Genomic DNA, 175,447 nt, shown 5'->3' with positions numbered 1-175,447 from the left:
GCCGTTCCCTCCCCCCGCCCTCAACACCCCCGGCGGGGCGCCGGGGGGGGGCCCCCCCCCCCCCCGGGGGGCGGGGGGGGGGGGGCGCCGCGCCCCCCCCCCCCCCCGCCACGTCCTTGGTGGTCAGCGCATCTTGCCGCCGCGCGGCATCCGCATGCCCTTCGGCATCGGGCCCTTCGGCAGCGGCATGTTGCTCATCAGGTCGCCCATCGCCCGCAGCCGGTCGTTGGTCGAGGTGACCTGCGGTCCTGTGAGCACGCGCGGCAGCTTCAGCATCGTGGTGCGCACCTTCTTCAGCGGGACCTGGCCTTCGCCGTTGCCCACCAGGATGTCGTGTACCGGTACGTCCACGACGATGCGGTTCATCTTCTTCTTCTCGGCCGCGATCAGCGTCTTGAGCCGGTTGGGGTTGCCCTCGGCGACCAGGACGATGCCGGCCTTGCCGACCGCCCGGTGCACCACGTCCTGGTTGCGGTTCATCGCCACCGCGGGGGTCGTCGTCCAGCCGCGCCCCACGTTCTGCAGGACCGCCGCGGCGGCGCCCGGCTGGCCTTCCATCTGCCCGAAGGCCGCCCGCTCGGCGCGGCGGCCGAAGAGGATCGCCATCGCCAGGAAGGCCAGCAGGAAGCCCAGGACGCCCAGATAGATGGGGTGGTCGATCAAGAAACCGATCGCGAGGAAGACACCGAAGGTGACGATTCCCACAGCCGCGACGACAAGACCGACCCTGGGGTCGGCCTTACGGGTCATCTTGTACGTCAGGGCGATCTGCTTCAGTCGCCCAGGATTCGCAGCAGCGTCAGCGCTGTCTGAATGTGCCTTCCTCGCCATACCTGAAGTTTACGTGGCCTAGGAAGTGCGGTCAGCCACGGCCTCCAGAACGTGCTGGGCCTCGACGCGGTCCTTGGCCCGGCGCCGGTCCTCCAGTACCGCGGTCCATGCGTTGCGGCGGGCGGTGCGCTGGCCGCTGCCGAGCAGCAGCGACTCCATGGCGCGCAGTGCGTCGGTGACGGTCGGGATGGCGGTGGCGATCACGGGACGTACCGGCGCGGCCTGCATGCTGGAGGTCGGCATCGTGAAGGTTCCCCCTCGGGGCTGGCGTCGATGAGTGGGAGCTGTGCGTGCATACAGCGTCACTGTTCGGTGTTACCAGGGCGTGACCGGGTGGTCAAACGCCGATGAAGCACCGATGGGCGCCCTGCGAAGCCGCCGCGAACGCGAACGCGGCCCGCACCGTGTCCCCGACCTGCGGGGAGGGTGCGGGCCGCGCCCAACTGGTCTTTATCGGCCGGAACTTGCTTGTGCCTGAATTCACAGAGCCTGGGCCGCGCCGGTGGCGGCCGTGGTCCCACGGGCCTCCATCGCCTGCTGGAACAGGCGGCCGGCCCGGTACGACGAACGGACGAGCGGTCCCGACATCACACCGGAGAAGCCGATCTCCTCGGCCTCCTCCTGCAGCTCCACGAACTCGTGCGGCTTCACCCAGCGCTCCACCGGGTGGTGGCGCACGGAGGGGCGCAGGTACTGCGTGATCGTGATCAGCTCGCAGCCCGCGTCGTGGAGGTGCCGCAGCGCCTCGCTGACCTCCTCGCGCGTCTCGCCCATGCCGAGGATCAGGTTCGACTTGGTGACCAGGCCGTCCTCCCGGGCGCGGGTGATGACCTCGAGCGAGCGCTCGTAGCGGAAGCCGGGGCGGATGCGCTTGAAGATGCGCGGCACCGTCTCGACGTTGTGCGCGAGCACCTCGGGGCGGGAGGAGAAGACCTCGGCCAGCTGCTCGGGCACGGCGTTGAAGTCGGGGATCAGCAGTTCGACCTTGGTGTGGCCGCCCTCGCGGTCGGCGGTCATCGCATGGATCTGGCGCACGGTCTCCGCGTACAGCCAGGCTCCGCCGTCCTCCAGGTCGTCGCGGGCGACGCCGGTGATCGTGGCGTAGTTCAGGTCCATCGTGACGACCGACTCGCCCACGCGGCGCGGTTCGTCGCGGTCCAGTGCCTGCGGCTTGCCGGTGTCGATCTGGCAGAAGTCGCAGCGGCGGGTGCACTGGTCGCCACCGATGAGGAACGTGGCCTCGCGGTCCTCCCAGCACTCGAAGATGTTGGGACAGCCCGCCTCCTGGCAGACCGTGTGCAGCCCCTCGCTCTTGACCAGTTTCTGCAGCTGGTTGTACTCGGGACCCATCTTCGCCCGGGTCTTGATCCACTCGGGCTTGCGCTCGATGGGGGTCTGGCTGTTCCGGACCTCCAGGCGCAGCATCTTGCGTCCGTCGGGTGCGACTGCGGACACGACCGGCTCCCTACAGCTTCGATTCTTCGGCGAACACCAGAGTACGCCCGTTAAAAGTGCGGCCTTACGTTCGGCCAACCTGTGGCCAGAGGGACGCATTCCCCAGGGCCGCCGGCAGGCGTCAGGCCGGCGCCGTCTCGACCGCACGGGGCCGGAGCTCCGCGTGCTCCAGGACGTCGCGCAGATGCTTCTCCAGGACGGGGAGCACCTCCTCGATCGTGATGTCGCGGCCCAGCTCGTTCGCCAGTGAGGCGACGCCCGCGTCGCGGATGCCGCACGGCACGATCCGGTCGAACCAGGTGTTGTCCGGGTTCACGTTCAGGGCGAAACCGTGCATGGACACGCCCTTGGCGATCCGGATGCCGATCGCGGCGAGCTTGCGGTCCTCGCGCCGCTGGCCGGCGTTGGAGGGGGCGTACTCAGGCCCGTTCAGACGCGGGTCGAACTCCTCGTCCTGAAGCCGGGGGTCGAAGTCCAGCGACAGGCCGCCGAGTGCCGGACGCTCCTCGACCCGATCGCCGAGCACCCACACACCGCTGCGGCCCTCCACCCGGCTCGTCTCGACGCCGAACTCCGCGCAGGTGCGGATGAGGGCGTCCTCCAGGCGGCGTACGTGCGCGACCACGTCCACCGGGCGCGGCAGCTTCAGGATCGGATAGCCCACCAGCTGGCCCGGGCCGTGCCAGGTGATCTTTCCGCCGCGGTCCACGTCGACGACGGGCGTGCCGTCGAGAGGGCGCTCACTGGCCGCCGTGCGCCGTCCGGCCGTGTAGACCGGCGGGTGCTCCAGGAACAGACAGGTGTCCGGGATCTCGTCCGCGAAGCGGGCGGCGTGGACCTCGCGCTGCTTCTGCCAGGCCTCCTGGTACTCGACGGCGTTCTCGCCGAACCCCAGTCGGACGAACCGCAGCTCACTCACGGCAGAGCCTCCCTCGAACCTTCGCCCAGCTGTAATCCAGGCCCATGCCACTATACGGCGGCCCGGAAACCGGTGGCCGGGCAGGTGGCTCCGCCGGGTGGCCGGGCGGTAGCTCCCGTCAGCGCAGATGTCAGTGCCGCCGTCAATCCTCACACGATCGGATGAATGTGGGGCGAAGGGAGCGGAAGGGGCCGGTCCGGCCGCTAAATTCGCGCCGTTCCTCCCCCAGGGCTTCGCATGGGAGGTACCCCCATGGGCTGCTCCCGGCCCGGAAGGCAGGAGACCCGACAGCAGATGACGGAACGTGCCCCACAGCGCACCCCCAACCGGCAGCTCGCCGCGCTCATCGCGGAGGCGGGCTTCTCCCATGCCGGGCTCGCCCGCAGAGTCGACCAGCTCGGTCTCGAGCACGGCCTCGACCTCCGCTACGACAAGACCTCCGTGACCCGCTGGCTGCGCGGCCAGCAGCCGCGCGGCACGACCCCGGCACTGATCGCGGAGGTGTTCACCCGGCGGCTCGGGCGCCGGCTGTCCGCCCAGGACCTCGGCCTCGACGCCTGCGCGCCGGTCTACGCCGGCCTGGAGTTCGCCGCCACGCCGGAGGAGGCCGTCGACATCGTCAGCGGGCTGTGGCGCAAGGACTCCGGCAGTCACGGGGAACTCCGCAAGATCGCCTTCACCCCTGCCGGCCTGGTCGTGCCGAGCCGGGACTGGCTGATCGGACGCGCCGACGAGCGGGTCGGCCGCGGGGACGTGGCGCACGGCGCAACGGGGCGGGGCCCCCTCCAGGGGACACGCGTCACCGTGCCCCGCCAGCGGGGCACCGACCGCGGACCCGGCCAGAGGGTCTCCGGCGGAGACATCTCCGCCCTGCGCTCCGTCAGCGAACTGTTCCGCGCCCTCGACCACGCCTACGGCGGCGGCCACGCCCGACAGGCCCTCGTGCGCTACCTGGAGCACGAGGCCGAACCCATGCTGCGCGGCACCTACGGGGAGGCGGTGGGCCGCCGGCTCTTCGCCGCGGCCGCCGATCTGACCCGGCTCGCCGGCTGGACCTCGTACGACATAGCGGCCCACGGCCTCGCCCAGCGGTACTTCGTCCAGGCGCTGCGGCTCGCACAGGCGGCGGGGGACCGGGCGTACGGCTCCTATGTGCTCGTCACCATGAGCCGGCAGGCCGTCTACCTGGGCCACGGCCGGGAAGCGGTCCAGCTCGCCCGGGTCGCCCAACAGGGCGTGGGCTCCTCGGCGCCACCGCTGGTCCAGGCGCTGCTACACGCCGCCGAGGCGCGCGGCCACGGGGTGCTCGGCGAGGCACGGGCGTGCAACACGGCCCTCGCCCGCGCGGAGCGTGCCCTGGACTCGGCCCGTCCGGGCGACGACGTGCCGCACTGGGCGCGCTCCTTCGACGAGGCCCAGCTCGCCGACGAGATCGGGCACTGCCACCGGGACCTCCAGCAGTACCGCTCGGCGGTCCAGCACGCGGAACGCTCACTGCAGTTACGGGCCCCGGCCTTCGCCCGGAGCCGGCTGTTCTGCCGGGTCGTCCTCGCCACGGCGCGCCTCGGCCTCGGTGAGCTGGAGCAGGCGTGCGCGCTGGGCGCGGAGGCGGCGCTGCAGGCGTCGGAGATGAGGTCGGCGCGGGCGTCGGAGTACGTGCGGGAGTTCGAGCGCCGCCTGGAGCCGTACCGGGACGCGAGCCCGGTCCGCACCTATCGCGACCGGGTGGCGGCGCTGGGGTGAGGGGCGACTCCGCCGGGACGGGGCGGCCGCTGCGCGGGGCCGTTTTCCCCTTCCCTTCCCTTTGGCCTGGTGGCCGGGGGCGTGCCCCCTCCCGTGCCGCGCCCCGGACCCCGTGGCTTGCGGTCTGCCGGGCGTGGGTGCGGGGACCTGCCGGCTGTCCCCATCCCCGGCTTGCCTCTAAAGCCTCGGGCCGTAGGACCCCATCCCGAACCCGGGATCCTGCCCGGCCCGCGCCTCAAGCGCGGGCTGGGGCTGCTGTGCAGCCCTCCGGCGCTTGAGGACACACCGCCCGAAGGGCGGTACGGGGTCCTGGGCGCAGCCCTCCTTCGGGAAACGGCGGGGTCCGGGGAGGTACGACGTATCTCTCCGGACTTCCATCCGCTGCGGGGCTGCCGTGTGGGGGGCTCGCCCCCCGCGTGACTCAGGCCGCGGCCAGCGCCGCCGTCCCGTGGGCCGGCCGGATGCCGAGGTCCGACAGGAGTGCGTGCGCGGCCCGGCGGCCCGAGTGCAGCGCGCCCTGCACCGTCGCCGTGTCCCGGTGGTCGCCGCAGACGTACAGGCCCGACAGCAGGCGCACGGGTCGGCGCAGATCGTGCGGAGGCGTCATCGCCGGGACCGCCTCCGCATCATGATGCACCGTCAGAAGTTCCCAGTCGTCCGTCGGAGTGCCGTACAGCGTCGTCAGGTGCCGCCGTACCTGCCGGTCCACGTCGTCCGGCGGGTTGCCCGCCACCGTCGAGGAGATGAGCGCGCGGCCCTCGGGCGCGCGGGACGGGTCGACCTCGCTCAGCACGGCCGTGTGCGACACGGGTCCGCCGCGGTCCGCGTCCAGGACGAGTGACGGATCGGTCAGGGGCGGCTCCGGCACGGTGTGGTGCACCACCGTCACCGGGCGGAAGGACGGCACCCGCAGCCCGGGCAGAAGCTCCGCCGCCGTCCGCGCCCCCGTGGCGACCACGACCGAGCGGCAGCCGAACTCGCCGTGTTCCTCGGTCGTGACCCGGTTGGTCGCGACGTCGGTGACCCGTGTCCCCGTCCGCACGGTGCCTTCTGGCAGCGTGGCCGCCAGCAGCTCCGGAAGCGCGGACGCCCCGCCCGCCGGAACGCACAGCCGGCCGCGCGCGTAACCGCGCAGCACCAGGTCGGCGCACCGGCTGGACGTGCTCAACTCCGGGTCGCACAGCAGGGCGGACAGTAGGGGGCGCAGAAAACCGTGCACCGTACGGGCGGGCAGCCCGCGGCTGTGGAGGGCGTCTGCCGCGGCCCGTTCCGGCCGGGCCAGCACGCGCCGTACGGGCGTGCCCGCGAGCCGTGCCAGCGACGCTCCCAGCCTCGCCTGGTCGAGGTGCCTCGGCCGAGGGGCGCTCGCAAGGGCGCGCGCCATTGTGAATGCGACCCCTACACCTCTGGCGGCGTGCGGCGAGCTTCCCACCTCGCCCGTCCGCTGAAGGCGTCCTTCGGCGTGGACGAGAACACCGGGCGAGAACGGCCGCAGTTCGGCATGGCGCAGCGCCACGATGCGCCGCAGCTCCGGGAACGCGGTACTGAGCAACTGGCCTGTGCGGTCGAGCCGGAAGCCGTCGACGCATTCGGTGGCCATCCGCCCGCCCACCACGGGGGCGGCCTCCAGGACCCGGACCGTCACCCCCGCAGTGGTCAGCCGATGAGCGGCCGAGAGCCCGGCGATCCCGGCTCCCACGATGACGACGTCCGCGTGATCCGCATGCTGAGCGGTGCTGAGCACGTGCCCCTCCCCGAGGTCGGCGCGGCTGGTGGGAGGCTCATGCCCCCATCAGGCCCAGTGAATACCCGAGTTCGCACCGAGACTAGGAACCGGAACGCCCGCGTGCAGTCGCGCACAGCGCGGTGCACCGTAGCGCGGGGGCGCACACCGGAGGTCGACGTGCCGCGGCCTCACACAGCCGGCCCCTGGGGCGGCCCCAGCCACTCGGCAGCCGGCCCCCGCGCCCGGACGGGCTCGCCGGTCGGCGCCTGCGGCCCCTACGCCGGGTGCTCTGTGCGCCGCCGTGCCGGGGCGGGCTCGCGCTGCGTGGCTGCCTGTCGCGGCCGATGCCGGTTGGGGCAGTGGCGATCCTTCGCGGGCCGGGCCGGTCGGGCGCATGGCCGCATGTGGGGCGGTGGCAGTGCCGTGGTGGTTCTTCGGCGTTGTGGGCGAAGAGTGGCGCGAGTTGCATCGGTCAGGTGGGCGGCGCGCCGGTGGGGCCCGTGCCCGGTCGGCGGCATGCGGTCGCCCACGCCGGGCGCTCTGTGTGCCGCCGCGCCCGGCGGGCTCGCGCTGCGCGGCCATGCGCCGGTCGGTGCCCGTGCCCCGGGTCGGTGGATGCGGTCGCCCACGCCGCTGGGACGGCGGCGAGCCGTCCCGGTCACGCGCGGCCCTGAGCCGCCCGGCACGCGGTGCGGGCCCGGTCTCAGGATCCGGGCGAACAATCCCGGCCCTGCGGCCGTACCCCCGGCCGCTACCGCAGTGCCGCGCGGATCGCGTCGTCGATCCGGGGGAACGCGAACGAGAAGCCCGACTCCAACAGGCGTGACGGAAGCGCCCGTTGGCTGGTCAGTACGTCCGACGCCATCTCTCCCAGCGCCAGCCGCAGCGCCGGCGTCGGGACCGCGAGGAGTGCCGGGCGGTGCAGGACGCGGGCCATCGCCCGCGTCACCTCACGGTTCGTCACCGGCTCCGGCGCCGTCAGGTTCACCGGGCCCGACAGCGACTCCGTGTCGAGGAGATGCCGCAGCGCCGCCACCTCGTCGTGCAGCGCGATGAAGCTCCAGTACTGGCACCCGCTGCCCAGCCGCCCCCCGAGGCCCGCCCGGAACAGCGGGAACATCCGGCCCCACGCGCCGCCGTGCCGTGCCACCACCAGGCCGGTGCGGGCCAGCACCGTACGTATCCCCGCCTCCTGCGCCGGTTCGGCCGCCTCCTCCCACTCCACGCACACCCCCGGCAGGAAGCCGTCCCCCGGCGGCGCGTCCTCGTCCACCGGGCGGTCCCCGGTGTCGCCGTAGAAGCCGACCGCGCTGCCGCTGATCAGGACCCGGGGCGGTGTGTCCAGTGAGGCGACGGCCTCCGCGATCGCCGTCGTGCCGAGCACGCGGCTGTCGCGGATCTCCTTGCGGTACGCCTGCGTCCAACGGCGGTCGCCCACCCCGGCCCCGGCGAGATGCACGACCGCGTCGCAGCCGACGAGGCCCGCCACGTCGACGTACTGCCGCCGCGGGTCCCACTCGACCTCGTCCCCGGCACCGGCGGCGTGCCGCACCAGGCGCACCACCTCGTGCCCGTCCGCGCGCAGCGAGCGCACGAGGGCCGTGCCGATGAGCCCGGAGGCGCCGGTGACGGCGATACGCGATGTCTCCATGGCCCCATCCTGCCGTTCCCGTACCGCGTGGCACAGTTGGCCCATGCCCGAGTCGCACACATGTCCCGCGATACGCCCGGTGATACGTCCCGCACGGGCCGCCGATGACACGGCCCTAGGCGAGCTCGACCGGGAGACGTGGTCCCCTCTGCACGCCGTTCAGCCGCGGCCCGAGCCGCCGTACGGGCCGTTCTTCGACCCGAAGCACCGGCCCGAGGACTACCTCGTCGCCGAGGACGGCGACGGCACACTCCTCGGCTACATCCGCCTGGTGCCGCCGACGCCGCTGGCCTGCAACCGGCACGTACGCCAGATCCAGGGCCTCGCCGTGGCCGGCCGGGCACGCGGCCTCGGTGTCGGCCGGGCCCTGCTGCGCGTGGCCTGCGACGAGGCCGGTCGCCAGGGCGCGATCCGCATCACCCTGCGCGTCCTCGGCCACAACGCGCCGGCGCGCGCTGTACGAGGCGGAGGGCTTCACGGTCGAGGGCGTGCTGCCGGGCGAATTCCTGCTGGAGGGGCGTTATGTGGACGACGTCCTGATGGGGCGTTCCCTCACCGGCTGACGCACCCGCCCCGCGGTCAGCCGCCGAAACGTTCCCACAGTCGCGGAAAGCGCTCTGCCAGCGCCGCGTCGTCGTCGAAGGCGAACGGGACGCCCGCTGGTTCGGCCGCCTGCACCGGGATGCCGAGATCCGGTGCGTCGACGCCGGTCAGCTGCTCGTACGCCTCGTCCGCCGCGTACCCCAGCTCCTCGCCGTCCCCGTCGATGTCCTCGTCGAAGTCCTCCAGCAGCTCCGCCAGCGAGTCGGGGTCGTGCACCGCGCCCTCGAAGACCTCGCGGCCCTGGCCGATGAGCCAGCAGCGAAAGTAGTCGAAGGCGTCGTCGCTCGCGCCGCCGAGCAGCACGGCCGCCGCGCCCCACAGGTCCCAGGTGTAGGCGCGGTTGTAGCGGGCCTCGAAGTGCCGGGCGAAGTCCAGTACGGAGTCGGGGTCGAGCTGCAGCAGCCGCTCGACGAGCAGTTCGGCGTGGTCCTCGGGGTCGCCCTCGGCGGCCTCGCGGGTGCTGTCGATGATCTCCCAGAACTCCGTCTCGTCCATCACGGATCAAGCATCGTGGCTGGCGAAGGGCGGCGCACGCGGAGGCGGGAAAAGCGGCTGTATCGAGATGAACGGTCCACGATGGCGATGGGCGGCAATGCCGGACAGAGGATGTCCGGATTCCGTGCGACGGTCGGTCCATGACGACGAACGAGCCGACGAACGAGCCGTCCGACGCCCCCACGAACGCCCCGACGAGCGAACCACAGGACCGTCCTTTCGGCGAGCCGCCGGCCGGCTCCCCGGACAGGCCGCTGCACGACAGCGTGGCACTCGTCGCGGGCGCCACCCGGGGCGCGGGCCGCGCCATCGCCGTGGAGCTCGGTGCCATGGGCGCGACCGTCTACGTGACGGGACGCACCACCCGGGACCACGTCAGCGAGGTGGGACGCGCGGGGGAGACGATCGAGCAGACCGCCGACCTCGTCACGGCCGCGGGCGGCACGGGCATCGCCGTCCCCACCGACCACCTGGTGGCCGACCAGGTCCGGTCGCTGGTCGACCGCATCGACCGTGACCGCGGTCGCCTCGACATCCTCGTGAACGACATCTGGGGCGGGAACTTCCTGCTCGACTTCGACACAAAGATGTGGGAAGTCGACCTGGAGCGCGGCCTGCGCATGCTCGACCTGGGGGCGCGGACACACATCATCACCAGCAGCATCGCGCTGCCCCTGCTCGTACGGCGGCCCGGTGGCCTGGTCGTCGAGGTCACGGACGGGACGGCCGAGACCAACAAGGACTTCCGCGAGAACTTCTACTACGACCTGGCCAAGAACACGCCGATCAGGATGGCGTACCTCCTGGGCGAGGAGCTCAAGAACGTCGGCGGGACAGCGGTGGCGGTCACTCCCGGGTTCCTCCGGTCCGAGGAGATGCTGGACGTCTTCGGCCTCACCGAGGAGACCTGGCGCGACGGCATCGCCAAGCAGCGGCACTGGGCGCTGTCCGAATCCCCGGCGTATCTCGCCCGTGGCGTGGCCGCCCTCGCCGCCGACCCCGACCGCGCCCGCTGGAACGGCCGCTCGGTGGACAGCGGGCGGCTGGCCAGGGAGTACGGCGTCACGGACGCGGACGGCAGCCGCCCGGACGTGTGGGGGTACATCCTCGCGGAGAAGGCGGGGGAGGAACCGTCCCCGGCCGACTACCGCTGACGCCACCACGGGCCTGACGGCGGCGCGGTCCAGGAACACGCCGCCGCGGGCACCGTCCACGCTCCTGGGCACGGCCCCGTCAGCCGTACAGGTCGCGCATCCGGGCCGCCGTCGCCGCGAAGCGCTCCCGCAGCGCGGCGGGCCCCAGGACCTCCACCTCGGCGCCCAGTGACAGGAGTTGGGAGTACGCCACGTCCGGGGACTCGACCGGGAGAGTGAGCGTCACCCGGCCCCGCTCGTCCGGCGGGGCCGCGGCGGCGAGGGCCTCCTCGGCCGCCGCGCGGTCCGTCACGTGCGGCAGGCTGCGCGCGCCCGCCTCCGTGACCCGTACGACGACCTCCGCGCGGAGGATGGAGCGCGCGAACTGGGCCGCGCGCTCCGCCCAGAAGGCGGGCAGGTCGAAGCCCCCGTCCCGGTCGAAGACCGCACCGTCCGCCTCCACCGCCGAGAACCGGTCGATCCGGTACACCCGGAACGTGCTCTCCGCACGGGCGCACAGGTACCAGACGCCCGCCTTCAGCACGAGCCCGTACGGCTCCAGCTCCCGCTCGACCTCGGTGTCCCGGCGGCGGTAGGAGCCCCGGATCCGGTGGTCGCTCCACACCGCCTCCGCGATCACCGGCAGCAGCGCCGGCGTCCGGGGCTCCTGGTACCACCCGGGCGCGTCCAGATGGAACCGCTGCGCAGCCGAGTGCGGGGCGTCCCGCAGCGACGGGAGCAGCGCCGCGGACACCTTCAGGCGAGCCGCGGAGGCGGCGTCCTGAAGCCCCATGTCCCGCAGCGCGCCCGGCAGCCCGGACAGGAACAGGGCCTCGGCCTCGTCGCGGCCCAGTCCGGTCAGCCGGGTGCGGTACCCGCCGATCAGCCGGTAGCCCCCGCTCCGCCCCCGGTCGGCGTAGACCGGCACGCCGGCCTCGGAGAGGGCGAGCGCGTCCCTTGTCACGGTCCGCTCGGACACCTCCAGCTGCCGCGCCAGCTCGGCCCCCGTCATGGACGGCCTCGCCTGCAGGAGCAGCACCATCTTGATCAGCCGGGCAGCGCGCATGGAGGCCATTGTCGCGCAGCTCAGGCGAGCGGCTCCTGGAGCTCCGTCACCCACTTCTCCCGGTCCGGCGGGCACTCCAGGTAGACCTCCCGGGCGTACCCCGCCGAGCGGTGCCCGCCCGCCTCGATCCACTGCGCCAGGTTCTGCGCGGTGGGCAGGATCGCGTCCATCGGACCGCGGTGCACGATCGTCGCCGCCCGCTCGACGGCGGGGAGATCGACGACCGCGAAGTGCGGGCCGGGCGCCTGGCCGGCCGAGACGGTGCACCCGGCGTGCACCAGGATCGCGCCGTCGCCCTCGGGCGCGTCCTCGTAGTACGCGATACCGGGCCCGGTCGGCGTGACGCCCGCCGCCTGCAGGCGGCTGAAGAGCTCGTCGTACAGCGGGCCGATCACCGGCCCGATGTGCTCCGGCCCGTAACCGGCGGCGACGGTGGTCAGCTCGGCGACCCGTATCGCGGGGGTGGTCTTGATCATGACGTCCTGGGTGGGCATGCGGCCCTCGCTCTCGATCGACCGGAGCCTCGCCTCGACCTGCGCCAGCCGTGCGGCGGCCGCTGCCATCGACTCTTCCAGCTCCGCCTGCCGCAGCTTGAGCATTCCGCGCAGCTCCTCCGTGCTCACGCGGTCCTCCAGGATCTCCCGCACCTGTTGCAGGGTGAAGCCGAGATCCTTGAGGGCGACGAGACGGTTGAGGCGGGCGAGCTGGGCCGCGGAGTAGGAGCGGTAGCCGGTGAAAGGGTCGGTGTGTTCCGGCCGCAGCAGCCCGATGGCGTCGTAGTGGCGCAGCATCCGGGCCGACACACGGCCGTGCCGGGCGAAGTCTCCGATGGTGAACATGACGTCTCCCAGTGCACGGCTTCACACGGTGTCAGGGTCAAGCGTTTTGTGTCAGGGTCGAGCATCATGCAGGAGGCTCCCGGCGACGGCGGTCGCCGGGAGCCTCGGTGCCTCACGGGGCCCGCCTCACAGGCCGTAGCGCTCGCGCGCCTCCTTCACGGCCGAGACCGGGACCTCGCCGCGCCTGGCCAGCTGGGCCAGCGCCGCGACCGTGATCGACTGCGCGTCGACGCCGAAGTGGCGGCGGGCCGCCTCACGCGTGTCCGACAGGCCGAAGCCGTCCGTGCCGAGCGAGGACCAGTCCTGCTCGACCCACTGGCTGATCTGGTCGGGCACCTGACGCATCCAGTCGGAGACCGCGAGCACCGGACCCGCAGCGCCCTCCAGCGCCTGGGTGACGTACGGGGTGCGCTGCTCGCCGCGGAGCAGGGCCTCGTCGGCCTCCAGAGCGTCGCGGCGCAGCTCGCCCCACGAGGTCGCGGACCATACGTCGGCGGCGACGTTCCAGTCGTTCGCCAGCAGCTGCTGGGCCTCGAGCGCCCAGTGGATGGCCGTACCGGAGGCGAGCAGCTGGAGCCGGGGGGCGTCTGCGCCGGCCGAGCCCTCGTTGAAGCGGTACAGGCCCTTGACGATGCCCTCCTCGACGCCCTCAGGCATGGCGGGCTGCGGCTTGGGCTCGTTGTAGACCGTCAGGTAGTAGAAGACGTTCTCGGCATCCGGGCCGTACATCCGGCGCAGACCGTCCTTGACGATCACCGCGATCTCATACGCGAACGCCGGGTCGTAGTTCAGCGACGCCGGGTTCGTGGCGGCGATCAGGTGTGAGTGGCCGTCCGCGTGCTGGAGGCCCTCGCCGGTCAGAGTCGTACGGCCCGCCGTCGCGCCGACGATGAAGCCCTTGCCGAGCTGGTCGGCGAGCTGCCACATCTGGTCGCCGGTCCGCTGCCAGCCGAACATCGAGTAGAAGATGTAGAACGGGATCATCGTCTCGCCGTGCGTCGAATACGACGTCGCGGCGGCGATGAAGTCGGCCATGGCGCCGGCCTCGGTGATCCCCTCGTTGAGGATCTGGCCGTCCTTGGCCTCCTTGTAGTACATCAGCTGGTCGCGGTCGACCGGCTCGTACGTCTGGCCCAGCGGCGAGTAGATGCCGGCCGACGGGAACAGCGACTCCATACCGAAGGTGCGGGCCTCGTCCGGGACGATCGGCACCCAGCGCCGGCCGGTCTCCTTGTCCCGCATCAGGTCCTTGACCAGGCGGACGAACGCCATGGTCGTCGCCATCTCCTGCTTGCCCGACCCCTTGTACAGGGCCTTGAAGGCGCGCTCCTCCGGTTCGGGCAGCGGGGCCACCGGATGCACTCGGCGGGCCGGGGCGGGCCCGCCGAGGTCTGCGCGACGCTCCTGGAGGTAGCGCACCTCCGGGGAGTCGGCGCCCGGGTGGCCGTAGGGCACGACGCCGTCGATGAAGGCGCTGTCGGCGATCGGGAGCCCGAGCACGTCGCGCATGCCCTTGAACTCGTCGGTCGTCAGCTTCTTCATCTGGTGGTTGGCGTTCTTGGACTCGAAGCCCTTGCCGAGCGTGTAGCCCTTCACCGTCTGCGCGAGGATCACGGTCGGCGCGCCCTTGTGCGCGAGCGCCGCGCGGTACGCCGCGTACACCTTGCGGGCCTCGTGGCCGCCGCGGGAGGTGTGGAAACACTCGGAGATCTTGGCGTCGGAGAGCAGCTTGGCCAGCTCGACCAGCGCGGGCTCGGCACCGAAGAAGTGCTCACGGATGTACGCCACGTCGCGGGTCGCGTACGTCTGGAACTGTGCGTCCGGTACCTCGCGCAGCCGGCGGACCAGCGCGCCGGTGGTGTCGAGCTGGAACAGCTCGTCCCAGGCGGAGCCCCACAGCGATTTGACGACGTTCCAGCCGGCGCCCCGGAACTGGGCCTCCAGCTCCTGCACGATCTTGAAGTTGGCGCGGACCGGGCCGTCGAGACGCTGCAGGTTGCAGTTGATCACGAAGGTCAGGTTGTCGAGCCGCTCGCGCGAGGCGAGGGCGAGTGCCGCCGTCGACTCGGGCTCGTCCATCTCGCCGTCGCCGAGGAACGCCCACACGTGCGAGTCGGCCGTGTCCTTGATCCCGCGGTTGTGGAGATAGCAGTTGAAGCGCGCCTGGTAGATCGCGGAGAGCGGGCCGAGGCCCATCGAGACGGTGGGGAATTCCCACAGCCAGGGCAGCCGGCGCGGGTGCGGGTAGGAGGGGAGGCCGTTGCCGCCCGCCTCCTGCCTGAAGTTGTCGAGGTGCGCTTCGGTGAGACGGCCGTCGAGGAAGGCGCGGGCGTAGATGCCGGGGGAGGCGTGCCCCTGGATGTAGAGCTGGTCGCCGGAGCCGTCCCCTTCCTTACCGCGGAAGAAGTGGTTGAAGCCGGTCTCGTAGAGCCAGGCCGCGGAGGCGAAGGTGGCGATGTGGCCGCCGACGCCGTACTTGGACCCGCGGGTCACCATGGCGGCCGCGTTCCAGCGGTTCCAGGCGGTGATACGGGCTTCCATCGCCTCGTCGCCGTCGAAGGCGGGCTCGGCGGAGGTCGGGATGGTGTTGACGTAGTCCGTCTCCAGCAGGCGGGGCAGGGCCACACCGGCCTTCTCGGCGTGCTGGAGCGTGCGGCGCATCAGGTACGCGGCGCGGTGCGGGCCGGCATGCTCCGCGACGGCGTCGAGGGACGCCGCCCACTCGGCGGTTTCCTCGGCGTCACGGTCCGGGAGCTGGTCGAGCTCGCTCGGAAGCTTGCCTACGGGGTCGGTCATGATCGCCGCCTTCCGGACAGGAGGGGGGTGGAGAAAAGGGGGCCGTGTCTGGCAGGACAGGGCGAAGGGTTGGTGAACCCGTCGTCGACTGTATGTCTCTGATCGATGATCGATCAAAGCCTGGGGAGGAATTGGCATCCGGTGCCGCAAAAGTGGGCACGCGGTGCCGGTTCAAATGCACTCTTTCCGGGCGCACCCTGTGTCCGGGGACCGTTGCACACCCAGGTGCCCCTGCCCGAGGGGTGGTGCGAGGGCCGGGGCCTCCGGGATGGGTACCCGGACTGCTTTCCGGCTACCGAACGTTGCGGTATCTCACGACGCCTTACGTCCGGGCACCCCTCCTCCGACCCGACCCCCTCCGGCGCGCGTTCCTCGTTCCGCCCGGTGGTCGTCCCCGGACGGCATCGCTGCCCATCTGGGTAAGTGCGGGCCGCGGCCCACGCACGGCCACCACGTACCGCCCGGCGGGGGGTGGGGACGCGCAGGGGTCGTGTTCGGGACGTGAGGCGTCGTTGGTTACCGCAACGCAGATTCGTGAGAGCAGTCCCGAATTCGAGCCCCGGAGCGGCCCCACGCCAGGCCCACGGACCGGGCCGAGCCCGAGAAGCCAGGCCCGGCCGAGGGGGCGTTACGCTCACGGGGCCGGCCGCGCCCGGGAGCGTAACCGGTACGCCGTCCGCCCAAGGGCACACGCACGTGAAGCCTGGTCAGCCCGAGCACGCCGCGCTCACGGGGTCGGCCGCGCACGAGGGCGCGATCCGGTCCGCGCGCCGTCAGGCGCGCGGCGCGCAGCCGAGAACGTGGGCCTTCACCAGCGCGCCGATCGACGGGTCGCGCCGACGGAACGCCTCCACCAGCTCCTGGTGCTCCTCCGCGTACGACTTCTGTACCGTCCCCAGCCAGCGGATGGACAGCGCCGTGAAGACCTCGATCCCGAGCCCCTCCCAGGTGTGCAGCAGGACGCTGTTGGACGCGGCGCGCACCAGCTCCCGGTGGAACGCCACCGTGTGGCGGACCTGCGCCGCCGAGTCGCTCGTCCGGTCCGCCTCGTACAGCGCCGCCACATGCGGCTCCAGCGCCGAGCAGTCGGCCGCCAGCCGCTCCGCGGCCAGTTCGGCCGCGATCTGCTCCAGGCCGGCGCGGACCGGGTAGCTCTCCTCCAGGTCGGCGGCGGTCAGATTCCGCACCCGTACGCCTTTGTTGGGCGCCGACTCGATCAGCCGCAGCGACTCCAGCTCGCGCAGCGCCTCGCGCACCGGGGTCTGGGAGACCTCCAGCTCGGTCGCGATACGGCGCTCGACGATGCGTTCCCCGGGCTTCCAACGGCCGCTGACGATCCCCTCCACGATGTGCTCGCGGATCTGATCGCGCAGCGAGTGGACGACGGGGACGGTCATGGAGCGCTCCTTAAAGCCGCGTTGACCTGTGACCCCTAGACAATACGGCGGCGCCCCCGCCGGGATGTACTCCCAGCGGGGGCGCCGTCGGTGAGGCTGGTTACACGGCCGGTGCTACAGGCCGAGCTCGACCTCGAACTCGCCCGCCTCGAGGATCGCCTTGACGGCCGTCAGGTAGCGGGCCGCGTCGGCACCGTCCACCAGGCGGTGGTCGTAGGAGAGCGCGACGTACGTCATGTCGCGCACCGCGATCGTCTCGCCGAGGTCCGGGTGGTTCACGACCACCGGACGGCGGACCGTGGCACCGATTCCCAGGATGGCGACCTGGTTCGGCGGCACGATGATCGTGTCGAACAGCGCACCGCGCGAGCCGGTGTTGCTGATGGTGAAGGTCGCACCGGCGAGGTCGTCCGGCGTGATCTTGTTGGCGCGCACGGCGCCGGCGAGCTCGGCGGTCCTCTTGGCGATGCCGGCGATGTTCAGGTCGCCCGCACCCTTGATGACCGGCGTCATCAGACCCTTCTCGGAGTCCACGGCGATGCCGATGTTCTCCGAGTCGAAGTACGTGATGGTGCCCTCGTCCTCGTTGATCCGGGCGTTGACGACCGGGTGGGCCTTCAGCGCCTGGGCCGCCGCCTTGACGAAGAACGGCATCGGGGAGAGCTTGACGCCCTCGCGAGCCGCGAACGCGTCCTTCGCCCGGGCGCGCAGCTTCATCAGCTTGGTGATGTCGACCTCGACGACCGAGGTCAGCTGGGCCTGGCCGTGCAGCGCCTTCATCATGTTGTCGCCGATGACCTTGCGCATGCGGGTCATCTTGACCGTCTGACCGCGCAGCGGGGACGCCTCCAGCTTCGGAGCCTGCGGCGCGGCCGGAGCGGCAGCGGCGGCGGGCGCCGGGACGGCGGCCTTGGCGGCCTCCGCTGCGGCGATGACGTCCTGCTTGCGGATGCGACCGCCGACGCCGGTGCCCTTGACCGCGCCGAGGTCGACGCCGTTCTCGGCGGCGAGCTTGCGGACCAGCGGGGTCACGTAGGCGTCGCTCGTCTCCACGGCGGCGGCCGGGGCGGGCGCGGCCGGGGCAGCGGCGGTCGGGGCGGGGGCCGGAGCTGCCGGGGCAGCGGCGGCCGGAGCCGGGGCGGCAGGCGCCGGAGCCGGGGCCGGAGCGGCCGGGGCAGCAGGCGCGGGCGCCGGAGCCACGGGGGCGGCCGGGGCCGGAGCCGCGGGAGCCGGGGCAGCGGCCGGAGCCGCACCCGGAGCGCCGATGACGGCCAGCTTGGCGCCGACCTCGGCGGTCTCGTCCTCGCCGACCACGATCTCCAGCAGCACACCGGAAGCCGGGGCCGGGATCTCGGTGTCGACCTTGTCGGTGGAGACCTCGAGCAGGGGCTCGTCCTCCGAGACCTCCTCGCCGACCTCCTTCAGCCAGCGGGTGACGGTGCCTTCGGTGACGCTCTCGCCGAGCGCGGGGAGGACGACGTCGGTGCCCTGGGCGGAACCGCCGCCGGACGCGGCCTCGGCCGTCGGGGCCGGGGCGGGTGCCTCGGCCTCGGTGGACGGGGCGGCCTGCGGGGCGGGGGCCTCCTGCGCCGGGGCCGGAGCCTCGGCGGCGGCCGCGGCCGGCGCCTCGGCCGGGGCTCCGGTGCCGTCGTCGATGACGGCCAGCTCGGCGCCGACCTCGACGGTCTCGTCCTCGGCGACCTTGATGGAGGACAGGACACCGGAAGCCGGGGCCGGGATCTCGGTGTCGACCTTGTCGGTGGAGACCTCGAGCAGCGGCTCGTCGGCCTCGACGCGCTCACCCTCGGCCTTCAGCCAGCGGGTGACGGTGCCCTCGGTGACGCTCTCGCCGAGCGCCGGAAGGGTTACGGAAACCGCCATGGTTTCAGTTGCTCCTTAACGATGTGCGGAAGTGGTCGTCGCGCCCGGACTGATCAGTCGTGGGAGTGCAGCGGCTTGCCGGCCAGGGCCAGGTGGGCCTCGCCGAGCGCCTCGTTCTGCGTCGGGTGCGCGTGGATGAGCTGCGCGACCTCGGCCGGCAGAGCCTCCCAGTTGTAGATCAGCTGCGCTTCACCGACCTGCTCGCCCATACGGTCACCGACCATGTGGACGCCGACCACGGCACCGTCCTTGACCTGGACGAGCTTGATCTCGCCCGCGGTCTTCAGGATCTTGCTCTTGCCGTTGCCCGCGAGGTTGTACTTCAGAGCGACGACCTTGTCCGCGCCGTAGATCTCCTTGGCCTTGGCCTCGGTGATACCGACGGAGGCGACCTCGGGGTGGCAGTACGTCACCCGCGGCACGCCGTCGTAGTCGATCGGGACGGTCTTGAGACCGGCCAGCCGCTCCGCCACCAGGATGCCCTCGGCGAACCCGACGTGCGCGAGCTGGAGGGTCGGGACCAGGTCGCCGACCGCGGAGACGGTGGGCACATTGGTCTGCATGTACTCGTCGACCAGGACGTAGCCGCGGTCCATCGCGACGCCCTGCTCCTCGTAGCCGAGGCCGGCCGAGACCGGGCCGCGGCCGATGGCGACCAGCAGGACCTCGGCCTCGAAGGTCTTGCCGTCCGCGAGGGTGACGCGTACACCGGTCTCGGTGTACTCGGCCTTCTCGAAGAAGGTGCCCAGGTTGAACTTGATGCCGCGCTTGCGGAACGCGCGCTCAAGAAGCTTGGAGGAGTTCTCGTCCTCGACCGGGACCAGGTGCTTGAGCCCCTCGATGACGGTGACGTCGGTGCCGAAGGACTTCCACGCCGAGGCGAACTCGACGCCGATGACGCCGCCGCCCAGGATGATCGCGGACTGCGGGACGCGGTCCAGCGTGAGGGCGTGGTCCGAAGAGATGATGCGGTTGCCGTCGATGTCCAGGCCGGGCAGCGACTTGGGCACGGAGCCCGTCGCCAGGAGGACGTGACGGCCCTGGATGCGCTGGCCGTTCACATCGACGGAGGTGGGGGAGGACAGTCGGCCCTCACCCTCGATGTAGGTCACCTTGCGGGAGGCGACGAGACCCTGCAGGCCCTTGTACAGGCCGGAGATCACGTCGTCCTTGTACTTGTGGACACCGGCGATGTCGATGCCCTCGAACGAGGTCTTGACACCGAACTGCTCGGCCTCGCGAGCCTGGTCGGCGATCTCACCGGCGTGCAGCAGAGCCTTGGTGGGAATGCATCCGTTGTGCAGGCAGGTGCCGCCGAGCTTGTTCTTTTCGATCAGTGCGACGTCCAGGCCCAGCTGAGCTCCGCGCAGCGCCGCAGCGTAACCGCCGCTACCGCCGCCGAGGATCACTAGGTCGAAAACGGTGCTGGCGTCGTTCGCCACGTCACGTCCTCCATGCATGTGCGCCGTTCGCCGTCGTCGATGACGGGCGGCGGCTGGTGTTCGGCCGCTTGGTCTTCGGCCCTGTGGTGGGGGCCCTGTCCTGCCGAGAACCCATCTTTGCACTTGTCGACGGACGGCGGGACGCGGGGCCGGAGCTTGAGATGGTGAGCTTGAGCGCTTTTGCGGTTACCGGGGCGTAGAGGGGAACCGGAGGCTCCTCCCCTACGCCTGCGGGCGCGCGGATCCCCGGCGCCTCGACACCGGCGGGGCCGACTGTGTCAGCCCGCCCCCTGTCAGCCCAGGTCGCCGGCGGCCGTGCGCTCAGCCAGCTTCACCAGCGTGCGGACCGACGAACCCGTGCCGCCCTTGGGCGTGTAGCCGTACGGCGCGCCCTCGTGGAACGCCGGGCCCGCGATGTCCAGGTGCGCCCAGGTGATGCCCTCGCCCACGAACTCCTTCAGGAACAGGCCGGCCACCAGGCCGCCGCCCATCCGCTCGCCCATGTTGGCGATGTCGGCGGTCGGCGATTCCATGCCCTTGCGCAGATCGGAGGGGAGCGGCATCGGCCAGGACGCCTCGCCGACCTCCTCGGCGATCTCGTGGATCGAGGTACGGAACGCGTCGTCGTTGGACATGATCCCGAACGTGCGGCTGCCCAGCGCCAGCACCATCGCACCGGTCAGGGTCGCCACGTCGACGATCGCGTCCGGGTTCTCCTCCGACGCCTTCGTCAGCGCGTCGGCGAGCACCAGGCGGCCCTCGGCGTCGGTGTTGAGCACCTCGACCGTCTTGCCGCTGTACATGCGCAGCACGTCACCAGGGCGGGTGGCCGAGCCGGACGGCATGTTCTCGGCGAGCGCCAGCCAGCCGGTGACGTTGACCGCGAGGCCCAGGCGGGCGGCCGCGACGACGGCGGCGAAGACCGCTGCGGCACCGGACATGTCGCACTTCATCGTCTCGTTGTGACCGGCCGGCTTCAGGGAGATGCCGCCCGAGTCGTAGGTGATGCCCTTGCCGACCAGGGCCAGGTGCTTGGCGTCCTTGGAGTGCGAGTAGGAGAGCTTCACCAGGCGCGGCGGGTTCTGCGAGCCCTGGCCGACGCCGAGGATGCCGCCGAAGCCGCCCTTGACGAGCGCCTTCTCGTCCAGCACCTGCACCTTGACGCCGTGTTCCTTGCCTGCGGCGGTGACGATCGCGGCGAAGGCCTCGGGGGTGAGGTCGTTGGGCGGTGTGTTGATCAGGTCGCGGGCGCGGTTGATCTCCTCGGTGAGGGCGATCGCCCGCTCGGCCGCGGCCTTGAACGCCTTGTCGCGCGGCTTCGCGCCGAGCAGCGCCACCTCGGCCAGCGGCTTCTTCGCGCCGTTCTGGTCGGCCTTCCCCTGGTAGGCGGTGAAGGCGTACGCGCCGAGCAGGGCGCCCTCCGCGATGGCCTCCGCGTCCTCGGCGGCCTCTATCGGCAGCGCGAACGCGGCCTTCTTCGAGCCGGTCAGCGCGCGGGCCGCGCTGCCCGCCGCACGGCGCAGCGCCTCGGTGTCGTACGCGTCGTCCTGCTCGGGCGCCGAGCCGAGTCCGACCGCCAGGACGACCGGCGCCTTGATGCCGCCGGGGGCGGGGAGCTTGGTCACCTCCCCCTCGGCACCACTCGCACCCAAGGTCTCCAGGACGCTGGCGAGCTTCCCGTCGAACGCCTGGTCCACGGCCTCCGCGCCCGGTGCGACCACCGGGCCCTTGGCCCCCTTGGCGACACCGATGACGACGGCGTCGGCGCGCAGCGTCGCCGCGCCGGCAGTGCTGAGAGTGAGAGCAGTCACGGTGGTGAAATCTCGCTTCCATTGAGTTCCGGGGCCGCAGCGGGCCGTACACGGGATGGATCGGCATCCCCATGCCGGGGAAGAGCCTACGCGCGGTCACCTGTCTCGATCACGGCGGCGGCGTTTCACCTCTCCGTGGTGTCTCTGTCATGTTTAGGCCAAAGGTCGTGAGAGGTCGGCCACACTCCGCCCGTTCGGGCAAGGGGGCCCCATGCTCCTTTGCATCATCTCCACAGATCCTCCTCGTGCCCGACCGGGCCACCGGGAGGGCGTGCAAGGGGGAAATCACATGGAGTTGCACGGATCACGGATGGGCAGAGCCGCCGTGACGGCCGTCGCCGCCGCGACGCTGGCGACAGCCGTCCCGGCCGCCTCGGCCGCCGAGGCGCCGCCGCCGCGCATCGACCTGACCGTCCTCGTCGTCGACGACGGCGGCGGCGCGGTCGACGCGATCGTCTCCGAACTGCAGGGCACGGGGGTGCCGTACCGGAGGATCGACCTGACCGACCCCGGCCGGCCCGTCGTGGACGCCGCGTTCCTCAGCGACACCGTCGACGGCCGGCCGCGCGCCAGGTACCAGGGCGTGGTCGTCCCGGACGAGGACCCGTTCGGCGCGGACACGGCCGCGGGCGCGGCCGAGAACGCGGCCCTGTTCGCGTACGAGAAGACGTTCGGGATTCGTCAGGTCGACGCCCATACCTGGTCACATCCGGGGGTCGGACTGGAGTACACGGACAACGGCGGATACGCGGGCACGCTCGACGGCGCCCCGACCGCGCTCACCGCGGCCGGCCGTTCGGGCCCCTTCGGCTACCTCGACGGGCCCGTCGCCTTCGAGGACAACTCGCTGAGCGTGACGGAGAGCCACGGCTACGCGGGCAGGCCGAGGGAGGGCTTCACCAGCTACCTCGACACACCCGTCGGCGACGGCGCCGCCCGCGGCAGCCTCATCGGCGAGTACGCCCACGACGGACGCCGCGAGCTGGTGGTGACCTTCGCCTACAACCGGCACCAGCGGCAGTTCCGCGTCCTGGCCCGCGGCATCGTCGAGTGGCTCACCCAGGGCGTCCATCTCGGACAGAGCCGCCACTACTTCTCCGTCCACGTCGACGACGTCTTCGCCTCCGACGCCCGCTGGGACACCGAGCGCAACTGCACCCCGGGCGACTTCGACTGCGTCGGCGAAGGCGAGGAGACCGCCCCGATCCGGATGACCGCGGCCGACGCCGCGAACGCCGCGGCCTGGCAGCGCACCGCCGGCTTCACGCTCGACATGGTCCACAACGCGGGCTCGGGCGAGGAATGGAAGGCCGAGCACGGAGGCAGCGACCCGCTCACCGACCGGCTCCTCGCCGACAAGGCGCAGTACCGCTGGATCAACCACACCTACACGCACCCCTTCCTCGGCTGCGTCCAGGACGTGTCGGTCGTGCCCTGGCAGTGCGCGAAGGACGCCGCGGGCAACACCCGCTGGACCAGCCGCGCCGAGATCTCCGCGCAGATCCGCGACAACCACGACTGGGCCGTGCGCAAGGGCCTCTCCGTCGACCGCACCGAACTCGTCACCGGCGAGCACTCCGGCCTGAAGACCCTCCCGCAGCAGCCGTCGGACAACCCGAACCTCGCGGGCGCCCTCGCCGACAACGGCGTCAGGTGGCTCGCGAGCGACAACTCCCGCGAACCGCAGCAGCGTCCCGTGGGCACCGCCCGCACCGTGCCTCGCCACCCGATGAACGTCTACTACAACGTGGGCACCGCGGCCGAGATGACCGACGAATACAACTGGATCTACACTTCGGCGGCCGACGGCGGCAGCGGCGTCTGCGAGACCGACCCGGCCTCCACCTGCCTCTCCGAGCCGCTCGACACCGCCACCGGCTTTGCCACCCGCATCGTGCCGCAGGAGGCCCGTACCGCGCTCGGCCATGTCGTCGCGGGCGATCCGCGCCCGCACTACGTCCACCAGTCCAACCTCGCCGAGGACCGCATCCTCTACCCGGTGCTCGACAAGGTCCTGGCCGACTACCGAGCCCTGTTCGCGGAGAACACCCCGCTCGTCAACCCCCGCCAGCGGGAGACCGGCACCGAACTCCAGCGGCGCGCCGCGTGGCAGGCGGCCCTCGCGGCGGGCAGGGTCACCGCGTACCGCATTGGCGACACCGTCACCGTGAGGACCCCGTCCGGCGTGGCCGCGCCCGTCACCGCGCCCCCGGGCACCGTCAAGCAACTGCTCCTGACCACCACGGCGTTCGGCTCCGCCTACGCCGGGGCGCGGTCCGCCTGGACCACGCCCGAGCTTTTCCAGTCGGCGATCACGCTGAGGCTCCCAACCTGAGTCCTCGATTTTCTGACTGCTCGCCGACCGCTGTCCTGGGGGGACGAACCATGCTGAGCTGTGGCCGCCATGTCACCATGCTCACCGAGGGCACCTATCCGCACGTCCACGGGGGCGTGTCCACGTGGTGCGACCAGCTCGTACGCGGCATGCCGGAGGTCGACTTCCAGGTCGTCGCCCTCACCGGCAGCGGGCGCGAACCGGTCGCCTGGGATCTGCCGCCGAACGTCTACCGGCACACCTCCTTCCCACTGTGGGGACCCGAGCCGGCCCGCCGCCGGCTCCCACGGCGCGAACGCCGCCGCTTCCTCGACGTCCACGAACGCTTCCTGCTCTCGCTGCTCGACCCGGGTGCCGACCGCGACTTCGGCGCGGCACTCGACGAACTCGCCGGCTACGCGCGCTCCGGCCTGCTGACCGCCGCTCTGCGGACGGAGTCCGCCCTGCGCTCCCTGACGCGGATCTGGACGATGCCGCATCTGGAGATCGCCGCGGCCCGGCCCACCGTGCACGACGCGCTGACCGCCACCGACCTGCTGGAGCACGCGCTGCGCCCGCTGGCGGCGCGAATACCCGACGACGCGATCGCGCACGCCGTCAGCGCCGGGCTCGCCACACTCCCGGCGCTCGCCGCCCAGCACTTCGACAAGGTGCCCTTCCTGCTCACCGAGCACGGCATCTACCTGCGCGAGCGCTACCTCGGCTACCGCGTCCAGGTGCAGCGCGCGCCCGTGAAGGCACTGATGCTGGGCTTCTACCGGGAGCTGAACTCGCTGGGCTACCGGCGGGCCGACCTGATCACCCCCTGCAACCGCTACAACCGGCGCTGGGAGGAGCGGGGCGGCGCGCCCGCGGACCGTATCCGCACCGTCTACAACGGCGTCGACCCGCACGCCTTCCCCGCCGCCGGGCCCGAACCGGACGTCCCCACCCTCGCCTGGGCCGGCCGGATCGACCCCATCAAGGACCTGGAGACGCTGATCAGGGCGTACGCCATGGTGCGGTCCGAACTGCCCGCCGTACGGCTGCGCCTGTTCGGCGGGGTGCCCGACGGCGGCGAGGCCTACCGCACCCGGCTGGAGAAGCTCGCGGCCGAACTGGGCGTCGTGGACGGCATCACGTGGGAGGGCCGGGTCGGCGACGTGGCGCGCGCGTACGCCGCGGGCAGCGTGGTGCTGCTGTCCTCGATCAGCGAGGGATTCCCCTTCTCCCTCATCGAGGCGATGTCGTGTGGGCGGGCGACTGTCTCCACGGACGTCGGCGGCGTACGGGAGGCGGTCGGCGACACCGGCATGGTGGTGCCGCCGCGCGAACCGGCGCTCATGGCCGAGGCCACCATCGGCCTGCTGCGGGACGCAGGGCGGCGGGCGGAGCTCGGCGCGCGGGCCCGGCAGCGGGTCGTCGACCGGTTCACGCTGACGCGGTCCGTGGACGGCTTCCGCCACATATACCGCGAGCTCGCCGGGTTCCCGGAGACGGCGACGGAGCCGCGGTACGCCGAGGCGGTGGCCGGGTGAGCGGTCCCCTGTGGCAGGGACGGGGCCGGCGGATCGACACCCTTCCCGTTTTGCCGCGGCAGCGCGGCGGGACGGCGGCCGACCCGATGGACGCACTCGCCGACCGGCTGCACGACATGATCGCCGCGGCCGTGCACCCTGACGAGATCGCGGCGGTGCTGGAGTCCGACGGCATGACGGACGATCACATACGGCTCACCTACGGCCGCCCGGACTCCTTCACGCTGGCGGAGGAGCTGTACGCCAAGGTCCCCCGCGCCCACCCCGAACCTCCCGGCCCGCCCGCCGATCCGTGGCGGGTGAGCCTCATCGGCTGCCTGCTGCGCGGCCTCGTCTTCGCCCTGCCGGGGCTCGCCTACGTGACGGCCGCGCCGCAGCTCGCGGGAGCGGACCTGGCGCCGCTGCTCGCGGGCGCGCTGACGGGCTGGATGTGGAACCAGGCGCTGTCCCACCGGGCCTACTCCTGGCTCGCGCTCGGCGACCGGGCGGCGGCCGTCCGCTGCCTGCGTGCCGGCGCCCCGGCGGGCGCCGCGCTCGGCACGGCGGCGGCGCTGCTGTTCACAGGGCCGGGCCAGTGGTCGTCGGCCGTTTTCTCGGCGGCCCAGTCGCTCTACCTGTCGGCAGCGACGGCGCTACTGGTCCTGGGCCGCGAACGGGCCCTGCTGTGCTGCCTGCTGCCCCTCCCGGCCGGCACGGTCCTGGTGCTGCTCCACGAGGGAGTGCCGCTGTGGGCGCGCACGGGCCTGTTGCTGGTGCCGCTGACGGCGTCGCTGACGACGGCGGCACTGACGCTGCGCACCGGGGCCTCCTCCCAGGGGCGGGAACCCGCCCCTGGGAGGAGCGGCGCCGGCGGGCGTGCCCGGTCGGGGCCGGTGGCCTTGGTCACGGGCGTGTTGTCCCGCCGCTGGGCGACGGGGCCTGGGGCGGGTGCGTGCCCGTCGGCGCGGCCGGGCAGGCGTCGTCCGGCTGCGGAGGGCGGCACGGGTGCGGCCGGCTCGCACGGGGCGGGGGCGTGGTGCGGAGTGGGCTTGTCCGCGGGTCAGTCGGCCGGGCGTCGTCCGGAGGTGGGCGATGGGCGTGGTGCCGTCGCCCTCCGTGCGTATCCCGCGGACGTGGCAGGCGGGAACGGCGCCGGGCGGGGCGCGGCGACCCGGCGGCGCACGGCCGGGGGCGAGCCGGTGGGCGTCCGGTCCCGGTTCCGGCGCGCTCCGGCCGGCGGAGGACCCGGCCGCTCGGCAACGGGTGCCCCGGGGTTCTCCGGTGCGCCTGCCCTCGGGCCTCGCCCGGGCCGGCAGCCGGGTGCCGCTACCACACGCGGTGCGCATCCAGCGGCGGCGCGGCGAGCAGGCGGCGTGTACGGCACGGTGCGCTCGTTCCTGCGCGGTCCGCGCCGGAGCCGGCCGGGCGCCGCGCCCCGTCCCTCGGCGGTGCTCGAACTGCGGGTCGCAGGCGATGCGACGCCGCGGGAGGGGGCGCCCGTCGGGCGCGGCCTGCCGGCGGCCCACCCGGGCGGCGGCGTCCGCACCGAGGCCGCGGCCGACCCGGGCGGCGGCGGCAGGCCCGGCCCCAGCCGTCGGGAGCGCGGCGCGGCGCCGCGGCTGCTCGCCTCCGTGCCGCACGGGCTGTTCGGGCTCGGCGTCGGCGTGCTCGTCCTGTACACCGCCCTCGGGGACGTGCTCGGCGGGCTGACCGGGGCCGTCGTCGCCGCGCCGTCCGCGGTCGCGCTCACGGTCAGCATGGGCCCCGCCGAGTGGCTGCTGCACCGCTTCCGCAGCGAGAGCCTCGCCGGGCTGCGGGCGAGCACCACGGCCCGCGCCTTCTGGCGCACCGCCGCCGCCGTGCTCGCCAAGTGCCTCGCCGGATACCTCGCCGTCCTGTCCGCCCTCGCGCTCGTCGGCACCCTGCTCTGGTCCGGGGCCCCCGGGCTCGGCGGCGTACGGCTCGCCACCCTGCTCCTCATCGGCACCGTGCTGTGGACCGGGCTGCTGCTCCAGTCGTTCGGGGCCGTGACCCTCGCGGCCGGCGTGTGCTGCACGGCGGCGCTCGTCCAGACCGCGACGCTCGTCACCGGCACGGCGGGGCCCCGGACGGCGGGGCTCGCCGTCGCGGCGGTGGCGGCGGCCGTGCTCGTCGGACTCGTCTGCGCCCTGCTGGGCCGCGCCACGGCACACCGCGTATGAGCGGACTCCTGGTGCCGTACTACGAGCACCCCGCCGAACGGCCCGCCGCCTGGGACGCCGTCGTCGCGGCCGCGCCCCGCCTCTACGGCGTCGTCATCAATCCCGCCAGCGGCCCGGGCGCCGCGCCGGACCCGGCGTTCGCGGCGGTCGCGGCCCGGCTGCGGGACGCGGGTGTGCGGGTCGTCGGTTACGTGGACACCGACTACGGCCGCCGCCCACACGCAGCCGTCCTCGGCGACCTCCTGCGGCACCGCGACTGGTACGCGGCGGACGGCGTCTTCTTCGACCAGGTCTCCTCCGGGCCGGACGCCCTGCCGCACTACGGGCGCCTGTCCGTGACCGCACGGGCCGCGGGCGCCACGACCGTGGTCCTCAACCATGGCGTCCACCCTCATCCGGCCTACGCCGAACTGGCCGAGGTGCTGGTCACGTTCGAGGGTCCGTGGGACGCGTACCGCACGGCGGGCGTCCCGTCCTGGACGGCCGCGCACCCGCCGGAGCGGTTCTGCCACCTGGTCTACGCGGCCCCGCCCGACGTCCACGCGGGTGCGGCGATCCACTGCGTGGTCCCCGGCACGGGCGCCCACCCGTGGGGCACGCTCCCGCACGCCCTGGGCTCCGGCTAGCCGGGCCCGGTGCCACCGGGCCCGCCCAGCACCAGGAACACAAGGGCCGTCGTCCCCGCCGTCTCCGCCAGCGCGCCGAACACGTCGCCGGTCACCCCGCCGAAGCGGCGCACACAGTGCCGCAGCAGCACCTGCGCCGCGCCCAGGGCGCACCCGACCGCGACGGCCGCGTGCAGTGCTGCGTACGGGCCGGCGTGCGCGCCCGCGGCCGCCGCAGCGGCCGTCACCAGTGCAACCGCCCCGACAGCCGGGCGTACGGGGACGGTTCCGGCGACCGCCGCTCCGAGGCCCTCGGGGCGGGCCGCCGGGACGCCCCTGCGGGACGCGAGGGTCAGGGCCAGGCGGGCCGTGACCGCCGACAGGGTCGCCGCGGCCGCCCCGGGCGCCCAGCCCTGCGCGTACAGCTCACTCAGCGCGGCGACCTGCGCCAGCAGGACGAACAGCAGGGTGATGACGCCGAACGGGCCGATGTCCGACTGCTTCATGATGCGCAGCGCGTCCTCCGCGGGCCTGCCGCTGCCGAGGCCGTCCGCCGTGTCGGCCAGTCCGTCCAGATGCAGCCCCCGGGTGAGCACGGCCGGCACCGCGGCCGTGGCGACGGCGGCGAGCACCGGGCCCGCGCCCAGTAGGAGCAGGACGCCGCCGAGCGCCGCGGCGACCAGCCCGACGACCAGGCCGGCGAGCGGGGCGCAGAGCATTCCGGCGCGGGCGGCGTCGCGGTCCCAGCGGGTCACCCGCACGGGGAGCACGGTCAGCGTGCCGAAGGCGAAACGCACGCCATGCAGAGCAGTCATCGCGCGAGGGTAGCCCGACGCCTGAGAAGCTGAATCGCCCATAACGCGCAAACCGGAAGCGGGTGGCATGGGTCACTGGTTCTACAACAACTTCGTCGAGCCGGGAAAGCTCCCGATGCTGCTCGCGCTGGCCTCGTTCGTCATCACGTTCCTCGTCACGCGCACGGTGACCCGGATGATCCGCGCGGGCCGCGGGCCCTTCAGGAACGTGGCTCCGGGCGGCATGCACATCCATCACGTCGTGCCCGGCGTCATCCTCGCCGTGGTCGGCGGGTTCGTGTCCCTCGGCGGCGACCGGCGCAGCGTCACCTCCTGCGTCGGCGCCGTCATGTTCGGGGCAGGCGTGGGGCTCGTGCTCGACGAGTTCGCGCTGATCCTCCACCTCGACGACGTCTACTGGACCGAACAGGGCCGCCAGAGCGTCGAGGTCGTCGTGCTCGCTGCGGCCCTCGCCCTCCTCGTGCTCGCCGGCTCGTCGCCCCTCGGGGTCAACGAACTCACGCCCGACGAACGGCAGAACCGTGTCTCGCTGATCCTCACCCTGGTCGGCAACTTCCTCCTGGTCATCGTCACCCTCTTCAAGGGCAAGCTGCGGATGGCAATGATCGGCCTCCTAGTCCCCTTCGTCGCCGTTGTCGGTGCGGTACGGCTCGCCCGGCCCGGCTCACCGTGGGCTCGCCGCGTCTATCGCCGCCGGCCCCGCGCCCGCGCCAAGTCCATGCTGCGCGCCACCCGCCACGACCGGCGCTGGGGCGGACTGCGCCGACGGTTTCAGGACCTGATCGGCGGCGCGCCCGACCGGCTGCCGACCCGCAGACACTGACGGCGCCGCCGCAGCAGCGCGTCCGCCCCGCACACCACCAGCACCGCGCCGATCGCCGCCAGGTGCTCCTTGCCCGCGAGGTTCGGTTTGACGATCACCTCGACGATCATCGCCAGCAGCACCAGGCCCGCCGTGACCCGCGCCCGGTAGCGGTAGCAGACGAACACGGCGAGCCCCACCACCGCCGCCGACGGGCCCGTGTCCACGATCCGCGCGTCCGAGGCGGGCAGCCCGAACGCCCCGTCGGGACCCATCGCGACACCGATCCGGGCGTACGTCGTCCCGGCCAGTGTCGACGCATACGCGATCAACAGCGTGCGCCGGCGCCCCAACGTGAGCTCCGCGATGCCGAACACCAGAAGGATCTGCGCCAGCGCACCCCACACGGGCAGGTCCAGCGCCGGTACGAACAACGACAGCGGTGTACGCAACAGGGCCAGCCACAGCGGATCCTCGGCCCTGACGAAGCCGAACTCATGAACCAGCCGCAGGCCCCGGGGCCGGTGCTGGAGCACGTAGAAGAAGGCGGTGAGCGCCACGGAGACCAGCGTCAGACAGACCGCCCGCCACCGTTTCCCGGTCAGCTCGGCGCGCACTGCCGCATGCAGCGCGCCCCACTCACGGCGGGCGAACGAGGACAGGGACGTCCGGCTCACCGGCCGCTCTCCAGGTGCCGGCGATGCAGCCACCGGGGCAGTCCGGGGGGCTGGAGGAAACCCTCGGCGCGGGCGGCTGCGACGCAGACGCGCGGCAGGTCGGCGCTCTTCTCGAAGAGCATGAAACGCGGCTCCCCGATCGGTCGGTACTTGGCGTTGGCCCGGTAGAGCGACTCGATCTGCCACCAGCGGGAGAGGAAGCCGAGCAGCGAGGCCCACAGCCTCAGCACCGGCCCCGCACCGACCTTCGAGCCCCGTTCGAAGACCGACCTGAACATCGCGAAGTTGAGTGAGACCTGAGTGATACCGATCTCTTCCGCGCGCTGGAGGAGTTCGATGACCATGAACTCCATGAGGCCGTTCTCGGCCTCGCGGTCGCGACGCATGAGATCGAGGGACAGCCCCTGCGGCCCCCACGGCACAAAGCTCAGCACGGCTTTCGGCTCGCCCCCGCCGTCCCTGCATTCGAGCATCACGCAGCGCCCGTCCGCCGGATCGCCGAGCCGCCCCAGCGCCATGGAGAATCCGCGCTCGGTGGCTCCCTCGCGCCAGTCGTCGGCGCGCCGCACCAGCTCGCCCATCTCCTTCGCCGGGATGTCCTCGTGGCGGCGGATGCGCACCTGGTACCCGGCGCGCCGCACCCGGTTGTACGCCTGGCGCACGGTGCGCATCGCCCGGCCCTCCAGCGTGAACTCGCCCGTGTCGACGACCGCCTCGTCGCCCAGTTCGAGCGCGTCCATGCCGTGCCTGGCGTACACGGTGCCCGCCTCCTCGCCCGCCCCCATCACCGCCGGGAGCCAGCCGTCTTCGCGGGCCTGCGCCAGCCAGGGCTCGATCGCGCCGGGCCACGCCCCGGGGTCGCCGATCGGATCGCCCGAGGCGAGCGAGACGCCGCTGACCACGCGGTACGCCACGGCCGCCTTGCCGGTCGGCGACCACACCACGCTCTTCTCGCGGCGCAACGCGAAGTAGCCGAGTGAAGCGAAATGGGGGTACCCCCGGCCGAAGGCTGGGGGACAGTCCCGCTCGCCGTGCCGCGCCAGCAGGGCGCGCAGCCGCGCCTCGTCGTCCTCGCCGAGCGGATCGACGGCCCGACGCGAACGGAAGGCCGCGTACAGCACGCCGAGCAGCAGCAGCGTGGACATGATGTTGATGACGACGTCCACCCACCCAGGGGTGGTGATCTCGGGGAAGCGGGAGTCGTCGACCGCGATGGAGACCAGCCGCATCGCGCCGTAACGCCAGCGCTCCAGGAAGGCCGAGCCGGCGGGCGAGGTGTTGGTCACGGTGACCAGTCCCGCGGCCAGCAGGGAGGCGACGAGCAGACCGCCGACGGCGACGGCGGCGGCGGCCAGCTCGGGGTTGGACCGGTCGCCCTTGGCGTAGAACTCGCGGCGGCCGTGCAGCAGGGCGGCCATGAAGGCCGCGCTGAGCACGAGGGAGATCCAGTTCTGCGCGTGCCGCCGGATCTCGGGGAAGAGCATCGCGATGGCGAAGAGCAGCAGGAACAGGCCGCAGAGCACGACGTTGAGAAGCCAGGCCGCCCGTTTGCGGCGGCGCATGGTGACGGCGAGGAAGAGGGTGAAGACACCGGAGGCGAAGCCCGCGGTGAGCAGGTAGGGCGTGAAGTAGTTGTCGGTGTTGTGGCGGCGCAGATCCTGACCGAAGGACACCCATACGGCGCTCAGGAGGTTGATGAACGTCACGACCCGCAGGTACCAGACGGCGAATGCCGCGCTGCGCCGCGTGCGGTCGGTGCTGCGTCGCGACTCTTCACCGGGCAAGCGGACCCCCCCCATGAAAAGCGATCATATGGGGCATCGCTGGTCATGGCGGGGTCACGCTGCGGCCCCGCCGTCCGGCCGGCAGCCGCGCGGTCGCGCGTCGGGCCGCCGTCCGGTCGCGCGGTCGCGTCTGTCAGTCCGTCAGGCTCTCGTCCGTCGACGCCTGTTCCACGCCACCGGTCTCCTGTGCCCGCTCGGGCAGCTCCGCCGCGAGGGCAGCGGCCGCCTGGACCAGGGGGAGCGCGAGCAGGGCGCCGGCGCCCTCGCCCACGCTGACGGCATGGTCGAGGAGCGGGGTGAGCGCCATGCGGTCCAGCGCCTTCGCCTGCGCCGGCTCACCGCTGAGCTGGCCCGCGAGCCACCAGTCGGGCGAACGGAACGCCGCGCGCTGGCCCACGAGACCACACGCCGCCGCCACGACTCCGTCGAGTACGACCGGCATCCGGCGCACCGCGCACTGCAGAAGGAATCCGGTCATCGCCGTCAGGTCCGCGCCGCCGACCGTCGCGAGCAGCTCCAGCTGGTCGCCCAGCACCGGCCGTGCGCGGCGCAGCGCGTCACGGATCGCCGCGCACTTGCGCATCCAGGCCAGGTCATCGATCCCGGCCCCGCCGCGACCGGTGACCACGGAGGCGTCCGTGCCGCACAGCGCGGCGACCAGGGTCGCGGCGGCCGTGGTGCCGCCGACGCTGAGGTCGCCGAGGACGACCAGGTCGGTGCCCGAGTCGGCCTCCTCGTCGGCGATCGCCATACCGAGGCGTACGGCCTGTTCGGCCTCCTCGACGGTCAGCGCGTCCTCGATGTCGATACGGCCGCTGCCGCGCCGCACTCGGTGCCTCACGACGTCCTCGGGCAGCAGCTCGGGATCGCAGTCCAGGCCGGCGTCGACGATCCGCACCGGCACGCCGGAGCGACGGGCCAGCACTGCGACAGGGCTCGCGCCCTCCAGCACGGCCCGCACGAGCTTGTGCGCGGTGCCGGACTCCCGTCCCGAAACACCGAGTTCGGCGACACCGTGGTCGCCGGCGAACAGCACGACCCGCGGCTGCTCGATGGCGCTGACCGGGACGGCGCCCTGCGCGGCCGCGAGCCACTCACCCAGCTCGTCGAGCCGCCCCAGCGAACCGGGTGGCACGACCAGCCGCTCCCGCCGTTCCTCGGCGGCGCGCCGGACACCGCTGTCGGGGCGCTCGATCAGATCGGAGAAGTCGTCGAGATTCAGCCTGCTCATTCGCCGAACAGTACCGTCAGGCGGTGACGGGCCGGAGGCCTCCCGCCCCTTTGCCCGCGCCGCCGGACCGCCGAGGGCGCAGGCGGGGCCGATTCGAGCCCCACCGGCCGGCTCGTGCGGAAGCACCCCGAGCCCGCCGGCGATGGAGGCTGCGGGGTCGGGGGCCCCGCGGGACCGCGCGGCGGGTGCGTGCGCCCACCTCGTGCCCCGCGCTCGGGCGGCCGGGGCGTCCCACCGGAACTCGCCGCGCCGCCCGGGACCGGGGCGCGGGCGGAGGCAATTGGAGCTCCGCCGGCGATGGAGGCTGCGGGGGAGCCCCGCGGGAGCCGGTGCGCCCACCTCGTGCTCCGCCGTCAGGGCGTCCCACCGGAACCCGCCGCGCGAACCGGTGCACCGGCGCGGGTGGGTGCGCTCACCTCGTGCCCCCGAGCTCCGCCGTCAGGGCACCCCACCCGAACCCGCCGCGTGGAGCCGGGGCAACCGCCTCTCACCCCCGCAGCGGCAGCGCCTGCCCCGCCACCACCAGCAGCACGTGCTCGCACTCCGCCGCGAACGCGGCGTTCAGGCGGCCCAGTTCGTCGCGGAAGCGGCGGCCGGACGGGGTCGCCGGGACCACGCCCGAGCCGACCTCGTTGGTGACCGCCACCACCGTACGGCCCGTCTCCCGTACCGCGGTCAGCAGTTCGGCCACCCGTGTGCGCAGCGTCCGCTCGCCATGCGCCCCCCACGCGGCGTCGTCCCAGGCGTCCGCCCGGTCCATGGCGTCGGTCAGCCAGAGCGACAGGCAGTCGATCAGCAGCGGCGGCCCGTCCTCGCCGAGCAGCGGCACCAGGTCGCACGTCTCGGTCGTACGCCAGGAGCCGGGCCGCCGCTCGCGGTGGGCGGCCACCCTCGCCGCCCACTCCACGTCCCCGTGGCGGTGCCCGCCGGTCGCGACGTACAGCACGTCGGGGAACGCCTCCAGGCGTCGCTCCGCCTCCAGTGACTTGCCCGAACGGGCCCCGCCCGTCACCAGCGTGCGCCGGGGCACGTCCGGGACCGCGTGGTACTCGCCGACGATCAGCGTCGTCCCGTCCGGCACCGCCCGCGCCCCCGCCGCCGCCAGCCGCCGCGCCAGCTCGGGACCGCCGGGCACGTCGTGGTCGAGATGGACGGCGACCACATCGGTCGTGGACCCGATCGCCCCCGCGGCCCGTAGACGTCCCACCGCGTCCGGCCGCCGCACGACGTCCACGACGACCATCTCGTACGCGGCGAGCCCCTCGGCCAGACCGGCGGGCCCGGCGCCCGGTGGCAGATACAGCAGCCGCTCGCCCTCCGGGGACGTCACCTCGTACCCCGTACCGGGGTGGTCCACCGGAACGGCCCGCACCCGGTGCCCGCTGATCAGCGTCAGCTCCCGGCCGTCGGGCACCCGGCCGGGAGTCGGCAGTCCGGCCGGCAGGTCGACCGCGGGACCGTCGTGCGGATGGGTCAGCAGCACCTGGCGTACGCCGACGAGCGAATGCCCCGCCCGCGCCGCCGCCAGCGCGGCCCCGGGCGTGAGGTCGAGCAGCAGTGCCCCGTCCAGGAGCAGGGCGGTGGCCGCCCGCGCCTCCGCGCCGCGAGCGGTCGCGCAGACGGCGCAGGGGCAGTCGGGACGGGGAAGACCGGCGGGCGCGCCGGTGCCGAGCAGAGTCAGTTCCACGCCCCTGATCCTCCCGCGTCCCCGTAGCTGGTGCGCGCCCGGCTACGCTGCGGGCAGCAAAGTGATCAGCTGCGAGGCCCCAGGGACCCGGAGGCGCACATGGCATGGACGTGGCGGTTCGAGAAGTCCGACGGTACGGAGGTGCAGCCGGCGGTGGAGCCGGAGGAGTTCACCACCCAGGGCGACGCCGAGTCCTGGATCGGTGAGCACTACAAGGAGCTCCAGGAGGGCGGGGCCGACCAGGTGGTGCTCTCGGAGGACGGGACGAAGATCTACGGCCCGATGAGCCTGCACGAGTAGACCTCGGGCCGACGCACCCGGGCCGCGCCCAAAGGGGCGGCCCGGTACGTGCGCCCCGCTCCCCGGCGCAGGCCGCCCGTCAGATCTCGCCCAGCGTGACCTGAGCCGTGCGCTGCGATCCGTCCCGCTGGTACGTCACCGTCACCTTGTCGCCGGGCTGCCGCGACGCCAGTGCCTCCGCCAGCGACGTGATCGTCGTGATCGCGGTGTTACCCAGCTTCGTGACGATGTCGCCCGCCCGCAGTCCGGCCCGGTCCGCGGGACCGTCCTGCGTGACCTCGACCACCGCCACGCCGGACGGGGCGTAGCGGTCGTCGAGGACCGTACGGCCCGTGATGCCGAGCGCCGCCCGGCCCGAGTCCGTGACCCGGCCCGTCGTGATGATCTGGTCGGCGATCCTGCGGACCATCGACACCGGGATCGCGAAGCCGATGCCGGGCGCCGCGCCCTCGCCCAGCGACGGGTCCACCGCGGCGAGCGTCGGAATGCCGATGACCTCACTGTCCAGATTGACCAGCGCGCCCCCGCTGTTGCCCGGGTTGATCGGGGCCGACGTCTGCACCATGTTGCCGAACGTGGCCCCGGTGCCGCCGCCCGGGTCGCTCTGGGTCACGGTCCGGCCGACCGCTGAGACGATGCCCTGGGTGACGCTGCTGGAGAGACCCAGCGGCGAGCCCATGGCCAGCACGATCTGGCCGACCGCGACCGTGGACGAGTCACCGAACTTCGCCGCCCTCAGCCCCTCGGGCACGGACTCCAGCCGGATGACCGCGAGGTCCTGTTCCGGGTAGGAGGAGACCAGCCGTGCCGTCATCGGCGCCTCGCCCGTCGCCACCGTCACCCTGAACGACCTGGCGGGGCCAACCACATGCGCGTTGGTGACGATGTGTCCCTTGTCGTCGTAGACGATCCCGGAGCCGAGGCGCTCGTCCGCCTCGATCTGCACGACCGACGGGAGCACGTTCTCGATGACGGCCTGGTAGTCGTCCTCCAGCTCGTTCGCGGCCTTCGGCGCCAGGGCGCCCGCCGTGACCCGGGTCGACGGCGGCGACGGCTGCGGCGGGGCGGCCGGTGAGCAGCCGCCGACGAGAACGGCCGCGCAGAGCGCGGCCGTGACGGAAAGGAGAGCGGGCAGCGGCGAACGGCGTGACGGACCGCGGTACGGGGATGCGCTCATGCCCGGAGTATCCCTTTTGCCTCCTCCTGGTCGCCCGCCCTGCGCCGCCGATCAGGGGGCCGGTCGAGGCCGGGTCATCAGGCCCGCCGCACTCCGCACAGATGGAGCAGCGCCGCCACCCGCCGGTACGGATCGGTACGCCCCGCCCGTTCCTCCGCGGCGAGCAGCTCGTGCAGCTCCTCGGCCGGGGGCAGCTCGACGTCCTTGCCGACGCCGTCCGTGAAGACACGCACCCCGTACCAGGCGTGCAGCGGCGCATTGATCCCTTCGAGCGTTTCCGTCAGCGCGGCCAGCCGGTCCGCCCGCACGGTGAGACCGAGCCGGTTGGTGTACGTCTCGGTGTCGAACGCGCTCTTGGCCGCGGACCAGTCACCGGCAAGGCCAGGCCGCATCGCCAGCGCGTCCCCGTTGCGCACGAGGAGGGACAGCAGCCCGCCCGGCGCCAGCATCCGCGCGAGGCCCGCGAGCATCGCGTCCGCCTCGGCGACGTACATCAGGACCCCGTGGCACAGCACCACGTCGAAGCTGCCCGGCAGGAAGTGCACACCGGTGTCGCGCCCGTCGCCCTCGATCAGCCGGACGCGCTCGCGGATCCCGGCCGGTTCGCCGGCCAGCGACTCGCGCGCTGCCTTCAGCATGGCCGCGTCCGACTCCAGGCCCGTGACCGTGTGCCCGGCCCGCGCCAGACGCAGTGCCTGCGTGCCCTGCCCCATGCCCACGTCGAGCACCCTGAGGCGCTGTCCGACCGGATAGCGGGCGGAGATCTGCTCCTCCAGCTGGCGGGCGACGAGTTCCTGGCGGACCGTGTTGCGCAGCCCGCCCGCACCCGCGAGCCACTCGGCGGACGCCCCGGCGAAGCCCGAAGGCTCGGCGGAGCGGGCGCTCAGGGCCGCTCCCCGCGCTTGACCTGTGGCTTTGGCAGACGAAGCCGGCGCATCTGCAGCGTACGCATCAGGCCGTACGCCACCGCGCCGCGCTTCGGCTCGTCGGGGAAGCGCTCGCGCAGCTGCTTCTTGAGCCGGATCGACAGACCGACGGAGTCGATGACGATCATCACGATCACGCCGAGCCAGAGCAGCAGGGCGATGTTCTGCAACTGCGGGACCCGGATCATGCTCAGCACGAGGATGACCACCGCGAGCGGCAGGAAGAACTCGGCGATGCAGAAGCGGGAGTCGACGAAGTCGCGCACGAAGCGCCGCACCGGACCCTTGTCACGGGCCGGCAGATAGCGCTCGTCGCCGCTGGCGAGGGCCTCGCGCTGCTTGGCCAGGTCCGCACGGCGGGCCTCGCGCTGGCGCTTCATCGCCTCCTTGCGGTCCTGCGGTGGGGTGGCCGCACGGCGCCGCTGGCCCTGGGCCTCGGCGCGCTTCGGTGTCGGGCGGCCCTTGGGGGCCTCGGGGTCGCGGGGCTGCTTGGAGAGGTCCGCCGTCACCTTTTCGGTGGGGGCCTTCTCGTCCTTGGAACGGCTACGGAACACAAAGCCCAAGGGTACGGGGTGCGAGGCATGGACCCCACCTTCGCGGGGAACGATCCCGCAACGGCGTGCGTCCGTAAAGGACACAAGCACCACAGAGCGGACGTCCACTGCGACGGGTCCCTGACAGCCCTCTACTCCTCCGGCCGGATCAGGAGCCGTTCGCACTCGTCCTTGGGGATGAGCGCATCCACGCTCGAACAGTGCGGTAATGGATGCAGGGCCCGTACTGTGGGTTCTGTTGGAGTGGTGTAGCCGAGTCCGTCAGAAGGGGGCGCGCGAAGCCCATGAGCGGTGTCATGAAGCGTATGGGGATGATCTTCCGCGCGAAGGCGAACAAGGCCCTTGACCGGGCCGAGGATCCGCGCGAAACCCTCGATTACTCGTACCAGAAGCAGCTGGAGCTGTTGCAGAAGGTCCGCCGCGGAGTCGCGGACGTCGCGACGTCCCGCAAGCGCCTCGAGCTCCAGCTGAACCAGTTGCAGGGCCAGTCCGCAAAACTGGAGGACCAGGGCCGCAAGGCGCTTGCGCTGGGCCGCGAGGACCTGGCGCGCGAGGCGCTCTCCCGCCGTGCCGCACTCCAGCAGCAGGTCACCGACCTGGAGACCCAGCACCAGACCCTGCAGGGCGAGGAGGAGAAGCTCACGCTCGCCGCGCAGCGGCTCCAGGCCAAGGTCGACGCCTTCCGTACGAAGAAGGAGACGATCAAGGCCACGTACACCGCCGCCCAGGCGCAGACCCGGATCGCGGAGTCCTTCTCCGGCATCTCGGAGGAGATGAGCGACGTCGGCGTCGCGATCCAGCGCGCCGAGGACAAGACCGCGCAGCTCCAGGCACGGGCCGGCGCGATCGACGAGCTGCTCGCCTCCGGGGCCCTCGACGACCAGTCGGGCCTGGCGAAGGACGACATCCAGGCCGAGCTCGACCGCCTCTCCGGTGGTACGGACGTCGAGCTGGAGCTCCAGCGCATGAAGGCCGAGCTGGCCGGCGGCCCGGCGTCACAGCAGCAGGCGATCGAGGGCGGTGCGGAGCGTCAGGACGCGCCGCCGCAGCAGCAGAGCACTCCGAAGTTCGACAAGCAGTAAGGACTCGTCATGATCGTACGGATCATGGGGGAGGGGCAGCTGGAGGTGGCGGACAGCCACTTCCCTGAGCTGAACAAGCTCGACGACGAGCTGCTCGCGGAGATGGAGAGCGGCGACGGCACCGGTTTCCGCCGGACGCTGCACGCCCTGCTCGAAAAGGTCCGGGAGTTCGGCGAGCCACTGCCCGACGCCTCCCTGGAGCCGTCCGAGCTGATCCTTCCCGCGCCGGACGCGACATTGGAGGACGTCCGGAAGCTGCTGGGCGAGGACGGGCTCATCCCTACGGGTCCGGAGCCCTCCCGCACGGGCCCGGAGCCCTCCCGCACGGAGCAGGAGTCCTCCCGCACCGCCCCGTCCGATTCCCCGACCCCGGTCGAACCCCCGGACTGACGCGGCCCAGCGGCCCGGGCGGTCTTCCCCTGCCAGCCGCTTCCCTCAAGCCGGGGCTCCTCCTCCCCACGCCCTGCCGGCGAGCGGGACCCACCGACCCCCGCGCCTCGAACCTCCCCCTACGGGTCCGGCGGCGTGGGTGTCCCCAGCGGGCCCGGCCGGCGGCGAAGCCAGGGGGAGTTCGAGGACACCGCTCCAGGGCGGGTACGGGGTCCGGGCCGAGCCCCGGTTCGGGAAGGGGCGGGGTGGGGAGGAGCCCCGCGCAGCGCCCCCCGCCGCACCGCCCGCCGCTACCCCTCGGCAACACCCGTAACGTAGCCGGACGTGACCTCACTCGCCGACCGGCTCCTGCGGACAAGGCACTGGCTGCGCGCCCACCCGCTCGCATTCGACGCCGCGCTCGCCGTCGGCGTGCTCGCCTGCATGGTCACCGGGTCCTTCGCCGACCCGCACGGGCCCCACGGCCCCACCTTCGGCACCCGCACACCCGAGCTCCGCAGCGCCGTCCTGATGGTCGTCGCGGCGGCCGCGCTCGTCTTCCGGCGGCGCGAACCGATGGCCGTGCTCGGCGTCACCGGCCTCGTGTCCGTCGTCGAGCTCGTGGCCGGCGACCCGGCGGCGCCCGTCGCCATGAGCGCCGTCATCGCCCTGTACACCGTCGCCTCCACCACCGACCGGCCCACGACGTGGCGCGTCGGGCTGCTGACGATGGCCGTGCTGACAGGCGCCGCGATGTCCTTCGGCTCGACACCCTGGTACACCCAGGAGAACCTGGGCATCTTCGCCTGGACCGGGATGGCGGCCGCCGCCGGTGACGCCGTCCGCAGCCGCCACGCCTTCGTCGACGCCATACGGGAGAGGGCCGAGCGCGCCGAGCGGACCCGCGAGGAGGAGGCCGGGCGCCGCGTCGCCGAGGAGCGGCTGCGCATCGCCCGCGATCTGCACGATGTCGTCGCGCACCACATCGCCCTGGTCAACGTGCAGGCCGGTGTCGCCGCCCATGTCATGGACAAGCGGCCCGACCAGGCCAAGGAAGCCCTGGCCCATGTCCGCGAGGCCAGCCGCTCCGCACTCGACGAACTGCGCGCCACCGTCGGCCTGCTGCGCCAGTCCGGCGACCCCGAGGCACCCACCCAGCCGGCCCCCGGCCTCGCCGTCCTCGACGAGCTCGTCACCACCTTCCACCAGGCCGGACTGCCCGTCGAAGTCGCCCGCGCCGACGACGGCGTCAGCCCGCCCGCGGCGGTCGACCTCGCCGCGTACCGGATCATCCAGGAGTCGCTGACCAATGTGCAGAAGCACGCGGGCCCGGACGCCAAGGCCGAGGTCAGCGTGGTGCGCGTCGGCGCCACGCTGGAGGTGACCGTACTCGACAACGGCGCCGTCGACCCGGGCCCCGGCGAAGGCGGCGGACACGGGCTCATTGGCATGCGGGAACGGGTCACCGCGCTCGGCGGCACCCTCACCGCCGGCCCCCGCTACGGAGGTGGCTTCCGGGTGCAGGCGATACTGCCCCTGCATGCGCGGGCGGCCCGCGCGGGGGAGGACCGATGACCATCAGGGTGCTGCTCGCCGACGACCAGGCGCTGCTGCGCAGCGCGTTCAAGGTCCTGGTGGACTCCGAACCGGACATGGAGGTGGTCGGGGAGGCCGCCGACGGCGCGCAGGCCGTCGCCCTGACCCGCTCCGCCCGCGCCGACGTCGTCCTGATGGACATCCGGATGCCCGGCACGGACGGCCTCGCCGCGACCCGCCTCATCAGCGAAGATCCCGAACTCTCGCATGTACGGGTGGTGATGCTGACGACCTTCGAGGTGGACGAGTACGTCGTCCAGTCGCTGCGCGCCGGGGCCTCCGGCTTCCTCGGGAAGGGCGCCGAGCCCGAGGAGCTCCTGAACGCGATCCGTGTCGCCGCCGCCGGAGAGGCGCTGCTGTCCCCGGCCGCGACCAAGGGGCTGATCGCCACGTTCCTCGCCCAGGGCGGCGGTTCGGACCACGTGGCCGAACCCGGCGCGTGCTCCGAGCGGCTGTCCGCCCTCACGAGCCGCGAGCGCGAGGTGCTGGTGCTGGTGGCCGGCGGGCACTCCAACGACGAGATCGCCGACCGTCTGGAGGTCAGCCCGCTCACCGTGAAGACCCACGTGAACCGGGCGATGGCCAAGCTCGGCGCCCGCGACCGGGCCCAGCTGGTGGTCACCGCCTACGAGTCCGGTCTGGTACGTCCACGGGTGGAGTGAGCCCTGCGGGGCCGTGGTCGCCGGTGCGGACCGCGTCCGGCGCAGGCGCGGTGGTGCCCCCTACGCCCGCGGGACGTAGGGGGAGCCTCCGGTTACGGCAGCGCCAGCATCCGCTCGAGCGCCAGCTTCGCGAAGCTCTCCGTCTCCTTGTCGACCTGGATGCGGTTGACCAGGTTGCCCTCGGCCAGCGACTCCAGCGCCCACACCAGGTGGGGCAGGTCGATCCGGTTCATCGTCGAGCAGAAGCAGACCGTCTTGTCGAGGAAGACGATCTCCTTGCCCTCGTCCGCGAAACGATTCGCCAGACGACGGACCAGGTTCAGCTCCGTGCCGATGGCCCACTTGGACCCGGCCGGGGCCGCCTGAAGCGTGTTGATGATGTACTCCGTCGAGCCCACGTAGTCCGCGGCCGCGACGACCTCGTGCTTGCACTCCGGGTGCACCAGGACGTTGACGCCCGGGATGCGCTCGCGCACGTCGTTGACCGAGTCCAGCGAGAACCGGCCGTGCACCGAGCAGTGGCCGCGCCAAAGGATCATCTTGGCGGCGCGCAGTTCCTCAGCGGTCAGGCCGCCGTTCGGCTTGTGCGGGTTGTAGAGCACGCAGTCGTCGAGGGACATCCCCATGTCGCGGACGGCGGTGTTGCGGCCCAGGTGCTGGTCGGGCAGGAAGAGGACCTTCTCGCCCTGCTCGAAGGCCCAGTCCAGCGCGCGCTTCGCGTTCGACGACGTACAGATCGTGCCGCCGTGCTTGCCGGTGAACGCCTTGATGTCCGCCGAGGAGTTCATGTACGACACCGGCACGACCTGCTCGGCGATGCCCGCCTCCGTCAGCACGTCCCAGCACTCGGCGACCTGCTCGGCCGTGGCCATGTCGGCCATCGAGCAGCCGGCCGCCAGGTCGGGGAGCACGACCTTCTGGTCGTCGGATGTCAGGATGTCCGCGGACTCGGCCATGAAGTGCACACCGCAGAAGACGATGTACTCGGCCTCGGGGCGCGCGGCCGCGTCCTTGGCCAGCTTGAAGGAGTCGCCGGTGACGTCCGCGAACTGGATGACCTCGTCTCGCTGGTAGTGGTGGCCCAGGACGAAGACCTTGCTGCCGAGCTTCTCCTTGGCCGCACGGGCGCGCTCCACCAGGTCCGGGTCGGACGGCGATGGCAGGTCGCCCGGGCACTCGACACCGCGCTCGCTGCGGGGGTCGGCCTCGCGGCCGAGCAGCAGGAGGGCGAGCGGCGTCGGCTGGACGTCGAGCTCGGGGCGGGTTGGGGCGGTGGTCACGACACGCACCCTTTCTTCGTCTGACAGAGGGCTTCTCGTCTATTTGACGCTATCTATCATAACCGCTTCACGTCACTTTGACGATGGCCATAGCGTCGATGTGACGCACCCCCTGTCCACAGGTCGGTGCCTTGCGTCGAGCCGGTGTGCGAGCATGAAAGGGAAAGACTAGGGCTCGCCCGGAATGAATCCGGGATCCGGCCGGTTGCACCCGTCGGCAAGCAGTCTCCGTACTACCCGGGAGAGAAGCAGATGTCCGTATCGGACGAGACCACCACCGTGAGCGACGGCATCCTCCTGTCCGACGCCGCCGCGGCCAAGGTCAAGGCCCTGCTGGACCAGGAAGGCCGTGACGACCTGGCCCTGCGTGTCGCTGTTCAGCCCGGCGGCTGCTCCGGCCTGCGGTACCAGCTGTTCTTCGACGAGCGCTCGCTCGACGGCGACGTCGTCAAGGACTTCGGCGGCGTCAAGGTCGTCACCGACCGCATGAGCGCGCCGTACCTGGGCGGTGCGTCGATCGACTTCGTCGACACCATCGAGAAGCAGGGCTTCACCATCGACAACCCGAACGCCACGGGCTCCTGCGCCTGCGGCGACTCGTTCAGCTAGAGACCTCTCGTCTGGATGCGGCGAAAGGCGGCGGCCCCATCCGGGACCGCCGCCTTCGGCGTCTCAGCGCTCTCAGCGCCTCAGGGGCCTCAGCGCCCTCACCCCTTGCGCGGCAGTTCCTTGCCCGTGCTCGCGTCCACGACCTCGCGGCCGTCCAGGGGCGAGTCCAGCGTCACCGATTCGGTCAGCTCCTTGGCCATGGCGATGCACACCCGATCGGGATCGGGATTCGGCTCGACGATCTCGACCTTCACCTGCTCAGGGGTCTCGGTCGCCCTCGCCTCGTAGTCGCTGCACACCCCGCCCCAGAAGGTCACCGACAGCGTCCTGCCGTCCACGCTGTACGAGGTGGCCGGCGGAGAGGGGACCTTCCCCGGGTCTGTCGGCGTGACGTCCTGGTGCGGCGGCTCGGCCGACGTGAGATACGCCGGCTCCACCGCGGTGTGCGTGACCGTGAACGGCTCGGCCTGCCCCTTCGCCACCACCTGGAACAGCCACGACGGCACCAGCGCCTGCCGCCCGTCCACGTACTGCGCGGCAAGCCCGAAGACGGCCTTCTCGATCGTCAGCTGCTCCGGCGCGGGGCGGTCGCCCGCCGGCTCGCACGGCGCGGCGGGCTTCTGCTCGCCCTCCCGCGACTCGTCCGCGGGCGGCTCACCCACCCGCAGGCCGTCCTTGTGCGGTACGGGCGTCGCACAGCCACCGATGCCGATCGGGCCGCCGCCCTGCCCGGACTCGTTCAGCGCTTCCACCGCCTCGGCCGCGGAGATCACCGGATAGCTGTGGGACTTCACGGGCTTCTTCAGCTGCCCGCTCCCGCCGACCACACCACCGTCCGCGCCGACCTGGATGCCGGTGCTCCAGCCGTACGTGGGCAGGCCGCCCACCACCGGGTCGGCGTTCACGACGCGTACCGCGCCCATCAGCTGCCGGGCGTCGAGCTTCGCGTCGCCCTGGCCGACCGCGGCCAGCACCGGCGCCGCGGCCTTCTTCGCGGCCGCCTCGTCGATCGCGGGCCCCGACTCGTCCGGCGCCACCGAGCCATCGGCGGGGCAGCCCTTGCCCTTCGGGCAGTCGTCGCCGCGGGGCGCCGCGCCGTAGCGGGCGAAGGTCCAGGTGCCCGGAGCGTCCTTGTTCACCTGGAGCAACGGGCCCGAGCCGTCCTTGTCCGCCCCGACCTTCCACGCCGTACCCGCCAGCCGGGGCGCACCCGTCACACCGAGCGCCTTCGCCAGCCGCGCCACCTCGGCCTCCGTCACGGATCCGGCCGCCCGGTACACGGCGGCCCGCTCGGGTCCCTCGGGCATATCGCCCGCGGCGCGGTAGACCGGACCGCCACCCCCGTTCGGATCGGGCTCGCCCGGAGCGATGGAGCCCGTGCTCCCGTCGGCGGTCCCCGGCGCGTCCAGGGAGAGCAGCGGAGCCGGCCCGCCCGCGCGGGCGTCGCTCTTCGCGTCGGACGCCGTGTCCGTGCCGCCGCCCGGTCCGCTGGTCGCCACGTACGCCCCGCCTCCGCCGGCGACCAGCACCGCCGCCGCCACCGAGGCGACGACGAGCGGGGAACGCCGGTGGAGCGGGCTACGTTGCGTCTTGTCCGTGCTGCTCACCGCATCGCTCCTTGTCTCATGCCTCCTGCTGCGGAGGGCACGGATGGGACGGAGCGGGGGAGCGCATGGTTCCCTCGCGTCGCGTGGTGCCGTAGCGGCTCAGTCGCCGTAGTCGGACATCGCGTCCAGCAACCGGGCCGAGGAGGGCGGCACCACGACCCCGTGGATGAGCGAGTGGTGCACCGGCGCGGGCGCCGCCACCGCCGGTACGACCCAGTGCGGTGCCATGCGCGCGCAGTCACCGCGCAGCTGATCGAGACTCATCTCGGACTCCCGCGACTCGCGCGCGGCGATGTGCTTGGTCATAGCGGCACCGTATGCACCTGGACCTGGCGGAAAAAAGCCCTACTATCGGGTAGTTTCCGCACGTGGAGGGGGCGCGGAACCCGGTAGCGTGGACTGTCACTGCCAACCCGCCCCAGGAGCGCCTCACCGTGCGTATCGCAGTCACCGGCTCCATCGCCACCGACCACCTCATGACCTTCCCCGGCCGCTTCGCCGACCAGTTGGTCGCGGACCAGCTGCACACGGTCTCCCTGTCCTTCCTCGTCGACAATCTCGATGTGCGCAGGGGCGGTGTCGGGGCCAACATCTGCTTCGGCATGGGCCAGCTGGGCACCGGGCCGATCCTCGTCGGCGCGGCCGGCTCGGACTTCGACGAGTACCGCGCCTGGCTCGACCGCCACGGTGTGGACACCGCGTCGGTCCGTATCTCCGAGGTCCTGCACACCGCCCGCTTCGTGTGCACCACCGACGCCGACCACAACCAGATCGGCTCCTTCTACACCGGCGCGATGAGCGAGGCCCGCCAGATCGAGCTGAAGTCCGTGGCCGACCGGGTCGACGGCCTGGACCTCGTCCTGATCGGCGCTGACGACCCCGAGGCGATGCTGCGTCACACCGAGGAGTGCCGTTCACGAGCCATCCCGTTCGCCGCGGACTTCTCGCAGCAGATCGCGCGCATGGACGGCGACGAGATCCGGATACTGCTGGACGGCGCCGCGTACCTGTTCTCGAACGAGTACGAGAAGGGCCTCATCGAGTCCAAGACCGGCTGGACCGACGGGGAGATCCTGTCCAGGGTCGGCCACCGCGTCACCACGCTCGGCTCGCGGGGCGTCCGGATCGAGGCGGCGGGAGGGGAGACGATCGAGGTCGGCTGCCCGGAGGAGGACGCCAAGGTCGACCCGACGGGCGTGGGCGACGCGTTCCGCGCGGGCTTCCTGTCGGGCCTGTCGTGGGGCGTGGGCCATGAGCGGGCGGCACAGGTGGGCTGCATGCTGGCCACGCTGGTGATCGAGACGCTGGGCACGCAGGAGTACACCCTGCGGCGGGCGCACTTCATGGAGCGCTTCACCAAGGCGTACGGCCATGAAGCGGCATCCGAGGTCCACGCCCACCTGGCCTGACGCGCTCAGGGGGACCCCGCCGGGCCGGCGGGGTCCCCGGGGGCTGTCCGGCGGATCCGGCCGGGGCCCCGATGTGCCGGAGCCCTACACCAGCCGCCGCACCACGTACGCCACCCCTCGCTCCGCCTCCTGTTCCCCCACGTACTCCTGTCCCCGCATCACGCACCAGGCCGGGATGTCCAGGCGGGCCGCCCCGTCGTCCGAGAGCACCGTCACCGTCGCACCGACCGGTACGTCGCCGATCACCTTCGCCAGTTCGATGACCGGGATCGGGCACCTCCTGCCCAGAGCGTCCACGACGAGCGACGCGTCCCTGTCGGACGGTTCCACCGGCGCCGGGGCGGGCGCGCCGAGGCGCTCCCGCACCTGAGCCACCACCCGCGGCAGCACCTGAAGGAAACCGTCGACGTCCTGCCGTGACGTGCCGAGCGGCAGCGAGACCCGGACGTTGCCCTCCGACAGCACCCCCATCGCCCGCAGCACATGGCTCGGCGTGAGCGTGCTGCTCGTGCACGACGAACCGGACGACACCGAGTACCCCGCCCGGTCCAGCTCGTGCAGCACCGTCTCGCCGTCGACATAGAGACACGAGAACGTCACCAGGTGGGGCAGCCGCCGCACCGGGTCGCCCACCACCTCGACGTCCGGCACCAGCTCCGGCACCCGCGTGCGGATCAGGTCCACCAGGCCCCTCAGGGTCGCGGCCTGCTCCGCCGCCTCCGCTCGTACCGCACGCAGCGACGCCGCAGCCGCCACGATCGCCGGGATGTTCTCGAAGCCCGGCGCCCGCCCCGACTCCCGCTCATCGGCGGGACCTTGCGGGGCGAAACGGACACCCTTGCGCACCGCGAGCAGCCCGACACCGGCCGGGCCGCCCCACTTGTGCGCGCTCGCGGCCAGCAGGGACCAGTCGCCCCGCACCGGCCCCCAGGGCAGCGACTGCGCCGCGTCCACCAGCAGCGGCACGCCCGCCTCCCGGCAGGCGGCGGCCACCGCGTCCACCGGCTGCTCGGTGCCCACCTCGTGGTTGGCGGACTGCAGGCACGCCAGCGCCGTCCCGGGCCCGAGGGCGCCGGCGAAGTCGTCGGCGGTCACCGATCCGAGCCGGTCCACCCCGACCTCCGTCACCGACCCGCCCGACGACTCCCACAAGGACGCCGAGTGCAGCACGGCGGAGTGCTCGACGGCGGAGACGACGAGACGGCGGCCGACACGCCGACGGGCGGCCAGCGCGCCGGAGATCGCGGAGTGCAGCGCGTGGGTCCCCGAAGGAGTGAACACGATCTCGTCGGGACGGCAGCCGACGGCCTCCGCGGCCGCCTCCCGGGCGGCGTCCAGCAGAAGCCTCGCCCGCCGCCCTTCGCGGTAGAGCCGGGACGGGTCGGCCCAGCCCTCGTCGAGCGAGGCCTGCAGGGCCTGACGCGCGACCGGGTGCAGGGGAGCGGAGGATGCTGCATCGAAGTAGGGCACGTCATCACGCTAACGCCGTGCAGGCGAGGGGGTGTCAGATGGGCCCCGGACCGTTGAATTCCGGGGGTTTGAGGTGGTCCCCGGGAAGGTCCGGCACCCCTTCGGGGTGTCGGACGGCGCGTTGGGCACCCTCCCCGCGCGACCCCAAATAGCGTCCAGTAGGGTTTGGTCCGCATAAACATCCAAACCCCTGCCCGCGTCAGGGCCGGCGACCGACCAGCGAGACGGCCGCAGCCGGCCGCGCGGGCCGAGACTCTCGGGAAGGCGCTACGTGAGTCCCAACGGCTCCGACCTCCCCCACCGCCCGACGGGCGGGGGCGGTACCCCCATGTCTCGGCGCCCGATGCGGCGGAAGCTGCCGCAGGTGCTGACTGCGGGCCTGATCCTGGCTACCGCCTCCGGTTGCTCATACAACTGGGAGGACTTCCCCCGGCTTGGCATGCCCACCCCGGTGACGGAGGAGGCCCCGCGGATCCTCTCCCTCTGGCAGGGCTCGTGGGCGGCAGCGCTCGCCACGGGCGTGCTGGTGTGGGGCCTGATCCTGTGGAGCATCTTCTTCCACCGGCGCAGCCGCACCAAGGTGGAGATTCCTCCGCAGACCCGGTACAACATGCCGATCGAGGCCCTGTACACCGTGGTCCCGATCATCATCGTTTCGGTGCTCTTCTACTTCACCGCGCGTGACGAGACGAAGCTCCTCACCCTCTCGGAAAAGCCCGCCCACACCATCAACGTGGTCGGCTACCAGTGGAGCTGGGGCTTCAACTACGTCGAGAACGTCGACGGCGACGCCCGGTCCGGAGCCGAGATCCCCAAGGAGCTCGACGCCGTTCCGGACAAGTACCAGCAGAGCTTCCCCGAGGGTGCCGAGGGCGTCTACGACGCCGGCATCCCCGGCACCCGGAACCCGCAGACCGGCAACCCGGGCCCGACGCTGTGGCTGCCCAAGGGAGAGAAGGTCCGGTTCATCCTGACCTCTCGCGACGTCATCCACTCCTTCTGGGTGGTCCCCTTCCTGTTCAAGCAGGACGTCATCCCCGGCCACACCAACGTCTTCGAGGTGACCCCCAACAGGGAGGGCACCTTCCTGGGCAAGTGCGCCGAGCTGTGTGGCGTCGACCACTCCCGGATGCTCTTCAACGTCAAGGTCGTCTCCCCGGAGCGCTACCAGCAGCACCTGAAGGAGCTTGCCGAGAAGGGGCAGACCGGCTTCATCCCGTCGGGCATTGAGCAGACGGACCCGGCCAGGAATGCGGAGAAGAACCAACTGTGAGCATCCTCAACGAACCCCAGGGTGCCGCCGCGGCAGATGAAGACTCGTACGAGAACGAGCTGCCGGTGCGGCGCAAGCAGCCCGGCAACGTCGTCGTGAAGTGGCTGACGACCACCGACCACAAGACGATCGGCACGCTCTACCTCGTCACCTCGTTCTTCTTCTTCTGCATCGGTGGCCTGATGGCGCTCTTCATGCGCGCCGAACTGGCCCGTCCCGGCACGCAGATCATGTCGAACGAGCAGTTCAACCAGGCGTTCACGATGCACGGCACGATCATGCTGCTGATGTTCGCGACGCCGCTGTTCGCCGGATTCGCGAACTGGATCATGCCGCTGCAGATCGGCGCGCCCGACGTGGCGTTCCCGCGGCTGAACATGTTCGCGTACTGGCTGTACCTCTTCGGCTCGCTGATCGCGGTCGCCGGCTTCCTCACCCCTCAGGGTGCGGCCGACTTCGGCTGGTTCGCCTACTCCCCGCTGTCGGACGCCGTCCGCTCCCCGGGTGTCGGCGCCGACATGTGGATCATGGGTCTGGCCTTCTCCGGCTTCGGCACGATCCTCGGTTCGGTCAACTTCATCACCACGATCATCTGCATGCGCGCCCCTGGCATGACGATGTTCCGGATGCCGATCTTCACCTGGAACGTGCTGCTGACCGGTGTGCTGGTCCTGCTGGCCTTCCCGGTCCTGGCCGCCGCGCTGTTCGCCCTGGAGGCGGACCGCAAGTTCGGGTCGCACATCTTCGACGCCTCCAACGGCGGCGCGTTGCTGTGGCAGCACCTGTTCTGGTTCTTCGGCCATCCAGAGGTGTACATCATCGCCCTGCCGTTCTTCGGCATCGTCTCGGAGATCATTCCGGTCTTCTCCCGCAAGCCGATGTTCGGTTACATCGGTCTGGTGGGCGCGACCATCGCGATCGCCGGTCTGTCCGTGACGGTGTGGGCGCACCACATGTACGTCACAGGCGGCGTGCTGTTGCCGTTCTTCTCCTTCATGACGTTCCTCATCGCGGTACCGACCGGTGTGAAGTTCTTCAACTGGATCGGCACGATGTGGAAGGGCTCACTGTCCTTCGAGACACCGATGCTCTGGACGATCGGCTTCCTGGTCACCTTCACCTTCGGCGGTCTGACCGGCGTCATCCTGGCCTCGCCGCCGATGGACTTCCACGTGTCCGACTCGTACTTCGTCGTCGCGCACTTCCACTACGTCGTCTTCGGCACCGTGGTCTTCGCGATGTTCGCCGGCTTCCACTTCTGGTGGCCGAAGTTCACGGGCAAGATGCTGGACGAGCGGCTCGGCAAGATGACGTTCTGGACGCTGTTCATCGGCTTCCACGGCACGTTCCTGGTGCAGCACTGGCTCGGTGCCGAGGGCATGCCGCGCCGCTACGCGGACTACCTCGCGGCCGACGGCTTCACCGCGCTGAACACGATCTCCACGATCGCCTCGTTCCTGCTCGGTCTCTCGATCCTTCCCTTCATGTACAACGTCTGGAAGACGGCGAAGTACGGCAAGAAGATCGAGGTCGACGACCCCTGGGGCTACGGCCGTTCGCTGGAGTGGGCCACGTCCTGCCCGCCGCCGCGGCACAACTTCCTCACCCTGCCCCGCATCCGCAGTGAATCTCCCGCGTTCGACCTGCACCACCCGGAGATCGCGGCTCTCGACCAGCTCGAGCACGGCGGCATCCCGGCCGGCGTGACGGCCGGTGGCAAGGAGGAGAGCAAGTGAAGATCCAGGGCAAGATGTTCCTGTGGCTGGGCGTCTTCATCCTGGCCATGGCCGTCCTGTACGGCGTGTGGTCGAAGGAGCCGGCCGGTACCACCGCGCTCTTCCTGGCCTTCGGCCTGAGCGTCATGATCGGCTACTACCTGGCCTTCACGGCCAGGCGGGTGGACGCCATGGCCCAGGACAACAAGGAAGCCGATGTGGCCGACGAGGCCGGCGAGGTGGGCTTCTTCTCCCCGCACAGCTGGCAGCCGCTCTCGCTGGGGATCGGCGGTGCGCTCGCCTTCCTCGGTGTCGCGATCGGCTGGTGGCTGCTGTACTTCTCGCTGCCGCTGATCCTCATCGGCATCTTCGGCTGGGTGTTCGAGTACTACCGCGGTGAGAGCCAGAACCAGTAACACCGCGTGACGCACCACCTGTCGGGCCCGGATCCCCTTCACTCCAAGAAGGTGGATCCGGGCCCCTCTTTTGGAGTCATTCAGCGCGCCGCTGCTGACAAGCGTTCATAGCGTGTGCTCATGAACCACACGCCGCACTTCCGAACCGTTTTCAGCTGCACTCTGGTGGTCCTTGCCCTTGGCGTGGTCGCGACCGCGTGCGGCGAACCCGACGGTCACCCCCTCGCCGCCCAGCCCTACGACGCCGCCCGGCAGGTCAGCTTCAACGCCGAGGACGGCCGCGGCAAGGTCGACCCCGACAAGCCGCTCGAGGTCACCACCAAGCGCGAGGCCGGCCGCATCACGGATGTCACCGTCATAGATGACGCGGGGCACTACCTCGCCGGTGAACTCTCCGCGGACGGCCTGCGCTGGCGCTCCACCGCGCCCCTCGCGGCCGGCGCCCGCTACACGATGCGCGTCTCCACGGAGAACGAGGACGGCTCGCCCGGAGTCCGTGTGGTCACGTTCCAGACCGCACCCGCCAAGCGCTTTCTGACCGCCGAGTTCGGCCCGGAGCCAGGCACGTACGGCGTGGGCCAGCCGGTCACGGCCAAGCTCAGCATGGCCGTCAAGGACAAGAAGGCCAGGCGTGTCGTGGAACGCGCGCTGAAGGTCGACTCCAGGCCCGCTGTGGAGGGCTCCTGGTACTGGGTGGACGACAAAACGCTCCACTACCGCCCGATGGAGTACTGGCCCGCGGGGACGGCCGTCAACGCGACCAGCAACCTCGCTGGGGTCAAGGTCGCGAACAAGCTCTACGGCGGCCGGTCCAAGGCCCTGAGGCTCACCATCGGCGACCGTGTGGAGGCCATCACCGACGCCGCCGCGCACTCGATGGTCGTCATGCGCAACGGAGACGTGATCAACACCATTCCGGTCACCACCGGAAAGCCCGGCTTCGACACGCGCAACGGCATCAAGGTCGTGCTCGGCAAGGAGCCGTTCGTCCGGATGCGCAGCACCACCATCGGGATCGCCGAGGGCAGCTCGGAGGCGTACGACCTGCCGGTCTACTGGGCGACCCGCGTCACCTGGAGCGGCGAGTACGTCCACGCGGCGCCCTGGTCCGTCGGATCACAGGGCGCCGCGAACGTCAGCCACGGCTGCACCGGGATGTCCACGGACAACGCCGCGTGGTTCTTCAAGACCGTCCAGCCGGGCGACATCGTCAAGGTCGTCAACAGCTACGGCGACATGATGGACACGTTCGGGAACGGCTTCGGCGACTGGAACCTGTCCTGGGACGAGTGGCGCGAGGGCAGTGCCCTGACCGGTGGCACGCCCCAGGAGACCGGCGCCTCCGCCATCGCCGCCCGCCTGCGGCCCGCCGTTTAGATACGGGGCCCGGTTGGCCTCCGGGGCGCCTGAGACGGCGTCGACGGACGATCGTGCTCGGTCCTCCCCCAGATCTCGTCCGGGGGTACCCCCACGTTCCTCGGGACCTCCGCGCTCCCCCAGCTACCGCTGGGTGGGGGTTCCACCACGCCCGCAGGGCGTAGGGGGAGTGCCCCCACTCCCTTTCGACACCGCCGCGCCCCTTCGGCTCACTCGCCTCGGGCCGGACGCTCCCGCGGCGACCGCCCGCTCAGGCGGCGTGGTGGGAGAGCCTGGTGCGCAGCAAGGAGGCCAGGGCCTCGGCGAACCCCACCGGGTCGACCGGGAGGGTCACCGCCGCCTCCGCACGGCTCCAGGTGGCCAGCCAGGCGTCCTGCGGTCGGCCGATGAGCAGCAGCACGGGCGGGCAGTCGAAGATCTCGTCCTTGATCTGCCGGCACACGCCCATGCCGCCCGCCGGAACGGTCTCGCCGTCCAGCACGCACACGTCGATGCCGCCCTCGTCGAGCGCCTTCAGCACGGCGGGCAGCGTCGCGCACTCCACGAACCGCACCGGCGGCACGTCGGCGGCCGGCCTGCGACCCGTTGCCAACCTGACCTGCTCGCGGGTATTGGCATCGTCGCTGTAGACCAGGACCGTGGCGCTCGACTGCATGGTTCCTCCGCCTCGTACGAACAGAGCTTGTGGCGCGGATGCTACTCCTCCCGACTGGCTGTCAACAGCGCTTCGGACAGGGCTTCGATGGGCCGTTCGGGCTGGACAACGGCCACTGACACACCGAACGGCACCCCCGGGAGTGAGGGCGGGATAAGCGACCGACATAATGTCGGTCGTGGCGACAGCAACGACAGTAGAAACCGGGCACGCGCACCCGTCGGTCAATCGGCCGAACCTCACCAGCGTCGGAACCATCATCTGGCTGAGTTCCGAGCTGATGTTCTTCGCGGCCCTCTTCGCGATGTACTTCACCCTGCGATCGGTGACGGGTGCCGAGTTCTGGGCAGAGAAAGCCGATGCCCTGAACTTCCCGTTCTCGGCGACGAACACCACGATCCTGGTGCTCTCCTCCCTCACGTGCCAGCTCGGCGTCTTCGCCGCCGAGCGCGGCGACGTGAAGAAGCTGCGTGCCTGGTTCGTGCTCACCTTCGTGATGGGTGCGATCTTCATCGGCGGCCAGGTCTTCGAGTACACCGAGCTGGTCAAGCACGAGGGGCTCTCCCTCTCGTCCGACCCGTACGGCTCCGTGTTCTACCTGACCACCGGCTTCCACGGTCTGCACGTGACAGGCGGTCTCATCGCCTTCCTGCTGGTTCTCGGCAGGACGTACGCGGCCAGGAGATTCACCCACGAGCAGGCAACCGCCGCCATCGTCGTGTCCTACTACTGGCACTTCGTCGATGTCGTCTGGATCGGCCTCTTCGCCACGATCTACATGATCAAGTAATCGGCGCGGGCGGCACGCCCCCGAGCGGGCGCCGCCTGAAGCAGACATAGTCCAGAAGCATCGACGCAGAAGATCCTGACACCGGGGTAATCCGTGAAAAAGCTCTCCGCACGACGACGCCATCCGCTGGCGGCGGTCGTCGTCCTACTCCTCGCGCTGGCGGCCACTGGGGGGCTGTACGCCGCGTTCGCACCCGCGGACAAGGCGCAGGCCGATGAAACCGCCCAGTCCCTTGCCATCAAGGAGGGCCAGAAGCTCTACACCGTCGGCTGCGCCAGCTGCCACGGAACCGGCGGTCAGGGCACCTCCGACGGCCCGCCCCTGGTCGGTGTCGGCTCCGCCGCCGTCGACTTCCAGGTCGGCACGGGGCGTATGCCCGCCCAGCAGCCCGGCGCGCAGGTGCCCGAGAAGCCGGTCATCTACTCGCAGGCCCAGATCGACCAGCTCGCGGCGTACGTCGCCTCCCTGGGTGCCGGCCCGATCACGCCGACCGAGAAGGACTACAGCGCCGAGGGCGCGAACATCGCCAAGGGTGGCGAGCTGTTCCGCACCAACTGCGCCCAGTGTCACAACTTCACCGGTGAGGGCGGCGCCCTGACCGACGGCAAGTACGCCCCGAGCCTCGAAGGCGTCAGCGCGAAGCATCTCTACGAGGCCATGCAGACCGGTCCGCAGAACATGCCGTCCTTCCCCGACTCCACGATGCCCCAGCAGCAGAAGCGGGACATCATCGCGTACGTCAACGCCGTGAACGGTGAAGACACCCCGACTCCGGGCGGTTTCGCCCTCGGTGGCCTCGGCCCCGTGAGCGAGGGTCTCTTCGGCTGGATCTTCGGCCTGGGTTCGCTGATCGCTGTTGCCGTCTGGGTTGCGGCCCACACCGCTAAGGCCAAGAAGTCATGAGTAGCCAAGAGAATTCAGAAGAGAACCTGCCCGTAGAGCAGGGCGCCACGCACGGCGCGGCTCACGGTGGCGGCACCGCTGTCGCACATCGTGACGAGGACCCGCTCGCCGATCCCGGACTGCCGGCCCACAAGCCGCGTGTCCAGGACATCGACGAGCGTGCGGCCAAGCGCTCCGAGCGCACCGTCGCCCTCCTGTTCACGCTGTCGATGCTCGCCACGATCGGCTTCATCGCCTCGTTCGTGATCTTCGACGTCGAGAAGATCGTCTACATCTGGCCGCTCGGTCACATCAGCGCGCTCAACTTCTCGCTGGGTGTGACCCTCGGTCTCGCGCTCTTCTGCATCGGCGCCGGCGCCGTCCACTGGGCGCGCACCCTGATGTCCGACGTCGAGGTCGCCGACGACCGGCACGCGATCGAGGCCGCGCCCGAGGTCAAGGCCAAGGTCATGGCCGACTTCGCGGACGGTGCGCGCGAGTCCGCCATCGGCCGTCGCAAGCTGATCCGTAACACCATGTTCGGTGCGCTTGCCATGGTGCCGCTCTCCGGTGTCGTGCTGCTGCGCGAGCTCGGCCCGCTGCCCGAGGACAAGCTCCGCCACACGCTGTGGGCCAAGGGCAAGACGCTCATCAACATGAACACGAACGAGCCGCTGCGTCCCGAGGACGTCGCGGTCGGGTCGCTGACCTTCGCCATGCCCGAGGGCCTGGAGGAGAGCGACCACGAGTTCAACACCGAGATCGCCAAGGCCGCCCTGATGATCGTCCGTATCCAGCCGGAGGACATCAAGGACAAGCGCCAGCTCGAGTGGTCGCACGACGGCATCGTCGCCTACTCGAAGATCTGCACCCACGTCGGCTGCCCGATCAGCCTGTACGAGCAGCAGACGCACCACGTCCTCTGCCCGTGCCACCAGTCCACCTTCGACCTCTCCGACGGCGCCCGCGTCATCTTCGGTCCGGCCGGTCACCCTCTTCCGCAGCTGCGGATCGGTGTGAACGCCGAGGGCAACCTCGAGGCGCTCGGCGACTTCGAAGAGCCTGTCGGTCCTGCCTTCTGGGAGCGCGGATGAGTACACAGACGGATACGCAGAAGAAGGCGCCCGCCGGCGAGCGGGTGGCCGACTGGGCGGACGGCCGGCTGGGGATCTACTCCCTGGCCAAGGCCAACATGCGGAAGATCTTCCCGGACCACTGGTCCTTCATGCTGGGTGAGATCGCCCTCTACAGCTTCATCATCATCATCCTCACGGGTGTGTACCTGACGCTGTTCTTCCACCCGAGCATGAACGAGATCGAGTACCACGGCTCGTACGTGCCGATGCAGGGCATCCGCATGACCGAGGCGTACGCCTCGACGCTGCACATCAGCTTCGACGTCCGTGGTGGTCTGCTCATCCGGCAGATCCACCACTGGGCCGCGCTGATCTTCCTCGCCGCGATGTTCGTGCACATGATGCGCGTGTTCTTCACCGGCGCGTTCCGCAAGCCGCGTGAGATCAACTGGCTGTTCGGCTTCCTGCTGTTCGTCCTCGGCATGTTCACCGGCTTCACCGGTTACTCGCTGCCCGACGACCTGCTCTCCGGCACCGGTGTCCGCTTCACGCAGGGCGCGATCCTGTCCACGCCGATCGTCGGCACGTACCTCTCGATGTTCCTGTTCGGTGGCGAGTTCCCCGGCCACGACATGGTGGCGCGGTTCTACTCGATCCACATCCTGCTGCTGCCGGGCATCATGCTCGGCCTCGTGGTGGCGCACCTGATCCTGGTCTTCTACCACAAGCACACGCAGTTCGCGGGCCCCGGCCGCACGAACAAGAACGTCGTCGGCATGCCGCTGCTGCCGGTGTACATGGCCAAGGCCGGAGGCTTCTTCTTCCTGGTCTTCGGTGTCATCGCGATCATCGCCGGCCTGTTCACGATCAACCCGGTGTGGGCGCTCGGCCCGTACCGCCCGGACCAGGTGTCCACCGGCGCCCAGCCCGACTGGTACATGGGCTTCGCCGAGGGTCTGATCCGTGTGATGCCGGGCTGGGAGATCAACCTGTGGGGTCACACGCTCGTCCTGGGCGTGTTCATCCCGCTGGTGCTCTTCGGTCTGGTCCTCGGGGCGATCGCCGTCTACCCGTTCATCGAGTCCTGGATCACCGGCGACAAGCGCGAGCACCACATCCTGGACCGCCCGCGCAACGCGCCGACCCGTACCGCCCTGGGCGTCGCCTGGGTCACCGGCTACGTGATCATGCTGCTCGGTGGCGGAAACGACATCTTCGCGACGCACTTCAACCTGTCGATCAACGCGATCACCTGGTTCGTACGGATCACGTACTTCGTCGGACCGGTTCTCGCTTTCGTCATCACCAAGCGGATCTGCCTGGGTCTGCAGCGGCGCGACAAGGAGAAGGTGCTGCACGGGCGTGAGTCCGGCATCATCAAGCGCCTGCCGCACGGCGAGTTCGTCGAGATCCACGAGCCGCTGTCGCAGGCCGACCGGTACAAGCTGACCGCGCACGAGCAGTACCAGCCCGCGGAGCTCGGCCCGACGGTCGACGAGCACGGTGTGCGCCGCAAGATCGGCCGGATGCAGAAGCTGCGCGTCAGGCTCAGCAAGGGCTACTTCGGCGGCGACAACCAGGTCGCCAAGCCCACCACCGACGAGTACAAGGAGATCACCAGCGGCCACGGCCACCACTGATCTCCTGACCGGTACGTCGCCACAGCGGGGCCCCGTCCACTCGATGGACGGGGCCCCTCGCTGTGCCCTGGGGCTGGATAGGGTGGGACCCATCCCTAATCGGCTGTGGACCCAGGAGCGGACCATGAACGTTGTGACCCCGGCAGGCGGCGACAGCGTGGCGGCCCTCTCCTGGCCGAGTGTGCTGAACGCCCTCCTGGACAACCGGGACCAGAGCGCGGAGGCCACCGCGTGGGCGATGGACCGCATCCTCAGCGGCGAGGCGACCGACGCGCAGATCGCCGGCTTCGCGGTGGCCCTGCGCGCCAAGGGCGAGACGGTCGAGGAGATCTCCGGTCTCGTCCGGACGATGTACGAGCACGCCAACCTGATCGAGGTGCCTGGCCCGAGCGTCGACATCGTCGGCACCGGCGGCGACGGTGCGAAGACGGTCAACATCTCCACCATGTCCGCGATCGTCGTCGCCGGCACGGGCGCGAAGGTGGTCAAGCACGGCAACCGGGCAGCGTCCTCGCAGAGCGGTGCCTCGGACGTTCTGGAAAAGCTCGGCGTCAACCTGGATCTGTCCCCGCAGCGGGTGGCCGAGGTCGCCGAGGAGGCGGGCATCACCTTCTGCTTCGCGGTGAAGTTCCACCCGGCGCTGCGGCACGTGGCGGCCGCGCGCAAGGAGCTGGGGATCCGGACGACGTTCAACTTCCTCGGCCCGCTGACCAACCCGGCGCGGGTCAAGGCACAGGCCACGGGCGTCGCCGACGCCCGCATGGCGCCGATCCTCGCCGGTGTGCTGGCCGAACGCGGCTCATCCGCGCTGGTCTTCCGCGGCGACGACGGCCTGGACGAGCTGACGACGACCGCGACGTCACGTGTGTGGGTGGTGCGGGACGGCGAGGTGCGCGAGGAGTCGTTCGACCCGCGCGACGTCGGTATCGACCTGGTACCCGTTGAGGCCCTGCGCGGCGCGGACGCCTCGTACAACGCGGACGTGGCGCGCCGCCTGCTCGGCGGCGAGACCGGCCCGGTGCGGGACGCCGTCCTGCTCAACTCGGCGGCCGCGCTGGTCGCGTTGGAGCCGACGGACGGCACGCTGAACGAACAGCTGGTGGCCGGGATGGCGCGGGCGGCGCAGTCGATCGACTCGGGCGCGGCCCGGGCGGCGCTGGAGCGCTGGGTGAGGGCGAGCAATTCCTGACGTCCGGCAAGGGGCGCGGTCCGGATGGTGGACCGCGCCCTTGCGTCATGCGAGACATATGGCAGGATGCTCCGCAAGGTCATGAGTGACAGCGATTACGGCCCCGGCCCGCTGTCCGGCAACCCTCCGTCCGTGGCGGGGTGCCCCGGGTGAAGACCAGGCCGCAGGCAGCGAGGTCTGTGGCAAGCGCGGACCCCTTTGAAGCTCTGGGGTCCTGGTCCTCAAGGAGCTGTCTCGTGAGCAAGCGAATGCGATAGGGCGTTTCCGCCCCTTCTTCACCCTCCGCGCGGGGATGTCCGCGTGTCGAGGTCTTTCCCCGTGGGCCGTCGTGCGGCGTCGTACGCCGTCGTGCCGTCACGGGTCCTGTCGAAGCCGATTCGCCTTTTCCTGCCGGGAGATACCGCCATGTCCGCACGCCCTGCCGCCTCCGCCACCCCCGCCTCCGCCGTCGTGTCCGCCTCCGACTCGGACCCCTGCTGCGACGCGCCGCTGCCGGTCCTCGGCCGTGACGTCACCGTCCCGCTCGTGACCGGCGGCGAGGTCACGTACGCCGCCCTCGACTACGCGGCGAGCGCGCCCGCGCTGCAGCGCGTGTGGGACGACGTCGCCGCGTACGCGCCCTACTACGGCAGCGTGCACCGGGGCGCCGGGTACCTGTCCCAGCTGTCCACCGACCTGTTCGAGAACAGCCGGGCGACCGTGCACGAATTCCTCGACTGCCGGGACGGCGACCAGGTCGTCTTCACCCGCTCCACGACCGACTCGCTGAACCTGCTGGCAGCCGTCCTGCCCGCGGACTGCGAGGTGTTCGTCTTCGAGACCGAGCACCACGCCTCCCTGCTGCCCTGGAGCGACGCCCGGGTCACCTACCTCAACGCGCCGCGCACACCCGAAGAGGCCGTACGGACGCTGGAGCAGGCGCTCGCCCACCGTGACCCTTCCCCTGGCTCTTCGAGCTGGGGAGACCCCATCGGGCCGGCGCTGGTGTGCGTGACCGGTGCGTCCAATGTGACCGGTGAGGTGTGGCCCGTGCGCGAACTGGCGGCCGCGGCCCATGCGCACGGTGCCCGGATCGTGCTGGACGCGGCCCAGCTCGCGCCCCATCACCCGGTATCCGTACGGGAGTTGGACGTCGACTGGGTCGCCTTCTCGGGGCACAAGCTGTACGCGCCCTTCGGTTCCGGCGTGCTCGCCGGCCGGGCGGACTGGCTCCAGGACGCGGAGCCGTACCTGGCGGGCGGCGGCGCGTCGCGCAAGGTGACCCGGCGTGCGGACGGGGGAGTGGACGTCGAGTGGCACACGACGGCCGCCCGCCACGAGGCCGGTTCGCCGAACGTGATCGGCGTCTACTCGATCGCCTCCGCGTGCAAGGCGCTCGGCGAGGCGGGGTTCGACGCGCTGGTCGCCCGTGAGCAGCACCTGATCGCGAAGGTGCGCGAAGGCCTGGCGGAGGTGCCGGAGGTCCGCGTGCTGTCGCTGTTCGGCGACGACTCCCCGCGCGTCGGCGTCATCTCGTTCGTCGTCGAGGGCTGGAACAGCTCGCACTTCGCGGCGGCGCTGTCGGCGGAGTACGGCATCGGCGTCCGGGACGGCCTGTTCTGTGCGCACCCGCTGGTGCGCACGCTGCTCGGCAGCGACCCGCAGGACGTCGGCGAGTGCGGTGCGCCGGAGGCGGAGCCGGGCGAGAAGTCGCTGAACGCGATCCGCGTCAGCTTCGGCGCGGGCACGCCGGACGAGCACGTGGAGCGCTTCGTGGCGGCGGTGCGGGAACTGGTGCGCGAGGGCGCGAAGTGGACGTACCACACGGAGGACGGCCGCTGCGTCCCGGCGGTCTGAGACGGGGCGCCGCCCCGCCGGCGTCGCCCCGGGCCGGGTTCTGCGCTCGGCCGGGGGGCGCCCGTTGTCACGCGGCGCGGAGGGCTACGACTCCAGGCCGATCGCGAACGCGGCCTCCAGATCGTGCTGCGAGTACGTACGGAACGCCACGTGCGTGTCCGTCGCCTCGACACCCTGGATCTTGCTGATGCGCCCGGGGATCACATCCGCCAGGTCGTCGTGCCTGGCCACGCGCACCATGGCGATCAGGTCGTAGGTGCCGGTCACGGAGAAGACCTCGCTGACGCTGTCCAGTGCCGCGATCGACTCGGCGATCTCGGGGATGCGGTCCACGCTGGTCTTGATGAGCACGATCGCGGTGATCACGGCTTGCTTTCTCCCTCGGTGGCCGCTGCAGATGACTTCACTCTAGTCCCACGCCCGAACCGGGCCCACGCGTAGAGGAACCCGGCGGAGAACCCCGCCAGGTGCGCCAGGTACGCCACCCCCGGACCGCTGCCCGCGTTCCGGGCCGCCAGCCACTGCAGGACGAACCAGAAGATCAGCACCACCCAGGCGGGGAACCGCAGCGGCAGGAAGAAGAGGAACGGGAACAGGCTCGTCACCCGCGCCTTCGGGAACAGGTACAGGAACGCGCCGAGCACCGCGGAGATCGCCCCCGAGGCGCCCACCAGCGTCTGCCGGGACTCCGGGTTGGCCAACGCGTACGCCAGGAGTGCCACGTAGCCGGCGCCCAGGTAGAACAGGGCGAACTCCGCGCGCCCCAGGCGTTCCTCGGCCATCGCGCCGAAAACGTAGAGGAACAGCATGTTCCCCAGCAGGTGCAGCCAACTGCCGTGGATGAACAGGGCGGTGAGAGGGGTCAGCAGCGCGCGGGGCGAGCCGGTCAGCAGCTGCGCCGGGATCACGCCCCAGCGTTCGAAGTAGTCGGACTGCGCCGCGAGGAGAGCGTCGCCGAGGCCGTGCGCCGGGTTGAGGCCCGAGACCGGGCTGATGACGAAGATCGCGAAGCAGAGTGCGATCAGCCCGTAGGTGACGGGCGGCCCCGCCGCCACCCCGCGTACCGCGCCCTTCGCCGTGCCCCACCGACTGATCATGGACAGAGCATGGCGTAGCGGGACCGAAGGGTACAGAGTGCCTCGCCGTGACCGCGGGTACCTGCGAGGCCGTAGGGTTGCGGTACATCCGCAGTTCGACGGCGCACCGCGGCAAAGGACCCGCACGACGGAAGAGGACGGCACGATGACGACGGTTCCCTGGCCTACCGCTGAGACCAGGTGGCGCTGCACACTCTGCGGCAACCTCACCCGCTTCGACGTCACCCGCTCGTCCAAGGTCGTCGAGTACGTCCATTTGGACCTCGCCGGGGAGCCGACGGTCGAGGAGCGCGAGGTGGTCAGTGAGACCATCGAATCGGTCCGCTGCCGCTGGTGCAACGCGGTGGATCAGATCGAACTGGTGGACAGGCCGGGCGCCGCTTCCTGAGGGAGAGCGGCCCGCAAGGTGGTAGGGGTGACGGATCGTGGAGCAGCCCGCGAGTGGCGGGGAGCCGGCCGGTGCGGCCGGTGACGCCGCCGAGGCGCTCGATCGCCCGCTGCCCGAAGGCGTACGGCGCCGGGTCGTCGCGCTGGTCTCGGACGCGTTCGGCGGCCTGACCGTCGCCGAACTGCCGCCTCAACTACGGCAGTATGCCCGTTTCACCCCTACTCGGCGGGCCAAGTTCGCCGGCAACGCGATGGCCGCCGCGCTGGAGAGCGACACTCTCTTCCGTCAGCGCATCGGTGAGCGGGTGGGCAAGGCGCAGCCCGAGCTCGCCAAGGCCCTGTCGGTGGGCGCGCCGCCCGCCGCCGCCGATCCGGTCGATGTGGCGGCGGCCGCGTATGTGCTGCGCCCCGCCGGATGGGTGAAACTCGTCGGCGCCGCCGGTGAGGAGGTCCAGCGCGCGGACGCCGAGCGTGCCGACGAGGCCGGCCGGCGCGAGCTGGAGCGGCTGCGTGCGGAGCTGGCCGAGGCCCGCGGCCAGATCAGGACCGAGACCGAGCGGCTGCGCGCCGAGCTGGACGACGCCCGCAAGGAGAGCGAGTCCCTGGGGCGCAAGCTGCGCAGCGCGCAGGCCGATGTGAAGCGCGGTGAGGCCGCCCTGCGCCGTACGGTCGCCGAGATCGACTCCATCAGGGCGCAGGCCGCGGCCCAGGTGTCGGCGGCGGAGAGCGAGAGCCGCCGGCTCAAGGCCCGGCTGGCCGAGGCCGAGGCCGCGGTGGAGGCCGGGCGGCGGGCCGCCCGCGAGGGGCGTTCGATCGAGGACATGCGGCTGCGGCTGCTGCTGGACACCGTGCTGGACGCCGCCCAGGGACTGCGTCGCGAGCTGGCGCTGCCGCCCGCCGGAATCCATCCCGCGGACACGGTGGACGCCGTGGAGCCGGGGCGCATGTCGCCCAAGGACATCGCGGCGCGCGCCCTTTCGGAGACTGACCCCGCGCTGCTGGACCAGCTGCTCGCGCTGCCCCAGGCGCATGTCGTCGTGGACGGCTACAACGTCACCAAGACCGGCTATCCCACGATGCCGCTGGAGAAGCAGCGGCTGCGACTGCTCGGCGGGCTCTCGGTGCTCGCCGCACAGACCGGCGCCGAGGTCACCTGCGTCTTCGACGGCGCCGAACTGGCCGCCCCGGTGCTGCTGGCACCGCCGCGCGGGGTGCGGGTGCTCTTCTCCAAGCCGGGGGTCACCGCGGACGAGCTGATCCGCCAGCTGGTGCGCGCCGAGCCTCCTGGCCGGCCTGTGGTGGTCGTGTCGACCGACCGCGAGGTGGCCGACGGGGTCGCGAAGGCGGGCGCCCGCCCGGTCACGTCCGCCTTGTTGCTGAAGCGGCTTTCGCGGCTGTCGTAACTCGCGCGGCAAATGCCTGAATTGCTCCACCGCGGCTGGGACGGTGTGTCAAGTAGCCATTACTACGCGTGTGATGTGAGTAAAGAATGCGCGCGGCGGGTCAGATTTTTCCTATGAGGATTTGAACTGATCACGAGAAGGTCACTAGGGTCGGGCCTCGAACCTTCGCGCGGTTGATCGTCCATCCGGGACGACAGCGAAGGAACCGCCGAGTTCGTACAGTTCGCCCCTTTTCTCCAGGGTCCCGACGTACGGACGCCGGGGACTAAACCCCCCACAGCCCGGTAGGCGGCTGAGGAAGAAGGAGCTCGCCTTCGTGGCGTCCCACCGTCGTCCCAAGCAGCCGAGCCGCACCCGTGTGACCGTGCTCACCGCGACCGCCGCAGCCGCTGTCGCTCTGACCTCCCAGACCGCCCAGGCCGAGCCCAAGCCGAGCAAGAGCGAGGTCAAGGAGAAGGTCGACAAGCTGTACGAAGAGGCGGAGCACGCCACCGAGCAGTACAACGGGGCCAAGGAGAAGCAGGAGAAGCTCGACGAGCAGATCGACGCGCTCCAGGACAAGGTGGCGCGCGGTCAGGAAGAGCTCAACACCCTGCGCGACAGCATCGGTTCGGTTGCGAGCGCCCAGTACCGCTCCGGCGGCATCGACCCTTCGGTCCAGCTCTTCCTCTCCGGCGACCCGGACACCTACCTGGAGAAGGCGTCCGCGCTGGACCAGCTCGGTGCCAAGCAGACCGACGCGATCCGGGACATCCAGGCCAAGCAGCGCACGCTCGCGCAGCAGCGCCAGGAGGCCCAGAGCAAGCTGAAGGACCTGGCCGAGACCCGCGAGGAACTCGGCAAGAAGAAGAAGGAAGTCCAGGGCAAGCTCGCCGCCGCGCAGAAGCTGCTCAACACCCTCACCGCCGCCGAGCGCGCCGCGCTGGCAGAGGACGAGTCCCGCGCCACCCGCGCCAGCTCGCGCGCCGACCTGGGCAACGCCGTCCCCGCATCGCAGCGTGCCGCCGCCGCGTTCTCGGCCGCCCAGTCCAAGATCGGCTCGCCGTACGTCTACGGCGCCTCCGGCCCGAGCTCCTTCGACTGCTCCGGCCTCACCTCCTGGGCCTACGCGCAGGCCGGTGTCTCCATACCCCGCACCTCGCAGTCCCAGGCCAGCATCGGTACGCGCATCTCCTCGCAGAGCCAGCTCCAGCAGGGCGACCTGGTCTTCTTCTACGGCGACCTGCACCACGTCGGCTTCTACGCCGGCAACGGCCAGGTGCTGCACGCGCCCAAGCCGGGTGCCAGCGTGCGCTACGAGTCGATCAACAACATGCCGTACATGTTCGGTGTGCGCGTCTGACCCTCTGCGACCCTTGATGGATCGTTCGGGCGGGCTCTCTCACCCGCCCGAATGGGGGAAATCCGTCATAACTCGCTGACGCTGCGCCCCGCCGGTGACCTGTGGTCTCTGGCGGGGCGTCACTGTGTGCGCCCCCAGCGGTCGTTGGCCGCCCCGTGTTCGCACGGATACTCTCTGCCGCGCAAGATCCCCAGTTCTTCGAGTTCTGCGAAGTGTGCGGAAGGGAGCGCGGCACGTGGTGTCCCACCGCCGACCCTCACAGACCGGTCTCACATCGAGTGCCCGGGTCACCGTCCTGTCCGCCGCGGCGGCCACTGCGGCCGCGGCGTTGGGGGCGGCGCCCGCGGGCGCCGAACCCCAGGAGCCGGCACAAGCCACCCGAGCCCGGGTCGACCGCCTCTACGAAGAGGCCGAACAGGCCACCGAACGCTTCAACAAGGCGGGCGAGAAAGTCGATCGGCTGAGCGAGCGCGTCGGATACGTCCAGGAGAGCGTCGCCCGCGGCCAGGAGCGCATCAACCGCATGCGCGAGGCGCTCGGCTCCGTGGCCGGGGCCCAGTACCGCTCCGGCGGGGTCGACCCGGCACTGGAGCTGCTGCTGTCCGCCGACCCGGACACCTATCTCGAACGCGCCGCCGTGCTGGACCGCATCAGCGAACGCCAGTCGGCCGCCCTGGACGAGCTGCGCCGCGAACAGCGTGACCTGGGCCAGGAGCGGGCCGAGGCCGCCCTGGACCTCGCCGAGCTGGAGCGCAGCCGCTCAGCCGTGGCCCGGCACAAGCGCAGCGTCGAACGCAAGCTCGCCGAGGCGCGCCGGCTGCTGAACGCCCTGCCCGACGAGGAGCGCGCCGATTTCGACCGGCTCTCGCGCTCCGGTCGCGACGGCGCAGTGCCGGAACTGACGGGCCTCGCACCCGGTTCGGGTCATGCGGCGGCCGCCGCGCTCGCCGCCCGCAGCGCGGTCGGCCGGCCCTATGTGTGGGGTGCCAGCGGCCCGACGGGATTCGACTGTTCGGGCCTGGTGCAGTGGTCGTACGCCCAGGCCGGCGTCGGTCTGCCCCGCACCTCGCAGGCGCAGGCGAACGCAGGCCGCCGCATTCCGCTGTCCGAGGCGCGGCCCGGAGACATCGTCACCTACCGCGGCGACGCCAGCCACGTCGGGATGTACATGGGCAACGGCCAGGTCGTCCACGCCCCCTACCCGGGGGCCGCGGTGCGCTACGACCCGGTGGGCATGATGCCGATCCACGCGGTGACGAGGGTCTAGGGCGTTCTTCGGGCCGGGTGGCGGGGTCGCCCCGGGCCGGCCCGGGGCAGGCCGGGAACATGCCGGGGGGCCGATCGGAGGTTTCCGGCGACCGTGGGGTTCCGCTCTCCGGCGTACCGTTCCGCCGACCTTTCCGTACGATCGGCAGGGTGGCAGGTCAGGGGCGCATACGGTGCGCATCGACACGGCGCACGGCGGGGCTCGGTCTCGCCGTGCTGCTGCTGGCGTCCGGCTGCACGACCGCCCACAAGCCCCTGGACCCCACGGTGGACGCCATCCAGGAGACCCTCGACGAGCGGGGCGACGCCGTCGTGGACGGGGACCGCACCCGCTATCTCAAGGCACTCGCCCCCGGCGCGACCGCCCTGCGCAGTCAGCAGGCCACGGAGTTCGACAACATGGCGGACATCCCCTTCCGTTCATGGGAGTACCGCATCAAAGGGGTACGCCACAAGGGTGCCCGGGCCGTCGCCGACACCGAACTGCGCTACCGCGTCGACGGCTTTGACACCGTCCCCGTGACGGCCGCCCGCACGCTGGAGCTCACCGAGCGCGACGGCCGCTGGTACGTGACCGCGGACGAGCCGGGCACCGGCGCACCCCAGCTGCTGTGGCAGCAGGGCGACGTGGCGGCCGTACGGGGCAGCCGCAGCCTGGTCCTCGGCGTCGGCCACGACGACAAGCGGCTGCGGGAGCTCGCCGCGGCCACCGACCGCGCCATGCCCGCCGTGACGGCCGCCTGGCCCTCGAAGTGGGCCGGCCGCGTGGTCGTCCTCGTCCCCTCGTCCGTCGAGTCCATGGGGCGTCTCCTCGGCGCCCCCGCCGCCGGATACCGGGGCATCGCCGCGGTCACCACGGGCGAGACGGGCCGCAAGGACGGCGCGACCGCCGATCGGGTGATCATCAACCCGGAGGCGTACGGGCTGCTCGGCGACTTCGGGCAGGGCATCGTGCTCACCCACGAGACCACCCATGTGGCGACCCGCGCCGACACCTCGGCCGCCACCCCGATGTGGCTCTCCGAGGGCTTCGCCGACTGGGTCGCCTACCGGGGCGCCGGACGCACCGCCGAGGAGACCGCGCCCGAGCTGCGGGACGCGGTGCGCGCCGGCGAGGTGCCCGGCGCCCTGCCCGCGGACGAGGACTTCGCCTTCGGCGGGGACGCCGATGCCCTGGCGCGGGCCTACGAGGGCGGCTGGCTGGCCTGCGTGCTGATCGCCGACCGCTGGGGCGAGGACGAGCTCAGGGAGTTCTACCGGACCGTCGGCAAGGCGGAGCAGCGCGAGGGAGCGGTGGAACGGGCCCTGGGTGAGGTGCTGGGCGTCACGGAGGGCGCATTCACCGCCCTGTGGCAGGGCTATCTGCGCGAGCGTCTGGGCTGACGGCCTCCCCGCGGACCTGCCCGGCCGACACCGTGGCCCGCCACAGGCGCCGGCAGGCGACGAGCGTCGCGGCCACCAGCAGGCCGTTGCGCAGCACGAGCAGCGCGATGCCCAGGCCGTCGCTCGCCACCACATGCGCGAACCAGACCGGGAACTGAAGCACCGTGACCGCCGTCGCGGCCAGCGTGAGCAGCGCCGGACGCACCATGCGGGTCTCCCGGCGCACCAGGCACACCGCGGCGACGCCCACCAGCCAGATCAGGTACTGGGGGCTGATCACCCGGCTCGTGGTGGTGAACAGCAGCACGGCGGCGAACGCCGCGTCGCACAGCGTGGCCGGGCCGAGCTCCCGTGCCCGGAGCCGCCACACCACCAGCCAGCCGAGGGCCAGGGCGCTCAGCGTCAGCGACCCCCCGCTCACCAGTGCCACCCACGGCCCGACGAACTCGACCGACCCGTAGCTCAGCAGCACCTCGCCCCGCCAGCCGAAGTGCCTCGCGACATGGAAGGCCAGGGCGCCCAGCGACTCGACCTCGATGCCCCGGTCGCGCTGGAACCTCAGGAAGGCCGACGTGCCCGGCAGCGCGGCGGCGAACGCGAGCGCCAGCCCCGCGCCCGTCACCACCGCCGTGCCCCAGGCGCGCCGCGCCGCCCGGCCGCGCCCCACGCCCACCAGCAGCAGCACCGGCCACACCTTCAGCAGCGCCCCCAGACCCGCGAGCGCCCCCAGCGCGCGCGGGCGGCCGGAACCCGCCAGCAGAGCGGCGACGGCGACGGCGGTGACCATGAGGTCGTAGCGGGCGTAGGCGGTGGGCCCGAGGAGAGGTACGCCCACGATCCAGACCCAGGTGCCGCGCCATGCGGCCGCCTTTCTCTCCGCGTACCTCAGCAGCCCGAGGACCAGCAGGTCGCACAGGAGGACAAGGACGAAGAAGGCGCCGGCGTACGCGAGGCCCGGCACAAGACCGGGCGCGAGGACGGCGAGCGCGGCGGCGGGCGGGTACTGCCAGGTGACGTCGTCCAGCGGGAACGTCCCGGTGCGCAGTACCTCGTACCAGCCCTGGTAGATCACCGAGACGTCGCTCGTGACATCGGGCCCCGGGACCGTGACCACCTTGAAGACGCACAGCAGCAGCGCCGTACGGCTCAGCGCCCACACCGCGAGCGGGGCCCCGGCGCCCTGTGCCAGTGCCTTCGCCATGGTGTCCCTTTCGTCACCTTCGTCGTCGACTGGCTGCCCATCATGCCGCGCGGGGCCGTATGGGAGGGGGCAGGACGCGTTCGGTACTGTCGGCGGCGATGCACAAGACCCTGATCGTGACGAACGACTTCCCGCCCCGGCCCGGCGGCATCCAGGCTTTCCTGCACAACATGGCGCTGCGGCTCGACCCGGGGCAGCTCGTCGTCTACGCCTCCACCTGGAAGCGCGGGCGCGAGGGCGCCGAGGCGACCGCCGCCTTCGACGCGGAGCAGCCGTTCACCGTCGTGCGCGACCGTACGACGATGCTCCTGCCCACGCCGCGGGTCACCCGGCGGGCCGTCGAGCTGCTGCGGGAGCACGGCTGCGCGTCGGTGTGGTTCGGCGCGGCGGCCCCGCTCGGCCTGATGGCACCCGCCCTGCGCAAGGCTGGTGCGCGGCGGATCGTGGCCACCACGCACGGCCACGAGGCTGCTTGGGCACAGCTGCCCGCTTCGCGGCAGCTGCTGCGGCGGATCGGCGAGGGCACGGACACGATCACCTATCTGGGCGAGTACACCCGGTCGCGGATCGCGTCGGCGCTCACGCCTCAGGCAGCGGGGCGCATGGTCCAACTGCCGCCCGGCGTCGACGAGAAGACGTTCCACCCCGGCTCCGGCGGCGAGGAGATCCGCGACCGGCTCGGGCTGAGTGACCGGCCCGTGTTGGTCTGCGTCTCCCGTCTGGTCCCGCGCAAGGGCCAGGACACGCTGATCCTCGCCCTGCCCGCGATCCTGGCGAAGTTCCCGGACGCGGTCCTGCTGATCGTGGGCGGCGGCCCGTATGAGAAGGACCTGCGCAGGCTCGCCGCGGAGACGGGGGTGTCGGACTCGGTGCGTTTCACGGGCGCCGTGCCGTGGTCGGAACTCCCGGCGCATTACGGGGCGGGCGACGTGTTCGCCATGCCGTGCCGCACGCGCAGGGGCGGCCTCGATGTCGAGGGCCTCGGGATCGTGTACCTGGAGGCGTCGGCGACCGGACTGCCGGTGGTGGCGGGCGACTCCGGCGGCGCGCCGGACGCGGTGCTCGACGGCGAGACGGGCTGGGTGGTCCGCGGCAACGCGCCGGAGGACACGGCGGATCGGATCGTGGCCCTGCTGGAGGATCCTCGGCTCCGGCAGCGCATGGGCGAGCGGGGCCGTGCCTGGATCGAGGAGAAGTGGCGCTGGGACCTGCTGGCGGAGAGGCTGCGGGAGCTGCTCTGAGGTAACCGGGGGCTCCGCGCCCGGAGCCTCCCCCTACGCCTGGTGGCCGTGGCTGGGGTGCCCCCCGGTGAAGCCAAGGGGAGTGCCCCAGTGGGGCTGGATTTCGCACAGCGAAATCAACCCGTCTTTGGGGCTCTCCGGGCGACCGTGCGAAGCGCGGTACGGGTCCGGGGCCTGCCCCGGGTCGCAATGGGAGTACCGCCCACGGCCGCCGGCCCGTAGGGGAGGGCGGGGGGACAAGCCCGCCGCAGGCGGACACGCATCCCGGGGCCGAGTCCCAACATGAGCGCCGCGCCCCCTGGCGGGGCACCGGGGGCAGTGCCCCCGGCCCCGTGCCGCCCTTCCGGGCGGTGTCCTCGATTCCGGGCTGGGCTGATCCGGCTCCGCCCCGGGGCGGGGCGCATTGGAGTTCAGGGCCCCTGCCTGGCGGTGGGTGCGCCCGCGTCCGGGGTGAGTTCAGTCGTGCCGGTGAGGCGCGGGGCGTGGGGGCGGAGTCCCGGGAGGGGCTGTCGCCCCCGCGAGGGGGCCTGCGGGGGCACCGGGGGCAGTGCCCCGGTCAGGTGGCGTAGATCGCTTCGATCTCGTCCGCGAAGTCCTTCGCCACCACATTCCGCTTCAGCTTCAGCGACGGCGTGATGTGCCCCGCCTCCTCCGTGAACTGCGACGCCAGCACGCGGAACTTCCGTACCGACTCCGCCTTCGACACCGCCGCGTTGCCGTCGTCCACCGCTCGCTGGATCTCGGCCAGCAGCTCCGGGTCCTCGCGCAGCACCGCCGCCGTCGCGCCCGACGGCTTGCCGTGCTCCGCAGCCCAGCGGCCGAGGAACTCGTCGTCGATGGTGACCAGCGCGCCCACGAACGGCCGGCCGTCGCCGACCACCATGCACTCCGCGACCAGCGCGTGCGCACGAATGCGGTCCTCGATCACCGCCGGGGCGACGTTCTTGCCGCCCGCGGTGACGAGGATCTCCTTCTTGCGGCCGGTGATCGCGAGGTAGCCGTCCTCGTCGAGGGTGCCGATGTCGCCGGTGTGGAACCAGCCGTCCGCCAGCGCCTCCGCGGTGGCCGCCTCGTTGTTCCAGTAGCCGGAGAAGATGTGCTCGCCGTGCAGCAGCACCTCGCCGTCGTCCGCGATCCGGACCACCGAACCGGGCAGCGGCTGACCGACCGTGCCGATCTTCTGCCGGTCCCACGGGTTGAACGCGGTCGCCGCGCAGGACTCGGTCAGCCCGTAGCCCTCCAGCACCGTGAAGCCGATGCCGCGGAAGAAGTGGCCGAGCCGCTCGCCCAGCGGCGCGCCGCCGGAGACCGCGTATTCGCCGCGCCCGCCCAGAACGGCGCGGAGCTTGCTGTAGACGAGCCTGTCGAACACCTTGTGCTTGAACCTCAGGCCGATCGGCACGCCCCGCGGGCTGCCGATGGCGCGGCTGTAGGCGATCGCCGTGTTCGCGGCCTTGTCGAAGATCTTGCCCTTGCCGTCCGCCTGGGCCTTGGCCCGCGCCGAGTTGTAGACCTTCTCGAAGACGCGCGGCACACCGAGGATCAGCGTTGGCCGGAAGGAGGCCAGCTCGTCGGTGAGGTTCTTGATGTCCGGCACACAGCCGAGCTTGATGGGCGCCATGACGGCCGCGAGCTCGACCATGCGGCCGAAGACGTGCGCGGCGGGGAGGAACAGCAGCACCGAGCTCTCGCCCGTACGGAACAGCGGTTTCAGACGCTCGACCAGGTTGCCGCATTCCGCGAAGAAGGCGCGGTGGGTGAGGACACAGCCCTTGGGACGTCCGGTGGTGCCGGAGGTGTAGACGATCGTCGCCGGGTCGTCGGCCTTGGCGGTGGCGCTGCGCTCGTCGACGGTGGCGTCGGAGATCTCCGCGCCGGCGGCGGTGAGTTCGTCGACGGCACCCTTCTCGATCTGCCAGACGTTGCCCAGGGACGGCAGCGATTCGCGTACGGACTCCACCGCGGCAGCGTGTCCGTCGTTCTCGACGATCACCGCAGCGGCGCCCGAGTCACCGAGGATCCACTGCACCTGCTCGGCGGAGCTGGTCTCGTAGACCGGCACGGTCACCGCGCCGGCGCTCCAGATGGCGAAGTCGAGCCGGACCCACTCGTAGCGGGTGCGGGACATCAGGGCGACCCGGTCGCCGGGGCGGATGCCGGCGGCGATCAGGCCCTTGGCGGTGGCTCGCACCTCGGCCAGGAACTGGGTGGCGGTGACATCGGCCCATGCGCCGGCGACCTTGCGGCCCATCACCGCCACATCGGGGTGCTGCGCGGCATTGCGGCGGATGAGATCCGTCAGATTGCCGTCCGTGGGGACCTCGTACAGGGCCGGAAGGCTGAACTCGCGCAAGACTGCTGCTCCTCATCGGGCGCCGGCGCCACGGCTCTGTGTGATGCGCCGGTTGCGGTCCAAGATCGGGCAGGTGCTCGTGGGGGCGAGCACGACTGGACTGCCCGGACGTTACCCATCAGTACGCGGTTCCCGATAGGGTTTCCCGGCCAATGTTCCCTGCGTCACACGTCAATGGCTGGACATCGCGCAGACTATTCCACTCCGCCCGCGCCCCGGAAGTTACCGCAGGTCCGCCCCCCTCTACCCGCGTCCGGCAGGCGCGTTCTAGGGTGCTCGTCATGCGACGCATGCGAGTCAATGTGGTCAGCGACGTGCACGGCAACGCCCGGGATCTCGCCACCGCGGGCGACGGCGCGGACGCACTCGTCTGCCTCGGCGACCTGGTCCTCTTCCTCGACTACGCCGACCACTCGCGTGGCATCTTCCCCGATCTCTTCGGCGTCGAGAACGCCCACCTCATCGTCGAACTGCGCACCGCCCGCCGCTTCGACGAGGCCCGCGAACTGGGCCGCAGACTCTGGGCCGAGCTCGGTCTCGACCGCGAGAGCGCCATCGAGACCGCCGTGCGCCGCCAGTACGCCGCACTCTTCGCGGCCTTCCCCACACCGACGTACGCCACCTACGGAAATGTCGACATCCCCGGTCTGTGGCCCGAGTTCGCCCGGCCCGGCACCACCGTCCTCGACGGCGAGCGGGTCGAGATCGGCGGCCGCGTCTTCGGCTTCGTCGGCGGCGGACTGCGCACCCCGATGCGCACCCCGTACGAGATCTCCGACGAGGAGTACGCCGCCAAGGTCGAGGCCCTGGGCGAGGTCGACGTGCTCTGCTCCCACATCCCGCCCGATGTCCCGGAACTGACGTACGACACCGTCGCCCGCCGCTTCGAACGCGGCAGCAGCGCCCTGCTGACCGCGATCAGGCGCACCCGGCCCCGGTACGCCCTCTTCGGCCACGTCCACCAGCCTCTCGCCCGCCGGATGCGCGTCGGCACGACGGAGTGCGTGAACGTCGGGCACTTCGCCTCCACCGGCCGCCCGTGGACGCTGACGTGGTGAGCCGTGCCGGCCGACGCGCCAGGAGAGCGACGTTCGTCGGCCGGGGCCGCCACCGACGGCGCTCCCTCTCGCGATAGCCTGCTCACCACCACACCACCCCGGTCATCACCGCACTGTTGAGGAGCCGCAGCGATGGCGGAACACACCAGCTCGAGCATCACGATCGATGCGGCGCCGGCCGATGTCATGGGCGTGATCTCCGACTTCGCGCGCTACCCCGAGTGGACCGGCGAGGTGAAGGAGGCCGAGGTGCTCGCCACCGACGCCGAGGGCCGCGCCGAACAGGTCCGCCTCGTCCTCGACGCCGGCGCGATCAAGGACGACCACACCCTCGCGTACACCTGGCACGGCGAGAACGAGGTCAGCTGGACACTGGTGAAGTCCCAGATGCTGCGTGCCATCGACGGCTCGTACAGCCTCGCCCCCATGGGCGGCGGCGACCGCACCGAGGTCACCTACCAGCTCACCGTCGACGTCAAGATCCCCATGCTCGGCATGATCAAGCGCAAGGCCGAGAAGGTCATCATCGACCGGGCCCTGGCAGGCCTGAAGAAGCGCGTCGAGAGCGGCGCCGGCGCCTGATGCGCAGGGTCCTCGTCACCGGGCTCGGCGGCGCGGGCCGCACCACCGTCGCGGCGGCCACGGCTCTCGCCGCGGCCGCGTCGGGCCGTCGCACACTCCTGCTGTCGGCAGAGGCGGACGCCGTGCTCGGCACCCCGGTCACCGGCACCCCCGACCGGCCGATACCGACGGCGGAGGGGCTGTGGGCCGGGCGCATCGACGCGGGCGCCGACTTCCGCGCCGAATTCCTCGACCTCCAGCGGCGCGCCTCGGCCGGACTCGACCTGCTGGGCGCGGCGCGGCTGGAGGACGAGGAACTCACCGAACTGCCGGGCAGCGACCAGTTCGCCCTGCTGCGGGCCCTGACCACCGCCTCCCGCGGGGACTGGGACGTCCTCGTCGTCGACATGCCGCCCCTGCGCGAGACCCTCGCGCTCCTCGCCCTGCCCGAGCAACTGCGGCGCTATCTGCGCCGCCTGCTGCCCGCCGAGCGGCAGGCCGCCCGGGCCCTGCGTCCCATGCTCGCCCAGCTCGCCGGTGTGCCCATGCCCGCGCAGTGGCTGTACGAGACGACCGAACGCTGGGACACGGAACTGGCAGGCGTCCAGTCCGTGATCGAGTCCGAGAACACCACCGTCACCCTGGTCGCCGAGCCCGGCCCCGCGGCCGCCGATGCCCTGCGCACCGCCCGCACCGGGCTGAGCCTGTTCGGTCACCGCGTCGACATGGTCGTCGCCAACCGCTGCGTACCGCAGGACTCCGCCGATCCCTGGGCGGCCTCGGTCGCGGCCCAGCAGGAGGCGTGCCGGCGGGAGTGGGTGGACACCTGGGTGCCGGCCGGCTCCGTATGCCTGCCGCATCTGGGCCGCGATCCACGCGGCCCGGACGACCTCACGCGGCTCCAGAAGGAGGCGAACCGCTGCTCCTTCGCGCACGACTTCACCCCCGACCCGGCGGCCCACGACCTCGACGGGCTGATCGTGGCGCTGCACGGGGACCGGGAGGGCCGGCGCCCGGTCCCGGGGCGGATCGAGAACGTGTACGAGGAGTCCGTCCGCCACCACGCGTCGGTCGCCTCGCTCGCGGACACCGACAACCACTGGCACGGCCGGGACGGGAAGATCCGCAAGGAGCCGCCGCCCGATCCCGCCTCGGACGACGGCACGCTGATCTGGCACCTCGACCTGCCCGGTGCCGTCAAGGAGCAGCTCACCCTCGTACGCCGTGGGGATGAACTGCTGATCACCGTCGGACCCTTCCGCAGGATCCTGTCCCTGCCGTCCGCACTGCGCCGCTGCACGGTCGCCGGCGCGGGTCTGAAGGACGGCACCCTGAGCGTGCGGTTCACGCCCGACCCAACCCTGTGGCCGCGGGCACGCTGAACGCCGTACCGCCGTTCGGGTAACGTCGGGTACACGAGCCCTCAGCCCTGCCGCAGGAGTACGCCATGAGCGATGCCACCGAGCGTCCCGACACCGACGCCGACGCGGACGCCTGGGCCACGGCGTGCGAGGAGGACCTCAAGGCCGAGCAGAACCGCCGGCGTGGCCAGTACGGGCCTCCGCCCGGCTCCGCGGCCGAGGAGCTCCGCAAACTCTTCGACGTCGTCGCGGACAAGGTCACCGCCTTCCAGTCGTCGCTGCCCGGCATGGCGGCACAGAATGCCGTGCAGCAGTTCGTGACCCAGGCCAAGGCCGCCGTCGAGCCCGTCATCGAACGGAACCCGCAGGTCTTCGACCATCTCGCGGCCGCGGGGGGCGAACTGCTCGCCGCCTACCGCTCCGCCGTCGAGAACCAGGAGCGCCGCTGGACCCAGCGCTCGGACACCGCCAAGAACACCGACGACCCCCGCGACGACGGGCCCGGTCCGAGCGAGCACATCGACCTGGACTGACCGGCGCCTGCCCGCCCTCGGGTACGGTTGGCATAGCGGGGCTCGACCGAATACTGAGGGACACATGGGACTCACCATCGGCGTCGACATCGGCGGCACGAAGATCGCGGCGGGCGTGGTCGACGAAGAGGGCGCCATTCTCGAGACGCACACCGTGCCCACCCCGTCGACTCCCGAGGGCATCGTCGACGCGATCTGCGCCGCGGTGGCGGGAGCCGGCCAGGGGCACGAGATCGAGGCCGTCGGCATCGGCGCGGCGGGATACGTCGACGACAAGCGCGCCACCGTCCTGTTCGCGCCCAACATCGACTGGCGCCACGAACCGCTGAAGGACAAGGTCGAACAGCGCGTCGGCCTCCCCGTCGTCGTCGAGAACGACGCGAACGCGGCGGCTTGGGGCGAGTACCGCTTCGGCGCGGGCCAGGGCCACGAGGACGTCATCTGCATCACCCTCGGCACCGGCCTCGGCGGCGGCATCATCATCGGCAACAAGCTGCGTCGCGGGCGCTTCGGCGTGGCCGCGGAGTTCGGCCACATCCGGGTCGTCCCGGACGGGCTGCTGTGCGGCTGCGGCAGCCAGGGCTGCTGGGAGCAGTACGCCTCGGGCCGCGCGCTCGTGCGGTACGCGAAGCAGCGCGCCAACGCCACGCCGGAGAACGCGACCATCCTGCTCGGTCTCGGCGACGGCACCGTCAACGGCATCGAGGGCAAGCACATCAGCCAGGCAGCGCGGCAGGGCTGCCCGGTCGCCATCGACTCCTTCCGCGAGCTGGCGCGCTGGGCGGGCGCGGGTCTGGCCGACCTGGCCTCGCTCTTCGACCCGTCCGCGTTCATCGTCGGCGGCGGCGTCTCCGACGAGGGCGACCTGGTGCTCGACCCGATCCGCAAGTCCTTCCGCCGCTGGCTGGTCGGCGGCCGGTGGCGCCCGCACGCGCAGGTTCTCGCGGCCCAGCTGGGTGGCAAGGCCGGACTGGTGGGCGCCGCCGACCTGGCCCGCCAGGGCTGAGCCCCCCGTACGGCCATGTGCCCGTCGCGTCCTCATCGGATTGCGGCGGGCACCGTCGTATCTTGATCCGCATGGCCACCAGCATGCTGCCCGCCCTGCCCAAGTCCCGTACGGAACCAGATGGTTCAGTCGTGATCCGGGTGCTGAGCTACAACATCCGGTCGATGCGCGACGACGAGGACGCCCTCGCCCGGGTGATCCGGGCCTGTGAGCCGGACCTGGTGTTCGTCCAGGAGGCCCCGCGGTTCTTCCGCTGGCGCAAGCACGCGGCGCGGCTCGCCGCCAGGACCGATCTGGTGACGCTCTCCGGCGGCGCGACGGCTGCCGGGCCGCTGCTGCTGTGCTCGCTGCGCGCGACGGTGGAGCACACGGAGGACGTCCTGCTCCCGCTGACGCGGGGGCTGCACCGGCGCGGCTTCGCCACGGCGGTCATCCGGTTCGCGGGCGTGCGGGTCGGAGTGATCAGCTGCCACCTGAGCCTGCAGACGGACGAGCGTTACGCCCAGGCGGGCATGCTGCTGGACCGGCTGGCCGCGATGGGCACGCCGCACGCGATCGCGGCGGGCGACATCAACGAACGTCCCGGCGGCCGGAGCTTTGGACGCCTCGCCGACGCGCTGCAGGACTGCTGGGCGGTGCGCCCGTGGGGTGAGGAGCACACGTCGACGCCGGTGGATCCGCACCAGCGGATCGACGCGATCTTCGCGACGCGGGGGGTCCAGGTGCTCGGCTGCGGTGTCCCGTGGGGCCTGGAGGGCGTGACGGACCGCGACCTGCGCGCGGCCTCGGACCACCTCCCGGTCCTGGCGGCCCTGCGTCTGCCGGCGACGGGATAGGCCCGGGGGCATGTTCGGGGCGCTGCGTCCGGACCCTGCGCCTCGACAGGGACCGGCAGTTGGCCCCCGCGCAGCGGACGCGGTGCCGGGGCCGTGCGGGGCCGGGGGCATGCAGGCGGCGGGGCACAGCGGGGTGTGTTCCGGGGGCCGCTCCGCCCCTCGCGCCTCAGACGCCGGCGGGGCTGGATGTCGCCCGGTGCGGTGGCCGTACGGGCGTTCCTGTGGGGCCGAAGGCCCGCGGGCGTTGTCGTGGGGCTCGCCCCGCACCCCCTCGAACACCGGCGGGCCGGCAGTGGCGCTCGGGCAGTGGACCGGTGCCGGCGCTCCTGTGGGGTCGCGGGGTGCCGGCGCCGGGGTACTGCGGCTCGTGTTCGGGGCTCCGCCCCACGCCTGGAGCGCCGGCGGCCTGGATGTCGCCCGGTGCGGTGGCCGTACGGGCGTTCCTGTGGGGCCGAAGGCCCGCAGGCGTTGTCGTGGGGCTCGCCCCGCACCTCGCCTCCAACGCGGACGGGGCTGGCAGTTGGCCCCGCGCAGCGGCCCAAGTACCGGCGCCCGCGCGGGGGCCGAGGCATGCCGGCTGCGGGACAGGCTCGGCACCCCGCGCCATGGAACGCCACCGGGCCGGAGTCGCCCTGCGGGCACCGCCCGCCCCGCGGGGCCGGGCCGGGCGCGCAGCCCAAGGCGCAGGGGCCCCGTACCCGCGCCCTGCTACACCACCGCGCCCCGACCCGGGTCGTCCTCCTCGTCGTCGTCCGACGACATCCGTGCCACCAGCGTCGCGAACCCGCCCAGGAAGCCGCCGATGCACAGCGTCGTCAGCCACCACGTCATGTCCCATCCCAGCAGCACCGCGACCAGCATCAGCACCGGGCCGCCCACCACCGCCAGCCACGCGAACTTCGCCGTCACGTCCGCGTCCGGCAGGGGCGGCGGCTCTGGTGGGACGAAGTGGCCCTCGTCGGTCTCGTCGAAGTCCTCGTCACTCGCCTCCGCGACCTGGTAGTCGCGGGGGCCGCCCCCGCCGACGCCCGGCGCGAACGTGATCGAGCTGCCCAGCACGGGCGGCTCCTCGGCGGCTTCCTTCGGGGGCTTGGGCCGCTCGTTCACCCCGCCCTCCAGGCGTGCCAGGTCGTCCACGGACTTGAACGGCTTGGCGCCCGGCGGATCCGCCGGCTCGTCGCCGTACCCCGCGACGATGGCCGCCCAAGCGGCCTCCTCGTCGATCGGCTGCGGCTCTCGGTCCGCATCGTGCTGCTCAGCCACCGGTCGTGCTCCCTCCCAGGGACTCCGTCGCGGGGGACCCCGTGGTCCCGGCCTCCGGCGCGAGCCGGCCGATGAACGCGTAACTCTCCTCGAAGATCCGCTCCGCATCGTGGTCCAACGTCGCCACGTGGTAGCTCTGTTCCAGCAGGATCTCCGTGACGTCCGTCGACGAGACGCGGCTGAGGATCCGCGCCGAGTCCGCGGGCGGCACGACGTGGTCCTGGGGGCTGTGCAGCAGCAGCATCGGCTGGGTGACCTGTGGCAGCTCGCCGTCGACGAGCCGGAAGAACTGCCGTACCGAGTGCGCCGCGTGCAGCGGCACCCGGTCGTACCCCACCTCCTCGACCCCCGGCTTCGCGATGTCGCTGGTCAGCCCCTTCGTGGAGGGCACCAGATGGCGCACCACGGGCAGCAGCGACGCCATCGCGCCGTGCACCTTGTTGGCCGGGTTGACCACCACGACGCCCTGCACGGCGTCCCCGTGCTTGGCGGCCAGGCGCAGGGTGAGCGCGCCGCCCATGGAGAGGCCGAAGACGAAGACACGGCTGCACCGCTCCCGCAGGGAACGCAGTTCGCGGTCCACCTCCGCGTACCAGTCCTGCCAGCCGGTCACCTGCATGTCCTGCCAGCGGGTGCCGTGTCCCGGCAGCAGTGGCAGGGACACCGTGAGCCCCCGCTCCGCCAGATACTCGGCCCAGGGGCGCAGCGACTGCGGGCAACCGGTGAATCCGTGACAGAGAAGGACGCCGACCTCGCCGCCTTCGCGGCGGTATGGCTCGGCTCCAGGAAGGACCGGCACCGGGGTCTCCTGTTCGTGAGGTGTACGGGGAATGTTGGACGTCATGGGCGCGTGTGACGGCCCCCAAGGTGTACTTCACGGTACGCGACCGGACGGACACCGACCAGGGCCGTCACCGCGTCCGGCGGGCCCGGCACGACAGGACGCAGGCCACCAGGGGTTAAGGTCTGTTCGAGAACACACAGGAGGATTTCGAGTTGATCTACGGAGCCATGAAGTTCTCCATCGGGGGATCGCTGAAGCTCGCCTTCAGGCCATGGGTGGAGGGCCTGGAGAACATTCCGGCCGAGGGCCCCGCGATCCTCGCGAGCAACCACCTGTCCTTCTCCGACTCCTTCTTCCTCCCCGCCGTGCTCGACCGCAAGGTGACCTTCATCGCCAAGGCGGAATACTTCACCTCGCCCGGAGTCAAGGGCAGGCTGACCGCCGCCTTCTTCAAGGGCGTGGGGCAGCTGCCGGTGGACCGCTCCGGCGCGCGCGGCGCGGGCGAGGCGGCGATCAAGGCCGGTGTCGACGTCATCGAGTCCGGCGGTCTTTTCGGCATCTACCCCGAGGGCACCCGTTCCCCGGACGGCCGGCTCTACCGCGGCAAGCCCGGCGGGCTCGCGCGGGTGGCGCTGGCGACCGGCGCGCCCGTGATCCCGGTCGCGATGATCGACACCGAGAAGATCCAGCCGCCTGGCAAGATCGTCCCCAAGCTGATGCGTCCCGGCATCCGGATCGGCAAGCCGCTGGACTTCAGCCGGTACCACGGCATGGAGGGTGACCGCTTCATCCTGCGCTCGGTGACCGACGAGGTCATGTACGAGATCATGAAGCTGTCCGGCCAGGAGTACGTCGACATCTACGCGACCGCTGCGAAGCGTCAGATCGCCGACGAGGAGAAGGCTCGCAAGGCCGCCCGGGCAGAGGCCGAGAAGGCGGCCAGGGCAGAGGCCGAGAAGGCGAAGAAGGCGCAGCGTCCGGCGGCCTAGCCGAGACGGACACAGCTTCGGGGGTGGGGGAGATGACCGGGCGCGAGCGCGTCGTACGGATGTCGGTCGAGCTGCCGCTGTGGCGCGCGCTCGCCGGCTACCGCGTCCTGACGATGGTCTACGCGGTGCTGCTGTTCGCGTTCGCACCGGACAAGTTCGAACGTCCTGCCGTGGCGGTCGGCTTCCTCGCCGTCATGGTCGTGTGGACCCTCGCCACGCTGCCCAAGGTGTCCAACGCGGCCCGGTGCACCCGCGGTTTCCTGATCGCCGATCTGACCATCGCCCTGACCGGCATCCTGCTCACCCCGCTCGCCGACGCCCAGGCGCAGACACAGGACGGCCCGACGCTGCCGACCATATGGACAGCGGGCTCCGTCCTGGCCTTCGCCATCAAGGGCGGCTGGCGCTGGGCCGGTTTCGCCTCCTCGCTGGTCGCGGTCGCCAACATCATCGAGCGCGGCGAGCCCAGCCGCGACACCTTTCACAACGTGCTGCTCGTCTGGGTCGCCTCGATCGCGATCGGCTATGTCGTCGAGGTCGCCCGGGCCTCCGAGCGCACCCTCGCCCGCGCCCTGGAGATCGAGGCGGCGACCCGCGAGCGCGAGCGCCTGGCCCGCGACATCCACGACAGCGTGCTTCAGGTGCTGGCGATGGTCCAGCGGCGCGGCACCGCGCTCGGCGGTGAGGCTGCGGAGCTCGGCCGGATGGCGGGGGAGCAGGAGGTCGCTCTGCGCAGCCTGGTGGCGGGCGGACTGCTGCCGCCGCCGCGTTCCGCTGCGGCGGACGGGGACACGGCGGCGGACGGCGGCACGGCGCCAGACCGTGACACGGCGGTGGAGAGCACCGTGCCCGCCCGGCCAGGCCGGCGCCGGGTGCCCGACGGCGCCGGCCCGGGCGAGCCGTGCGACGTGCGCACGCTGCTCGCCTCCTTCGTCACCTCGCGCGTGACGCTCTCCGAGCCCGGCGCCCCGGTGCTGCTCCCGGCCCATGCGGCGGCGGAGGTCGCGGCCGCCGTCGGCGCCGCCCTGGACAATGTCCGTCGGCACGCCGGCGAGAACGCCCAGACGTGGATCCTGGTCGAGGACTGGCCGGACGAGGTCGTCGTCACGGTCCGGGACGACGGCCCCGGCATCGCGGAGGGCAGGCTCGCGCAGGCCGAGGGGGAGGGCCGGATGGGAGTGGCCCTGTCCATCCGGGGCCGGCTGCGCGACCTGGGAGGCACGGCCGAGCTGGTCTCGGTGCCGGGGCAGGGCACGGAAGTCGAGTTGAAGGTCCCACGGGGGAAGGCGGAGAAATGACCGGAGCGAAGCCGATCACGGTGATGGTCGTCGACGACCATCCGATGTGGCGGGACGCGGTCGCACGCGATCTGGCGGCGGCGGGTTTCGACGTGGTCGCCACGGCCGGGGACGGTGCGCAGGCGGTGCGCCGGGCGAAGGCCGTCACCCCCGATGTCCTCGTGCTCGACCTCAACCTGCCCGAGCTGCCCGGCGTCCAGGTGTGCAAGGAGCTCGTCGCGGCCCTGCCCGGCCTGCGGGTGCTGGTGCTGTCCGCGAGCGGTGAGCATGCGGACGTCCTGGAGGCCGTGAAGTCAGGGGCCACCGGCTATCTGCTCAAGTCGGCGAGCACGGAGGAACTGACGGACGCCGTGGGGCGCACGGCCGCGGGCGATCCCGTCTTCACCCCGGGCCTCGCCGGTCTGGTCCTCGGAGAGTACCGCCGACTCGCGTCCGAGCCCGCCCCCTCCCCGGGCGGTGACGCGCAGAAGGCTCCGCAGCTGACCGACCGGGAGACCGAGGTGCTGCGGCTGGTCGCCAAGGGGCTGTCGTACAAACAGATCGCCGAGCGTCTCGTCATCTCGCACCGCACCGTGCAGAACCATGTGCAGAACACCCTCGGCAAGCTCCAGCTGCACAACCGCGTGGAGCTCGTGCGGTACGCGATCGAGGCGGGTCTCGACGACGCCTGAGTCACCGTCACCTCCGCCGCGTTACCCGTACGGGTGAATGACGTCCGCTCGATGTCCCGGAGTCGTAGAGGAATTGACCCTTCGCCCCATCCCTGAGTGACCTGGATCACCATTAGCGTGACGGTCCTAGGGTCCACCCCAGGCGAAGGGAAGTTCCATGCGCGTCGGAGTACTGACCGGGGGCGGCGACTGCCCCGGCCTCAACGCGGTCATCCGCGGCCTCGTCCGCAAGGGCGTCCAGGAGTACGCGTACGAGTTCGTCGGCTACCGCGACGGCTGGCGCGGACCGCTCGACGGCGACCACATCCCCCTCGACATCCCCGCCGTCCGGGGCATCCTGCCCCGCGGCGGCACCATCCTCGGCTCTTCGCGCACCAACCCGCTCAAGGAGGAGAGCGGCATCCGCCGTATCAAGGAGAACCTCGCCAAGCACGAGGTGGACGCGCTCGTCGCGATCGGCGGCGAGGACACCCTCGGCGTGGCGGCACGGCTGTACGAGGAGTACGGCATCAGTTGCGTCGGTGTGCCCAAGACCATCGACAACGACCTGTCCGCCACCGACTACACCTTCGGCTTCGACACCGCCGTCGGCATCGCCACCGAGGCCATCGACCGGCTGCACACCACCGCCGAGTCCCATATGCGCGTCCTCGTCGTCGAGGTGATGGGCCGTCACGCAGGGTGGATCGCCCTGCACTCGGGTCTCGCCGGCGGGGCGAACGTCATCCTCATCCCCGAGCAGCGCTTCGACGTCGACCAGGTCTGCGCCTGGGTGACCTCACGCTTCCGGGCCAGCTACGCCCCCATCGTGGTCGTCGCCGAGGGCGCCATGCCCAAGGACGGCGACGCGGTCCTCAAGGACGGCTCGCTCGACTCCTTCGGCCATGTCCGGCTCTCCGGAGTGGGGGAGTGGCTGGCGAAGGAGATCGAGAGCCGTACGGGCAAGGAGGCCCGTACCACGGTCCTCGGCCACGTCCAGCGCGGCGGCACCCCGAGCGCCTTCGACCGCTGGCTCGCCACCAGGTTCGGTCTGCACGCGATCGACGCGGTGCGGGACGGCGACTACGGGAAGATGGTCGCGCTGCGCGGCACCGACATCGTGCGCGTACCCATCGCCGATGCCACGGCGAGGCTCAAGACGGTCGACCCCGCGCTGTATGCGGAGATCGGCGTCTTCTTCGGCTGAGCCGCCGCAACGGGCGCTGCGAGGACGACCGTGTCCCCGCAGCGCCGTCCGCCGCTCAAGGCCGCTGGGCCGGGACCGCCGCGAGCAGTTCGGCCACCAGGGCCGCGCCGTCGAGCGTCAGGACCGACTCCGGGTGGAACTGCACCGAGGCGAACCCCGGACCGCGCAGCGCGTGCACGTCCCCCGTGGCCGTGTCCCGGGCGACCTCCACGGCGCGGTCCGCGAGCAGTGCCGACGCGCCATCCGCGTCGCAGCGTGCGGTGAAGCTGTTGTAGAAGCCGACCGTCTCCGGGCGCCCGAAGAAGTCGATCCGCTCCTGGGCGCCCTGGTACGGCTCGTCCTTGCGGACGATGTCCAGGCCGAGTTCGGCCGCCATCAGCTCGTGCCCCAGACACACCCCCAACAGGAAGGTGCGGCCCGAAGCGCCTCGATGAGGTGTGGTGGTCGGATTACGGTCGGGCCCCTGCCGGTGTTCGCGCAGCAGATCTGCGGCGAGCCCGCGCAGCAGCCGCATCTTCTCGTCGCCCGCGTCGGCGGGGTCGCCGGGGCCTGGCCCCAGCACCACCGGCCCCTGATGGCCGAGCACCCGCTCCCGCAGCTCCGGCTCGTCGTACCGGTGCACCGACACCTCCAGGCCCGACGAGCGCAGCAGATGCGCCAGCATCGAGGTGAACGTGTCCTCGCCGTCGACCACCAGGGCATGGCCGGACAACCGCGCGGACCTCTCCTGCATCCGCAGCCAGAACGGCGCCAGGTCCGCGCGCCGGGCGTCCAGCGCCGCCCGTACGCGAGGGTCGTCGGCGAGCCGGGGCCGCACCGCCGGTCCCCCGGCGCGCCCAGGCCGCACCCCGAGGGCCGCCAGCACGGCCGCCGCCTTGGCGTGCGTCTCGGCCACCTCGCCTTGCGGGTCCGAGTGCCGTACCAGCGTGGCCCCGACCGGGACACGCAGCGCCCCTGTCGCGTCGATGTCGGCGGTGCGGATCAGGATCGGCGAGTCGAGCGTCTGCGCGCCGGCACCGTCCAGGCCGATCAGGGCCAGCGCCCCCGCGTAGTAACCGCGGCCGGCACCGTCCCGCCCGAGGGGCTCATGGCGCTCGATGACCCGGCACGCGTTCTGCACCGGCGAGCCCGTGACCGTCGCCGCGAACATGGTCTCCTTCAGCACCTCGCGCACATCGAGGGACGAACGTCCCCGCAACTCGTATTCGGTATGGGCGAGATGAGTCATCTCCTTGAGCCGCGGACCCACCACCACACCGCCCATGTCGCCGACGGTGCACATCATCTTCAGCTCCTCGTCGACGACCATCGACAGTTCCTCGCGCTCCTTGCGGTCGTCGAGGAAGCCGAGCAGCGCCTTTGCACTCGGGCCCTCGGGCGGATAGCGGAACGTCCCGCTGATCGGATTCATCACGACCGTCCCGCCGCTCATCCGCACATGCACCTCGGGGCTCGCACCCACCAGGGTCCTCGTGCCCGTGTGGACGACGAAGGTCCAGTACGCGCCCCGCTCGCCGGCCAGCAACCGCCGGAACAGGGCCAGTGCGTCGGCGCGGGAGAAGCCGGAGATGTGGCCGGTGAAGGTGCGGCGGATGACGAAGTTCGCTCCCTCGCCCTGCCCGATCTCGTCCTCGATCACCCGGCGCACGATGTCCGCGTACTCCTCGTCGCCGACGTCGAACGCACCGCCCTCGACCCGCACGGCGTGCCGGGGGAGCTGCGCGAGGACGTCGTCCAGCCCCGGCTCATGGCACTCGTCGGCGACCAGCACGGCGAGCGGTGTCCCGTCGTCGCGGACGTCGAAGCCGCGCTCGGCGATCTGGCGGAACGGGATGAGCGCCAGCGCGGGACGCTCGCCCACGGGGAGGTCGGCGAGGCGTTCGGCGTGGTGCACGTCCCCGATCAGCACCTCGACGGTGCCGTGGTCACGGCCGGGCGTGCGCCGGTGCAGCAGTGCGAACGGAGGGCAGTCGTCGCCCAGGAGCCGGCTGATGAGTCTGCCGAGGCTGTCGGTCATGCGGGTGTTCCTTCCGGGGGAGAGGAACGGCCGCTGGTGGCGAGAACACCGAAGGCCGCCCCTCGGGCGGCCTTGATGATCCGGTGCTGCGCGCGATCAGGAGGTGGGCCGCCGATGTGCGGTCCACCACCAGTTCTGGATCTGCTGCGCGAACATGCCGCCGACCCTAACGCATCCGCCCGCGGCGCTGCGGCACGTCCCACGATGAGGACGGCCGCTGCGCCGCGGGCGGAGTGCCTGCGGGCCGTACGGGTCAGACCAGCAGGTTGTAGATCTGCCAGCCGTTGCCGACCGACGTGCGGGCGGCGAACGGGGCGGCCGGGTCGCCGGTGCCCCTGTAGAACCACAGGGCGCCGGAGGGCTCACGGCCCACCATGTCGGCGATGCCGTCCTTGTTCAGATCCCCGGTGGCGTTCATCGTGTTGAACATGTTCCAGCCGCCGCCGACCTTGACGCGTGCCGCGAACGGAGCGGCCGCGTTGCCCGTGCCCTTGTAGAACCACAGGTAACCGGACTTGTCCCGGCCGACCGCGTCGCCCTTGCCGTCCTTGTTCAGGTCGCCGGTGGCGATGAGCAGGTTGTAGGTCTGCCAGCCGTCGCCCACCTTGGTGCGGGGGGCGAAGGGAGCGGACGGCGTGCCGGTGCCCTTGTAGAACCACAGGGCGCCGGAGGGCTCACGGCCCACCATGTCGCTGATGCCGTCCCCGTCGAGGTCCTGGGATCCGACGAGCAGGTTGAACATGTTCCAGCCGGGTCCGACCTTGACGCGGGCCTTGAACGGCTGGTTCTTGTTGCCGCTGCCCTGGTAGTACCAGAGGTAGCCACCGCTGTCCCGGGCGACCATGTCACCGGTGCCGTCGGCGCGGAGCGGTCCGAGGTCGGTGATCACGTTGTAGCCCTGCCAGCCGCCGCCGATCCGGTAGCGGCTGAAGAACGGCGGCGTCGTGCTGCCGGTGCCCTGGTACTGGTACAGGGAGCCGCCGGAGTCACGGCCCAGCAGGTTGAAGCGGGTGGTGCCGGAGTCGGGCGCGGCGGGCGTGGCCTCCGTGACCTCGGTCGACTTCACCCAGGCCAGGCGGTGGTTGTAGCGGATCGGGACGTAGACGTCCGTCGTGCCTTCGACCCGGACCTGCGCGGAGCCGAAGTAGTCGTCACCGAGGACGGCGTCGCCGGCCTTCGCGTAGGCCTGGCCGGTCGCGACCGTGTACTTCGACAGGTAGTTCGGGTTGTCCGTCGGGGCGGACTGTCCGGTGCCCTCGTAGGCCGACGCCTCCGGGAACGACCGCCCGTACAGCTTCGCTCCGGTCACGGGCTTCACGAGCGTGCCACCGGTGACGGGCGCGGTGTACTGGCCGCCCGGGTTCCGGAACCACGCCTTCTTCCCGGCGTACCAGATCGCCGTCCAGTCGTTCCGGGCCTCGGCGACGACGTAGGTGCCGCCGGCCACGACCTTGTTGCCCCAGTTCGGCCCCTCGGACCAGAGGTACGTGGGGAAGTAGGGGTCGGTGATCGTGGCCGAGGACGTGGACGGCTGCGTGTAGAGGTAGAGGAAGTTCGACGGGCGGGGGTCGACGGGCTTGGTCTCGCCGCCGTACGTCAGTGTGGGTTGGTTCGCCGTGGTGAACGGCGGTACCACGCGGACCAGCTGGCCGGCCTTGAGCGGGCCGCCCGCGCCGCCGGCGCCGGTGGGGGCGCCGATCAGCGACATGTAGTGGTTCCAGTCCCAGTAGGGACCGGCGTCCCAGTGCATGCCGGCGACCTTGGCGTCCAGCTGTCCCGGGACCTCGTCGTGGCCGATGATGTGCTCACGGTCGAGCGGGATGCCGTACTTGGCCGCCAGGAACTTCACCAGTGCCGCGGAGGACTCGTACTGGGGCTCGGTGTACCAGCTGCCCGCCCTGATGGCGTAGCCCTCGTGCTCGATGCCGATGTCGTGCATGTTCGCGGTCCAGTTGCCCGCGTGCCAGGCGATGTTCTTGTTCTCGACCATCTGGGTGACCAGACCGTCGGAGGCGCGGATCAGGTAGTGCGCGCTGCCCCGTGCCGTGGAGCTCTGGAAGGTGGCGATGGTGCCTTCGTAGCTGCCCTCGGTGTCGTGCACGACGATCCGGCGGACGTCGAAGCCGTTCGCCGGGCGGCTCGCCAGCGTGTAGTTGCGCTGGCCGGTGCTCGGCACCTCGGCAGGGATGTAGTTGCAGTTCAGGCCCACCGGGCACTCGGGTGTCGGAGTCGCCGTCGTGCTCACGGTCGTCGCCAGCGGCAGCTTCGACGGCTTGACCGGGTTGGCGGACGGGTCGGCGGCCAGGGTGACCTGCTGGCCGTCGGCGGTCAGGCGGCTCTCGCCGGTGCGGATCGACTCGAAGACGCGCTTGGCGAACAGGTCGGCGCCCTTGCGGTCCGGCGACTGGCTGTAGCGCGCCACGGCCGCGTACCACTCGTCGGCCTCGTCGGGCAGGTCGCCCGTGACCTCCTTCTGGTACTCGGCGAGCAGCGCGGCACCCGCTCGGATGCTCGTCCCCGCGTCGGTCTTCACGGACTCCTCGGAGCTGTCGATCAGCTCGGCGGCCTCGTCCAGCGTGTGCAGACGGGGGTCGTCGGTGTCGACCGTCTCCTTCGGCAGGGCCGCCAGCGCCTTCGCGGCGTCGAAGGTCTTCTCGATCTCCGGGTTGCCGCTCGAGTTCAGGTGCGCCAGGCGCTCCTTGTCCTCGTGCTGCTCGACGTCCCCCGGCTGGACGCTGGTCAGCCCCATCACGTTGTACGCGCCGGTGACACTCGGCTCGCCCTGGTGGGCCTCCCAGCGCGTCTGCCGGTACGAGACCGCCATCAGCACGCTCTGGGGGACGTCGAACTCGTCAGCGGCCTTCTCGAACTCCGCCTGGAGCTGCGCCCCCGGTGCCACGGCCGCGGTCTCGCTGTCCCCGCCCAGCAGTTCCGGCGATGCGACAGCGACCGTGCCGGCGACGGCGGACGCCACGACGGCAGCGGCTACCCCGTACAGGATCGATCTCTTCTTACGATTTCTCCGATGTCTCGGATTCACGCCCCACCCCAGTTCAAGGCCCGCCCCTGCAGGCTCGGAAGTGATGGCGACCGCGGCTCCCCGCCGGGTCGCAAGCGCTTGAGGCTAACACCAGTGCATGACAACGATGGCCCGGGGTCGTCTCACCTGCTGAGCGCCGACATGGACAGCGCTCACGACCCCGTAATGTTGACGGCGTGACCGTGAACGCTAAGACCACCGCTGGTGGCAACACCTGGCGAAACCTGCCCGCGGCGCAGCAGCCCGAGTACCCCGATGCCGAGGCTCTGCGCGATGTGATCGCGGACCTCGAGTCGTATCCGCCGCTCGTCTTCGCGGGCGAGTGCGACCAGCTGCGCGCCCGGATGGGAGCCGTCGCCAAGGGCGAGGCGTTCCTGCTCCAGGGCGGCGACTGCGCCGAGGCCTTCGACGCCGTGTCCGCCGACCACATCCGTAACAAGCTCAAGACGCTGCTTCAGATGGGTGCCGTGCTGACGTACGCGGCTTCCGTGCCGGTCGTCAAGGTCGGCCGGATCGCCGGACAGTACTCCAAGCCCCGCTCCAAGCCGACCGAGACCCGCGACGGGATGACGCTCCCCACCTACCGGGGCGACTCCGTCAACGGCTTCGACTTCACCGAAGAGGCCCGCATCCCGGACCCCGAGCGCCTGAAGCGGATGTACAACGCGTCCGCCTCCACGCTCAACCTGGTGCGCGCCTTCACCACCGGCGGTTACGCCGACCTGCGCCAGGTGCACGCCTGGAACCAGGACTTCGTGAAGTCGTCCCCGTCCGGCCAGCGCTACGAGCAGCTCGCCCGCGAGATCGACAACGCGCTGAACTTCATGAAGGCCTGCGGCACCGACCCGGCGGAGTTCCGCACGGTCGAGTTCTACGCCTCCCACGAGGCGCTGCTGCTGGACTACGAGTCGGCGCTCACGCGGGTGGACTCGCGCTCCGGGCAGCTCTACGACACCTCGGGCCACATGGTCTGGATCGGTGAGCGCACCCGGCAGCTTGACGGGGCGCACGTCGAGTTCGCGTCCCGGATCCGCAACCCGATCGGCATCAAGCTCGGCCCGACGACGACCGTCGACGAGGCCCTGCAGTACGTCGACAAGCTCGACCCGGAGCGCGAGCCTGGCCGGCTGACGTTCATCGTCCGCATGGGCGCCGACAAGGTGCGCGACAAGCTCCCCGAGCTGGTCGAGAAGGTGACCGCGTCGGGCGCGACCGTGGCCTGGGTGACCGACCCGATGCACGGCAACACCTTCGAGGCGGCCTCCGGCCACAAGACCCGCCGCTTCGACGACGTGCTGGACGAGGTCAAGGGCTTCTTCGAGGTCCACAAGGCGCTCGGCACCCACCCCGGCGGCATCCATGTCGAGCTCACCGGTGACGACGTCACCGAGTGCGTGGGCGGCGGCGACGAGATCTTCGTCGACGATCTGCACCAGCGCTACGAGACGGCCTGCGACCCCCGGCTGAACCGCAGCCAGTCCCTGGACCTGGCGTTCCTGGTGGCGGAGATGTACCGCGACCAGTAGTGACGGCTCGACGACGGTGGGGCGCGGATCCATGTGATCCGCGCCCCACGGTCGTATTCCGGGCTTTTGCGTCCCGCAGGCGGCGGGTAAGGTTAGGTTAGCCTCACCGAGTAATCGGGGCGGCGCCACTTATCGATCCCGCTCGATTTCCCGGGAGGTGAACCGCGTGTACGTCTGCTCTTGCTTCGGCATCACGGAGAAGCAGGTCAAGGAACACGCGGAGGCCGGTGCCTGCACCCCCCGCCAGATAGCGTCGGTGTCGAAGGCCGGCACGGACTGCGGTTCGTGCGTGCGCCGCATCCAGGGTCTGCTCGGCCGTGGGGAGTGCCCCCGCCGGGAGCTGCTGGAGAACGGCGACAGCACCGCCGTCCTGGCCGCTGATGCGGCCCCCGGCGCCCGTCCCGCGCTCGACGAGGCCGCCTGAACCTCGCGCGAAGCCGAGCTCGACGACACCGGAGCCGCTGGAACCTCGCCCGGTCCGGTGAGCGGCGCGCTCAGCCCTCCGGCTGCTCGATCAGCTGCGCGATGTACAGCGCCTCACCGAGCTTGTCCACCAGCTCCAGCTGCGTGTCGAGGTAGTCGATGTGGTGCTCCTCGTCCGCGAGGATCGACTCGAAGATGTTCGCCGAGGTGATGTCGCCCTTGCCGCGCATTACCTCGATGCCTCGCCTGAGGCGATCGATCGCCTCCACCTCGATCTGCCGGTCCGCCTGGAACATCTCGTGCACCGACTGCCCGATCCGCACATGGAACAGGCGCTGGTAGTTCGGCAGGCCCTCCAGGAAGAGGATGCGGTCGGTGAGTACCTCGGCGTGCTTCATCTCGTCGAAGGACTCGGCCCGGGTGTACTTGGCGAGCTTCGTCCAGCCGAAGTTCTCCTGCATCTTCGCGTGCAGGAAGTACTGGTTGATTGCGGTCAATTCGGCGGTCAGCTGCTCATTGAGAAACTCGATGACCTCGGGGTCGCCCTGCATCGCAGAGGCTCCTTCCGCGCGTATGACTGGCAGGTGGGCGCATCCTTGCATCGCGGCGAAGGAGCGTCCAGTAAGTGCCTCCTTAGTAGGAGTTGCCCGAATCGGCCCAGACCTGGTCATGACCACCCCTCCCTGTCTGTCACCATGGAAGGCATGGGTCAGCCGGAGAGCCGGGAATACCGCGCACCAGAGGAGTCCGAGCTTCCGCCAGGACAGCGACTGCAGCGCGGCTGGCCGGTCACCCACTACGGTCCCGTCCCCAAGTTCAAGCCGGATCGCTGGGAGTTCAGGGTCTTCGGCGCCACTGCGGACGGCGACAAGCACTGCTGGAACCATGAGGAGTTCTCGGCGCTGCCGTTCTCGACCGTCGTCGGTGATCTGCACTGCGTCACGAAGTTCAGCATGCTGGCGGCCGAATGGGGTGGTGTGCCCGCCCGTACGGTCGTGGAGCTCGCGCCGCCGGCGCCCGCTGTCACCCATGTCATGGTCTGGGCCGAGTACGGCTTCAGCGCGAATCTGCGGCTGTCCGACTTCGTGGCCGAGCGCACGATCTTCGCCACCCACAAGGACGGCGAGCTGCTCACCGCCGAGCACGGTTTCCCGCTGCGGCTCGTGGTGCCGCATCTGTACGCCTGGAAGGGCCCCAAGTGGGTCCGGGGTGTCGAGTACATGACGGCCGACCGCCGCGGCTTCTGGGAGGAGCGCGGCTATCACAACGTCGGCGACCCCTGGAAGGAGCAGCGTTACTCCTACCAGGAGGAGCCGGGAGACGGCCCGGAGATCTGAAGCTCGGGGCCGTCTTGGGGGCTGGGGCGGCGGTGTCAGTGGTGGTACTGGTGGACCACCGCGTGGCCCTTGCCGCGGCCGATCATCCACTTGTTCACGGGAGTGGTGATCAGGAAGGCGACCAGGAAGGCGAAGGCGAGCGCGCCCCAGAACAGCCCGTCCGCGAGATGGGCGTCCATCGCGCCGGGCACCATCAGCAGGACGCCGTTGTCGACGATCTCCATGACGGTGATGGACAGCGTGTCGGCGGCGAGTGCCACGCCGATCGCGGCCTTCAGGCCCACTCCGGCGCGCAGGACCGCCCACAGGGTGAGCGAGTAGCCGAAGAGGAAGGCCAGGGCGATGGCCAGTGCCATGGTCGGGGCGTTGCCCCAGCCCAGCGCCGTACCGATGATCATGCCGAGGACCTCGCCGATGGCGCAGCCCGTGAGGCAGTGCAGGGTCGCCTTGGCCGCCATCGACCAGCCGACCTTGCCGCCGCCGTGGGCTTGGTGCCCGTGAGCGTGGCCATGGGCTGCGTGGTCGTGGCCCATGTGGTCGTGCGCCGTGTGGTCGTGCCCCGTGTGCTGTGCGTGCGCCTCGTGCTGCATGGCGATGCCCCCAACGTCAGGTAGCGGTTCCTGCCGACAGCAGCAACCGTATACCCCCTGGGGGTATTCCCTCAATGGGGGACTCAGCGAAGTTTCTTCAGCAGCGCGACATCCGCCGTATGCCCCTCCTTGCCGCCCGGCGTCTCGATGATCAGCGGCACGCCTTCGGTGGCGGGATGCGACATGAGCTCGCGGAATGGCTCCTCGCCGATGTGTCCCGCGCCAATGTTCGCGTGACGGTCCTTGTGTGCGCCCACCACATCCTTCGAATCATTGGCGTGGATCAGCTTCAGCCGCCCCGGCCCGACCGTCGCCACCAGCTCGTCCAGCGTCCGCGCCGCCCCTCCCGGCGCGGCGAGATCGTGGCCCGCCGCGAAGATGTGACAGGTGTCCAGGCAGACGCCGAGCTTGGGATGCGCGTCGAGCGCCTCGAAGTACGGCCCGAAGTCCCACGTCCGGTAGCAGAGCGACGAGCCCTGGCCGGCCGTGGACTCCAGCAGCAGATACGGGTCGTCCTCGTGGGTCAGCTCGTCCAGCAGCGGCAGCATCCGCTCCCGCACCTGCGCCAGGGCCACCTCACGGCTGCGGCCTCCCCCGTGGCCTGCGGCACGGGAGGTGCCCCCAGTCGCCGAACCCGTGTGCACGACGACACCCCGGGCACCGATCTGCCGTGCCCGGCGCAATGAGTGACGCAGCGAGATCACCGACTGCTCGACGGTGGCCTCCGTGTGCGAGCCGAAGTTGATCAGGTACGGAGCGTGCACCCAGGCCGACATCCCGTCCGCGGCGCACTCCGCCCGGAACTTCTCGTCCTGGGCGCGGTTTCCGGCGGGCGTGGCCCAGCCCCGCGGATTGGCGACGAAGACCTGGACGGCCTCGGCCTCCAGCTCCCGCGCGTAGGGCAGCCCGATCGTGGCGAGGCCGCCGGCCACGGGGATGTGGCCGCCGACGGGGTTACGTATCAGCACTAAAGTCCCTTGATCTTGATGGTGATCGTGCTGCCCTCCGGAGCTTCGCCGCCGCCCGCGACGGACTGGCTCTCGACCGTCTCGCCGAGGAACGGAAAGCTCTTCTCCACGTCCACCGCGAAGCCCGCCGCCTTCAGCTTCGCGGTGGCGTCGTCGACGTTGTCGCCCACCACATCAGGCACCTCGACCATCCGCGGGCCCTTGGACACCGTGAGCGTGACGGTGTCACCGGAGGCCAGCTTCGTGCCCTCGGGCGCCGACTGCCGGGCCACCGAGCCGGCCTCTTGGGGAGCGTTGATCCGCCGGGCGGCCACCTTCACCTTCAGACCGGCCTCTTCGAGCTCGGCGGTCGCGGCCGCCACGGCATCACCGGTGACGTCCGGAACCTCGATCGGCGCGCCCTTGCTGACCACCAGCGAGACCGCGCTGTCTGGGCTGCGGCTGCTGCCCGGCTCGGGATCGCTGCTGATCACCGCGCCCTGCGCGACGCTCTCGTCGAACTGCCTCGTCACCACGCCCGGCGCCAGCCCGGCCTTGCGCAGCGCGCGCTCCGCCTCGGCGAGCGGCTTGCCGACGAGCTGGGGGACCTTCACGATCCGCGGGCCGCGCGAGACGATCAGCGTCACCGATCCGTTGCCGCGGATGCGCTCGCCCGTGGCGGGGTCGCTGTTGATCACCGATCCCCGGGGGACGGTCTCGCTGAAGTCGTGGCGGACCTTCCTGACGTCCAGACCGGCCTGGCCGAGCTGTCGGCGCGCGTCCTTCTCCGACTTGCCGATGACGGCCGGGACACGGGTGAACTGGCCCGAGTTGATGTACCAGACGCCCGCGCCGACGCCGATCACCGCGATGACCGCGAGCACCAGGGCGAGCACACCGCGGCGGGCGAGCGGGCCCCGCGCGGCAGCGCGCCGCTGCGGCGGCTGCGGGACGGGCGGCGGCATCGTCAGCCGCGCGGTGTGGTGGACCTCGGCCTCTGGGGCGGGCGGCGTGCGGGGGATCACGTCCGTACGGTCGTCGTCATCCGCGGCGGACCTCACGGGGCCGTCTTCGGCCCGTGCCTGCGGCGGCATCACGTCCAGCTGCTCGTCACCGAGCGCGGCACGGGCCTCGCGGGCCTGCGCCAGGAGGGCCACGGCATCGTGCGGGCGGATGTCGGGATTGCGGGCGGTCGCGCTCGCCACGAGCTCGTCGAGCTCGACGGCGAGTCCGGGCACCAGCGCGGACGGAGCGGGGACGTCGTCGTTCAGATGCCGGTAGAGCACCTGGGCGGGGGTGTCGCCGGAATGCGGCTTCCCGCCGGTGAGCATCTCGTACAGCACGACACCGCACGCGTACACGTCGGCGCGGGTGTCGGCCGTGCCGTACTCGATCTGCTCGGGCGCGAGATACGAGACGGTGCCCAGCACGGTGCCGGAGGTGTTGGTGACCGAGCCGACCGCGCGTACGAGGCCGAAATCGGCGACCTTGACCCGACCGTCGTCCCCTATCAGCACGTTCTCCGGCTTCATGTCCCGGTGCACGAAACCCGCCCGGTGCGCGGCGCCGAGCGCGGCGAGCACGGGCTCCAGGATGTCGAGCGCGGCCCGAGGCTGGAGCGCGCCGCGCTCGCGCAGGACGTCGCGCAGGGTGCATCCGGCGACGTACTCCATCGCCAGGTACACGTACGCGCCCTCGGCGCCCTGGTCGAAGACCCCGACGACATTGGGGTGCGCCAGCCGGGCGACGGACTTGGCCTCGCGGATGAACCGCTCCACGAACGTCGCGTCGGCGGCGAGCCCGGGGTGCATCACCTTCAGGGCGAGCACCCGGTCGAGCCGAGTGTCGACGGCCCGGTAGACCGTGGCCATGCCGCCGACGGCGATACGCGCGTCGACGCGATAGCGGCCGTCGAGCACCTGCCCGACGAGGGGGTCTTTGAGGGTCGTGTCCACGGGCCGATTCTACGAGCCACGGGGAGCCGGCCTTACGGGCCGGGCCCGGGCTGCAGCGGAGCTGTGACAGGTGACGCGGGGGCGCGTCCCTGAGGGCTCCGCCCCGCACCTTTCCGTAAGCGGGGCTCCGCCTGCGCCCTGCGGGCGTGGGGCCCCAAATGGCTGCGGGCGTGGAGCCGCCCGTGGGCGCTCCCCGTGCGCCCTGCGGGGCGGTTCCCAGTGGGCAGGCCACGATCTCCCGCTTCGGCCTGGCGGCCGTGGGACGTGCCCCGGCGGGGCTGGAGGCGAGGAGCGAAATCAGCCGGGGCGGAGCCCGTTTCGGCGGACCCCGCGCCTGGAACGCCGGACGGGGCCGGATTTCCAGCCCGTCCGACGGACGCTCACCGGCCGTGGGGCGGGGGACCCGGCCAAGCCATGGGGGGAGTACACCCCCCCCTCAGGCGGTTCGGGGTCCGGCGCGGAGCCCAGCCCCCACGGCCGCCAGGCCGAAGGGAGGGCGGGGCGGGGAAACGGCCCCGCGCGGCGGCGCCCACCCGCGGCGGCCTCGACTCGCGGCGCCCCCACTCGCCTCCTCAGAACGCCGGGCGTTCCGGGTCCAGCGAGGCCCGTCCCTCCACCGGCGACGATGCCTCCGCGAAGTGGCGGCGCGGAATGCGGCCCGCCCGGTACGCCAGCCGCCCCGCCTCCACCGCGTGCCGCATCGCCTCGGCCATCAGCACCGGCTCCTGCGCCCGCGTCACCGCCGACGCCAGCATCACCGCCGCGCACCCCAGCTCCATCGCCAGCGCCGCGTCCGAGGCAGTGCCCGCGCCCGCGTCCAGGATCACCGGCACGCCGGCCTGTTCGACGATCAGCTGGAAGTTGTGCGGGTTGCGGATACCGAGACCGGATCCGATCGGCGAGCCCAGCGGCATGATCGCCGCGCAGCCCACGTCCTGGAGCTTGCGCGCCAGCACCGGGTCGTCGTTGGTGTACGGCAGGACCGTGAAGCCGTCGTCGACCAGCGTCTCGGCAGCCTCCAGCAGTTCCACCCCGTCGGGCAGCAGCGTGCGCTCGTCGGCGACGACCTCCAGCTTGATCCAGTCCGTGCCCAGCGCCTCCCGCGCGAGCCGTGCCGTCAACACGGCCTCGCCGGCGGTGAAGCAGCCGGCGGTGTTCGGCAGCACCTGGATGCCCAGCCGGGCCAGGACGGACAGGACGGACCCCCGCACTGTCGGATCGAGACGGCGCATGGCGACCGTGGTGAGCTCCGTGCCACTGGCGAGCAGCGACCGCTCCAGTACGTCGAGGCTCGGCGCCCCGCCCGTACCCATGATCAGCCGTGAGGCGAACGTGGTGCCGCCGATGGTGAGACGGTCGTCGGCCATGGTGCTCAGCCTCCCTGCACGGCGGTGAGGATCTCGACGCGGTCACCCTCGCCGAGCCGGGTGCCCGCCCACTGGCTGCGTGGGACGACGGACTCGTTGACGGCGGCTGCCACACCGGAGGGGGCCGTCGTCAACGCCGCCACCACGGCGTCCAGAGTGGTGCTGTCGGCAAGCTCGCGAGCCTCGCCGTTGACGGAGACGTTCATGCGGGCTGCCCCTGTCGTACCCGTACGCGTGCACCCGCGGGGGAGAACCGGCGGGGGCTGAACGCGCGGGCGGCGTCGGGCAGTTCGCCGGTGGTGAGCGCGGCGGCGAGCACCTCACCGGTCACCGGTGTGAGCAGGACCCCGTTGCGGTAGTGGCCGGTGGCCAGCAACAGCCCCGGCAGCTCCGTGAATCCCAGCATCGGCGCGTTGTCGGGGGAGCCGGGGCGCAGTCCGGCGCACGTCTCGGTGAGCGGCAGTTCGGTGATGCCGGGGACCAGCTCGTGCGCGTCGCGCAGCAGTTCGTAGACGCCGCCGGCGGTGACGGTCGTGTCCCAGCCCTGTTCCTCGCTGGTCGCGCCGACCACCAGTTCGCCGTTCTCGCGCGGCACCAGGTACACATGGCTGCCGCGCACCACCGCCCGCACCGTGCGGGACAGGAACGGCGCGTACGGGCCCGGCACCGTCAGTCGCAGTACCTGGCCCTTCACGGGCCGCACCGGAGGCAGGACGTCGTCCGGGACCCCGCCGAGCCGGCCGCTCAGGCTGCCGCCCGCCAGCACCACCTGGTCCGCGGCCAGCTCGGTGCCGTCGGCCAGCACCGCACCGGCGGCGCGGTCGTGCACGACGAGCAGCCGCTCCGCCCAGGTGCGGCGGAATTCGACACCGGCCCGCTCGCAGGCGACGACCAGGGCGGCGGCCAGCCGCCGTGGATCGACCTGGTGGTCCCCGTCGACACGCAGGCCCCCGCGGACGCCCGGCGCGAGCAGGGGCTCCAGCCGGCGGCATTCGCGGCCGGTCAGCCACTCGGATTCCAGGCCCGAACGGCGTTGCAGGGCGTGCAGTTCCCGCAGGTGGGCGCGGTCGTCGGCATCAAGTGCGACGGCGAGGGTGCCGCACGCGCGGTAGCCCACGGACCGCCCGCTCGCCTCCTCGAGTTCGGCGGCGAATGCCGGGTAGCGCCGGGCCGATTCGAGGTTGAGGCCGAGCAGCGTCTGCTCGCCGTAGTGGAGTTCGGTGACGGCGGCCAGCATGCCGGCCGCGACCCGCGCGGCCCCGCCGCCGGGCTCGGGATCGGCGACGGCGACGCGCAGTCCGCGCTGCGCCGTGCGCCAGGCCGTGACCAGGCCGATGATTCCGCCCCCGACGACGAGGACGTCGGGGGCGTCTGGTGTACGAGACATGGGCGTCCAGCCCCTCCCTTCGCCGGCATGACCCGGATCAGGTTCGTACGGTCGGAGGCCGGCCAGCCTCCCTCTCAGCCCGGTGCGTCCGGGCTCCCGCGAGTGCCTTACGGTGGCCACCCTAACCCCACGCCCAGGCGCGCAGTAAGGGAGCCGCCGTCCCCCCGGCGCAGGGGGCGCAGGAGGTGACCGCGGTGGTGAGATCGCTCGACGGGCTGGTGCTGGCGCCGGTCGCCGACCAGGCCCCCGGCCAGGTGGGTACCAGCACCCGGTTTCTGTACCACGAGGAGGACGGGCGGATCTGGGCCGAGTACGAAGGCGGTGACGTGGTCCGCGGCCACCTCGTGGGCACCCGCGAGGGAGATCGGCTGGACTTCCGCTATGTGCAGCTGAAGACGGACGGCGGGACCTCCTGCGGCCACTGCCGGTCCGTCGTCGTCGAACTGCCCGACGGCCGGGTGCGGCTGGAGGAGACCTGGGAGTGGGAGTCGCAAGAGGGCAGTGGGACCAGTGTGGTCGAGCAACTGCTCCCTGACGGTTCGTCAGGAGCTTAGGGTGGCCGGGTGAGCGAGCAGAGACAGCACCAGGAGCGGGACGGGCGGCGGGTCGTCGTGGTCGGTGCCGGGATGGCCGGCGTGCAGACCGCGGTAGCCCTGCGCGAACAGGGCTTCACCGGAGCGGTCACCCTCATCGGCGCCGAACCGCACCAGCCGTACGACCGGCCGCCGCTTTCCAAGGCGATCCTCCTCGGCACGGCCGAGGGCTCGGCCTTCGACATCGACTTCGACGCGCTCGAGGTCGACCTGCGGCTCGGCTGCGAGGTGACCGGCGTACGCCCGGGGGCGCACGAGGTGGACACCGAGGCCGGCCCCGTTTCCTACGACGCGCTCGTCCTCGCCACCGGGGCCGAACCCGTCACCCTGCCCGGAACGACGGGCATCCCGGGCGTCCATCTGCTGCGTACGCTCGACGACGCGGACCGGCTGCGGCCCGTGCTCGCGCGGCAGCACGACATCGTGGTCGTCGGAGCGGGCTGGATCGGCGCGGAATTCGCGACCGCCGCGCGCGAGGCCGGCTGCGCGGTGACCGTCGTCGAGGCCGCCGACCGGCCGCTGGCCGGGTCCATGCCCGCCGAGGTCGCGGCGCCCATGGCCGCCTGGTACGCCGAGGCGGGCGCCGAGCTGCTCACGGGCGCCCGCGTGGCCGCCGTCGAGCCGGGCGCGGTCGTGCTGGCGGGATCGGGGCGCAGGCTCGCGGCCGGCGCCGTCGTCGTCGGCATCGGGGCCCGGCCCGCGACCGCCGCGCTCGCCGGCAGCGGCATCGAGCTCGGCCCGGACGGCGCCGTCGTCGCCGACCGCCATCTGCACACCTCCGCACCCGATGTGTACGCCGTGGGCGACTGCGCCTCCTACCCCTCCGGCCGTTACGGCGAGCGGCTGCTCGTCCACCACTGGGACAACGCCCTCCAGGGGCCGCGCACGGTCGCCGCCAACATCCTGGGCACCGGCCCCGAGCCGCAGGTGTACGACCCCGTGCCCTACTTCTGGTCGGAGCAGTTCGGCCGCTTCGTGCAGTACGCGGGCCACCACCCGGCTGGCGACACGCTGCTGTGGCGGGGCGATCCGGCCACGGACCGGGCCTGGACGGTGCTGTGGCTGCGCGAGGGCGTGCTCGTCGCCCTGCTCGCCGTCGACCGGCCGCGTGACCTGGCCCAGGGCCGCCGGCTCGTGGCGGCCGGCGCACGCCTTGACGCCGACCGTGCCGCCGACCCGTCCGTCCCCCTGAAGGGCGCGACGGCGTAGGCGTCGGCTACCGACTGTCAGTCACAGATGGCAGGCTTGTTCCTGTGACCGAGATTGACGCAAAAATCGATGCTCTCGTCCCCGCCTGGCTCCACCTGCCCGACATCGCGGAAATGCTCGATGTCGAGGTGACGCGCGTGCGGCAGCTGGTCAAGGAGGGCCAGCTGATCGCCGTCCGCCGCGGTGAGAACAGGACGCTGCAGGTGCCTGCCGCCTTCATCGACGGCAACAAGGTGGTCAAGGGCCTCTCCGGGACCCTGACGCTCCTGCGGGACGACGGCTTCACCGACGAAGAAATGCTGGAGTGGCTGTTCACTCCGGACCCGACCCTGCCGGGCACCCCGGCACAGGCGCTGAGCGAGAATCGCGGCACGGAGGTGAAGCGCCGGGCGCAGGCGCTCGCCGTCTGACATCCGTGCCCTGATCCATCGCAGCGCGCGGTGCGGGCGGGAGCCGCACGGCCCCGGCCCGCACCACGCGGTGCCCCTCACCCATCCCTCGGGGGGAAGCACCATGTCCACGGCTCGCGAACAGCTCGGCGACGCCCGGCTCTATCTGTGCACCGACGCCCGGAAGAGCCAGGGTGACCTGGCCGAATTCCTGGACGCGGCGCTCGCCGGCGGGGTCGACATCGTCCAGCTGCGCGACAAGGGCATGGAGGCCGGCGAGGAGCTGGAGCACCTCCAGGTCTTCGCCGACGCCTGCCGGCGCCACGGCAAGCTCCTGGCCGTCAACGACCGGGCGGACGTGGCTCATGCCATCGGCTCGGACGTGCTGCATCTGGGGCAGGGCGACCTGCCCGTCCCGGCCGCGCGGGCCGTCCTCGGCGGCGAGGTGCTCATCGGCCGCTCGACACATGCGGAGGCCGAGGTCGACGCGGCCGCCGCCGAGCCCGGCGTCGACTACTTCTGTACCGGCCCCTGCTGGCCCACCCCGACCAAGCCCGGCCGCTTCGCCCCGGGGCTGGGCCTGGTGCGCTATGCGGCCGCGCTCGCGAGCGACCGCCCCTGGTTCGCGATCGGCGGCATCGACGCGACCAATCTGGAGGAGGTGCTGGACGCGGGAGCCCGCAGGGTCGTCGTCGTACGGGCGATCACGGAGGCCGGCGATCCGGCCGCGGCCGCCGCCGATCTCGCGAAGCGGATCAGGGATCGCAGCGTCTGACCAGACCGGCGGAGGTGCCGGCGCGAGTGCGCCGGCCGACCTCGGGTGTCTCACATGTGTCCAAGGCGTGGACAGGAGACAGGCAAAAGGCAACAAATTCCCCTGATCTGGTTGGGTGACCCGCCCGGCCTGGCTAACCTGCCCGTATGGCCCTCGGCACTGCTTCCACCAGGACGGATCGCGCACGCACCGTGCGCGACATGCTCGCGACAGGCGAGACGACGTATTCCTTCGAGTTCTTGTCGCCCAGGAGTGACAAGGGTGAGCGGAACCTCTGGAACGCGCTGCGCAGGGTCGAGGCCGTCGCGCCCGCCTTCGTCTCCGTCACCTACGGCGCCGGTGGCTCCACCCGTGCCGGCACCGTGAAGGCCACCCAGAAGATCGCCGCCGACTCCACGCTCACGCCGGTCGCCCACCTCACCGCCGTCGGCCACTCGATCGCCGAACTGCGCAATATGATCGGCCAGTTCGCCGACGCCGGCATCCGCAACGTCCTCGCGCTGCGCGGCGACCCGCCGGGCGACCCGATGGGCGAGTGGGTCAGGCACCCGGACGGCGTGGACTACGCCGCGGACCTGGTCAGGCTGATCAAGGAGTCCGGCGACTTCTGCGTCGGCGTCGCCGCCTTCCCCGAGATGCACCCCCGCTCAATCGACTGGGACTCGGACATCCGGCACTTCGCGGACAAGTGCCGGGCGGGCGCCGACTACGCGATCACGCAGATGTTCTTCGAGCCCGAGAACTATTTCCGGCTCCGCGACCGCCTCCGGGCGGAGGGCTGCGAGACCCCGATCATCCCCGAGGTCATGCCCGTGACCAGCGTGAAGCAGCTGGAGAGGCTGCCGCAGCTGAGCAACGCGGTCTTCCCCGACGAACTCCGTAACCGGATCCTCGCGGTCAAGGACGATCCGGCCGCTGTACGCTCCATTGGCATCGAGTTCGCGACGGAGTTCTGCGCGAGGCTGCTTGCCGAGGATGTTCCGGGACTGCACTTCATCACGCTCAACAACTCCACTGCGACGCTCGAAATTCACGAGAATCTCGGACTGCACCAGCAGTCGTGACCGGCCGCACCCGCCAGTACCCTGGCCGTCGGCCGCAGGAGAGGGGCGGGCATGGGCTGGACGGTCCTCTACATCGCGTTCGGCATCGTCGCGCTGTGGCTGCTCGGTGAGGTGCTGCTGCAGTACAAGGCCCGGCTGCGCTGGCGCGTGCTCGCCTTCACCGGGTTCCTCGGTGTCGTCATGGGCGTGCTGCTGCCCTCCGTCGTGGTGATCGCGCTCGGCACCGCGGCGTTCGCCGTCGGACAGACCTACGTCACCCTCTCCTTCCGGCGCGGCTTCTCCACGGGCTGGGCGCTGGGCGGCAGCCCGGGGGTCAGCAGGCGCCGCAGGTCAGCCGCGCCCGCCGCCGAACGGGAGCCGACGCTGGAGGTCACGGACCTCTCCTACGAGTCCTACGAGCCGCCCGCGGACACGGAACAGCACGGCCCGCAATCCCCCGCGGTCTACGAGCCCCAGCCGCTGCCGGACGACACAGGCCAGTACGGCATCTACACCGACGACGCGTACGCGGCACCGCAGCACGCGTCGCGGCAGGCGCCGGACCAGGAGCAGAGCCAGGCCTACGCGCAGTACGGCGCCGACCACACCGGCTACGGCGCGTACGACGCCTACGGCGACTACGGGCAGCCGCAGCAGCCGGGCCCCGAGAGCCAGTACGCCTACGACGCAGGCCAGCAGCAGTACGCGGCATACGCGGACCCGTACGCCGGCGGCCAGCAGTACGCGGCTTCGTACGGGAGCTACGACGCCTACGGCGGCCAGCAGCAGTACGCCGACCCGTACGCGCAGCAGTACGGCGACACCCCGCCGGGCGGTGTGTGGGCCCCCCAGGTCCCCCAGCAGCGCGACGGCGACCAGTACCCGCCGATGCCCCAGGAAGAGCCGACGCCGTACGGCTACGACACGGGAGCGGGCCACACCGAGCAGCAGTACCGCTACTGAGGCGGCCAAGTCCGCCGGAGGGGCTTCGCAGGAGCCGCGGGGGGCACGCTGTGAAGGCCCGCGGCGGCGAGGACCTGCCGTGGGGGGACGTGCCGTGAGGACCGGTCGGCGGGACACGCTACGAGGACTGCCGTGGGGGACACGCTGTGAGGGCGGGTCGCCGGGACAGCTGTGAGGACCGGTCGGCGGGACGGCGCTGAGGCCGGTCGAGGCAGCCTCAGGCCGTTCCCGCCGCCCGCGCCCTCACTGCGAGCCGCGGAACTCCGCCCCCTCCACGATCAGCCCCGCCACCAGCGCCCCCGACATCCCCGCATGCGCGAGACCGCCGCCCGGATGCGCCCAGCCGCCCGCGACGTACAGACCGGACAGGCCGCCGGCGTTGGACACGGGCAGGAAGGCGCCGGACGCCCCCGCGAGCGCCGGGGCCGGGACCCGGCCCGTGCCCGTGTCGCGGCGGGTGTCCTCGGGGCTGCGTATCTCGCGCCACAGGATCCGCTCGTACAGACCCGGCACCGCCGCCTGCGCCGCCTCCATCATCCGGTCCGCGGCCCACTCGGCGGTGTCCGGCCAGGACTGCCCGCCGTGCACGTCGCTCGCCACCGTGGAGACCAGCGTGACCGTCTCGTGTTCGTCGTCCGGCCGCAGCAGCGCGTCGTCGGGGCGCAACACCGTCACCGTCGGCCGGCGGGCGGCGTCCCCGGCGTGGATCGCGTCCCACTCGTCCACGGGGTCCGCCGCGTGCACCACGGTGCGGTGCACGGCATCCGCACTCCGGCCGCCCCGCAGGGCGAGATGCACCGTCAGCCGCCCCGTCCGCACCTTCGGCTGCCAGCGCGGCCACTCGTCCCGGCGGCTCGGCCCCCCGATGTGCTCCTCGAAGAGGGACGGCAGCAGGGCGCCGCAGACCACCACGTCGGCCTCGACGGGGCCGTCCTGCGCCAGATCCAGGCCCGACGCCCGGCCGTCCTTCTCCCGCACACCCGTCACGTCGGCCCCGAAGACGAACTCCACCTTCCGGGCCAGGCAGCGCTCGTACACCGCGTCCGCGAGCGCGCGCAGGCCGCCCTTCACGTACCACGAGCCGAAGGTCTGCTCCATGTACGGCAGGACGGCGGCGGACGCGGGCGCGGTGCGCGGGTCCAGCCCGTACGCCACGGCATGGCTGTTCAGCAGCGCCGCGAGGCGAGGGTCGCGCAGCTCCCGCTCGCCGATCTCGCGGAGCGTGCGGGCCGGGCGACGGAACACGCCCTGCCGCAGCGCCGGATAGGTGTCCTTGGACAGGGGCGAGCGGTCGGCGGGCAGCGGCTCCTCCAGGAGCGGCCGCCGCGAACGCTCCCAGGTCTCGCGGGCCCGCCCGAGGAAGTCGCCCCAGCGCTCACCCGCACCGGAACCGAGCGCCGCATCGAGCGCCGAGACGATTCCGGAACGCGAGGCGTTCGGCAGGGACACGTCCGTGCCGTCGGGGAAGACGTGCCGGCTCGCCGGGTCCACCTGGACCAGCTCGACGCACCGCTCCAGCGGCTCCTTGCCCGTCTTGACGAACACATCGCGCCAGACGGCGGGCAGATGGAGCAGACCGGGGCCGGTGTCGAAGGCGAAACCGTCGCGCTCGAAGCGGCCCACCGAACCGCCGTGGGTCGCCGAACGCTCGTACACCGTCACCCGGTGGCCCGCCGTGGCCAGCCGGGCAGCAGCCGCCATGGCGCCCATCCCGGCGCCGATCACCGCAATTCGTGCCATGCGGCTGACTTTATCGACCGCCGCCGACATTCACTCCTGTGGCCTGTGGCCTGTGGACAACACCCGTGGCCGTCAGGCGCTTGCGCCGCCTGCGCTCCTTGCTGCGCTGCGCCCTGCGCCGCAGGAAGCGGCGGATCCTCGTCGCCAGGAAGGCCACCGTGGCGATGCCGAGCACGAGCAGTGTCCCCGCCACGACCGCGGCGGCGACCGGATGGAGGACGGCGAACGTGATGATCCCCGCGACCCCGAGGTCCTCGGCGAGGCTCATTCCGACGTTGCTGAACGGCTCCGGCGATGTGTTGGTCGCCATCCGCGTCCCGGCCTTGACGAGATGGCTCAGCAGCGCCGTGGAACCGCCGACCGCGCCCCCCGGGAACTCCGGCAGCGACCCGCTCCCGCCGGGCGGCAGCGCGGCCATGACCGTGCCGGACCACGGTGTGCACGAGTCCCATATCGAGTCGACGAACGGGATCTTGTCCGCCACCGCCTCGCACGGGAAGAGCACGCCCGCAGCGACGAGCACGTCGGTGCGCTGCGGTGCCTCGGGTACCTCGTCGCTCAGTCCGGTCGCGCCGACGACGCCGAACAGCAGGACCACCGCATACGCGTTGATCCCGCCGGCCCAACCGCTGGTGAAGACGAGGGGGAGTACGGACACGGACGCGATCGTCACCAGCCCCCGGCCGCGCGGGGTGGCGTTGAGCACACACCGCTGAGTATCCGTACCTAGGTGCCGAGATGAGTACGCGGGCGGATGGGTTCCCACCTGCGCAGACGGAAGAGTGGAGGCCACGGAAGGGGCGCGGCGCCGGCACCGACGACACGGGGCTTCGGAACGGCGCGGCACCCCTGCCGGAACGGGGAGGACGCCGGAGAGCCCACGACCACGGGGGACCACGGGGGACGGGCTCTCCGGACACGGGGGAACGGGGAAACGGGGCGACCACGGGGGAATCGGGGGACGGGGGAGGAACGGGGAAAACGGGGGACACACGCGAGGGCCCGGGCCCGGGCCCTCGCGTTCAGTCGCGCCGTCCGCTCACCCGCCCGTGCAGCAGCAGCGACAGCGCCCCGTGCACATCGTCCAGCGACCGCTCCCGCTGGAACGCCTGCCAGTCCAGCGCCGCCACCAGCACCATCCCGACCAGGGCGGCGGCGGTGAGCGGGACGTCGATCTCCTCGCTCAGCTCGCCCGCGTCGACGCCCTCCCGCAGGACCCTCTCCACGACGGCCACCGCCTCCTGCCGGACGACGAGCAGCGTCGACTGCCAGGCACGGTTGGTGCGCCACAGTTCGGCGACGTACAGCTGGGTGAAGGCCGGATACCGGTCGATGAACACCAGGCCGGCCCTGATCATCGCGTCCAGCGCCTCGACCTTGGTGCCGCCGCGCTCGGCCGTCTCGTCCGCCGCCCGCTGCAACGAGGAGGTCAGCAGGCCGACGCCGAAGCGGAGCAGCTCCTCGAAGAGCTCGGTCTTGCTCTTGAAGTTGTAGTACACCGTGCCCTTGGCGACACCGGCCCTCTCGGCGATCTCGTCCACCGTGGTGGCGGAGAAGCCCTGTTCGGCGATGAGGGTCACCGCGGCCTCGTAGAGCTTGGCACGCGTGGTCCGGCGTCTGGTGCTGCTGCTGTCCATGGCGTCGATTCTCACAGGTCGCACCCCGTCACAGACTCAGCTCGGGGTGCAGCCGGTCGAGTGTCCACACCTGCTTGCGCCGGGCGGAGACCGCGGTGAGCGCGAGGGCGCCCGCGGTGAAGGCCGCGAGCACGACGCTCGCCTCCCAGACCGGTGCGACGTCCCCGCCCGTGATGAGCCTGCGCAGCGCCTCCACGACGTGGGTCATCGGCAGGAAGGGGTGGACGGCGTTGAAGAACGCCGGGCTCGTCTGGACCGGGTACGTACCGCCCGCGCTGGTCAGCTGAAGCATCAGCACCGCGAGGACGAGAATCCGGCCGGCCGCGCCGAAGCGGGCGTTGAGCCACTGGATGATCGCGGCGAAGCAGCAGGTGACCAGAGCCAGGAAGGCGACGGTGCCCGCGGCCTGGGCCGCCTCGAGTCCAAGGCCCCAGTGCAGAACGGACATGAGCGCGGCCACCTGGAGCAGACCGATCGCGGCCACCGGCAGCCAGCCGGCCAGCGCGATCCGCCAGGCGGATGCGCCGGCGGCGAGCGCACGCCGGTTCAGCGGCTGGATGATCATGTAGGCGACCATCGAACCGACCCAGAGGGACAGCGGAATGAAGTAAGGGGCGAAGCCGGTGCCGTAGTTGGGCGCCTTGTGCAGGGACTGGGCGGCCAGCTGGACGGGGTCGGCCATGACCTCCGTACGCCGGTCCCGGTCCTTCTTGTCGTAGTCCGGGATCTTGGAGACGCCGTCGTTCAGTCCGCCGGCCAGTTCCTTGGAGCCGCCGGACAGCTGGAACAGACCGCTGTCCAGATCGCCCGCGCCCTTCTTCAGCCTGCCGACGCCCGCGTCGAGGTCCGTGGAACCGGTCTTCGCGGTGGTCAGGCCGGTGTGCAGCTTGTCGGCGCCGCGGGCGACCTTGTGCGCGCCGGTGTTGAGCTCGTTGATCTTGCCGACGACGTACTCCAGATCCTCGTCCAGCCGCGGTGAGCGCTTGGCGAGCTCGTCCGCCTGCTTCTCCAGCTTCTTGAGGTGGCCGGTCATGGCCTTCAGATCGCCGTTGTTGTCGGCGACGAGTGCGCTGACGTCGTCGGCGATGGCCGCCACATCGGCCGCGGCGACCTTGGCGCGCTTGAGGGCCGGGCAGAAGTCGGGATCCGGAAGCACGTTCTCCTCGCAGCGCGTGCGGTGCATCTCGTTCAACTCGTCGGCCGACGCGTGGGCGAGCCGGGCCTTCGCCGGGGCGTTCTTCGCCAGGAGGTCCAGGTTGTGGCGCACCAAGCGCGAGGAGTCCGCCACCAGCCGGGCCGTGTCGCCGATCGTCCTGCCGTTGTCCTTGAGGTAGGGACGGACGTCGGCGGCGATGCCGTTGACCTTGTCGGCGAGCACCTGGGTCCCGTCGGCCACCTGCCGGGAACCGGTCTCCAGCTCACCGGCCCCCTTGTGCAGTTTGCTGATCCCGCCGACCAGTTTCCCGCTGCCGTCCTTGGCGTCCCCCAGCCCGTCCGCGAGGTCCTGCGACCCCTTCTTGGCCTTTCCGACGCCGTCCTTGAGCTTGTCGGCGCCCTTGGCCGCCTTCTCGGTGGCGTCGTGGATGTCGGAGAACGAGATGAAGATGCGGTCGAGGAAGCCCTGCGAGGCGTCCGTCGACGCGGCCGTACGCACCTCGGAGAACACCGTCCGGGAGATCTGCCCGACGATGTAGTTGTTGGCGTCGTTCGTACGGACCCGGAGCGCGCCCGTCTCCGGGGAGTCGCCCGAACTGGAGGCGATGCGTTCGCTGAAGTCCTTCGGCATGGTCAGCGACAGGTAGTACGTGCCCTCCTCGACGCCCTTGCGCGCCTCGGCGTCGCTCACCTCGTGCCACTCGAAGACCTTGCTGTCGCGCAGGCCCTCGGCTATCTCGTCACCCGCGCTGATCTTCTTGCCGGCGGCCGTGGCGCCCCTGTCGTCGTTGACGAGGGCGACGGGAATCCTGTCGAGCCTGCTGTACGGGTCCCAGAAGGACCACAGGTACAGCGCTCCGTACAGCAGCGGCAGCAGCAGTACCGCGACGAGCGCGGCGCGTGGCAGCTTTCCCCTGCCGAAGCGCCTCAGTTCAAGCGCGGCCAGTTTCGGCGAGCGCATCGGCCGCCCCCTCCTCGGTGGTGTCCTTGTGGTTGCTCTGCTCGGCGTCTCGGCCGGTGGGCCCGGCCTGGCCGGCGCGCTCGTCCGCATCGGCCTGCTCGTCCGCATCGGCCGGGTGGTCCGGTTCGGCCTGGTCGGCGTGCTCCGGGGCCTGTGCTGCCCGGACCTCTTCCGTGCCGTCCGTGCCGTCGGTGCCTGTGTCATCGGCGTCAAGGGCGTCATCGGCCGCACCGGAGAAGTGGGCGGTGTCCGCGGGGGTCCCGGCCGGTGCCTGCTCCGTCGTGTGCACGACGGTCGCGCCCTCGGGAGCCTGGCTGCACACCGCCAGCACAGTCGTGCCGCCCGCGGCGATCGCGCGAAGCAGCGCCCAGGCCTCGTCGCGGTCGGCGTCGGAGAGCTTCAGTTCCGTGTCGTCGACGGCGAGCAGCCGCGGGCCGCCGATCAGGGCGAGCGCCACGGACAGGCGCAGCTCCTCCAGCCGCTCCAGGTCGCGTACCGGCGTCCGCTCCCGTTTGGGCAACGTGGCCAGGTCGAGCCCGGCGACCTCGAGCGCGCCGTCGATCCGGGCGCGCGCCTCGGCGGCGCGCTCGGTGCGGGGCCGCAGCAGCGCGCGCAGGGAGCCGTCGAAGCGCCGTTGCAGCAGCGCGCGTTCCCGAAGATGCTCGGCCACGGTCAGGGCCGGATCGAGATCGCTGACGCCCGGCACGGGCCCGAGCGCGCTGATCCGGCGCACGGCGGCCATTTTGCGCGGCAGTTGCAGCGCCGCGACCTCGGCGTGGCCCTCGGACACGCGCATCCGGCCGGTGAGCGCGAGCAACAGACAGGTACGCCCGGACCCCGAAGGCCCCTCGATCGCGACGAGCGAACCCGGCTCGGCCGTCAGGTCGACTGAGCGGAAGGCCCAGCCGCGCGGCCCCTTGAGTCCCAAGCCCTTGGCGACCACGGCCGCCCCGTGCGGGCTCTCCACGGCCCCCACCCCCTGATTCCGCACCGCAACCCATTCTTTGAACTGACTGGTCAGTACAGAAAGTATCATGTGGGCCGAGGAGGCCGACAGGTCCTGACCGGCGAACGGCCCGCTCTCCCGGGACGCGGCGAGGATCGCCAGGATCGACACCCCCAGCGCACACGACGCGGCACCGGCGAGGCGGAATCGGAACGCCGCCCAGATCAGGCATGGGAAGACCAGGAACAGCAGGGCCGGATTGCCCGTCCGGGTCGCCAGAAGCGTCGCGAAGAGCGTGCCGAGCAGCAGAGCGGCCGCCTCGATCCAGCGGGCGGGCCGGATCTCCGGTCGTCGGGCCCCGCGCAGGGCGAGCAGGAATGGCGTGACCACAAGGACGCCCATCGCGTCACCGGTCCACCACACCGACCAGGTCGGCCACAAGTCGCGCGGGTCCAGGGCCCCGGACCACACCAGCACCCCGCTGCCGATCGTCGAACTGATCAGCATCCCGGCGAGTGCCCCGAGAAAGACAAGGGTCAGCACGTCGCGCAGCCGGTCGAGCCCGGCGTGGAACCCTGCTTGCCGCAGCAGAAGATACGCGCAGAGGGGAGCCAGAGTGTTGCCCGCGGCGATGGCCAGCACCGCGGGAACGGACGGCCCGAGAGTGACGTTGACGAGGAACGCCCCGAGCGCGATGCCCGGCCAGGCGGGCGGCCCCAGCGTGATCAGCGCGGCCAGTGCGACGCCCGTGGGCGGCCACAGCGGCGTGACCTGGCCGCGTACCAGCTGCTGGAGCAGCCCGAGGCGCGCGGCTCCGTAGTAGAGCACGCAGACCGCCACGACACGCAGAGCAGCAGGCCCCCAGCGGCCGAGTTCAGCAGGGCGCATCTCAGCAGTCTGCGTCGTGGCCGGACCCTCGGCCACTCCGGCACCCCGGCCACTCCGGGCGGCGCCGTACGGCTACGGCCCCTCTGCCTGAAGTCCTTCCAGGAAGCAGCTCTTCCGGGCCGTCGTAGCGGACGACGAGCACGGCAGCGTCGTCACGGTGCCCCGTCAGGTCGGCCACCTTCATGACCGCGGATGCCAGCACGTCCGGATCGGCGTCGAACCCTGCCCGCACGAGCCGGGCGACCTCCGCCAGACCGGACTCCATGGGGTAGCCGGGGCCCTCCACCACGCCGTCGGTGAGCAGGACGAGGACACCCGCCTCCATCAGACGCCGGTGCGTCATCGGATACGCCTCGCCCGCGAGGACGCCCAGCGGCGGGCCGCCGTCGTCGAGAGCGACCCCGTAGCGGCCGCCGGCGGTGGCCCAGACCATCGGCACATGACCGGCCCGGGAGACCGTCAGATCACGGTGGACCGGATCGAAGCGCAGGAAGCAACAGGTGGCGAAGAGGCCGCACCCCATGGCGATCAGCAGGTCGTTGGCGCGGCTCAGCACCTCTCTGGTGTCGCTCGTCGCCTCGGCGATGGCCCGCAGGCTGGTACGGACCTGGCCCATGAAGGCGATGGCCTCCACGTCGTGCCCCTGTACGTCGCCGATCGCGAAGCCCAGCGATCCGTCGTTCATGACGAAGGCGTCGTACCAGTCGCCGCCTACGTCCAGACCGTCCTGCGACGGTGTGTACCGGGCCGCGATGTGCAGGCCGGGCAATTCGGGCAGGGCGGGCGGGAGCATGTGGCGCTGCAGGGCCATGGCCAGCTCGATCCGGGCCCGGTGGAATCTGATCCGCTCCAGGGCCTGATCCACGAGCTGCCCGAGCGTGACCAGGAGCTGGTGTGCATCGTCGGGCGGGTCGGGGTGATGTCCGCGCATGACTGCTCCGAGTCTCCCAGCGCACTCCTCACCCCACCCTAGCGGCCACCCGGGCAGCTCTCTATGGGGGAAAACAGCAGGTCAGAGGGGATTGTCAGTGGCTCCCCCCACGATGGACACATACGGCCACAGTGCCGTCACACGACGACAGGAGGCTCGTCATGGCCAGCCACTCCGCAGCTGCCGCGTCCCGGCGCCGCGCCACCGGCCCTGCCCCCTCACTGACCGGTCCCGCCCACGACGTCCACCCCGTCCTGCGACGGGCCTCGGCGCCACCCGCCGCCCTTGACCTGCTCGCCCAGGCGCGGGCCGGTCTGGAGGAGGCCGCCGCTCTGGAACTGCCGAACGAGCGCTACGCCACGGCCCATCTCGCCGCGCTGCGCACCGCCGCCGCCGTGCTCGCCGCACGTGGTCGTCCCGAGACCGACCCCCGGCGTCGCCGGCGCATACGCAGTGCCTGGGAGGTCCTGCCCGAGATAGCACCGGAACTCGCCGAGTGGAGCGTGCTCTTCGCCTCGGGCGCCGAGCGCCGGGCGCGTGCCGAGGCGGGCATCCGGGGCGCGGCCACCACCCGTGACGCCGACGACCTGCTCCGCGACGCCGCGATGTTCCTCCGCCTCGTCGAGCGGCTGCTCGTACTGCAGCCGGTGCTGCCCCAGCCGAGGGGCGAGCATCCGCCTCGGACGCCCCATGCGGGCGGGTCCGGTCGGGAGGAGGACGCCGTGTCATGAGACACGAAGCGATGCGCGACGGTGAAGGCAATAGGGTGGACGGCGTCTCACCAGCACATCGCCCGAGGAGCCAACTGCCGTGCCGGACCCTTCCCCTGCCTCCGGTGGGGAGACCCCACCGCGACCCTCCCGTGCCTCGCTCCGCACCGCGGTGGTCTGGGAAGTCCTCAAGGACGCCCTCGACCGCCGGATCAAGGCGGCCGGTGTCGACTTCCTGGACGTCCTCGACACCGGTGGTGGCACCGGTAAGTTCGCCGTGCCCGCCGCCCGCCTGGGTCACCGCGTCACCGTCGTCGACCCCAGCCCCAACGCCCTGTTCGCCCTGGAGCGCCGGGCCGCTGAGGCCGGTGTCGCCGACCGCGTGCGGGGCGTCCAGGGGGATATCCACGGCGTGTTCGACGTCGTCGACCGAGGCAGCTTCGACGCGGTGCTGTGCCACGGGGTCCTGGAGTACGTGGACGACCCGGCCGAGGGTGTGCGCAATGCGGTGGACGCGCTGCGTCCGGGCGGCGCGATCAGCCTGCTCGCCGCCGGGCTCGGCGGCGCGGTCCTGGCCCGGGCGCTGGCCGGTCACTTCACCGAGGCCCGTCAGGCGCTGGCCGACCCCGACGGGCGCTGGGGGGCGGGCGACCCGGTGCCGCGCCGGTTCACCGCGGACCAGCTCACCGAGCTGGTCGCCGGGGCCGGAGCGGAGGTCTTGGCCGTCCACGGCGTGCGGATCTTCGCCGACCTCGTTCCCGGCGTCCTCGTCGACACCGAGCCGGGCGCCCTGGAGGCACTGCTGAAGCTGGAAGAGGCGGCCGCCGAACTCGCCGCCTTCCATTCCGTCGCCACCCAGCTGCACGTACTGGGTGAGAAGCGGGGCTGATCAGGGGCGCAACCGCAGATGGAGTACGCCACAGGCCCCCCGATCGTGGCCTGCGCCCCGTATGATCGGGGGACACCGTCCGGCATGACGGATCGGAGGATGGGGAATCAACGCCTCAGTGACTTCGATCGGGCATGGCGGCCCGGACTGGTTTGGCGAGAGGGCGGGTTTCACGGGGGCGAATCCCTGCCTATCCTGAAAGGGCCGCATACCGGTCGCCCCCGCGACCGACGACGAGGAGGACTCCGTGCCGCTCTCGGAGCACGAGCAGCGAATGCTCGAGCAGATGGAGCGAGCGCTGTACGCCGAAGATCCCAAGTTCGCGACAGCGCTCGAGGGAAGCGGGCTGCGTACATACACCCGGCGACGGGTCTACCAGGCAGTGGCAGGCTTCCTGGTGGGTATCGCGCTCCTCATGGCCGGAATGGTCGCGCAGCAGATCTGGGTCAGCGTCGTGGGCTTCCTCGTGATGCTCGGCTGCGCGGTCCTCGCGGTCACCGGGTGGCGCAAGGCGCCGAAGCCGGGCGAGCAGCAGGCCGCCGGATCCGGAGGCTCGGCCGGGCGTCGCCAGTCCCATCCACGAAGGTCGATGATGGACCGGATCGAACAGCGGTGGCAGCGCCGCCGGGACGAGCAACAGGGCCAGTGACCGGCGACCGTGCGCGCGAGCGCGCGGGCCGGACGTGCACATACGGGTGAGGGGCGACGCTCGAAGCGTCGCCCCTCACCCGTATGTGCACGTCAGCACCCCCGGCGCCGATCTCCCAGGCCAGGCCCGGGGGCCGTCGGCCCCCGGCCCCGGCAGGCCGCGTCCAGGATCCGGCGTCCCTCAGGTGGACCTGCGCCCAGGGCCTCGGTGCCTGGGGCGACTTGCGCCGAGGGCCCGTGGTCCCTCGGGGGACCCGCGTCCGGGGCGGGCCGCCGCTCGGGCGGGCCATATGGCTTCGGCTCGCCGTCTGCCCAGGCTGCCCGGCCCTGGCGGCCCGGGCGGGCCGGGGCCCAGGGTCCGGCGCCCCTTGGGCGCAGCGCCTCTCCGGCAAACACACCGCCGTTCAGCGACCGGCCCCAGGAAGGAGCCCGGCCCAGAAGGCCGCCCGGGTTCATGCCCAGGCGGCCTCCAACAGGGCGCGGCCCTAGCTCCGTTGCTTCGTCGGGCGGCGGAGCAGTGCGGACCAGCGGTCGAAGGGCAGGCGGCGCAGTGCCCAGCGGGCGGTGAGCGACTCCCAGCGGGCCGACAGCGCCCAGACCACCCGGACCGAGGACCGGGGCAGCAGCAGGGCTCGCACGCGGCTGCGCAGGTTCACGCCGTCCCGCAGGCCCGCACGGATCAGATGGGCGTCGTCCGCAAGTCCCGTGGCCGCCTTCGGGACCGGGGCGTACAGGACCTGTTCGACCGCCCGGGCCGTGCGGTGCATCGCCGCCGCCGGTTCGTCCGTCAGCTTGCCAAGCCTGACGATGCGTGCCGCGGCCTTCCTCGGCGTCTGCGACTCGTCGGGCAGGATGCCGAGGTCCCATGCCGTGTCCGTGATCTCCTGCCAGACGGCCAGGGTCCCCGCCGGATCGTCGACGAGCGCCACGCCGTCGGCACCGGCCGGAGCGAGCGCACCGTCACCGGCGGGATCGACGGCCCCGGGGCCCTTCCCCGCCCACTTCTTCGAGCCCTTCGGCCCCGACGTGGCGCCGGGCTTCGGCGAGGCCTGGCCCATCGCGCTCAGTCGCCGCGTACGTACGCTGATCCGCCACAGCAGCGGCAGCAGGAGCAGGAGCAGGCCGGCGACCACGCTCAGACCCGTGAGGAGCACGGTCCGCCACGGGAAGCCCTCGTCCGTCTGCTCACCGATGTCACGCGGTGCCGCCGCCCCGCACTCGCCCAGGCGACGCTCATGCTCCGGGCAGGCGTCCGGCGCGACCGGCTGCGTCGACGGCTGGGCCGAGGCACCGGTCTCCGGCCGCGCCGGGTCGGTGGCGCCGCCCGACGGCGCCTGGTCCTGCGCGTACTCCGGCACCGAGCCGCGGCTCGGGGTCGGCTCGAACCTGGTCCAGCCCACGCCCTCGAAATACAGCTCGGGCCAGGCGTGCGCGTCGCGCAGACCGACCGACATGGTGCCGTCGGACTGCGGACTGCCCGGCGTGAAGCCCACCGCGACCCGCGCCGGGATGCCCAGCGTCCGGGCCATCGCGGCCATCGAGAACGAGAAGTGGACGCAGAAGCCCTCCTTCTGCTTCAGGAAGCGGCTGATCGCGGCGACGCCCGTGCCCGAACGCGCCTGGGTGTTGTACGTGAAGCCGCCGTCCTCGGCGAACCACTCCTGGAGCTTCGTCGCCCGCTCGAAGTCGTTCGCGGAGCCCTTGGTCACCTCCAGGGCGGTCTCCTTGACCGACCCCGGCAGGATGTCGGGCACCTGGGTGTACTCACGCTTCAGCTCGGACTGCGGCGCCATCGCCTGGGCGAGCTGCTCCCGGGTGGGCCGGACGACCAGGCTGTTCACCGAGTACTGCACGCCGCCCGTGGTCTGACCGCGGTCGCCGACCAGGGTCCGCCCGGCCGGCTCGTAACGCCAGCGGCCGTCGATGTCCACCTTGGTCGCCGGGTAGGGCATCGGCAGCCAACTCTGCTTGTACGAGCCGGCCGACGAGAGGTTCGTCCTGACCTCGGTGGCACCGACCGCCGGGCTGAGCCCGTCCGGCTCGGGCAGCCGGTCCGGCACGCCCTGCACCTTGCGCTCGGAGGAGCGCCATGCGGTGCCGTCGAAGCGGTCCAGGGCGACGATGCGCAGATACATGCCCTGGACGTCCGGCGCGTTGGTGCGGTAGCGCAGGACCTCGCGGTCCTGCGGCTGGTTGAGGCTGTCCTGCAGCGAGACCAGCGGGTTGACCGCAGCGATCGTACCCCCGCCGCCCCCGCCCCGGCCGGGACCGCTGCCCGGGCCGTCGAACAGGCCGCCGTCCAGGGCGGGCAGCGCCGCGGGCACGGCCAGTGCCACGCCGAGTGCGACCACACCGATGCGCCGGCCGGTGCGGACCGGGGCATGGGCGGCCCCGCCCGGCTCGAACCCGGCACCCTGACGGGACCGGTTCGGCGGCGCGCCGCCGAACACGCGTCCCCAGGCCGAGAGCCGGTCGCGGCCCTCCGCCAGCAGGAGCAGCAGATAGCCGGAGGCGGCCAGCAGGAACCAGAGCCAGCCCGCCCCGCCGCCGCCGAGACCCGCGGCGACCGTGTACAGCGCGAGCAGCGGCAGACCGGCCGGTGCCGCGCTGCGGTAGGTGACGGCCAGCGCGTCCACCGCGAGGCCGATCACCAGCACCCCGCCGATGAGCATCAGCCGGATGCCGTCGGTCGCCGGGGCCGGGATCGCGTACCGGCTCACATCGTCGTAGCCCGCGCCGAAAAGCCCGCCGAACTGCGCGAACGCCTCCGGTCCCGGCAGCAGCCAGAGGATCGCCGAGTCGCGGACGAACACCACGGTGATCGCCAGCAGGCTGACCAGCGCCTGCACGGCCATCGTCAGTGCTCCGGCCAGCGGAACCCGCCGGGCCAGCGCCCCGACGCCGCTCTGCAGAGCCAGCAGGAACGCCGCCTGGAGCATCCAGCCCGCCGGATCGACCAGCGGCAGCAGCGCCCCGGCCGCCATCAGCGTGGCGGCGTAGGAGCACAGGGCGAGTCTCACCCGACCGCTCATGACCAACCCCCCGAGAAACCGTCTCTGCCGCCGGGCGACTGAGTGCGCTCCCGGCCCGCCTGCTGCCACAGCTCGGTCAACGGTGTGCCCGGCCGCACGGGCAGCGCCGTCCAGCCCGCCTCCCGCAGCAGCCGCAGCCGCTCGTCGACCGCGCCCGTCACCGCGCCGCCTGTCACCCACGTCCCGGAGTCCAGCACGAAGGCGACCGCTGCGCCGCTGCGCTGCCGCATCCTGGCGGCGAGCGCCGCCTGCTCCTCGTCCAGGTCGCCGAAGAAGGCGACGAGCAGCCCCTCGCCGCCGCCGCTGTTGCCGCCGCGCATGACGTCGATCGCGCGGGACAGGCCGGCCCCGTCGGAGTGGTCGACGACCGCGAGCGTGTCGAGCATCAGCCCGGCGGAGTCCGCGGACTCCTGGGTGGAGCCGGCGAAACCGTCGGCTCCCGTGCCGGGCACCGAGCTGCCCGTATCCGTCAGCAGCCGCACCGCGAAGCCCTGCTCCAGCAGATGCACCAGAGCCGACGCCGCACCCGAGACGGCCCACTCGAAGGCCGAGTCCGGACCGGCGCCCTGGTAGGCGATCCGTCGGGTGTCCAGCAGGATCGTGCATCTGGCCCGCTGCGGCTGCTCCTCGCGGCGGACCATCAGCTCGCCGTAGCGAGCGGTAGAGCGCCAGTGGACCCGGCGCAGGTCGTCCCCGTACCGGTAGGCGCGCGGGATGATGTCGTCGTCTCCGGCCAGCGCCAGGGCGCGCCGGCTGCCGTCGCCGTAGCCGGACGCCTCGCCGGCCAGCCGCACGGCGGGCAGCACCTCGGTGCGGGGGATGACGGTGAGGGTGTCGTAGGCGCTGAAGGAACGGGTCAGTTCGCACATGCCGAACGGGTCGTTCAGGCGCAGTTGCAGCGGTCCCAGGGGATACCGGCCCCGCAGGTCGGACCGCACCCGGTACGACACCTCCCGGCGGCCGCCGGCCTCCACCCGGTCCAGCACGAACCGGGGCCGGGGGCCGAGCACATAGGGCACGTGGTCCTGGAGCATCAGCAGCCCGGTGGGCATCCGGGAGACGTTGTCCATGCGCAGGTGCACGCGCGCCTCCGTGCCGGCCGGCACCCGCGAGGGGGACAGCCGGCGGCTGGCGGCGACCCGGTAACGGGTGCGGTAGAGCACCGCGACGCAGATCAGCGGCAGGACGGCGAGGAGCAGCCCGACGCGCAGCAGATCGCTCTGGCCCAGCACGTACGCACAGGCCGCTGCGGCCACTCCGGCGGCGAGGAAGGAGCGGCCGCGCGTGGTGAGCCCGCTGAGCGCGGCCGCTACTCCGCCCTTGTCCTCGCCCTCCGGGCCCGGGGGAGCAGCGGGCCGTGCGGCGGACATCACAGCCGCCGGGCGCCGGGCTGCTGCCCGTACAGCGGCTGCTGACCCTGCGTGCCCGTCAGGTAGGCGCCGTCGGCGCTGCCGGTCGTGGGCACGGGGGTGCGCTGCACGATGTCCAGGACGACCTGCTCGGCGGTGCGCCGGTTCAGCTGGGCCTGGGCGGTGGGCAGCAGACGGTGGGCCAGCACCTGCACGGCGAGCCCCTGGACGTCGTCCGGCAGGGCGTACTCGCGGCCGCTGAGGGCGGCGGACGCCTTGGCGGCACGCAGCAGTTGCAGCGTGGCGCGCGGGGACGCGCCCAGTCTGAGATCGGGATGGCTGCGGGTGGCCGCGACGAGGTCCACCGCGTACCTGCGGACGGACTCGGCGACATGCACCGAACGCACGGCCTCGATCAGCTTCACGATGTCGTGGGCGTGCGCCACCGGCTGGAGGTCGTCCAGCGGCGAGACCCCGCCGTGCACATCGAGCATCTGCAACTCGGCGGCGGCGCTCGGGTAGCCGATGGACACCCGCGCCATGAAGCGGTCGCGCTGGGCCTCCGGCAGCGGATACGTGCCCTCCATCTCCACCGGGTTCTGCGTGGCGACCACCATGAACGGGTCGGGCAGCTCATAGCTGTGCCCGTCGATGGTGACCTGCCGCTCCTCCATGGACTCCAGCAGCGCGGACTGGGTCTTGGGCGAAGCGCGGTTGATCTCGTCGCCGATCACGATCTGCGCGAAGATCGCGCCCGGCTTGAACTCGAACTCGCGCCGCTGCTGGTCGAAGATCGACACACCGGTGATGTCCGAGGGCAGCAGGTCCGGCGTGAACTGGATGCGCCGCACAGAGCAGTCGATGGAACGCGCCAGCGCCTTGGCCAGCATGGTCTTGCCGACGCCCGGAACATCTTCGATGAGCAGATGTCCCTCGGCGAGCAGCACTGTCAGCGAAAGCCGTACGACCTCAGGCTTGCCCTCGATCACGCTCTCCACCGACCTGCGGACGAGCTCCGCAGTCGTGGTCAGATCCGTGAGGCTCGCTCGATCGTCATAGGTCGTCACCCGGCCCTCCTCGGCCCTTCATAGGGCCTGTGCGCATCACACGGCACGGCCCACCCCGAAACACGGACACCAGTCCCCGGAAGGTTCCGGATGGCGTCACACCCGCATTCTTGTTGGCGTCACCACGTCATGTCACTCGCCTGTGGACAACTGAGAGTGATATGCCGGGGTTGACCGATTTATCGGGTGGCCGATGGGTCACTCAGCAGGGTCGATCTCCCTCAGCAGACCCGTGGTGACGTCGAAGACGAAGCCCCGGACGTCGTCCGTGTGCAGCAGGAACGGCGAGGTACGCACCCGCTGCATGGACTGCCGCACGTCCTTGTCGACGTCGCGGAACGCCTCGACGGCCCAGGCCGGCCGCTGGCCGACCTCCTCCTCCAGTTCGATCCGGAAGTCCTCGGTGAGGCTTTCCAGGCCGCAGCCGGTGTGGTGGACGAGTATCACGCTGCGGGTGCCGAGGGCGCGCTGGCTGATGGTGAGCGAGCGGATGACGTCGTCGGTGACGACACCGCCGGCGTTGCGGATGGTGTGACAGTCGCCGAGCTCCAGGCCGAGCGCGGCGTGCAGGTCGAGGCGGGCGTCCATGCAGGCGACGACCGCGACCTGGAGGACCGGGCGCGCGTCCATCCCGGGATCACTGAAGTCGGCGGCGTAGCGCTGATTCGCCTCGACGAGGCGATCGGTGACCGTTTCGCCGCTGCGGACGGCATCGGAAGGGGAGTGCTGGGCAGAAGTCGACATGGCTCGAAGGTAACGGTCACAGGGGGTGCGGGCCCGCTGTGAGGGCGGACAAAGAACGTCAACGTCCCTTGTTGTGAGCTAACCCACAAGCGTGGCGCCGAGGCCGGTGCGACGCGCTGGCCGGTTGATTGACCGGCCGCACCAGTGGACTAAAGTGGCGCGAAGTTCACGGGCGTCACCAGCACATTCGGTGGCATCCCGCACATTTCCCCACACTCCCCGCGTGCGCGGCGTACGCACGGCCCGGCCCTGAACCGCCCGCGCCGGACCTGAGAGGGCGCATGAGCCAGACCCGACACGTCCCGGTGATGCTCCAGCGGTGCCTGGACCTGTTGGCCCCGGCGCTGCGGCGGCCCGGTGCGGTCGTGGTCGACTGCACCCTCGGCCTCGGCGGACACAGCGAGGCCCTGCTGACGCAGTTCCCCGAGGTGCGGCTGATCGCGCTCGACCGGGACACGGAGGCTCTGCGCCTGTCCGGCGAGCGGCTGGCCCCCTTCGGCGACCGCGCCACGCTCGTGCACGCCGTCTACGACGAGCTCCCCGCCGTCCTCGACCGTCTCGGCGTCCCGCGCGTCGAGGGCGTCCTGTTCGACCTGGGCGTTTCCTCCATGCAGCTGGACGAGGCCGACCGCGGCTTCGCCTACGCCCAGGACGCCCCGCTCGACATGCGCATGGACCAGACGACCGGGATGAGCGCCGCCGAGGTCCTCAACACCTACCCGGCCGGTGAGCTCGTGCGCATCCTGCGCTCCTACGGCGAGGAGAAGCAGGCCAAGCGGATCGTCTCGGCGATCGTGCGCGAGCGGGAGAAGGAGCCGTTCAGCAACAGCGCCCGGCTCGTCGAGCTCATCCGGGACGCACTGCCCCAGGCGGCCAAGCGCACCGGAGGCAACCCGGCCAAGCGCACCTTCCAGGCGCTGCGCATCGAGGTCAACGGGGAGCTGACCGTGCTGGAGCGCGCGGTTCCCGCCGCCGTCGCCGCGCTCGCCGTCGGCGGCCGCATCGCGGTCCTGTCGTACCACTCGCTGGAGGACCGGCTGGTCAAGCAGGTCTTCGCGGCGGGCGCCGCCAACACCGCGCCTCCCGGGCTGCCCGTCGTCCCCGAGGCGTACCAGCCCCGGCTGAAGCTGCTCACCCGCGGCGCCGAGCTGCCCACCGACGAAGAGGTCACCCAGAACCGCCGCGCGGCCCCGGCGCGTCTGAGAGCGGCAGAGCGCATCCGCGAGGACGTCGCGTGAGCGGGATGCGCCGGTGCGCGCGTCCCATGAGCGGGGCGCGCCCGGGAGGGCGTCGGACGAGGGCGGCCCACGGGCGCGGGTGAGCGGCACACACGGGTGAACGGCGGCACGGAGACGATGCGGAGGACACCTTGAGCACAGCGGCCAGGCAGTTGAAGGGAAGGGCCGCCCGGCTTGCGCGGCTGATGCCGTCCGGACCGAGTACCGCCGCCCGCACCCCCTTCGTCGTGCTGGTCGTGCTGCTGCTGTCCGGCGGGCTGATCACCCTCCTCCTGCTCAACTCGTCCCTCAGCCAGGGCTCCTTCGAGCTCAGCGAGCTGAAGAAGAGGACCACCGAGCTCACCGACCAGCAGCAGGCGCTACAGCGCGACGTCGACAGCTACTCCGCCCCCGACGCCCTCGAGCGCCGCGCCCGCGAACTGGGCATGGTCCCCGGCGGCAGCCCCGCATTCCTCGGCCCGGACGGCACGGTCCGCGGCGTCCCCGGCAAGGCCACCGCCCTGCCCTCGCCCGATCCGGAACCGCAGCAGGTCCAAGGCACCGCAGCCTCCTCCGCCACGCCTTCGGCATCCGCCCCCGCCTCGCAGTCGGCGCTCCCGGCCACCTCCGCCTCCGCCTCGGCCCCGGCTCCGGCTCCAGGCGCGTCCTCCTCCGCCGCGCCCTCGCCGCAAACGGTCCCCGAGCGCACCGATCCACTCGGCAAGCCCTTCCGTACGTCCCCGCAGCCGACCCCGACGACCACCGGCAGGTGACGCAGTGCCCTCCAAGCAGCCCCCGCGGCGGAGCGTGCCGGGCCCGGCACGGCGTCCGTCCGCGCCGCCCTCCGGCAGGCCGGGCCGGCGACCCGCGCCCCGCAGCGCACGCCCGGCCCAGCGCCCCGCCCCGCGCACGATCACGCTCGGCAGCCCCCGGCCACGGCTGCGGCTGGTCAGCCTGGGCCTCACCCTCGTGATGCTGGCCTTCGTCGTACGGCTGCTCCAGGTGCAGGCCGTCGATGCCAGCGCGTACGCGGCCAAGGCCGACAAGAACCGCTACTTCAGCTACACGCTCGCCGCCGAGCGGGGCGAGATCACCGACCGGGCGGGGATCGCGCTCGCCACCTCCGTCGACGCGCACGACATCACCGCCGACCCGAAGATGTTCACCCCCAAGGAGAGCAAGGCCCCGGACGCGCCCGAACAGGCGGCCGCGCTGCTCGCCCCCATCCTCGGCACCGACGCCGCCGTGCTGGCCGAGAAGCTCAAGAAGCCCGGGTCCCGCTACGCCGTACTGGCCCGCCGCCAGACCCCGCAGGTGTGGAACCAGATCAAGGACCTCAAGAGCGTCTACGCCCGCAAGGCCGCCGCCGACAAGCGCAGCGGCGGCCCTGGCGCCAACGTCCTCGCAGGCGTCTTCCAGGAGCCCAGCAGCAAGCGCGTCTATCCGAACGGCGATCTCGCCGCCGGGATACTGGGATACGTCAACGCCGAGGGCCGCGGCGGCGGCGGCATCGAGTCCATGCTCGACAAGGCGCTCGCCGGCAAGAACGGCACGGTCACCTACGCACAGTCCGGCGGCCGGCGCGTCCCGACCGCCGGTTCCCGCGAGGTGCCCGCCGTCCCCGGCTCCGACATCGAGCTGACGATCGACCGGGACATCCAGTGGGCCGCCCAGAAGGCGATCGAGGACCAGGTCGGCAAGTCCCGGGCGGACCGCGGCTATGTGATCGTGCAGAACACCCGCACCGGCGAGATCCTCGCCATGGCCAACGCCCCCGGCTTCGACCCGAACGATCTCAGCCAGGCCAACGCCGCCGCCATGGGCAACGCCGCACTCCAGGACGCGTACGAGCCGGGCTCCACCGCCAAGGTCATGTCCATCGCCGCCGTGCTGGAGGAGAAGCAGGCCACCCCCGGCACGCATGTCGTCGTCCCCAACCGCCTGCACCGCGGCGACCGCCTCTTCAAGGACGACATCGACCACCCCACCTGGTTCCTCACGCTGAACGGGGTCCTGGCCAAGTCCAGCAACATCGGCACCATCCTCGCGACCGGACAGCTGGGGAAGACCCAGCGCCAGGCCAACGCAGTGCTCCACTCCTACCTGCGCAAGTTCGGCCTCGGCAGCACCAGCGGGCTCGGCTACCCGGGCGAGACCCCCGGCATCCTCGCCGAGCCGGCCGACTGGTCCACCTCGCAGCAGTACACGATCCCCTTCGGCCAGGGCCTGTCCATCAACGCGATGCAGGCGGCGTCCGTCTACTCGACCATCGCCAACGGCGGCGTACGCATCGAGCCCACGCTCGTCCGCGGTACCAAGGGACCGGACGGGCAGTTCACCGCGGCGCCCCCACCCAGGAAGAACCGCGTGGTCAGCGAGCAGACCGCGAAGACGGTCGCCACCATGCTCGAATCCGTCGTCGACGACGAGGCGGGCACCGGCACCAAGGCGCGCATCCCCGGATACCGCGTCGCAGGAAAGACCGGAACGGCCAACCGGGTCGACCCCGAACTCGGCCGCTACAAGGGCTACACCGCCTCATTCGCCGGTTTCGCCCCCGCCGACAACCCGGAGATCACCGTCTACTGCGCCATCCAGAACCCCACGAAGGGCAGTTACTTCGGCGGCCAGATCTGCGGCCCCGTCTATCAGCAGGTCATGGCGTTCGCGCTGAAGACCCTGCAGGTCGCACCGACCGGCAAGGCACCCGCCCGCCTGCCGGTGACCTTCGAAGCCGGCCAGTGACCGGAGGACCCAGCAGTGACAACGATCACCCCCGAGCCCGGGAACCGGGCCACAGGCGCCCCCTCTTTTTCCCCCGGGCCGCCTGTGCCCGGTACGCTCACCGCCGTGCCACACGCTGATCAGTACCGAACCGCCCAGCAGGACGAGCCCGCGAAACACCCGGGAGCGCCCCGCCCGGCCCGGCCCCGCCCGACCGACCTCGGGGAGCTGGCCGCCCGGCTGGGGGTGCAGACGCGGGCCCGGGGAGCGATCACCGGCATCACCCACGACTCGCGGGCCGTACGTCCCGGTGATGTGTACGCCGCCCTGCCCGGCGCCCGTTTCCACGGAGCCGACTTCGCGCCGCAGGCCGCCGACCTCGGGGCCGCCGCCGTCCTCACCGACGAAGCGGGCGCCGAACGCGCCGCGGCCACCGGACTGCCGGTCCTGGTCACCGACAACCCGCGCGGCCGGATGGGCGAACTCGCCGCCGAGATCTACGGACGGCCCGGTGAGCACCTCCTGCAGATCGGCATCACCGGTACCTCCGGCAAGACCACCACGGCCTACCTCGTCGAGGGCGGCCTGCGCGGGGCCGGCCGCGCCACCGGGCTGATCGGCACCGTCGAGATGCGCATCGGCGACGAGCGCATCAAGTCCGAGCGCACCACCCCCGAAGCGACCGACCTGCAGGCCCTGTTCGCCGTGATGCGCGAACGCGGCGTGGACTCGGTCGCCATGGAGGTCTCCAGCCACGCCCTGGTGCTCGGCCGGGTCGACGGCTGCGTCTTCGACGTCGCCCTCTTCAACAACCTCAGCCCGGAGCACATGGAGTTCCACTCCGGCATGGACGACTACTTCCAGGCCAAGGCGCAGCTGTTCACGCCGCGCCGCAGCCGGGAAGGGGTCGTGAACTTCGACGACGAGTACGGCCGCAGGCTCGTGGCGGAGGCGACCGTGCCGGTCACCACCTTCTCCGCCGAGGGCCACCCGGACGCCGACTGGCGGGCCGAGGACGTCGAAGTCGGCGCGACCGGATCGACGTTCACCGCCGTCGGCCCCAAGGGCGAGCGGGTGCGGGCCGAGGCACCGCTGCCCGGGACGTTCAACGTCGCCAACACGCTGGCGGCGATCGTCACGCTCGCCGTGGCCGGAATCGAACCTCAGACCGCCGCCGACGGCATCGCCGTTGTGCCCGGTGTGCCCGGCCGTCTCGAGCGCGTCGACGCGGGCCAGCCGTACCTCGCCGTCGTCGACTACGCCCACAAGACCGACGCCGTCGAATCGGTGCTGCGCTCCCTGCGCAAGGTCACCGAGGGCCGCCTCCACGTCGTCCTCGGCTGCGGCGGCGAACGCGATGTGACCAAGCGCGGACCGATGGGCGCCGCAGTCGCGCGCCTGGCCGACACCGCCGTACTGACCTCCGACAACCCGCGCTCCGAGGACCCTCTCGCGATCCTCGCCGCCATGCTCGCGGGCGCCGCCGAGGTGCCGATCCACGAGCGCGGCGACGTCCTGGTCGAGGCCGACCGCGCCGCGGCGATCGCCGCCGCCGTCGCCCGCGCCCTCCCCGGTGACACCGTCCTCGTCGCCGGCAAGGGCCACGAACAGGGCCAGGACATCGCCGGAGTGGTCCGTCCGTTCGACGACCGCCAGGTACTGCGTGCCGCCATCGTGGCGCAGGGCGCCGCAGGCAGCCCGGAGCACAGCGCCACCGAAAACGAGAACAGTCAGGGATGACCCAGTGATCGCCCTCTCCCTCGCCGAGATCGCCGAAATCGTCGGCGGGCAGTCGTACGACATACCGGATCCGGCCACCTTGGTGACCGGCTCCGTCGTCATCGACTCCCGGGCCGTGGAACCCGGCGGCCTGTTCGCCGCCTTCCAGGGCGAGAACGCCGACGGCCACGACTACGCCGAGCGAGCGGTGGCCGCGGGCGCGGCCGCCGTCCTCGCCGAACGGCCCGTCGGCGTACCCGCGATCGTCGTCGACGACGTCCAGGCCGCGCTCGGCCGCCTGGCACGCGCCGTCGTCGAACGGCTCGGCACCCACGTCGTCGCACTGACCGGGTCGGCCGGCAAGACCAGCACCAAGGACCTGATCGCCCAGGTGCTCCAGCGCAAGGCGCCCACGGTCTGGACCCCCGGCTCCCTGAACAACGAGATCGGCCTCCCCCTCACCGCCCTGACCGCGACCGAGGACACCGAGCACCTCGTGCTGGAGATGGGTGCGCGCGGAATCGGCCACATCCGGTACCTCACCGGCCTCACCCCGCCCCGGATCGGCCTGGTGCTCAACGTCGGCACCGCGCACATCGGCGAGTTCGGCGGCCGCGAGCAGATCGCCCAGGCCAAGGGCGAGCTCGTGGAAGCCCTGCCGGAGGACGGCGTGGCCGTGCTCAACGCCGACGACCCGCTGGTTCGCGCCATGGCGTCGCGCACCGGAGCCCGCGTGCTGCTCTTCGGCGAGGCCGCCGACGCCGCCGTGCGTGCCGAGAATGTCCGGCTCACGGAGCAGGGACAGCCCTCCTTCACGCTCCACACACCCACCGGGTGCAGCGACGTGACCATGCGGCTGTACGGTGAGCACCACGTGTCGAACGCGCTCGCCGCGGCCGCCGTCGCCCATGAGCTGGGCATGCCTGTCGACGAGATCGCCCTCGCGCTCTCCGAAGCGGGCACCCTCTCCCGCTGGCGCATGGAGGTCACCGAGCGTCCGGACGGCGTGACGATCGTCAACGACGCCTACAACGCGAACCCGGAGTCCATGCGAGCCGCCCTCCGCGCACTGGCGGCCATGGGGGAAGCCGCGCGGGCGAAGGGAGGCCGTACGTGGGCGGTGCTCGGTCAGATGGCCGAGCTCGGGGACGAGGCGCTCGCCGAGCACGACGCGGTCGGACGGCTCGCCGTCCGGCTCAATGTCGGCAGGCTCGTCGCGGTCGGGGGCAGGGAAGCGTCCTGGTTGCAACTGGGCGCATACAACGAGGGTTCGTGGGGTGAGGAGTCGGTGCACGTGTCCGACGCGCAGGCGGCGGTCGACCTGTTGCGCAAGGAATTGCGCCCGGGAGACGTCGTGCTGGTGAAGGCTTCCAGGTCGGTCGGTCTGGAGCGGATCGCGCAGGCTCTGCTCGAGGGCTTCGACAGCTTCGAGGGTGAGGGAGCCGTCCGATGAGGCAGATCCTGTTCGCGGGAGCCATCGGTCTCTTCCTGACCCTGATCGGTACCCCGCTGCTGATCAAACTGCTGGCTCGCAAGGGATACGGGCAGTTCATCCGCGACGACGGCCCGCGCACGCACGGCAGCAAGAAGGGCACGCCCACCATGGGCGGCATCTCCTTCATCCTGGCCACGCTCATCGCGTACGCCCTCGCCAAGGTCATCACCGGTGAGGACCCGACGTTCTCGGGCGTGCTGGTGCTGTTCCTCATGGCGGGCATGGGCCTCGTCGGCTTCCTCGACGACTACATCAAGATCGTCAAGCAGCGCTCGCTCGGTCTGCGCGCCAAGGCGAAGATGGCCGGACAGCTGATCGTCGGCATCGCCTTCGCCGTGCTGTCACTGCAGTTCGCCGACAGCCGCGGCAACACCCCGGCCTCCACCAAGCTGTCGTTCATCACCGACTTCGGCTGGTCCATCGGCCCGGTGCTTTTCGTCGTCTGGGCGCTGTTCATGATCCTCGCCATGTCCAACGGCGTGAACCTGACCGACGGCCTCGACGGCCTTGCCACCGGCGCCTCGGTGATGGTCTTCGGCGCGTACACCTTCATCGGCCTCTGGCAGTTCCAGGAGTCCTGCGCCAACGCGGTGACGCTGACCAATCCCAACGCCTGCTTCGAGGTACGAGATCCGCTCGACCTCGCGGTGGTCGCCTCCGCGCTGATGGGCTCCTGCTTCGGCTTCCTGTGGTGGAACACCTCACCCGCCAAGATCTTCATGGGCGACACCGGCTCGCTCGCGCTCGGCGGCGCGCTCGCGGGCCTGGCGATCTGCTCCCGTACCGAGTTCCTGCTCGCCCTTCTCGGCGGACTGTTCGTCCTCATCACCATGTCCGTGGTGATCCAGGTCGGTTCGTTCAAGATGACCGGTAGGCGCGTCTTCCGCATGGCACCCCTGCAGCACCATTTCGAGCTCAAGGGGTGGTCCGAAGTCCTGGTGGTGGTCCGCTTCTGGATCATTCAGGGTATGTGCGTGATCGTGGGTCTGGGCCTCTTCTACGCGGGATGGGCAGCTGACAAGTGAGCGACTGGCAGGGCAGGAACATCACCGTCGCCGGCCTCGGTGTGAGCGGCATCAGTGCCGCGCGCGCCCTGGCCGGCCTCGGCGCGGTCGTCACCGTCGTGGACGGCGGTGACAGCGACGCGCTCCGTACACGCGCCGCGGAACTGGCCGAGCTGGGCGTCGCGGTGCGTCTCGGCGACGCCCAGACGCTGCCCGAGGGCACCGACCTGGTGGTCACCTCGCCCGGCTGGAAGCCCTCCAGCCCGCTCTTCGAGGCGGCGGCGAAGGCGGGTGTGGACGTCGTCGGCGACGTCGAGATCGCCTGGCGGCTCCGCGGCCCCGGCGCGGCGCCGTGGCTCGGCGTCACCGGCACCAACGGCAAGACGACCACGACGCGGATGCTCGCCTCCATCCTCACCGCCGCGGGCCTGCGGACCGCCGCCATCGGAAACATCGGCACGCCGATCATCGACGTCGTGCTCGGCGACGAGCCGTACGACGTGCTCGCCGTCGAACTCTCCAGCTACCAGCTCCACTGGGCACCCTCGCTGCGCGCCCACTCCGCCGTGGTCCTCAACCTCGCACCCGACCACCTCGACTGGCACGGCTCCATGCAGGCGTACGCCGCTGACAAGGGCCGGATCTACGAGGGCAACACGGTCGCCTGCGTCTACAACGTGGCCGACCCCGCCACCGAGGCCCTGGTGCGCGAGGCGGACGTGGAGGAGGGCTGCCGGGCCATCGGCTTCACGCTGGGCACCCCCGGGCCGTCCCAACTCGGCATCGTGGAAGGCATCCTCGTCGACCGCGCCTTCGTCGAGAACCGGCAGAAGCAGGCGCAGGAGCTCGCCGAGGTGTCCGACGTCAACCCGCCCGCGCCGCACAACATCGCCAACGCGCTGGCGGCCGCGGCGCTCGCCCGCGCCTTCGGCGTCCCGCCCGCGGCCGTACGGGACGGCCTGCGCGCCTTCCGCCCCGACGCGCACCGCATCGAGCACGTGGCGGACGTCGGCGGTGTCGCGTACATCGACGATTCCAAGGCCACCAACACCCATGCCGCACAAGCCTCTCTGGCCGCGTACGACCCGATCGTCTGGATCGCCGGAGGACTGGCGAAGGGGGCCACGTTCGACGAGCTGGTCGCCACGTCGGCGGAGCGGCTGCGGGGTGTGGTCCTGATCGGCGCCGACCGCGCCCTCGTACGGGAAGCCCTCGCGCGACACGCCCCTGAGGTCCCGGTCGTCGACCTCGAGCGGACCGACACTGGGGCGATGTCCGCAGCGGTGGCCGAGGCTGCCTCGCTCGCCCGGCCCGGCGACACGGTTCTGCTGGCCCCGGCCTGCGCCTCGATGGACATGTTCACCAACTACAACGAGCGAGGCGAGGCTTTCGCGGAAGCGGTCCGCGCACTCGCCGCCGAGCAGGGCTGACAGCCGCCAGGTCCGGCTGCCGCCGGGCACGACTGGAGGGGACAGCGACGATGCCGCCCAGCACGACCGGGAACGCGACCCCTACGGGGAGCGCCGCGCCGCTCCCGCCGACCGCATCGGCCCCGTGGGCTCGCCCGGCTCCGCAGGGTGACGCCGGGGCCGCTGGGCTGCGCAGGCCGTCTCCTGCGCCCTTGTCCGACGGCGGCGTCGCCCCGGTCCCCGCTGTCCCGGCTCCGCCGGGCTATGTCCCGCCCGTGGCGCTGGAGCGGGTCCGGCGTATCGCCGCGGTGTGGCGGGCCACCACGCGGAGCCTGGGGACAGGACTTCTCGCCGGGCCCGTCCCCGCCTTTGCCGGCGCAGCCGGCCCCGGCGGCCCCGGCGGGCAGCTCGCCCTGCGCAGCCGTATCCGGGCCGACGTGCCTCGGCCGAGCGCCCTTGGCGGCGGGAGCTCCCGCGCCCCCAAGGCGCCTCGCGCACCCCGCGGCCCCCGGCGGCTGTACGAGCAGGCGCGCAGGGCCTGGGACCGGCCCCTCACCGCGTACTACCTCATCCTGGGCAGCAGCCTGCTCGTCACCGTGCTCGGCCTCGTCATGGTCTACTCCGCGTCCATGATCCAGGCGCTGGAGTACTCCCTCCCCGCCTCGTACTTCTTCCGTAAGCAGTTCCTCGCGGCCCTCATCGGCGCCGGGCTGCTGTTCCTCGCCTCCCGGATGCCGGTCAAGCTGCACCGCGCGCTGTCCTACCCGCTGCTCGTTGGCGCGGTGTTCCTGATGGTCCTCGTACAGGTCCCGGGGATAGGGCATGCGGTCAACGGCAACCAGAACTGGATCTACCTGGGCGGGCCCTTCCAGCTCCAGCCCAGTGAATTCGGCAAGCTCGCGCTGATCCTCTGGGGCGCGGATCTGCTCGCCCGCAAGCAGGACAAGCGGCTGCTGACCCAGTGGAAACACCTGCTCGTCCCGCTCGTCCCCGTCGCGTTCCTGCTCCTCGGGCTCATCATGCTCGGCGGCGACATGGGCACGTCGATCATCCTCGCCGCCATCCTCTTCGGTCTGCTGTGGCTGGCGGGAGCTCCCACCCGCCTGTTCGCCGGGGTCCTCGGCATCGCCGGGTTCGTCGGTCTGCTGCTGATCAGGACCAACGAGAACCGCATGTCCCGGCTCGAATGCATGGGTGCCACCGACCTCGGACCCAAAGGCGAGTGCTGGCAGGCCGTGCACGGCATCTATGCTCTTGCCTCTGGCGGATGGTTCGGTTCCGGTCTCGGCGCAAGTGTGGAAAAATGGGGTCAACTGCCTGAACCGCACACCGACTTCATCTTCGCCGTCGCCGGGGAGGAACTGGGCCTCGCGGGGACGCTGTCGGTGGTCGCGTTGTTCGCGGCTCTAGGCTATGCGGGTATCCGCGTTGCCGGACGCACGGAGGACCCCTTCGTGAGGTACGCAGCGGGAGGTGTGACCACCTGGATCACGGCCCAGGCCGTGATCAACATCGGTGCGGTGCTCGGTCTGCTGCCGATCGCCGGCGTCCCGCTCCCGCTGTTCTCCTACGGTGGGTCGGCCCTGCTGCCGACGATGTTCGCCGTCGGGCTGCTGATCGCCTTCGCGCGACAGGATCCCGCCGCGAAAGCGGCCCTGGCCACGCGGAGGCCTGGGGTGAGATGGAAGTCGATGAGACGGCGCGTCAAGAAGCGTCCGTCCGGAGAGCGGTGAATTTCGGTGCATGTCGTACTCGCCGGCGGGGGGACCGCCGGCCACATCGAGCCCGCGCTCGCCCTCGCGGACGCCCTGCGCAGGCAGGACCCGGCCGTGGGGATCACGGCCCTCGGCACGGAGCGCGGACTGGAGACCAGGCTCGTTCCCGAACGCGGCTACGAGCTGGCGCTCATCCCCGCCGTACCCCTGCCACGCAAGCCCACGCCCGAGCTGATCACCGTTCCCGGGCGGCTGCGCGGCACCATCAAGGCCGCCGAGCAGATCCTGGAGCGCACCAAGGCCGACTGTGTCGTCGGCTTCGGCGGCTACGTCGCCCTGCCCGGCTACCTCGCGGCCAAGCGCCTCGGTGTGCCGATCGTCGTCCACGAGGCCAACGCCCGCCCCGGCCTGGCCAACAAGATCGGTTCGCGGTACGCCGCCGGGGTGGCCGTCGCCACCCCCGACAGCAAGCTGCGCAACTCCCGCTACATCGGCATCCCGCTGCGCCACTCCATCGCGACGCTCGACCGCGCCCGGGTGCGGCCCGAGGCCCGCGCGGCCTTCGGTCTCGACCCCAACCTGCCGACGCTGCTGGTGTCCGGCGGCTCGCAGGGCGCCCGCCGCCTCAACGAGGTCATCCAGCAGATCGCCCCGGTGCTCCAGCGCTCCGGCATCCAGATCCTGCACGCGGTCGGCCCCAAGAACGAACTGCCGCACGTGGACAACATGCCCGGGATGCCGCCCTATGTGCCGGTACCGTACGTGGACCGGATGGATCTCGCGTACGCCGCGGCCGACATGATGCTCTGCCGCGCGGGCGCGATGACCGTCGCCGAACTCTCCGCCGTGGGCCTGCCCGCCGCGTACGTCCCACTGCCGATCGGCAACGGCGAACAGCGGCTGAACGCCCAGCCGGTGGTCAAGGCGGGCGGTGGACTGCTGGTCGACGACGCCGAGCTGACCCCCGAGTGGGTCCAGGGCAACGTCCTTCCGGTGCTCGCCGATCCCCACCGGCTCTACGAGATGTCGCGTGCGGCCGCCGAGTTCGGCCGCCGGGACGCCGACGAGCTCCTCGTCGGCATGGTGTACGAGGCGATTGCTGCACGCCGCCAGGCGTGAGGAGGCAGGGAGCGTGGCCGGACCGACCACCGCCGAGCGCGGTGCACGAAACCCCCGTGACGGATCCGCAGGATCCGACGGATCGGTCCGGCCGCCCCGCCAGGACGAGGGCGGCGGTCGCCGTCGCAGGCCGGGCTCGCGCGCGCTGGCCGTCGCCGTCGCGGCCGTCCTCCTGGTCGCGGGAGCGACCTGGGTCCTGTACGGCTCCCAGTGGCTTCGCGCCGAGCACGTGAGCATCAGCGGGACCGAGGTGCTCACCCCCCAGCAGGTCCAAGAGGTGGCGGCGGTGCCGATCGGCGCCCCGCTGATCGCCGTCGACACGGACGCCATCGAGGCGCGGTTGCGTCAGAAGCTGCCGCGCATCGACTCGGTCGACGTCGTACGGTCGTGGCCGCACGGAATCGGTCTGAAGGTGACGGAGCGCAAGCCGGTCCTGGTGCTCGAAAAGAGCGGAAAGTTCATCGAAGTGGACGCCAAGAGCGTCCGGTTCGCGACCGTCGAGACCGCCCCGAAGGGCGTCCCGCGACTGGAGTTGACGACCGCCGGCTCCCCGAGCGTGAAGCGCTTCGGCACCGGCCGACTGATCGCCGAGGCGGTCCGGGTCCGGGGCGATCTGCCCGCCCGGATCCTCCGCGATCTGACCACCGTGGACGTGCGGTCGTACGACCGCATCTCCCTTGAGATGAAGGGCGGTCGCACCGTGCTGTGGGGCAGCTCGGAGGAGGGGGAGGCGAAGGCTCGCACACTCACAGCGCTGATGAAAGCCGTGCCCGCCGCCCGCCACTTCGACGTAAGTGCCCCCACCGCCCCTGCGGTATCGGGGAGTTGACGCACATTTGCCCAGGCCAGCACCCTGGTTGGGCATGGCTGGGCGTGATCACATAGGGTGAAAAGAAAAACGGGAGGCTCGGCGTGTTCGTTGAACGTGCGCCACTTGTCGACTTAGTGTCCTGTTCGGAAGAGTCAAGGGAACAGACACACTGGTAACCCTAAACTTCACCGTTAGGGTTCGGGTCGGCAGTCAGATTGGTCGAGCCGTACCCATTCGACATCAGTCGTCGCAGCGCAGCCCCGCGAGGCGGCGACACGTAAATCGAGGCGAGAGGCCTTCGACGTGGCAGCACCGCAGAACTACCTCGCAGTCATCAAGGTCATCGGTGTCGGCGGCGGTGGTGTCAATGCCATCAACCGAATGATCGAGGTCGGTCTCAAGGGCGTCGAGTTCATCGCGATCAACACGGACGCGCAAGCGCTGTTGATGAGCGACGCCGACGTCAAGCTCGACGTGGGCCGTGAACTCACCCGAGGCCTCGGCGCCGGAGCCAACCCGGCAGTCGGTCGCAAGGCGGCAGAGGACCACCGCGAGGAGATCGAGGAGGTCCTCAAGGGGGCCGACATGGTCTTCGTCACCGCAGGCGAAGGCGGCGGCACCGGCACCGGCGGCGCACCCGTCGTCGCCAACATCGCCCGCTCGCTGGGCGCCCTGACCATCGGCGTCGTCACCCGCCCCTTCACGTTCGAGGGCCGCAGGCGCGCGAACCAGGCGGAGGACGGAATCGCCGAGCTCCGCGAAGAGGTCGACACCCTCATCGTCATCCCCAACGACCGGCTGCTGTCCATCTCGGACCGCCAGGTGAGCGTCCTCGACGCCTTCAAGTCGGCGGACCAGGTGCTGCTGTCGGGTGTCCAGGGCATCACCGACCTCATCACCACCCCCGGTCTGATCAACCTTGACTTCGCCGACGTCAAGTCCGTGATGTCCGAGGCGGGATCGGCGCTCATGGGCATCGGCTCCGCCCGCGGCGACGACCGTGCGGTGGCGGCGGCCGAGATGGCGATCTCCTCGCCGCTGCTGGAGGCGTCCATCGACGGCGCCCGCGGTGTGCTGCTGTCCATCTCCGGCGGCAGCGACCTCGGCCTCTTCGAGATCAACGAGGCTGCCCAGCTGGTCAGCGAGGCCGCCCACCCCGAGGCGAACATCATCTTCGGTGCGGTCATCGACGACGCGCTCGGCGACGAGGTGCGCGTCACCGTCATCGCAGCCGGCTTCGACGGCGGCCAGCCCCCAACCCGCCGGGAGAACGTGATCGGCTCCGCCTCCGCCAAGCGCGAGGAGCCCGCGGCCCCGCAGCGGACCGAGAGCTCCCGTTCCACGAGCGGCCTCGGCACCGTGCCCGTACGCGAGGAGTCCCAGGCCCCCGCCGAGCCGGCCCCGGTCGCGAGCGACCAGTCGGGCGCCTCGCCGCAGGTGCCCTCGGCCCGTCCGTACGACACCCAGGCCGAAGAGCTGGATGTTCCGGACTTCCTGAAGTGACAGTGCAGCACGACGCGATAGACGAGAGCGGCGCGCATTTCGCCTTCACCGACAGGTGGGGCGGGGTGAGCGCCGTTCCGTACGAGGAACTCAACCTCGGTGGTGCGGTCGGCGACGACCCCGAGGCCGTGCGGACCAACCGCGCGATCGCCGCCGAGGCACTCGGACTCGACCCGGCCGGGGTCGTCTGGATGAACCAGGTCCACGGCAGGGACGTGGCCGAGGTCGACGGACCGTGGGGGGACGCGGCGATCCCGTCGGTCGACGGCGTGGTGACCGCCCGGCGCGGACTCGCGCTCGCGGTGCTCACCGCCGACTGCACGCCCGTTCTGCTCGCCGACCCGGTCGCCGGCGTCGTGGGTGCGGCGCACGCCGGCCGCGCCGGAACGATCGCCGGCATCGTCCCGGCGACCGTCGAGGCCATGAGATCGCTCGGCGCCGAACCGGAGCGGATCATTGCTCGTACCGGACCCGCCATTTGCGGTCGCTGTTACGAAGTACCCGAGCAGATGCGGGCGGAAGTGGCCCAAGCGGAACCTGCCGCCTGGTCCGAGACCAGCTGGGGCACCCCTGCCGTCGACGTCACCGCCGCGGTGCATGCCCAACTGACCGCACTCGGCGTAACGGACCTGCGCCGATCGCCGGTCTGCACACGCGAGTCGGGCGACCACTACTCGTACCGCCGCGACCGGACCACCGGACGGCTCGCCGGATACGTCTGGCTCGAGGGCCGGGAAGACCTCGAAGGCCGGGAAGACAAGGACCGGGAAGAGGCATGACGGACCGCAGAACCGAACTCGCCGAGAATCTCGCGAAGGTGGAGGAACGGATCGCCGCCGCCTGCGCGGCCGCCGGCCGCGCGCGGGATGAGGTGACCCTCATCGTGGTCACCAAGACCTACCCGGCCGACGATGTTCGCCTCCTCCATGAACTGGGGGTGCGGAATGTGGCGGAGAACCGCGACCAGGACGCGGCCCCGAAGGCCGCCGCCTGCGCGGATCTGGATCTCACGTGGCACTTCGTGGGTCAGTTGCAGACCAACAAGGTCCGTTCTGTGGCTAGTTATGCCGATATCGTGCAGTCCGTCGACCGGCTCAGGCTCGTCTCCGCACTGTCGGCGGCCGCCGAGCGAGCCGAACGCGAACTCGGCTGCCTTGTGCAGGTGGCCCTGGACGCCGAGTCGGGGCAGCAGGGGGCGCGCGGCGGCGTCGCGCCGGACGGCATCGAGGAGTTGGCCGCAGCGATCGCGGACTCGCCAGGACTGCGGCTCGACGGGCTGATGACCGTCGCGCCACTCGCCGGACCGTACGCGGGACGGCAACAGGCGGCGTTCGAGCGACTGATGGAATTCTCATCCGGCCTGCGCGTGGTCCATCCGGCTGCGAACATGGTGTCAGCAGGGATGAGTGCGGACCTTGAGCAGGCCGTGGCGGCCGGGGCGACACATGTGCGCGTCGGCACCGCGGTACTCGGAGTCCGACCCAGGCTCGGGTAACGTCGCGAAGCAAGTCGGACCACAGCAGAAAATATGGTCATTTCCGCACAAAGCGGGCAGACCGAGTGGATCGCGGGCACTTGGTGACGAATGCCGATCCACCACAGAGCGGAGGACTCAGAGAATGGCCGGCGCGATGCGCAAGATGGCGGTCTACCTCGGCCTCGTGGAGGACGATGGGTACGACGGCCGGGGCTTCGACCCCGATGACGACTTCGAACCCGAGCCGGAGCCGGAGCGGGAGCACCGGCGGCACCAGCCCCCGCACCAGGTCGAGCGGGAAGAGCCCGTCCGGGCGGTGGTGCCGCCCGCGCAGCGAGAGCCGGTCCCCCTGTCCGCCGAGAGCGGGCGCCCGGCGCGCATCGCGCCCGTGGCATCCATCACACCTGAACGTCCGAGCCTGGAGAAGAACGCGCCGGTGATCATGCCCAAGGTCGTGTCCGAGCGGGAGCCTTACCGCATCACCACACTGCACCCGCGGACCTACAACGAGGCCCGTACCATCGGGGAACACTTCCGCGAGGGCACCCCTGTGATCATGAACCTCACGGAGATGGACGACACCGATGCGAAGCGACTTGTCGACTTTGCCGCGGGACTCGTCTTCGGTCTGCATGGCAGCATTGAGAGAGTTACGCAGAAGGTGTTCCTGTTGTCTCCTGCTAACGTCGATGTCACGGCGGAGGACAAGGCCCGCATCGCAGAGGGCGGATTCTTCAACCAGAGCTGAGAACGACACCGGGAACGAGCCGGCCGCAAGGCCGGTACCACGAGAGCCAGGGGAGAGGGAAGCGCGGGATGGGCGTCGCATTGGATGTGGTCTACATCGCGCTGATGTGCTTCCTTGTCGTGCTGATCTTCCGGCTGGTCATGGACTACGTCTTCCAGTTCGCCCGTTCATGGCAACCCGGTAAGGCGATGGTGGTCGTTCTGGAGGCCACCTACACTGTCACCGATCCACCGCTCAAGCTTCTGCGGCGGTTCATCCCGCCGCTGCGTCTCGGGGGCGTGGCACTCGACCTGTCCTTCTTCGTTCTGATGATCATCGTCTACATCCTGATCTCCATCGTTCGTGGAGTGGGGAACTCGATGTGAGCGATACGGTCCTGCCGACTGCCGACGACTACGTAGAGGTGAAGAAGAGATGCCGCTGACCCCCGAGGACGTGCGGAACAAGCAGTTCACGACCGTCCGCCTCCGAGAAGGCTATGACGAGGACGAGGTCGATGCCTTCCTTGACGAGGTCGAGGCCGAACTGACCCGCCTGCTCCGCGAGAACGAGGACCTGCGCGCCAAGCTGGCCGCGGCGACCCGTGCGGCGGCGCAGAACCAGCAGCAGCAGGGCATGCGCAAGCCGCCGGAGCCGCAGGACGGCCGGGGTCCGGGGGCACCGGTGCCCGCCGCCATATCCGGACCGCCGGTCCAGCAGCAGCCCCCGCAGATGGGTCCGCCCCAGCTGCCCGGTGGAGCGCCTCAGCTGCCGGCCGGTCCCAGCCACGGCGGCCCCCAGGGTCCCGGCGGCCCGATGGGCCCCGGTCCGATGCAGGGCGGCCCCATGGGTATGGGCGGCCCCATGGGCGGTCACGGCGGCCCGCAGGGCGGCCCGATGGGTCAGAGTCCCGGCGGCGACAGCGCCGCACGTGTGCTCTCGCTCGCCCAGCAGACCGCCGACCAGGCGATCGCCGAGGCCCGCTCCGAGGCCAACAAGATCGTCGGCGAGGCGCGTTCGCGCGCCGAAGGTCTCGAGCGCGACGCCCGGGCCAAGGCCGACGCCCTTGAGCGGGACGCCCAGGAGAAGCACCGCGTCGCGATGGGCTCGCTGGAGTCCGCGCGCGCCACGCTGGAGCGCAAGGTCGAGGACCTGCGGGGCTTCGAGCGCGAGTACCGCACGCGTCTGAAGTCGTACCTGGAGAGCCAGCTGCGTCAGCTGGAGACCCAGTCCGACGACTCGCTGGCGCCGCCGCGCACTCCGGCGACCGCGTCGCTGCCGCCGTCCCCGGCGCCCTCCATGGCCCCGGCCGGTGCGAGCGCGCCGTCCTACGGCGGCAACCAGACGATGGGCGGCCACGGCCCTTCGCCGTCGGGTCCGTCGTACGGAGGCCAGCAGCAGATGTCGCCCGCGATGACCCAGCCGATGGCACCGGTGCGGCCGCAGGCGCCGCAGCCGATGCAGCAGGCGCCGTCGCCGATGCGTGGCTTCCTGATCGACGAGGACGACAACTGACGGGGCTGCGCGCCAAGCGCGCGTAGCCGTCGGCAGACTGCGAGGCCGGGCCCTGGACGTGTCCCACGTCCAGGGCCCGGCCTTTTGCGCGCGTCGGCGGGCCTGCGCTGCGGGTGCGGCGTGGCCGCGTGGCCGCTGCGCGGAGCGCTTCCCCTCCCGCCCCTTCCAACCGGGGCTGCGCTCCCGGACCTTGCAGCGCCCTTCGGACCTCGGGCTGCGTTCCCGGGCCGGGTTTCGGGGGTGCTCGGGCTGCGCTCCCGGACCCCGCAGCGCCTTTCGGGGGTTGCTCGGGGTTGCGTTCCGGGACCGGTTTGGGGCGTCGGGGGTTGCTCGGGGCTGCGCTCGCGGGCCGGGTTTCGGGGGTGCTCGGGGTCCCGGACCCCCCGGTCCGCACACCCTGACCGGCCGCGGCCTGCCCGACCCCGCCGTCGGCGCGGTCGGCCGCTATCTCTACGAGCCCGACGGCGCGGTGATCCGCGCCCACCTGGTCGCCGAGGTCGCCGAGGACGTCGGCGGGGGCCTGATCGACGCGACGATCGCCTACGTCACGTCGGACGAGCTGCGTCCGACGCCGTACGCGACGGCGTACGAGATCACCGATGCGCTGCCCTTCAACCTCAAGAAGCTGAAGGCCCTGCTCAGGGAGCGGGAGGTCGGCAACCTGACGGTGAAGAAGCGTGGCTCGGCGGTCGAACCGGAGGAACGTTTCGGGGGTTGCTGCGGGCTGCGCTCGCGGACCTGTATGGGGTTTCGGGGGTGCTTGGGGTTGCGTGCTCCCGGACCCGTGTGGGGCTTCAGGCGTCGCTCGGGGCTGTGGTCCCGGACCTCGTACCGGGCTTCGGGCGGTGTCCCCGGACGCCCCCTACGGCCTTGCGGCCACGGGTGGGCCCACGCCGCCAGGTGTAGGGGCGCTTTCGGGCGGGCTGACCTCGCGCAGCGAAACGAGCCCGCCGGCGGTTGAGGCTCGGGGCGGGGGCGGAGCCCCCGGAACACCGTGCGAAGGCGGTACGGGGTCCGGGGCCTTCCCCCGGTTCGGGATGGGGGCACCTCCCACGGCCACCAGGCCGTGGGAGGAGGGCGGGCCCGGCCACACACCAACATGTGGCCGGGCCCGCTGCGCCGACGCGCTCGCCGCGCGTTACGCCTTGCGGAGGCGGAACGTCAGCGACAGGCCCTCGTCCTCGAAGGGCGAGCCGTACGACTCGTCCGCCTCACCCTCCGCGAAGTCCGTCGCCAGCACCTCTTCCGCGATCAGCGACGCATGGTCCGCCAGGGCCGAGGACACCTCCGCGTCCGTCGAGACCCACCGCAGTGCGATCCGGTCCGCGACGTCCAGGCCGCTGTTCTTGCGCGCCTCCTGGATCAGGCGGATCGCGTCACGGGCCAGGCCCGCCCGCCGCAGCTCCGGAGTGATCTCCAGGTCCAGGGCGACCGTCGCGCCCGAGTCGGAGGCCACCGACCAGCCCTCACGCGGCGTCTCCGTGATGATGACCTCCTCCGGGGACAGCGTGATCGTCTCGCCGCCCACCTCCAGCGTGGCCTCGCCCGAGCGCAGCGCCAGGGACAGCACCGCCGCGTCCGCCGCCGCCACCGCCTTCGCCACGTCCTGGACGCCCTTGCCGAAACGCTTGCCCAGCGCGCGGAAGTTCGCCTTCGCCGTCGTGTCGACCAGCGAGCCTCCCACCTCCGACAGCGACGCGAGCGAGGAGACGTTCAGCTCCTCCGTGATCTGGGCCTGGAGCTCGTCGGAGAGCGCGGAGAAGCCGGTCGCCGCCACCAGGGCGCGGGACAGCGGCTGGCGGGTCTTCACGCCCGATTCGGCACGCGTCGCGCGGCCCAGCTCGACCAGGCGGCGCACCAGGGCCATCTGGGACGAGAGGGTCGGGTCGATCGCGTCCAGGTCCGCGACCGGCCACGCCGACAGGTGCACCGACTCCGGCGCGTCCGGCGCCACGGGGACGATCAGGTCCTGCCACACCCGCTCGGTGATGAACGGCGTCAGCGGGGCCATCAGCCGGGTGACGGTCTCGATCACGTCGTGCAGCGTGCGCAGCGCCGAGGCGTCGCCCTGCCAGAAGCGGCGGCGCGAGCGGCGGACGTACCAGTTCGACAGGTCGTCCACGAACGCGGAGAGGAGCTTGCCGGCTCGCTGGGTGTCGTACGCCTCCATGGCCTGGGTGACCTGGTCCACCAGCGCGTGCAACTCGGAGAGCAGCCAGCGGTCCAGGACCGTACGCTCGGCCGGCGCCGGATCGGCCGCCGACGGCGCCCAGTTCGACGTGCGGGCGTACAGCGCCTGGAAGGCGACCGTGTTCCAGTACGTCAGCAGCGTCTTGCGGACGACCTCCTGGATCGTGCCGTGGCCCACCCGGCGCGCCGCCCACGGGGAGCCGCCGGCCGCCATGAACCAGCGCACCGCGTCGGCGCCGTGCTGGTCCATCAACGGGATCGGCTGGAGGATGTTGCCCAGATGCTTGGACATCTTGCGGCCGTCTTCGGCAAGGATGTGGCCGAGGCACACCACGTTCTCGTACGAGGACTTGTCGAAGACCAGCGTCCCGACGGCCATCAGCGTGTAGAACCACCCGCGCGTCTGGTCGATCGCCTCCGAGATGAACTGCGCCGGGTAGCGCTTCTCGAAGATCTCCTTGTTCTTGTACGGGTAGCCCCACTGCGCGAACGGCATCGAGCCCGAGTCGTACCAGGCGTCGATCACCTCCGGCACGCGCGTCGCGGTGTGCCCGCAGCCGTCCTGCGGGCAGGCGAAGGTGACCTCGTCGATGAACGGGCGGTGCGGGTCCAGGCCCGACTGGTCGGTGCCGGTCAGCTCGGACAGCTCCGCGAGCGAGCCGACGCAGGTGAGGTGGTCGTCCTCGCAGCGCCAGATCGGCAACGGGGTGCCCCAGTACCGGTTGCGGGACAGCGCCCAGTCGATGTTGTTGTTGAGCCAGTCCCCGTAGCGGCCCTGCTTGACGGAGTCCGGGAACCAGTTGGTCGCCTCGTTCTCCGCGAGCAGCCGGTACTTGACGGCCGTGGTGCGGATGTACCAGGACGGCTGCGCGTAGTAGAGCAGCGCGGTGTGGCAGCGCCAGCAGTGCGGGTAGCTGTGCTCGTAGGGGGTGTGCCGGAACAGCAGCCCACGGGCCTGGAGGTCCGCAGTGAGCGCCTCGTCGGCCTTCTTGAAGAAGACGCCGCCGACCAGCGGGACGTCCTCCTGGAAGGTGCCGTCGGGACGGACCGGGTTGACCACCGGCAGACCATAGGCGCGGCAGACCTTGAGGTCGTCCTCACCGAAGGCGGGGGACTGGTGGACCAGACCCGTACCGTCCTCGGTCGTCACATAGTCGGCGTTGACGACGTAGTGCGCCTGGGCCGGGAACTCGACGAGCTGGAAGGGACGGTCGTACGTCCAGCGCTCCATCTCCGCGCCGGTGAACGTCCGCCCGGTGGCCTCCCAGCCCTCACCGAGTGCCTTCTGGAGCAACGGCTCGGCGACGACGAGCTTCTCCTCGCCGTTCGTCGCGACGACGTAACGGACGGAGGGGTGCGCGGCGACGGCCGTGTTGGACACCAGGGTCCACGGGGTCGTCGTCCAGACCAGCAGGGCGGCCTCGCCGGCGAGAGGGCCGGAGGTCAGCGGGAAGCGCACGAAGACCGAGGGGTCGACGACCGTCTCGTAGCCCTGCGCCAGCTCGTGGTCCGACAGTCCCGTGCCACAGCGCGGGCACCAGGGCGCGACGCGGTGGTCCTGGACCAGCAGGCCCTTGCCGAAGATCTCCTTCAGTGACCACCACACCGACTGGACGTAGTCCGGGTCCATCGTGCGGTACGCGTCGTCGAGGTCGACCCAGTAGCCCATACGGGTCGTGAGCTCGGCGAACGCGTCCGTATGGCGGGTCACCGACTCGCGGCACCTGGCGTTGAACTCCGCGATGCCGTACGCCTCGATGTCCTTCTTGCCGGAGAAGCCGAGCTCCTTCTCGACGGCGAGCTCGACGGGCAGACCGTGGCAGTCCCAGCCGGCCTTGCGGGCGACGTGGAAGCCGCGCATGGTGCGGAAGCGGGGGAAGACGTCCTTGAAGACGCGGGCCTCGATGTGGTGGGCACCGGGCATGCCGTTGGCCGTGGGCGGGCCCTCGTAGAACACCCACTCGGGGCGGCCCTCGGACTGCTCCAGGCTCTTCGCGAAGATCTTGCTCTCGCGCCAGAAGTCGAGCACGGCGTGCTCGAGCGCGGGCAGATCTACCTGAGCGGGCACCTGGCGGTACTGCGGCGGTGTCATCGTCTCCTCCGGCGGACTGTTCGTCGTTCCGTCCGGAGGGACGAAAGCCGATGCTCGCGCGGCCTCCGCGGTACCACCCTCCTTGGCGGTGCACAGGTCACCGCCCCCTCATTGGGGTCGCGACGCCGGTTCTACCGGCCACGGAGATACGTGGCTTTCTTCCGGCGGCTCCGGGGTGATGCTTCACGTCGCGCTCGCCCCCGGGCTCTCACCGTCCCCGGGTCGCTCATGGCTGCGTACGCCGCTACTCGTCCCCATCCACGCCTTTCGCTCCGCCCAGTGTAAGGGCCCCGGCGAGGGGCGGCCGACCGCTTTTCGCCGGGTCGCCGAGCCCTGGTGGCGTTGACCCGAATGCCATACGGCCGCCGCCGCAGCAGTGCGTGGTGCGACGGGCGGATTACCGGGCGGCGAGCTGGGCACAACGGATGCAGGCCCGGCTCCTCGCAGCCCGGGACGGGCCGAACCGGCGGCGTGCCCCGTTGCCGCGGGGCTGGTGTCGATTTATCGTCCCAGCACGATTCGCGAGCAAGATCACAAAATGTGAAGGGGCCGCGGTGATGGTGGAGAAGAAGACCGCCGAGAAGACGGCGTCAGCACGTTCCGCCGCCGCGTCGAGGGCGGCGCGCTCCAGGGCCGCGCCCCGCAAGAGGCCCCCCGAACCGGCGGCGCCGGCGGACGAGCACCCGGACGCCATGGCCGGTCGCACGGCGAAGAAGACCACGGGCGGCAAGGCCGCCGGCGGGGCACGCGTTCGTGCTGCCGCGCGCGGGGCGAAGAAGGCGGTCGGGGCCGACGCGACGGAGGCGCGTCAGCCGGCCGCACCGGCGAAGAAGGCGCCTGCGGAGAAGACCGCGCCCGCGAAGAAGGCGCCCGCGAAGAAGGCGGCCGGGAAGAAGGCGGCCGGGAAGAAGGCCGCGCCCGCGAAGAAGACCGCCGCCGCGCGCGGGGCGAAGAAGGCGGTGGGAGCGGACGCCACGGAGGCAGGTCGGCCGGTCACGCCCGCGAAGAAGGCACCAGCGAAGAAGGCCGCGCCCGCGAAGAAGGGGGCCCCGAAGAAGACCGCGTCCGCGAAGAAGGGGGCCCCGAAGAAGACCGCGCCCGTAGAAAAGACGGACGGCAGGACCGCGGCTGCCGCGTCCCGGGTGGGGAGGGGCGTCGACGAGCCCCCGCCCAAGAAGGCCGCGCGCAGCAAGGTCCTTGCCGGGGAAGCCGTCGCCGAGTCGGGCGCGCCCGCGAAGGCCGTCAGGAAAGCAGTCAGGAAGGCGGTCAAGAGGGTTGTCAAAAAGGCGGAGGCGACCCGTCCGGCCAAGAAGGCCGCACGCGCCGAAGCCCCCGCCCCGGAAGCCCCCGCCGAGCGAGGAGCGAAGAAGGCGGTGGGGGAGAAGCAGACGCCCGCCCGGCGGGGCATGCGCGCCGCCCGGGCGGGGGCGGGGAACGAGGACCGCGCGGTCGGTGCGGGCACCGTCGTCACGGCGGAGGCCACCATGACCACGCCGGGGGAGCAGGCCGCCGCCAAGAGGTCGGCGGCCAGGAAGGCCACGAGGAAAGCCGCATCCGCGGCCGAGGCCGCACAGCAGACAGGAGCCAGGACGGTGGCAGCGAAGAAGACCGCGGGCAAGGTGTCGGGCGGAGCCGGGAGCGCGGTGGCGGTGCCCACCGCACGCACGGCGGCCGCGACCCCGCCCGGTGAGCTGGCGGTACGGCCCGGCGAGGACCCCTGGACGACGGAGGAGGTCGCCGAGGCGAGGGCGGAGCTCGCGGGCGAGGCGGCCCGCCTCGCCGCCGAGATCACCTCGTCGGAGACGGCACTCGTCGGCCTCATGCGGGAGTCCGGCGACGGAGCCGGCGACGACGAGGCCGACACCGGCACGAAGAACATCACGCGCGAGCACGAGATGGCGCTGGCCGCGAACGCCCGGGAGATGCTGGAGCAGACCGAGCGGGCACTGCTACGACTCGACGCGGGGACCTACGGTCTCTGCGAGAGCTGCGGCAACCCGATCGGGAAGGCCCGGATGCAGGCGTTCCCCCGCGCGACCCTGTGCGTGGAGTGCAAGCAGAAGCAGGAGCGGAGGGGCTGAGTGGACACGCCGGTGCCGTACCCTCGTGCACAGTCAGGCACCTAGGTTGAGGGACTCACGTGGCAGAGGCGGAGCGCATCATCGGTACGCCAGATGTTGACGACGAGGCTGCGGCACCTGCCGAGCGGCCTCATGGCCGGCGCAGGGTCGTCGCGCTCTTCGTGGTGGCCCTCGTGGCCTATCTGCTGGACCTCGTCAGCAAGATCATCGTGGTGGAGAAGCTGGAGCACCACCAGCCGATCGAGATCATCGGTGATCTGCTGAAGTTCGAGGCGGTGCGCAATCCGGGCGCCGCCTTCGGCATGGGCGAGGCCTTCACCATCATCTTCACCTTCATCGCGGCGAGCGTGATCGTCGTGATCATCCGGCTGGCACGCAAGCTGTACAGCCTGCCCTGGGCGATCGCGCTCGGCCTGCTGCTCGGCGGTGCGCTCGGCAACCTCACGGACCGGATCTTCCGGTCTCCCGGCGTCTTCGAGGGCGCGGTCGTGGACTTCATCGCGCCCGCCCACTTCGCCGTGTTCAATCTCGCGGACGCCGCCATCGTCTGCGGCGGAGTGCTCATCGTGCTGCTGTCGTTCAAGGGCCTGGATCCCGACGGGACCGTCCACAAGGACTGACAAGGCATACTCGACGGGTGAGTACCCTTCCCGAGATCCGCACCCTGCCCGTACCCGATGGCCTGGAGGGCGAGCGCGTCGACGCCGCCATCTCCCGTATGTTCGGGTTCTCCCGTACGAAGGCGGCCGAGCTTGCCGCTGCCGGGAAGGTGCAGGTCGACGGCTCGGTCGTCGGCAAGTCCGAACGGGTGCGCGGCGGCGCCTGGCTCGAGGTCGAGATGCCCCAGGCGCCCGCGCCGGTGCAGATCGTGGCCGAGCCCGTCGAGGGCATGGAGATCGTGCACGACGACGACGACATCGTCGTGATCATGAAGCCGGTCGGCGTCGCCGCGCACCCGAGCCCCGGCTGGACCGGGACCACCGTGATCGGCGGGCTCGCCGCGGCGGGCTACCGCATCTCCACCTCCGGAGCCGCCGAGCGCCAGGGCATCGTGCACCGGCTCGACGTCGGCACCTCCGGGCTGATGGTGGTCGCCAAGTCGGAGCGGGCGTACACGCTGCTCAAGCAGCAGTTCCGGGACCGTACGGTCGACAAGCGCTACCACGCGCTCGTGCAGGGCCACCCCGATCCGCTGAGCGGCACGATCGACGCCCCCATCGGCCGGCACCCCAGCCTCGACTACAAGTGGGCGGTCACGGCCGAGGGCAAGCCGTCGGTGACGCACTACGACCTGATCGAGGCGTTCCGAGCGGCGTCGCTGCTGGACATCAAGCTGGAGACCGGCCGCACGCACCAGATCCGGGTGCACATGGCGGCCCACCGCCACCCCTGCGTCGGCGACCTGACATACGGTGCCGACCCCACGATGGCCAAGAGGCTCGGGCTGACCCGGCAGTGGCTGCACGCGGTGCGGCTCGGATTCGAGCACCCGTCGGACGGGCAGTGGGTGGAGTTCGCGAGCGAGTACCCCGACGACCTCCAGCAGGCCCTGGACACGATCGCCGCGGAGAGCGCGTGAGCGCGTACACCGTGCGGGTCGCGATCGGCCCCGACGACCGGGAGGCGTGCTTCGCCGTCCGCAAGGCGGTCTTCGTCGCCGAGCAGCGGGTGCCGGAGGACATCGAGTACGACGCGTACGACGCCGAGGACACGGACACCGTGCACGTCCTCGCGGTCCGCGCGGACGGTGTGCCGCTGGGCACGGGCCGGCTGCTGCACGGCGCGGCCGCCGCGGACCGGACCGGCGGCGACCTCACCGTCGGCTCGCTCGGACGGCTCGCGGTGACCAAGGACGCGCGCGGGCTCGGGGTGGGCGTGGCCCTGGTGCGCGCCATCGAGGACGCGGCGCGCGAGCGGGGTCTGGCGGCGGTCGACCTGCATGCGCAGACCCATGCGACCGGCTTCTACGAGCGCCTCGGGTACGCGGCGTACGGGGCCGCGTTCCTGGACGCCGGGATCCCGCACCGGTCCATGCGGCGCGCCCTGCGTCCCTGAGCGCACCGGCCGCAGCGTAGGCGCGTACCCGACGGCGGAGGCGTTTACGTGGATCGGCCGACCCCCGTGGCAGGGTTGAGACCTTGATCACTTGAGGCTCCCGGCCGGCGGAGGACGCTCGTGGACCAATTGGCGCTGCTGTTCGCCCTGTTGTTCGGCGCCGTGGTGACCGTGCCGCTCGGTCAGCGGCTGGGGCTGCCCGCGCCAGTGCTGATGACGCTCGCCGGGATCGTGCTGGCCTTCCTGCCCTTCGTGCCCAACGTCGACGTGCCGCCCGAGCTCATCCTGCCGCTGCTGCTGCCGCCATTGCTGTACGCGACCGTGCAGCGCACCTCCTGGCGGCAGTTCACGGCCAACGCCCGGCCCATCCTGCTGCTCGCCGTCGCGCTCGTGTTCGTCACGACCGCCGCGGTCGGCGCGGTCGCCCACGCCGTCGTCCCCGGCCTGCCGATCGCCGCCGCGGTCGCGCTCGGCGCGCTGGTCGCGCCGCCCGATCCCGTGGCGGCGACCGCGGTCGCCGGATCGCTGGGGCTGCCGCGCCGACTGGTGTCGATCATGGAGGGCGAGGGGCTGTTCAACGACGTGACGGCCATCGTGCTCTACCACGTGGCGATCGTGGCGGCCGTGAGCGGCGAGTTCTCCTGGGGGGTCGCCGCGGGGGAACTGGTGCTGTCGGCCGTGGTCGCCGTGGCGGTGGGCCTCGCGCTCGGCTGGGTCTCCAACAAGCTGATGGGGCTGCTCGGCGACGCGACCCTACAGGTCGGTCTGACGCTGATGGTGCCCTTCGTCAGCTACGTGCTGGCCGAGCAGCTGATGGGCTCGGGGGTCCTCGCCGTCCTCACCACCGCGCTGTTCCTCGCCGAGTACACCGCGGACGCGGACGACGTGATGGGGCGGCTCGCGGGGAACACGTTCTGGCAGATCGTCGACACCCTCGTCACCGGCGTCGCCTTCGGGCTCATCGGCCTCGAACTGCACCATGTCTTCGGCACCGCCGACGACCGGCTCGGCCGGCTGCTCGGCTGGAGCGCGGCGGTCGTCGCGGTCGTCGTGGGCGTACGGCTGCTGTGGCTGCTGCCCGCCGCATGGCTCGCCAAACGGCTGCACCACCTGCGCGACTACGACGAGGACGTGCCCACCAGCTGGCGGGAGACCGTCGTCCTGTGGTGGGCGGGGATGCGGGGAGTGGCGTCGGTCGCGCTGGCCCTCGCGATTCCGCTGGAGACGGACGACGGCGCGGGCTTCCCCGGGCGCGAGGTGATCATCTTCATCGCGTTCGCCGTCATCGTGGCGACGCTGGTCTGCCAGGGCATGACGCTGCCGTGGCTGGTGCGGCGGCTCGGGGTCCGCGCGGACACCGGCGCCGAGCGCGAGCTGGAGCGCAGGCTCGCTATCCGGGCGGCGAAGGCCGCAAAGGCCCGGCTCAAGGAGATCGAGGCGGAGGAGGAGCTGTCCGAGGAGGTCAGCGAGCGGCTGCTGCGCGGCGCGTTCGACATGGGAGCCCGGATCAGTCCGGACATCGTGGACGAGGAGCGGCGGGACTGGTTCGCGAAGCGGGCCGAGCGGATGGCGACGGTGCGGCGCATCCAGCGGGAGATGCTGTCTGCTGCGCGTCACGCTGTGCTGTCGGCGCGCAGCGAACCGGGCGCGGACCCGGAGGTCGTGGACCGGGTGCTGCGTCACCTGGACGTGCACAGCCTGCGGTGAGCCGTCGGCCCGTCGGCCCGTCGGCCCGTCGGCTAAGAGGCCTGTGGTGAACGGCGGCCGGGTCGGGCTGCGGTGCTTGCGTGGCCTGTGGTGAGCGGCGGCCGGTCGGAGCAGGGTGCGTAGCCCGGTGAACCGCTGCCGGTCAGGCCACGGTGACCTGCACGCCGAGCAGCGCGGCACGCTCCGTCAGCCCCGTCGAGACCACCGTGGTGGCGCCGGGCCAGGTGAGCTTGGGCAGCAGTATGTCCTTCATCTCGCGCACCATGGCGGGCGCCGGAGGCTCGTAGAACAGCGACAGCGTTCCGCCGGGGGCCAGGAGGCCGCGGAGCAGGGCCACTTCGCGGTCTGCGGCGGACGTCCAGAAGACGTTGACGTTCACGGCGAAGATCTTGTCGAACCTGTCGTCGCCGCGCGGCAGTTCGGCGAGGTCGAGCCGGAGCACATCGGCCCGCCCGGCCGAGATGTGGGCGTGGTTGCGCCGGCGGGCCGTGTCGACGGCGTGCGCCGAGCGGTCGATCGCGGTCACGGTGCCGGTGGTCAGTCGCGCTGCGACCAGGTCGACCGCGACACCGGGGCCGCAGCCGATCTCCAGCACCCGGTCATCGGGCCGTACGTCCAGCTGTTCGACGGCCCAGGCGAGGCGCTGCGGCACGGAGGTCACGCGTCCAGGGTAGGACGGCCCGGCCCCGCTGGTCGCCGCCGCGCCATGGGGGCCGGACATCAGCCGCGGCCGGTTCGGGGGCCGTTGTCGTCGGGCGCGGCGAGGGGGCTGGGCACCGGTGCGGACGAGGACGCGGGCCACTGGCCCGACGGCGGCACCGAGGCGGCCGACGTCGCGATGCGCGGCAGCGCGTAGGGATGTTTCTCGCACAGCCACGCCACCATCCGCTCGCGGACCGTGCAGCGTGCCGTCCAGACGTCGTCGGCGTCCTTCGCGGTCACCACCGCCCGCACCTGGATCGTGCTCGGTGTGGTGTCCGTCACCGCGAGGTTCCAGTCGCGGCGGTCCCAGGCGGGGCAGTCCTCGAGGATCTCCCGCAGCTTCTCCCGCATCAGCGCCACCGGAGCCGAGTGGTCCAGGTGGAAGAAGACGCTGCCCGTCATCTGCGCGCCGCCGCGGGACCAGTTCTCGAACGGCTTGCTGGTGAAGTACGACACGGGCATCGTGATCCGCCGCTCGTCCCAGGTCCGTACGGTGAGGAAGGTGAGCGTCACCTCCTCGACCACGCCCCACTCGCCGTCGACCACCACGGTGTCGCCGATGCGCACCATGTCGCCGAACGCGATCTGGAAGCCGGCGAAGAGATTGCCGAGTGTCGACTGCGCGGCCACACCCGCGACGATGCCGAGGATGCCCGCGGACGCCAGCATCGAGGCGCCGACCTTCTCCATGCCGGGGAAGGTGAGCAGCATCGCGGCGACCGCGACGACGGCCACGACCGCGGTGACGATGCGCATGATCAGGGTGACCTGCGTGCGCACCCGGCGGACGCGGGCCGGGTCCCGCGTCGAGGAGGCGTAGCGGGCGTACGTCGATTCCACCGCAGCCGACACGATACGGGTCACCAGCCAGGCGCTCGCACCGATCAGCACCAGGGAGAGGACGTGTCCGATCCCCGCACCGCGGTCCCGCACGAGCGGCTGGTGTATCTCGCCGTACGACGCCCGCAGCAGCGCTGAGAGCAGCACGACCTGCAACGGCAGGCGGCAGCGGCGCAGCATGCCCCACAGCGGGGTCTCCGGGTGGCGGTCGTCCACTCGGCACAGCAGCCGGTCGACGGCCCAGCCGACGAGCAGCGTCACCACCACCGATCCACCGACGACGGTCAACGGGCGCAGTACGTTCTCCATGTCTCCCTGACTCCGTGGCTCGTGTGCCTCCGCGGGCGCGTCGCACGACGGAGGCGGCTGGCAGGATGGCCGGATGGACATCATGCTTTTCCACTCCGCCTTCGGTCTGCGGCCCGCGGTGCACGCGGCGGCCGACCGGCTGGGGTCCGCCGGGCACGAGGTTCGCGTGCCCGACCTCTTCGACGGACAAACCGCGGATTCGACGGAAGAGGGCCGGGACATCAAGGACCGTATCGGCCAGGAAGAGCTGCTGCGCCGGGCGATCGCCGCGGCGGCGCCGTATTCCGACGCGGGTCTGGTGTACGCCGGGTTCTCCCTCGGCGGCGCGATCGCCCAGAACCTCGCGCTCGCCGACGACAAGGCCCGCGGGCTGCTGCTCCTGCACGGGACCTCGGACATCGCCGAGGGGACGGTGGTGGACGGCCTTCCCGTCCAGTTGCACGTCGCCGACCCGGACCCGTTCGAGCCGGACGACTGGCTGAACAGCTGGTACCTGCGGATGCAGCGGGCGGGCGCGGACGTGGAGGTCCACCGCTACGCGGGCGCCGGGCACCTCTACACCGATCCCGATCTGCCGGACTACGACGAGGCCGCGGCCGAGCAGACGTGGCGGGTCGCGCTCGCGTTCCTCGACACGCTGTAGGACTTGTCCGCCGGATCAGGCCGGATCAGGCCGGATCAGGCCGGGACACGGGACATACGCACGCTGCCGAGCTGCTTGAGCAGCTCGGCAGCGTGCGTCCGTTCACGTCCTCCGGCGTGTTCGGGACGCCTGGGAGCCGATGTCTCAGCTCGCCCGGTACGCGGTCCAGTGGTCCTTCATGCGCTGCACCTGGCCCGAGGTGAACTGGTACATGCACGCGTCGTACGTGTAGTCCATGAAGTTGTGGATCGGGTCGACCCCGGTCTTCCTGGCGCAGCTGTCACGGCCGGTCGGGCACTGGTAGGCGGGGCTCTTCTCGGCGGGGGTGTCCGTCACGTAGTCGCCGTTGCCATTGCAGCCGCCCTGGAAGGTGTGGTACAGGCCCATCCAGTGGCCGACCTCGTGGGTGGCGGTGTCGCCCTCGTCGTAATTGGTCGCCGTGCCGCCGGGCAGCGAGGCGTCGAGGACGACGACACCGTCCATCGACGGGCTGGAGTTGTACGAGGAGGGGAAGGTCGCCCAGCCGAGCAGGCCGCCGCTGAGGTTGGCGGTGTAGAAGTTGAGCGCGCCGGCGGCGCCCTGGCGGAGGGTGGACTTCATCTCCTTCTCGGCGGTGGAGCCGGAGGCCAGGTTGTACCAGGACGGGTTGTTGGAGTAGTCGGTGCCGGCCAGCGTGAACTGGAAGCCGGAGTCGACGTTTCCGGTGCCCTGGCCGGCGAAGGCGGAGTTGAGAACCGCCATCTGGCTGCTGATCTGGGCGCTCGTGAGCTTGCCCTTGTCACCGTCGTGGATGACGTGGAAGTAGACCGGGATGCTCACCGCGGCGGTGGTGGACAGACCGCGGGCGTTGGTGCGCGCCGCCTCCAGTCTCTTCTTCAGATCCGCGTCCATGGCCTTCGCCTTGGTCGCGGTGATCTCGTTGGGCTCGTTGACGTGGGCGGCGCCTGGACGGGTCTCGCGGGCCGTTGCGCTTTCGTGCTCGTGCGTGTCCTCCACGCACTCCTCGGCGGACGAGGCCGCGGAGAGGGAGGACTGGGGGGCGGCGACGCTGCCGGGAGCGGAGAGCGGCGCGATGGCCAGGGTTCCGGCCATGATCGCCGTACCGACTGCGCGGTTGCGCAGACGGGGGGATATACGGGCAAGAGCACGCATGACGTCTCCTCGCGGGGGGTGGTAGAGGGGGCCGTTCCTGGCCACCGCGGGGAGATTACGGGTGCATGTCAGATCTTGATGAGGATCGATCAAGCCCAATCAATCGTGAGGTGATTACGGACATCGGGGAGAAAAGTTTTGGCCACGTCCGGCACGTGAGATCTGCACGTAACGCGGGACGTGACAACCAAGGGTGGTGTGTCCGCATTCATGGCGCGGAACACACCACCCGTCGTAGCGATGTGATCTTCCGTTAACCGTTCGGTGAGTGGCTGAAAATCGCCCCTCTGTTCCCGCTAGCGCACCGGCTGGTTCACTCGCTCGACCTTTTGCGTTCCGCTCACGGTGCGGTACGAGCGCGACCACGCGGACGTTGCGTCCGGGTTCGTCCGGTCCGAGACGGTGTAGTAGTCCATCTGTGTCCGCTGGGCCGTCACGTCCAGGACGCCGTAGCCGTGGCTGTCCATGTCCACCCACTTCACATGGCGGTTGGCGGCGCGGATCGCGGCTTGCGCGACCAGCGAGACGGTGCCGGGAGCGACATGGAGGAGGTCGTCCAGGTTGTCGGAGGTCACCGACGTCACGACGAACTCGGTCGCGGCGGAGGCCGACAGCGGATACGTGGCGGCCCTGACCGGCACGTCGTTGGCCCACGCCATGTGGATGTCGCCCGTGAGGAACACCGTGTTGCGGATACCGCGCTGCGTCAGATGGGTCAGCAGCTCCTTGCGGTCGTCCGTGTAGCCGTCCCACTGGTCGACGTTGATCGCCAGCCCCTCCTGCGGCAGCCCCAGCAGCTCGGCGAGCGGGCCGAGCAGATGCGCGGGCAGCGACCCGAAGGCGACCGGCGAGATCATCACCGAGGTACCGACCAGCTGCCACGAGGCGTCGGACGACGCGAGTCCCGCCTTCAGCCAGTCCAGTTGGGCCCGGCCGGTGAGCGTGCGGTCCGGGTCGTCGACGTCACCGTTGCCGATGCCCGACTGCTGCGACCGGAACGAGCGCAGGTCCAGCAGATGCAGATCGGCCAGCCTGCCGAACCGCAGCCGGCGGTACACGGTGCCCTCGGTGGACGCGCGGACCGGCATCCATTCGAAGTACGCCTGCTTGGCCGCCGCCACGCGCGCGGTCCACTCGCCCTCGGTCTCCGTGTGGTTCTCCGCGCCGCCCGACCAGGCGTCGTTGGCGAACTCGTGGTCGTCCCATATGGCGATCACCGGGTGCGCGGCGTGCAGCGCCTGCAGATCGGCGTCCGTCTTGTAGGTGGCGTGCCTCAGGCGGTAGTCGGCGAGGCTCGTGATCTCGTGTCCCGGCTCATGCCGCCGTACGACGTATTCCTCGGCCGGGTAGCCGCCCGTGGCGTACTCGTAGATGTAGTCGCCGAGGTGCAGGATCGCGTCGAGGTCCGCGCGGGCGGCGAGATGGCGGTACGCGGAGAACCAGCCGGCCTCCCAGTTGGCGCACGAGACCACGCCGAAGCGCACACCGGTCGCGGCGGCGTCGGTGGCCGGAGCGGTCCGGGTGCGGCCGACCGGGGAGACGGCCGTACCGGCCGTGAAGCGGTACCAGTAGGTGCTCGCCGGGCGCAGACCCCGGACGTCCGCCTTGACGGTGTGGTCGGTGGCGGCCCGGGACGTGGCGCTGCCGCGGGCGACGACCCGGGCGAAATCCCTGTCCTCCGCGACCTCCCAGCCCACGGGCGTGTCCGCGCCTCTGCCGGAGCCCGGCACGGCGTCGGCGCTCGGCGTGAGGCGCGTCCACAGCAGGACGCCGTCGGGCAGCGGGTCGCCCGACGCGACGCCGTGGTCGAAGGAGGGGCTCTGGTCCGCCGCGGTGGCGGGGACGGCCTGGGCCGCGAGAACGGGGGCGGCGACAGCGGTGGCGGCAGCGGCCTTGACGACCGTGCGGCGACTGGGAGTTGTGAGGAATCGACTGGTCACGGCCGATCAGACTACTGATCGGTAAGCCGAACGGGCGGGCGAACCAGGAAAGTTCGCCCGCCCGTTCGGATACGGTCACCCGCGGCCCACCGCGGGTGCGCTCAGCCCTTGAGGGCCTTGTCGATCGCCGTGGTGAACTGCTCCACCGTCATGGGCGCGTTGTCGCTGCCCTCGGCGGTGATCTTCTTGCCGTCCATCTTCAGCGTCGGCGTACCGCCCACCCCGCTGTCGTCGAACGTCCTCGACATCTTCAGCGCCCAGGCGTCGAAGGTCCCGTCCTCGACGTTCTTCTTGAACTCACTGTTGTTCTTCAGAGCGGGCACCGAATCGGCGATCTTGAGCAGATACGCGTCCTTGGCGAACTTGTCGTCGCTCTCCTCGGGGTGGAACTTCTCCGAGTAGAGCGCCGACTTGTACGCCATGAAGGCGTCGGGGCTCACGTTCAGCGCGGCACCCAGCGCGCTCAGCGCGTTCTTGGAGCCCTCGCCGTTCGAGCCGATGCGGTCCTGGGAGAGGGAGTCGCCGTCGATGAACGTGGCGCCGATGTATTTGATCCTGTACTTCCCGGCCTCGACGTCCTTGTCGATCGTCTCGCCCACGGCCTGCTCGAACACCGCGCAGACCGGGCAGCGGGAGTCCTCGTACAGCTCCAGCGTCTTCTTCGCGTCCGTCTTGCCGATGACGACGGTCGTGCCGTTCTCGCCCTCGGTGTTCTTCGGGGCGGTGATGCTGCTCTCGTCGGCCGCCGACTCCCAGTGGGACGGCTTGTTGGCCTGCATGATGCCGAAGCCGACACCACCGGCTATCGCCAGGACCAGGACGCCGGTACCGGCGACGATCAGCTGACGGCGCAGCTTGTCCTTCTTGGCCTGGCGCTCGCGTTCCAGACGCAGCCGCTCACGGGCCGCCGCCTTGTTGGCCTGGCTGTTGCGCTTGCTCATGATCATTCACTCCATGGGGACAGTGGGGAGAAGGGGGCTTCCGGCCGGCGCGCAGGGCGCGGCGTCACGCGCAGAGCGCGACCGGACGCGGAGGCCCCCTCCGTCCCATGGAGTGCACCAACAGGCGCGCACAGGAGGGTCGGTGCTCGTGGTGCTCCCGGCGGCCCGTCGTACGCGGGGCGCCGCGCGTGCCGCGCAGCGCGGCGACCGCGAGCAGCAGCGGGCGGAAGGCGAACGCACCCACCGAGCGCAGCAGCGACGCCAGCGCCGCCTCGCCGCGCCGCAGCCAGGCGGCCGCGACCAGGCCCACCGAGACATGCGCGGCGAGCAGCAGCCAGGGCACGGCGGGGTCGGGGGACTGCAGCAGGGCGCCGAGGCCCCCGTTCTGCGCGGGCGCCGCCACGCCGGGCAACCGGGCGCCGATGCTGCCGCCGCACAGCACATCGAGACCGACCGCACGCAGCGACCCGGTGACCGGGCCGCCGGCGGCCCCGAAACAGGCGTGCTGGCCCGCGGTGAAGACCGTGTCGGCCGCCAGCTCCAGCGGGATCAGCAGTCCGGCGATCCGCAGGAAACCGCGCTCCCCGCCCGACAGCGCGCAGGCGACGGCGAAGACGGCGGCGGTCAGCGCCGCGACCGTCGTCAGTGGCAACGGCGCCTGCGAGAGCAGTACATGGGAAGCGGCGGACAGCGTCACGACCAGTGCCGTGAAGACCGCCGCCCGCAGCGCCCTGAGCCGCATCCCGGATATGTCCATCGCCGTGAGTTTGTCACGCCTCCCTGTAAGGGATCCCTAAAGGCCGGGGCCGGCCCGCCTCGCTCCGCCGGGCCCTTGCTACAGGCCCGTGGCCGCCGGCCTGTAGGCATCCGCCGCCCGCAGGCCGGGGATCCTGCCGTTGCGGAACAGGTCCACGAAGATCTGGTGGTCCGCCCGTGCCCGGGTGCCGTAGCCGTGCGCGAAGTCGACCAGCAGCTCGCCGAAGCCGTCCTCGTCCGCCGCGATCGCCGCGTCGATGGCGCGCTCGGTGGAGAAGGGCACCAGTGAGTGCCCGCTCTCGTCGTCGGCCGCCGCGTGCATCGTCGCCGTCGCCCGGCCGAGGTCGGCGACGACGGCCGCGATCTGAGCCGGGTCGTCGATGTCCGACCAGTCCAGGTCCACGGCGTACGGGGAGACCTCGGCGACCAGCTGCCCGGAGCCGTCCAGCTCGGTCCAGCCCAGCCACGGATCGGCGTGGTCCTGGAGCGCGCGCTGCGAGATCACCGTGCGGTGGCCCTCGTGCCGGAAGTAACCGCGGATCTCCGGGTCGGTGATGTGGCGGGAGACCGCCGGCGTCTGCGCCTGCTTCATGTAGATCACGACATCGTTCTCCAGGGCGTCGCTGTTGCCCTCCAGGAGGATGTTGTACGAGGGGAGGCCGGCCGAGCCGATACCGATGCCCCGCCGGCCCACCACGTCCTTGACCCGGTAGGAGTCGGGGCGGGTCAGGCTCGACTCCGGCAGCGTCTCCAGATAGCCGTCGAAGGCGGCGAGCACCTTGTAGCGCGTGGCCGCGTCCAGCTCGATCGAGCCGGCGCCCGAGGCGAACCGCCGCTCGAAGTCACGGATCTCGGTCATCGAGTCCAGCAGCGAGAACCGGGTCAGGGAGCGGGCCGTGCGCAGGGCGCCCAGCAGGGGGCCCTCGGCGGTGTCCAGCGTGAACGGCGGCAGCTCGTCGTTCTTCGCCCCGGCCGCGAGGGCGTGGACGCGCTCGCGGTAGGCGGCAGAGCAGATCCGTACGAGATCGGTGATCTGGTCGTCGCTCAGCGCCTTGGTGTAGCCGATCAGGGCGATCGAGGCCGCCAGGCGCTTGACGTCCCAGGTGAAGGGACCGACATAGGCCTCGTCGAAGTCGTTCACGTTGAAAATCAGGCGGCCGTTGGCGTCCATGTAGGTGCCGAAGTTCTCCGCGTGGAGATCGCCGTGGATCCACACCCGGCCGGTGCGCTCGTCCAGAAAGGGGCCGCCGTGCCGCTCCCGCTCCAGGTCGCTGTAGAACAGGCAGGCCGTGCCCCGGTAGAACGCGAAGGCCGACGCCGCCATCTTGCGGAACTTGACCCGGAAGGCGGCCGGGTCGGCGGCCAGGAGCTCGCCGAAAGCGGTGTCGAAGACGGCGAGGATCTCCTCGCCTCGCTGCTCGGCGGTGGGCTGCGGGACCGGCATCGCTGGGTGCCTCCTGGTGCAGGAAAAAGGACAGGCGTTTCCGCCCCTCCAACGCGTGACGACGCGCAGGAGTGCCCGCCCGCCACCCTTCGTCGAAGGGGCTTCGCCCCGCGGTCTCCCGCCGGCTGTCAGTTGCTCGCCGTAGACTTCCAGGCTGTCCCCCATAAGCGGGGGTCCGGGGGTGTCACCCCCCGAAGACTGCAGCCCGGAGGCCATCCGCCGTGACCAAGCCGCCCTTCACGCACCTGCACGTCCACACCCAGTACTCGCTGCTGGACGGTGCTGCGCGGCTCAAGGACATGTTCGAGGCGTGCAACGAGATGGGCATGACCCATATCGCCATGTCCGACCACGGCAACCTCCACGGGGCGTACGACTTCTTCCATTCCGCGCAGAAGGCCGGGGTCGTCCCGATCATCGGCATCGAGGCGTATGTCGCGCCCGAGTCCCGGCGCAACAAGCGCAAGATCCAGTGGGGCCAGCCGCACCAGAAGCGGGACGACGTCTCCGGTTCCGGTGGTTACACCCACAAGACCATCTGGGCGGCCAACGCGACGGGCCTGCACAACCTCTTCAGGCTCTCCTCCGACGCGTACGCGGAGGGCTGGCTGCAGAAGTGGCCGCGGATGGACAAGGAGACCATCGCCCAGTGGTCCGAGGGGCTGATCGCCTCCACGGGCTGCCCCTCCGGCGAGCTCCAGACCCGACTCCGCCTCGGTCAGTTCGACGAGGCCCTCAAGTCCGCCTCCGAGTACCAGGACATCTTCGGCAAGGACCGCTACTTCCTGGAGCTGATGGACCACGGCATCGAGATCGAGCGCCGGGTCCGTGACGGACTGCTGGAGATCGGCAAGAAGCTCGGCATCCCGCCGCTGGTGACCAACGACTCCCACTACACGTATGCGCACGAGGCGACCGCCCACGACGCGCTGCTGTGCATCCAGACCGGCAAGAACCTCTCCGACCCCGACCGCTTCAAGTTCGACGGCACCGGCTACTACCTGAAGTCGACCGACGAGATGTATGCGATCGACTCCTCCGACGCCTGGCAGGAGGGGTGCCGCAACACCCTCCTGGTCGCCCAGCAGATCGAGACGGAGGGGATGTTCCTCAAGCGCGACCTGATGCCGAAGTTCGACATCCCCGACGGGTACACCGAAGTCACCTGGTTCCAGGAGGAGGTCCGGCGGGGCATGGAGCGCCGCTATCCGGGAGGCATCCCCGAGGACCGCCAGCGGCAGGCCGAGTACGAGATGGACGTCATCATCCAGATGGGGTTCCCGGGGTACTTCCTCGTCGTCGCCGACTTCATCATGTGGGCGAAGAACCAGGGCATCGCGGTGGGCCCCGGCCGTGGCTCCGCGGCCGGTTCGATCGTGGCGTACGCCCTGGGCATCACCGACCTCGACCCGATCCCGCACGGTCTGATCTTCGAGCGGTTCCTCAACCCCGAGCGCGTCTCCATGCCCGACGTCGACATCGACTTCGACGAGCGCAGGCGCGTCGAGGTGATCAGGTATGTGACGGAGAAGTACGGCGCCGACAAGGTCGCCATGATCGGCACGTACGGCAAGATCAAGGCGAAGAACGCGATCAAGGACTCCGCCCGCGTGCTGGGCTATCCGTACGCGATGGGCGACCGGCTCACCAAGGCCATGCCCGCCGACGTCCTCGGCAAGGGCATCGACCTCAACGGCATCACCGATCCCTCCCACCCGCGTTACAGCGAGGCCGGCGAGATCCGCGCGATGTACGAGAACGAACCGGACGTCAAGAAGGTCATCGACACCGCGAAGGGCGTCGAGGGCCTCGTCAGGCAGATGGGGGTGCACGCCGCCGGCGTGATCATGTCCAGCGAGACCATCACCGAGCATGTCCCCGTGTGGGTCAGGCACACCGACGGCGTGACCATCACCCAATGGGACTACCCGCAGTGCGAGTCGCTCGGCCTGCTGAAGATGGACTTCCTGGGCCTGCGCAACCTCACGATCATGGACGACGCCATCAAGATGGTGAAGTCCAACAAGGGCATCGACCTGGAGATGCTCTCCCTCCCGCTCGACGACCCCAAGACCTTCGAGCTGCTCCAGCGCGGTGACACCCTCGGCGTCTTCCAGTTCGACGGCGGGCCCATGCGCTCGCTGCTGCGGCTGATGAAGCCCGACAACTTCGAAGACATCTCCGCCGTGTCCGCGCTCTACCGCCCGGGCCCGATGGGCATGAACTCGCACACGAACTACGCCCTGCGCAAGAACAAGCAGCAGGAGATCACGCCGATCCACCCGGAGCTGGAGGAGCCCCTCAGGGAGGTCCTGGACGTCACCTACGGCCTGATCGTCTACCAGGAGCAGGTGCAGAAGGCCGCCCAGATCATCGCCGGGTACTCGCTCGGCGAGGCCGACATCCTCCGCCGCGTGATGGGCAAGAAGAAGCCCGACGAACTGGCGAAGAACTTCGTCCTGTTCCAGAAGGGCGCCCGGGAGAAGGGCTACAGCGACGAGGCCATCCAGGCGCTGTGGGACGTGCTGGTCCCCTTCGCCGGATACGCCTTCAACAAGGCGCACTCCGCCGCGTACGGCCTCGTCTCCTACTGGACGGCGTACCTCAAGGCGAACCACCCCGCGGAGTACATGGCGGCGCTGCTCACCTCGGTCAAGGACGACAAGGACAAGTCGGCCGTCTATCTGAACGAGTGCCGGCGCATGGGCATCAAGGTCCTCCCGCCCAACGTCAACGAGTCCATGTCGAACTTCGCTGCCCAGGGCGACGACGTGATCCTCTTCGGCCTCACCGCCGTGCGCAACGTCGGGCAGAACGTCGTCGAATCGATCATCAGGTCCCGCAAGGCGAAGGGGAAGTACAGCTCCTTCCCCGACTTCCTCGACAAGGTCGAGGCCGTCGTCTGCAACAAGCGCACCGTCGAGTCCCTCATCAAGGCCGGCGCCTTCGACGAGATGGGCCACACCCGCAAGGGTCTGGTAGCCCACCACGAGCCGATGATCGACAACGTGGTCGCGGTCAAGCGCAAGGAGGCCGAGGGGCAGTTCGACCTCTTCGGCGGCATGGGCGAGGAGGAGAGCAGCGAGCCCGGCTTCGGCCTCGACGTCGAGTTCTCCGACGTCGAGTGGGAGAAGTCCTACCTGCTCGCCCAGGAGCGCGAGATGCTCGGCCTGTACGTCTCCGACCACCCGCTCTTCGGCATCGAGCACGTCCTGTCCGACAAGACGGACGCGGCGATCTCCCAGCTGACGGGCGGCGAGCACGCGGACGGCGCGGTCGTCACCATCGGCGGCATCATCTCCGGCCTGCAGCGCAAGATGACCAAGCAGGGCAACGCCTGGGCGATCGCCACCGTCGAGGACCTCGCCGGTTCGATCGAGTGCATGTTCTTCCCGGCGACGTACCAGCTCGTGTCCACCCAGCTCGTCGAGGACACCGTGGTCTTCGTCAAGGGCCGTCTCGACAAGCGCGAGGACGTGCCCAGGCTCGTCGCCATGGAGCTGATGGTCCCGGACCTGTCGTCGGCCGGGACCAACGCGCCGGTCGTCGTGACCATCCCGACCGTCAAGGTCACCCCGCCCATGGTGAGCCGCCTCGGCGAGATCCTCAGCCATCACAAGGGCAACACCGAGGTGCGGATCAAACTCCAGGGCCCGCGCAAGACGACGGTGCTCCGGCTCGACCGGCACCGTGTCCAGCCCGACCCCGCGCTGTTCGGCGACCTGAAGGTGCTGCTCGGCCCCTCCTGCCTGGCCGGCTGACCTTCGGGGCCGCGCGGCGCAGTCGAGCAGCAGCAGTCACGCAGGCGCAATCGGGCAGAGGCAATCGGGCAGAAGCGGTCACGCAGAAGCAGTCACGCAGAAGGGGTGCACCCGTCGTCACGGGCGCGCCCCTTCTTGCCGCTCACGTCCGTCAGTTGTGGCCGAAGCGCTTCTGCCGGCCCTTGTGGGCCACATCGGACGGCGTCACCTGCGCCGCGCGCTGCTCAGCCTGCGCCTCCATCGAGGACTTGGTGGCCTCCTGGCGGCCGCGCTCCGCCGGAGAAGATTTCTGTTTGCGTTCACGGTTCTTGTTCTTGGCCATGGTGGTTGCCTCCTGTGAGCGTCTGGGTGCCAGAGCCGCTGTCAGGCTCACATAGGTGAATAACCGGCGCATTTTGGATCATTGCGGACCGTAGTCACCCGTCAGGGGCCTGGACCGGATCGATCCGCCACGCCGATGATCGAGTTCCGGCCGTCAACACTGGGGCAGTCGGGCAGACTCGAAGGAAACCCGGAAGAATCCCCGATCCGGACCTTTCCCGGCCTCCGAGTTCCCGCGATCACCGGACCTGCCCGGCGCTCGCGCACGGCTCACGGGAACGTCGCCGAAAGAGTCCCCGAAAGAGGGTGGAACGCGTGGACCGCTGCGTCGTCCTGGTGGACGCCGGATATCTGCTGGGCGCGGCCGCGAGCCTTCTCGCGGGAGAACCGGCGCGGTCGCGGATCACCGTCGACCACTCCGCCCTGATCCATGGCCTGCGCGACCTCGCCGAGGCCGACACCGAACGCCCGCTGCTGCGTATCTACTGGTTCGACGGTGCCCCCGACCGGGTGCCCCAGCCCGAGCACCGCAGGCTGCGGGTGATGCCCAGGGTCACGGTCCGCCTCGGCGCCCTGACCCGAAGCGACGGCCGCTGGGCCCAGAAGGGCGTCGACGCGGCCATGCACGCCGAGCTCACCGAACTGGCCAGGAACCGGGCCTGTTCCGACGTGGTGCTCGTCACCGGCGACGGCGATCTGCTGCCCGGCCTGATGTCCGCGAAGGAGCACGGCGTCGCCGTCCACCTGTGGGCCGTCCAGGCCGCCGACGGCGACTACAACCAGTCCGAGGACCTGGTCGCCGAGGCCGACGAACGCCGCGTCCTGGACCGGGTCTGGATCACCCGCGCGGTCCGGGCCAGGGAACTCACCGGCGTCTGCGCCCCGGCGCCCGTGCCCCGCCCCGAGATCGCCGCCATCCTGTCCGCGCCGCTGCCGGAGTCGGCGCTCGCCGACTCGGCCGAGCGCGCGGCCGATTCCGCCGCGCGCAACGGCGCACCATCCGCATCCGCCGACGACGCCCCCGAAACCGCACCCGCCCCGGCCGCCCCGGCAAAGGGCGTCCCCACGCCCAAGGACCTCGCCGGACTGCGCGCCCCCGGCCAGCAGCCCGCGGCCCACCCCGTGAACGCCACCCTGCGCTGGTCCTCCGACAAGGGCTGGGTCGACCGGTCGGGACAGGGGGCGCTCGGCGAACCGCCGGAGAGCGCGTCCCTGCCCACCCTCGCCCAGCTCACCAGCGCCGAGCAGCGCTGGGCCGACCGGGAGGAGGACATCACCACCGTCGGTGGCGACCCCTTCGAGGTGGGCCAGGTCTTCGCCCGCCGCTGGATGGAACGGCTGCCGGAGACCGGCCACGTGCAGAAGCTGTCCAGCATGTATCCGCGCATCCCGCACCGCATCGACGGCGAACTACTGCGCTATGCAGCGCGTTTCGGACTTCTCGCCCACAAGGACGACCAGATCGACGAGCACGACCGCTATGCGATCCGGGCCGGATTCTGGCGCGAGATCGATGTACGGACGGCCACCGAGCACGCCGCCGCGGGGGAGCAGTCGGGGCCCGAGGGCATTCGGAGCGGCCGGACCCCGTAGTCTCGTACCTCGTGAGTACGGTGTGCGTGGTGCGGGATCTGGTCAAGACGTACCCCGCCGCGCGCGGCAGGAGGGGCACGCCCGGGACACCCGAGGTGCGTGCCACCGACGGGATCAGCCTCGATGTCCGGCGCGGCGAGGTCTTCGGCCTGCTCGGACCCAACGGCGCGGGCAAGTCCACCCTGGTGCGCCAGCTCACCGGCCTCATGCGCCCCGATTCCGGCGCCGTCGAGCTCCTCGGCCATGACCTGGTGCGCCATCCCGAGCGGGCGGCCCGGCTGATCGGCTACCTCGGCCAGGAGTCCACCGCCCTCGACGAACTGACCGTCGCCCTCGCCGCCGAGACCACCGGGCGGCTGCGCGGGCTGACCGTACGGCAGGCGCGGGACGAACGGGACGCCGTCCTGGACGAGCTCGGACTCACCGCACTCGCCGCGCGTCCCCTCAAGAAACTGTCCGGCGGCCAGCGGCGGCTCGCCTGTTTCGCGGCGACCCTCGTCGGCGAGCGGCCGGTCCTGGTCCTGGACGAACCGACGACCGGCATGGACCCCGTCGCGCGGCGTGCCGTGTGGGCGGCGGTCGACCGCAGGCGCGCCGAGCACGGCGTGACCGTGCTCCTCGTCACCCACAACGTCATCGAGGCCGAGACCGTCCTCGACCGCGTCGCCGTGCTCGACCGTGGCCGTGTCATCGCCTGCGACTCGCCCTCCGGACTGAAGGAGCGGGTCGCGGGTGAGGTCCGCGTGGAACTGGTGTGGCGCGAGCGGGCGCCGCTCGACGTCCCCGAGGTGGCGGCGCTGCGCGGTGTCGCCCAGGAGTCCGGGCGCCGGTGGGTGCTGCGGCTGGGGCCGGAGGAGGCGCGGGCGGCGGTCGCCGCGGTGACGGGCGGTGCGGCGTTCGCGGCGCTCGACGACTTCACGCTGGCCACCCCGAGTCTGGAGGACGTGTACTTGGCACTCGGCGGGAACACGACGAAGGGGCTGGTCAAGGCGTGAGCATCATCTCCGCCGAGTCGGCGAGGACCATGAGCGGGGCGGCGTCGCCCGTCACTGAGCACGCGCCCGCACCGCTCGCGCCGCGGGCCCGGCTGTTGCCGGCGCTGGCCGCCGTGTACCGGGCGCAGCTGTCCCGGGCGCGGGTCGCCCGGATCCCGCTGCTGTTCGTGGCGACCTTCCAGTCCGTCGGGATCATGGTCCTGATGCGCGGGGTCGTCGACGGAGGCACGGAGGCGAAGGCGGTCGTCGCCGGCGCGAGCGTGCTCGTCGTCGCCTTCGTCGCGCTGAATCTGCTCGCCCAGTACTTCGGGCAGCTGCGCGCCGGGGGAGGCCTCGACCACTACGCCACGCTGCCGGTGCCGCCGGCGGCCGTGGTGCTCGGCGCGGCAGCGGCGTACGCCTCCTTCACCGTGCCGGGCACCGTGGTGACGGCGGTCGCGGGCAGCGTGCTCTTCGAGCTGCCGCTGACGCACCTGTGGGTCCTCGCCGCGGTGATCCCGCTGTCCGGGGCGGCTCTGGCCGGACTGGGCGCGGCCCTCGGCCTGCTCGCGCCGCGCCAGGAACTGGCGACGCTACTCGGCCAGCTGGGCATGTCGGCGGCGCTGCTGCTCGGCGTGCTTCCGGCGGACCGGCTGCCCGCACCGATCGGGTACGCCCGCGACCTGTTGCCCTCCACGTACGGGGTCGAGGCGCTGGCCCGTACCTTCGACGCGCGTCCCGACTGGGCCGCGGTCGGGCTCGATCTCGCGGTCTGCGCGGCCGTCGGCGTGGTGTCGCTGGCGGCGGCGACGTGGGCGTACCGGCGGGCGGCAGTCCGGTGAGGCGTCACTCGGGCAGGCCTGGCACGATGGCGGGTGTGACCGCACCGCTGACGCCTCCCCACCAGCCGAACGAGCAGCCCTCGGGCGACAACCCCTGGCAGTCGCCGTCCCCGGGCCCTGTCCCCGCGGATGCGGCCTGGCCGGGCGACGGACCGGGCGAGAAGGACGGCCGGCACACGGACGAACCGCGCAAGGACCTCCGGGACGGCGCCGTGGTGCTGGTGGCCGTGACGGTGCTCGGTGTGGCGCTCGGGCTGCTGTGGCTGTGGCTGGCACCGCGGGTGCCGCTCGTCTCCCACGACAACGGGGTCTTCCTCAAGGACACGGAGGGCGAGGAGGCCATTGGCGCAGACGGAACGTTTGCTCTGCTGGCGGCCGGGCTGGGCGCGCTGAGCGCGGCGGCCGTCTTCCTGTACCGCCGCACCGGCGGCATCGTCCTGGTGGTGGCGCTCGCGCTCGGCGGCGTGCTGGCGTCGCTGCTCGGCTGGGGCGTCGGCGTCTGGTTCGGCCCGACGACCGACGTGGTGCAACACGCGCGCGAGGTGGGCGAGGGCGTCACGTTCGACGCGTACCTGGAACTGGGCGCGAAGAACGCGCTGCTGGCGTGGCCGCTGTCGGCGATGGCGGTCCACCTGGGTCTGACGGCCCTGTTCGGGCCGCGGGACCCGGAGCCGGAGTGGGAGTCGCACGGTCCCTGGCAGACGTGACCTGCCCCCACCCCGCCTCTTCCCGTGCCGGGCTCCGCCCCCGGCCTTGCACCCGCTGGTTTCGGGGCACGACCGGCGCGGAGCCTCCGGTAACGCGCACCGGCCGCTGATGCGGTCGATGGGAGTGAGCTCCCGGGTACCGGCGGTCCCTGGCCGCTGGCTGTGGCAGATCGGAGCGCGCACCCGGCACGCGCGCCCCCGGCCGCACGCGCGCCCCCGGCCGCTACGCGCGGCCGATCGGGGCCATGGTCGCCGATGTCAGGGTGGCGAGGGACGCCGGGGACAGTTCGACCTCCAGGCCGCGGCGGCCCGCCGAGATGCAGATCGAGTCGTGCTGCGCCGCCGACGTGTCCAGGACCGTCGGCAGGCGCTTGCGCTGGCCGAGGGGCGAGATGCCGCCGCGTACGTAGCCCGTCGTGCGTTCCGCCGCCGCGGGGTCCGCCATCGTCGCCCGCTTGCCGCCCACCGCCGCCGCCAGTGCCTTCAGGTCGAGCTGGCCCGCGACCGGGACCACCGCCACCGTCAGGGTGCCGTCCACGTCCGCGACGAGGGTCTTGAAGACGCGGTCGGGCGAGACGCCGAGCGCCTCCGCCGCCTCCTCGCCGTACGACGGCGCTGACGGATCGTGGTCGTACGCGTGCAGCGTGAACGGCGTGCCCGCGGCCGTCAGGGCCACCGTCGCGGGCGTGCCCCCCGACTGCTTCTTCTGCTTCCTGGCCATGTGGGCGATCCCTCCCGTCAGTTGGGGCTCGTCGGCTGCCGGGTCAGGTCGACCATCGGCAGCGACGGGAGATGGCGCAGTACGGCCGTCTCCGTTCGCAGGAGCTTCAGTTCCTCTCGCAGCCGCGTCGCCGTATCCGGCGCCTGGAGGAGCCGCTGCTTCGCGGGGGTGTCCAGCACCGCCGCCGCGGCGACCAGATAGGACACCACCGACGGCTCGTCCGGCAGCTCCGTGCCCGTCGACAGCGTCCGCTCGCGCGCGCCCGCCAGCCGCTGCTGGTAGTTGCGGAAGGCCCGCAGCACGCCCTCCGCGAGCGCGCCCGCCCCGTCACCCGGCTCCTCGGGGATCTCCTCGAACTCCGCCGTCAGGAACGGGCCGCTCGCGTCCACCGACAGCAGCTTCACCCGCGTCGTCCCGGTCGCCAGGACCTCGAAGCTGCCGTCCGCCCGCTCCCGGATCGTTGCCGCGTCGGCGATGCAGCCCACCCGGTGGAACGCCTGGATCGGGTCGGGTCCGAAGCCGGCAGCGGGGCCGCGCTCCATGACCGTCGTCGGGTCCGGCATGCCGGGCGCGGTGGGCGCGACCTCCCGTCCGTCCCGGATGGCGACGACGGCGAAGCGCCTCGGCTCCTCCTCGTCCGTCTTCAGCAGTTCGCGCATCATGGCGCGATAACGCTCCTCGAAGATGTTCAGGGGCAGTACGAGCCCAGGGAACAGCACCGAGTTCAGCGGGAAGAGGGGAAGGCGAGCGGTGGTCACGGGGGTCAAGAGTAATGGTCGCGGGATCGGCCCCCGCGTCCGCACAGCGGCATCGTGTACGCGACCTCGATGCACACCCCGTCGCGGGCCCGCAGGAACTGCCCCAGCGGGTCGTCCGTCACCGAGGTCCAGGGGAAGGACGTGGCGTACGGGCCGATCAGCCGGAACTGCGCCAGCGCGTCCGCCCATCGCCCTCGCGACACCAGCACGTAGGTGAGCGTGTTGCGGACCTCGGCCGGCCAGGGGTCGCCCGCCGCGTAGTCGGCGGACAGCGCGATCGCGAGGTCCGCCGCCGCGTCGATCCGGTCGTCCTGCACCGACGTCGTCGGCTCAGAGGCGAGCAGCTGGGCGAACGCCGCCCGGACGGGGAGCGCCTGGATCAGCGAACCGGGCAGCGCGTCGGCGGCCGCCTGCTCGGCGAAGTCGAAGCACTCGCGGTGCGAGCCGTACCACTGGGCGGACAGATACTGCAGCGCTGCCACATGGCAGCCGTAGTGGTGCGACGACCGGCGGATGGCCCGCTCCCACAGGGCCTCGAAGGCCGTGTGCGTGGCATGCGTTCCCCGTGCGTGGTCCAGCGCGATGCGCCACGGCACCGGGTCGCTCGGTTCGGCGTCCGCCGCCGCGTCGATCAGCGGGCCGACCTCCCGCAGCAGCTCGGCGCGTGCCGGCGACTCCCACGCCCGCGCGAGCGCGAGCTGCGCCTTCACGAGCAGCGCGTCCGCGTCGCGGGGCGCGGCGCCGAGCCAGCTGCCGAGCCACTCGTCGCGGTTGCGGGCGAAGGCCGCGAGCCGCGCCACGTATCGGTCGCGGCTTTCCCATTCGGCCGATTCCCGTGTGGTCGCCAGCAGTTTCGCGGCTCCCTCGTACTCGCCCTCGGCGGCCGCGACGAGCGCGGGAGCGAGCCGCTCGTCGGGGGCGTCGAGCAGTACCGCGTCATCGGGCACAAGGCTTTCGGACAGCCGGGGCGTATGACGGATCATGCGCGCGGTACGGGTCAGGGCGCGAAGGAAAGACATGGTGCGGACCATTGAAAACCGCAGGTGAGCGCCGCGCCAGAGGCCAGCTGTGAATCTTTGGTAGCGGCGGAAAGGTTGTCCGCTCGCTGGTCAAGAGATCGTAAAGACGAGTCGATGCGCGCCGCAGAGGGCCGCTCGGCCGCCTCATCCGCGGCGCAACAGACGCGACGCACCCGCGGCCACCGTGGTCGCCAGAATCCACCCGAGAAGCACCAGTGCCGCCGAAGCCCATTGCCAGTGCCCGTCAAGTCGCCAATAGCCGTCCTGGCCGAGATTGATCACCGGAATGAGCAGATCCAGCGCATACAGAGCGGGATTCCATTCCGGATGCTCGTCCTTCTTGATCGGATCCGGGGCCACCTGGGAGAAGGCGATCGCACCCGCCGCCCACAGCACCGCCATCCACAGCGCCGCCCGCCCCGGCCGGTAGCCGTACGCCACGGTCCAGTCCTGGAGATACCCCCACAGCTTCGCGGCCAGCGGCAGCGTCTCGCGCCGCCTGCGCTGCTTGGCCAGCAGCACCTCACGCGCGTCCGCGTCCTCACCGCTGTTGCGCAGCACCGTCGCGAGACGTTCGTACGGCTCCGGGGAGTACTCCGGCGTCGCCGATGCCACCCACTCAAGCCGGCGCGACAGCGGGAACTCCTCGTAGGGGACGAGATTCTCGTAGACGAAGCCGCCCATCGCCAGGCCGCCCGGCCCCGGCCAGCTCGCCGCCAGGTCGATCAGGGTCACCACCTTGGCGCCGTTCAGCACGACCCGGCCCTCCTCGGGACGCTCCGCGTTGAACCGCAGTTCCGGCGTCGTGATCCGGCGCAGCGACAGCTCCTCGTGCGGGCTCAGGCCGAACCGCGCACCGTTCAGATCGACCGCGTCGCCGAACCGCCCGTCGTCCAGGCGCACCCCGCCGTAGCACTCGAAGGGCTGAAGCCGCGAGCCACGCACCGGAGCCCCTTGGGCGGTGATCCCGAACGGGGGAGTGGCGCCCTGGTTGCCGGTGGCGACGCTCACCCACGCGCCCGTCATGTACAGCGTGCGCTCCACGCTCAACTGCGGGGCGTTCAGCGCGCGCCGCTCCGCCGCGGCCCGCAGCCGGCTGCCGCGCAGACTGAGCGAGACCCCGATCTTCGCGCCGCGCAGGCTGAACTCCCCGTACGTCTCGATCAGTTCGGCCTGTAAGTCCTGGGCGACCGACATGCCGTCCGCGGTGATGGCGCGCCCCCGGCGGTCCGGCCGCACATGGATCTGGTTGATCAGCAGGTCCGTGCCGATCTGCGCGTCGGTGAGCCGGATGCCGTGCTCCACCCGGCAGCGCGGCATGTGCAGATCGCCCTCCGTGCGCAGCCGGGCCGCCTCGATGCGCGGAATCGCGCAGCTGACCAGGCGCACGGTCGTGAAGTGCGCCTCCGGCATCAGCAGCTCGTTCTCGAAGCGGCAGCTGTTGAGCTCGACGTAGGGGCCGATGCTGCCGCCGGCGAGCTTGAGCGTGCCGGTGATCTGGACGCCGCGCAGCTTGAGCGCCGCGACCCGGCCGGGACGCGCCGAGGGCCCGTTCAGCAGCAGCCGCGCCAGGATGGAGGCACGGACGCTGCGCTCGGGACCCCAGGGGCGGGGCGAGAAAGGATCGTTCAGCAGGGGATCGATGTCGCTGAGGTCGTGCGTGCTTCCATTTCTGAAGGCGTTCCACATGTGCAGCTCGGTCGGGCTCAGTCCCTCCGGAGGCCCGTCGTCAAGCGGCTCCGTCACTGCCGCCCCTCCGCTCGTTGGCTCGTACAGCTGTTCTTCCCGCTGCGTGACGGCCTGAACGCTAGTGGTGATTGTCGGCCGGAGATGATCTGAGGTGGCTGTTTTCGGCCTCCGGGAAGGGTGGGGGCCCGGTGGCGGCCGCGTCTGTATCAGCCACTGATACAGAACACAACCGCTGGATCCGGTCTGAGAGAATTGACCACGTGATCTCTCGAATCGATCTGCGCGGCGACGCCCTCCCCGAGGGTGGCGCTCTGCGCGACCTGCTGCCCCGTGCCGACTTCGACGTGGCGGCCGCCCTGGAGAAGGTGCGGCCGATCTGCGAGGACGTGCATCATCGTGGCGACGCGGCGCTGATCGAGTACACGGAGAAATTCGACGGCGTCGCCCTCGACCAGGTGCGCGTGCCCGCCGCAGCCCTGACCAGGGCGCTGAACGAGCTCGACGCCGGGGTCAGGGCCGCGCTGGAGGAGTCGATCCGGCGCGCCAGGATCGTCCACCGCGCGCAGCGCCGCAAGGACCACACCACCCAGGTCGTCCCCGGCGGCACCGTCACCGAGAAGTGGATTCCCGTCGACCGCGTCGGGCTCTACGCACCCGGCGGCCGCTCCGTCTACCCCTCCTCCGTGATCATGAACGTGGTGCCCGCGCAGGAGGCCGGTGTCGCCTCCATCGCGCTCGCGTCCCCGGCGCAGAAGGAGTTCGACGGCCTTCCGCACCCCACGATCCTCGCGGCCTGCGCCCTGCTCGGCGTCGACGAGGTGTACGCGGCCGGCGGCGCCACCGCCGTCGCGATGTTCGCGTACGGCACCGAGTCCTGCCCCCCGGCGAACATGGTCACCGGCCCCGGCAACATCTGGGTCGCCGCCGCCAAGCGGTACTTCACCGGCCGCATCGGCATCGACGCGGAGGCCGGCCCCACCGAGATCGCGATCCTCGCCGACTCGACCGCCGACCCCGTGCACGTGGCCGCCGACCTGATCAGCCAGGCCGAGCACGACCCGCTGGCCGCGGCGGTGCTCGTCACCGACTCCGAGGAACTCGCCGCCGCGGTCGAGCGCGAGTTGGTGCCGCAGGTCGCCGCCACCAAGCACGTCGAGGACCGGATCAAGCCCGCTCTCGCCGGCCGGCAGTCCGCGATCGTCCTGGTCCGCGGCCTGGACGACGGCCTCAAGGTCGTCGACGCCTACGGCGCCGAGCACCTGGAGATCCAGACCGCCGACGCCGCCGATGTCGCGGCCCGGGTCCGCAACGCCGGCGCGATCTTCGTCGGCCCCTGGGCGCCGGTGTCCCTCGGCGACTACGCCGCCGGCTCCAACCACGTCCTGCCGACCGGCGGCTGCGCCTGCCACTCCTCGGGTCTGTCCGTGCAGTCCTTCCTGCGCGGCATCCACATCGTGGACTACACGCACGACGCGCTCGCCGAGGTCACCCACCACGTCGTCACGCTCGCCGAGGCGGAGGACCTCCCCGCGCACGGCGCCGCGATGAAGGCACGGTTCGGCTGGAAGGTGCCGGGACAGTGAGCGAGAACATCGGAAACACCTCCTCGTCCCCTTGGGACGAACTGCCGATCCGGGACGAGCTGCGCGGCAAGTCCCCCTACGGGGCGCCCCAGCTGGACGTCCCCGTCCGGCTGAACACCAACGAGAACCCCTACCCGCTGCCCGAGCCGCTCGTCGAGCGGATCGCGGAGCGCGTGCGCGACGCCGCGCGCGGGCTGAACCGCTACCCCGACCGGGACGCGGTCGAGCTGCGCACCGAGCTGGCGCGCTACCTCACCCGCACGACCGGCCACGAGGTCGCGCTCGCCAACGTCTGGGCCGCCAACGGCTCCAACGAGGTCATCCAGCAGCTGCTGCAGACCTTCGCCGGACCCGGCAGGACCGCCATCGGCTTCGAGCCGTCGTACTCCATGCACGGGCTGATCTCCCGGGGCACCGGCACGGGCTGGATCTCCGGCCCCCGCGGCGACGACTTCACCATCGACGTCGGCAAGGCGCGGGCCGCCATCGCCGAGCACCGACCGGACGTCGTCTTCGTCACCACGCCCAACAACCCCACCGGCACCGCCGTCGACGCCGACACCGTCCTCGCGCTGTACGAGGCCGCGCAGGCGGCCAAGCCGTCCCTCGTCGTGGTGGACGAGGCGTACGTGGAGTTCAGCCACCACCCCTCACTGCTGCCGCTCATCGAGGGCCGGCCGAACCTGGTGATCTCGCGCACGATGTCGAAGGCGTTCGGCGCGGCCGGGCTGCGCCTCGGCTACCTCGCCGCGCACCCCGCGGTGGTCGACGCCGTCCAGCTGGTGCGCCTGCCGTACCACCTGTCGGCCGTCACCCAGGCCACCGCGCTGGCCGCCCTGGAGCACACCGATACGCTGCTCGGGTACGTCGAGCAGCTGAAGACGGAACGGGACCGGCTGGTCGAGGAGCTGCGCGCCATCGGCTACGAGGTCACCGACTCCGACGCCAACTTCGTGCAGTTCGGACGCTTCGACGATGCCCATGTGATGTGGCAGCAGATCCTCGACCGGGGTGTCCTGGTCCGTGACAACGGCGTACCGGGCTGGCTGCGGGTCACCGCCGGTACGCCCGAAGAGAACGACGCGTTCCTCGATGCGGTTCGCGCACTGAAGAAGGAGCAGAGCTCATGAGCCGCACTGGACGGGTCGAGCGCACCACCAAGGAGACCTCGGTCGTCGTCGAGATCGACCTCGACGGCACCGGCAAGGTCGACGTCGCCACCGGCGTCGGCTTCTTCGACCACATGCTGGACCAGCTCGGCAGGCACGGCCTGTTCGACCTGACCGTCAAGACCGACGGCGACCTGCACATCGACACCCACCACACCATCGAGGACACCGCGCTCGCGCTCGGCGCCGCCTTCAAGCAGGCCCTCGGTGACAAGGTCGGCATCTACCGCTTCGGCAACTGCACCGTGCCGCTGGACGAGTCCCTCGCGCAGGTCACGGTGGACCTCTCCGGCCGCCCGTACCTGGTGCACACCGAGCCGGAGAACATGGCGCCGATGATCGGCGCCTACGACACGACGATGACCCGTCACATCCTGGAGTCCTTCGTCGCCCAGGCGCAGATAGCGCTGCACGTCCACGTCCCGTACGGGCGCAACGCGCACCACATCGTCGAGTGCCAGTTCAAGGCACTCGCCCGCGCCCTGCGCTACGCCTCGGAGCGCGACCCGCGCGCCGCAGGCATCCTGCCGTCCACGAAGGGCGCCCTCTGAGCATGACCGGCCTGTCCACCATCCTCATCGTCGTCGGGCTGTTCCTGGCCGGCGGTGTCTACTCCTTCTCCAAGCAGAAGATGCCCAAGGGGCCTATCGTGCTGCTGGCCGGGGCCTCCGCGATGTGCCTGGTCGCCGGCGTCCTGCGGATTCAGGGAATCTGGGTATGAGCGCACAGAAGAAGGTCGTCGTCTTCGACTACGGCTTCGGCAACGTCCGCTCCGCCGAGCGCGCGCTCGCGCGGGTCGGCGCCGACGTCGAGATCACGCGTGACTACGACAAGGCCATGAACGCCGACGGACTGCTCGTCCCCGGCGTCGGCGCCTTCTCCGCCTGCATGGACGGGCTGAAGAAGGCTCGCGGCGAATGGGTCGTCGACCGCAGACTGTCCGGCGGGCGGCCCGTCATGGGCATCTGCGTCGGTATGCAGATCCTGTTCGCACGCGGCATCGAGCACGGCGTCGAGACCCAGGGACTCGACGAATGGCCCGGCACCGTCGGCCCGCTGAAGGCCCCGGTCGTTCCCCACATGGGCTGGAACACCGTCGACGCGCCCGCGGACAGCGAGCTCTTCGCCGGAGTCGGTGCCGACGAGCGGTTCTACTTCGTGCACTCCTACGCGGTGCACGAGTGGAACTTCGAGGTCACCAGCGCCGCCCTGCGCGCACCGAAGGTGACCTGGGCCACGCACGGCGAGTCCTTCGTCGCCGCCGTTGAGAACGGCGCGCTGTGGGCCACCCAGTTCCACCCCGAGAAGTCCGGCGACGCCGGCGCCCAGCTGCTGACCAACTGGATCGAGACTCTCTGATGCCGAAGCTTGAACTCCTCCCCGCAGTCGACGTCCGGGACGGCCAGGCCGTCCGGCTCGTCCATGGCGAGTCCGGTACGGAGACCTCGTACGGCTCCCCGCTGGAGGCCGCCCTCACCTGGCAGCGCGCGGGCGCCGAGTGGCTGCACCTCGTCGACCTGGACGCCGCCTTCGGCACCGGCGACAACCGTGACCTGATCGCCGAGGTCGCCGGGGCCATGGACATCAAGGTCGAGCTGTCCGGCGGCATCCGCGACGACGCCTCCCTCGAGGCGGCGCTCGCCACCGGCTGCCGCCGCGTCAACCTGGGCACCGCCGCGCTGGAGACCCCCGAGTGGGTCGCCAAGGTCATCGCCCGGTACGGCGACCGGATCGCCGTCGGCCTCGACGTGCGGGGCACCACGCTGCGCGGCCGCGGCTGGACCCGCGACGGCGGCGACCTGTACGAGACCCTGGCCCGCCTCGACTCCGAGGGCTGCGCCCGGTACGTCGTCACCGACATCGCGAAGGACGGCACGCTCCAGGGCCCCAACCTCGAACTGCTGCGCAACGTGTGCGCCGCGACCGACAAGCCCGTCGTCGCCTCCGGCGGCGTCTCCTCCCTCGACGACCTGCGGGCGCTGGCCTCGCTGGTGCCCGAGGGCGTCGAGGGCGCGATCGTCGGAAAGGCGCTCTACGCCAAGGCGTTCACCCTCGAAGAGGCCCTCGCGGCGGTGTCCGTATGACCGACGCCGTACGCCGGGTCGGCTCGGGCGGTCCGTGGGAGGAGTCCTTCGGCTACTCCCGCGCCGTCCAGCTGCCGAACGGCCTGGTCCTGGTCTCCGGCTGCACGTCCGTCGTCGGCGGCGAGATCTCCGCGGGCGGCCCGTACGAGCA

Annotated in this window: 151 protein-coding genes, 4 pseudogenes and 2 riboswitches (1 of these 157 cut by a window edge); of the genes and pseudogenes, 88 read left to right on the top strand and 67 right to left on the bottom strand. The window is 71.5% G+C overall.

Annotation, left to right across the window (positions count from 1 at the left end; translation table 11 throughout):
• Window positions 1-123: 123 nt before the first annotated feature.
• The 4 genes from ACH5AF_RS15705 to lipB form a co-directional block, all read right to left on the bottom strand.
• On the bottom strand, window positions 124-831 hold the full coding sequence (locus ACH5AF_RS15705) for a DUF4191 domain-containing protein (protein WP_398902195.1): 708 nt from the start codon (window positions 829-831) through the stop codon (window positions 124-126).
• A gap of 18 nt (window positions 832-849) precedes the next feature.
• Window positions 850-1,059, bottom strand: coding sequence for a hypothetical protein (locus ACH5AF_RS15700; protein WP_215181513.1), 210 nt, complete (start codon window positions 1,057-1,059; stop codon window positions 850-852).
• Between the two features lie 252 nt (window positions 1,060-1,311).
• Entirely contained in the window at window positions 1,312-2,286 is a 975-nt protein-coding gene (lipA, locus tag ACH5AF_RS15695) for a lipoyl synthase (protein ID WP_398902194.1), read from the bottom strand.
• A gap of 121 nt (window positions 2,287-2,407) precedes the next feature.
• Window positions 2,408-3,205, bottom strand: a complete 798-nt coding sequence (lipB, locus tag ACH5AF_RS15690; RefSeq protein WP_398902193.1) for a lipoyl(octanoyl) transferase LipB — start codon at window positions 3,203-3,205, stop codon at window positions 2,408-2,410.
• Between the two features lie 294 nt (window positions 3,206-3,499).
• Between lipB and ACH5AF_RS15685 the strand changes: the two genes are divergently transcribed.
• On the top strand, window positions 3,500-4,948 hold the full coding sequence (locus ACH5AF_RS15685; protein ID WP_398902192.1) for a regulator: 1,449 nt from the start codon (window positions 3,500-3,502) through the stop codon (window positions 4,946-4,948).
• Between the two features lie 421 nt (window positions 4,949-5,369).
• On the opposite strand, the gene ACH5AF_RS15680 is transcribed toward ACH5AF_RS15685, so the two are convergent.
• On the bottom strand, window positions 5,370-6,692 hold the full coding sequence (locus ACH5AF_RS15680; RefSeq protein WP_398902191.1) for an NAD(P)/FAD-dependent oxidoreductase: 1,323 nt from the start codon (window positions 6,690-6,692) through the stop codon (window positions 5,370-5,372).
• A 733-nt stretch (window positions 6,693-7,425) separates the two neighbouring features.
• A complete protein-coding gene (locus ACH5AF_RS15675) occupies window positions 7,426-8,325 on the bottom strand; it encodes a TIGR01777 family oxidoreductase (RefSeq protein ID WP_398902190.1) in 900 nt (299 codons plus the stop codon).
• A 43-nt stretch (window positions 8,326-8,368) separates the two neighbouring features.
• Here ACH5AF_RS15675 and ACH5AF_RS15670 point away from each other — a divergent pair.
• Window positions 8,369-8,888: pseudogene (locus tag ACH5AF_RS15670) on the top strand (GNAT family N-acetyltransferase).
• A 16-nt stretch (window positions 8,889-8,904) separates the two neighbouring features.
• Here the strand turns inward: ACH5AF_RS15670 and ACH5AF_RS15665 are convergent.
• Complete coding sequence (locus ACH5AF_RS15665) at window positions 8,905-9,423, bottom strand: DUF4240 domain-containing protein (protein WP_398902289.1); 519 nt, start codon at window positions 9,421-9,423, stop codon at window positions 8,905-8,907.
• A 140-nt stretch (window positions 9,424-9,563) separates the two neighbouring features.
• Here ACH5AF_RS15665 and ACH5AF_RS15660 point away from each other — a divergent pair, with 140 nt between their 5' ends.
• The gene (locus ACH5AF_RS15660; RefSeq protein ID WP_398902189.1) at window positions 9,564-10,577 is read left to right on the top strand and encodes an SDR family oxidoreductase; all 1,014 of its coding nucleotides are present in this window, start codon (window positions 9,564-9,566) and stop codon (window positions 10,575-10,577) included.
• A 79-nt stretch (window positions 10,578-10,656) separates the two neighbouring features.
• Here ACH5AF_RS15660 and ACH5AF_RS15655 read toward each other — a convergent pair whose 3' ends face one another.
• The 7 genes from ACH5AF_RS15655 to ACH5AF_RS15625 form a co-directional block, all read right to left on the bottom strand.
• Window positions 10,657-11,622 carry a helix-turn-helix transcriptional regulator gene (locus ACH5AF_RS15655; protein ID WP_398902188.1) on the bottom strand — a complete coding sequence of 322 codons (966 nt, stop codon included), beginning with the start codon at window positions 11,620-11,622 and terminating at the stop codon, window positions 10,657-10,659.
• Window positions 11,623-11,642: 20 nt separating this feature from the next.
• The gene (locus ACH5AF_RS15650; RefSeq protein ID WP_398902187.1) at window positions 11,643-12,461 is read right to left on the bottom strand and encodes a MerR family transcriptional regulator; all 819 of its coding nucleotides are present in this window, start codon (window positions 12,459-12,461) and stop codon (window positions 11,643-11,645) included.
• Between the two features lie 126 nt (window positions 12,462-12,587).
• A complete protein-coding gene (gene aceE, locus ACH5AF_RS15645; RefSeq protein WP_398902186.1) occupies window positions 12,588-15,257 on the bottom strand; it encodes a pyruvate dehydrogenase (acetyl-transferring), homodimeric type in 2,670 nt (889 codons plus the stop codon).
• Between the two features lie 773 nt (window positions 15,258-16,030).
• Window positions 16,031-16,654, bottom strand: coding sequence for a GntR family transcriptional regulator (locus tag ACH5AF_RS15640; RefSeq protein ID WP_398902185.1), 624 nt, complete (start codon window positions 16,652-16,654; stop codon window positions 16,031-16,033).
• A 114-nt stretch (window positions 16,655-16,768) separates the two neighbouring features.
• Window positions 16,769-18,535 (bottom strand): 2-oxoglutarate dehydrogenase, E2 component, dihydrolipoamide succinyltransferase, encoded by a 1,767-nt coding sequence (gene sucB / locus ACH5AF_RS15635; RefSeq protein WP_398902184.1) that lies wholly within the window; start codon window positions 18,533-18,535, stop codon window positions 16,769-16,771.
• Between the two features lie 53 nt (window positions 18,536-18,588).
• Window positions 18,589-19,977, bottom strand: coding sequence for a dihydrolipoyl dehydrogenase (lpdA, locus tag ACH5AF_RS15630; RefSeq protein ID WP_398902183.1), 1,389 nt, complete (start codon window positions 19,975-19,977; stop codon window positions 18,589-18,591).
• Window positions 19,978-20,270: 293 nt separating this feature from the next.
• Window positions 20,271-21,788: a leucyl aminopeptidase gene (locus ACH5AF_RS15625; protein WP_398902182.1), complete on the bottom strand. Its 1,518-nt coding sequence runs from the start codon at window positions 21,786-21,788 to the stop codon at window positions 20,271-20,273.
• A 310-nt stretch (window positions 21,789-22,098) separates the two neighbouring features.
• Between ACH5AF_RS15625 and ACH5AF_RS15620 the strand changes: the two genes are divergently transcribed.
• Genes ACH5AF_RS15620 through ACH5AF_RS15605 form a run of 4 tightly spaced genes read left to right on the top strand, consistent with a single transcriptional unit; the run spans window position 22,099 to window position 28,446 of the window.
• Window positions 22,099-24,123, top strand: coding sequence for a hypothetical protein (locus ACH5AF_RS15620; RefSeq protein WP_398902181.1), 2,025 nt, complete (start codon window positions 22,099-22,101; stop codon window positions 24,121-24,123).
• A gap of 50 nt (window positions 24,124-24,173) precedes the next feature.
• Window positions 24,174-25,640: a GT4 family glycosyltransferase PelF gene (pelF, locus tag ACH5AF_RS15615; protein WP_398902180.1), complete on the top strand. Its 1,467-nt coding sequence runs from the start codon at window positions 24,174-24,176 to the stop codon at window positions 25,638-25,640.
• On the top strand, window positions 25,637-27,820 hold the full coding sequence (locus tag ACH5AF_RS15610; RefSeq protein ID WP_398902179.1) for a hypothetical protein: 2,184 nt from the start codon (window positions 25,637-25,639) through the stop codon (window positions 27,818-27,820). Before pelF ends, ACH5AF_RS15610 begins: the two co-directional genes overlap by 4 nt.
• A complete protein-coding gene (locus ACH5AF_RS15605; RefSeq protein WP_398902178.1) occupies window positions 27,817-28,446 on the top strand; it encodes a spherulation-specific family 4 protein in 630 nt (209 codons plus the stop codon). The genes ACH5AF_RS15610 and ACH5AF_RS15605 overlap by 4 nt, the downstream gene beginning before the upstream one ends.
• Here ACH5AF_RS15605 and ACH5AF_RS15600 read toward each other — a convergent pair.
• Window positions 28,443-29,240 carry an adenosylcobinamide-GDP ribazoletransferase gene (locus ACH5AF_RS15600; protein WP_398902177.1) on the bottom strand — a complete coding sequence of 266 codons (798 nt, stop codon included), beginning with the start codon at window positions 29,238-29,240 and terminating at the stop codon, window positions 28,443-28,445. The two genes, ACH5AF_RS15605 and ACH5AF_RS15600, sit on opposite strands and share 4 nt — an antisense overlap.
• 67 nt (window positions 29,241-29,307) lie before the next feature.
• Here ACH5AF_RS15600 and ACH5AF_RS15595 point away from each other — a divergent pair, with 67 nt between their 5' ends.
• Window positions 29,308-30,063: a hypothetical protein gene (locus tag ACH5AF_RS15595; protein ID WP_398902176.1), complete on the top strand. Its 756-nt coding sequence runs from the start codon at window positions 29,308-29,310 to the stop codon at window positions 30,061-30,063.
• On the opposite strand, the gene ACH5AF_RS15590 is transcribed toward ACH5AF_RS15595, so the two are convergent.
• The 4 genes from ACH5AF_RS15590 to ACH5AF_RS15575 form a co-directional block, all read right to left on the bottom strand.
• The gene (locus ACH5AF_RS15590) at window positions 30,012-30,719 is read right to left on the bottom strand and encodes a hypothetical protein (RefSeq protein WP_398902175.1); all 708 of its coding nucleotides are present in this window, start codon (window positions 30,717-30,719) and stop codon (window positions 30,012-30,014) included. The two genes, ACH5AF_RS15595 and ACH5AF_RS15590, sit on opposite strands and share 52 nt — an antisense overlap.
• Window positions 30,716-32,518, bottom strand: coding sequence for a phosphatidylglycerol lysyltransferase domain-containing protein (locus tag ACH5AF_RS15585; protein WP_398902174.1), 1,803 nt, complete (start codon window positions 32,516-32,518; stop codon window positions 30,716-30,718). Before ACH5AF_RS15585 ends, ACH5AF_RS15590 begins: the two co-directional genes overlap by 4 nt.
• A gap of 118 nt (window positions 32,519-32,636) precedes the next feature.
• The gene (gene cobT, locus ACH5AF_RS15580; RefSeq protein ID WP_398902288.1) at window positions 32,637-33,725 is read right to left on the bottom strand and encodes a nicotinate-nucleotide--dimethylbenzimidazole phosphoribosyltransferase; all 1,089 of its coding nucleotides are present in this window, start codon (window positions 33,723-33,725) and stop codon (window positions 32,637-32,639) included.
• 496 nt (window positions 33,726-34,221) lie between these two features.
• Entirely contained in the window at window positions 34,222-35,421 is a 1,200-nt protein-coding gene (locus ACH5AF_RS15575; protein ID WP_398902173.1) for a bifunctional adenosylcobinamide kinase/adenosylcobinamide-phosphate guanylyltransferase, read from the bottom strand.
• A 99-nt stretch (window positions 35,422-35,520) separates the two neighbouring features.
• Here ACH5AF_RS15575 and ACH5AF_RS15570 point away from each other — a divergent pair, with 99 nt between their 5' ends.
• Entirely contained in the window at window positions 35,521-35,721 is a 201-nt protein-coding gene (locus ACH5AF_RS15570; protein WP_398902172.1) for a hypothetical protein, read from the top strand.
• A gap of 79 nt (window positions 35,722-35,800) precedes the next feature.
• Here ACH5AF_RS15570 and ACH5AF_RS15565 read toward each other — a convergent pair whose 3' ends face one another.
• From ACH5AF_RS15565 to ACH5AF_RS15555, 3 genes are all read right to left on the bottom strand, one after another.
• Complete coding sequence (locus ACH5AF_RS15565) at window positions 35,801-36,898, bottom strand: S1C family serine protease (protein WP_398902171.1); 1,098 nt, start codon at window positions 36,896-36,898, stop codon at window positions 35,801-35,803.
• Window positions 36,899-36,975: 77 nt separating this feature from the next.
• Window positions 36,976-37,713 carry a class I SAM-dependent methyltransferase gene (locus ACH5AF_RS15560; protein ID WP_398902287.1) on the bottom strand — a complete coding sequence of 246 codons (738 nt, stop codon included), beginning with the start codon at window positions 37,711-37,713 and terminating at the stop codon, window positions 36,976-36,978.
• 68 nt (window positions 37,714-37,781) lie between these two features.
• Entirely contained in the window at window positions 37,782-38,378 is a 597-nt protein-coding gene (locus tag ACH5AF_RS15555) for a DUF3043 domain-containing protein (protein WP_398902170.1), read from the bottom strand.
• 284 nt (window positions 38,379-38,662) lie between these two features.
• Between ACH5AF_RS15555 and ACH5AF_RS15550 the strand changes: the two genes are divergently transcribed.
• The 4 genes and pseudogenes from ACH5AF_RS15550 to ACH5AF_RS15535 all read left to right on the top strand — a co-directional run bounded on the left by ACH5AF_RS15550 (window position 38,663) and on the right by ACH5AF_RS15535 (window position 42,087).
• Window positions 38,663-39,460 carry a PspA/IM30 family protein gene (locus tag ACH5AF_RS15550; protein WP_398902169.1) on the top strand — a complete coding sequence of 266 codons (798 nt, stop codon included), beginning with the start codon at window positions 38,663-38,665 and terminating at the stop codon, window positions 39,458-39,460.
• Window positions 39,461-39,469: 9 nt separating this feature from the next.
• Window positions 39,470-39,742 (top strand): annotated as a pseudogene (locus ACH5AF_RS15545) (hypothetical protein); the annotation flags it as partial.
• A gap of 432 nt (window positions 39,743-40,174) precedes the next feature.
• Window positions 40,175-41,404 carry a sensor histidine kinase gene (locus ACH5AF_RS15540; protein ID WP_398902168.1) on the top strand — a complete coding sequence of 410 codons (1,230 nt, stop codon included), beginning with the start codon at window positions 40,175-40,177 and terminating at the stop codon, window positions 41,402-41,404.
• Window positions 41,401-42,087, top strand: a complete 687-nt coding sequence (locus tag ACH5AF_RS15535; RefSeq protein ID WP_398902167.1) for a response regulator — start codon at window positions 41,401-41,403, stop codon at window positions 42,085-42,087. The genes ACH5AF_RS15540 and ACH5AF_RS15535 overlap by 4 nt, the downstream gene beginning before the upstream one ends.
• Window positions 42,088-42,179: 92 nt before the next feature.
• Here the strand turns inward: ACH5AF_RS15535 and nadA are convergent, their stop codons facing one another.
• Window positions 42,180-43,376: a quinolinate synthase NadA gene (nadA, locus tag ACH5AF_RS15530; protein WP_398902166.1), complete on the bottom strand. Its 1,197-nt coding sequence runs from the start codon at window positions 43,374-43,376 to the stop codon at window positions 42,180-42,182.
• Between the two features lie 243 nt (window positions 43,377-43,619).
• Here nadA and ACH5AF_RS15525 point away from each other — a divergent pair, with 243 nt between their 5' ends.
• Window positions 43,620-43,976 carry an iron-sulfur cluster assembly accessory protein gene (locus ACH5AF_RS15525; protein ID WP_030745999.1) on the top strand — a complete coding sequence of 119 codons (357 nt, stop codon included), beginning with the start codon at window positions 43,620-43,622 and terminating at the stop codon, window positions 43,974-43,976.
• Between the two features lie 98 nt (window positions 43,977-44,074).
• Here ACH5AF_RS15525 and ACH5AF_RS15520 read toward each other — a convergent pair whose 3' ends face one another.
• Window positions 44,075-45,583, bottom strand: coding sequence for a hypothetical protein (locus tag ACH5AF_RS15520; protein WP_398902165.1), 1,509 nt, complete (start codon window positions 45,581-45,583; stop codon window positions 44,075-44,077).
• 99 nt (window positions 45,584-45,682) lie between these two features.
• Window positions 45,683-45,889, bottom strand: coding sequence for a hypothetical protein (locus tag ACH5AF_RS15515; RefSeq protein WP_398902164.1), 207 nt, complete (start codon window positions 45,887-45,889; stop codon window positions 45,683-45,685).
• A 128-nt stretch (window positions 45,890-46,017) separates the two neighbouring features.
• Between ACH5AF_RS15515 and ACH5AF_RS15510 the strand changes: the two genes are divergently transcribed.
• Complete coding sequence (locus tag ACH5AF_RS15510) at window positions 46,018-46,992, top strand: carbohydrate kinase family protein (RefSeq protein ID WP_398902163.1); 975 nt, start codon at window positions 46,018-46,020, stop codon at window positions 46,990-46,992.
• 84 nt (window positions 46,993-47,076) lie between these two features.
• On the opposite strand, the gene ACH5AF_RS15505 is transcribed toward ACH5AF_RS15510, so the two are convergent.
• Complete coding sequence (locus tag ACH5AF_RS15505; protein ID WP_398902162.1) at window positions 47,077-48,462, bottom strand: cysteine desulfurase/sulfurtransferase TusA family protein; 1,386 nt, start codon at window positions 48,460-48,462, stop codon at window positions 47,077-47,079.
• A gap of 271 nt (window positions 48,463-48,733) precedes the next feature.
• Here ACH5AF_RS15505 and coxB point away from each other — a divergent pair, with 271 nt between their 5' ends.
• The 4 genes from coxB to ACH5AF_RS15485 all read left to right on the top strand — a co-directional run bounded on the left by coxB (window position 48,734) and on the right by ACH5AF_RS15485 (window position 53,243).
• On the top strand, window positions 48,734-49,735 hold the full coding sequence (coxB, locus tag ACH5AF_RS15500) for a cytochrome c oxidase subunit II (RefSeq protein WP_398902161.1): 1,002 nt from the start codon (window positions 48,734-48,736) through the stop codon (window positions 49,733-49,735).
• Complete coding sequence (gene ctaD, locus ACH5AF_RS15495; protein ID WP_398902160.1) at window positions 49,732-51,471, top strand: cytochrome c oxidase subunit I; 1,740 nt, start codon at window positions 49,732-49,734, stop codon at window positions 51,469-51,471. The genes coxB and ctaD overlap by 4 nt, the downstream gene beginning before the upstream one ends.
• The gene (locus tag ACH5AF_RS15490) at window positions 51,468-51,866 is read left to right on the top strand and encodes a cytochrome c oxidase subunit 4 (RefSeq protein ID WP_398902159.1); all 399 of its coding nucleotides are present in this window, start codon (window positions 51,468-51,470) and stop codon (window positions 51,864-51,866) included. Before ctaD ends, ACH5AF_RS15490 begins: the two co-directional genes overlap by 4 nt.
• Before the next feature lie 120 nt (window positions 51,867-51,986).
• The gene (locus ACH5AF_RS15485; RefSeq protein ID WP_398902158.1) at window positions 51,987-53,243 is read left to right on the top strand and encodes an Ig-like domain-containing protein; all 1,257 of its coding nucleotides are present in this window, start codon (window positions 51,987-51,989) and stop codon (window positions 53,241-53,243) included.
• Between the two features lie 250 nt (window positions 53,244-53,493).
• On the opposite strand, the gene ACH5AF_RS15480 is transcribed toward ACH5AF_RS15485, so the two are convergent.
• Window positions 53,494-53,898 carry a hypothetical protein gene (locus ACH5AF_RS15480; protein WP_398902157.1) on the bottom strand — a complete coding sequence of 135 codons (405 nt, stop codon included), beginning with the start codon at window positions 53,896-53,898 and terminating at the stop codon, window positions 53,494-53,496.
• Between the two features lie 169 nt (window positions 53,899-54,067).
• Here ACH5AF_RS15480 and ACH5AF_RS15475 point away from each other — a divergent pair, with 169 nt between their 5' ends.
• The 6 genes from ACH5AF_RS15475 to ACH5AF_RS15450 all read left to right on the top strand — a co-directional run bounded on the left by ACH5AF_RS15475 (window position 54,068) and on the right by ACH5AF_RS15450 (window position 61,311).
• Complete coding sequence (locus ACH5AF_RS15475) at window positions 54,068-54,688, top strand: heme-copper oxidase subunit III (RefSeq protein ID WP_215180890.1); 621 nt, start codon at window positions 54,068-54,070, stop codon at window positions 54,686-54,688.
• A 93-nt stretch (window positions 54,689-54,781) separates the two neighbouring features.
• On the top strand, window positions 54,782-55,591 hold the full coding sequence (locus ACH5AF_RS15470) for a c-type cytochrome (protein WP_398902156.1): 810 nt from the start codon (window positions 54,782-54,784) through the stop codon (window positions 55,589-55,591).
• Window positions 55,588-56,664 (top strand): Rieske 2Fe-2S domain-containing protein, encoded by a 1,077-nt coding sequence (locus ACH5AF_RS15465; RefSeq protein ID WP_398902155.1) that lies wholly within the window; start codon window positions 55,588-55,590, stop codon window positions 56,662-56,664. The genes ACH5AF_RS15470 and ACH5AF_RS15465 overlap by 4 nt, the downstream gene beginning before the upstream one ends.
• Window positions 56,661-58,286: a cytochrome bc complex cytochrome b subunit gene (locus tag ACH5AF_RS15460; protein ID WP_398902154.1), complete on the top strand. Its 1,626-nt coding sequence runs from the start codon at window positions 56,661-56,663 to the stop codon at window positions 58,284-58,286. The genes ACH5AF_RS15465 and ACH5AF_RS15460 overlap by 4 nt, the downstream gene beginning before the upstream one ends.
• 124 nt (window positions 58,287-58,410) lie before the next feature.
• Complete coding sequence (gene trpD / locus ACH5AF_RS15455) at window positions 58,411-59,475, top strand: anthranilate phosphoribosyltransferase (protein WP_398902153.1); 1,065 nt, start codon at window positions 58,411-58,413, stop codon at window positions 59,473-59,475.
• 77 nt (window positions 59,476-59,552) lie between these two features.
• Window positions 59,553-59,670: riboswitch (SAM riboswitch) on the top strand.
• A gap of 210 nt (window positions 59,671-59,880) precedes the next feature.
• Window positions 59,881-61,311, top strand: coding sequence for an aminotransferase class V-fold PLP-dependent enzyme (locus ACH5AF_RS15450; RefSeq protein ID WP_398902152.1), 1,431 nt, complete (start codon window positions 59,881-59,883; stop codon window positions 61,309-61,311).
• An 84-nt stretch (window positions 61,312-61,395) separates the two neighbouring features.
• On the opposite strand, the gene ACH5AF_RS15445 is transcribed toward ACH5AF_RS15450, so the two are convergent.
• Together ACH5AF_RS15445 and ACH5AF_RS15440 are read right to left on the bottom strand one after the other, a co-directional pair.
• Entirely contained in the window at window positions 61,396-61,677 is a 282-nt protein-coding gene (locus ACH5AF_RS15445) for an Lrp/AsnC family transcriptional regulator (protein WP_215180898.1), read from the bottom strand.
• Entirely contained in the window at window positions 61,674-62,408 is a 735-nt protein-coding gene (locus ACH5AF_RS15440; protein WP_398902151.1) for a rhomboid family intramembrane serine protease, read from the bottom strand. Before ACH5AF_RS15440 ends, ACH5AF_RS15445 begins: the two co-directional genes overlap by 4 nt.
• Window positions 62,409-62,553: 145 nt before the next feature.
• Between ACH5AF_RS15440 and ACH5AF_RS15435 the strand changes: the two genes are divergently transcribed.
• The 5 genes from ACH5AF_RS15435 to ACH5AF_RS15415 all read left to right on the top strand — a co-directional run bounded on the left by ACH5AF_RS15435 (window position 62,554) and on the right by ACH5AF_RS15415 (window position 68,189).
• Window positions 62,554-62,796: a hypothetical protein gene (locus ACH5AF_RS15435; protein WP_177152820.1), complete on the top strand. Its 243-nt coding sequence runs from the start codon at window positions 62,554-62,556 to the stop codon at window positions 62,794-62,796.
• Window positions 62,797-62,833: 37 nt separating this feature from the next.
• Window positions 62,834-64,198 (top strand): NYN domain-containing protein, encoded by a 1,365-nt coding sequence (locus ACH5AF_RS15430; RefSeq protein ID WP_398902150.1) that lies wholly within the window; start codon window positions 62,834-62,836, stop codon window positions 64,196-64,198.
• 316 nt (window positions 64,199-64,514) lie between these two features.
• Window positions 64,515-65,540, top strand: a complete 1,026-nt coding sequence (locus tag ACH5AF_RS15425) for an NlpC/P60 family protein (RefSeq protein ID WP_398902149.1) — start codon at window positions 64,515-64,517, stop codon at window positions 65,538-65,540.
• 235 nt (window positions 65,541-65,775) lie between these two features.
• Window positions 65,776-66,807 carry an NlpC/P60 family protein gene (locus ACH5AF_RS15420; protein ID WP_398902148.1) on the top strand — a complete coding sequence of 344 codons (1,032 nt, stop codon included), beginning with the start codon at window positions 65,776-65,778 and terminating at the stop codon, window positions 66,805-66,807.
• Window positions 66,808-66,956: 149 nt separating this feature from the next.
• Complete coding sequence (locus tag ACH5AF_RS15415) at window positions 66,957-68,189, top strand: hypothetical protein (protein ID WP_398902147.1); 1,233 nt, start codon at window positions 66,957-66,959, stop codon at window positions 68,187-68,189.
• On the opposite strand, the gene ACH5AF_RS15410 is transcribed toward ACH5AF_RS15415, so the two are convergent.
• A complete protein-coding gene (locus ACH5AF_RS15410) occupies window positions 68,146-69,390 on the bottom strand; it encodes a glycosyltransferase 87 family protein (protein ID WP_398902146.1) in 1,245 nt (414 codons plus the stop codon). The genes ACH5AF_RS15415 and ACH5AF_RS15410 overlap by 44 nt on opposite strands.
• Window positions 69,391-69,488: 98 nt before the next feature.
• Between ACH5AF_RS15410 and ACH5AF_RS15405 the strand changes: the two genes are divergently transcribed.
• A complete protein-coding gene (locus ACH5AF_RS15405) occupies window positions 69,489-70,631 on the top strand; it encodes a glycosyltransferase family 4 protein (protein ID WP_398902145.1) in 1,143 nt (380 codons plus the stop codon).
• Window positions 70,632-71,187: 556 nt separating this feature from the next.
• Here ACH5AF_RS15405 and ACH5AF_RS15400 read toward each other — a convergent pair.
• The gene (locus ACH5AF_RS15400; protein ID WP_398902144.1) at window positions 71,188-72,984 is read right to left on the bottom strand and encodes an AMP-dependent synthetase/ligase; all 1,797 of its coding nucleotides are present in this window, start codon (window positions 72,982-72,984) and stop codon (window positions 71,188-71,190) included.
• A gap of 302 nt (window positions 72,985-73,286) precedes the next feature.
• Here ACH5AF_RS15400 and ACH5AF_RS15395 point away from each other — a divergent pair, with 302 nt between their 5' ends.
• From ACH5AF_RS15395 to ACH5AF_RS15370, 6 genes are all read left to right on the top strand, one after another.
• Entirely contained in the window at window positions 73,287-74,042 is a 756-nt protein-coding gene (locus ACH5AF_RS15395; protein ID WP_398902286.1) for a metallophosphoesterase, read from the top strand.
• A 132-nt stretch (window positions 74,043-74,174) separates the two neighbouring features.
• Window positions 74,175-74,624, top strand: a complete 450-nt coding sequence (locus ACH5AF_RS15390) for an SRPBCC family protein (RefSeq protein ID WP_215180912.1) — start codon at window positions 74,175-74,177, stop codon at window positions 74,622-74,624.
• Window positions 74,624-75,985, top strand: a complete 1,362-nt coding sequence (locus tag ACH5AF_RS15385; RefSeq protein ID WP_398902143.1) for an ArsA family ATPase — start codon at window positions 74,624-74,626, stop codon at window positions 75,983-75,985. Before ACH5AF_RS15390 ends, ACH5AF_RS15385 begins: the two co-directional genes overlap by 1 nt.
• Before the next feature lie 65 nt (window positions 75,986-76,050).
• Entirely contained in the window at window positions 76,051-76,497 is a 447-nt protein-coding gene (locus ACH5AF_RS15380) for a DUF5304 domain-containing protein (RefSeq protein WP_398902142.1), read from the top strand.
• 64 nt (window positions 76,498-76,561) lie between these two features.
• Window positions 76,562-77,503 (top strand): ROK family glucokinase, encoded by a 942-nt coding sequence (locus tag ACH5AF_RS15375; protein WP_398902141.1) that lies wholly within the window; start codon window positions 76,562-76,564, stop codon window positions 77,501-77,503.
• Window positions 77,504-77,574: 71 nt separating this feature from the next.
• Window positions 77,575-78,339, top strand: a complete 765-nt coding sequence (locus ACH5AF_RS15370; RefSeq protein ID WP_398902140.1) for an endonuclease/exonuclease/phosphatase family protein — start codon at window positions 77,575-77,577, stop codon at window positions 78,337-78,339.
• 708 nt (window positions 78,340-79,047) lie between these two features.
• On the opposite strand, the gene ACH5AF_RS15365 is transcribed toward ACH5AF_RS15370, so the two are convergent.
• Entirely contained in the window at window positions 79,048-79,602 is a 555-nt protein-coding gene (locus ACH5AF_RS15365; protein ID WP_398902139.1) for a hypothetical protein, read from the bottom strand.
• A complete protein-coding gene (locus ACH5AF_RS15360; protein WP_398902138.1) occupies window positions 79,595-80,401 on the bottom strand; it encodes an alpha/beta hydrolase in 807 nt (268 codons plus the stop codon). Before ACH5AF_RS15360 ends, ACH5AF_RS15365 begins: the two co-directional genes overlap by 8 nt.
• A 197-nt stretch (window positions 80,402-80,598) precedes the next feature.
• On the opposite strand from ACH5AF_RS15360, the gene ACH5AF_RS15355 reads away from it, so the two are divergent.
• The 4 genes from ACH5AF_RS15355 (at window position 80,599) to ACH5AF_RS15340 (ending at window position 84,530) form a co-directional block, all read left to right on the top strand.
• Window positions 80,599-81,375, top strand: a complete 777-nt coding sequence (locus ACH5AF_RS15355; RefSeq protein ID WP_398902137.1) for a lysophospholipid acyltransferase family protein — start codon at window positions 80,599-80,601, stop codon at window positions 81,373-81,375.
• 32 nt (window positions 81,376-81,407) lie between these two features.
• The gene (gene macS / locus ACH5AF_RS15350) at window positions 81,408-82,673 is read left to right on the top strand and encodes a MacS family sensor histidine kinase (protein ID WP_398902136.1); all 1,266 of its coding nucleotides are present in this window, start codon (window positions 81,408-81,410) and stop codon (window positions 82,671-82,673) included.
• Window positions 82,670-83,344, top strand: a complete 675-nt coding sequence (locus ACH5AF_RS15345) for a response regulator (protein ID WP_398902135.1) — start codon at window positions 82,670-82,672, stop codon at window positions 83,342-83,344. Before macS ends, ACH5AF_RS15345 begins: the two co-directional genes overlap by 4 nt.
• Window positions 83,345-83,501: 157 nt before the next feature.
• Complete coding sequence (locus ACH5AF_RS15340) at window positions 83,502-84,530, top strand: 6-phosphofructokinase (RefSeq protein WP_398902134.1); 1,029 nt, start codon at window positions 83,502-83,504, stop codon at window positions 84,528-84,530.
• Between the two features lie 55 nt (window positions 84,531-84,585).
• Here the strand turns inward: ACH5AF_RS15340 and ACH5AF_RS15335 are convergent, their stop codons facing one another.
• From ACH5AF_RS15335 to ACH5AF_RS15325, 3 genes are all read right to left on the bottom strand, one after another.
• Window positions 84,586-86,547, bottom strand: a complete 1,962-nt coding sequence (locus ACH5AF_RS15335; RefSeq protein ID WP_398902133.1) for an anthranilate synthase family protein — start codon at window positions 86,545-86,547, stop codon at window positions 84,586-84,588.
• A 96-nt stretch (window positions 86,548-86,643) separates the two neighbouring features.
• On the bottom strand, window positions 86,644-86,703 hold the full coding sequence (locus tag ACH5AF_RS15330; RefSeq protein WP_177152834.1) for a trp operon leader peptide: 60 nt from the start codon (window positions 86,701-86,703) through the stop codon (window positions 86,644-86,646).
• 97 nt (window positions 86,704-86,800) lie between these two features.
• On the bottom strand, window positions 86,801-89,587 hold the full coding sequence (locus ACH5AF_RS15325) for an N-acetylmuramoyl-L-alanine amidase (protein ID WP_398902132.1): 2,787 nt from the start codon (window positions 89,585-89,587) through the stop codon (window positions 86,801-86,803).
• A gap of 182 nt (window positions 89,588-89,769) precedes the next feature.
• Here ACH5AF_RS15325 and ACH5AF_RS15320 point away from each other — a divergent pair, with 182 nt between their 5' ends.
• The gene (locus ACH5AF_RS15320) at window positions 89,770-91,113 is read left to right on the top strand and encodes a class II 3-deoxy-7-phosphoheptulonate synthase (RefSeq protein ID WP_398902285.1); all 1,344 of its coding nucleotides are present in this window, start codon (window positions 89,770-89,772) and stop codon (window positions 91,111-91,113) included.
• A 157-nt stretch (window positions 91,114-91,270) separates the two neighbouring features.
• Window positions 91,271-91,537 carry a bacterioferritin-associated ferredoxin gene (locus ACH5AF_RS15315; RefSeq protein ID WP_398902131.1) on the top strand — a complete coding sequence of 89 codons (267 nt, stop codon included), beginning with the start codon at window positions 91,271-91,273 and terminating at the stop codon, window positions 91,535-91,537.
• Window positions 91,538-91,607: 70 nt separating this feature from the next.
• On the opposite strand, the gene bfr is transcribed toward ACH5AF_RS15315, so the two are convergent.
• Window positions 91,608-92,087 carry a bacterioferritin gene (gene bfr, locus ACH5AF_RS15310; RefSeq protein ID WP_398902130.1) on the bottom strand — a complete coding sequence of 160 codons (480 nt, stop codon included), beginning with the start codon at window positions 92,085-92,087 and terminating at the stop codon, window positions 91,608-91,610.
• Between the two features lie 153 nt (window positions 92,088-92,240).
• On the opposite strand from bfr, the gene ACH5AF_RS15305 reads away from it, so the two are divergent.
• The gene (locus ACH5AF_RS15305) at window positions 92,241-92,873 is read left to right on the top strand and encodes a sulfite oxidase-like oxidoreductase (RefSeq protein ID WP_398902129.1); all 633 of its coding nucleotides are present in this window, start codon (window positions 92,241-92,243) and stop codon (window positions 92,871-92,873) included.
• A gap of 35 nt (window positions 92,874-92,908) precedes the next feature.
• Here ACH5AF_RS15305 and ACH5AF_RS15300 read toward each other — a convergent pair whose 3' ends face one another.
• The 6 genes from ACH5AF_RS15300 to thiO all read right to left on the bottom strand — a co-directional run bounded on the left by ACH5AF_RS15300 (window position 92,909) and on the right by thiO (window position 99,119).
• Window positions 92,909-93,463, bottom strand: coding sequence for a DUF4396 domain-containing protein (locus ACH5AF_RS15300; RefSeq protein ID WP_398902128.1), 555 nt, complete (start codon window positions 93,461-93,463; stop codon window positions 92,909-92,911).
• A gap of 83 nt (window positions 93,464-93,546) precedes the next feature.
• Window positions 93,547-94,425 carry a deoxyribonuclease IV gene (locus ACH5AF_RS15295; protein ID WP_398902284.1) on the bottom strand — a complete coding sequence of 293 codons (879 nt, stop codon included), beginning with the start codon at window positions 94,423-94,425 and terminating at the stop codon, window positions 93,547-93,549.
• A 5-nt stretch (window positions 94,426-94,430) separates the two neighbouring features.
• Window positions 94,431-96,365, bottom strand: a complete 1,935-nt coding sequence (pknB, locus tag ACH5AF_RS15290) for a Stk1 family PASTA domain-containing Ser/Thr kinase (protein WP_398902127.1) — start codon at window positions 96,363-96,365, stop codon at window positions 94,431-94,433.
• A 572-nt stretch (window positions 96,366-96,937) separates the two neighbouring features.
• The gene (locus tag ACH5AF_RS15285; protein ID WP_398902126.1) at window positions 96,938-97,732 is read right to left on the bottom strand and encodes a thiazole synthase; all 795 of its coding nucleotides are present in this window, start codon (window positions 97,730-97,732) and stop codon (window positions 96,938-96,940) included.
• A gap of 5 nt (window positions 97,733-97,737) precedes the next feature.
• Entirely contained in the window at window positions 97,738-97,938 is a 201-nt protein-coding gene (gene thiS, locus ACH5AF_RS15280; RefSeq protein WP_398902125.1) for a sulfur carrier protein ThiS, read from the bottom strand.
• Complete coding sequence (gene thiO, locus ACH5AF_RS15275) at window positions 97,935-99,119, bottom strand: glycine oxidase ThiO (protein WP_398902124.1); 1,185 nt, start codon at window positions 99,117-99,119, stop codon at window positions 97,935-97,937. Before thiO ends, thiS begins: the two co-directional genes overlap by 4 nt.
• Window positions 99,117-99,229: riboswitch (TPP riboswitch) on the bottom strand. It overlaps the preceding gene by 3 nt.
• A gap of 84 nt (window positions 99,230-99,313) precedes the next feature.
• On the opposite strand from thiO, the gene ACH5AF_RS15270 reads away from it, so the two are divergent.
• The 6 genes from ACH5AF_RS15270 (at window position 99,314) to ACH5AF_RS15245 (ending at window position 104,091) form a co-directional block, all read left to right on the top strand.
• The gene (locus ACH5AF_RS15270) at window positions 99,314-99,673 is read left to right on the top strand and encodes a hypothetical protein (protein ID WP_398902123.1); all 360 of its coding nucleotides are present in this window, start codon (window positions 99,314-99,316) and stop codon (window positions 99,671-99,673) included.
• A 72-nt stretch (window positions 99,674-99,745) separates the two neighbouring features.
• Entirely contained in the window at window positions 99,746-100,921 is a 1,176-nt protein-coding gene (locus ACH5AF_RS15265; RefSeq protein ID WP_398902283.1) for an NAD(P)/FAD-dependent oxidoreductase, read from the top strand.
• A 44-nt stretch (window positions 100,922-100,965) separates the two neighbouring features.
• Window positions 100,966-101,331, top strand: a complete 366-nt coding sequence (locus tag ACH5AF_RS15260) for an Rv2175c family DNA-binding protein (RefSeq protein ID WP_177152789.1) — start codon at window positions 100,966-100,968, stop codon at window positions 101,329-101,331.
• Between the two features lie 103 nt (window positions 101,332-101,434).
• Window positions 101,435-102,085: a thiamine phosphate synthase gene (thiE, locus tag ACH5AF_RS15255; RefSeq protein ID WP_398902122.1), complete on the top strand. Its 651-nt coding sequence runs from the start codon at window positions 101,435-101,437 to the stop codon at window positions 102,083-102,085.
• 146 nt (window positions 102,086-102,231) lie between these two features.
• On the top strand, window positions 102,232-103,149 hold the full coding sequence (metF, locus tag ACH5AF_RS15250) for a methylenetetrahydrofolate reductase [NAD(P)H] (RefSeq protein ID WP_398902121.1): 918 nt from the start codon (window positions 102,232-102,234) through the stop codon (window positions 103,147-103,149).
• Window positions 103,150-103,200: 51 nt separating this feature from the next.
• Complete coding sequence (locus ACH5AF_RS15245; RefSeq protein WP_398902120.1) at window positions 103,201-104,091, top strand: hypothetical protein; 891 nt, start codon at window positions 103,201-103,203, stop codon at window positions 104,089-104,091.
• Window positions 104,092-104,334: 243 nt separating this feature from the next.
• Here ACH5AF_RS15245 and ACH5AF_RS15240 read toward each other — a convergent pair whose 3' ends face one another.
• The 7 genes and pseudogenes from ACH5AF_RS15240 to ACH5AF_RS15210 all read right to left on the bottom strand — a co-directional run bounded on the left by ACH5AF_RS15240 (window position 104,335) and on the right by ACH5AF_RS15210 (window position 112,349).
• Complete coding sequence (locus tag ACH5AF_RS15240) at window positions 104,335-105,831, bottom strand: phytoene desaturase family protein (RefSeq protein ID WP_398902119.1); 1,497 nt, start codon at window positions 105,829-105,831, stop codon at window positions 104,335-104,337.
• 10 nt (window positions 105,832-105,841) lie between these two features.
• The gene (locus ACH5AF_RS15235) at window positions 105,842-106,489 is read right to left on the bottom strand and encodes a DUF4126 domain-containing protein (protein ID WP_398902282.1); all 648 of its coding nucleotides are present in this window, start codon (window positions 106,487-106,489) and stop codon (window positions 105,842-105,844) included.
• A gap of 364 nt (window positions 106,490-106,853) precedes the next feature.
• Window positions 106,854-107,468, bottom strand: coding sequence for a TetR/AcrR family transcriptional regulator (locus ACH5AF_RS15230; protein WP_398902118.1), 615 nt, complete (start codon window positions 107,466-107,468; stop codon window positions 106,854-106,856).
• A 28-nt stretch (window positions 107,469-107,496) separates the two neighbouring features.
• Window positions 107,497-109,584, bottom strand: coding sequence for a YhgE/Pip family protein (locus ACH5AF_RS15225; RefSeq protein ID WP_398902117.1), 2,088 nt, complete (start codon window positions 109,582-109,584; stop codon window positions 107,497-107,499).
• Complete coding sequence (locus tag ACH5AF_RS15220) at window positions 109,556-110,551, bottom strand: ATP-binding cassette domain-containing protein (RefSeq protein ID WP_398902281.1); 996 nt, start codon at window positions 110,549-110,551, stop codon at window positions 109,556-109,558. The genes ACH5AF_RS15225 and ACH5AF_RS15220 overlap by 29 nt, the downstream gene beginning before the upstream one ends.
• 60 nt (window positions 110,552-110,611) lie before the next feature.
• Window positions 110,612-111,418 (bottom strand): annotated as a pseudogene (locus ACH5AF_RS15215) (MASE1 domain-containing protein); the annotation flags it as partial.
• 1 nt (window position 111,419) lies between these two features.
• Entirely contained in the window at window positions 111,420-112,349 is a 930-nt protein-coding gene (locus ACH5AF_RS15210; RefSeq protein ID WP_398902116.1) for a PP2C family protein-serine/threonine phosphatase, read from the bottom strand.
• 161 nt (window positions 112,350-112,510) lie between these two features.
• On the opposite strand from ACH5AF_RS15210, the gene ACH5AF_RS15205 reads away from it, so the two are divergent.
• From ACH5AF_RS15205 to ACH5AF_RS15195, 3 genes are all read left to right on the top strand, one after another.
• A complete protein-coding gene (locus tag ACH5AF_RS15205) occupies window positions 112,511-113,080 on the top strand; it encodes an SAV_6107 family HEPN domain-containing protein (protein ID WP_398902115.1) in 570 nt (189 codons plus the stop codon).
• A 79-nt stretch (window positions 113,081-113,159) separates the two neighbouring features.
• Window positions 113,160-113,948, top strand: coding sequence for a class I SAM-dependent methyltransferase (locus ACH5AF_RS15200; protein ID WP_398902114.1), 789 nt, complete (start codon window positions 113,160-113,162; stop codon window positions 113,946-113,948).
• 247 nt (window positions 113,949-114,195) lie between these two features.
• Window positions 114,196-114,597 (top strand): DUF3040 domain-containing protein, encoded by a 402-nt coding sequence (locus ACH5AF_RS15195; protein WP_398902113.1) that lies wholly within the window; start codon window positions 114,196-114,198, stop codon window positions 114,595-114,597.
• Between the two features lie 484 nt (window positions 114,598-115,081).
• On the opposite strand, the gene ACH5AF_RS15190 is transcribed toward ACH5AF_RS15195, so the two are convergent.
• From ACH5AF_RS15190 to ACH5AF_RS15175, 4 genes are all read right to left on the bottom strand, one after another.
• Window positions 115,082-117,628, bottom strand: coding sequence for a DUF3488 and DUF4129 domain-containing transglutaminase family protein (locus ACH5AF_RS15190; RefSeq protein WP_398902112.1), 2,547 nt, complete (start codon window positions 117,626-117,628; stop codon window positions 115,082-115,084).
• On the bottom strand, window positions 117,625-118,998 hold the full coding sequence (locus ACH5AF_RS15185; protein ID WP_398902111.1) for a DUF58 domain-containing protein: 1,374 nt from the start codon (window positions 118,996-118,998) through the stop codon (window positions 117,625-117,627). Before ACH5AF_RS15185 ends, ACH5AF_RS15190 begins: the two co-directional genes overlap by 4 nt.
• Window positions 118,998-120,044 (bottom strand): AAA family ATPase, encoded by a 1,047-nt coding sequence (locus tag ACH5AF_RS15180; RefSeq protein ID WP_398902110.1) that lies wholly within the window; start codon window positions 120,042-120,044, stop codon window positions 118,998-119,000. The genes ACH5AF_RS15185 and ACH5AF_RS15180 overlap by 1 nt, the downstream gene beginning before the upstream one ends.
• Window positions 120,045-120,242: 198 nt before the next feature.
• Window positions 120,243-120,788, bottom strand: a complete 546-nt coding sequence (locus tag ACH5AF_RS15175; protein WP_398902109.1) for a beta-class carbonic anhydrase — start codon at window positions 120,786-120,788, stop codon at window positions 120,243-120,245.
• Window positions 120,789-121,069: 281 nt separating this feature from the next.
• On the opposite strand from ACH5AF_RS15175, the gene rsmH reads away from it, so the two are divergent.
• The 17 genes and pseudogenes from rsmH to ACH5AF_RS15090 form a co-directional block, all read left to right on the top strand.
• A complete protein-coding gene (rsmH, locus tag ACH5AF_RS15170) occupies window positions 121,070-122,026 on the top strand; it encodes a 16S rRNA (cytosine(1402)-N(4))-methyltransferase RsmH (protein ID WP_398902108.1) in 957 nt (318 codons plus the stop codon).
• A gap of 131 nt (window positions 122,027-122,157) precedes the next feature.
• Window positions 122,158-122,778: a septum formation initiator family protein gene (locus ACH5AF_RS15165; protein WP_398902107.1), complete on the top strand. Its 621-nt coding sequence runs from the start codon at window positions 122,158-122,160 to the stop codon at window positions 122,776-122,778.
• Window positions 122,779-122,782: 4 nt separating this feature from the next.
• Window positions 122,783-124,750, top strand: coding sequence for a peptidoglycan D,D-transpeptidase FtsI family protein (locus ACH5AF_RS15160; RefSeq protein WP_398902106.1), 1,968 nt, complete (start codon window positions 122,783-122,785; stop codon window positions 124,748-124,750).
• Between the two features lie 15 nt (window positions 124,751-124,765).
• Window positions 124,766-126,469: a UDP-N-acetylmuramoyl-L-alanyl-D-glutamate--2,6-diaminopimelate ligase gene (locus ACH5AF_RS15155; protein WP_398902105.1), complete on the top strand. Its 1,704-nt coding sequence runs from the start codon at window positions 124,766-124,768 to the stop codon at window positions 126,467-126,469.
• A 4-nt stretch (window positions 126,470-126,473) separates the two neighbouring features.
• Window positions 126,474-127,901 (top strand): UDP-N-acetylmuramoyl-tripeptide--D-alanyl-D-alanine ligase, encoded by a 1,428-nt coding sequence (murF, locus tag ACH5AF_RS15150; RefSeq protein WP_398902104.1) that lies wholly within the window; start codon window positions 126,474-126,476, stop codon window positions 127,899-127,901.
• Window positions 127,898-128,968: a phospho-N-acetylmuramoyl-pentapeptide-transferase gene (gene mraY / locus ACH5AF_RS15145; protein WP_215180993.1), complete on the top strand. Its 1,071-nt coding sequence runs from the start codon at window positions 127,898-127,900 to the stop codon at window positions 128,966-128,968. The genes murF and mraY overlap by 4 nt, the downstream gene beginning before the upstream one ends.
• On the top strand, window positions 128,965-130,377 hold the full coding sequence (gene murD, locus ACH5AF_RS15140; RefSeq protein WP_398902103.1) for a UDP-N-acetylmuramoyl-L-alanine--D-glutamate ligase: 1,413 nt from the start codon (window positions 128,965-128,967) through the stop codon (window positions 130,375-130,377). The genes mraY and murD overlap by 4 nt, the downstream gene beginning before the upstream one ends.
• Window positions 130,378-130,427: 50 nt before the next feature.
• On the top strand, window positions 130,428-132,089 hold the full coding sequence (gene ftsW / locus ACH5AF_RS15135) for a putative lipid II flippase FtsW (RefSeq protein ID WP_398902102.1): 1,662 nt from the start codon (window positions 130,428-130,430) through the stop codon (window positions 132,087-132,089).
• A 6-nt stretch (window positions 132,090-132,095) separates the two neighbouring features.
• Window positions 132,096-133,190: an undecaprenyldiphospho-muramoylpentapeptide beta-N-acetylglucosaminyltransferase gene (gene murG / locus ACH5AF_RS15130; RefSeq protein WP_398902101.1), complete on the top strand. Its 1,095-nt coding sequence runs from the start codon at window positions 132,096-132,098 to the stop codon at window positions 133,188-133,190.
• Window positions 133,191-133,203: 13 nt separating this feature from the next.
• Window positions 133,204-134,019 (top strand): cell division protein FtsQ/DivIB, encoded by an 816-nt coding sequence (locus ACH5AF_RS15125; protein WP_398902100.1) that lies wholly within the window; start codon window positions 133,204-133,206, stop codon window positions 134,017-134,019.
• A gap of 285 nt (window positions 134,020-134,304) precedes the next feature.
• On the top strand, window positions 134,305-135,504 hold the full coding sequence (gene ftsZ / locus ACH5AF_RS15120) for a cell division protein FtsZ (RefSeq protein WP_398902099.1): 1,200 nt from the start codon (window positions 134,305-134,307) through the stop codon (window positions 135,502-135,504).
• Window positions 135,501-136,283 (top strand): peptidoglycan editing factor PgeF, encoded by a 783-nt coding sequence (pgeF, locus tag ACH5AF_RS15115; protein ID WP_398902098.1) that lies wholly within the window; start codon window positions 135,501-135,503, stop codon window positions 136,281-136,283. The genes ftsZ and pgeF overlap by 4 nt, the downstream gene beginning before the upstream one ends.
• Window positions 136,280-136,999: a YggS family pyridoxal phosphate-dependent enzyme gene (locus ACH5AF_RS15110; protein ID WP_398902097.1), complete on the top strand. Its 720-nt coding sequence runs from the start codon at window positions 136,280-136,282 to the stop codon at window positions 136,997-136,999. The genes pgeF and ACH5AF_RS15110 overlap by 4 nt, the downstream gene beginning before the upstream one ends.
• 124 nt (window positions 137,000-137,123) lie before the next feature.
• Complete coding sequence (locus tag ACH5AF_RS15105; protein ID WP_398902096.1) at window positions 137,124-137,729, top strand: cell division protein SepF; 606 nt, start codon at window positions 137,124-137,126, stop codon at window positions 137,727-137,729.
• A gap of 68 nt (window positions 137,730-137,797) precedes the next feature.
• Entirely contained in the window at window positions 137,798-138,094 is a 297-nt protein-coding gene (locus ACH5AF_RS15100) for a YggT family protein (RefSeq protein WP_398902095.1), read from the top strand.
• A 49-nt stretch (window positions 138,095-138,143) separates the two neighbouring features.
• Window positions 138,144-139,223, top strand: a complete 1,080-nt coding sequence (locus ACH5AF_RS15095) for a DivIVA domain-containing protein (protein ID WP_398902094.1) — start codon at window positions 138,144-138,146, stop codon at window positions 139,221-139,223.
• Between the two features lie 382 nt (window positions 139,224-139,605).
• Window positions 139,606-139,926, top strand: a pseudogene (locus ACH5AF_RS15090) (SAM-dependent methyltransferase); the annotation flags it as partial.
• A 435-nt stretch (window positions 139,927-140,361) separates the two neighbouring features.
• On the opposite strand, the gene ileS reads toward ACH5AF_RS15090, so the two are convergent.
• Window positions 140,362-143,505: an isoleucine--tRNA ligase gene (gene ileS, locus ACH5AF_RS15085; protein ID WP_398902093.1), complete on the bottom strand. Its 3,144-nt coding sequence runs from the start codon at window positions 143,503-143,505 to the stop codon at window positions 140,362-140,364.
• 557 nt (window positions 143,506-144,062) lie between these two features.
• On the opposite strand from ileS, the gene ACH5AF_RS15080 reads away from it, so the two are divergent.
• From ACH5AF_RS15080 to ACH5AF_RS15060, 5 genes are all read left to right on the top strand, one after another.
• The gene (locus ACH5AF_RS15080) at window positions 144,063-145,586 is read left to right on the top strand and encodes a TraR/DksA family transcriptional regulator (RefSeq protein WP_398902092.1); all 1,524 of its coding nucleotides are present in this window, start codon (window positions 144,063-144,065) and stop codon (window positions 145,584-145,586) included.
• A gap of 59 nt (window positions 145,587-145,645) precedes the next feature.
• On the top strand, window positions 145,646-146,206 hold the full coding sequence (lspA, locus tag ACH5AF_RS15075) for a signal peptidase II (protein ID WP_398902091.1): 561 nt from the start codon (window positions 145,646-145,648) through the stop codon (window positions 146,204-146,206).
• 17 nt (window positions 146,207-146,223) lie between these two features.
• On the top strand, window positions 146,224-147,165 hold the full coding sequence (locus tag ACH5AF_RS15070) for an RluA family pseudouridine synthase (protein ID WP_398902090.1): 942 nt from the start codon (window positions 146,224-146,226) through the stop codon (window positions 147,163-147,165).
• Window positions 147,162-147,641: a GNAT family N-acetyltransferase gene (locus ACH5AF_RS15065; protein WP_398902089.1), complete on the top strand. Its 480-nt coding sequence runs from the start codon at window positions 147,162-147,164 to the stop codon at window positions 147,639-147,641. Before ACH5AF_RS15070 ends, ACH5AF_RS15065 begins: the two co-directional genes overlap by 4 nt.
• A 120-nt stretch (window positions 147,642-147,761) precedes the next feature.
• The gene (locus tag ACH5AF_RS15060; RefSeq protein ID WP_398902088.1) at window positions 147,762-149,348 is read left to right on the top strand and encodes a Na+/H+ antiporter; all 1,587 of its coding nucleotides are present in this window, start codon (window positions 147,762-147,764) and stop codon (window positions 149,346-149,348) included.
• A gap of 142 nt (window positions 149,349-149,490) precedes the next feature.
• Here the strand turns inward: ACH5AF_RS15060 and ACH5AF_RS15055 are convergent, their stop codons facing one another.
• Together ACH5AF_RS15055 and ACH5AF_RS15050 are read right to left on the bottom strand one after the other, a co-directional pair.
• On the bottom strand, window positions 149,491-150,009 hold the full coding sequence (locus ACH5AF_RS15055; RefSeq protein ID WP_398902087.1) for an SAM-dependent methyltransferase: 519 nt from the start codon (window positions 150,007-150,009) through the stop codon (window positions 149,491-149,493).
• A 59-nt stretch (window positions 150,010-150,068) separates the two neighbouring features.
• Window positions 150,069-151,199, bottom strand: a complete 1,131-nt coding sequence (locus ACH5AF_RS15050; protein WP_398902086.1) for a mechanosensitive ion channel family protein — start codon at window positions 151,197-151,199, stop codon at window positions 150,069-150,071.
• A 73-nt stretch (window positions 151,200-151,272) separates the two neighbouring features.
• Between ACH5AF_RS15050 and ACH5AF_RS15045 the strand changes: the two genes are divergently transcribed.
• Window positions 151,273-151,842 carry a dienelactone hydrolase family protein gene (locus ACH5AF_RS15045; RefSeq protein ID WP_398902085.1) on the top strand — a complete coding sequence of 190 codons (570 nt, stop codon included), beginning with the start codon at window positions 151,273-151,275 and terminating at the stop codon, window positions 151,840-151,842.
• 144 nt (window positions 151,843-151,986) lie between these two features.
• Here the strand turns inward: ACH5AF_RS15045 and ACH5AF_RS15040 are convergent, their stop codons facing one another.
• The 5 genes from ACH5AF_RS15040 to ACH5AF_RS15020 all read right to left on the bottom strand — a co-directional run bounded on the left by ACH5AF_RS15040 (window position 151,987) and on the right by ACH5AF_RS15020 (window position 158,075).
• Entirely contained in the window at window positions 151,987-152,994 is a 1,008-nt protein-coding gene (locus ACH5AF_RS15040; RefSeq protein WP_398902084.1) for a zinc metalloprotease, read from the bottom strand.
• Window positions 152,995-153,290: 296 nt separating this feature from the next.
• Window positions 153,291-154,934, bottom strand: coding sequence for an alkaline phosphatase D family protein (locus ACH5AF_RS15035; protein ID WP_398902083.1), 1,644 nt, complete (start codon window positions 154,932-154,934; stop codon window positions 153,291-153,293).
• A gap of 101 nt (window positions 154,935-155,035) precedes the next feature.
• Window positions 155,036-155,875: a thioredoxin domain-containing protein gene (locus tag ACH5AF_RS15030; RefSeq protein WP_398902082.1), complete on the bottom strand. Its 840-nt coding sequence runs from the start codon at window positions 155,873-155,875 to the stop codon at window positions 155,036-155,038.
• Between the two features lie 64 nt (window positions 155,876-155,939).
• Window positions 155,940-156,632, bottom strand: coding sequence for a hypothetical protein (locus tag ACH5AF_RS15025; protein ID WP_398902081.1), 693 nt, complete (start codon window positions 156,630-156,632; stop codon window positions 155,940-155,942).
• 78 nt (window positions 156,633-156,710) lie between these two features.
• Complete coding sequence (locus tag ACH5AF_RS15020) at window positions 156,711-158,075, bottom strand: DUF2252 domain-containing protein (protein WP_398902080.1); 1,365 nt, start codon at window positions 158,073-158,075, stop codon at window positions 156,711-156,713.
• Between the two features lie 221 nt (window positions 158,076-158,296).
• Here ACH5AF_RS15020 and dnaE point away from each other — a divergent pair, with 221 nt between their 5' ends.
• On the top strand, window positions 158,297-161,836 hold the full coding sequence (dnaE, locus tag ACH5AF_RS15015; protein ID WP_398902079.1) for a DNA polymerase III subunit alpha: 3,540 nt from the start codon (window positions 158,297-158,299) through the stop codon (window positions 161,834-161,836).
• A 151-nt stretch (window positions 161,837-161,987) separates the two neighbouring features.
• Here dnaE and ACH5AF_RS15010 read toward each other — a convergent pair whose 3' ends face one another.
• Window positions 161,988-162,158, bottom strand: a complete 171-nt coding sequence (locus ACH5AF_RS15010) for a hypothetical protein (RefSeq protein ID WP_398902078.1) — start codon at window positions 162,156-162,158, stop codon at window positions 161,988-161,990.
• Between the two features lie 305 nt (window positions 162,159-162,463).
• Between ACH5AF_RS15010 and ACH5AF_RS15005 the strand changes: the two genes are divergently transcribed.
• From ACH5AF_RS15005 to ACH5AF_RS14990, 4 genes are read left to right on the top strand one after another with little or no spacing between them, the layout of a single operon-like run.
• Window positions 162,464-163,750: an NYN domain-containing protein gene (locus tag ACH5AF_RS15005; protein ID WP_398902077.1), complete on the top strand. Its 1,287-nt coding sequence runs from the start codon at window positions 162,464-162,466 to the stop codon at window positions 163,748-163,750.
• A gap of 20 nt (window positions 163,751-163,770) precedes the next feature.
• Window positions 163,771-164,745 (top strand): ABC transporter ATP-binding protein, encoded by a 975-nt coding sequence (locus ACH5AF_RS15000; RefSeq protein ID WP_398902280.1) that lies wholly within the window; start codon window positions 163,771-163,773, stop codon window positions 164,743-164,745.
• Between the two features lie 29 nt (window positions 164,746-164,774).
• Complete coding sequence (locus ACH5AF_RS14995; protein ID WP_398902279.1) at window positions 164,775-165,566, top strand: ABC transporter permease; 792 nt, start codon at window positions 164,775-164,777, stop codon at window positions 165,564-165,566.
• A gap of 35 nt (window positions 165,567-165,601) precedes the next feature.
• Window positions 165,602-166,273, top strand: a complete 672-nt coding sequence (locus tag ACH5AF_RS14990; RefSeq protein ID WP_398902076.1) for an ABC transporter permease — start codon at window positions 165,602-165,604, stop codon at window positions 166,271-166,273.
• A gap of 223 nt (window positions 166,274-166,496) precedes the next feature.
• On the opposite strand, the gene ybaK is transcribed toward ACH5AF_RS14990, so the two are convergent.
• The 4 genes from ybaK to ACH5AF_RS14970 all read right to left on the bottom strand — a co-directional run bounded on the left by ybaK (window position 166,497) and on the right by ACH5AF_RS14970 (window position 170,517).
• Window positions 166,497-166,994, bottom strand: coding sequence for a Cys-tRNA(Pro) deacylase (gene ybaK / locus ACH5AF_RS14985; protein ID WP_398902075.1), 498 nt, complete (start codon window positions 166,992-166,994; stop codon window positions 166,497-166,499).
• Window positions 166,995-167,011: 17 nt separating this feature from the next.
• Window positions 167,012-167,752 carry an LON peptidase substrate-binding domain-containing protein gene (locus tag ACH5AF_RS14980; protein WP_398902074.1) on the bottom strand — a complete coding sequence of 247 codons (741 nt, stop codon included), beginning with the start codon at window positions 167,750-167,752 and terminating at the stop codon, window positions 167,012-167,014.
• Between the two features lie 5 nt (window positions 167,753-167,757).
• Window positions 167,758-168,783, bottom strand: a complete 1,026-nt coding sequence (locus ACH5AF_RS14975; protein ID WP_398902073.1) for a hypothetical protein — start codon at window positions 168,781-168,783, stop codon at window positions 167,758-167,760.
• A 132-nt stretch (window positions 168,784-168,915) separates the two neighbouring features.
• Window positions 168,916-170,517: an oxidoreductase gene (locus ACH5AF_RS14970; protein WP_398902072.1), complete on the bottom strand. Its 1,602-nt coding sequence runs from the start codon at window positions 170,515-170,517 to the stop codon at window positions 168,916-168,918.
• A 203-nt stretch (window positions 170,518-170,720) separates the two neighbouring features.
• Here ACH5AF_RS14970 and hisD point away from each other — a divergent pair, with 203 nt between their 5' ends.
• The 7 genes in view from hisD to ACH5AF_RS14935 are tightly spaced (at most 2 nt apart) and all read left to right on the top strand, a layout consistent with a single transcriptional unit that may run on beyond the window.
• Entirely contained in the window at window positions 170,721-172,043 is a 1,323-nt protein-coding gene (gene hisD, locus ACH5AF_RS14965) for a histidinol dehydrogenase (RefSeq protein ID WP_398902071.1), read from the top strand.
• The gene (locus ACH5AF_RS14960; RefSeq protein WP_398902070.1) at window positions 172,040-173,173 is read left to right on the top strand and encodes a histidinol-phosphate transaminase; all 1,134 of its coding nucleotides are present in this window, start codon (window positions 172,040-172,042) and stop codon (window positions 173,171-173,173) included. The genes hisD and ACH5AF_RS14960 overlap by 4 nt, the downstream gene beginning before the upstream one ends.
• The gene (hisB, locus tag ACH5AF_RS14955; protein WP_398902069.1) at window positions 173,170-173,763 is read left to right on the top strand and encodes an imidazoleglycerol-phosphate dehydratase HisB; all 594 of its coding nucleotides are present in this window, start codon (window positions 173,170-173,172) and stop codon (window positions 173,761-173,763) included. The genes ACH5AF_RS14960 and hisB overlap by 4 nt, the downstream gene beginning before the upstream one ends.
• 2 nt (window positions 173,764-173,765) lie before the next feature.
• Entirely contained in the window at window positions 173,766-173,933 is a 168-nt protein-coding gene (locus ACH5AF_RS14950; protein ID WP_398902068.1) for a hypothetical protein, read from the top strand.
• Window positions 173,930-174,571: an imidazole glycerol phosphate synthase subunit HisH gene (gene hisH, locus ACH5AF_RS14945; protein ID WP_398902067.1), complete on the top strand. Its 642-nt coding sequence runs from the start codon at window positions 173,930-173,932 to the stop codon at window positions 174,569-174,571. The genes ACH5AF_RS14950 and hisH overlap by 4 nt, the downstream gene beginning before the upstream one ends.
• Complete coding sequence (priA, locus tag ACH5AF_RS14940) at window positions 174,571-175,296, top strand: bifunctional 1-(5-phosphoribosyl)-5-((5-phosphoribosylamino)methylideneamino)imidazole-4-carboxamide isomerase/phosphoribosylanthranilate isomerase PriA (RefSeq protein WP_398902066.1); 726 nt, start codon at window positions 174,571-174,573, stop codon at window positions 175,294-175,296. Before hisH ends, priA begins: the two co-directional genes overlap by 1 nt.
• Window positions 175,293-175,447, top strand: the start of a protein-coding gene (locus tag ACH5AF_RS14935) for a RidA family protein (RefSeq protein ID WP_398902065.1). The gene runs 244 nt beyond the window's last position; 155 of the gene's 399 nt are visible here — the first part of the coding sequence; its start codon is at window positions 175,293-175,295; the stop codon falls past the right edge of the window. The genes priA and ACH5AF_RS14935 overlap by 4 nt, the downstream gene beginning before the upstream one ends.

This window comes from Streptomyces sp. NPDC018833, from assembly GCF_044390825.1.
In the GTDB taxonomy this organism is placed as follows: domain Bacteria; phylum Actinomycetota; class Actinomycetes; order Streptomycetales; family Streptomycetaceae; genus Streptomyces.
This window is presented reverse-complemented; position numbering and strand designations above follow the sequence as displayed.

What these genes read in the sequence shown, in the direction of transcription:
- ACH5AF_RS15705 (WP_398902195.1), bottom strand. Translation starts at nt 831, where the DNA reads ATGGCGAGGAAGGCACATTCAGACAGCGCTGACGCTGCTGCGAATCCT.
- ACH5AF_RS15700 (WP_215181513.1), bottom strand. Translation starts at nt 1,059, where the DNA reads ATGCAGGCCGCGCCGGTACGTCCCGTGATCGCCACCGCCATCCCGACC.
- ACH5AF_RS15685 (WP_398902192.1), top strand. Translation starts at nt 3,500, where the DNA reads ATGACGGAACGTGCCCCACAGCGCACCCCCAACCGGCAGCTCGCCGCG.
- ACH5AF_RS15675 (WP_398902190.1), bottom strand. Translation starts at nt 8,325, where the DNA reads ATGGAGACATCGCGTATCGCCGTCACCGGCGCCTCCGGGCTCATCGGC.
- ACH5AF_RS15665 (WP_398902289.1), bottom strand. Translation starts at nt 9,423, where the DNA reads ATGGACGAGACGGAGTTCTGGGAGATCATCGACAGCACCCGCGAGGCC.
- ACH5AF_RS15660 (WP_398902189.1), top strand. Translation starts at nt 9,564, where the DNA reads ATGACGACGAACGAGCCGACGAACGAGCCGTCCGACGCCCCCACGAAC.
- ACH5AF_RS15655 (WP_398902188.1), bottom strand. Translation starts at nt 11,622, where the DNA reads ATGCGCGCTGCCCGGCTGATCAAGATGGTGCTGCTCCTGCAGGCGAGG.
- ACH5AF_RS15650 (WP_398902187.1), bottom strand. Translation starts at nt 12,461, where the DNA reads ATGTTCACCATCGGAGACTTCGCCCGGCACGGCCGTGTGTCGGCCCGG.
- aceE (WP_398902186.1), bottom strand. Translation starts at nt 15,257, where the DNA reads ATGACCGACCCCGTAGGCAAGCTTCCGAGCGAGCTCGACCAGCTCCCG.
- ACH5AF_RS15640 (WP_398902185.1), bottom strand. Translation starts at nt 16,654, where the DNA reads ATGACCGTCCCCGTCGTCCACTCGCTGCGCGATCAGATCCGCGAGCAC.
- sucB (WP_398902184.1), bottom strand. Translation starts at nt 18,535, where the DNA reads ATGGCGGTTTCCGTAACCCTTCCGGCGCTCGGCGAGAGCGTCACCGAG.
- ACH5AF_RS15620 (WP_398902181.1), top strand. Translation starts at nt 22,099, where the DNA reads ATGGGCAGAGCCGCCGTGACGGCCGTCGCCGCCGCGACGCTGGCGACA.
- pelF (WP_398902180.1), top strand. Translation starts at nt 24,174, where the DNA reads ATGCTGAGCTGTGGCCGCCATGTCACCATGCTCACCGAGGGCACCTAT.
- ACH5AF_RS15605 (WP_398902178.1), top strand. Translation starts at nt 27,817, where the DNA reads ATGAGCGGACTCCTGGTGCCGTACTACGAGCACCCCGCCGAACGGCCC.
- ACH5AF_RS15600 (WP_398902177.1), bottom strand. Translation starts at nt 29,240, where the DNA reads ATGACTGCTCTGCATGGCGTGCGTTTCGCCTTCGGCACGCTGACCGTG.
- ACH5AF_RS15595 (WP_398902176.1), top strand. Translation starts at nt 29,308, where the DNA reads ATGGGTCACTGGTTCTACAACAACTTCGTCGAGCCGGGAAAGCTCCCG.
- ACH5AF_RS15585 (WP_398902174.1), bottom strand. Translation starts at nt 32,518, where the DNA reads ATGGGGGGGGTCCGCTTGCCCGGTGAAGAGTCGCGACGCAGCACCGAC.
- ACH5AF_RS15570 (WP_398902172.1), top strand. Translation starts at nt 35,521, where the DNA reads ATGGCATGGACGTGGCGGTTCGAGAAGTCCGACGGTACGGAGGTGCAG.
- ACH5AF_RS15565 (WP_398902171.1), bottom strand. Translation starts at nt 36,898, where the DNA reads ATGAGCGCATCCCCGTACCGCGGTCCGTCACGCCGTTCGCCGCTGCCC.
- ACH5AF_RS15550 (WP_398902169.1), top strand. Translation starts at nt 38,663, where the DNA reads ATGAGCGGTGTCATGAAGCGTATGGGGATGATCTTCCGCGCGAAGGCG.
- ACH5AF_RS15535 (WP_398902167.1), top strand. Translation starts at nt 41,401, where the DNA reads ATGACCATCAGGGTGCTGCTCGCCGACGACCAGGCGCTGCTGCGCAGC.
- ACH5AF_RS15525 (WP_030745999.1), top strand. Translation starts at nt 43,620, where the DNA reads ATGTCCGTATCGGACGAGACCACCACCGTGAGCGACGGCATCCTCCTG.
- ACH5AF_RS15515 (WP_398902164.1), bottom strand. Translation starts at nt 45,889, where the DNA reads ATGACCAAGCACATCGCCGCGCGCGAGTCGCGGGAGTCCGAGATGAGT.
- ACH5AF_RS15485 (WP_398902158.1), top strand. Translation starts at nt 51,987, where the DNA reads ATGAACCACACGCCGCACTTCCGAACCGTTTTCAGCTGCACTCTGGTG.
- ACH5AF_RS15480 (WP_398902157.1), bottom strand. Translation starts at nt 53,898, where the DNA reads ATGCAGTCGAGCGCCACGGTCCTGGTCTACAGCGACGATGCCAATACC.
- ACH5AF_RS15475 (WP_215180890.1), top strand. Translation starts at nt 54,068, where the DNA reads ATGTCGGTCGTGGCGACAGCAACGACAGTAGAAACCGGGCACGCGCAC.
- ACH5AF_RS15465 (WP_398902155.1), top strand. Translation starts at nt 55,588, where the DNA reads ATGAGTAGCCAAGAGAATTCAGAAGAGAACCTGCCCGTAGAGCAGGGC.
- ACH5AF_RS15460 (WP_398902154.1), top strand. Translation starts at nt 56,661, where the DNA reads ATGAGTACACAGACGGATACGCAGAAGAAGGCGCCCGCCGGCGAGCGG.
- trpD (WP_398902153.1), top strand. Translation starts at nt 58,411, where the DNA reads ATGAACGTTGTGACCCCGGCAGGCGGCGACAGCGTGGCGGCCCTCTCC.
- ACH5AF_RS15450 (WP_398902152.1), top strand. Translation starts at nt 59,881, where the DNA reads ATGTCCGCACGCCCTGCCGCCTCCGCCACCCCCGCCTCCGCCGTCGTG.
- ACH5AF_RS15440 (WP_398902151.1), bottom strand. Translation starts at nt 62,408, where the DNA reads ATGATCAGTCGGTGGGGCACGGCGAAGGGCGCGGTACGCGGGGTGGCG.
- ACH5AF_RS15435 (WP_177152820.1), top strand. Translation starts at nt 62,554, where the DNA reads ATGACGACGGTTCCCTGGCCTACCGCTGAGACCAGGTGGCGCTGCACA.
- ACH5AF_RS15410 (WP_398902146.1), bottom strand. Translation starts at nt 69,390, where the DNA reads ATGGCGAAGGCACTGGCACAGGGCGCCGGGGCCCCGCTCGCGGTGTGG.
- ACH5AF_RS15405 (WP_398902145.1), top strand. Translation starts at nt 69,489, where the DNA reads ATGCACAAGACCCTGATCGTGACGAACGACTTCCCGCCCCGGCCCGGC.
- ACH5AF_RS15390 (WP_215180912.1), top strand. Translation starts at nt 74,175, where the DNA reads ATGGCGGAACACACCAGCTCGAGCATCACGATCGATGCGGCGCCGGCC.
- ACH5AF_RS15385 (WP_398902143.1), top strand. Translation starts at nt 74,624, where the DNA reads ATGCGCAGGGTCCTCGTCACCGGGCTCGGCGGCGCGGGCCGCACCACC.
- ACH5AF_RS15380 (WP_398902142.1), top strand. Translation starts at nt 76,051, where the DNA reads ATGAGCGATGCCACCGAGCGTCCCGACACCGACGCCGACGCGGACGCC.
- ACH5AF_RS15375 (WP_398902141.1), top strand. Translation starts at nt 76,562, where the DNA reads ATGGGACTCACCATCGGCGTCGACATCGGCGGCACGAAGATCGCGGCG.
- ACH5AF_RS15370 (WP_398902140.1), top strand. Translation starts at nt 77,575, where the DNA reads ATGGCCACCAGCATGCTGCCCGCCCTGCCCAAGTCCCGTACGGAACCA.
- macS (WP_398902136.1), top strand. Translation starts at nt 81,408, where the DNA reads ATGACCGGGCGCGAGCGCGTCGTACGGATGTCGGTCGAGCTGCCGCTG.
- ACH5AF_RS15345 (WP_398902135.1), top strand. Translation starts at nt 82,670, where the DNA reads ATGACCGGAGCGAAGCCGATCACGGTGATGGTCGTCGACGACCATCCG.
- ACH5AF_RS15340 (WP_398902134.1), top strand. Translation starts at nt 83,502, where the DNA reads ATGCGCGTCGGAGTACTGACCGGGGGCGGCGACTGCCCCGGCCTCAAC.
- ACH5AF_RS15335 (WP_398902133.1), bottom strand. Translation starts at nt 86,547, where the DNA reads ATGACCGACAGCCTCGGCAGACTCATCAGCCGGCTCCTGGGCGACGAC.
- bfr (WP_398902130.1), bottom strand. Translation starts at nt 92,087, where the DNA reads ATGCAGGGCGACCCCGAGGTCATCGAGTTTCTCAATGAGCAGCTGACC.
- ACH5AF_RS15305 (WP_398902129.1), top strand. Translation starts at nt 92,241, where the DNA reads ATGGGTCAGCCGGAGAGCCGGGAATACCGCGCACCAGAGGAGTCCGAG.
- ACH5AF_RS15300 (WP_398902128.1), bottom strand. Translation starts at nt 93,463, where the DNA reads ATGCAGCACGAGGCGCACGCACAGCACACGGGGCACGACCACACGGCG.
- ACH5AF_RS15285 (WP_398902126.1), bottom strand. Translation starts at nt 97,732, where the DNA reads ATGGCCGACGACCGTCTCACCATCGGCGGCACCACGTTCGCCTCACGG.
- thiS (WP_398902125.1), bottom strand. Translation starts at nt 97,938, where the DNA reads ATGAACGTCTCCGTCAACGGCGAGGCTCGCGAGCTTGCCGACAGCACC.
- thiO (WP_398902124.1), bottom strand. Translation starts at nt 99,119, where the DNA reads ATGTCTCGTACACCAGACGCCCCCGACGTCCTCGTCGTCGGGGGCGGA.
- ACH5AF_RS15265 (WP_398902283.1), top strand. Translation starts at nt 99,746, where the DNA reads ATGGCCGGCGTGCAGACCGCGGTAGCCCTGCGCGAACAGGGCTTCACC.
- thiE (WP_398902122.1), top strand. Translation starts at nt 101,435, where the DNA reads ATGTCCACGGCTCGCGAACAGCTCGGCGACGCCCGGCTCTATCTGTGC.
- metF (WP_398902121.1), top strand. Translation starts at nt 102,232, where the DNA reads ATGGCCCTCGGCACTGCTTCCACCAGGACGGATCGCGCACGCACCGTG.
- ACH5AF_RS15245 (WP_398902120.1), top strand. Translation starts at nt 103,201, where the DNA reads ATGGGCTGGACGGTCCTCTACATCGCGTTCGGCATCGTCGCGCTGTGG.
- ACH5AF_RS15240 (WP_398902119.1), bottom strand. Translation starts at nt 105,831, where the DNA reads ATGGCACGAATTGCGGTGATCGGCGCCGGGATGGGCGCCATGGCGGCT.
- ACH5AF_RS15230 (WP_398902118.1), bottom strand. Translation starts at nt 107,468, where the DNA reads ATGGACAGCAGCAGCACCAGACGCCGGACCACGCGTGCCAAGCTCTAC.
- ACH5AF_RS15225 (WP_398902117.1), bottom strand. Translation starts at nt 109,584, where the DNA reads ATGCGCTCGCCGAAACTGGCCGCGCTTGAACTGAGGCGCTTCGGCAGG.
- ACH5AF_RS15210 (WP_398902116.1), bottom strand. Translation starts at nt 112,349, where the DNA reads ATGCGCGGACATCACCCCGACCCGCCCGACGATGCACACCAGCTCCTG.
- ACH5AF_RS15205 (WP_398902115.1), top strand. Translation starts at nt 112,511, where the DNA reads ATGGCCAGCCACTCCGCAGCTGCCGCGTCCCGGCGCCGCGCCACCGGC.
- ACH5AF_RS15190 (WP_398902112.1), bottom strand. Translation starts at nt 117,628, where the DNA reads ATGAGCGGTCGGGTGAGACTCGCCCTGTGCTCCTACGCCGCCACGCTG.
- ACH5AF_RS15185 (WP_398902111.1), bottom strand. Translation starts at nt 118,998, where the DNA reads ATGTCCGCCGCACGGCCCGCTGCTCCCCCGGGCCCGGAGGGCGAGGAC.
- ACH5AF_RS15175 (WP_398902109.1), bottom strand. Translation starts at nt 120,788, where the DNA reads ATGTCGACTTCTGCCCAGCACTCCCCTTCCGATGCCGTCCGCAGCGGC.
- rsmH (WP_398902108.1), top strand. Translation starts at nt 121,070, where the DNA reads ATGAGCCAGACCCGACACGTCCCGGTGATGCTCCAGCGGTGCCTGGAC.
- mraY (WP_215180993.1), top strand. Translation starts at nt 127,898, where the DNA reads ATGAGGCAGATCCTGTTCGCGGGAGCCATCGGTCTCTTCCTGACCCTG.
- ftsW (WP_398902102.1), top strand. Translation starts at nt 130,428, where the DNA reads ATGCCGCCCAGCACGACCGGGAACGCGACCCCTACGGGGAGCGCCGCG.
- ACH5AF_RS15110 (WP_398902097.1), top strand. Translation starts at nt 136,280, where the DNA reads ATGACGGACCGCAGAACCGAACTCGCCGAGAATCTCGCGAAGGTGGAG.
- ACH5AF_RS15105 (WP_398902096.1), top strand. Translation starts at nt 137,124, where the DNA reads ATGGCCGGCGCGATGCGCAAGATGGCGGTCTACCTCGGCCTCGTGGAG.
- ACH5AF_RS15100 (WP_398902095.1), top strand. Translation starts at nt 137,798, where the DNA reads ATGGGCGTCGCATTGGATGTGGTCTACATCGCGCTGATGTGCTTCCTT.
- ACH5AF_RS15095 (WP_398902094.1), top strand. Translation starts at nt 138,144, where the DNA reads ATGCCGCTGACCCCCGAGGACGTGCGGAACAAGCAGTTCACGACCGTC.
- ileS (WP_398902093.1), bottom strand. Translation starts at nt 143,505, where the DNA reads ATGACACCGCCGCAGTACCGCCAGGTGCCCGCTCAGGTAGATCTGCCC.
- ACH5AF_RS15080 (WP_398902092.1), top strand. Translation starts at nt 144,063, where the DNA reads ATGGTGGAGAAGAAGACCGCCGAGAAGACGGCGTCAGCACGTTCCGCC.
- ACH5AF_RS15050 (WP_398902086.1), bottom strand. Translation starts at nt 151,199, where the DNA reads ATGGAGAACGTACTGCGCCCGTTGACCGTCGTCGGTGGATCGGTGGTG.
- ACH5AF_RS15045 (WP_398902085.1), top strand. Translation starts at nt 151,273, where the DNA reads ATGGACATCATGCTTTTCCACTCCGCCTTCGGTCTGCGGCCCGCGGTG.
- ACH5AF_RS15040 (WP_398902084.1), bottom strand. Translation starts at nt 152,994, where the DNA reads ATGCGTGCTCTTGCCCGTATATCCCCCCGTCTGCGCAACCGCGCAGTC.
- ACH5AF_RS15030 (WP_398902082.1), bottom strand. Translation starts at nt 155,875, where the DNA reads ATGAGCAAGCGCAACAGCCAGGCCAACAAGGCGGCGGCCCGTGAGCGG.
- ACH5AF_RS15025 (WP_398902081.1), bottom strand. Translation starts at nt 156,632, where the DNA reads ATGGACATATCCGGGATGCGGCTCAGGGCGCTGCGGGCGGCGGTCTTC.
- ACH5AF_RS15020 (WP_398902080.1), bottom strand. Translation starts at nt 158,075, where the DNA reads ATGCCGGTCCCGCAGCCCACCGCCGAGCAGCGAGGCGAGGAGATCCTC.
- ACH5AF_RS15010 (WP_398902078.1), bottom strand. Translation starts at nt 162,158, where the DNA reads ATGGCCAAGAACAAGAACCGTGAACGCAAACAGAAATCTTCTCCGGCG.
- ACH5AF_RS14995 (WP_398902279.1), top strand. Translation starts at nt 164,775, where the DNA reads ATGAGCGGGGCGGCGTCGCCCGTCACTGAGCACGCGCCCGCACCGCTC.
- ybaK (WP_398902075.1), bottom strand. Translation starts at nt 166,994, where the DNA reads ATGGCCAGGAAGCAGAAGAAGCAGTCGGGGGGCACGCCCGCGACGGTG.
- ACH5AF_RS14975 (WP_398902073.1), bottom strand. Translation starts at nt 168,783, where the DNA reads ATGGTCCGCACCATGTCTTTCCTTCGCGCCCTGACCCGTACCGCGCGC.
- hisB (WP_398902069.1), top strand. Translation starts at nt 173,170, where the DNA reads ATGAGCCGCACTGGACGGGTCGAGCGCACCACCAAGGAGACCTCGGTC.
- ACH5AF_RS14950 (WP_398902068.1), top strand. Translation starts at nt 173,766, where the DNA reads ATGACCGGCCTGTCCACCATCCTCATCGTCGTCGGGCTGTTCCTGGCC.
- hisH (WP_398902067.1), top strand. Translation starts at nt 173,930, where the DNA reads ATGAGCGCACAGAAGAAGGTCGTCGTCTTCGACTACGGCTTCGGCAAC.
- priA (WP_398902066.1), top strand. Translation starts at nt 174,571, where the DNA reads ATGCCGAAGCTTGAACTCCTCCCCGCAGTCGACGTCCGGGACGGCCAG.